243 protein-coding genes, 11 tRNA genes, 1 other RNA gene and 1 pseudogene (2 of these 256 only partly in view) are annotated in these 230,686 nt (G+C 31.2%); 117 read left to right on the top strand and 139 right to left on the bottom strand.

Annotation, left to right across the window (positions count from 1 at the left end; all coding sequences use genetic code 11):
* Window positions 1-453 carry the 5' portion of an ABC transporter permease gene (locus J9309_RS02225; protein WP_230476821.1) on the bottom strand. 660 nt of this gene lie to the left of the window's left edge, so only the first 453 of its 1,113 coding nucleotides appear in the window; its start codon is at window positions 451-453; its stop codon lies off the left edge, out of view.
* A 2-nt stretch (window positions 454-455) separates the two neighbouring features.
* The gene (locus J9309_RS02220; protein ID WP_230476820.1) at window positions 456-2,513 is read right to left on the bottom strand and encodes a carboxy terminal-processing peptidase; all 2,058 of its coding nucleotides are present in this window, start codon (window positions 2,511-2,513) and stop codon (window positions 456-458) included.
* Window positions 2,514-2,706: 193 nt separating this feature from the next.
* On the opposite strand from J9309_RS02220, the gene surE reads away from it, so the two are divergent.
* Window positions 2,707-3,471 (top strand): 5'/3'-nucleotidase SurE, encoded by a 765-nt coding sequence (gene surE, locus J9309_RS02215; protein WP_230476819.1) that lies wholly within the window; start codon window positions 2,707-2,709, stop codon window positions 3,469-3,471.
* 56 nt (window positions 3,472-3,527) lie between these two features.
* Here the strand turns inward: surE and J9309_RS02210 are convergent, their stop codons facing one another.
* Together J9309_RS02210 and gyrA are read right to left on the bottom strand one after the other, a co-directional pair.
* Window positions 3,528-4,730, bottom strand: a complete 1,203-nt coding sequence (locus J9309_RS02210) for a tetratricopeptide repeat protein (protein ID WP_230476818.1) — start codon at window positions 4,728-4,730, stop codon at window positions 3,528-3,530.
* Between the two features lie 2 nt (window positions 4,731-4,732).
* A complete protein-coding gene (gene gyrA, locus J9309_RS02205) occupies window positions 4,733-7,309 on the bottom strand; it encodes a DNA gyrase subunit A (protein ID WP_230476817.1) in 2,577 nt (858 codons plus the stop codon).
* Between the two features lie 275 nt (window positions 7,310-7,584).
* On the opposite strand from gyrA, the gene rpmH reads away from it, so the two are divergent.
* Both rpmH and J9309_RS02195 read left to right on the top strand, forming a co-directional pair.
* Complete coding sequence (rpmH, locus tag J9309_RS02200; RefSeq protein ID WP_230476816.1) at window positions 7,585-7,743, top strand: 50S ribosomal protein L34; 159 nt, start codon at window positions 7,585-7,587, stop codon at window positions 7,741-7,743.
* Window positions 7,744-7,825: 82 nt separating this feature from the next.
* Window positions 7,826-8,518: a cell division ATP-binding protein FtsE gene (locus tag J9309_RS02195; RefSeq protein WP_230476815.1), complete on the top strand. Its 693-nt coding sequence runs from the start codon at window positions 7,826-7,828 to the stop codon at window positions 8,516-8,518.
* A gap of 41 nt (window positions 8,519-8,559) precedes the next feature.
* Here J9309_RS02195 and J9309_RS02190 read toward each other — a convergent pair whose 3' ends face one another.
* Both J9309_RS02190 and J9309_RS02185 read right to left on the bottom strand, forming a co-directional pair.
* Complete coding sequence (locus J9309_RS02190) at window positions 8,560-9,684, bottom strand: glycosyltransferase (RefSeq protein WP_230476814.1); 1,125 nt, start codon at window positions 9,682-9,684, stop codon at window positions 8,560-8,562.
* A 10-nt stretch (window positions 9,685-9,694) separates the two neighbouring features.
* Window positions 9,695-9,928, bottom strand: a complete 234-nt coding sequence (locus J9309_RS02185; RefSeq protein ID WP_230476813.1) for a uroporphyrinogen decarboxylase — start codon at window positions 9,926-9,928, stop codon at window positions 9,695-9,697.
* A 76-nt stretch (window positions 9,929-10,004) separates the two neighbouring features.
* On the opposite strand from J9309_RS02185, the gene kdsA reads away from it, so the two are divergent.
* The 4 genes from kdsA to J9309_RS02165 all read left to right on the top strand — a co-directional run bounded on the left by kdsA (window position 10,005) and on the right by J9309_RS02165 (window position 13,458).
* Complete coding sequence (kdsA, locus tag J9309_RS02180; protein ID WP_230476812.1) at window positions 10,005-10,814, top strand: 3-deoxy-8-phosphooctulonate synthase; 810 nt, start codon at window positions 10,005-10,007, stop codon at window positions 10,812-10,814.
* 96 nt (window positions 10,815-10,910) lie between these two features.
* A complete protein-coding gene (gene hemN, locus J9309_RS02175; RefSeq protein WP_230476811.1) occupies window positions 10,911-12,272 on the top strand; it encodes an oxygen-independent coproporphyrinogen III oxidase in 1,362 nt (453 codons plus the stop codon).
* Between the two features lie 57 nt (window positions 12,273-12,329).
* On the top strand, window positions 12,330-12,866 hold the full coding sequence (hpt, locus tag J9309_RS02170; protein ID WP_230476810.1) for a hypoxanthine phosphoribosyltransferase: 537 nt from the start codon (window positions 12,330-12,332) through the stop codon (window positions 12,864-12,866).
* Between the two features lie 7 nt (window positions 12,867-12,873).
* Window positions 12,874-13,458, top strand: a complete 585-nt coding sequence (locus J9309_RS02165; protein WP_230476809.1) for an adenylate kinase — start codon at window positions 12,874-12,876, stop codon at window positions 13,456-13,458.
* Window positions 13,459-13,539: 81 nt separating this feature from the next.
* On the opposite strand, the gene J9309_RS02160 is transcribed toward J9309_RS02165, so the two are convergent.
* Window positions 13,540-14,565, bottom strand: a complete 1,026-nt coding sequence (locus J9309_RS02160; RefSeq protein ID WP_230476808.1) for a quinone-dependent dihydroorotate dehydrogenase — start codon at window positions 14,563-14,565, stop codon at window positions 13,540-13,542.
* 351 nt (window positions 14,566-14,916) lie between these two features.
* Here J9309_RS02160 and obgE point away from each other — a divergent pair, with 351 nt between their 5' ends.
* From obgE to J9309_RS02140, 4 genes are all read left to right on the top strand, one after another.
* The gene (gene obgE / locus J9309_RS02155; protein ID WP_230476807.1) at window positions 14,917-15,903 is read left to right on the top strand and encodes a GTPase ObgE; all 987 of its coding nucleotides are present in this window, start codon (window positions 14,917-14,919) and stop codon (window positions 15,901-15,903) included.
* A gap of 23 nt (window positions 15,904-15,926) precedes the next feature.
* Window positions 15,927-16,247 carry a YbaB/EbfC family nucleoid-associated protein gene (locus J9309_RS02150; protein WP_230476806.1) on the top strand — a complete coding sequence of 107 codons (321 nt, stop codon included), beginning with the start codon at window positions 15,927-15,929 and terminating at the stop codon, window positions 16,245-16,247.
* 135 nt (window positions 16,248-16,382) lie between these two features.
* Window positions 16,383-16,796 (top strand): hypothetical protein, encoded by a 414-nt coding sequence (locus tag J9309_RS02145; protein ID WP_230476805.1) that lies wholly within the window; start codon window positions 16,383-16,385, stop codon window positions 16,794-16,796.
* Between the two features lie 62 nt (window positions 16,797-16,858).
* The gene (locus tag J9309_RS02140; protein ID WP_230476804.1) at window positions 16,859-17,296 is read left to right on the top strand and encodes a hypothetical protein; all 438 of its coding nucleotides are present in this window, start codon (window positions 16,859-16,861) and stop codon (window positions 17,294-17,296) included.
* Between the two features lie 14 nt (window positions 17,297-17,310).
* Here J9309_RS02140 and J9309_RS02135 read toward each other — a convergent pair whose 3' ends face one another.
* The 3 genes from J9309_RS02135 to J9309_RS02125 all read right to left on the bottom strand — a co-directional run bounded on the left by J9309_RS02135 (window position 17,311) and on the right by J9309_RS02125 (window position 19,587).
* Window positions 17,311-18,051 (bottom strand): rhomboid family intramembrane serine protease, encoded by a 741-nt coding sequence (locus J9309_RS02135; RefSeq protein ID WP_230476803.1) that lies wholly within the window; start codon window positions 18,049-18,051, stop codon window positions 17,311-17,313.
* 62 nt (window positions 18,052-18,113) lie between these two features.
* Window positions 18,114-19,103: an ATP-grasp domain-containing protein gene (locus J9309_RS02130; RefSeq protein WP_230476802.1), complete on the bottom strand. Its 990-nt coding sequence runs from the start codon at window positions 19,101-19,103 to the stop codon at window positions 18,114-18,116.
* A 1-nt stretch (window position 19,104) separates the two neighbouring features.
* Window positions 19,105-19,587 (bottom strand): hypothetical protein, encoded by a 483-nt coding sequence (locus J9309_RS02125; protein WP_230476801.1) that lies wholly within the window; start codon window positions 19,585-19,587, stop codon window positions 19,105-19,107.
* Window positions 19,588-19,634: 47 nt separating this feature from the next.
* On the opposite strand from J9309_RS02125, the gene J9309_RS02120 reads away from it, so the two are divergent.
* From J9309_RS02120 to rnpB, 3 genes are all read left to right on the top strand, one after another.
* Window positions 19,635-20,285 (top strand): NRDE family protein, encoded by a 651-nt coding sequence (locus J9309_RS02120; RefSeq protein ID WP_230476800.1) that lies wholly within the window; start codon window positions 19,635-19,637, stop codon window positions 20,283-20,285.
* A gap of 115 nt (window positions 20,286-20,400) precedes the next feature.
* Entirely contained in the window at window positions 20,401-22,941 is a 2,541-nt protein-coding gene (locus tag J9309_RS02115; protein WP_230476799.1) for an ATP-dependent Clp protease ATP-binding subunit, read from the top strand.
* 89 nt (window positions 22,942-23,030) lie between these two features.
* Window positions 23,031-23,341: RNase P RNA component class A (rnpB, locus tag J9309_RS02110), an RNA gene on the top strand.
* A 323-nt stretch (window positions 23,342-23,664) separates the two neighbouring features.
* On the opposite strand, the gene J9309_RS02105 is transcribed toward rnpB, so the two are convergent.
* From J9309_RS02105 to J9309_RS02085, 5 genes are all read right to left on the bottom strand, one after another.
* Window positions 23,665-24,609 (bottom strand): transketolase family protein, encoded by a 945-nt coding sequence (locus tag J9309_RS02105; RefSeq protein ID WP_230477837.1) that lies wholly within the window; start codon window positions 24,607-24,609, stop codon window positions 23,665-23,667.
* A 53-nt stretch (window positions 24,610-24,662) separates the two neighbouring features.
* The gene (locus tag J9309_RS02100) at window positions 24,663-26,129 is read right to left on the bottom strand and encodes a hypothetical protein (RefSeq protein WP_230476798.1); all 1,467 of its coding nucleotides are present in this window, start codon (window positions 26,127-26,129) and stop codon (window positions 24,663-24,665) included.
* 31 nt (window positions 26,130-26,160) lie between these two features.
* Entirely contained in the window at window positions 26,161-27,006 is an 846-nt protein-coding gene (locus tag J9309_RS02095; RefSeq protein ID WP_230476797.1) for a transketolase, read from the bottom strand.
* Window positions 27,007-27,146: 140 nt separating this feature from the next.
* Window positions 27,147-27,386, bottom strand: coding sequence for a hypothetical protein (locus J9309_RS02090; protein ID WP_230476796.1), 240 nt, complete (start codon window positions 27,384-27,386; stop codon window positions 27,147-27,149).
* Between the two features lies 1 nt (window position 27,387).
* Window positions 27,388-28,917 carry a sodium:solute symporter gene (locus tag J9309_RS02085; protein ID WP_230476795.1) on the bottom strand — a complete coding sequence of 510 codons (1,530 nt, stop codon included), beginning with the start codon at window positions 28,915-28,917 and terminating at the stop codon, window positions 27,388-27,390.
* 112 nt (window positions 28,918-29,029) lie between these two features.
* On the opposite strand from J9309_RS02085, the gene recR reads away from it, so the two are divergent.
* From recR to J9309_RS02065, 4 genes are read left to right on the top strand one after another with little or no spacing between them, the layout of a single operon-like run.
* Window positions 29,030-29,644: a recombination mediator RecR gene (recR, locus tag J9309_RS02080; protein ID WP_230476794.1), complete on the top strand. Its 615-nt coding sequence runs from the start codon at window positions 29,030-29,032 to the stop codon at window positions 29,642-29,644.
* Window positions 29,645-29,668: 24 nt separating this feature from the next.
* Window positions 29,669-30,868, top strand: coding sequence for a glycosyltransferase family protein (locus J9309_RS02075; protein WP_230476793.1), 1,200 nt, complete (start codon window positions 29,669-29,671; stop codon window positions 30,866-30,868).
* 6 nt (window positions 30,869-30,874) lie between these two features.
* Window positions 30,875-31,456, top strand: coding sequence for a phosphoribosyltransferase (locus J9309_RS02070; RefSeq protein ID WP_230476792.1), 582 nt, complete (start codon window positions 30,875-30,877; stop codon window positions 31,454-31,456).
* The gene (locus J9309_RS02065) at window positions 31,449-32,066 is read left to right on the top strand and encodes an HAD family hydrolase (protein ID WP_230476791.1); all 618 of its coding nucleotides are present in this window, start codon (window positions 31,449-31,451) and stop codon (window positions 32,064-32,066) included. The genes J9309_RS02070 and J9309_RS02065 overlap by 8 nt, the downstream gene beginning before the upstream one ends.
* Before the next feature lie 37 nt (window positions 32,067-32,103).
* Here J9309_RS02065 and J9309_RS02060 read toward each other — a convergent pair whose 3' ends face one another.
* The 6 genes from J9309_RS02060 to rsfS all read right to left on the bottom strand — a co-directional run bounded on the left by J9309_RS02060 (window position 32,104) and on the right by rsfS (window position 37,057).
* Window positions 32,104-32,373, bottom strand: a complete 270-nt coding sequence (locus tag J9309_RS02060) for a hypothetical protein (protein ID WP_230476790.1) — start codon at window positions 32,371-32,373, stop codon at window positions 32,104-32,106.
* Between the two features lie 85 nt (window positions 32,374-32,458).
* Window positions 32,459-33,109 carry a phosphatidylserine decarboxylase family protein gene (locus J9309_RS02055; protein ID WP_230476789.1) on the bottom strand — a complete coding sequence of 217 codons (651 nt, stop codon included), beginning with the start codon at window positions 33,107-33,109 and terminating at the stop codon, window positions 32,459-32,461.
* Window positions 33,106-33,957 carry a phosphatidate cytidylyltransferase gene (locus J9309_RS02050; RefSeq protein WP_230476788.1) on the bottom strand — a complete coding sequence of 284 codons (852 nt, stop codon included), beginning with the start codon at window positions 33,955-33,957 and terminating at the stop codon, window positions 33,106-33,108. The genes J9309_RS02055 and J9309_RS02050 overlap by 4 nt, the downstream gene beginning before the upstream one ends.
* Window positions 33,954-34,562: a hypothetical protein gene (locus tag J9309_RS02045; protein ID WP_230476787.1), complete on the bottom strand. Its 609-nt coding sequence runs from the start codon at window positions 34,560-34,562 to the stop codon at window positions 33,954-33,956. The genes J9309_RS02050 and J9309_RS02045 overlap by 4 nt, the downstream gene beginning before the upstream one ends.
* A gap of 116 nt (window positions 34,563-34,678) precedes the next feature.
* Entirely contained in the window at window positions 34,679-36,661 is a 1,983-nt protein-coding gene (ftsH, locus tag J9309_RS02040) for an ATP-dependent zinc metalloprotease FtsH (RefSeq protein ID WP_394369288.1), read from the bottom strand.
* Between the two features lie 27 nt (window positions 36,662-36,688).
* Window positions 36,689-37,057, bottom strand: a complete 369-nt coding sequence (gene rsfS, locus J9309_RS02035) for a ribosome silencing factor (protein WP_230476786.1) — start codon at window positions 37,055-37,057, stop codon at window positions 36,689-36,691.
* Window positions 37,058-37,152: 95 nt separating this feature from the next.
* Here rsfS and J9309_RS02030 point away from each other — a divergent pair, with 95 nt between their 5' ends.
* From J9309_RS02030 to J9309_RS02015, 4 genes are read left to right on the top strand one after another with little or no spacing between them, the layout of a single operon-like run.
* Window positions 37,153-37,866, top strand: a complete 714-nt coding sequence (locus J9309_RS02030) for a biotin--[acetyl-CoA-carboxylase] ligase (protein WP_230476785.1) — start codon at window positions 37,153-37,155, stop codon at window positions 37,864-37,866.
* Between the two features lie 27 nt (window positions 37,867-37,893).
* Entirely contained in the window at window positions 37,894-38,409 is a 516-nt protein-coding gene (gene idi, locus J9309_RS02025; RefSeq protein WP_230476784.1) for an isopentenyl-diphosphate Delta-isomerase, read from the top strand.
* Window positions 38,410-38,421: 12 nt separating this feature from the next.
* Window positions 38,422-38,832 carry a 6-pyruvoyl trahydropterin synthase family protein gene (locus tag J9309_RS02020; RefSeq protein ID WP_230476783.1) on the top strand — a complete coding sequence of 137 codons (411 nt, stop codon included), beginning with the start codon at window positions 38,422-38,424 and terminating at the stop codon, window positions 38,830-38,832.
* A 1-nt stretch (window position 38,833) separates the two neighbouring features.
* Window positions 38,834-39,286 carry a peroxiredoxin gene (locus tag J9309_RS02015; RefSeq protein ID WP_230476782.1) on the top strand — a complete coding sequence of 151 codons (453 nt, stop codon included), beginning with the start codon at window positions 38,834-38,836 and terminating at the stop codon, window positions 39,284-39,286.
* On the opposite strand, the gene J9309_RS02010 is transcribed toward J9309_RS02015, so the two are convergent.
* On the bottom strand, window positions 39,283-39,468 hold the full coding sequence (locus J9309_RS02010; protein ID WP_230476781.1) for a hypothetical protein: 186 nt from the start codon (window positions 39,466-39,468) through the stop codon (window positions 39,283-39,285). The two genes, J9309_RS02015 and J9309_RS02010, sit on opposite strands and share 4 nt — an antisense overlap.
* An 18-nt stretch (window positions 39,469-39,486) precedes the next feature.
* Entirely contained in the window at window positions 39,487-40,197 is a 711-nt protein-coding gene (locus J9309_RS02005; RefSeq protein ID WP_230476780.1) for a YiiX/YebB-like N1pC/P60 family cysteine hydrolase, read from the bottom strand.
* 45 nt (window positions 40,198-40,242) lie between these two features.
* On the opposite strand from J9309_RS02005, the gene J9309_RS02000 reads away from it, so the two are divergent.
* Window positions 40,243-40,605, top strand: coding sequence for a hypothetical protein (locus tag J9309_RS02000; RefSeq protein ID WP_230476779.1), 363 nt, complete (start codon window positions 40,243-40,245; stop codon window positions 40,603-40,605).
* 77 nt (window positions 40,606-40,682) lie between these two features.
* Window positions 40,683-41,759, top strand: coding sequence for a glycine cleavage system aminomethyltransferase GcvT (gene gcvT / locus J9309_RS01995; RefSeq protein ID WP_230476778.1), 1,077 nt, complete (start codon window positions 40,683-40,685; stop codon window positions 41,757-41,759).
* 341 nt (window positions 41,760-42,100) lie between these two features.
* On the opposite strand, the gene J9309_RS01990 is transcribed toward gcvT, so the two are convergent.
* The 4 genes from J9309_RS01990 to J9309_RS01975 all read right to left on the bottom strand — a co-directional run bounded on the left by J9309_RS01990 (window position 42,101) and on the right by J9309_RS01975 (window position 48,812).
* Complete coding sequence (locus J9309_RS01990; RefSeq protein ID WP_230476777.1) at window positions 42,101-42,544, bottom strand: hypothetical protein; 444 nt, start codon at window positions 42,542-42,544, stop codon at window positions 42,101-42,103.
* The gene (uvrC, locus tag J9309_RS01985; RefSeq protein WP_230476776.1) at window positions 42,519-44,330 is read right to left on the bottom strand and encodes an excinuclease ABC subunit UvrC; all 1,812 of its coding nucleotides are present in this window, start codon (window positions 44,328-44,330) and stop codon (window positions 42,519-42,521) included. Before uvrC ends, J9309_RS01990 begins: the two co-directional genes overlap by 26 nt.
* Window positions 44,330-47,443 (bottom strand): UvrD-helicase domain-containing protein, encoded by a 3,114-nt coding sequence (locus J9309_RS01980; protein WP_230476775.1) that lies wholly within the window; start codon window positions 47,441-47,443, stop codon window positions 44,330-44,332. Before J9309_RS01980 ends, uvrC begins: the two co-directional genes overlap by 1 nt.
* Window positions 47,444-47,558: 115 nt before the next feature.
* The gene (locus tag J9309_RS01975) at window positions 47,559-48,812 is read right to left on the bottom strand and encodes a 3-deoxy-D-manno-octulosonic acid transferase (protein WP_230476774.1); all 1,254 of its coding nucleotides are present in this window, start codon (window positions 48,810-48,812) and stop codon (window positions 47,559-47,561) included.
* Window positions 48,813-48,911: 99 nt separating this feature from the next.
* Here J9309_RS01975 and J9309_RS01970 point away from each other — a divergent pair, with 99 nt between their 5' ends.
* The 8 genes from J9309_RS01970 to J9309_RS01935 all read left to right on the top strand — a co-directional run bounded on the left by J9309_RS01970 (window position 48,912) and on the right by J9309_RS01935 (window position 57,068).
* Window positions 48,912-50,027: a DegT/DnrJ/EryC1/StrS family aminotransferase gene (locus tag J9309_RS01970; RefSeq protein WP_230476773.1), complete on the top strand. Its 1,116-nt coding sequence runs from the start codon at window positions 48,912-48,914 to the stop codon at window positions 50,025-50,027.
* A gap of 96 nt (window positions 50,028-50,123) precedes the next feature.
* Window positions 50,124-51,140: a UDP-glucose 4-epimerase GalE gene (galE, locus tag J9309_RS01965; protein WP_230476772.1), complete on the top strand. Its 1,017-nt coding sequence runs from the start codon at window positions 50,124-50,126 to the stop codon at window positions 51,138-51,140.
* A 117-nt stretch (window positions 51,141-51,257) separates the two neighbouring features.
* A complete protein-coding gene (gene lipA, locus J9309_RS01960; RefSeq protein ID WP_121933615.1) occupies window positions 51,258-52,127 on the top strand; it encodes a lipoyl synthase in 870 nt (289 codons plus the stop codon).
* Between the two features lie 78 nt (window positions 52,128-52,205).
* Entirely contained in the window at window positions 52,206-53,000 is a 795-nt protein-coding gene (locus tag J9309_RS01955; protein ID WP_230476771.1) for a GLPGLI family protein, read from the top strand.
* A 63-nt stretch (window positions 53,001-53,063) separates the two neighbouring features.
* The gene (locus tag J9309_RS01950) at window positions 53,064-53,822 is read left to right on the top strand and encodes a GLPGLI family protein (RefSeq protein WP_230476770.1); all 759 of its coding nucleotides are present in this window, start codon (window positions 53,064-53,066) and stop codon (window positions 53,820-53,822) included.
* Between the two features lie 51 nt (window positions 53,823-53,873).
* Window positions 53,874-55,133, top strand: coding sequence for a CinA family nicotinamide mononucleotide deamidase-related protein (locus tag J9309_RS01945; RefSeq protein ID WP_230476769.1), 1,260 nt, complete (start codon window positions 53,874-53,876; stop codon window positions 55,131-55,133).
* 106 nt (window positions 55,134-55,239) lie between these two features.
* Window positions 55,240-56,403 carry a dicarboxylate/amino acid:cation symporter gene (locus J9309_RS01940; RefSeq protein WP_230476768.1) on the top strand — a complete coding sequence of 388 codons (1,164 nt, stop codon included), beginning with the start codon at window positions 55,240-55,242 and terminating at the stop codon, window positions 56,401-56,403.
* 68 nt (window positions 56,404-56,471) lie between these two features.
* Window positions 56,472-57,068 carry a porin family protein gene (locus tag J9309_RS01935; RefSeq protein ID WP_317192141.1) on the top strand — a complete coding sequence of 199 codons (597 nt, stop codon included), beginning with the start codon at window positions 56,472-56,474 and terminating at the stop codon, window positions 57,066-57,068.
* A 46-nt stretch (window positions 57,069-57,114) separates the two neighbouring features.
* Here J9309_RS01935 and J9309_RS01930 read toward each other — a convergent pair whose 3' ends face one another.
* The 3 genes from J9309_RS01930 to J9309_RS01920 all read right to left on the bottom strand — a co-directional run bounded on the left by J9309_RS01930 (window position 57,115) and on the right by J9309_RS01920 (window position 60,494).
* Window positions 57,115-58,341: a DEAD/DEAH box helicase gene (locus J9309_RS01930; protein ID WP_230476766.1), complete on the bottom strand. Its 1,227-nt coding sequence runs from the start codon at window positions 58,339-58,341 to the stop codon at window positions 57,115-57,117.
* A gap of 95 nt (window positions 58,342-58,436) precedes the next feature.
* The gene (locus tag J9309_RS01925; protein WP_230476765.1) at window positions 58,437-59,534 is read right to left on the bottom strand and encodes an RluA family pseudouridine synthase; all 1,098 of its coding nucleotides are present in this window, start codon (window positions 59,532-59,534) and stop codon (window positions 58,437-58,439) included.
* Between the two features lie 9 nt (window positions 59,535-59,543).
* Window positions 59,544-60,494 (bottom strand): PASTA domain-containing protein, encoded by a 951-nt coding sequence (locus J9309_RS01920; RefSeq protein ID WP_230476764.1) that lies wholly within the window; start codon window positions 60,492-60,494, stop codon window positions 59,544-59,546.
* A gap of 91 nt (window positions 60,495-60,585) precedes the next feature.
* Here J9309_RS01920 and J9309_RS01915 point away from each other — a divergent pair, with 91 nt between their 5' ends.
* Together J9309_RS01915 and coaD are read left to right on the top strand one after the other, a co-directional pair.
* Window positions 60,586-61,575, top strand: coding sequence for a D-alanine--D-alanine ligase (locus J9309_RS01915; RefSeq protein WP_230476763.1), 990 nt, complete (start codon window positions 60,586-60,588; stop codon window positions 61,573-61,575).
* Entirely contained in the window at window positions 61,563-62,024 is a 462-nt protein-coding gene (gene coaD / locus J9309_RS01910) for a pantetheine-phosphate adenylyltransferase (RefSeq protein WP_230476762.1), read from the top strand. Before J9309_RS01915 ends, coaD begins: the two co-directional genes overlap by 13 nt.
* A gap of 65 nt (window positions 62,025-62,089) precedes the next feature.
* On the opposite strand, the gene J9309_RS01905 is transcribed toward coaD, so the two are convergent.
* A complete protein-coding gene (locus J9309_RS01905; RefSeq protein WP_230476761.1) occupies window positions 62,090-62,686 on the bottom strand; it encodes a ribonuclease HII in 597 nt (198 codons plus the stop codon).
* A gap of 103 nt (window positions 62,687-62,789) precedes the next feature.
* Here J9309_RS01905 and J9309_RS01900 point away from each other — a divergent pair, with 103 nt between their 5' ends.
* Window positions 62,790-65,966: a SusC/RagA family TonB-linked outer membrane protein gene (locus J9309_RS01900; RefSeq protein ID WP_230476760.1), complete on the top strand. Its 3,177-nt coding sequence runs from the start codon at window positions 62,790-62,792 to the stop codon at window positions 65,964-65,966.
* Window positions 65,967-65,977: 11 nt separating this feature from the next.
* The gene (locus tag J9309_RS01895; RefSeq protein WP_230476759.1) at window positions 65,978-67,567 is read left to right on the top strand and encodes a SusD/RagB family nutrient-binding outer membrane lipoprotein; all 1,590 of its coding nucleotides are present in this window, start codon (window positions 65,978-65,980) and stop codon (window positions 67,565-67,567) included.
* 132 nt (window positions 67,568-67,699) lie between these two features.
* Here the strand turns inward: J9309_RS01895 and guaB are convergent, their stop codons facing one another.
* Entirely contained in the window at window positions 67,700-69,160 is a 1,461-nt protein-coding gene (gene guaB / locus J9309_RS01890; RefSeq protein WP_230476758.1) for an IMP dehydrogenase, read from the bottom strand.
* Window positions 69,161-69,279: 119 nt separating this feature from the next.
* On the opposite strand from guaB, the gene J9309_RS01885 reads away from it, so the two are divergent.
* The 4 genes from J9309_RS01885 to J9309_RS01870 all read left to right on the top strand — a co-directional run bounded on the left by J9309_RS01885 (window position 69,280) and on the right by J9309_RS01870 (window position 75,177).
* The gene (locus tag J9309_RS01885) at window positions 69,280-72,876 is read left to right on the top strand and encodes a glycosyltransferase family 117 protein (RefSeq protein WP_230476757.1); all 3,597 of its coding nucleotides are present in this window, start codon (window positions 69,280-69,282) and stop codon (window positions 72,874-72,876) included.
* A 205-nt stretch (window positions 72,877-73,081) separates the two neighbouring features.
* A complete protein-coding gene (locus J9309_RS01880) occupies window positions 73,082-73,609 on the top strand; it encodes a hypothetical protein (RefSeq protein WP_230476756.1) in 528 nt (175 codons plus the stop codon).
* 265 nt (window positions 73,610-73,874) lie between these two features.
* On the top strand, window positions 73,875-74,369 hold the full coding sequence (locus tag J9309_RS01875; RefSeq protein ID WP_230476755.1) for a hypothetical protein: 495 nt from the start codon (window positions 73,875-73,877) through the stop codon (window positions 74,367-74,369).
* A gap of 160 nt (window positions 74,370-74,529) precedes the next feature.
* A complete protein-coding gene (locus J9309_RS01870; protein WP_230476754.1) occupies window positions 74,530-75,177 on the top strand; it encodes a porin family protein in 648 nt (215 codons plus the stop codon).
* Window positions 75,178-75,232: 55 nt separating this feature from the next.
* Here the strand turns inward: J9309_RS01870 and J9309_RS01865 are convergent, their stop codons facing one another.
* The 3 genes from J9309_RS01865 to J9309_RS01855 are packed head-to-tail and all read right to left on the bottom strand — an operon-like array spanning window position 75,233 to window position 78,675.
* Window positions 75,233-76,441 carry an FtsX-like permease family protein gene (locus tag J9309_RS01865; RefSeq protein ID WP_230476753.1) on the bottom strand — a complete coding sequence of 403 codons (1,209 nt, stop codon included), beginning with the start codon at window positions 76,439-76,441 and terminating at the stop codon, window positions 75,233-75,235.
* The gene (locus J9309_RS01860) at window positions 76,425-77,069 is read right to left on the bottom strand and encodes an ATP-binding cassette domain-containing protein (RefSeq protein ID WP_230476752.1); all 645 of its coding nucleotides are present in this window, start codon (window positions 77,067-77,069) and stop codon (window positions 76,425-76,427) included. The genes J9309_RS01865 and J9309_RS01860 overlap by 17 nt, the downstream gene beginning before the upstream one ends.
* Complete coding sequence (locus J9309_RS01855) at window positions 77,056-78,675, bottom strand: DUF4836 family protein (RefSeq protein WP_230476751.1); 1,620 nt, start codon at window positions 78,673-78,675, stop codon at window positions 77,056-77,058. Before J9309_RS01855 ends, J9309_RS01860 begins: the two co-directional genes overlap by 14 nt.
* 213 nt (window positions 78,676-78,888) lie before the next feature.
* On the opposite strand from J9309_RS01855, the gene ileS reads away from it, so the two are divergent.
* Genes ileS through J9309_RS01835 form a run of 4 tightly spaced genes read left to right on the top strand, consistent with a single transcriptional unit; the run spans window position 78,889 to window position 83,852 of the window.
* Entirely contained in the window at window positions 78,889-82,296 is a 3,408-nt protein-coding gene (ileS, locus tag J9309_RS01850) for an isoleucine--tRNA ligase (RefSeq protein WP_230476750.1), read from the top strand.
* A gap of 6 nt (window positions 82,297-82,302) precedes the next feature.
* The gene (locus tag J9309_RS01845) at window positions 82,303-82,686 is read left to right on the top strand and encodes a TraR/DksA family transcriptional regulator (protein ID WP_230476749.1); all 384 of its coding nucleotides are present in this window, start codon (window positions 82,303-82,305) and stop codon (window positions 82,684-82,686) included.
* Window positions 82,687-82,695: 9 nt separating this feature from the next.
* Entirely contained in the window at window positions 82,696-83,340 is a 645-nt protein-coding gene (locus J9309_RS01840) for a lipoprotein signal peptidase (protein WP_230476748.1), read from the top strand.
* Window positions 83,341-83,390: 50 nt separating this feature from the next.
* Window positions 83,391-83,852, top strand: coding sequence for a hypothetical protein (locus tag J9309_RS01835; protein WP_230476747.1), 462 nt, complete (start codon window positions 83,391-83,393; stop codon window positions 83,850-83,852).
* 36 nt (window positions 83,853-83,888) lie between these two features.
* On the opposite strand, the gene J9309_RS01830 is transcribed toward J9309_RS01835, so the two are convergent.
* The 7 genes from J9309_RS01830 to J9309_RS01800 all read right to left on the bottom strand — a co-directional run bounded on the left by J9309_RS01830 (window position 83,889) and on the right by J9309_RS01800 (window position 85,581).
* A tRNA-Val gene (locus tag J9309_RS01830) sits at window positions 83,889-83,963 on the bottom strand.
* A 43-nt stretch (window positions 83,964-84,006) separates the two neighbouring features.
* Window positions 84,007-84,081 (bottom strand) — tRNA-Val (locus tag J9309_RS01825).
* A gap of 43 nt (window positions 84,082-84,124) precedes the next feature.
* Window positions 84,125-84,199: transfer RNA gene (locus tag J9309_RS01820), tRNA-Val, on the bottom strand.
* Window positions 84,200-84,241: 42 nt separating this feature from the next.
* Window positions 84,242-84,316 (bottom strand) — tRNA-Val (locus J9309_RS01815).
* Between the two features lie 43 nt (window positions 84,317-84,359).
* Window positions 84,360-84,434, bottom strand: a tRNA-Val gene (locus tag J9309_RS01810).
* A 42-nt stretch (window positions 84,435-84,476) separates the two neighbouring features.
* A tRNA-Val gene (locus J9309_RS01805) sits at window positions 84,477-84,551 on the bottom strand.
* Window positions 84,552-84,675: 124 nt separating this feature from the next.
* Window positions 84,676-85,581, bottom strand: coding sequence for a lysylphosphatidylglycerol synthase transmembrane domain-containing protein (locus tag J9309_RS01800; RefSeq protein WP_230476746.1), 906 nt, complete (start codon window positions 85,579-85,581; stop codon window positions 84,676-84,678).
* A 109-nt stretch (window positions 85,582-85,690) separates the two neighbouring features.
* On the opposite strand from J9309_RS01800, the gene J9309_RS01795 reads away from it, so the two are divergent.
* Genes J9309_RS01795 through J9309_RS01785 form a run of 3 tightly spaced genes read left to right on the top strand, consistent with a single transcriptional unit; the run spans window position 85,691 to window position 87,884 of the window.
* Window positions 85,691-86,491, top strand: coding sequence for an SDR family NAD(P)-dependent oxidoreductase (locus J9309_RS01795; protein WP_230476745.1), 801 nt, complete (start codon window positions 85,691-85,693; stop codon window positions 86,489-86,491).
* On the top strand, window positions 86,491-86,946 hold the full coding sequence (locus J9309_RS01790) for a GNAT family N-acetyltransferase (RefSeq protein WP_230476744.1): 456 nt from the start codon (window positions 86,491-86,493) through the stop codon (window positions 86,944-86,946). The genes J9309_RS01795 and J9309_RS01790 overlap by 1 nt, the downstream gene beginning before the upstream one ends.
* Window positions 86,946-87,884 carry a DUF1574 domain-containing protein gene (locus J9309_RS01785; RefSeq protein ID WP_230476743.1) on the top strand — a complete coding sequence of 313 codons (939 nt, stop codon included), beginning with the start codon at window positions 86,946-86,948 and terminating at the stop codon, window positions 87,882-87,884. The genes J9309_RS01790 and J9309_RS01785 overlap by 1 nt, the downstream gene beginning before the upstream one ends.
* A gap of 26 nt (window positions 87,885-87,910) precedes the next feature.
* On the opposite strand, the gene J9309_RS01780 is transcribed toward J9309_RS01785, so the two are convergent.
* From J9309_RS01780 to J9309_RS01770, 3 genes are all read right to left on the bottom strand, one after another.
* Window positions 87,911-88,801: a DMT family transporter gene (locus J9309_RS01780; protein ID WP_230476742.1), complete on the bottom strand. Its 891-nt coding sequence runs from the start codon at window positions 88,799-88,801 to the stop codon at window positions 87,911-87,913.
* Between the two features lie 40 nt (window positions 88,802-88,841).
* Entirely contained in the window at window positions 88,842-89,402 is a 561-nt protein-coding gene (locus tag J9309_RS01775; protein WP_230476741.1) for a DNA-3-methyladenine glycosylase I, read from the bottom strand.
* 133 nt (window positions 89,403-89,535) lie between these two features.
* The gene (locus J9309_RS01770) at window positions 89,536-91,539 is read right to left on the bottom strand and encodes a thioredoxin domain-containing protein (RefSeq protein WP_230476740.1); all 2,004 of its coding nucleotides are present in this window, start codon (window positions 91,537-91,539) and stop codon (window positions 89,536-89,538) included.
* Between the two features lie 80 nt (window positions 91,540-91,619).
* Between J9309_RS01770 and putP the strand changes: the two genes are divergently transcribed.
* From putP to J9309_RS01735, 7 genes are all read left to right on the top strand, one after another.
* Window positions 91,620-93,119: a sodium/proline symporter PutP gene (gene putP, locus J9309_RS01765; protein ID WP_230476739.1), complete on the top strand. Its 1,500-nt coding sequence runs from the start codon at window positions 91,620-91,622 to the stop codon at window positions 93,117-93,119.
* Between the two features lie 115 nt (window positions 93,120-93,234).
* Entirely contained in the window at window positions 93,235-95,061 is a 1,827-nt protein-coding gene (gene mutL / locus J9309_RS01760) for a DNA mismatch repair endonuclease MutL (protein ID WP_317192140.1), read from the top strand.
* Between the two features lie 2 nt (window positions 95,062-95,063).
* Window positions 95,064-95,822 carry a rhomboid family intramembrane serine protease gene (locus J9309_RS01755; RefSeq protein ID WP_230476738.1) on the top strand — a complete coding sequence of 253 codons (759 nt, stop codon included), beginning with the start codon at window positions 95,064-95,066 and terminating at the stop codon, window positions 95,820-95,822.
* A 13-nt stretch (window positions 95,823-95,835) separates the two neighbouring features.
* Window positions 95,836-96,705 (top strand): rhomboid family intramembrane serine protease, encoded by an 870-nt coding sequence (locus tag J9309_RS01750; RefSeq protein ID WP_230476737.1) that lies wholly within the window; start codon window positions 95,836-95,838, stop codon window positions 96,703-96,705.
* Between the two features lie 232 nt (window positions 96,706-96,937).
* Window positions 96,938-97,750 carry an endonuclease/exonuclease/phosphatase family protein gene (locus J9309_RS01745; RefSeq protein WP_230476736.1) on the top strand — a complete coding sequence of 271 codons (813 nt, stop codon included), beginning with the start codon at window positions 96,938-96,940 and terminating at the stop codon, window positions 97,748-97,750.
* Window positions 97,751-97,778: 28 nt separating this feature from the next.
* Window positions 97,779-99,320, top strand: coding sequence for a helicase HerA-like domain-containing protein (locus tag J9309_RS01740; protein WP_230476735.1), 1,542 nt, complete (start codon window positions 97,779-97,781; stop codon window positions 99,318-99,320).
* Between the two features lie 7 nt (window positions 99,321-99,327).
* Complete coding sequence (locus tag J9309_RS01735) at window positions 99,328-100,689, top strand: exonuclease domain-containing protein (RefSeq protein WP_230476734.1); 1,362 nt, start codon at window positions 99,328-99,330, stop codon at window positions 100,687-100,689.
* Window positions 100,690-100,718: 29 nt separating this feature from the next.
* Here J9309_RS01735 and J9309_RS01730 read toward each other — a convergent pair whose 3' ends face one another.
* The 14 genes from J9309_RS01730 to J9309_RS01665 all read right to left on the bottom strand — a co-directional run bounded on the left by J9309_RS01730 (window position 100,719) and on the right by J9309_RS01665 (window position 115,504).
* Window positions 100,719-102,017, bottom strand: a complete 1,299-nt coding sequence (locus tag J9309_RS01730) for a redoxin domain-containing protein (protein ID WP_230476733.1) — start codon at window positions 102,015-102,017, stop codon at window positions 100,719-100,721.
* 54 nt (window positions 102,018-102,071) lie between these two features.
* Window positions 102,072-102,320, bottom strand: a complete 249-nt coding sequence (locus tag J9309_RS01725; RefSeq protein WP_230476732.1) for a hypothetical protein — start codon at window positions 102,318-102,320, stop codon at window positions 102,072-102,074.
* A gap of 9 nt (window positions 102,321-102,329) precedes the next feature.
* Complete coding sequence (locus J9309_RS01720; RefSeq protein ID WP_230476731.1) at window positions 102,330-104,423, bottom strand: T9SS type A sorting domain-containing protein; 2,094 nt, start codon at window positions 104,421-104,423, stop codon at window positions 102,330-102,332.
* An 87-nt stretch (window positions 104,424-104,510) separates the two neighbouring features.
* Window positions 104,511-105,671 (bottom strand): ATP-dependent Clp protease ATP-binding subunit ClpX, encoded by a 1,161-nt coding sequence (gene clpX, locus J9309_RS01715; protein ID WP_230477834.1) that lies wholly within the window; start codon window positions 105,669-105,671, stop codon window positions 104,511-104,513.
* Window positions 105,672-105,829: 158 nt separating this feature from the next.
* A complete protein-coding gene (gene clpP / locus J9309_RS01710) occupies window positions 105,830-106,498 on the bottom strand; it encodes an ATP-dependent Clp endopeptidase proteolytic subunit ClpP (RefSeq protein ID WP_262897291.1) in 669 nt (222 codons plus the stop codon).
* A gap of 46 nt (window positions 106,499-106,544) precedes the next feature.
* Window positions 106,545-107,867 carry a trigger factor gene (tig, locus tag J9309_RS01705; protein WP_230476730.1) on the bottom strand — a complete coding sequence of 441 codons (1,323 nt, stop codon included), beginning with the start codon at window positions 107,865-107,867 and terminating at the stop codon, window positions 106,545-106,547.
* 196 nt (window positions 107,868-108,063) lie between these two features.
* A complete protein-coding gene (accC, locus tag J9309_RS01700; protein ID WP_230476729.1) occupies window positions 108,064-109,422 on the bottom strand; it encodes an acetyl-CoA carboxylase biotin carboxylase subunit in 1,359 nt (452 codons plus the stop codon).
* A gap of 16 nt (window positions 109,423-109,438) precedes the next feature.
* A complete protein-coding gene (gene accB, locus J9309_RS01695) occupies window positions 109,439-109,921 on the bottom strand; it encodes an acetyl-CoA carboxylase biotin carboxyl carrier protein (RefSeq protein WP_230476728.1) in 483 nt (160 codons plus the stop codon).
* Window positions 109,922-110,049: 128 nt separating this feature from the next.
* Window positions 110,050-110,247, bottom strand: coding sequence for a 50S ribosomal protein L32 (gene rpmF / locus J9309_RS01690; protein ID WP_121933571.1), 198 nt, complete (start codon window positions 110,245-110,247; stop codon window positions 110,050-110,052).
* A gap of 47 nt (window positions 110,248-110,294) precedes the next feature.
* Window positions 110,295-110,864 (bottom strand): YceD family protein, encoded by a 570-nt coding sequence (locus J9309_RS01685; RefSeq protein ID WP_230476727.1) that lies wholly within the window; start codon window positions 110,862-110,864, stop codon window positions 110,295-110,297.
* Between the two features lie 72 nt (window positions 110,865-110,936).
* Window positions 110,937-112,010 carry a 4-hydroxythreonine-4-phosphate dehydrogenase PdxA gene (gene pdxA, locus J9309_RS01680; protein ID WP_230476726.1) on the bottom strand — a complete coding sequence of 358 codons (1,074 nt, stop codon included), beginning with the start codon at window positions 112,008-112,010 and terminating at the stop codon, window positions 110,937-110,939.
* Window positions 112,011-112,019: 9 nt separating this feature from the next.
* A complete protein-coding gene (locus J9309_RS01675) occupies window positions 112,020-112,499 on the bottom strand; it encodes a hypothetical protein (protein WP_230476725.1) in 480 nt (159 codons plus the stop codon).
* Window positions 112,500-112,520: 21 nt separating this feature from the next.
* Window positions 112,521-112,904, bottom strand: coding sequence for a RidA family protein (locus J9309_RS01670; RefSeq protein ID WP_230476724.1), 384 nt, complete (start codon window positions 112,902-112,904; stop codon window positions 112,521-112,523).
* A 14-nt stretch (window positions 112,905-112,918) separates the two neighbouring features.
* Window positions 112,919-115,504 carry a putative LPS assembly protein LptD gene (locus J9309_RS01665; protein ID WP_230476723.1) on the bottom strand — a complete coding sequence of 862 codons (2,586 nt, stop codon included), beginning with the start codon at window positions 115,502-115,504 and terminating at the stop codon, window positions 112,919-112,921.
* A gap of 117 nt (window positions 115,505-115,621) precedes the next feature.
* Here J9309_RS01665 and J9309_RS01660 point away from each other — a divergent pair, with 117 nt between their 5' ends.
* From J9309_RS01660 to J9309_RS01625, 8 genes are all read left to right on the top strand, one after another.
* Window positions 115,622-116,914 (top strand): N-acetylmuramoyl-L-alanine amidase family protein, encoded by a 1,293-nt coding sequence (locus J9309_RS01660; RefSeq protein ID WP_230476722.1) that lies wholly within the window; start codon window positions 115,622-115,624, stop codon window positions 116,912-116,914.
* 145 nt (window positions 116,915-117,059) lie between these two features.
* On the top strand, window positions 117,060-117,941 hold the full coding sequence (locus tag J9309_RS01655) for an MlaD family protein (RefSeq protein ID WP_230476721.1): 882 nt from the start codon (window positions 117,060-117,062) through the stop codon (window positions 117,939-117,941).
* A gap of 40 nt (window positions 117,942-117,981) precedes the next feature.
* On the top strand, window positions 117,982-119,307 hold the full coding sequence (locus J9309_RS01650; protein WP_230477832.1) for a (Fe-S)-binding protein: 1,326 nt from the start codon (window positions 117,982-117,984) through the stop codon (window positions 119,305-119,307).
* A gap of 67 nt (window positions 119,308-119,374) precedes the next feature.
* Complete coding sequence (locus tag J9309_RS01645; protein ID WP_230476720.1) at window positions 119,375-119,809, top strand: LNS2 domain-containing protein; 435 nt, start codon at window positions 119,375-119,377, stop codon at window positions 119,807-119,809.
* A 39-nt stretch (window positions 119,810-119,848) separates the two neighbouring features.
* Window positions 119,849-120,640 carry a (Fe-S)-binding protein gene (locus J9309_RS01640; RefSeq protein WP_230476719.1) on the top strand — a complete coding sequence of 264 codons (792 nt, stop codon included), beginning with the start codon at window positions 119,849-119,851 and terminating at the stop codon, window positions 120,638-120,640.
* A 309-nt stretch (window positions 120,641-120,949) separates the two neighbouring features.
* On the top strand, window positions 120,950-121,369 hold the full coding sequence (locus J9309_RS01635) for a cold-shock protein (protein WP_230476718.1): 420 nt from the start codon (window positions 120,950-120,952) through the stop codon (window positions 121,367-121,369).
* A gap of 21 nt (window positions 121,370-121,390) precedes the next feature.
* Entirely contained in the window at window positions 121,391-121,579 is a 189-nt protein-coding gene (locus J9309_RS01630; protein WP_230476717.1) for a cold-shock protein, read from the top strand.
* Between the two features lie 42 nt (window positions 121,580-121,621).
* Window positions 121,622-122,089 (top strand): ABC transporter ATPase, encoded by a 468-nt coding sequence (locus J9309_RS01625; RefSeq protein WP_230476716.1) that lies wholly within the window; start codon window positions 121,622-121,624, stop codon window positions 122,087-122,089.
* A 244-nt stretch (window positions 122,090-122,333) separates the two neighbouring features.
* Here the strand turns inward: J9309_RS01625 and J9309_RS01620 are convergent, their stop codons facing one another.
* The 26 genes from J9309_RS01620 to J9309_RS01495 form a co-directional block, all read right to left on the bottom strand.
* Window positions 122,334-122,960: a hypothetical protein gene (locus tag J9309_RS01620; protein WP_230476715.1), complete on the bottom strand. Its 627-nt coding sequence runs from the start codon at window positions 122,958-122,960 to the stop codon at window positions 122,334-122,336.
* A gap of 103 nt (window positions 122,961-123,063) precedes the next feature.
* Window positions 123,064-123,795 carry a Mom family adenine methylcarbamoylation protein gene (locus J9309_RS01615; RefSeq protein ID WP_230476714.1) on the bottom strand — a complete coding sequence of 244 codons (732 nt, stop codon included), beginning with the start codon at window positions 123,793-123,795 and terminating at the stop codon, window positions 123,064-123,066.
* Between the two features lie 137 nt (window positions 123,796-123,932).
* The gene (locus tag J9309_RS01610; protein WP_230476713.1) at window positions 123,933-124,493 is read right to left on the bottom strand and encodes a hypothetical protein; all 561 of its coding nucleotides are present in this window, start codon (window positions 124,491-124,493) and stop codon (window positions 123,933-123,935) included.
* Entirely contained in the window at window positions 124,468-124,914 is a 447-nt protein-coding gene (locus J9309_RS01605) for a lysozyme (RefSeq protein WP_230476712.1), read from the bottom strand. Before J9309_RS01605 ends, J9309_RS01610 begins: the two co-directional genes overlap by 26 nt.
* Window positions 124,915-125,245: 331 nt before the next feature.
* Complete coding sequence (locus tag J9309_RS01600; RefSeq protein WP_230476711.1) at window positions 125,246-125,632, bottom strand: hypothetical protein; 387 nt, start codon at window positions 125,630-125,632, stop codon at window positions 125,246-125,248.
* Between the two features lie 11 nt (window positions 125,633-125,643).
* A complete protein-coding gene (locus J9309_RS01595; protein ID WP_230476710.1) occupies window positions 125,644-126,003 on the bottom strand; it encodes a hypothetical protein in 360 nt (119 codons plus the stop codon).
* Window positions 126,003-126,500 carry a hypothetical protein gene (locus tag J9309_RS01590; RefSeq protein ID WP_230476709.1) on the bottom strand — a complete coding sequence of 166 codons (498 nt, stop codon included), beginning with the start codon at window positions 126,498-126,500 and terminating at the stop codon, window positions 126,003-126,005. The genes J9309_RS01595 and J9309_RS01590 overlap by 1 nt, the downstream gene beginning before the upstream one ends.
* A gap of 13 nt (window positions 126,501-126,513) precedes the next feature.
* On the bottom strand, window positions 126,514-127,452 hold the full coding sequence (locus J9309_RS01585; RefSeq protein ID WP_230476708.1) for a hypothetical protein: 939 nt from the start codon (window positions 127,450-127,452) through the stop codon (window positions 126,514-126,516).
* A complete protein-coding gene (locus J9309_RS01580; RefSeq protein WP_230476707.1) occupies window positions 127,445-128,698 on the bottom strand; it encodes a hypothetical protein in 1,254 nt (417 codons plus the stop codon). The genes J9309_RS01585 and J9309_RS01580 overlap by 8 nt, the downstream gene beginning before the upstream one ends.
* Before the next feature lie 6 nt (window positions 128,699-128,704).
* Window positions 128,705-129,535: a hypothetical protein gene (locus J9309_RS01575; protein WP_230476706.1), complete on the bottom strand. Its 831-nt coding sequence runs from the start codon at window positions 129,533-129,535 to the stop codon at window positions 128,705-128,707.
* Window positions 129,536-129,537: 2 nt separating this feature from the next.
* Complete coding sequence (locus J9309_RS01570) at window positions 129,538-130,041, bottom strand: hypothetical protein (protein ID WP_230476705.1); 504 nt, start codon at window positions 130,039-130,041, stop codon at window positions 129,538-129,540.
* Window positions 130,022-130,864: a nucleotidyltransferase gene (locus J9309_RS01565; protein ID WP_230476704.1), complete on the bottom strand. Its 843-nt coding sequence runs from the start codon at window positions 130,862-130,864 to the stop codon at window positions 130,022-130,024. The genes J9309_RS01570 and J9309_RS01565 overlap by 20 nt, the downstream gene beginning before the upstream one ends.
* Before the next feature lies 1 nt (window position 130,865).
* Window positions 130,866-131,174 carry a hypothetical protein gene (locus J9309_RS01560; protein ID WP_230476703.1) on the bottom strand — a complete coding sequence of 103 codons (309 nt, stop codon included), beginning with the start codon at window positions 131,172-131,174 and terminating at the stop codon, window positions 130,866-130,868.
* Window positions 131,152-131,694, bottom strand: coding sequence for a phage holin family protein (locus tag J9309_RS01555; protein ID WP_230476702.1), 543 nt, complete (start codon window positions 131,692-131,694; stop codon window positions 131,152-131,154). The genes J9309_RS01560 and J9309_RS01555 overlap by 23 nt, the downstream gene beginning before the upstream one ends.
* Window positions 131,695-131,979 carry a hypothetical protein gene (locus J9309_RS01550; protein ID WP_230476701.1) on the bottom strand — a complete coding sequence of 95 codons (285 nt, stop codon included), beginning with the start codon at window positions 131,977-131,979 and terminating at the stop codon, window positions 131,695-131,697.
* Window positions 131,979-132,182, bottom strand: coding sequence for a hypothetical protein (locus J9309_RS01545; RefSeq protein ID WP_230476700.1), 204 nt, complete (start codon window positions 132,180-132,182; stop codon window positions 131,979-131,981). Before J9309_RS01545 ends, J9309_RS01550 begins: the two co-directional genes overlap by 1 nt.
* Window positions 132,182-132,661: a hypothetical protein gene (locus J9309_RS01540; RefSeq protein ID WP_230476699.1), complete on the bottom strand. Its 480-nt coding sequence runs from the start codon at window positions 132,659-132,661 to the stop codon at window positions 132,182-132,184. The genes J9309_RS01545 and J9309_RS01540 overlap by 1 nt, the downstream gene beginning before the upstream one ends.
* A 1-nt stretch (window position 132,662) precedes the next feature.
* Entirely contained in the window at window positions 132,663-133,673 is a 1,011-nt protein-coding gene (locus tag J9309_RS01535; protein WP_230476698.1) for a hypothetical protein, read from the bottom strand.
* The gene (locus tag J9309_RS01530) at window positions 133,654-134,298 is read right to left on the bottom strand and encodes a DUF6046 domain-containing protein (protein ID WP_230476697.1); all 645 of its coding nucleotides are present in this window, start codon (window positions 134,296-134,298) and stop codon (window positions 133,654-133,656) included. Before J9309_RS01530 ends, J9309_RS01535 begins: the two co-directional genes overlap by 20 nt.
* Window positions 134,298-134,468: a hypothetical protein gene (locus J9309_RS01525; protein ID WP_230476696.1), complete on the bottom strand. Its 171-nt coding sequence runs from the start codon at window positions 134,466-134,468 to the stop codon at window positions 134,298-134,300. Before J9309_RS01525 ends, J9309_RS01530 begins: the two co-directional genes overlap by 1 nt.
* Before the next feature lie 14 nt (window positions 134,469-134,482).
* Window positions 134,483-134,806, bottom strand: a complete 324-nt coding sequence (locus tag J9309_RS01520) for a hypothetical protein (protein ID WP_230476695.1) — start codon at window positions 134,804-134,806, stop codon at window positions 134,483-134,485.
* 91 nt (window positions 134,807-134,897) lie between these two features.
* Window positions 134,898-135,311, bottom strand: a complete 414-nt coding sequence (locus J9309_RS01515) for a hypothetical protein (protein ID WP_230476694.1) — start codon at window positions 135,309-135,311, stop codon at window positions 134,898-134,900.
* The gene (locus J9309_RS01510) at window positions 135,311-136,546 is read right to left on the bottom strand and encodes a DUF2586 family protein (protein WP_230476693.1); all 1,236 of its coding nucleotides are present in this window, start codon (window positions 136,544-136,546) and stop codon (window positions 135,311-135,313) included. Before J9309_RS01510 ends, J9309_RS01515 begins: the two co-directional genes overlap by 1 nt.
* Entirely contained in the window at window positions 136,533-136,967 is a 435-nt protein-coding gene (locus tag J9309_RS01505) for a hypothetical protein (RefSeq protein WP_230476692.1), read from the bottom strand. The genes J9309_RS01510 and J9309_RS01505 overlap by 14 nt, the downstream gene beginning before the upstream one ends.
* A gap of 1 nt (window position 136,968) precedes the next feature.
* Window positions 136,969-137,877: a hypothetical protein gene (locus tag J9309_RS01500; RefSeq protein WP_230476691.1), complete on the bottom strand. Its 909-nt coding sequence runs from the start codon at window positions 137,875-137,877 to the stop codon at window positions 136,969-136,971.
* Window positions 137,877-138,980, bottom strand: coding sequence for a Clp protease ClpP (locus J9309_RS01495; protein ID WP_230476690.1), 1,104 nt, complete (start codon window positions 138,978-138,980; stop codon window positions 137,877-137,879). Before J9309_RS01495 ends, J9309_RS01500 begins: the two co-directional genes overlap by 1 nt.
* A 123-nt stretch (window positions 138,981-139,103) precedes the next feature.
* Between J9309_RS01495 and J9309_RS01490 the strand changes: the two genes are divergently transcribed.
* The 8 genes from J9309_RS01490 to J9309_RS01455 are packed head-to-tail and all read left to right on the top strand — an operon-like array spanning window position 139,104 to window position 146,926.
* A complete protein-coding gene (locus J9309_RS01490; protein WP_230476689.1) occupies window positions 139,104-139,562 on the top strand; it encodes a DUF1804 family protein in 459 nt (152 codons plus the stop codon).
* A complete protein-coding gene (locus J9309_RS01485; protein WP_230476688.1) occupies window positions 139,562-141,133 on the top strand; it encodes a hypothetical protein in 1,572 nt (523 codons plus the stop codon). The genes J9309_RS01490 and J9309_RS01485 overlap by 1 nt, the downstream gene beginning before the upstream one ends.
* Window position 141,134: 1 nt before the next feature.
* On the top strand, window positions 141,135-141,560 hold the full coding sequence (locus tag J9309_RS01480; RefSeq protein WP_230476687.1) for a phage protein Gp36 family protein: 426 nt from the start codon (window positions 141,135-141,137) through the stop codon (window positions 141,558-141,560).
* Window positions 141,561-141,615: 55 nt separating this feature from the next.
* A complete protein-coding gene (locus J9309_RS01475; RefSeq protein ID WP_230476686.1) occupies window positions 141,616-142,929 on the top strand; it encodes a phage portal protein family protein in 1,314 nt (437 codons plus the stop codon).
* A complete protein-coding gene (locus J9309_RS01470; protein ID WP_230476685.1) occupies window positions 142,853-144,148 on the top strand; it encodes a phage minor head protein in 1,296 nt (431 codons plus the stop codon). The genes J9309_RS01475 and J9309_RS01470 overlap by 77 nt, the downstream gene beginning before the upstream one ends.
* A 2-nt stretch (window positions 144,149-144,150) precedes the next feature.
* Window positions 144,151-145,908: a tape measure protein gene (locus tag J9309_RS01465; RefSeq protein ID WP_230476684.1), complete on the top strand. Its 1,758-nt coding sequence runs from the start codon at window positions 144,151-144,153 to the stop codon at window positions 145,906-145,908.
* Window positions 145,901-146,380: a phage virion morphogenesis protein gene (locus J9309_RS01460; RefSeq protein WP_230476683.1), complete on the top strand. Its 480-nt coding sequence runs from the start codon at window positions 145,901-145,903 to the stop codon at window positions 146,378-146,380. Before J9309_RS01465 ends, J9309_RS01460 begins: the two co-directional genes overlap by 8 nt.
* Window positions 146,381-146,398: 18 nt before the next feature.
* Window positions 146,399-146,926 carry a hypothetical protein gene (locus J9309_RS01455; RefSeq protein ID WP_230476682.1) on the top strand — a complete coding sequence of 176 codons (528 nt, stop codon included), beginning with the start codon at window positions 146,399-146,401 and terminating at the stop codon, window positions 146,924-146,926.
* On the opposite strand, the gene J9309_RS01450 is transcribed toward J9309_RS01455, so the two are convergent.
* From J9309_RS01450 to J9309_RS01375, 17 genes are all read right to left on the bottom strand, one after another.
* Complete coding sequence (locus J9309_RS01450) at window positions 146,921-147,256, bottom strand: hypothetical protein (protein ID WP_230476681.1); 336 nt, start codon at window positions 147,254-147,256, stop codon at window positions 146,921-146,923. The genes J9309_RS01455 and J9309_RS01450 overlap by 6 nt on opposite strands.
* Window positions 147,237-147,758 (bottom strand): hypothetical protein, encoded by a 522-nt coding sequence (locus J9309_RS01445; RefSeq protein WP_230476680.1) that lies wholly within the window; start codon window positions 147,756-147,758, stop codon window positions 147,237-147,239. The genes J9309_RS01450 and J9309_RS01445 overlap by 20 nt, the downstream gene beginning before the upstream one ends.
* A 117-nt stretch (window positions 147,759-147,875) precedes the next feature.
* Complete coding sequence (locus J9309_RS01440; protein WP_230476679.1) at window positions 147,876-148,403, bottom strand: 3'-5' exonuclease; 528 nt, start codon at window positions 148,401-148,403, stop codon at window positions 147,876-147,878.
* A 3-nt stretch (window positions 148,404-148,406) separates the two neighbouring features.
* The gene (locus J9309_RS01435) at window positions 148,407-148,730 is read right to left on the bottom strand and encodes a hypothetical protein (RefSeq protein ID WP_230476678.1); all 324 of its coding nucleotides are present in this window, start codon (window positions 148,728-148,730) and stop codon (window positions 148,407-148,409) included.
* A gap of 12 nt (window positions 148,731-148,742) precedes the next feature.
* Window positions 148,743-149,174: a hypothetical protein gene (locus tag J9309_RS01430; RefSeq protein WP_230476677.1), complete on the bottom strand. Its 432-nt coding sequence runs from the start codon at window positions 149,172-149,174 to the stop codon at window positions 148,743-148,745.
* Window positions 149,174-149,701, bottom strand: a complete 528-nt coding sequence (locus tag J9309_RS01425; protein ID WP_230476676.1) for a hypothetical protein — start codon at window positions 149,699-149,701, stop codon at window positions 149,174-149,176. The genes J9309_RS01430 and J9309_RS01425 overlap by 1 nt, the downstream gene beginning before the upstream one ends.
* A complete protein-coding gene (locus J9309_RS01420) occupies window positions 149,694-149,906 on the bottom strand; it encodes a hypothetical protein (protein ID WP_230476675.1) in 213 nt (70 codons plus the stop codon). The genes J9309_RS01425 and J9309_RS01420 overlap by 8 nt, the downstream gene beginning before the upstream one ends.
* A complete protein-coding gene (locus J9309_RS01415; RefSeq protein WP_230476674.1) occupies window positions 149,903-150,232 on the bottom strand; it encodes a hypothetical protein in 330 nt (109 codons plus the stop codon). The genes J9309_RS01420 and J9309_RS01415 overlap by 4 nt, the downstream gene beginning before the upstream one ends.
* Window positions 150,233-150,466, bottom strand: a complete 234-nt coding sequence (locus J9309_RS01410) for a hypothetical protein (protein WP_230476673.1) — start codon at window positions 150,464-150,466, stop codon at window positions 150,233-150,235.
* 68 nt (window positions 150,467-150,534) lie between these two features.
* The gene (locus J9309_RS01405) at window positions 150,535-150,825 is read right to left on the bottom strand and encodes a hypothetical protein (protein WP_230476672.1); all 291 of its coding nucleotides are present in this window, start codon (window positions 150,823-150,825) and stop codon (window positions 150,535-150,537) included.
* Window positions 150,826-151,067: 242 nt separating this feature from the next.
* Window positions 151,068-151,256: a hypothetical protein gene (locus J9309_RS01400; protein ID WP_230476671.1), complete on the bottom strand. Its 189-nt coding sequence runs from the start codon at window positions 151,254-151,256 to the stop codon at window positions 151,068-151,070.
* An 88-nt stretch (window positions 151,257-151,344) separates the two neighbouring features.
* A complete protein-coding gene (locus J9309_RS01395; RefSeq protein WP_230476670.1) occupies window positions 151,345-151,995 on the bottom strand; it encodes a DUF3164 family protein in 651 nt (216 codons plus the stop codon).
* A 105-nt stretch (window positions 151,996-152,100) separates the two neighbouring features.
* On the bottom strand, window positions 152,101-152,343 hold the full coding sequence (locus J9309_RS01390) for a hypothetical protein (RefSeq protein WP_230476669.1): 243 nt from the start codon (window positions 152,341-152,343) through the stop codon (window positions 152,101-152,103).
* A gap of 4 nt (window positions 152,344-152,347) precedes the next feature.
* The gene (locus J9309_RS13580; protein ID WP_262897274.1) at window positions 152,348-152,476 is read right to left on the bottom strand and encodes a hypothetical protein; all 129 of its coding nucleotides are present in this window, start codon (window positions 152,474-152,476) and stop codon (window positions 152,348-152,350) included.
* Window positions 152,476-153,399: an AAA family ATPase gene (locus tag J9309_RS01385; RefSeq protein WP_230476668.1), complete on the bottom strand. Its 924-nt coding sequence runs from the start codon at window positions 153,397-153,399 to the stop codon at window positions 152,476-152,478. Before J9309_RS01385 ends, J9309_RS13580 begins: the two co-directional genes overlap by 1 nt.
* A 16-nt stretch (window positions 153,400-153,415) precedes the next feature.
* A complete protein-coding gene (locus J9309_RS01380) occupies window positions 153,416-155,593 on the bottom strand; it encodes a hypothetical protein (RefSeq protein ID WP_230476667.1) in 2,178 nt (725 codons plus the stop codon).
* 163 nt (window positions 155,594-155,756) lie between these two features.
* Window positions 155,757-155,945: a hypothetical protein gene (locus J9309_RS01375; protein WP_230476666.1), complete on the bottom strand. Its 189-nt coding sequence runs from the start codon at window positions 155,943-155,945 to the stop codon at window positions 155,757-155,759.
* Window positions 155,946-156,071: 126 nt separating this feature from the next.
* On the opposite strand from J9309_RS01375, the gene J9309_RS01370 reads away from it, so the two are divergent.
* The 6 genes from J9309_RS01370 to J9309_RS01345 all read left to right on the top strand — a co-directional run bounded on the left by J9309_RS01370 (window position 156,072) and on the right by J9309_RS01345 (window position 160,878).
* Entirely contained in the window at window positions 156,072-156,944 is an 873-nt protein-coding gene (locus J9309_RS01370) for a LexA family transcriptional regulator (RefSeq protein WP_230476665.1), read from the top strand.
* 160 nt (window positions 156,945-157,104) lie between these two features.
* Window positions 157,105-157,665 carry a LemA family protein gene (locus tag J9309_RS01365; RefSeq protein WP_230476664.1) on the top strand — a complete coding sequence of 187 codons (561 nt, stop codon included), beginning with the start codon at window positions 157,105-157,107 and terminating at the stop codon, window positions 157,663-157,665.
* 4 nt (window positions 157,666-157,669) lie between these two features.
* Window positions 157,670-158,110, top strand: a complete 441-nt coding sequence (locus tag J9309_RS01360; RefSeq protein ID WP_230476663.1) for a TPM domain-containing protein — start codon at window positions 157,670-157,672, stop codon at window positions 158,108-158,110.
* A complete protein-coding gene (locus J9309_RS01355) occupies window positions 158,091-158,906 on the top strand; it encodes a TPM domain-containing protein (protein WP_230476662.1) in 816 nt (271 codons plus the stop codon). Before J9309_RS01360 ends, J9309_RS01355 begins: the two co-directional genes overlap by 20 nt.
* Window positions 158,907-159,004: 98 nt before the next feature.
* Window positions 159,005-160,372: a dGTP triphosphohydrolase gene (gene dgt / locus J9309_RS01350; RefSeq protein ID WP_230476661.1), complete on the top strand. Its 1,368-nt coding sequence runs from the start codon at window positions 159,005-159,007 to the stop codon at window positions 160,370-160,372.
* A 56-nt stretch (window positions 160,373-160,428) separates the two neighbouring features.
* Window positions 160,429-160,878, top strand: a complete 450-nt coding sequence (locus J9309_RS01345) for a GNAT family N-acetyltransferase (RefSeq protein ID WP_230476660.1) — start codon at window positions 160,429-160,431, stop codon at window positions 160,876-160,878.
* Between the two features lie 71 nt (window positions 160,879-160,949).
* Here the strand turns inward: J9309_RS01345 and rodA are convergent, their stop codons facing one another.
* The 6 genes from rodA to sppA all read right to left on the bottom strand — a co-directional run bounded on the left by rodA (window position 160,950) and on the right by sppA (window position 168,729).
* Window positions 160,950-162,494 carry a rod shape-determining protein RodA gene (gene rodA, locus J9309_RS01340; protein ID WP_262897273.1) on the bottom strand — a complete coding sequence of 515 codons (1,545 nt, stop codon included), beginning with the start codon at window positions 162,492-162,494 and terminating at the stop codon, window positions 160,950-160,952.
* Window positions 162,463-164,397, bottom strand: coding sequence for a peptidoglycan D,D-transpeptidase FtsI family protein (locus J9309_RS01335; protein WP_230476658.1), 1,935 nt, complete (start codon window positions 164,395-164,397; stop codon window positions 162,463-162,465). The genes rodA and J9309_RS01335 overlap by 32 nt, the downstream gene beginning before the upstream one ends.
* Window positions 164,394-164,909, bottom strand: a complete 516-nt coding sequence (mreD, locus tag J9309_RS01330) for a rod shape-determining protein MreD (RefSeq protein ID WP_230476657.1) — start codon at window positions 164,907-164,909, stop codon at window positions 164,394-164,396. Before mreD ends, J9309_RS01335 begins: the two co-directional genes overlap by 4 nt.
* Complete coding sequence (gene mreC / locus J9309_RS01325; protein WP_230476656.1) at window positions 164,899-165,747, bottom strand: rod shape-determining protein MreC; 849 nt, start codon at window positions 165,745-165,747, stop codon at window positions 164,899-164,901. The genes mreD and mreC overlap by 11 nt, the downstream gene beginning before the upstream one ends.
* Window positions 165,748-165,768: 21 nt before the next feature.
* Window positions 165,769-166,794 carry a rod shape-determining protein gene (locus J9309_RS01320; RefSeq protein ID WP_121933549.1) on the bottom strand — a complete coding sequence of 342 codons (1,026 nt, stop codon included), beginning with the start codon at window positions 166,792-166,794 and terminating at the stop codon, window positions 165,769-165,771.
* Window positions 166,795-166,959: 165 nt separating this feature from the next.
* Complete coding sequence (gene sppA, locus J9309_RS01315) at window positions 166,960-168,729, bottom strand: signal peptide peptidase SppA (protein ID WP_230476655.1); 1,770 nt, start codon at window positions 168,727-168,729, stop codon at window positions 166,960-166,962.
* A 27-nt stretch (window positions 168,730-168,756) separates the two neighbouring features.
* On the opposite strand from sppA, the gene folK reads away from it, so the two are divergent.
* Together folK and J9309_RS13610 are read left to right on the top strand one after the other, a co-directional pair.
* The gene (gene folK, locus J9309_RS01310; RefSeq protein ID WP_230476654.1) at window positions 168,757-169,167 is read left to right on the top strand and encodes a 2-amino-4-hydroxy-6-hydroxymethyldihydropteridine diphosphokinase; all 411 of its coding nucleotides are present in this window, start codon (window positions 168,757-168,759) and stop codon (window positions 169,165-169,167) included.
* Window positions 169,168-169,239: 72 nt separating this feature from the next.
* Window positions 169,240-170,643 carry an OmpA family protein gene (locus tag J9309_RS13610; RefSeq protein ID WP_317192138.1) on the top strand — a complete coding sequence of 468 codons (1,404 nt, stop codon included), beginning with the start codon at window positions 169,240-169,242 and terminating at the stop codon, window positions 170,641-170,643.
* Window positions 170,644-170,721: 78 nt separating this feature from the next.
* On the opposite strand, the gene J9309_RS01300 is transcribed toward J9309_RS13610, so the two are convergent.
* Window positions 170,722-171,252, bottom strand: a complete 531-nt coding sequence (locus tag J9309_RS01300) for an RNA methyltransferase (RefSeq protein WP_230476653.1) — start codon at window positions 171,250-171,252, stop codon at window positions 170,722-170,724.
* A gap of 79 nt (window positions 171,253-171,331) precedes the next feature.
* On the opposite strand from J9309_RS01300, the gene mutS reads away from it, so the two are divergent.
* The 6 genes from mutS to J9309_RS01270 all read left to right on the top strand — a co-directional run bounded on the left by mutS (window position 171,332) and on the right by J9309_RS01270 (window position 178,954).
* Window positions 171,332-173,887 (top strand): DNA mismatch repair protein MutS, encoded by a 2,556-nt coding sequence (gene mutS, locus J9309_RS01295; RefSeq protein WP_230476652.1) that lies wholly within the window; start codon window positions 171,332-171,334, stop codon window positions 173,885-173,887.
* 4 nt (window positions 173,888-173,891) lie between these two features.
* Window positions 173,892-174,692 carry a M48 family metallopeptidase gene (locus J9309_RS01290; protein WP_230476651.1) on the top strand — a complete coding sequence of 267 codons (801 nt, stop codon included), beginning with the start codon at window positions 173,892-173,894 and terminating at the stop codon, window positions 174,690-174,692.
* Between the two features lie 93 nt (window positions 174,693-174,785).
* Complete coding sequence (gene acs / locus J9309_RS01285; RefSeq protein WP_230476650.1) at window positions 174,786-176,687, top strand: acetate--CoA ligase; 1,902 nt, start codon at window positions 174,786-174,788, stop codon at window positions 176,685-176,687.
* Between the two features lie 107 nt (window positions 176,688-176,794).
* Window positions 176,795-177,451, top strand: coding sequence for a hypothetical protein (locus tag J9309_RS01280; protein WP_230476649.1), 657 nt, complete (start codon window positions 176,795-176,797; stop codon window positions 177,449-177,451).
* Window positions 177,452-177,545: 94 nt separating this feature from the next.
* Window positions 177,546-178,193, top strand: coding sequence for an O-methyltransferase (locus tag J9309_RS01275; protein WP_230476648.1), 648 nt, complete (start codon window positions 177,546-177,548; stop codon window positions 178,191-178,193).
* Window positions 178,193-178,954, top strand: a complete 762-nt coding sequence (locus tag J9309_RS01270; protein ID WP_230476647.1) for a C40 family peptidase — start codon at window positions 178,193-178,195, stop codon at window positions 178,952-178,954. Before J9309_RS01275 ends, J9309_RS01270 begins: the two co-directional genes overlap by 1 nt.
* Window positions 178,955-178,987: 33 nt before the next feature.
* On the opposite strand, the gene J9309_RS01265 is transcribed toward J9309_RS01270, so the two are convergent.
* The 9 genes from J9309_RS01265 to hemH form a co-directional block, all read right to left on the bottom strand.
* The gene (locus tag J9309_RS01265; RefSeq protein ID WP_230476646.1) at window positions 178,988-179,818 is read right to left on the bottom strand and encodes a DUF695 domain-containing protein; all 831 of its coding nucleotides are present in this window, start codon (window positions 179,816-179,818) and stop codon (window positions 178,988-178,990) included.
* Window positions 179,805-180,359, bottom strand: coding sequence for a hypothetical protein (locus tag J9309_RS01260; RefSeq protein WP_230476645.1), 555 nt, complete (start codon window positions 180,357-180,359; stop codon window positions 179,805-179,807). Before J9309_RS01260 ends, J9309_RS01265 begins: the two co-directional genes overlap by 14 nt.
* On the bottom strand, window positions 180,356-181,132 hold the full coding sequence (locus J9309_RS01255; protein WP_230476644.1) for an alpha/beta fold hydrolase: 777 nt from the start codon (window positions 181,130-181,132) through the stop codon (window positions 180,356-180,358). Before J9309_RS01255 ends, J9309_RS01260 begins: the two co-directional genes overlap by 4 nt.
* A gap of 83 nt (window positions 181,133-181,215) precedes the next feature.
* Window positions 181,216-181,782 (bottom strand): guanylate kinase, encoded by a 567-nt coding sequence (gene gmk, locus J9309_RS01250; RefSeq protein WP_230476643.1) that lies wholly within the window; start codon window positions 181,780-181,782, stop codon window positions 181,216-181,218.
* Between the two features lie 7 nt (window positions 181,783-181,789).
* On the bottom strand, window positions 181,790-182,650 hold the full coding sequence (locus tag J9309_RS01245; protein ID WP_230476642.1) for a YicC/YloC family endoribonuclease: 861 nt from the start codon (window positions 182,648-182,650) through the stop codon (window positions 181,790-181,792).
* A gap of 134 nt (window positions 182,651-182,784) precedes the next feature.
* Window positions 182,785-184,017 carry an imidazolonepropionase gene (hutI, locus tag J9309_RS01240; protein WP_230476641.1) on the bottom strand — a complete coding sequence of 411 codons (1,233 nt, stop codon included), beginning with the start codon at window positions 184,015-184,017 and terminating at the stop codon, window positions 182,785-182,787.
* 71 nt (window positions 184,018-184,088) lie between these two features.
* Window positions 184,089-185,174 carry a DUF3078 domain-containing protein gene (locus J9309_RS01235; protein ID WP_230476640.1) on the bottom strand — a complete coding sequence of 362 codons (1,086 nt, stop codon included), beginning with the start codon at window positions 185,172-185,174 and terminating at the stop codon, window positions 184,089-184,091.
* Window positions 185,164-186,267, bottom strand: coding sequence for a DUF3078 domain-containing protein (locus tag J9309_RS01230; RefSeq protein WP_230476639.1), 1,104 nt, complete (start codon window positions 186,265-186,267; stop codon window positions 185,164-185,166). Before J9309_RS01230 ends, J9309_RS01235 begins: the two co-directional genes overlap by 11 nt.
* An 80-nt stretch (window positions 186,268-186,347) precedes the next feature.
* Window positions 186,348-187,334: a ferrochelatase gene (hemH, locus tag J9309_RS01225; RefSeq protein ID WP_230476638.1), complete on the bottom strand. Its 987-nt coding sequence runs from the start codon at window positions 187,332-187,334 to the stop codon at window positions 186,348-186,350.
* Window positions 187,335-187,442: 108 nt separating this feature from the next.
* Here hemH and ruvB point away from each other — a divergent pair, with 108 nt between their 5' ends.
* The 3 genes from ruvB to J9309_RS01210 are packed head-to-tail and all read left to right on the top strand — an operon-like array spanning window position 187,443 to window position 190,019.
* Entirely contained in the window at window positions 187,443-188,480 is a 1,038-nt protein-coding gene (gene ruvB / locus J9309_RS01220) for a Holliday junction branch migration DNA helicase RuvB (protein WP_230476637.1), read from the top strand.
* An 18-nt stretch (window positions 188,481-188,498) separates the two neighbouring features.
* Window positions 188,499-189,449, top strand: coding sequence for a tRNA epoxyqueuosine(34) reductase QueG (gene queG / locus J9309_RS01215; protein WP_230476636.1), 951 nt, complete (start codon window positions 188,499-188,501; stop codon window positions 189,447-189,449).
* A gap of 54 nt (window positions 189,450-189,503) precedes the next feature.
* Complete coding sequence (locus tag J9309_RS01210) at window positions 189,504-190,019, top strand: hypothetical protein (protein ID WP_230476635.1); 516 nt, start codon at window positions 189,504-189,506, stop codon at window positions 190,017-190,019.
* Window positions 190,020-190,066: 47 nt separating this feature from the next.
* Here the strand turns inward: J9309_RS01210 and aroC are convergent, their stop codons facing one another.
* Both aroC and J9309_RS01200 read right to left on the bottom strand, forming a co-directional pair.
* Window positions 190,067-191,128 (bottom strand): chorismate synthase, encoded by a 1,062-nt coding sequence (aroC, locus tag J9309_RS01205; RefSeq protein ID WP_230477830.1) that lies wholly within the window; start codon window positions 191,126-191,128, stop codon window positions 190,067-190,069.
* 3 nt (window positions 191,129-191,131) lie between these two features.
* On the bottom strand, window positions 191,132-192,205 hold the full coding sequence (locus tag J9309_RS01200) for a 3-oxoacyl-ACP synthase III family protein (protein ID WP_230476634.1): 1,074 nt from the start codon (window positions 192,203-192,205) through the stop codon (window positions 191,132-191,134).
* Between the two features lie 113 nt (window positions 192,206-192,318).
* On the opposite strand from J9309_RS01200, the gene J9309_RS01195 reads away from it, so the two are divergent.
* The 11 genes from J9309_RS01195 (at window position 192,319) to J9309_RS01145 (ending at window position 200,466) form a co-directional block, all read left to right on the top strand.
* Entirely contained in the window at window positions 192,319-192,876 is a 558-nt protein-coding gene (locus tag J9309_RS01195) for a hypothetical protein (protein WP_230476633.1), read from the top strand.
* 23 nt (window positions 192,877-192,899) lie between these two features.
* A complete protein-coding gene (gene ubiE / locus J9309_RS01190) occupies window positions 192,900-193,634 on the top strand; it encodes a bifunctional demethylmenaquinone methyltransferase/2-methoxy-6-polyprenyl-1,4-benzoquinol methylase UbiE (RefSeq protein ID WP_230476632.1) in 735 nt (244 codons plus the stop codon).
* Between the two features lie 27 nt (window positions 193,635-193,661).
* Entirely contained in the window at window positions 193,662-194,426 is a 765-nt protein-coding gene (porT, locus tag J9309_RS01185; RefSeq protein ID WP_230476631.1) for a type IX secretion/gliding motility protein PorT/SprT, read from the top strand.
* 38 nt (window positions 194,427-194,464) lie between these two features.
* Window positions 194,465-195,604, top strand: a complete 1,140-nt coding sequence (locus J9309_RS01180) for an acyl-CoA dehydrogenase (RefSeq protein ID WP_230476630.1) — start codon at window positions 194,465-194,467, stop codon at window positions 195,602-195,604.
* 94 nt (window positions 195,605-195,698) lie between these two features.
* Window positions 195,699-196,559 carry a fumarylacetoacetate hydrolase family protein gene (locus tag J9309_RS01175; RefSeq protein ID WP_230476629.1) on the top strand — a complete coding sequence of 287 codons (861 nt, stop codon included), beginning with the start codon at window positions 195,699-195,701 and terminating at the stop codon, window positions 196,557-196,559.
* A 174-nt stretch (window positions 196,560-196,733) separates the two neighbouring features.
* Entirely contained in the window at window positions 196,734-197,189 is a 456-nt protein-coding gene (gene rplM / locus J9309_RS01170; protein ID WP_121933622.1) for a 50S ribosomal protein L13, read from the top strand.
* Between the two features lie 8 nt (window positions 197,190-197,197).
* Complete coding sequence (rpsI, locus tag J9309_RS01165; RefSeq protein WP_230476628.1) at window positions 197,198-197,584, top strand: 30S ribosomal protein S9; 387 nt, start codon at window positions 197,198-197,200, stop codon at window positions 197,582-197,584.
* Window positions 197,585-197,708: 124 nt separating this feature from the next.
* The gene (gene rpsB, locus J9309_RS01160; RefSeq protein WP_230476627.1) at window positions 197,709-198,449 is read left to right on the top strand and encodes a 30S ribosomal protein S2; all 741 of its coding nucleotides are present in this window, start codon (window positions 197,709-197,711) and stop codon (window positions 198,447-198,449) included.
* 117 nt (window positions 198,450-198,566) lie between these two features.
* Window positions 198,567-199,391, top strand: coding sequence for a translation elongation factor Ts (gene tsf / locus J9309_RS01155; RefSeq protein WP_230476626.1), 825 nt, complete (start codon window positions 198,567-198,569; stop codon window positions 199,389-199,391).
* A gap of 126 nt (window positions 199,392-199,517) precedes the next feature.
* Complete coding sequence (locus J9309_RS01150; RefSeq protein ID WP_230476625.1) at window positions 199,518-199,853, top strand: T9SS type A sorting domain-containing protein; 336 nt, start codon at window positions 199,518-199,520, stop codon at window positions 199,851-199,853.
* 160 nt (window positions 199,854-200,013) lie between these two features.
* A complete protein-coding gene (locus tag J9309_RS01145) occupies window positions 200,014-200,466 on the top strand; it encodes a hypothetical protein (protein ID WP_230476624.1) in 453 nt (150 codons plus the stop codon).
* Window positions 200,467-200,515: 49 nt separating this feature from the next.
* Here J9309_RS01145 and J9309_RS01140 read toward each other — a convergent pair whose 3' ends face one another.
* Together J9309_RS01140 and J9309_RS01135 are read right to left on the bottom strand one after the other, a co-directional pair.
* Window positions 200,516-201,580: an endonuclease gene (locus tag J9309_RS01140; protein WP_230476623.1), complete on the bottom strand. Its 1,065-nt coding sequence runs from the start codon at window positions 201,578-201,580 to the stop codon at window positions 200,516-200,518.
* 89 nt (window positions 201,581-201,669) lie between these two features.
* Window positions 201,670-202,560 (bottom strand): helix-turn-helix transcriptional regulator, encoded by an 891-nt coding sequence (locus J9309_RS01135; RefSeq protein WP_230476622.1) that lies wholly within the window; start codon window positions 202,558-202,560, stop codon window positions 201,670-201,672.
* A 197-nt stretch (window positions 202,561-202,757) separates the two neighbouring features.
* On the opposite strand from J9309_RS01135, the gene hemA reads away from it, so the two are divergent.
* The 5 genes from hemA (at window position 202,758) to J9309_RS01110 (ending at window position 207,568) form a co-directional block, all read left to right on the top strand.
* The gene (gene hemA, locus J9309_RS01130) at window positions 202,758-204,005 is read left to right on the top strand and encodes a glutamyl-tRNA reductase (RefSeq protein ID WP_230476621.1); all 1,248 of its coding nucleotides are present in this window, start codon (window positions 202,758-202,760) and stop codon (window positions 204,003-204,005) included.
* 5 nt (window positions 204,006-204,010) lie between these two features.
* A complete protein-coding gene (gene hemC / locus J9309_RS01125) occupies window positions 204,011-204,934 on the top strand; it encodes a hydroxymethylbilane synthase (RefSeq protein WP_230476620.1) in 924 nt (307 codons plus the stop codon).
* Window positions 204,934-205,605, top strand: coding sequence for a uroporphyrinogen-III synthase (locus J9309_RS01120; RefSeq protein WP_230476619.1), 672 nt, complete (start codon window positions 204,934-204,936; stop codon window positions 205,603-205,605). Before hemC ends, J9309_RS01120 begins: the two co-directional genes overlap by 1 nt.
* Entirely contained in the window at window positions 205,598-206,626 is a 1,029-nt protein-coding gene (hemE, locus tag J9309_RS01115; RefSeq protein ID WP_230476618.1) for a uroporphyrinogen decarboxylase, read from the top strand. The genes J9309_RS01120 and hemE overlap by 8 nt, the downstream gene beginning before the upstream one ends.
* Window positions 206,627-206,770: 144 nt before the next feature.
* Window positions 206,771-207,568: a superoxide dismutase gene (locus J9309_RS01110; RefSeq protein WP_230476617.1), complete on the top strand. Its 798-nt coding sequence runs from the start codon at window positions 206,771-206,773 to the stop codon at window positions 207,566-207,568.
* Window positions 207,569-207,843: 275 nt separating this feature from the next.
* Here J9309_RS01110 and rplI read toward each other — a convergent pair.
* The 6 genes and pseudogenes from rplI to rlmD all read right to left on the bottom strand — a co-directional run.
* Window positions 207,844-208,341 (bottom strand): annotated as a pseudogene (rplI, locus tag J9309_RS01105) (50S ribosomal protein L9); the annotation flags it as partial.
* A gap of 25 nt (window positions 208,342-208,366) precedes the next feature.
* Complete coding sequence (gene rpsR, locus J9309_RS01100) at window positions 208,367-208,669, bottom strand: 30S ribosomal protein S18 (RefSeq protein WP_072930426.1); 303 nt, start codon at window positions 208,667-208,669, stop codon at window positions 208,367-208,369.
* A gap of 8 nt (window positions 208,670-208,677) precedes the next feature.
* Window positions 208,678-209,025, bottom strand: a complete 348-nt coding sequence (gene rpsF / locus J9309_RS01095) for a 30S ribosomal protein S6 (RefSeq protein ID WP_230476615.1) — start codon at window positions 209,023-209,025, stop codon at window positions 208,678-208,680.
* A gap of 389 nt (window positions 209,026-209,414) precedes the next feature.
* A complete protein-coding gene (locus J9309_RS01090; protein ID WP_230476614.1) occupies window positions 209,415-210,104 on the bottom strand; it encodes a DUF6048 family protein in 690 nt (229 codons plus the stop codon).
* Window positions 210,055-210,606 (bottom strand): DUF6452 family protein, encoded by a 552-nt coding sequence (locus tag J9309_RS01085; RefSeq protein WP_230476613.1) that lies wholly within the window; start codon window positions 210,604-210,606, stop codon window positions 210,055-210,057. The genes J9309_RS01090 and J9309_RS01085 overlap by 50 nt, the downstream gene beginning before the upstream one ends.
* A 15-nt stretch (window positions 210,607-210,621) precedes the next feature.
* Complete coding sequence (gene rlmD, locus J9309_RS01080; protein WP_230476612.1) at window positions 210,622-212,040, bottom strand: 23S rRNA (uracil(1939)-C(5))-methyltransferase RlmD; 1,419 nt, start codon at window positions 212,038-212,040, stop codon at window positions 210,622-210,624.
* A 156-nt stretch (window positions 212,041-212,196) separates the two neighbouring features.
* On the opposite strand from rlmD, the gene J9309_RS01075 reads away from it, so the two are divergent.
* Window positions 212,197-212,847, top strand: coding sequence for a carboxypeptidase-like regulatory domain-containing protein (locus J9309_RS01075; protein WP_230476611.1), 651 nt, complete (start codon window positions 212,197-212,199; stop codon window positions 212,845-212,847).
* A 43-nt stretch (window positions 212,848-212,890) separates the two neighbouring features.
* Here J9309_RS01075 and J9309_RS01070 read toward each other — a convergent pair whose 3' ends face one another.
* On the bottom strand, window positions 212,891-213,547 hold the full coding sequence (locus tag J9309_RS01070; protein WP_230476610.1) for an SCO family protein: 657 nt from the start codon (window positions 213,545-213,547) through the stop codon (window positions 212,891-212,893).
* The gene (locus tag J9309_RS01065; protein WP_230476609.1) at window positions 213,540-213,839 is read right to left on the bottom strand and encodes a YHS domain-containing protein; all 300 of its coding nucleotides are present in this window, start codon (window positions 213,837-213,839) and stop codon (window positions 213,540-213,542) included. Before J9309_RS01065 ends, J9309_RS01070 begins: the two co-directional genes overlap by 8 nt.
* A 165-nt stretch (window positions 213,840-214,004) precedes the next feature.
* On the opposite strand from J9309_RS01065, the gene ppk2 reads away from it, so the two are divergent.
* The 3 genes from ppk2 to rplS all read left to right on the top strand — a co-directional run bounded on the left by ppk2 (window position 214,005) and on the right by rplS (window position 215,497).
* A complete protein-coding gene (gene ppk2 / locus J9309_RS01060) occupies window positions 214,005-214,823 on the top strand; it encodes a polyphosphate kinase 2 (protein ID WP_230476608.1) in 819 nt (272 codons plus the stop codon).
* A 2-nt stretch (window positions 214,824-214,825) separates the two neighbouring features.
* Window positions 214,826-215,056 carry a putative signal transducing protein gene (locus tag J9309_RS01055; protein WP_230476607.1) on the top strand — a complete coding sequence of 77 codons (231 nt, stop codon included), beginning with the start codon at window positions 214,826-214,828 and terminating at the stop codon, window positions 215,054-215,056.
* A gap of 87 nt (window positions 215,057-215,143) precedes the next feature.
* Window positions 215,144-215,497, top strand: a complete 354-nt coding sequence (gene rplS / locus J9309_RS01050; RefSeq protein ID WP_230476606.1) for a 50S ribosomal protein L19 — start codon at window positions 215,144-215,146, stop codon at window positions 215,495-215,497.
* Between the two features lie 188 nt (window positions 215,498-215,685).
* Here rplS and J9309_RS01045 read toward each other — a convergent pair whose 3' ends face one another.
* Genes J9309_RS01045 through rlmH form a run of 4 tightly spaced genes read right to left on the bottom strand, consistent with a single transcriptional unit; the run spans window position 215,686 to window position 218,477 of the window.
* A complete protein-coding gene (locus J9309_RS01045; protein ID WP_230476605.1) occupies window positions 215,686-216,606 on the bottom strand; it encodes a ribonuclease Z in 921 nt (306 codons plus the stop codon).
* A 2-nt stretch (window positions 216,607-216,608) separates the two neighbouring features.
* Entirely contained in the window at window positions 216,609-217,184 is a 576-nt protein-coding gene (rdgB, locus tag J9309_RS01040) for an RdgB/HAM1 family non-canonical purine NTP pyrophosphatase (RefSeq protein WP_230476604.1), read from the bottom strand.
* Window positions 217,184-218,011: a CPBP family intramembrane glutamic endopeptidase gene (locus J9309_RS01035; RefSeq protein WP_230476603.1), complete on the bottom strand. Its 828-nt coding sequence runs from the start codon at window positions 218,009-218,011 to the stop codon at window positions 217,184-217,186. Before J9309_RS01035 ends, rdgB begins: the two co-directional genes overlap by 1 nt.
* Entirely contained in the window at window positions 218,004-218,477 is a 474-nt protein-coding gene (gene rlmH / locus J9309_RS01030; RefSeq protein ID WP_230476602.1) for a 23S rRNA (pseudouridine(1915)-N(3))-methyltransferase RlmH, read from the bottom strand. Before rlmH ends, J9309_RS01035 begins: the two co-directional genes overlap by 8 nt.
* A 27-nt stretch (window positions 218,478-218,504) precedes the next feature.
* Between rlmH and J9309_RS01025 the strand changes: the two genes are divergently transcribed.
* A complete protein-coding gene (locus tag J9309_RS01025) occupies window positions 218,505-219,473 on the top strand; it encodes a YihY/virulence factor BrkB family protein (RefSeq protein WP_230476601.1) in 969 nt (322 codons plus the stop codon).
* A gap of 6 nt (window positions 219,474-219,479) precedes the next feature.
* Here J9309_RS01025 and J9309_RS01020 read toward each other — a convergent pair whose 3' ends face one another.
* The gene (locus J9309_RS01020; protein ID WP_230476600.1) at window positions 219,480-220,355 is read right to left on the bottom strand and encodes an ion transporter; all 876 of its coding nucleotides are present in this window, start codon (window positions 220,353-220,355) and stop codon (window positions 219,480-219,482) included.
* A gap of 100 nt (window positions 220,356-220,455) precedes the next feature.
* Here J9309_RS01020 and J9309_RS01015 point away from each other — a divergent pair, with 100 nt between their 5' ends.
* Complete coding sequence (locus tag J9309_RS01015; RefSeq protein WP_230476599.1) at window positions 220,456-221,340, top strand: TIGR01777 family oxidoreductase; 885 nt, start codon at window positions 220,456-220,458, stop codon at window positions 221,338-221,340.
* Window positions 221,341-221,375: 35 nt separating this feature from the next.
* Here the strand turns inward: J9309_RS01015 and aqpZ are convergent, their stop codons facing one another.
* Complete coding sequence (aqpZ, locus tag J9309_RS01010; RefSeq protein WP_230476598.1) at window positions 221,376-222,074, bottom strand: aquaporin Z; 699 nt, start codon at window positions 222,072-222,074, stop codon at window positions 221,376-221,378.
* A 159-nt stretch (window positions 222,075-222,233) separates the two neighbouring features.
* Here aqpZ and J9309_RS01005 point away from each other — a divergent pair, with 159 nt between their 5' ends.
* Window positions 222,234-224,105, top strand: coding sequence for a DUF3857 domain-containing protein (locus J9309_RS01005; RefSeq protein WP_230476597.1), 1,872 nt, complete (start codon window positions 222,234-222,236; stop codon window positions 224,103-224,105).
* Between the two features lie 36 nt (window positions 224,106-224,141).
* A complete protein-coding gene (locus J9309_RS01000) occupies window positions 224,142-225,953 on the top strand; it encodes a DUF3857 domain-containing protein (RefSeq protein WP_230476596.1) in 1,812 nt (603 codons plus the stop codon).
* A 40-nt stretch (window positions 225,954-225,993) separates the two neighbouring features.
* Here J9309_RS01000 and J9309_RS00995 read toward each other — a convergent pair whose 3' ends face one another.
* Both J9309_RS00995 and J9309_RS00990 read right to left on the bottom strand, forming a co-directional pair.
* The gene (locus tag J9309_RS00995; RefSeq protein WP_230476595.1) at window positions 225,994-226,980 is read right to left on the bottom strand and encodes a long-chain-fatty-acid--protein ligase; all 987 of its coding nucleotides are present in this window, start codon (window positions 226,978-226,980) and stop codon (window positions 225,994-225,996) included.
* 34 nt (window positions 226,981-227,014) lie between these two features.
* Window positions 227,015-228,658: a Na/Pi cotransporter family protein gene (locus J9309_RS00990; protein ID WP_230476594.1), complete on the bottom strand. Its 1,644-nt coding sequence runs from the start codon at window positions 228,656-228,658 to the stop codon at window positions 227,015-227,017.
* A gap of 288 nt (window positions 228,659-228,946) precedes the next feature.
* On the opposite strand from J9309_RS00990, the gene J9309_RS00985 reads away from it, so the two are divergent.
* The 5 genes from J9309_RS00985 (at window position 228,947) to J9309_RS00965 (ending at window position 229,397) form a co-directional block, all read left to right on the top strand.
* Window positions 228,947-229,020 (top strand) — tRNA-Thr (locus J9309_RS00985).
* Between the two features lie 22 nt (window positions 229,021-229,042).
* Window positions 229,043-229,123, top strand: a tRNA-Tyr gene (locus tag J9309_RS00980).
* A 7-nt stretch (window positions 229,124-229,130) separates the two neighbouring features.
* Window positions 229,131-229,204, top strand: a tRNA-Thr gene (locus J9309_RS00975).
* Between the two features lie 31 nt (window positions 229,205-229,235).
* Window positions 229,236-229,316, top strand: a tRNA-Tyr gene (locus J9309_RS00970).
* Window positions 229,317-229,323: 7 nt separating this feature from the next.
* Window positions 229,324-229,397 (top strand) — tRNA-Thr (locus J9309_RS00965).
* 157 nt (window positions 229,398-229,554) lie between these two features.
* Here the strand turns inward: J9309_RS00965 and J9309_RS00960 are convergent.
* The gene (locus tag J9309_RS00960) at window positions 229,555-230,313 is read right to left on the bottom strand and encodes a 5'-methylthioadenosine/adenosylhomocysteine nucleosidase (RefSeq protein ID WP_230476593.1); all 759 of its coding nucleotides are present in this window, start codon (window positions 230,311-230,313) and stop codon (window positions 229,555-229,557) included.
* A 211-nt stretch (window positions 230,314-230,524) separates the two neighbouring features.
* Here J9309_RS00960 and J9309_RS00955 point away from each other — a divergent pair, with 211 nt between their 5' ends.
* Window positions 230,525-230,686, top strand: the start of a protein-coding gene (locus J9309_RS00955) for a YceI family protein (RefSeq protein ID WP_230476592.1). 489 nt of this gene lie beyond the right edge of the window; only the first 162 of its 651 coding nucleotides appear in the window; the start codon lies at window positions 230,525-230,527; its stop codon lies off the right edge, out of view.

The following is a 230,686-nucleotide window of genomic DNA, read 5'->3' as shown; positions in this document are numbered from 1 at the left end:
AATATAGGTTTTATTAAAAATGAAATCTTTTTCAATCGCTGCTAAAGAGATGTCATGCTTTGTCCATTCTTTTAAATTTACATGTAAAGGATCTCCATTTAATCCATTTCCTAAATACGGAACATACGTTAATTGATCGTTCACAATTTTATAGGAAGCAATGCTGATATGTTCAGAATCGATTTCTTTTCCAAAAAATAAATCACTCAAACTACGAGTGTCAGTGTAATTTGGTAAAGGAATTTCTAATGTTAATTGATGATGACCAATTGGAGCATAAGCAAGTGCTAAATCTTGTCTGTTTGCGTTTTTAGTTTTGTCAGTAGCAATGAAATATGCGGAAATTGTAACTAATCCAGCTAACAAAATTATACTAAAAGAAATGAGCCCAATAGGGCTCTTTCTTAATTTTCTAAGTACGATTTGAGTAAAAGAACCTGAATTTTGATCCATTCTTATTTTCTTAAATCTTTTAATACGTTAACAGATTCTTCTAAATAAATATCTTTTTTCAAACCTTTAATCCAGTTTTCGCGTTTAGCTTTAAATACTGTATCGTTTTTAGATGTTGCTAAATCTTTAGCATTCATAGAAACATTTAGTTTGTTGCTGTATTTATCTAAATCTTCAAATTTTTTAATTTCAGCTTCACGATTTTTTCGGTATGCTTTATATTCTTCTATATTTAAAGGAACCTTTTTAGTTTCTTCAAATTTCTTAACTAATTGCATACTTTCATCAATCATTTTTAAGTGTTGATTATTTTTTAAACGTTCAGCACTTTTTGCTTTTATCACATTTAAATCAAATGGATTGTTCCATTTTTGAACGCTTAAAGCTTCTATCTGATCCCATGCTAAAGCTTCAGGACGAGATCCTTCGTTTATATCGCTATATGTAAATTGATCGACCATTGGTATGTCCGATGCAACTCCTTTTAACTGAGTTGATCCTCCGTTTACACGATAAAATTTCTGTATTGTTAATTTAATAGCTCCGTATTCATCGCTTCTTGTTCTTTGATCTAATGGTAACATCGTTTGCACAGTTCCTTTTCCGAAAGATTGTGGCGAACCAACAACTACAGCTCTTCCGTAATCTTGCATTGCTGCTGCTAAAATTTCAGATGCCGATGCTGATAATTCGTTTACTAAAATTACTAATGGACCATCGTAAGCAATATTGTCGTCTTTATCTTCATGAATTTTTTTCATTCCATCACTACGTTTTACTTGAACGATAGGACCATTTTTAATGAATAATCCAGAAATTTGAACAACTTCTTCCAAAGAACCTCCACCATTATTACGAACGTCAAAAACTAAACCTTTGATGTTTTCTTTCTTTAATAAAGCAATCTCTTTTTCAATATCTACTGATGGATCTCTACCTTCTTTTTCTCCCATTGATGTGTAGAATTCTGGTAAATAAATCACACCGTATTTGTCACCATTTGCGTCAGAAATTACAGCAGAACGAGCAAATACTTCATCATGTTCAATAACATCACGAATGATAGAAATATCTTGAGTAGAACCATCTTTTTTCTTAACAGTTAAGATAACTTCAGATCCTTTTTTACCACGAATTAAACGAATTGCTTCGTCTAATAACATTCCTACGATATTTACAGGTTCACCTTTTTTACCTTGTGCAACCTTGATAATTTGATCACCAACTTCTAATTTTCCACCTTTCCAAGCTGGTCCACCGACAACTAATTCTGCAATTGTTGCATAACCTTTTTTGTCTTGTAATTTTGCACCAATTCCTTCTAATTGTCCCGACATAGATACATCAAAATCTTCTTTGTCTGTTGGTGAGAAGAATGAGGTATGTGGATCATATTGTTCTGTATGAGAATTTACGTATAAAGAAAAATAAGTACTTCTTTTACGTTTCTTTAAACGGCGGAAATAATCTGTAATTAAATCTTTAACGTCTTCTCTTGCAATTTTTTCAATTTCAGAAAAAGGAGTATTTTTTGTGATGTTTTTTGGTTTCTCATCTTCAGATGATGCAATTTCAATAGAATCTTTTGCATTTTTACCTTCCAAATCATCTTGCATAGAAGTAATTTCTAGCATTGTATTATATTTCAAATACTTTCTCCATAAATCCTTAGCTTCAGCCTTAGTTGTAGCGTAAGGTTGATTTTTAGGATCTAAAATTAAATCTTCTTTTGTATTAAAATCGAAAGGTTTTTCTAGAATTTCTAATGCATACTTTTCAGCTTCTTCAATACGTACATACATCGTATCTACAGTCTGATTATAGAAACTTAAATTTTCAGTTTTAAAATAATCATCTAAATTATGAATGTCTTTTTTGAAAGCATCATAATCGCTTTGTAATAAGAAGCGTTTAGAAGGGTCTAAATTCTCAATATATTTATTGAATACATTTTCAGAAAATTTATCGTCAATTTGAGCCGGTTTGTAATGTAAATAAGAAAGTGTATTTCTAGTATTTTTAATTACTAATTTTTCTTTCTCGTCATCATTATCTAGCATAGGTTTACAAAAGCAAAAAGCAAGTAAACTCATCGATAAAAACGATAATAAGATATACGTTTTTTTAACTAGCATATTAAGTTTTTATTGGAATTAATTAATATTATAAAATCTTCATTCAAATATAAATCAAAATAATAATTATTTTAAGATTTTTGCATTGTCTAAAGAATTACTAAAAGTAAGAATAATTATGGAAAGACCGTTAATTTTAATCACAAATGACGATGGGGTTACAGCGCCCGGAATTCGTAATTTGATTAATATGGCTAAAGAGTTTGGAGAAGTATATGTTGTTGCTCCAGATAGTCCGCAAAGTGGAATGGGACATGCTGTAACGTTGAATAAGGCAATTTTTTGTAACGAAATAGAATCGAATAGTGGGGTGAGAGAGTTTTCTTGTTCGGGAACTCCTGTAGATTGTGTAAAATTAGCAGTAGCTCATATTTTACCAAGAAAACCAGATTTATGCTTATCAGGAATTAATCATGGATCTAATTCATCGATTAATGTAATTTATTCAGGAACGATGTCTGCAGCTGTTGAAGCTGGTATAGAAGGAATTCCTGCGATAGGTTTTTCGTTGGATGATTTTGATTATGATGCAAATTTTTCAGCAGCTGAAAAATACATTAAAACAATTATTAAGGAAGTTTTAGAAAAAAGATTACCTAAAGGAATTGTATTGAATGTAAATATCCCAAAAGTATCAGAAAATGATATTAAAGGCGTAAAAGTTTGTCGTCAGGCAGATGCTAAATGGGAAGAGAAGTTTGATAAGAGAGAAGATCCACGTGGTAGACAATATTACTGGATGTGTGGTGAATTTGTAAATCATGATAAAGGAGATGATACAGATGAATATGCCTTAGAAAATGGTTTTATTTCTGTAGTTCCGGTTCGTTATGATTTAACAGCTCATCATTTTTTAAGTGAATTAAAAAATTGGAATTTTTAATCAAATAAAAAGGGAGAATCAAATTTTGATTCTCCCTTTTTTATACAACGATCGGATTATTTTCCTGTTGCCATTTTCTTTTCTAAAGCACGGTAGAAATCTTCTTTTTCAGTATTTTCCACTGTTCTGTGCGCAATAGCTAAATTTTTAACTACTGTAATATCTTTAGGATCTAATTCGTGAATTTTTTCTAAGTAAGGAATTACAGTTGAAAATAATTCTTTACGCTTAGCAATGTTTTCGTTATAGATTGCCTTTTCAGCTTTAGAGTTTCCTAAGTTGTTGTTGATTTTTTCAGTATAGCTTTTATCTTTTGTTAAATAAGTTGCTATTAAATTTCTGTAAGATTCAACATGTTTAGGATTTAACTCAATTGATTTTCTAAATAATTCCTGAGCTTTCGCTTCTGTAGACGAATCATCCATTAATAAAACACCTAAATTATAATAGTTTAAGTGGTCTGTTGGATTAATTTTGATGTTCTCTTCAATCTTAGATTTTAATTTATCTCCATTACCAGTAACTTGGTAGATACTTGTAGCAAGAGAGTTAATATCAATATCAGTAGGATATTTAGCTAATGCTTCATCTAAAATAGGATCGTATTGTTTTAAACTATATAAAGAATTTAAAGCTAAAACATATAAATCTCTATTTAAGTTTTTAGTTTGATTAGCAGAAACACCTGTGAAATTGTTTTTAGCTAATTCTTTAATGATAGCTAATCCTTTTTCATATTTAGCTCCATTGTAATATGAAATAGCTGCTTGGTATTTATATACCTCTTCTTTTGTTCCTAATGCTTCAACTAAGTTGTAAACATTTAAGAAATTTTGTGCAGCTTCATCATACTTTTTAGTATCTAAATTATTGTTCGCGTCAGTTAATTGCTTATTTGCTAAATCTGAAACTTGAGATTGTAATAAGAAACCATATTTAGGTGCTAAAGTAATTTCTTTAGGTTTAGCATAGTTTCCTCCAGCTACAGCTGCATCAACATCTGCTTGAGAGTAGTAAAACTCGTCTTTTTTCGTATCCTTATTACGTACTTGCCAAACTTTACCGTTTTCGTATTTTGCTAATTTAGATAAACTTTCGCTTGCTTTAGTTACATCACCTTTAGTTAAATTTTCTTTAGCTAAAGCGTTGTATTTTTCTGCTAATTGAGCTGGGTTAGTATTTAACTCTTCAGTATTTACTTGTCCAAATGCTGTAGATAATGATAATACTAAACCTAAACTAAATAAGATTTTTTTCATAATTAATCATTTGATTGATCATCTTCTGAAGTTGTTTCTTCAGCTGGTTGATCATTGTTTAATTCAACTTGATTTTCAACTAATTGTTCGTCGTTTTCTGTTGTCGATTCTTCTTCTACAACTTCTTCATCAACCTCTACTTTTGCGATTGCTGCAATAGCATCATTATTTTTAAGGTTGATTAATCGAACACCTTGTGTTGCACGTCCCATCACACGGATTTCGTTTAATCCTGTACGGATAGCTACACCAGATTTATTAATAATCATTAAATCGTTTTCATCAGTAACCGATTCAATTGCGATTAATTTTCCTGTTTTATCAGTAATATTTAAAGTAGTAACACCTTTTCCTCCACGTTTAGTTTCACGGTAATCTTCAACAGAAGAACGTTTACCATATCCATTTTCAGAAACAACTAAAACAGTTTCAGTTTCGATGTCATTAATATTAATCATACCGATAACTTCATTATCGTCATGATCTGATAAGTTGATCGCTTTAACACCTTGAGAGTTTCTTCCTAATGGACGAATTGAATTATCTAAGAATCGGATGGCTTTACCATATTTAGTTCCGATCATGATGATTCCTTCTCCGTTTGTTAATAAAGCTTCTAATAAAGTATCGTCTTCTTTAATTGTAATAGCGTTGATACCATTTGCACGTGGACGAGAGTAAGCTTCTAAAGAAGTTTTCTTAATAATACCTTTTTTCGTAATCATAGTTACGTAGTTATTATTAACGTACTCTTCGTTCATTAAATCGTGTGTACGGATATATGCTTTTACTTTATCGTCTGGATCGATATTGATTAAGTTTTGGATTGCACGTCCTTTCGAAATTTTAGATCCTTCAGGAATTTCGAATACACGCATCCAGAAACATTTTCCTTTTTCAGTAAAGAATAACATGTATTGGTGGTTTGTCGCCAGTACCATGTATTCTAAGAAATCTTCATCACGAGTTGTGGCAGCTCTGTTACCAACACCTCCACGAGATTGTTTACGGTATTCAGATAATGGAGTACGTTTAATGTATCCTAAACGAGAAATTGTTAATACTACTTTTTCGTCAGGAATTAAATCTTCCATATTTAAGTCACCACCAGCGTAATTAATATCTGTACGACGGTCGTCACCATATTTAGTACGAACTTCAATTAACTCATCTTTGATAATTTGCATACGTAATTCTTCGTTTGCTAAAATCTCTTTTAAGTAGTTAATTGTTTTCATGATTTCTTCGTATTCCGCACGAATCTTGTCAATTTCAAGACCAGTTAAAGTACGTAAACGTAAATCTAAGATTGCACGTGCTTGGATTTCTGATAAACCAAAAGCCATCATTAAACCTTGACGAGCTTCTTCTGGAGTTTCAGACTCACGAATAATCTTAATTGCACGATCTAAATCATCTTGGGTACCAATTACTTTCATGTAACCTTCTAAGATGTGCGCACGTTCTTGTGCTTTTCTTAAATCGTATTCAGCACGACGAATTACAACTTCATGTCTGTGTTCAACGAAGTAGTGAATTAAATCTTTTAAATTTAATTGCTCTGGTCTTCCGTTTACTAAGGCAATGTTATTAACAGAGAAAGAAGATTGTAATTGTGTATATTTAAATAATTTGTTTAAAACTACATTAGGAACAGCATCCATTTTAAGAACATAAACGATACGCATTCCTTTACGGTCAGATTCGTCACGAATCTCTGCGATACCATCTAATTTACCATCCTTAATTAAATCAGCCGTTTTAGCAATCATATCTGCTTTATTCACTTGGTAAGGAATCTCAGTCACAATAATACAATCGCGATTATGAACTTCCTCGAAATGAGTTTTTGCACGTAAAACAATACGTCCTCTACCAGTTTCTAAAGCTTGCTTTACACCTTCATAACCATAAATAGTTCCACCAGTTGGGAAATCAGGAGCTTTAATATATTTCATTAACTCGTCAATCATGATATCACGATTTTCGATGTATGCAATAGTTCCGTCAATAACTTCTGTTAAATTATGTGGAGCCATATTAGTAGCCATACCTACAGCAATCCCCGATGCACCATTAACTAATAAGGTAGGAATTTTTGTTGGTAAAACTGTTGGTTCTTGTAGAGTGTCATCGAAATTATATTGAAAATCGACAGTTTCTTTATCTAAATCAGCTAATAATTCGTCTGATATTTTTTGAAGTCTAGCTTCAGTATAACGCATTGCTGCAGGTGGATCACCATCTACAGATCCGTAGTTACCTTGTCCATCTACTAACATATAACGTAACGACCAAGGTTGAGCCATACGTACCATTGCATCATATACAGAGCTGTCTCCGTGTGGGTGGAATTTACCTAAAACTTCCCCTACGATACGTGCAGATTTTTTATAAGCACGGTTAGAAAAAACTCCTAACTCATACATCCCGAATAATACTCTTCGGTGAACAGGTTTCAAACCATCACGTACATCTGGAAGGGCACGAGACACGATTACCGACATCGAGTAATCGATATATGCCGATTTCATTTCATCCTCAATGTTGATTGGGATCAGTTTTTCTCCTTCAGTCATATCCTTTTGTTATATAAGACGGCTAAGATACAAATTTTAACAACAAATAGGAGTGATATAACTTACCAATTTGAATATTTTATATTTAATTTTGTGTTGTTTAGAAAGAAATAATTTATATATTTGCACTTCGAAAATTACAAATAAAGGGAACGGTAGACGGTTTGAATTAATTCAGAAAGTTTGTAATTTTCTTTAAATATAATTTTGAATTAATAAAATAACTTTATTTATAACCCATTCCATTCGTGTAATGGTATACAAACTTAGTAAAGATGAGTAAGAGAACATTTCAACCAAGTAACAGAAAGAAAAGAAACAAACACGGTTTCCGTGAGCGTATGGCTTCTAAAAACGGTCGTAAAGTATTAGCGGCTCGTAGAAAAAAAGGAAGAAAAGCATTAACTGTTAGCGCCGTTAGAGCTAAGAGATAATCGCTACGATTTATAAAAAATAAGCTTGAAGGTTTTTCTTTCAGGCTTTTTTTTTACATTTGAAAAAAAGACGCATACCTGTATGGAAGTTAAAAATGTAATTGAAGTTAGTCAGTCTTCAATCTATCAACGTAATCATTTAGTTTTATCTGATGTGAATTTCACTTTAGCAGAAGGGGAATTTGTGTATTTAATTGGTAAAACAGGAAGTGGAAAAAGTAGCTTATTAAAAGTGCTTTATGGTGATTTACCATTGAAAAATGGTAGTGGAAAAGTAGTTGGAATGGATCTGAAAACTTTAAAAACAAGTAAAATTCCAGATTTACGTCGCCATTTAGGAATTGTTTTCCAAGACTTCCAATTATTAACGGACCGTTCTGTTGAAGAAAATTTAAAATTCGTTTTGAAAGCAACAGGTTGGAAAGATAAAAATTCAATTGAAGCTCGTATCGATGAGGTATTAGATTCAGTTGGGATGTTGTCGAAGAAAAAAATGATGCCTTTCCGTTTGTCTGGAGGTGAACAACAGCGTGTTTCTATTGCGCGTGCTTTATTAAATCATCCTGAATTAATTTTAGCAGATGAGCCAACAGGAAATTTAGATCCAGAAACTTCTAACGAGATTATGAACTTGTTACTTTCTGTTTCTAAACAAAATAATTGTGCGGTATTAATGGCTACACACGATTACGATATTATACGTCGTTATCCTGCGCGTAAGGTTCGTTGTGAAGAGGGACGTTTCTTTGAAGTGACGGAAGAATTAGCAGATTAACTTTGATTAAAATATAATATAAGTATAAAAGGTAGATTAATTTAATCTACCTTTTTTATTTGTTCAAATATTGCTTTTAATTTCGGTTCTTCGTTTTCCCAACAACATTCCTGTGCAGCTTTGGATAATCTTTCGTGATACGATTTTTTACCTTCTTTCAATAAAATATTTAATTCTTCGGCAATGTGTTTCGCATCATGTTTTGTTATAACTCGACCTGCATCATAATGTTCAATCGTAGCTTTTATTTCTGGTAAGTATGTTGATAAAATCGGAACTTTCGCTTGGAAATAATCAAATACTTTGTTGGGTAAAGCATATTTGTAACTAATTCCTAAATCTTGTTCTAAACTAATTCCAACTTCAGCTAAAGGTGTTATTGTTTTTAAAATTTTTGGAGGTACATTACCAAGAAAAAATATTTTATGATCAAGCTTAAAATCCTGAACTAATTTTTCTAATTCGTTTCTTTTAGGTCCGTCTCCAGCAATCCAAAACACGCAATTTTCTACGTACAACATTGCTTCAATCATATATTCTAAACCGCGACTCATGTTTAATGCGCCTTGATATAAAACGATTTTATGATTTTCTGGAACTTGTGGTAATTTAAAAAAGATTAAATTTTCTGTATCATTTAATTTTTGAAGATGCGGCACATTTCTGATTACTTCTGGATTTGATCCGTATTCCTTTTTAAACCAATTTGCATAACCATTACTTACTGTGTAAAAATATTTAACTCGTGGAAGAAGAAAGCGCTCTAACGATTTCCAGATTTTTTTAGTTGTAGGTCGATTATGTAAAGAAGGTAATTCAGAATAAATTTCGTGGCTATCAAAAACCAAAGGAAGTTTTTTGATTTTACTCACAAGGTAAAATGGTAATAAACTATCTAAATCATTTGCCAATAAAATACAGTTTTTATCCGCTTTGATAAGTAGATTAACAAAAAGTTTAAAATTAAATTCAGCATAAGATTTAAAACCTACTTGATATTTCATAGGAATTAAACTTGTTTTGTATTCTTTATTTAATGTAGGTTTTCCTCTTAATGTTGTTCCAATTAATTCAACATCATATCCAAATTTTAATAAAGAATTACAGACTTTATCAACTCTTTGATCTGTTTCTATGTTGTTAATTACGGCAGAAATTACTTTCAATTTTTTAAATTTATTTTCCAGGTTTAAAAATAAGATAATAAACTTGAACAAATAGTAAAATTGCATTAGGAATTAAAACAGGCCAAGCATCATACGCAGCTGCGTAAATCACAAAACAAACACAACCTATAGCATTAATGATTCGGATTGTTCTAATATTTGAAAAAACAAATGATAAAATAATGAAAACCGAAGCTAAATAACCAACAATTTCGGCTGTAGATGTATCAAGAATAAAATCCATAATGTAATTAATTAAGAATGATAAAGTATAGTCAAAATTACTAAAATTTCTCGCTAAGATTATGTAAATTTGCAAGATGATACAAAACATATCTAATATTAAACATAAAGATTCTTCGAATTTTTTTTTAATTGCAGGACCATGTGCAATAGAAAACGAAGATATGGCAATGAGAATTGCTGAGCGAGTGATTTCGATTACTGATAAATTAAATATTCCTTACGTATTTAAAGGTTCATTTAAAAAAGCAAATCGTTCTCGTATTGATAGTTTTACTGGTATTGGAGATGAAACAGCTTTAAAAATATTACGTAAAGTAGGAGAAACATTTGATGTACCTACAACGACAGATATTCACGAGCCTTTCCATGCTGATATGGCTGCAGAATATGTTGATATTTTACAAATTCCTGCCTTTTTAGTTCGACAAACAGATTTGGTTGTTGCAGCTGCAAATACAGGTAAACATGTAACATTGAAAAAAGGGCAATTTTTATCGCCAGAAGCAATGCAATTTCCAGTTCAGAAAGTAACTGATTCAGGAAATAATAATGTAGCAATTATAGAGCGTGGTACAATGTTAGGTTACGGAGATTTAGTCGTAGATTATCGTGGAATACCGGTAATGCAAAATTATGCTCCTGTAATTTTAGATGTTACACACTCTTTACAACAACCAAATCAAGCGTCTGGTGTAACTGGAGGAAAGCCTGAATTGATTGAAACAATTGCGAAAGCAGGTATTGCGGTAGGCGCAGATGGATTATTTATCGAAACACATCCAGATCCTAAAAATGCTAAAAGTGATGGAGCAAATATGCTTCAATTAGATTTATTAGAAGGTTTATTAGAAAAACTTGTCCGCGTAAGACAAGCTGTTATCTAATTAATTTTAAAATATTTACATTTTTCTCAATGTTTAGATAATAATTCTAAGCATTGAGAAATTTATTTAAACTCTATTTTGAGTTTTTTATATCTTATGAACAATTTAATTCAGAAATATAATATTCCAGGACCTCGTTACACAAGTTACCCTACGGTACCTTTTTGGGACGAAGAAGGTCTTACAAAACAAACATGGATTGATACTTTCCAGAAGTCATTCTTAGAAAGTAATGAAACTGAAGGAATCTCTTTATATATCCATTTACCGTTTTGCGAATCGTTGTGTACTTTTTGTGCATGTAATAAACGAATCACAAAACAACACGCTGTAGAGCAACCTTATATTACAACGGTTCTTAAAGAGTGGCAATTATATTTAGATATTATGCCAACAAAGCCAGTAATAAAGGAAATCCATTTAGGTGGTGGAACGCCTACATTTTTCTCGCCAGAAAATTTAAAGATTCTTTTAGAAGGAATTATCAATACATCAATTGTTGCTAAAGGACATGAATTCAGTTTAGAAGGACATCCAAACAATACAACAAAAGAACATTTACAGGTTTTATACGATTTAGGTTTTCGCCGTGTTTCTTATGGAGTTCAAGATTATGATCTTAAAGTTCAGGAAGCAATTAATCGTGTACAACCCTACGAAAATGTAAAACGTGCCACTGAAGATGCACGTGCAATTGGTTATACATCTGTTTCTCATGATTTGGTTTTTGGTTTACCACACCAAACTTTAGAAGGAATGATACATACGATTAATAAAACAAAGGAGTTAAATCCTGATCGTATTTCTTTTTACAGTTATGCACATGTGCCTTGGATAAAAGGTGTAGGACAACGTGGTTTTCAAGAGAAAGATTTACCTTCTCCAGAATTAAAACGTAAATTGTACGAAACAGGTAAGAAAATGTTTGAAGAAATGAATTATTTCGAAATCGGAATGGATCATTTTGCTTTAGAACATGATTCAATGTATCAATCAATGATAAATAAATCATTACATCGTAACTTTATGGGGTATTCTTCATCAAAGACACAAGTAATGATTGGTTTAGGAGTTTCATCAATTAGTGATTCTTGGTACAGTTTTGCTCAAAACGAGAAAACAGTGGAAGAATATGAAGCTTCTATAAACAAAGGAGAATTATCAGTATATAGAGGTCATATTTTAACAGAAGAAGATTTAATTATGCGTCGTCATATTCTAAATCTGATGTGTAATTTAGAAACTTCTTGGGAAGACGATAACATGAAATTTAACGGAATCGAGAATGTAAAATCGATGCTGAAGGGAATGGAAGATGATGGTTTAATTATCATCAAGGAAAACGGGATTGAAGTAAAAGAGGTAGGCCGTCCTTATGTAAGAAATGTTTGTATGTCTTTAGATTTACGAATGTTAGAAAACGAGCCTGAAACCAGACTTTTTTCGATGACAATTTAATTTTCCGAAAATTTTTGCAAGCTTTATCCAAAATAGTATATTTGAATATCTTAAAAAATGAATGAAATAGAAATTCACGGTAAGAAATTTATACCGTACATTGCTTTTGAAGAAATCGAACAATCAATTAAAGAAATGGCTAACAAAGTGTACGAAGAGTACAAAGACGAGACGCCTATCTTTATTGGAGTTTTAAATGGAGTTGTAATGTTCATGAGTGACTTTTTAAAGCAATATCCAGGAAATTGTGAAATCTCTTTCTTAAAATTAAAATCTTACGAGGGTACAGAATCAACAGGAAAAATTCAAATCCAAATGGATATTCCTATGAATGTGGAAGGACGTCACGTAATAATTTTAGAGGATATTGTGGATACTGGAAACACTTTAGTAGAGTTACACCGCATTTTAAAAGAGAAAAACGTAAAATCTTTAAAAGTTGCTACGTTATTATTTAAACCAGAAGCATACAAAAAAGACTTAGAAGTTGATTTAGTAGGGATTACTATTCCTGATAAATTTGTTGTAGGTTACGGTTTAGATTACGATGGTTACGGAAGAAACTTACCTGATATTTATCAAATAAAATCTTAATAATAAAATGCTAAACATTGTATTGTTCGGCCCTCCTGGTAGCGGTAAAGGAACACAAGCTAAATTCTTAGAAGAAAAATATTCAACTCCTCAAATTTCAACAGGAGATTTATTCCGTTTCAATTTAAAAAATGAAACAGAATTAGGAAAATTAGCTCAATCTTATATGGGTAAAGGACAGTTAGTTCCTGATGAAGTAACTACAAATATGTTAGTAGATCATTTAGATAATAATCCAAATGAACACGGATATATTTTTGATGGTTATCCAAGAACTACGGCTCAAGCTCAGGAATTAGATAAAATTTTAGCTGAAAAATACAACGATGATGTTACTGTTACATTAGCTTTAGTTGTAGAAGATGAGATTTTAGTTGAACGTTTATTAGAACGTGGTAAAACTTCTGGTCGTGCTGATGACGTTGATGTAAATATTATTCGTGATCGTATCAAAGAATACTACGAAAAAACTGCTATTGTTGCAGAGCATTTTAAAGCACAAGGTAAATGGGTGGAAATTGACGGTGTAGGTTCAATTGAAGACATTACAAATAAATTATATGCTGCAATTGATGCTGCAAACGCAAAATAAGTTTAAAACAACTTTATCATAAAAAAACCTCAACATATTTAGTTGAGGTTTTTTATTACAATATATTTAGATCTCGATCTTTTATTTTACTAATTTTTCGCAAATCACTTTGGCTAATCCAGGACCTTCGTAAATAAATCCTGTATATATCTGAACTAAACTTGCACCTGCCTCTAATTTTTCAATTGCATCTTCAGCAGAATGAATTCCACCAACACCAATAATCGGGAAAGCTTTGTTTGATTTTTCAGAAAGATATTTAATCACTTCAGTCGAACGTTCTTTTAATGGTTTTCCACTAACACCTCCAGCTTCTTGAACAATTTTTGGATCTGATTTTAAACCTTCTCTTTCAATAGTTGTGTTTGTAGCTATTACACCTTCAATTTTTGTTTCTGTCACAATTTCGATGATGTCATCCAATTGTTCATTAGTTAAATCTGGAGCAATTTTTAATAAAATTGGTTTCGGATTTTCTTTAATTCCATTATGTCTTTGTAATGTATATAACAAATCCATCAAAGGTTCTTTTTCTTGCAAAGCACGCAAATTAGGCGTATTTGGCGAACTTACATTTACCACAAAATAATCTACTTCATCAAACAATGCATTAAAACAAATCACATAATCTTGTGTTGCTTCTTCGTTTGGCGTAACCTTATTTTTACCAATATTTCCACCAATAATATAACGTTCGCGATGTTGTAAACGACGAATTTGCTTTACAGCATATTCAACCCCTTTGTTATTAAATCCCATTCGATTAATGATAGCTTCATCTTCCAATAATCGAAACATACGAGGCGCTTCATTTCCTGGTTGAGGTTTCGGTGTAACAGTTCCAATTTCGATAAAACCGAATCCAAAGTGGCTCAATTCTTTAATGTATTCACCGTTTTTATCAAAACCTGCGGCTAATCCAACAGGGTTTTTAAACTTAATTCCGAAAACTTCACGTTCTAATGAAGGATGATTGAATGTGAATTTTTTTGTCAATAATTTATCTATGCCAGGAAAATTAGCGTAATTTTTTAATTGACGTGTTACGAAGTGATGTGCATCTTCTGGTTGTAACTGAAAAAGAATGTTTTTGATGTGCTTGTACATACTGCAAAAATAAACAATCCTATTAATTCTTCAGTTCTTTTCAATTGATTGATTGTAACTATTGGTTTAAATTCAATTGATATTAACTTAAACTTTGATGTTAAATCTTCTCGAAGTCTTAAATTTTCATTTTTTAATTAAATAAAAAAACAGAAGGTAGAATTTTTGTAAAATCAATCTTGTAAAAAGTTATTTATTTTCTAAGTTATAGGATTTCAATAAATAATCGAATAATATACAACTTAATTTTAAAATGTTATATACCATTGGATTAAAATACATCAGTCAAGATTTTATTATAAGGCTGATAAGTCGTACTTTTGCAGACTAATATCAAAAAAAGAAAAATTTATGCAATCAAATTTTGTTGACTACGTAAAAATTCATTGTAAAAGTGGACATGGTGGAGCTGGTTCAGCAAGTTTGCATCGCGAAAAATATATCGATAAAGGAGGTCCAGATGGTGGAGATGGAGGTCGTGGAGGACATATAATTTTAAGAGGAAGCTCGAATTTATGGACTTTATTGGAATTTAAATTTAAAAAACATTTCCGTGCAGAACATGGTGGACGTGGTGGAAAATCTCGTTCTACTGGTCATGATGGAGAGGATATTGTTTTAAATGTTCCAATTGGCGTTATTGCTCGTGGTGAAGATGGAGAAATCTTGGGAGAAATCACAGAAGATGGACAAGAAATGATCTTGAAACGAGGTGGAAAAGGAGGTTTAGGAAACTGGCACTTCCGTTCTGCAACTCGTCAAACTCCACGTTATGCACAGCCAGGATTGGATGGTGAAGAAGGATGGGTAACATTAGAGTTAAAAGTTTTAGCAGATGTTGGATTAGTAGGTTTCCCTAATGCAGGAAAATCAACTTTATTATCTGTTTTATCAGCTGCAAAACCAAAAATTGCTGATTACGCCTTTACCACTTTAACACCAAACTTAGGAATTGTACAATACCGCGATCATCAGTCATTTATTATGGCAGATATTCCTGGAATTATTGAAGGTGCAGCAGAAGGAAAAGGTTTAGGTCACCGATTTTTACGTCATATTGAGCGTAACTCTACTTTATTATTTTTAATTCCTGCTGATGCAGATGATTACGCAAAAGAATACGCGATCTTATTAAATGAGTTAAAGAAATTTAATCCAGAATTATTAGATAAAGAACGTGTTTTAGCGGTTACAAAATCTGATATGTTGGATGATGAATTAAAGGCAGAAATATCGGAACAATTACCAAAAGATATCGAAACAATTTTTATTTCATCAGTTGCTCATCAAGGATTAACTGAATTGAAAGATGCATTGTGGAAAAAATTAATTGATTAATTTAATATAAAGAAATACAGATTATGTTCGGAAACTTCGGAAACATCATGGATATGATGGGTAAAATTAACTCGTTTAAAGAAAAATTTTCAGGTTTAAAAGATGAGTTAGAAAACGAAACATTCACAACTACATCTACAGATGGTACAGTAAAAATTACAATGTCAAAATTAGCAACAATTAAAGATATTGAATTAGCTGAAGGAATGGATAAAGAGCAAATTGAAGATATGTTAGTAATGACATTGAACAAGGCTTTAGAGCAAGTGAAAACAGAGGCGATAGATCGTGCGAAGAAAACTGCTCAAGAAAATTTACCAAGTATTCCTGGAATGCCATTTTAAAATAAAATAATTTTTTAAAATACAGAAAGTACCTTTAGGGGTACTTTTTTTTGTTTCATATATTTTGCTTTCTAGGAATTGGTTAGGTTTAATTCTTATTGTATTTTTGTAAAACCTAACTAAAACAATAACATTATGAAGAATTTTACAAAAGCAATTCTTGCTGCTTTATTTTTTGTCGTATTTTTAAGTTTCACTACAATTATTCAAGATGATTTAAAAATTATTCGCTACAAAAAGGCGAATGATGGATATTTGGTGATTGAATATCTAGATGGAAAAATCAAGAAACAGATTAAAAATCGCCAAATCTATGTTTATCTTTTACCGTCTAATGAAAAGGCGATGATAGACCAAGCAATTTCTAAATTAGATATCAACAATGTAATTGAAGAGATAGATTCTATCAACAAACCTATTATTGGTACAGCTTACATGTATTTATTTATTAAGAATAATGATACGTTAAGAACAAGATTTTATCCAGAAGGTCATACTCCAAAACAATTACAAAGACTTGATTATCTACTGAATAAAAATAGAAAATAATTTATTTTTAACTGTTTAAAATATTTTAAAATACTATATTTTTGTAAGGTAGAACATAAATTATGAAAGGATTAAAAATTACATTAATAATCCTAACCTATACTATCCTTACAAGCTTTAATACAATAGAAACAAGATTTTCTGAAGTTCAAATACTTCGATACCTAACCGCAAAATCTGGGTTTCAAACAGTTAAATATAACAATGGTGTTATTTCCAAATGGATGCGAAATAAAACACCTTTGGTTCGTCAACTAAATGATTATCAAAAATATGAACTTCAAGCTGAATTAGATCATTTTGATTTAAAAGGCTTTGAAATGGAAATTAATCAGTTAGATGATATCAAAGAAGGGATTTATCCAAAAATTTATTATCGCATTATTTTGAATGGTGATACAATTCAGACAAAGGATTTTCTCCAGAAAGACATGCCAAAAACGATTAAAAAAATAGATGACTTGATGTTGAAATTTACAACAACAGGTTTTACATATTAATAGCTAAAGGAAAATTAATCTTTATCAATTGAAGGTTGATTTTCCTTTTCTTCTTTTGGTGTATTGGGTGTTAAACTTTCCAAATATTTTTGCCAAAGTTCTTCTTCTCTTGGATCGTAATAATTTTCATCTTCCCACTTAGGTTTTACTTTTTGTGGACCAACTTTTCTGAATAAATAGGCAAAGAAAGCACCCACAACAAAGCCACTTAAATGTCCTTCCCAAGAAATTGGATTATTTCCTAAATTAAAATCAGGTAAAAATTCTTCAGGAATTACTCCCCAAAACATTCCTCCATATAATAAAATAATAACGCCAGAAATAGCCATTAATCCACGTTCTTTTCTTATTAAACCTGAGAATAAAATAAAAGAAGCTAGCATATAGACAATTCCACTTGCTCCAATATGACACCCAGCAATTGAATCCATAAATGGAGGATTTCCGATTAGCCATAATATAATACCAGATAATAGCCAACCAAATATCAGGACATAATAAGCCAATCTATCATACATTAAAAGAGCTAAAAAGCTTAAAAAGAAAAGCGGAAATGTGTTACTTATTAAATGTGTAAAGCTAGAATGGAAAATTGGAGAAAGTAAAATACCTTTCAATCCATAGAATGTTCTTGGTACTACTCCATAACAATCTTTTAATCCTAATCCACTGTATTCAAAAAGAAATACGGACCAAATTAAGGTCACTAAAAAGAATGGAATAACTAAAGTTTTCTTTGGAAAAGGATAGGCCATAAAATTATTTTAAGGAAATAAAGTCACAAACCATTCCTTTCTAATTTATCTGCCAAAATTGGTTATTTTTCGCGTCCTCTGTTCATTAGTTCCAGTGCTAAAGTTGGCCATTTTATGTATTGATGACCAAGTTGATGATTTTGTTTTGCAATTTGATGCTGGTAATTTAAATGTCTTATAACTTCTTTATAAGCGAAAAATAAATTATGTTTCGGATCATAAACATGAGTTGCTTCCGAATTTGCACCATTAACTTCGAGAATGACAAAATTTCCGTTTTGTAAATCTTCAATTGATTTTGCTTTAATATCAAATCGACCATAATAAAAACCGTTGATAGATTGTGCAATCTTATCAATTTGATTTTCTAATTCAGGTGAAATTAAATCTGAAGCATCTAAAAATGTTGTTCCGCGGTTGTGATTTCCTATTGGTTCAACTAAAATAGATTCTCCTTTTGGTAAAATTTCATCAAGTTGATTTTTATATCGTTCAACCAAATAATCTTTTCGGAATAATGCACGTATATTCTGATCAATTAATTCTCTGAATGTAGATTTTCCGTCTCCAGTAAATTGTAAGAAGTCTTTACCTGTCATCGAAATTAATTTTCCTTTCTTTTCTTTTGGTAAACGCACATAGAATGCTCCAAATTCTAAAGGAAATTCATTAAATTCTTGAATGATTAGGTTTTTATTATTTTGTTTTAGGTAATTGTTCCAATCTTTTTTATCACGAATTAATTCTACAGCAATTCCTCGTTCACCTTCGTCTGGTTTTGCAATAAAAGGAAATTTCATAGGAATTTCAGCAGAAGAAATTTCAGGAAAGAAAATTGTTTTTGGTAAAAATTTACGGTCAATTTGCTTCAAAATATCAAATTTCGAGTAATTGATAAAACCGCCCCATTTAAATCCAGGATTTGCTGTACAAAAGTAGGCAGGAGCACCGGCTGTAAATATTTTATAAATATACCAAGGAGTTAATGGACCATAAAAAAGCCAAAAAGGCCAAAATTCGTATTTTGTCCATTTTATAAAAGTAGCTTTCATATTATTTGGTATAATTTAAAGTTGAATAAGCAATACCAAAATCTTCTGATATCGAAATATAAGGGAAATCAGATCTTAAAACCATTTTTATAATGGCAAAATGATGTATGCTATGATCGATGCAATAAATTAATTCACGCCCAATTGTAGATTGTACTTCTATAACATCATCAGCTATAAGCTGTCTTAAAATTATTGGCTGATTAAAATCCAAAAATTCAATTTTTTGTTTGATAGATTTTATTCGATCTAATGTGTATATAGTCGAATTTTCAATCAATACTTCTCTTTTACGATTATCAAAACATACGACATCATCTGCAATTAATAAACATTGGAAAAACTCGACAATATGTCTTACATGTTTACCAATTGTTTGTCCGTTTAAAATTTCTATTGCTTGTGTATATTCTGTATCATTTAACTGAATAAGAATATTTTCTAATTGGCTTAAAGATTGATGAATTGATTCCTTGATTTGCATACTATTTGCAAAGATAATTTTACTTTTGAACAAATTCAATTTTAGTAATGTGTATCATTAGTTTTTTTAAAGAAAACGATCAAGTTTTATTAACTCATAATCGTGACGAAAGTATCAGTAGAAAAGCTTCACTTCATGTTGAAAAACGTATATGGGAAGGGAAATCGTATTATGCGCCTGTAGATCAGGAAAAACAAGGTACATGGATTTTTTATAATGAAGATTACATTGCTTGTATACTTAATGGGGGGAAATCGGCGCCTACATTTACAAGGTCAGATTATAAAAGAAGCAGAGGTTTGCTTCTTTTAGAAGTAATGAAATATCCTAATGTAGAGGAATTTGTCGAAAAGGAAGATTTTAATGATATTGCTCCATTTACAATGTTAATTTATAATGTAAAAAATAAAAATACTCATATTTTATTTTGGGATGAAAAACAATTAGAAGTAAATAATTTATCTGACAAAAAATTTGTTTTTAGATGTTCTTCAACTTTATATTCTCCTGAAAAAATGAATGAATTACAAAGATTATTTCCTAACTTTAATGAAATGTCAGCTTCCGAAATTTTTGCACTTCATCAATCAATTCAAATGAAAGATGGAGATATAGCACCAGGGAAAGCGACAACTTCTATAACACAAATTATTGCAGATAATTCAGAAATCAGCATGAAATATTGTCCGTTTTTTTAAAATTATTATTAAAATATGTCATTATATGTCAATCATATAATAATTGCATAACAAAGGCATAATTTATGATATTATCTATGGTAATGTTTATATTTGATAAAAGACAGTTTATATAATGAATGATAATTTCTCACAACAAGTAAAAGATGTAATTGCTTACAGCAAGGAAGAGGCATTAAGATTAGGGCACGACCAAATTGGTACGGAGCACTTGATGTTGGGTATTCTTCGTGATGGTGAGGGAAAAGCAATTTCTGTCTTAGAGGCATTGAATGTAGATTTAAAAGAACTACGTCAGAAAATTGAGAACCTTAATCCACCAAAAGATTCAACGGTAAATCATATCAAAAATTTAAGCTTAACAAAACAAGCTGAACGTGCTTTAAAAACAACATTCTTAGAAGCTAAATTATTTAAGAGTGCTACTGTAAATACTGTTCATTTATTGTTATGTATTTTAAGAAATGAAAATGATCCGATAACAAAATTGATGAATAAATTCGAAATTGATTACAACACAATCAAAGAAGAATTTAAATTTCAATTCCAAGATAATAATGATATTGTAGATTCACCAAAAGCTGAAAACCCTTCTTATGATGGCGATTCAGATTTAGGAAACGATTTTGATCGTCCATCGATGAGCAAATCAACTGCTAAAAGTAAAACGCCAGTTTTAGATAATTTTGGTCGTGACTTAACAGCAATTGCTCAAGAAGGAAAATTAGATCCTGTGGTAGGACGTGAAAAGGAAATTGAGCGAGTGTCTCAAATTTTATCTCGTCGTAAAAAGAACAATCCATTATTAATTGGTGAGCCAGGTGTTGGTAAATCTGCCATTGCAGAAGGTTTAGCGTTACGCATTATTCAACGTAAAGTATCTCGCGTTTTATTCAATAAACGTGTTGTTACTTTAGATTTAGCTTCTTTAGTTGCGGGTACAAAATACCGTGGACAGTTTGAGGAGCGTATGAAAGCGATCATGAATGAATTAGAAAAAAATGATGATATCATTTTATTCATTGATGAGTTACATACAATTGTAGGTGCAGGTGGAGCTACGGGTTCTTTAGATGCATCTAACATGTTTAAACCTGCTTTAGCAAGAGGCGAGTTACAATGTATCGGTGCTACAACTTTAGACGAGTATCGCCAATATATTGAAAAAGATGGAGCTTTAGTTCGTCGTTTTCAAAATGTAATGGTTGAGCCAACAACTCCTGAAGAAACGTTACAAATCTTAAATAATATTAAGGATAAATACGAAGCGCACCACAACGTAAATTATACTGATGAAGCGCTTAAAGCATGTGTTAATTTAACAACTCGTTATATTACAGATCGCTTCTTGCCAGACAAAGCAATTGATGCTTTAGATGAAGCAGGATCTCGTGTTCATATTAAAAATATTAGAGTTCCTCAGGAAATTCTTGATTTAGAGAAAAAATTAGAAGAAGTTCGTGAAGAGAAAACTAAGGTTGTAAAATCTCAGAAATACGAAGAAGCGGCTCGTTTACGCGACTCTGAAAAGCAATTAGAAGCTGATTTGAAACGCGCACAAGCTGAATGGATGCAAACATCAAAAGAGAATCGTGAAACAGTTACTGAAGATAATGTAGCCGAAGTTGTTTCTATGATGAGTGGCGTTCCTGTACATCGTGTAGCTGAAAAAGAATTGAAAAAATTAGCTCAGATGAATGAGTTAATGAAAGGGAAAGTGATTGGACAAGATGAAGCAGTTACTAAAGTTGTAAAAGCTATTCAACGTAATCGTGCAGGTCTTAAAGATCCTAACAAACCGATTGGTTCTTTTATATTCTTAGGAACTACAGGTGTTGGTAAAACACAATTAGCTAAAGTTTTAGCAAAAGAATTGTTCGATTCTTCAGACGCATTAATTCGTATTGATATGTCTGAATATATGGAGAAATTCGCTGTTTCTCGTTTAGTTGGAGCACCTCCGGGTTACGTTGGTTACGAAGAAGGTGGGCAATTAACAGAAGCTGTTCGTCGTAAGCCTTATGCTGTAATTTTATTAGATGAGATTGAGAAAGCACATCCAGATGTATTCAATATCTTATTACAAATTTTAGATGATGGGCATGTAACAGACAGTTTAGGTCGAAAAGTTGATTTCCGTAATACAATTATCATTTTAACTTCTAATATTGGTACACGCCAATTAAAAGAATTTGGAGATGGTGTAGGATTTGGAACTTCAGCGAAACAAAACTCAGCTGATGAACGTGCAAAATCAACAATAGAAACGGCATTAAAACGTGCATTTGCTCCAGAATTCTTAAATCGTATTGATGATATAATCTTCTTTAATTCATTAACTAAAGAAAATATCATGAACATTATCGATATTGAATTAGCGAATTTATACGATCGTTTAAAAGCTTTAGATTATCATTTAGAATTAACTCCAGAAGCAAGAGATTTTATTGCAGACAAAGGATTTGATAAAGATTATGGTGCTCGTCCATTAAAACGTGCAATCCAAAAATACATCGAAGATCCAATGGCAGAAGAAATTATCAATGCTGAAATTACAGAAGGAGATCAATTAATTTTAGATCTGAATGAGGCTAAAGATGGTGTTAAGATTTCTGTGAAAGGAAAAACTGAAGAAACTGAAGAAGAAAAGCAATAAGTTTTTCATTTTTAATTAAATACAAAAAGCTCGTAAATAAATAGTTTACGAGCTTTTTTATTCGTTATTATTTATCTTACATTTGTACCAAAGCAAGCCACTTTGTCGCTGCGAATTTATTCGGAGAGGAAAGTCTGGACACCATAGAGAAAGCATAGCGGGTAACACCCGTCCGTCGTGAGGCGAGGACAAGTGCAACAGAAAGCAAGTACAGTTCGGCTGTAGTGAAACCAGGTAAACTCTATGCGGTGAAATGCCATGTATACCAACAGTTAAGGGCTTCTCGTTCGTTGTTGGGGGGTAGGCAGCTCGAGGCTTGGAGTAATTCAAGTCCTAGATAAATGACAAAGCGTTACATTTTTTGTGATGACAGAATCCGGCTTATCGGCTTGCTTTTTTTATAACTTCTTAGAATCTTTACCCAATTTATTTAAAATTTCCTATTAACCGATGTGGTTTTTTATACGTTTAAAAGATTATATCATTAACTTTTAAATCGTTTTAAACGCTTTTTAAGTATTTATTAAAAATTACCTATTTATAGGTATTGACTCATATTTGTAATTATCCCATCTTTGCACCACTAACGACTTAAATCAAACTAAATCTAAACTAAAAGAAAATTTAAGAAGGAATTCCGTAAGGGATTCCTTTTTTCTTTTGTACAAAAAAAGCCCTAAGTGAAAACTTAGGACTTTAAAAATTATAGTTTAACTCTATTAATTATTTTAATAAAGATTTTACTTTTTCAATAACAGCTGTAGAATCAATTCCGTATTTCTTCATTAATTCTGCTGGTGTAGCAGATTCTCCGAAAGTATCGTTAACAGCAACAAAAGCTTGTGGAGTTGGACATTTTTGCGCTAAAACTCTAGCAACTGATTCTCCTAATCCTCCTAAAATATTGTGTTCTTCTGCAGTAACAATTTTTCCTGTTTTCTTTACAGAGTTTATGATGATTTCTTCATCTAAAGGTTTAATTGTATGGATATTGATTACCTCACAAGAAATTCCTTCCTTCTCTAATTCTGCAGCAGCAACTAAAGATTCCCAAACTAAATGTCCAGTTGCAACAATTGTTACATCTGTACCTTCGTTCATTAAGATACCTTTTCCAATTTCGAATTTTTGGTCAGCTGGTGTAAATACAGGTACAGCTGGACGTCCGAAACGTAAGTAAACTGGACCTTCGTATTCTGCAGCAGCAATCGTAGCCGCTTTTGTTTGATTGTAATCACAAGGATTAATTACTACCATTCCTGGTAACATTTTCATTAATCCGATATCTTCTAATGTTTGATGTGTTGCACCATCTTCACCTAAAGTTAATCCGGCGTGAGAGGCAGCAATTTTTACATTTTTATCTGAATATGCAATTGATTGACGAATTTGATCGTAAACACGAGCAGTTGAGAATTCAGCGAATGTTCCTGTAAATGGAATTTTCCCGCCGATTGTTAAACCAGCTGCAATTCCCATCATGTTCGCTTCTGCAATTCCGATTTGGAAAAAACGATCTGGATTTTCTTTGATAAATTGATCCATTTTTAATGAACCAATTAAGTCAGCACATAATGCAACTACATTAGGATTAGTTCTTCCTAACTCAGTTAATCCGTCTCCGAATCCACTACGTGTATCTTTTTTTTCTGTGTATGTTAAATCGATCATTGTAATTGTTTTTTATGTGGAGTTGCCTCCATTTGTTTTATTTATCTAATTTAATCTAAAGAATCAAAGAATTTTATAAGTTTTTCTTTGTCTTCTTTTTTATAAGAATCATAATTTTTATTTAACTCCCAAACACTTTTTCTAATTGCATCAACTGTTGATGTTAAATCAACGACACCTGTTTGATAAATGTATAAATCACAAATTTGACCTGTGTAATTGTAAACGATAGCTTTTAAATCAATATTCGAGAAATCTGGAATGCGATTTTTTAAATCTTTACAATGTGAAGGTGCAATGTTTAAATATAATTTAGAATCTTCTTCATCAATTGCTAATTGTACATCTTTTAGAGATGTATTTTTATAATTGGTTTGATAATCTAAAGTTTCATCTAATGCGTAAACTGCCGCATCTATTGTATCTGAAGTTACTTCGTTATTTTGAAGGGTTTCAGTATACTTTTCAAATTTGAATGATTTCGCTTGATCAAAATATTGTTTGAAATATTTATTCAGTTCCTTTGCTTCGTCCTTTGTAATTAATCCATTCTTTTTATAAGATTGAATAGTTTTTCTTGTAGACTCTTCTGATGTTTTAATTGCTTTAGCACGATCAAAATCGTAATCCCCATCATAATCTACATCCAAAGTAATAACTGTTAAAGCCAAAGGAGCCATACTATTAAAAAATGTATTTACCTTGTCATTTTCTGATGTAGGTATTGTAAAATAATTATATAACGGATCCTCGTAACGATTATCTGATTCGTATTGATAAGGTAATTCATCAGCTTGAGAAATTGTATCCGTATCATATAAAGATTTATACAACTCTTTTAGTTTTACAATTTTATCTTCGTACTCTTTAATTGATTTTTTTTCATCGAAATGAACTTTAAGATTCGATTGCTCAATTCGATTTAATATCAAAGAACTTGAGTTATTACTATCACCAATTTTTACGATTAAACCTTTTATTGATTGTTTAGGAAGTAGAAAACTTGCGTTATTTATTGCATTTTTTTCGTCAATACAATAAATTGTTTTTACACTTTCAGTATTAGATTCAATCAACTCATAATTATTACAAGTGTAACCGTTCACCTTTTCAGTACGATTAAGATTGATTAATTTATTCGTATTAGAAAAGTATAATTCATTATACGGTTTGTAATCTTTTAATTCTGAATAATCGTAAATAGTTGGTGTTTTGATGCTGATTTGATTTTCTAACGAATTTAATTTAACATCATAATAATGATCTTTAGTAATTAAAAATGCAGATGAATTAAATCCTTCAAATAAAAAATCGTTATCAGAGTGACCTAGTAAACTTTCATTTCCGATATAAATGCTTAATTTATTTTCTAAAACATCATCAATTGGATACATAGCTGATAATTCATCAGATACATTGAAATCATAAACTAATTTCTGATTAAAAGTGTACGTATTTTCTTGTGCTAATAATGTAAAAGAACAAAGGGTTAAAAGGGAACAAAATAAATTTTTCATAAAGGTTTGGTTGTAGAGTTATGAAATGATTCTAGTAATCTCCTAATTCAGTTACAGGATTTTGCTCTAATGCAGAAGCTAATTGTTCGTCTGAAGGAGCTTTTCCATGCCAAGCATGCGTTCCCATCATAAAATCAACACCATTACCCATTTCTGTATGTAATAAAATAGCGACTGGTTTTCCTTTTCCTGTTAATGATTTAGCTTGTTCTAAAACAGCTAAGATAGCTTCTAAGTCGTTTCCTTTAGGTTCATCTAAAACAACCCATCCAAAAGCTTCAAATTTAGCTTTTAAGTCACCTAATGGTAAAACGTGATCAGTATCACCATCAATTTGACGACCGTTGTAATCTACAGTAGCGATAATGTTATCAACATTTTTACCAGCAGCAAACATTAATGCTTCCCAAACCTGACCTTCTTGTAATTCACCATCACCATGTAAGGTATAAACTAATTTATCGTCGTTATTTAATTTTTTAGCTAAAGCCGCACCGATAGCAACTGATAAACCTTGTCCTAAAGATCCAGAAGCAATTCGTACACCAGGTAAACCTTCGTGTGTTGTTGGATGCCCTTGTAATCTTGTATTTAATTTTCTGAAAGTGTTTAATTCTTCTACTGGAAAATAACCAGAACGTGCTAATACACTATAAAATACTGGAGAAATGTGACCATTTGATAAGAAGAATAAATCTTCATTATTTCCGTCCATAGAAAAATCAGTAGAATGTGTCATTACATTACCGTATAATGCAGTTAAAAATTCTGCACATCCTAATGATCCACCTGGGTGACCACTGTTAACGGCATGAACCATTCTTAAAATGTCTCTTCTTGTTTGTTGTACTTGTGTTTGAAGTTCTTGAAGTGTCATGTTTGTAATATATAATTTTGTTCAAAAATACGGCTTTTTAGAGGAAATTTTAATAGTAGAAATCAATAATATTCTTAGTTTTTTATGATTTTAACAGGTATAAAAAAAGCAACACATGACATGTTGCTTCAGTTTTATTTTTAGTCGTTATACCATTCACCTCTATGAGGTTTTAAGGCATCTCTAACTGCAATCATTTCAGATTCATTCACAACTAACCAAGCTACGGCGTACATTTCTTCAACTTCCTCGTAACCTGTAATGTTATTTGCTAATTGATCTTTTTCGATAAATTGTTTTAAATGGATTTCGTGATGTTTTGCTGTTGGTAAAGCATCAGGCCCATGAAAATCCCAAATCAATCTTAATTTCTTCTCCATTTTATATCTTTTCAGTTTTCGAATTGCTTATTAACCATAAACCTAAGTAGGTTAATAATCCATTTAAAATGATTAATTCAACACCAATTCTATATGCTGTAAAATTAGTAACAATTTCGTTAATAACATAAGTAATAATTGGAGCTAAAATTGCCACAGTAATTATTCCGTACTTAATAGTGATGTTTCTTGTCGTGAAAATTCCGAATGCAAACAATCCTAATAATGGTCCGTAAGTGTAACCAGCAACTTCCATAATTAAGTAAACAATTCCTTTGTTATTAATCATTTTAAAAATCATGATTAAAATAAAGAATACAATGGTAAAAGCTAAATGTACTTTAAGACGAGTATTTCTCTTTTCTTTTTCAGATAAATCATTTCGATCATTAATTTTTAATAAATCGACACAGAATGATGAGGTAACTGCCGTTAATGCTCCATCAGCTGATGGGAATAATGCCGAAATTAATCCAATGATAAAGATGACTGAAATTGCAAGTGGAAAATAACCTTGTAAGGATAATGCTGGGAATAAATCATCACCCATTACATTAACGCCTCCTTGTTGTAAATGGAAAGTTGACTCTACTAAATTGTAAAATCCTCCATTATTAATTGCGTATAAATATAAAATTCCTCCTAAAAATAGGAAAGCTAAATTCACAACTAACAATGTACTTGCAAACGTTATCATGTTCTTTTTTGCATTGGCAACATTGTCAACAGAAATGTTTTTTTGCATCATTTCTTGATCCAATCCTGTCATCGCAATTGTAATAAACATACCACCTAAAATTGTTTTAAGGAAAAATGTTTTAGAATTTGGATCTAAATTGATTAAATGAGTATAATTCTTTGCTGATAATAGGTTAAATGCTTCTACTGGAGATAAGTTTAATTGGTTTAAAATAAACCAAATACATGCAATTAAACTGATGATCATAAATGAAGTTTGCAACGTATCTGTTACTACAATAGTTTTTACACCACCTTCAAAAGTATACAGTAAAACCATTAATAATAGAACGAAAGTCGTTACCCAAAACGGAATTCCTAACGGATCTAGCAAAAAGATTTGTAAAACATTTACAACTAAATATAAACGAGCTGTTGCTCCAATACCGCGGGAAATGATAAAAAATATCGATCCCATTTTATGCGCTTCAACATTAAAACGTCTACCTAAATAGGTATAAATTGAGGTCAGATTCATACGATAATAAAGCGGTAGTAGAATTCCGGCAACAATAAAATAGCCGATAAAAAATCCAATAACCATCATATAGTATTCGAATCCACCATAAACGTATTCGGAACCAGTTAATTTACCAACAGTTCCAGGAACAGAAATAAATGTAACACCACTTAAACTTGTTCCTATCATACCAAAAGCAACTAGCCACCATTTACTTTTCTTGTTTCCATTGAAAAATGAATCGTTGTCTGAGTTTCTACTTGTAAAGTATGATATAACTAAAAGACCTACAAAGTATACTATTACACAAAGTAGTAAAATCGTTGAGTTCATAAAATTTTAACAAATAATTAGTCAAATTTAATACTTTTGATGAAACTATACGTGAATTACATCAAATTGAAAATTAGTATTTTCGTACCTTATAAAATAAATAAATTTTAGAATGAATTATCCAAGTAAAGTATTGGAACGCGCAGTAGAAGAAATGGCTAATTTGCCAGGGATAGGAAAGAGAACAGCTTTACGTTTGGTACTTCACATGTTAAATCGTCCGAAATCGCAAACCGTTGCTTTAGCCGAAGCTTTGGATAATTTAGTAGATGAGGTTAAATATTGTCAAAAATGTCATACAATTTCAGATCACGACGTGTGCGAAATTTGTGTTAATCCAGTGCGTGAGCATGATTTGGTTTGTGTTGTGGAAGATGTTAGAGATGTAATGGCGATAGAAAATACAGGACAATTTAAAGGTACTTATCATGTGTTAGGTGGTAAAATTTCTCCAATGGAAGGAGTTGGACCAACGCAATTAAATATTAATTCTTTGATTAATAGAGCAAAGAATGGAGAAATTAGAGAAATTATTTTTGCTTTAAGTTCTACAATGGAAGGCGATACAACAGTTTTCTATCTTTATCGTCAGTTAAAAGATTATGCAATTCAATTTTCAACTATTGCGCGTGGACTTGGAGTAGGAGATGAGCTAGAGTATGCTGATGAAGCAACTTTAGTACGTTCGATCCAATATCGAGTACCCTATTCAGATCAAAAATTTTAAACCTTCAAATCAATTCAATCCGCTATGCAAAATAAAATTCTAATTATTTGTTTTGATACTCCTTATCCAACGAATTATGGAGGTGTGATTGATATTGTTAGGAAGTTTGAATATTTTAAATCAAAAAATATTAAAATCGATTTAGTTTGTACTTGTTTTGATGAAGAACGAAAACAATTTTTCGAGGATTTTATAAAACAAAATGAAACGATTATTGATAATTACCACATCGAATTAATAAAAGTTTCGCCTTTAAAAGCTTTAAAATTATTTAAAGTACAACCATTTTCAGTTGAGGTTCGTACAATTGATTTTTCAAAGATTGATTTTATTCAGACAGCAAATTATAAGGTTGTTTTGGTTGAACATATGAAGACAACAAAGTCAATTAAGAAATTGATTTCGATTTTTGATAAAAGAAATTCACATCCTGAATTTTGGTTGAGATTGCATAACGACGAAATGGCGTATTATAAAAATATGTATAAAGCGTCGAAAGGTCTGAAAACTATATTTTTTTTGACAGAAAGCTGGAAATATAAGTTCTACGAATCACGAATTTTGAACAGTAATCTGTTTAAAGGTTTTCTATATATTTCTGAAAAAGACAAATTAAATTTCCAAAGCATAACCCATGTTGATACCAATCATCGCTTTTTACCAATTTATCAAACAGCGTCTGATTCGGTTCAAATTTCAGAAAAACCAATTGATTTTTTTTACATCGGAAATTTAGATTTAGATGATAATTTGAAGGCTTTAAAAAAGATAAATTCTTTTTTAGAAGAACATAATTTATGGATTTTTAAAATAATTATTGCAGGAAAATGTTCATCAATTAAACGTGAAAACTCAGTGAAAAACAGTTTTTATAATTCTGATAAAATTACTTTTAGGTTTAATATTAGTCCTATTGAATTACAGAAATTATATCAAAATGCTAAGTTTTTCTTGAATTTTTCTGAAAATGAAAGTGGCGTAAAGACAAAATTAATTGAAGCGTTAGAAAATAAAATTCCTGTTATTTCAGACTTTGAAGGTGCGGACGGAAGCGGTTACGAAAATGAAATTCTGAAAGCTGATGAAATTGAAACCAAGTATTTGTTTGATTTGTTAAATTCCAATAATTCATATTCGATATATTTAAATAAATTTACTGATAGAATAAAAAACAAAGAAAAATTGGTTGTCAATTATTATGATGATTGGTTGAAGTTTAATTAAATATTGATGAAAGTTGTAAATTTTGAGCAAGATGTATTTAATCATTTTTTAGAAAAAACTCTAAAGAATTGGAAATCTGATTCATCAAAAATTTTGATTTTAGGAATTAAAGAAGGTGGATTACCACTTGCAGAAAATGTATTTCAGCTTTTAAATAAATCAGGAAATAAGGTGGATTTAAAATTTATTAAATGCCAAAGACCTTCAACTTCACTAAAAAAGAAAAGTGATTTTCGAAAATCATTGATTCGATCAATTTTTAAAATTACTCCATTTTTTGTTTTAGATTATTTACGAAATGTAGAACACGATCAGCTAACAAAAAAAGCAATCGATTACGATAGAGAAATTATTTTGGACGAAACAATAGATTTTAATTCCTACGATAAAATTTTGATTGTTGATGATGCAGTAGATTCTGGAGTTACTTTAAAAAAAGTGACAGAGTACGTTCAGGATTTAATTGAAAATAAAAGTGCAGTAAAAAGTTTAGCTGTTGTAGTTACAAATGAAAAATCGGTTTTAAAGCCAGATTTCTTTTTGTATGAAAATGTATTAATCCGATTTCCTTGGTCATTAGATGGATAAAAAAGCTGTTTTCGATTTTGATAAAACTTTGATAAAAGTAAATACTTTCCCAATTTGGATTGTATTTGTGTTAATGTATTCTATCGTTAAATTTGATTTTAAAGTCGAAATATTAGAGTTGTTATGGAAAAGAAAATTGACTAAATCAATTTCTCACAATCAATTCAAAGAAGCTTTATTAAATGTGAAATTGGACCAAAGTTATCATTATATTTTTGCGAAATTCATTTCAAATTTTAAGAATGAAAAATGTAGAAAAGAACTAATTATACTTCAAAAACAAAATTATAAAATAGCAATATCTTCAGCTGCTCCTGCGCATTATCTTAAGGCAACGATAAATTATTTATTCCCAAATCATCAATTCATAATAATTGGAGCAAATAGTAAAGAGAATAAATTTTCAGGAAATTATAAGGAAGAAAAGCTGCATAATTTAATCCAATTTGGATTTATCAATTTCAATGAAAAAATTGATTATTTATTTACAGATTCTTATGATGATATTGCTTTAGCTCGTCAAACCAATAAATTAGTTTTGGTATCGCCAGACAAAGGATCTATTAAACTATATAAGTCGAACTATAATAATGATATCGTTATAATATAAAAAAAAGCTGGATTTTAAAATCCAGCTTTTTTTATAATTATTTTACAGAGTCTGTTTTCACTTCTTCTACTACAACTGCAGCAGAATCAGCTTTTACTTCTTCTTTTACTTCTTCTTTTACTTCTTCTTTTACTTCTTTGTGATCTTCACCGTGGTGTCCACCTGCGATAGCTTCCGTACGGTGGTGTACATCATCAGCAGTATATGCTTCGTGTTCTACTGGTAAAACACCTTTGTTACCTCCTGGTTTAGAAGAACAAGAAACTGCTAACATAGCAACTGCTGCTAATAATCCTAATTTATTCATGTCTACAACTTAAAATTTATATGTAAGATATATTTATTTCTAAATGATATACAAAATTAACTAAAATGTTCGTTTTAAAGAAATTTTATTTTAGTTCGCCTATCTTCTGAATACCACCTTTTGTAATATCACCTATTTTCACATCGATTTTTGTATCTAATGGTAAATAAATATCGACACGTGAACCAAATTTAATAAATCCATATTCTTGTCCAGCTACAGCTTGGTCGTTTACATTAGCGTAATTTACGATTCGACGAGCAACTGCACCGGCAATTTGGCGGAATACAACTTTTGTTTTGTTTTCAGTTTCAACAACTACTGTTGTTCTTTCGTTTAATTCTGATGATTTTGGGTGAAATGCAACTAAAAATTTACCAGGATGATATTTAGAAAATGTTACTTTTCCATTCACTGGATAACGAGTTACGTGAACATTTAAAGGGGTCATGAAAATTGATAATTGAATACATTTCTCCTTTAAAATTTCAGGTTCATACACTTCTTCTAAAACGACAACTTTTCCATCTACTGGAGCAATGATACATTTCTCTGAAGATTCTGTTTCTCGAATAGGATTTCTAAAGAACCAAACTACGAATCCAAATAAAATCCATAATGGTAATGATAATAAAATACCATACGGTGAAATAAAATATCCCAACGCAACAGTTATCACTGTAAATAATACCAAGCATCCAATTAATATGGATGTACCTTCTCTGTGAAGTCTCATAAAGTGTATACTAATAAATAATATAAATAGATAAACGGGACTACAAATATAAAACTATCTAACCTATCTAAAAAACCTCCGTGACCTGGAATTAAGTTCCCACTGTCTTTAGTACCGAAAAATCTTTTCAATTTTGATTCAGCTAGGTCACCAATAGGGCCGAAGAATGCAACGATAACTCCTATGATAGTCCAATCTATTTTAATGTTTTGATCGAAATATATTTCAATTAAATAACCACCTAAGATAGTGAAAATGAAACCACCAGCAAATCCTTCCCATGTTTTTGCACTAGAAATTTTTGGAGCAAATTTGTGTTTTCCGAATAAGTTTCCAGCTATGTAAGCAAAAGAATCACTTACCCATAATAGAATAAATACAAATAACAATTCTGGGTACATTTTATTTTCACCAAGGTCAAAACCGAATGTAGGAATTGTAAACGCAAGTATAAATGGTAGTATAATATAAACTACAGCTAATGTAGCTTTAGCAAAGTCATTTTTTAATTCTCTTGTCGAGAAGAAGATTGTGATAGCTGCAATTGTAAATAAAACTGGCCCGATAAACGCTTTTGAGTTTAAGAAGAAATCGTAGTGATTTTCTCCATTTTCAAAAACAGATAAAAATTCTTTACCAAATAATGTAAATAAAAATATCGAAGCAATAATGCTTCCTATAAGGTATAATTTATCTGATAAACCGGTAAGTTTAATGAATTCGTAAAGTGAAAATCCAGCGAATAAAACCATTAATCCTATTAATCCGTATGGGTGAATTGTAGTACCTAGAAAGATAATGAGAGCATAAATTATTCCGGAGATTGCTCTAGGGATAAAATTTTTCATGATAAATCGTCTACCAATAAAAGATAAATATTCTTAGCATTTGGGATTGAACTAAAGCTGTGCATATCCTTTCCTCTGATGCAAGTAATGTTTGATGGTAGATTGTCTTTTTTTAGAGATTTTAATTTTTGTAAAGCATCACTTAAGTTAAGAGCGAATTGCTTTGGTTTTGCCCAAATGATAAAGTTTAAAGGAAATTCTTCAACTTTTCTTCCGGCTGTTTGATGTGCAGAAATCATAATACTTCCGTCGTAAGCACACAGGAATTCACAATTTAAAAATGAAAATCCTTGAGGTAACTCATTCGGATTTAAAGTATTTGGAACACCTATTTTTTCTAATTTAGTTTGTAAGTTAGGATCTACACAAATAACCTTTGACGCATTTTCATATTTAATGATTTGATCAAGGTTATGTAGTGCTTCATTTTCATTTCCACAATAAAGGAAATGGCCACCACCTGCATTAAAATTTGTAGCAAATAATTCGTCTAAAGAAACTTCAGGAATCGAACTATCCTGCCTGAAGATATCAACGTTTTTGTTGTTTTCTTCAGCATCATCTGTAGCGTTTTTATTTAATAATTTTTTAATGACTTTCCACATGAGTAATCATGTTTTTATACAAAACTCAATTAAGTGTTTAAAGTTAGTGAAATTTATGGATTAAAAAAGCAGGAAATAAAAAAACACATCCATCGGATGTGTTTTTTATTGAAATATTATTCGTTAACAATTTCTGTCTCTGTAATTGGTTCTTTAACTTCTGGAAGTATTTCCTCAGTTGTCTGAACTTCGTGTGGTCTTGGACCGAAAATTTCTTCTAAATCTTCTTTAAAGATAACTTCTTTGTCGATTAATTTCTGAGCTAATAAATCAACTTTATCACGATTTGCTCTTAAAATATCTTTCGCTCTTTCGTATTGTTCTTCAATCATAGCTTTGATTTCTCGATCAATAACTTGAGCAGTTACTTCTGAATAAGGTTTAGAGAAACCATATTCATTTTGACCTGAAGAATCGTAATAAGAAACATTACCAATTTCTTTATTCAATCCGTAAATTGTAATCATTGCATTGGCTTGCTTTGTTACCTTTTCTAAGTCACTTAAAGCTCCTGTCGAAATATTACCGAAAACAACTTCCTCAGCAGCACGACCACCCATTGTTGTACACATTTCGTCTAACATTTGTTCAGTGGTTGTAATTTGTCTTTCTTCAGGTAAATACCAAGCTGCACCTAACGAACGACCACGTGGTACAATTGTAACTTTAACTAACGGAGCAGCATGTTCTGTTAACCATCCGATAGCTGCATGACCAGCTTCGTGGTAAGCGATACGTTTCTTTTCTTGTGGTTTAATTACTTTACTTTTCTTTTCAAGTCCACCAATAATACGGTCAACAGCATCTAAGAAATCTTGTTTTTCAACCACTTCTTTGTTCTTACGAGCAGCAACTAAAGCTGATTCGTTACAAACATTAAAAATATCAGCACCAGAGAAACCTGGAGTTTGTTTAGCTAAGAAATCAACATCAACATCTTCACCTAATTTTAAAGGACGTAAGTGAACTTTAAAAATTTCTTTACGCTCATTTAATTCTGGTAAATCAACGTGAACGGTACGGTCAAAACGACCAGGACGTGTTAATGCTTTATCTAAAATATCTGCACGGTTAGTTGCGGCAAGTACAATAACATTTGCTTCTGTACCGAAACCATCCATTTCTGTCAATAATTGATTTAATGTATTTTCACGCTCATCATTAGATCCTGAAAAATTTGATTTTCCACGAGCTCGTCCAATTGCGTCAATCTCATCAATAAAGATAATTGAAGGAGATTTTTCTTTTGCGTTTTTGAATAAATCACGAACACGAGAAGCACCTACACCTACAAACATTTCAACGAAATCTGAACCAGATAAAGAAAAGAAAGGAACTTTTGCTTCACCAGCTACTGCTTTTGCTAATAATGTTTTACCTGTACCTGGAGGTCCTACTAATAAAGCACCTTTAGGTATTTTACCACCTAATTTTGTGAATTTATCTGGGTTACGTAAGAATTCAACAATTTCTTCAATTTCTTCTTTAGCACCTTCTAATCCAGCAACATCTTTAAAAGTTGTTTTGATGTGATCATCACCTTCAAATAATTTAGCTTTTGATTTACCAACGTTGAAAATTCCACCTTGTCCTCCGCCAGCAGATCCACCCATCTTACGGAATAAGAAGAAGTAAACTAATCCAATAAATGCAATCCAAATTAAGATTTGAATAAACATTTTACTGAAAGCATCAGGAGTTTTGGTAATTAACTTTACGTTTTTGTTAGGGCTTTTAGCAACAATTTCGTTAAATTCTTTTTCAAAGTTACCAGCATCGGCAACTGTAAAAGAGAAATTAGGACTAACACTTGTTCCTAAAGAAGGAAAAGATGGTTCTTGATTTTTAAATTGCTTAAATTCTTCAGTATTTAAAGCAGCGTCTGTTAAATAAACTGCTACTTTATTATTTTCTAAATCTAAGTCAACCTGATCAATGTATCCTTTTTGTATGTAAGAATTAAACGTACCACGGTCTAAATTTTTTGTTTGTCCACCAATACTTGGGACAAGGAAAAAGAAGCCAATTAGTAGTAATCCAATGATGGCATACATCCATGTTGGATTAAAACCTTTAGGTTTAAAATTATTTTTTTTCAATTTCTTTTTGGTTTCGTTTTAAATTGATTAATAGTTCATTTCGATACGAGTCTCTACTGCGTCACCCCATAAACTTTCGATGTCGTAGTATTCTCTGTATTCTTCTTGGAAGATATGAACAATTACATTTGTGTAGTCCATTAAAATCCAGTGCTTGTTTTGTGTACCTTCAATGCTGTAAGGTCTTTCGTGCATTTCTGTTTTTACAGTTCTTTCAATTGAAGCTGCAATTGCACTAACTTGTGTATTTGACTTTCCATTACAAATTACGAAATATTGAGTAAATGCATTTTCGATTTCTCTTAAATCTAAAATTGTAATTTCTTCTCCCTTAACATTTGTAATTCCATCAACAATGCTATCCAATAAGTCTTTTGTATATTGTGTATCTATCATCTTATATTTATGTAAACGGCAAATTTAATTAATCTTAGGGATATATTAAAGATTTTAAAATAACTTTAACCACTTATTTAATCAAGTCGAGTAAAATGAAAATTATCACGTTCGATACACTTCCCAATACGAATGATTATTTATCTGATTTATCCAAAAAAGATGCCAACTCTTGGACTGTCATACACACCTACAATCAAACGGAAGGTAGAGGTTATGCAGGAAATAAATGGATAGAGGAAGAAAATAAAAATTTAACCTTTAGTTTATTGATAAAAAGTGATTTAGAATACATGGAATTGATCTATCTAAATCAATGGATTGCTAATTCTATCTACAAATCGCTAAGCCAATTCAGTAAAGGGTTTGAAATAAAATGGCCTAATGATATAATTCTTAATGGAAAAAAAATATGTGGCGTTTTGGTGGAGAACTCAAAGTCTAAAGATGGGATGAATTCGGTGATCGGAATTGGTGTGAATTTGAATCAAACTGATTTTAATCATTTGCCTAAAGCAACGTCTTTGGCGAATGAAACTGACAAAGTGTATGACATTATGACTATTTTGGAACATATTGTTTTGACTTTTAAAAATGAATATTACTTGATTGAAGACAAAAATTTTGACGAAATAAGTTCTTATTACAATAATAAATTATTTAGAAAAGACGTAATTTCAACTTTTATTAAAAATGGAGTAGAAGTTAAAGGGATTATAAGAGAAGCTACAAATAGAGGTACATTAATTGTAGAAATCGACAACGAAAGACTAGAATTTTTGCACAAACAAATCGAACTTGTTTTTTAATCATCTTTAATAAAGTATTTTTGTCTTATGGAAGAATATGTAGTATTGGTAGACCGAGAGGATAATGAATTAGGTTTGATGGAAAAACAACAAGCGCATGTTGCTGGTTTGTTGCATCGTGCTTTTTCGGTTTTTATATTTAATTCTAAAGGTGAATTAATGTTACAACAGCGCGCCGCAACCAAATATCATTCGCCAACTTTATGGACCAATACATGTTGCAGCCATCCACGTGAGAACGAGTCTTACAAAAATGCAGCACATCGTAGATTGATGGAAGAAATGGGATTTGATTGCGATTTATCGTACAAATTTCATTTTATTTATAAGGCAAGTTTAGATAATGGTTTAACAGAGCACGAATTAGATCATGTATTTATTGGTACTTACGACGGAGAGCCAGAATTAAATCCAAGTGAAGTAATGGCGTATCGTTGGGTAGAAATGGATGATTTAAAAAAAGATATACAAAAGAATTCTCAAAACTATACCGCTTGGTTCAAGATTATTTTTGACCAATATATTTCTCATATCGAAGCATAAATTTATTTACAAATGAAAGTAACAATTAATCGTAAAGCACATTTTAACGCTGCACATCGTCTGAATAACCCTAATTGGACTGAAGAAAAAAATAGAGAAGTTTTCGGAAAATGTTCAAATCCGAATTATCACGGACATAATTACGAATTAATTGTTAGTGTAAAAGGAGATATTGATCCTGAAAGTGGTTTTGTAATGAATCTTGATGTGTTAAGAAAAATTATTGAGGATGAAGTTGAAGAATATTTAGATCATAAAAATTTGAATTTAGATATTGAGTATTTTAAAACTATAAATCCAACAGCAGAAAATATTGTTGTTTTAATATGGAATAGAATTCGTGCTAAATTGGATGATAAACTAGATTTAAAAGTAACTCTTTACGAAACACCTAGAAATTACGTAGAATACGAAGGAGAATAATATGCAAATAGGAGATCACATCCCATCGTTTTCTTTGGAGGATAGCAAAGGAAATTGGTTCAATTCAGACGAATATCTATATAAAAAATATTTTGTATTGTTTTTTTATCCAATGGATTTTACGCCAGGTTGTACCAAGGAAGCATGCAGTTTTAGAGATATTAAAAAAGAATTTGACCAATTAGATGCTATCATTGTTGGTATCAATGGTCAATCGACTTCTTCACATGAAAAATTTTCGAAGAAGCACGATTTAAATTATCCGTTACTTTCTGATAAAAAAGGGATTTTAACAAAACGATTAGGTATTAAAAAGACATTTGGTTTAATAACACCAAGAGAAACGTTTGTATTTAATAAAGAAGGAAAATTAATTAAACATATCGCATCTAACAGAGCAGATTTACATATAGAAGATGCCTTAGAAGCTATAAAAAAAGACCAAGAAAATTAATCTTGGTCTTTTTTATTTCTATTGATAAACCATGTTCTGATGAAAGTTCTGTAAACGAAAAATACAGCAGCTCCGATGACTGAATAAATCAACATTGACGTCATGTCACTTTTATCAAAAAGATATTTCATCCCGAATAATACGATGAAGAAAACTCCAGTTAAAAATAAATTTTGTTTCATAGTTCAAAGATACGTTTTCTATTTCGGGTAAATCAATAAAGGACCTATTTCTTCAAGTTTTTCAGATTCGGCTATTTGATTTGGATTAGTACCAGGTTCATCTTGTGGGATTTTTAGATTCTTTTTAGCATAAAAATCAATCCAATAATCGTCAAATTTTCCAGTTTCTGGATTTTTAAAATTCATGGGAATTAATTTAAAAACATAATCTTTTCTAAAAGCTCTTTCGATAAAATCTGAACAATAAAACGTATCATCATTTAAAATATAATTCCAATTATAAGCTTTTCCTACTAATGATTTTGCAGTTAAAATGGCATCAGGAATAGTATGTTGAAATTCGGGTTTTAACCGATAAATTACAATATTGTTATTCTTTTTTGTTTGGGTTTGATAAAAATGATTGATTTCTTCTCGTTGGGAACCACCTGAAGGTGAGGCATGCAACACGAAAATAGAATCTTTTGTTTTTTCAATTAAACCTACATGATCATAATTGCGTTTTTCAGAAACTTGAGTTACTCGATTAATTGCACCAGATAAATCTTTAGTTTGTGCACTTACTAAAATTAAATCTCCATTATCTAAATCATGAATAGAAAGAAGGGAATTACCAATTGTATCATGAGTATCTGCCTTTCTTAATGATATATTTTTATTACAACTATTTATACTGAAAAACAATAAAGACAATATTAGGATAGGAAAAAGATTATTTATTTTTTTCATACGTAATTATTTGTATTTTTAAACTCTATTACAAAGGTATAGTTTATGGATTTCAAAAAAGGTTTAACAGCTACAATAATAGTATTATTAATTGGATTAGGAATTGCAATTGTTGTAGGAAGTAATCAAGGTCGTGATGTGTTTTTTATCAACGATTTTGATGCTATCGTTACTAACTCTATTCCTGCAAAGAAGAATAAAGAATATTCATTTCAAATTGTTCGTTTAAAAGGTGAAGTGAATGATACGATATTAGTAAAACCTTGTGAAACTTGTAAAGTAGAAAAGTTATCCGGCCAAATAAGCATAAAGTTTAAAAATGAGTTTCATACAGGAACCTCAAGATTTAGTTTCGAACCTTATAAAGCAACTTCAGGAAAACTAAAAATAGTTCATAAAATTAGATAGATGGATTTGTAAGTTTGTTTTCTTTGCCAATAAAATTCCTTATTTTTGGAAGAAATAATTAAACAAGCAAACATAAAATGAAAGTAACTGCATTAAACCAAAAGCACAAAGATTTAGGTGCAAAAATGGTTCCTTTTGCTGGATATGAAATGCCAGTTCAATACGCAGGTGTAAACCAAGAACACTTTGTAGTTCGTGAAAAAGTTGGTGTTTTTGACGTTTCTCACATGGGGCAATTCTTTTTAAAAGGTGAAAAATCAACTGATTTATTACAATACTTATTAACAAACGATGTTACTAAAGTTGCAATAGGACAAGCGCAATATAATGCAATGCCAAATGAAAAAGGAGGTATTGTTGATGATTTAATTATCTATAAAATGGCTGATGACGAATGGTTAGCTGTTGTTAATGCGTCGAATATTGATAAAGATTGGGAATGGATGAACAAGCACAACACTTTTGGTGTTGAATTAACGAACAAATCAGACGAAATGTCTTTGTTAGCTATCCAAGGACCAAAGGCTATTGAAGCAATGCAATCTTTAACGGATATTAATTTAGCTGAAATTCCTTTTTATCATTTCGCAATCGGAACTTTTGCGGGTATTGAAAATGTAATTATTTCTGCAACTGGATATACAGGTTCTGGAGGTTTTGAAATTTACTTTGCTAACGAACAAGCAAACGAAATGTGGGATAAAGTTATGGAAGCGGGTAAACCTTTCGATATTGAGCCATGTGGTTTAGCAGCTCGTGATACTTTACGTTTAGAAAAAGGTTACTGTTTATATGGTAATGATATCAACGACGAAACGACTCCATTAGAAGCCGGTTTAGGTTGGGTTACTAAATTAGATACAGGATTTATTTCTTCTGACATTATTAAGGCACAAAAAGAAGCAGGTGTTGAGAAGAAATTAGTTGGTTTCAAGATGATTGAACGTGGAATTCCTCGTCACGATTACAAAGTTGTTGATGACTATGAAAACACTTTAGGAATCGTAACTTCTGGAACACAATCTCCAATGTTAAAACAAGGAATTGGTTTAGCTTATGTTCATGTAGATTTTGCAAAAGTTGGAACTAATATTAGAATTCAAATTCGTGATAAAAATGTTTTAGCAGAGGTAGTTAAATTACCTTTCGTTTAAAATTCACATTTTCTAAATTTATTATAAAAAAAAGGCTATTTCAATTTTGAAGTAGCTTTTTTTATATTTTATTATTAATAATATAATATATTTTTTGTTGAATATAATTTCAATGTATTAGCTTTAAATTATTAATACAATAAAAATTGTTAAATTTTAGTGTTTAATTAACTTTTTGTTGTGTTTTTATAAAAATGAAATCTATATTTGTGTAACACTGTTCCTGAATGGTCTATATTAAGGAATTAACACTAATTATGAATTAAGAATCCCATCGTTCTTCGATGGGATTCTTTTTTATTTAAAACTATGTTATATGATTTTGAAAAGTTGAGCAAGATTTATAAATCTTCATCGTATAAATCAATGATAGGGCGTGGATCTTTTTTCTTGATTTGATATAACCAATAAACAAAAACTCCGATACCGTTTCCAAGAATAATTGCTAATATCCATAATAAGCGATCGTCACTTTCCATTAAATTTGGATTTTTTACAGCATGTACCACAAAGTAAATAAAGGAGATTACTCCGACAAAAAATCCTAAGAATACTAAGAATATAAAAATTACAAGATTACCTAATAAAGAAACTAACATTGATTTAGAAGTTCCTTCGTGTCCTAATTGCGAATCTATTGTTCCGAAAAGTGAAAAAAAGATCACAAGATAACTTAGCATTGCAAGGATGAAAATAGCTAAAGGGATGATAGCTAGAATAGTTTGTAATTTTGTGTTATTCAATAAAGATGTTAAATCTCTATCCAATATTGGCATTGTTTTCATTTGAAAAGTAGGCTTTAATTTTTTCTGCACGGGATTTACCGACAATATTAGTTAGTTCCTCCAAAGATGCAGATTTTATTTTTTGTACCGTCTTAAAATTTGTTAATAATTCTTTAATTGTTTGGGGTCCAATTCCAGGTATATCATCTAATTCTGATTTAAAAGCATTGTTACTTCTTCTGTTGCGATGACGCGTAATACCAAATCTATGAGACTCATCGCGAACATGTTGTAATACTTTTAATGTTTCAGAAGTTTTATCTAAATATAAAGGATATGGATCGCCAGGATAATAGATTTCTTCTAATCGTTTTGCAATCCCGATAATCGATATTTTTCCTCTTAACCCTAATCGATCGATAGAATTTAAGGCAGAACTTAATTGACCTTTTCCACCATCTATCAAAATTAAATCTGGTAATGCTTCACCTTCTGCTAAAACACGAGAATATCTTCTGTAAATAACCTCTTCCATCGTCGCAAAATCATTCGGACCTTCAACTGTTTTAACATTAAAAATGCGATAATCTTTTTTACTTGGTTTTCCATCTTTAAAAACAACACAAGCCGAAACTGGATTTGTTCCCTGAATATTAGAATTATCAAAACCTTCGATATGGCGTGGTTCTTTTGGTAATCGTAAATCAGTTTTCATCTGGCTCATAATACGATTTGTATGACGATCCGGATCAACAATTTTTGTTTGTTTTAATTGTTCTAAACGATAAATTTTAGTGTTTTTAATTGATAAATCAAGAATGTGTTTCTTTTCGCCAATCTTAGGAACAATTATTTTTCTGAATGGAATTTCGATGCTCAATTCAAATGGAACATAAATTTCTTTAGAGTTTAAATTAAAACGTTCAGAAAAATCTATAATTCCTCTTTCCAATAAATCTTCGTCTGTCTCATCTAATTTTTTCTTCCATTCTTCCGTATGTGATTGGATGATTGCACCTTGATAAATTTTCATAAAATTGATGTAGGCATATTCTTCATCAGAAGTTATAGAGAATACATCAACGTTAGAAATTGTTGGAGAAACAATAGTAGATTTAGCTTGATATTTAGCCAAAATCCCTAATTTATCTTTTATGATTTGAGCTTTTTCGAATTGTAAATTCGAAGCATATTTTGTCATTTTATCAATCAAATAACTTTTTGCTTCGCTAAATTCACCTTTTATAATATTTCGTATCGCATTAATTTGTTCATCATAATCTTCCTCTGATTGGTAACCTTCGCAAGGACCTAAACAATTTCCGATGTGATATTCTAAGCAAACTTTGTATTTATTATTTTCAATATTTTTTTCAGATAAATCAAACGTACACGTTCTCACTTGATACAAATCTTTGATTAACCCCAATAAAATTTTCATTGTTTTAACACTAGAGTAAGGACCAAAATATTCAGATCCGTCTTTGATTACATTACGAGTGGAGAAAATTCTAGGAAAACGCTCTTTTTTAATACAAATCCAAGGATATGTTTTGTCATCTTTTAACAAGATGTTATAACGAGGTTGATGCTCTTTAATTAGATTATTTTCTAATAAAAGTGCATCATATTCTGAGTTGACATTGATAGTTTCGATGTTATCAATATTTTTTACTAAAACTCGTAATCGTTTAGAATCATGAGTTTTATTGAAATAAGAATTTACGCGTCGTTTAAGATTTTTAGCTTTTCCGACGTATAGTAAATCCCCGTTTTTATTATAATATTGATAAACTCCAGGAGTTTCGGGTAATGAGGCTAATTTTAATTTAACGTTATCATTCATTAATCAACTGCAACAATATTAATTTTTTCATGTGCTTCGTCAATGTAGATTAATAATTTTTCTTTGATTGTGTAACCTAATTGTTGGAAAAAACTTGCGTATTGATTGATTTGAAAATGATGCGTTGTTTCTGGTTGACCAGTTTTATAATCGATAATTGTACAATTATTTTCATTATCAATTACCACACGATCGGCACGAAAAATTTCACCACTTTGATCAATAAAATCTCGCTCGTTTAGCACTTTTAATCCTTTTGCAAAGTACGGAACTAAAACTGAATTGGATAAAATTATTTCGATTCCTTTTTTAATTTTATCTAAATTTTCTGCAGATATTGTTCCGCGTTGATGTTCTAAAGCAATCGTCTTTTCAACATCGTCACTTGTTTTTATTTGTGCCAACACATTATGTATCGCATTGGCATATTCAGTAAGCTCTAATTTTTTCTGTGCTCGTTCCGAATTTGTATTTACGGTTAATTTATTATTCCAATCCAAAGAATGAATCTTAATTTCTTTAGAATCATTTGGTTTCGAATCTATTGTGCTTAATCTTTCGGGTGTTCCAAATAATATAGCTTTATCTTCTGTAATCCCTTTCGATGTAATAAAATCGTGGATATAATTTGCAATCGAATGTGATTTTGATGATTCTTTAGGTTTTAAAGCAATAAGATATAATTGTTCTTTTGCACGAGTTGTTGCTACGTACAATGTATTAATTTCGTCCATCTGAACAAGATTTTCTTCATCTTCAATGGCTTTTTTAATTGAATCGTCTTGAATTGTTTTTAAATCATTATTGATTCCTAAATAAAAATTTTCAAAAGGATTTACTTCAGTTTTTTCTAATGGAATCCAAATTTTATTGTTTTTCGGAGTCCAATCTAAGAACGGAATAATCACGACCGGAAATTCTAATCCTTTCGATTTATGAATCGTCATAATTTGTACCGCATCAACTCCTTTTGGAGTTTTTACAGATGATTTATCTTTTGCAGTTTGCCAATATTCTAAAAATGAATTCAAGTCCGACTCGTTTTTAGAAGTATATTCTAAAATAACATCTAAAAAAGTTAAAATATAAGCAGGCGATTTTTCTTCTAAATTTAAAGATCGGATCGCTTTTTCTGTAAAATCGTATAACGAAAGATTTTCATTTTTGATAAAGGTTAAATCGATAGTTAACTCTTTCATTAAATCAATAAATCCGTCCAATTTCTTATTGATTGCTTTTTCAATCGTAGAAGTTAAATCTTCAGATTTGAATAATTCTAACTCAAAAGCTACCATAATAAAACGAATTTTACTTTGTTCGTCTAACGGATTTGCAGCGATTTTAAATAAATATTCAAGCAACTGAATTTCGTATGAATTCTTTAACAATAAAGCTTCGTTGGAAATTACGACAATATTATTTTCAGTTAAATGTTTCGCAATAGAAATTCCTTGCGCATTGCTACGAACTAAAATAGCAATATCACTTAACAAGAATCCATTTTCTCTACATTGATTGATATATTCTAAAACATACGTTAGATTTTCTTCTTTAAATTGATCTTTCGAACGTTCTAAATTTTCAATAAATTGAATTTGAACATAACCATCTTTTCTGTGATTATGTTTTTGTTTATTTCCTTTTATATATAGATTTTGATATTCCTGTAAATTTAATTTTGGAGCGATGTGCGTATACAATTCATTATTGAACTGAATAATATTTTCATGGCTTCGCCAATTGGTATCTAATTCTTGAACTTTGATGTTTAAATCTTCCTTATTTTCAATCAAGCCAATCATTTGTGCAGGATTTCCACCTCGCCAACGATAAATAGATTGTTTCGCGTCGCCAACCAACATAATTGTGTCTGATTGAGCACGAGCATTTTCAATCAGCGGATCAAAATTTTGCCATTGTAGAGTAGAAGTGTCCTGAAACTCATCTATAAAATAATGATTGTAACGACTACCAATTCGTTCGTAAATAAAGTTAGCAGGTTGATCGCGTAAATGTTTACTGATTTTGGTATTAAATTCATTAATCAATAAAACATTTGATTCTTTTTTGATCGATTCTAAAGATTTTTCTACTTCATTAATTAACGAAATCGAAGAAATATTTTTCTGAATATTTGATAGTAAAATTAATTTGTTATTAAGTTTTAAGAATTGTTCAAATAGTGTTTTAATTTCAGGAAATATTTGTTCAGCAACAGGATTTATTTTTTTAGTTTCTAAATATTTACCTTCATAAACGTGTTTTTTAGCACCATCAATAGAAGGTAATGGAGAATATTTATCCCATTTAATTAATTTATTTAGAAAAGCGCCGACTCCTTGTGTAGTTTTCCCAGGTAAATCTGCTAATGTTAAACCATTTTTATTTAATAAATCTAAAAAGGCTTCACCAATATAAACGATACCATCTTTGATGTCTTTAATATCCTCAAAAATTGTTTTTCTATATGCAACGAAATCGTCCAATGATACATTACGAAGATTCTCTAAATGCTCTAAATTTCGATCATTAGAAATATTGACAGTATCGGACGAAAGTGATTTTCGAATATCCCACGATTTGTTATCGTCCATATTATCTAAGGCAATAGAAATCATGGTTTCTGTCAATTTTTGATCTTCACCAATTTTTGAATACAATAAATCAACAGATTCTTCAATAATTTCTTGCGTGTTCATTTCTACATCAAAATTCATCGATAATCCCAAATCTTGAGCAAATGATTTCATCAAACGCAAGTTGAATTTATCAATTGTAGAAATTGAAAATTTTGAGTAATTGTGCAAAATAGCGATCAAGATTTTACGTGCACGTTCTTGAATAATTGTTGGTTCAAGATTTAATTCTGCGGAAAGAGATAAAATATAATCATCAAAAGTTTTAGTTGTATCAGCTAATTCTTCTAAAGTTTCGATAATACGTTCCTTCATTTCATTAGCTGCTTTGTTAGTGAAAGTAATGGCCAAAATGTGTTCGAAACGATAAACACTTTCATCCTTCAATAACAAAGAAATAAATTCTTTTACTAACGTGTACGTTTTACCTGCTCCGGCAGAAGCATTGTAAATCTTAAAATCGCCTGCTTGTAACAATTCAATAAATTTTTAGAAAGTTAATAATTCTACACAAGATTATGAAATTTGAAAGCCAAACAATGACGCATAAAAAAGGAAGTCATTTTGACTTCCTATAAATTGTTATAATTTTTTACTTCACAATTCCATCTACATAATCCATAATCATCGCCGTTGCGTTGGGCGATTTCTGAACAAAATCTCCAGCTTTTTGACCTGAAGATTTTCTAAAAGATTCATCATTCATTAATTGATTAAAAATCGAATCAAATTCTTGTTGATTTGCAATTGTAAAACCACCACCAACTTCTATCAAATCCACAGCTTCCTGAAATTTTTTGTATTTCGGTCCGAAAACCACAGGATTTCCAAAAGTTACAGCTTCTAATGTATTGTGAATTCCTGCTCCAAATCCTCCACCGATATAGGTAATATCAGCGTAAGCGTAAACTTTAGAAAGAATTCCGATAGTATTTAAAATGAAAATTTTGGCTTGTTTAATTTGCTCAGTTGATGTTTTTTCTAATTCCGAAAATTTAACGACTGGAAGATTTAATTTAGAAATAAAAGCTTCGATTTCTTTCTCATGTAAATTGTGAGGCGCAAAAAGAATCTTCCAATCGTTTTTTAATTTTTCATTGATTAATGAAAGAAATAATTCTTCATCTTTTGGCCACGAACTTCCAACAACAATTAATTTAGAATCACCTTTAAACTGCTTCATAAAATCCAATTGGTTGTTTTGATGAACGATTTGCTTTACGCGATCAAAACGAGTATCTCCAGTTAATGTTGATTGTTGAATTCCAATTGAATCCAGCAATACTTTACTTTTTTGGTTCTGAATAAAGAAGTGTGAAATCAAATTTAATTTTTGTGCAAACCAATTATGACCATTATTCTTGAAGAAATTTTGACTTTCTCTAAAAATCGCTGAAACGACAATAGTTGGAATATTTTTTTGATGTAAAGCTGAAATTAAATTAAACCAATATTCATATTTTACTAAAACTAATAATTCAGGATGTAGAACTTTTATTAATTTCTCTGCATTATTTTTTGTGTCTAATGGTAAATAAAAAATTACATCAGCTCCGGGATAATTTTTACGAATTTCATAACCAGAAGGCGAGAAGAATGAAACCGCAATTTTATGCGAAGGATATTTTTCTTTTAGCGCTTCGATTACAGGACGACCTTGCTCAAACTCTCCTAATGATGAACAATGAACCCACAAAACACGATCTGTTGAATTGATTTTTGAAGCAATTTGTTCTTCCCAATCTTTTCGACCATTTACCCAAAGTTTTGCTTTTTTATTAAATCCTGAAGCCAATTTTAACGCTAATCCGTACGCCTTAATTGATGTGTTATAAAATCCTTGCACAATGCTGCAAAGTTAAGAAATATTGAATAAGGTTTTTTTGTACATTTGCTATAGATTTTCAGTTAAACAAAGAAAACTGATTAACAGAATTCATACACTATGAAAAAAATCCAAATGGTTGACTTACAAAGTCAATATCAAAAAATAAAAGCAGAAGTTGACGCTTCTATTATGAATGTTATTGAATCTGCAGCGTTTATCAACGGTCCAGAGGTAAAACAATTCCAAGAAGATTTAGAAAAATATTTAGGTGTAAAACACGTAATTCCTTGTGGAAACGGTACGGATGCTTTACAAATTGCTTTAATGGCTTTAGGTTTAGAGCCAGGTGATGAAGTAATTACAGCAGATTTTACATTTGCAGCTACTGTTGAGGTAATTGATTTATTAAAATTAAAATCAGTTTTAGTTGATGTTAATTTAGATACTTTTACAGTTGATACAGAAAAATTAAAAGCAGCAATTACGCCAAAAACTAAAGCAATTATTCCAGTTCATTTATTTGGACAATGTGCGAATATGGATGAGGTAATGGCAATTGCTAAAGAGCATAATTTATATGTTGTAGAAGATACAGCACAAGCTATTGGAGCTGAATACAAAGGTAAAAAAGCAGGTACAATTGGTAATATTGGATGTACTTCTTTCTTCCCGTCTAAAAACTTAGGTTGTTACGGTGATGGTGGGGCTATTTTTACAAATAATGATGAATTAGCGCACCGTTTACGTGGAATTGTAAATCACGGAATGTACAAACGTTACTACCATGATGAAATTGGAGTAAATTCTCGTTTAGATTCAGTTCAAGCGGCAGTTTTACGTCACAAATTACCTCATCTTGATGGTTACAACGCGGCTCGTTTAGCAGCAGCTACTTATTATTCAGATGCTTTTGCTGATATTGATGAATTAGTTACACCAGTAATTTCTTCAGATTCTACTCATGTTTTTCACCAATATACATTACGAGTTTTAAACGGTAAAAGAGATGCTTTACAAGCTTTTTTAACTGAAAAAGAAATTCCAGCAATGATTTATTACCCAGTTCCATTACGCAAGCAAAAAGCTTATGATAGTGGAGATTATGTTGATGCTGATTTCCCAAATACTGATACTTTAGTTACAGAAGTTATGTCTTTACCGATGCATACAGAATTAGATGAAGAACAATTAGTTTACATCACTTCTGCAGTGAAAGAATTTTTCGGAAAATAGATTTTAGAAATATCTTTAAATAAAGTCCTTACAGTTTTGTGAGGACTTTTTTATTTCGCTATTTTTGAGAAAGTATAATTACGACTACACACAAGGATGAATAAAATTTTAGTAACTGGAGGACTGGGATATATAGGATCTCATACAGTTGTCGCTTTGCAAAATGCAGGTTATGATGTTGTCATTATTGACGATTGTTCAAATGCAGAAGAAAATTTCTTAGAAAGAATTACTTCAATTACGAATATCAAACCTGAATATTTTAAAATCGATTTAAAAGATGAAAATTCAGTTCGAGAATTCTTTCAATATAACAAAGTAAACGGAATCATTCATTTTGCAGCCTACAAAGCGGTTGGAGAATCTGTGCAAAAACCACTAATGTATTACCGTAATAATTTAGTAGGTTTAATTAATGTATTAGAATCGATGCAAGATTTTGATGTAAATAACATCATTTTTAGTTCATCTTGTACGGTTTATGGTCAGGCTGATAAAATGCCAATTGATGAGCAAACACCACTAAAAAAACCAGAATCTCCTTATGGTAAAACGAAACAAATGGGAGAAGAAATTTTAGAAGATTTCTCAGCTGTATCTGGTAAAAATGTAATTTGTTTACGATATTTTAATCCGGTTGGAGCGCACGAATCAGCTAAAATTGGAGAATTACCTAAAGGAATTCCTAATAATTTAGTTCCTTATGTAACGCAAACTGCAGCAGGTATTCGCGAATGTTTATCTGTTTGGGGTGATGATTATCCTACGCGTGACGGAACTGCAATTCGTGATTATATTGATGTCAATGATTTAGCAGTTGCGCATGTAAAAGCAATGACTCGTTTAATCGAAGGTAAAAACAAAACTACTTTAGAGTTTTTTAATCTAGGAACTGGAAGAGGATCTACAGTTTTAGAAGTGGTTAATGCATTTCAAGAGGCCAATAATATAAAAGTGAATTACCAAATACAAGGTCGTCGTGAAGGTGATATTGTAGAAGCTTACGCAAATAATACGTTAGCAAAAACAGAATTAGGTTGGATTCCAACTGTTTCGTTGGAAGAATCTTTACGTAATTCTTGGAAATGGGAACAAGGCTTAAGAGCGGAATAAGAAAATTATAAAAAGCAATATCAGATAAATTTAATCCGAGTTTTTAACTCGGATTTTTTTATTGGTATGATAGAGTTAGATAAAAAATTGTAAATTAGCTTTTGAAAAAGTAACATAATGAGTGTTGAGTTAAGACCAGACGGAAGAGTGAAAAAACCAGAGTGGTTACGTGTAAAATTACCTACTGGAAAAAAACATAAAGAATTAAGAGGTTTAGTTGATAAATATAAATTAAACACAATTTGTCAAAGTGGTAGCTGTCCAAATATGGGTGAATGTTGGGGCGAAGGAACGGCGACTTTTATGATTTTAGGTAACGTATGTACACGTTCGTGTGGTTTTTGTGGGGTAAAAACAGGTCGTCCAGAGCAAGTGGATTGGGCTGAACCAGAAAAAGTAGCTCGTTCAATTAAATTAATGAAAATTAAACACGCGGTTTTAACATCTGTTGATCGTGACGATATCAAAGATATGGGATCGATTATATGGGCAGAAACTATTCGTGCGGTTCGTCGTATCAGTCCTGGCACAACTATGGAAACATTAATTCCAGATTTCCAAGGGATAGAAAAACACATTGATCGTATTATTGATGCTGGTCCAGAAGTTTTATCACACAATATGGAAACTGTTCGTCGTTTAACTCGCGAAGTTCGTATACAAGCGAAATATGATCGTTCTTTAGAAGTTTTACGTTATGCAAAAGAAGCTGGTCAACGTCGTACAAAGACAGGAATTATGCTTGGTTTAGGTGAAATGGAAGATGAGGTTTTCGAAACGATTCAAGATGTTGCAAATGCGAATGTAGATGTAATTACAATTGGTCAATATTTACAACCAACAAAACAACATTTACCATTAAAAGAATTTATCACGCCAGAGCAATTTAAAAAATACGAAGATTTTGCTCGCGGATTAGGATTCCGTCATGTAGAATCAGGACCATTGGTTCGTTCTTCTTATCACGCAGAAAAACATATTTTATAAAATAGGTTATCAATTATATTTAAAAGAGTTACAATTTGTTGTAACTCTTTTTTTATTTTTAATAAAATTAATTTTAAAATGAAAAAACTTTTTTATTTACTACTCGTACTTACTTCTGTTGCAAATGCTCAGATTTATGAAGTAAAAGTCGAATTACAGCATCGTACAAAATATACACCTGAATATATTGAAATGAGTTTTGGAGATATAAAAGATACTGAACTTAGAAAATGGAACATTGAACAGAACGAAAATCCAGAACCATTAGATTATTTAATTTATTCATCTGAAAAAGAATATAATTCAATCGAACAAGAGAAAATAGATAACTCACAAGATGCAAAAGGAGGAGTGAAAAAATCTGTAGCAGGTTTACCTTTTGGATTAACATATTCAGATTTTAATACCAATGAGAATTTTCGAGAAGTAGATGTTTATGGTAAAAAGTATATCGTTAAAAATCCTATTGAAAAATTATCTTGGGAATTTACGAATGAAACCAAAGAAATTTTAGGTTACAAAGTTCAGAAAGCAAAATCAAAGTATAAATCTGGTCAAATTGTTTATGATGTTGACGCTTGGTTTACAAAAGATATAGATTTTAAATTTATGCCAATTGCAGTACAATTTTTGGATGGTTTTGTATTGGAAATGAATTTATTTATGGAAATTCCAGAAGTAGGAAGAATGGATAATTTTATTCGTGTGCAAAACATTAAACCAAATGTCAGAAATTATAAATTCAAAAATCCTTTAAAAGCAGATAAAAAATCTAAACTACAAATTATATCGCCACAAGAATTAAGCGATATTTATGACGAAGCCAATCGTAAACGAAATGAAATGTTTAATCAAGAAAGTACAATCGATTAAAAATAATTTAAAGAGTTTCAATTCGTTGTAACTCTTTTTTTATCTTTAGGTAAACAACATTTTATGAGAAATATATTAGCCATTTTATTGTTAGCTTCAACTTGTGTGAATGCACAATTTTATCAAATTGATTACGAAGTTCAACCTCAAATAGCTTTTACACCTAAAGCGATTGAAGCAATGAAACAATATTATCCAGACACAAAACAACGTGATGAGGTAATTGAAATGACGAAAAATATTCCTTCAATAGATTATATATTTACCTATAATTCGTCTCAAAGTCAATCAACAATTAATTTGAAATTAAATAATTCTCAACAACCAGGTGGTATGCGAATGGGAATTGGTCCTGATATTGGTGAGCATCCAGTTTTTAATTACAAAGAACAGTTGTATTATAATCAATCAGATTTTCAAGGGAAAAAGATAATGGTCTATGATTCGTTAAATAAAGTTGATTTTAAAGATACAGGTAAGTCAAAAACGATATTAGGAATAGAAACAAAAGAAGCAATTGGAAAACATAAAGATGTTGATGTAATCGCTTGGTATGCGCCATCTTTGCCTTATGTTTATTCTCCTGATAAATATTTTGGTACAAAAGGTTTGATATTAGAATTACATTATAAATACATTAAAGATGATATTGAAGTAATGATTTCTTGGAATCCAAAAGCGAAGAAAGAATTGAAAAAAGAACCGGTTTATAAATTAAATGAGAGTTTGAAAAAAGTATCTTATCCAGAATTAATTTCAATGTATGATGAAATGAATAAACGAATTATTGAAGCAGAAAACCAAGGTGTGGATAAAAAATAATTTGAAACGATATAAAACTTGTTACCTTTAAAGTAGCAAGTTTTTTTATGCATGAAAACCAAAGCAACTTTATTAACGATTGGAGATGAAATCTTAATCGGTCAAATTGTCGATACCAATTCGGCATTTATCGCTCAACATTTAAATCAAATAGGAATTGAAGTAGAAGAAATTCTTTCAGTCAAAGACGAATTATTTCACATTATCGAGGCGTTTCAACGTGGAATTGAAAAATCAGATGTTGTGATTGTAACTGGAGGTTTAGGACCAACAAAAGATGATAAAACAAAAACTGCATTATGTCAATTTTTGAATTGTGGATTAATTCGTGAAGAAAAAGTATTAGAAAATATTGTTCAACTATTTGCTTCGAGAGGTTACACGAAAGAATTAAATAATTTGAATCATGATCAAGCTCTAATTCCAGAAAAATCAACATTTATACAAAATCGTTACGGTACGGCGCCATGTTTATGGACTGCGGTAGAAGATAAAATTATAATAAATCTTCCAGGTGTTCCTTTTGAAATGAAAGGTTTGATGCGTGATGAAATTATACCAAGATTAAAGAATCAATTAAGCTCTGAAGTTATTGTTCATCGTGATATTTTGGTGAGTGGAATTCCTGAAAGTGATTTGGCAATTTTAGTAGAAGAGTGGGAAAATGAAATTCCAGATTTTATCAGTTTAGCTTATTTGCCAAATAGAACTTCAATTGATTTAAGATTTTCTGCTTTTGGACAAAACGAAGTTGAATTACAAAATGCTATTCAACATCAAATAGAGAAATTTAAAGAGATTGCTGGTCAATATTTATTGTCTGAGCATTCCGGTAAACCTCAACAAATTTTAGGTGAAATTTTAATTCAAAAAGGTTTAACCTTATCAACTGCCGAAAGTTGTACAGGAGGAAATATCGCAAGTTTAATAACATCAATTTCGGGAAGTTCAAACTATTTTTCAGGTGCCGTTGTTTCGTATGCGACTTCAGTTAAAACTTCTGTTTTAGGTGTTTCTCAAGATGCTATTAATGAATTTACTGTTGTTTCTGAACAAGTTGTAGAACAGATGGCAAAAGGAGCTTGCAAGGTTATGAATACAGATTTAGCGATTGCAACAACTGGAGTAGCTGGGCCAAATAAAGGCGAAGATAACAAAGCGGTCGGTACAGTTTGGATTTCTATTACAAATGGAGATAAAACCATAAATAAGAAGTTTTATTATCCATATTTAGATCGTGAAGATTTTATTAAAATTGTTTCGAATAATGCACTGAATTTAGCAATTCAGTTTGTGAAAGAGAACTATTGATTTGTTATACTATCAAGCTGAAATCATAAAATTCGTCAAAAAATAATCAATAATACATTAAGTCTATTTAATTAATAGAGTTTATATTTGACGCAAATTTGCATGAATGTTAAAAAAGATTTTAGGAAACACCTTATTTAAATTGATAGTGGGTGTAATTGCGGGATTGATTTTAGGAAATTATCTAAATGAAAGTACAATACAAATAGTTTTATCGATTAAATATTTTACAGGACAATTAATTTTCTTTTTAGTTCCATTAATTGTGATCGGATTCATAGTTTCTTCGATTACAAAATTGAATGAAGGATCAAGTAAAATTGTTGGATTTTCTTTAGCAATAGCGTATTTATCATCAATTGGAGCAGGATTACTTTCAACATTTGCTGGATACCAAATTATTCCACAATTATCAATTCCAACATCTGTTGAAGCTTTAAAAGAAGTTCCTAAAATTCTATTTCAATTAGATATTCCACCAATTTTTTCAGTCATGACAGCTTTAATTTTGTCTTTGATGATTGGAATGGGAATTCTACTTACGAAAGCAAAACAGTTAGAAATTATTTTCGACCAATTTAAGGACATTGTGATCTTGATGGTCAATAAAGTTTTAATACCGATATTACCGTTTTTCATTGCGGCAAATTTTGCAATTTTAAGTTATGAAGGATCAATTGAAAAACAATTACCCGTTTTTTTTAAAGTAATTTTAATCGTGATTGTTGGTCATTTTATTTGGATGACTTTGATGTATTCTATCGCAGGATTTTATCATAAAACAAATCCGTTAAAATTACTAAAACATTATCCACCGGTTTATTTAACAGCAGTTGGTACGATGTCTTCGGCAGCAACTTTAGGTGTTGCTGTAAAAGCTGTTGATGATAGTAAAGTAATTAAACCAACGATTGCAAATTTTACGATTCCATTTTTTTCCAACACGCACTTGTGTGGATCAGTTTTAACAGAAGTTTTCTTTGTGATGACGGTTTCTCAAGTATTATATGGAAGTATTCCTGATTTAGGTACAATGGTAATGTTCGTCTTATTATTAGGTGTTTTTGCTGTTGGTGCGCCAGGTGTTCCAGGTGGTACTGTAGTTGCTTCTTTAGGATTAATTTCTAACGTACTTGGATTTGATGAAGCTGGAATTGCTTTGATTCTGACAATTTTTGCTTTACAAGATAGTTTCGGAACTGCATGTAATATTACGACCGATGGGGCATTAGCAATGATTGTTGATAAATATGCGGAAGAAAAAGCATAGCAATATTTAGATAATTACAACGTTATGTTATTAGTATTAATTATCTGAAAAAAGTATTTTTATTTGCGTTGCTTTTATTTTCAACTTTGAATTTTGCTCAAAATTCATATGCAGTTAAAATTGGAGCACAGACTACAGGGATTAACAATGCTATAAAAGGTGATAACCAAAATGGATTTGGAGCTTATGTAGGAGTGTCAACAGATTTTAAATTAGATGATAAATTTAGTTTTCAACCAGAGATATTGTATTCTTATCAAACATTTAATAATGTAAATATTAATTTACATGAATTAACAGGAGCACCTTTGTATGATAATAACTATCCAAGATTTGATGAAAATTACAAAGTGCATTTTATCAAGTTGCCATTATTATTAAAATATCAACCTAAAAAATTATATTTTGAATTTGGAGGAGAAGTTGGATATAATTTGTCAAGTAAATTGAAATTTGAAGATCATTTAAATGAATATCCTACATATTCTGGAAAATTAGATCATGTAAATAAAATACAATTTGCGGCTTTATTGGGTTCTGGATATCAAATTGACGAAAAGTTAGGAATTGGACTTCGCGTGGGTTGGGGATTGACAAAGTTTATAGAGAATTATTACATCAAAAACTTTAACGTTTCAGCAGGAATTAGTTACAAAATAAAATAAAAATAAGCACTTCATTTGAAGTGCTTTTATATTTTAAGTAGAAAGATTAACGTCTTCTACCTCTTTCATTTTTCTTTTTGAAGAATTGCTTTTTCGCGATAAAATCATTCGATTTACTTTTCGCTTTTACATCAGTTTCAGCTTTTTTATGAAATTCTTTCGGAGTTTTTATAATTGTTACATAAGCACCAATTAATTTCTCAATATTCATTAAATCACCTTTTTCGTCTGCAGCACATAATGAAATTGCTTTTCCTTCGCGACCAGCACGACCCGTACGACCGATACGGTGAACGTAAGTTTCTGGAACGTTAGGTAATTCGTAATTGATTACATAAGGTAATTGATCAATATCAATTCCACGAGCAGCAATATCTGTTGCGATTAAAACTTTTAAAGTTTCATCTTTAAAATTATTTAATGCTTTTTGACGCGCATTCTGAGATTTATCTCCATGTATCGCAGCAGAAGGAATACCTGCTTTTTCCAAATGACGAACCAAACGATTTGCACCGTGTTTTGTACGCGTAAAAATTAATGTTCTATCTTCAGGATTTTCTTTTAAAATACTAACCAATAAAGCAACTTTCATGTCTTTATCTACATGATAAACAAATTGCTCTACCGTTTCAGCAGTGGAAGAAACCGGAGTTACGCTAACTTCTTTTGGACGATTTAATACAGTGTGAGAAAACTTACGAATATTTTTTGGCATCGTAGCCGAGAAAAATAACGATTGTCTTTGTTTCGGTATGATTTCTAAAATCTTTTTGATTTCATGTACAAATCCCATGTCTAACATACGGTCAGCTTCATCTAAAACAAAAATCTCAATTTGATTAATTTTTAAATGACCTTGACCAATTAAATCCAATAAACGACCTGGAGTTGCGATCAAGATATCAACACCATTTTTTATCGCATTGATCTGAGGATTTTGATTAACACCACCAAAAATAGCCATGTGTTTTAAAGGTAAATGTTTACCATATAATTTAAAACTATCGTTGATTTGAATTGCTAATTCTCGCGTAGGAGTTAAAATTAAAGATCTAACTTTTTTTCCTTTGCTTGGTGTATTTGTTAAATTCTGAAGAATAGGAATTGCAAATGATGCTGTTTTTCCTGTTCCAGTTTGTGCACAACCAATAATATCATTTCCTTCTAAAACTAAAGGAATAGATTGTCTCTGAATATCTGTTGGTTCTGTATAACCAGCTTCTTCAATAGACTTTAATATTGGTTCGATTATATTTAATTCAGTGAATTTCATATTTGAAAATTTGTTAATCAGTATTGTTGTATTTATCTGATTAGAATAAGAAGTAAAAGCACTTCAAAATGAAGTGCTTTTTAATATATGTAGAATTAATCTTTTAATTCTTTAGCATTTCTATCGATTGGTTCATCAGGTTCTACTGCGTGAACAGAATTGATAGAGTAGTTTCTCCAACGTTCAATTACATCAACAATATCTGCTGGTAATGGAGATTCGAAAGATAATCTTTCTCCTGTCGTTGGGTGGTCGAATCCAAGTGTACGTGCGTGTAAGGCTTGTCTTGGACATGCAGCGAAACAATTATCCACAAATTGTTTGTATTTGTTAAATGTTGTTCCTTTTAAAATACGATCTCCACCATAACGCGCATCATTAAATAATGGATGACCGATATGTTTGAAGTGTGCACGAATCTGGTGTGTACGACCAGTTTCTAATTTACATTCAACTAAAGTAACGTAAGAGAAATTCTCGATTACTTTGTAGTGTGTAACTGCATGTTTACCTTGATCACCGTCTGGGAAAACAGCCATTTGCATACGATCTTTCAAATGACGTCCAATGTGTCCTGTAATTGTTCCGTGATCTTCTGCTACAACTCCCCAAACGATTGCATTATATAAACGATCTGTCGTATGGTTTGCAAATTGTTCTGCTAATGAAGTCATTGCAACTTCAGTTTTAGCAATAACTAATAATCCAGATGTATCTTTATCAATACGGTGAACTAATCCAGGTCGTTCCATCTGATCAGACATTGATGGCAAATTATCAAAATGGAATTTTAAAGCATTAACTAAAGTTCCTGTATAATTTCCATGTCCTGGATGTACAACCATTCCTGGTTCTTTATCAATAACCACAACTTGGTCATCTTCATAAACAATTCGTAATGGAATATCTTCAGCGATTACTTCGTTCTCGCGTGGAGGAGTTTCTAACATGATTTGAATAAAATCTCCAGGTTTTACCTTGTAATTAGATTTTACAGCCTCGTTATTAACTATAATATTTCCATTTTCAGCAGCTTGCTGAATTTTATTTCTCGTTGCATTTTCAATACGAACCATAAGGAACTTATCAATACGCAATAACGATTGACCTTTGTCAACCGTTATTGAAAAATGCTCGTATAATTTATTGTTATCTTGTTCGAATATTTCGTCTAATTCTAAATCTTCCGTCATTCTATATTTTTATTCGATTATAATCTCTTCTGAAACTTTAGGAGCTTGAGGTGCTGCAGGAGTTGTTACTTCTTCCAGATTTTCCTCTGTCTTAGTTTTAGGATTATTTTTATTTAGTATATCAAGGTATTGTGAACCTTGGATTGTGTCTTCGTCAAATTTTTTGTACTCACGATCTAACATTTTCAGTTGATCTTTTAACTCATTCATTGATTTGTTTGATAACCAAACATCGATTGGTTGACCTTGATCGTATGAATCGCCGCTGAAAGGGAATTGGTAAACAACTCGAGCACCAATTGTGTCAGTTGAACTACCAATAAATTTAACCTGTCCTAATTCGAAAAAGTTTTGTATAATGATGTCTTTAGCAGATGTTAAATCCAATCCAACTAAGTTTGGCGTATTTACACCTGTTAACATTCCACGTCCTAAAACTAAATCAACAACAGCAAAACGAGGTAAAACTGTACCAGGTTTTATAATTTGTCCTTTGTATAATATTTTTAAAACCGCATCTTTCGCTAAGTCTGGTTCATAAATTATATTACCAATTTTTAAACCTGAAATATCTAATTGTGTAAAAGCTAATCGTTTTGATTTACCAATTAAGTCTGGTAATTCTACAGGACGATACGTTTTTGGATTTGCTTTAATAAAAATACGACGACCTTCTTTCACTTTAGAAAGTGAATTAGGATAAAAATCGATAATTGAATAAGGTTTCATCTTAGGATCAAAGTTGACAGAATCAACTTCGTAAGTTAAACCTAGTTCATCTAATGTTTGAGTAGCTTGTTGTATATTCATACTTGATAAATCAGGAACTTCTACAGATTCTCCATGGTTCGTGTAGCTTGATAACCAAATATTGAAAACAAAATAGTATAATCCGTAAGATAGCGCTGCAACTATAATTGCATTAAGCACGACTTTAAGAATTGATTTTACTGAATTCATTGTACTAATTAATAACGTACAAATATAGTTTAAAAATAATATTAATGATTATTATCAAAGTTCTATATTTGAATAAATTTAATTTCTAATCATGTTAAGAGTAGCAGTAGTCGCAGGAGGTTATTCTGATGAAAGCGTAATTTCATTAAAAAGTTGCGAATTAATCTACGCAAGTTTAAATGCTGAAAAGTACGATAGAACAAGAGTTCGTATTTTAAAAGAAGGCTGGTATGCTGAAATTGAGGGAGAAAAATACCCAATTAGTAAAGAAGATTTCAGTTTTACAAAAAATGGACAAAAACATACATTTGATGTAGTTTTTAATACTATTCATGGTACACCAGGTGAAGATGGTTATTTACAAGCTTATTTTGAATTAATTGGTTTGCCTTATACAGGTTGTCCCTTCTATCAATCAGCTTTAACTTTTAATAAAAAGGATTGTATTGCTGCATTAAGTAAATATGGTATTCCTCATGCAAAATCGGTTTACATTCAAAAAGGAACAAATTATTCTATATCACAAATTATTGAAAATGTAGGATTACCTTGTTTTGTGAAACCAAATCGTTCAGGTTCTTCGTTAGGAATTTCAAAGGTTTCAGCTGTTGAGGAGTTTGAAGCTGCTTTAGAGAAAGCTTTTACTGAAGATAAAGAAGTTTTAATTGAATCATTTTTAGATGGTATTGAAGTTTCGGTTGGAGTTTTAAATTATCAAGGAGAAATTAAAGTTGTTGGAATAACAGAAATTGTTTCCGAAAATGAATTCTTCGATTACGAAGCAAAATACGAAGGGAAATCACAAGAAATTACACCAGCTCGTATTTCTGATGAGGTTACGAAAAGAGTAGAAGAGGTTGCAAAAAGAGCCTATACTTCTTTAAATATGACTGGATTTACACGTTCTGAATATATTATTGTTGATGGTGAACCTCATTTTATCGAAATGAATACTTTACCTGGTTTTTCACCAGCAAGTATTTTTCCACAACAAGCTGCTTATTCAAAAATTGAATTATCGGATTTGATGGACAGCGAAATTGAATTGGCTTTAAATAGAAAATCATCATGGCAAGAATAGCAGTTTTCCCAGGTTCTTTTGATCCAATTACTATTGGTCATATCGATATTATTGAACGTGCAGTTCCATTATTTGATAAAATTATTGTTGCAATAGGTACAAATTCTTCTAAAAATTATATGTTTTCATTAGAACAACGCAAAGAATTTATTGCGCAATCTATTGCTAAATATGATAATGTTGAAGTTGATGTTTATGAAGGTTTAACTGTAGATTATTGTCGTGAGAAAGAAGCAAGTTTTATTTTAAGAGGATTAAGAAACCCTGCTGATTTTGAGTTTGAGAAAGCGATAGCACACACCAATCGTGCAATTACAAATCACGATATCGAAACGATTTTCTTGTTAACATCTTCAGGAAAAGCATATATTTCTTCAAGTATTGTAAGAGATGTAATGCGTAACGGAGGTAACTATACTATTTTGGTGCCTGATGTTGTAAGAATTTAATCAATATATTACATAAAAATAAAAGGAGATTCAATTTTTGAATCTCCTTTTATTTTTAAATCAAATTATAAATCTAATGTTAATTGTTCAGGTAATAATCTAAATGATAACCTATGATGTGGGGTTGTTCCAAATTCTGCAATTGCATCTCGATGAGCTTTTGTAGGATATGCTTTATTTTTTTTCCAATGATATTGTGGAAATTCTAAATCCAAATTCTCCATAATTTCATCACGATAAGTTTTCGCTAAGATTGATGCCGCAGCAATATTCATATATTTACCATCGCCCTTAACAATGCATTCGTGTGGGATTTCATTGTATTTATTAAATCTATTTCCATCCACTACAATTAAATCTAGTGGCATATTAATTTGATCCAATGCTCGATGCATAGCCAAAAAACTTGCGTTCAGAATATTTATTTCATCAATTTCTTTTGGAGAAACAATTCCAACAGCCCAAGCTAATGCATTTTCTTCGATATATAATCTAAGCGAATTTCTATTTTTTTCGGGTAGTTTTTTTGAATCATTTATAATATCGTTGCTAAAATCTTTACCTAATATAACAGCAGCTGCTACAACTGGACCTGCCAAACAACCTCTTCCAGCTTCATCACAACCCACTTCAAATTCAAGATTTGTTAAAGATTTGTCCATTTTATTGAATTTTTTAACAAATTTAACATTTTGTATTAAAAAAAAATTTGTTGTTGTTAAACTTTATCATAAGTTTATATAAGTTTTAAAAATGTTTTAACAGATGAGGAGAAATTTAAAAAACTTGTTTGTACTTGGAGGATTACTATTAAGTGCTTCTATGTATGCGCAAGAAAAAACTGTTACTGGTGTTGTTAAAGACGCTGATGGTCTTCCAGTAATGGATGCAGTTGTAAAAACTTCTGGAGGTAAAGAAGTTTACACTGACGAGAATGGTGCATTCTCAGTAGAAGCTAATAAAGGAGACTATATTTTTGTGGAATCTATGGGGCTTCCTACACAAACTATTGTAGTTGGTGATGAAACTTCTTACACAGTTTCTTTTCAACCTTCTGAGGATATTGAGTTAGGAGAAGCTGTAGTAACTGCTTTAGGTATTACAAGAGATAAGAAATCATTAGGTTACGCATCACAAGAAGTAAAAGGTGATATCGTATCTCAAGGACGTGGGACAAATGCTTTACAATCTTTATCAGGTAATGTTGCGGGAGCACAAATTACTTCACCTTCAGGTTTAGGTACATCTGCACGTATTGTTTTACGTGGTATTGGATCTGTAACGGGTGAAAATAGACCTTTAATTGTAGTTGATGGAGTACCAATGGATAACTCTAACTATAATGCATCTTCAGCATCTACTGGTGGTGGAGGTCGTGATTATGGTGATGGATCTTTTGATATTAACCCAGATGATGTAGAGTCTGTAAACGTATTAAAAGGTGGACCTGCTGCCGCTTTATACGGTTCTCGTGCAAATAACGGGGTAATCATGATTACAACGAAATCTGCTAAAAAAGGTAGAGATGAAATTGTTTTCAATACTGGTGTTGCTTTCGAATCAACTAATATTCAACCAAAATTACAACAATTATATGGAGGAGGTATTGATGATTTTGTAACAGTTAATATTGACGGTCGTGATTTCCAGATTGTTGATTACGGTATGGATGGTTCGTGGGGTCCACGTTTAGATGGTCAACAAGTTTTACATTGGGATGCTTTTGATCCAGAACGTCCACAAGATTACTTACAAACTAGAGCATGGTCTGCACCAAAAAATAATTACAAGACTTTATACCAAACAGGTATCGCATATACAAACTCTGTGTCATTCTCTAAATCTTACGAGAATACATCAGCACGTATGTCGTTATCACATTTAGATCAGTCAGGTATTTTACCAAATACTAGTTTAAAAAGAACTACGGCTAATTTAAATTTATCAACAAAATTCAATGATAAATTAACTGCAAAAGGAGGTATTACTTACGTTAGAACTAATGGTTATAACCGTCCAGAGTTCGGATACGGAGATAATTCTATTCCACAGAAATTGTATCAATGGGGACAAGTTCAATTAGATTTTGATCGTTTAAAACATTACAAAACAAGTACTGGAGAACAAAGAACTTGGAACCGTAAGGCATGGAATGATGCTACTCCAAACTATAACGATAACCATTACTGGATTTTATACGAAAATACTTCATACGATCAACGTGACCGTTTCTACGGAAATTTCGAATTAAAGTATGATATCTTACCTGGATTATACGCAGTAGGTAATGTTTATGGTGATAACTCGACATTAAACATCAACTCTCGTGTTGCAGTAGGATCTCAAGCTCAGTCTGGATATGCAGAAAATATTCGTGAGCGTACTGAAATGAACTACGAAGGTCGTTTACACTTAGATAAAAAATGGGGTGATTTCAGCTTAAATGCATTTGCGGGTGTTAACAGAAGACACGAAACTTATTCTGCATTTAATGCTAGTACAAATGGAGGTTTAATTGTACCAGGATTATACTCTATTAATAACTCAGCTCAACAAGCATCTGTATCTACATCAAAATCTAAAAGACGTGTAAACTCTGTATTTGCAAGTGCGTCTTTAGGATTCATGGATACTTTTTTCTTAGAAGCTACAGCTCGTAATGACTGGTCTTCGACTTTACCAGCAGGTGATAATTCATACTTCTATCCATCTTTCACAGGATCGTTAGTATTCTCTGAATTGATTGAAGCATCTTGGTTAAACTTTGGTAAGTTAAGAGCTGGTTGGTCGCAAACAGGTAACGATACGTCTCCACATCAAATTTATGATACATACGAGAACACTGCGTTCAGTGGTTCAACCTTTAATGGAGATCCTTATTTCTTGACTTCATTATCTAAGAAAAATGAATTCTTAAAACCAGAAACTAAAACTTCTTGGGAGGTAGGTGTAGAAATGCAAATGTTCAAAAATCGTTTTGGTTTTGATGTAACTTATTACAACGAAGAAACTGAAGATTTGATTATGCCAGTTGCATTTGGTGCTGAAACAGGAGTTACTTCTAAAATCTTAAATGCAGGTAAAACTGTAAACAAAGGTATCGAAGCAATGGTTAATATTGTTCCAGTTCGTACAAATGATTTCGAATGGGGAATTAACGTTAACTTCTCTAAAAACGAAAATGAGGTTGTTGAATTATACGACGGAGTTGAATCTTTACAATTAGCATCTGCACCATTCAAAGCTACTTTAAATGCAATGGTAGGTGAGAAATATGGACAAATACGTGGTACAGATTTCATTTATGATGCTGATGGTAACAAAGTTGTTGGAGCTAATGGTTTATACTTAACTTCAGCAGTTAAAAACTTAGGATCTATCATTCCAGATTGGAACATGGGTATCCGTAATAGTGTGAAATACAAAAACGTTAGTTTATCTGCATTATTAGATATCCAACAAGGAGGTAAATATTTCTCTGTAACTAATATGTTTGGTATGTATTCAGGTATGTTAGAAGAAACTGCAGCAAACGGTGTTCGTGAAAATGGTATTGTAGCTGAAGGTGTTACTGGAACTGTTGTAAATAACGGAGACGGAACATATACAGTTTCTAATACAGCTCAAAATACAAGAAATGTGTCAGCTTATAGTTATTTTGGACACTACTATGCAGGACCAACAGCACAAAACGTATTTGATGCAGACTATATTAAATTAAGAGAGGTTACTTTATCTTATACTTTCCCAGAGAAATTTAGAGGACCATTCTCAAATGTAGTTATTTCTGCATTCGGAAGAAACTTAGGTACATGGGGGTTAGATAATAAACACTTCGATCCAGAACAAGCAGCTGGAGGAAGTGGAAATGTACAAGGTTTAGAAGGTGGATCATTACCATCGACTAGAACTTACGGTATGAACCTTAAATTACAATTTTAATTAGATTACGTATGAAACTTTTAAATAAATTAGTTCTATTCACATTATTAGGAGCTTCAGTTGGAACTTTGACTTCTTGTGATAATGATTTAGAAGAAATCAATGTTAACAATAATAATCCCGAGGTTGTACCTACTTACACAATCTTTAATGGGGCTAACAGATACTTAATGAACTATACACGTGACGGATGGTGGTCTGCACGTATGTCATTACCTTGGATGCAATACTCTTCTCAAAATAACTATTTAGAAGAAGATAAATATCAATATAGAGATGCTCAAACTGCAAATGGTTGGACATATTTATATCGTTCAGCGAATAACTATAAAGATATAATCCAAAGAGTGGAGAATCCAACAACAGCATCTCAAATGGCTGCTTATGGTAATCCTCAAAATCAAATTGCAGCTAGCCGTATTATGTTAGCTTATACATTTGATAATTTAGTAACACACTTTGGTGATGTGCCTTACTGGTCTTATGGTCAACAAGGAAATCCAGATTTCCAAGCTTTACAAATTGATACTTATGTAACTCCAAAATATGCATCTCAAGAAGCAATTTATGCTGATTTATTAAATGAATTAAAAGCAGCTTCTGAGCAAATTGTATTAGGTGAAAAAGTTTTCACTGGAGGTGATAATATTTATGATGGTGATGCAGCAAAATGGAAAAAATTCGCTAACTCTTTACGTTTAAGAATTGCTAACCGTTTAAAAGCTAAAATGCCTGCAGCACAAACACATATTACAGATGCAATTGCAAGTGGTGTGTTTGAATCAAATGCTGATAATGCGATTCATGCTTTTGGAACTGCTGACGCGGAAGGAAATCCATTCTGGAAAACTTTTTACGTAGATAACCGTTCTGATTTCTTCGTAAACCAAACATTTGTTGAATTATTAAAAGGTGATACGGGTTCTTACGGGCTTGATCCTCGTTTATTTAAAATTGTTGCACCACACGGAGCTACAGTTCAAACAATTAAAGCTGGTTCTGAAGGAACGTCAACAGATTTAACTAAGTATACAGGTATGCCTTATGGGCAACCAACAGCTGATGCAACTTACTTAAATACATCTATTATCAATTTCTTCTCTTCTAATTACACAAAAATTAATAAAGGAGAAGTATTAATGGAGTATGCTGAGGTTCAGTTTATTTTATCTGAAGTTAACGGATGGTCTCAAGCAAACTACGAAGCTGGTGTTAGAGCTAATATGGAGAGATGGGGAGTTGATACAGCAAGTATTGATGCGTTTGTAGCAGCTTTACCTGCAGCTTCTCAAGAACACGTATTAAATCAAAAATACATCACTTTATTAGGAAATGCTGACGAAGCTTGGAACGAATATAGAAGAACAGGTTATCCAAACACTTCTATTTTATTAATGCCAGGTGAAACAGGAACTCGTCCTAACGGAACAACTTATGTATTTACACCATTAATTTCTGGAAATGTAGTTGTTACAGATTTACCAGGTCGTGTTAGATACCCAGTTTCTCAACAAACATTAAATAGAGCAAACTGGACTGCTGCAATTTCTGGATTATCTAACGGTGATGAAATTAACTCTAAGTTATATTTCGCACGTTAATTATAAAGACTTAGTCAATCTATTATAACATTAAGCCTCTCCATTGGAGAGGCTTTTTTATTGAGGTGAGCTTATTAAAATAAAAAAAGTCGTAGAAATTTCTACGACTTTGATTTATATATTGCTAAATTATTAATTAGAATAATTTGGAGCTTCTTTTGTAATTACAACATCATGTGGATGAGATTCATGTAAACCAGCACCTGTAATCTTAACGAATTTACCATTTTCAATTAAATCTTGAATAGTAGGTGTACCACAGTAACCCATTCCAGCTCTTAAACCACCACATAATTGATAAACTACGTCTGAAATAGAACCTTTATGAGGAACACGACCTTCAATTCCTTCAGGAACTAATTTATTAGCATCTGATTGGAAATAACGATCTTTAGATCCACGTTTCATCGCTGCTAAAGAACCCATTCCTTGGTATGCTTTAAATTTACGACCTTGGAAAATGATTTCTTCTCCTGGAGCTTCATCCGTACCAGCAAATAAACTTCCTAACATGACTAAGTTTGCACCAGCTGCAATTGCTTTTACAATATCTCCTGATAACTTGATACCACCATCACCAATAACCGAAACGTTTCTTGTTTTAGCATAGTTATAAACATCGTGGATTGCTGATAATTGAGGTACACCAACACCTGCTACAACACGAGTTGTACAAATAGATCCTGGTCCAACACCAACTTTTAATGCATTTGCTCCAGCATCAATTAACGCTTTAGCTGCATCAGCAGTTACAATATTTCCACCTACAATATCTAAAAGAGGGAAAGCATTACGAACTTCTGCAACTTTGTTAATTACACCTGCAGAATGTCCATGAGCTGAATCTAAGGCAACAATATCAACACCTTTGTTTACTAATGCTTGTACACGTTCTAAAGTGTCAGCACCAACACCAACACCAGCACCAACGCGTAAACGACCTTGAGAATCTTTACAAGCGTTTGGAAATTCTGTTAAGTTATCAATATCCTTAATTGTAATTAAACCAATTAATTTATTGTATTGGTCAACAATTGGTAATTTTTCAATTCTATATTGAGATAAAATAGATTTAGCTTTTAATAAATCTGTATCAATTCCAGAAGTAATAATGTTTTCTTTCGTCATTACATCTTCAATCAATTGATCGAAGTTAACTTGGTAACGAATATCACGATTAGTGATTATACCTACTAATGTTCTATCTTCTTCAATTACAGGTAGACCAGAAATCTTATATTTTTCCATTAATGCAACAGCATCACGTAAAGTATGTTTTCTTGTTAAAGTAATTGGATCTGAAATCATTCCGTTTTCAGAACGTTTAACCATATCAATTTCATTCGCTTGTTCTTCGATTGACATGTTTTTGTGGATAAAAGATAATCCACCTTCACGTGCAAGTGCGATCGCTAAACGAGCTTCTGATACTGTGTCCATCGCTGCAGAAACGATAGGAACATTTAAGGTTATGTTGTCTGTGAATCGTGTTTGTAGAGATACTTGGTTCGGTAGAATCTCTGAGAAAGCCGGTACTAATAACACATCGTCAAAAGTATAGCCAGTTTGAAGTATTTTGTCTGTTAAAGGCATTGCTTTTTGCAGTGCAAATATAAACCATATTGTCTAATAAATCAAATTATCCTAAAAACAATTAATCTAAATTATTTTCAATATTTTTACCTTAATTTCGCAAGATAGTTTATTGAAAAATGGATAATAATTTCAGAAAATGGAATAATATCTTAGGTTGGGTAATGTTTGCAATAGCAGCTGTCGTTTATTTGATGACGATGGAACGCCACCTAAGTTTATGGGATTGTGGGGAATATATTGTTTCCTCAGCTAAATTAGGAGTTACACATGCTCCGGGAGCGGCTTTGTTTCAATTGTTTGGAGCCGTTTGGGCAGGTTTATCATTTGGTGACGGAGGTAAATATGCTATTTTAATTAATTCAACTTCAGCATTATTTAGTGCGGGAACAATATTGTTTTTGTTTTGGACAATTACATATTTCGCTCGAAAAATGTTCATGAATCAAAAGGATATCAATATTTCTGTTGATGCAATTAGTTTAAATCAAACACAAAAATTAATCACTTTAGGTAGTGGCCTTATAGGTGCATCAATTTTTATGTTTAGTGATACATTTTGGTTTTCAGCGGTTGAAGGAGAGGTTTACGCTATGTCGTCTTTCTTTACAGCTGTAATTGTTTGGTTAATTACAAAATGGGATCCAGTTGCAGATACTGAACGTGGTAACAAATGGTTAGTGGTGATTGCTTTATTCATTGGTCTTTCGATCGGTGTTCACTTAATGGCAATACTTGCGGTTCCTTTAGTTTGTTACGTTTATTACGCACGAAAATATAAATTTAGTGTTAAAAGTTTCATCATCGCAAACATTATAACAGTTGGGATTTTAGCTTTTACATTCAAAATAATTTTCCCGTTATCAATGACATTCTTTGGTAAAACAGAGATTTATGTTGTTAATAATTTAGGAATGCCTTTCCATTCAGGTTCAATAATAGCGTCTGTTATATTAATTGGATTTTTATATGCGGTATTTAAATTATCAAAAAAATATGGTTCTGCGTTAGTTAATACCATTTCTTGGTGTGTAACTTTTATGTTAGTAGGATTTTCATGTTGGTTAGTTATTCCGATTCGTGCGAATGCAAATCCTCACATGAATTTGAATGATCCTGATACTGCCTTAGGAGTTTTAGATTATTTTAATCGTGAACAATATGGTTCATGGCCTGTAATGTACGGTCCAGCTTATACAGCTCATATTGCCAATGATGGGATCAACAAAGATGCTGATGGTAATTATGAAAGAGTTGTAACAGGTGCTGATTATGTAAAAGATAATAGAATTGGACAATATGTAAAAGTTTCAGATCGTATCGATTATGTATATAACGATAAGTATATGAAGATTTTCCCTAAAATGTTCAATCCAGATCCGAATGTAATGGAAAACTATGCTGCGGTTTATGGTTTTCCAGAATTTTCTTTAAACGCAGCTTATTATAATGATGAAGGTGCGCAACAAGCTTACGCGGAATTAATGTCTCGTAAAGAAGCAAAATCATTAAAGATTGCTGATTTAAGAAAATATAATGAGATTTTAGATATTGAACCCCCAACGTTTGCACAACAAGTAAACTACTTCTTAGATTATCAAGTTGGTTATATGTTTTTACGTTATTTTATGTGGAATTTCTCTGGTCGTCAAAATGATTTAGAAGGAAATTTTGAAGTAACGAAAGGAAATTGGATTTCTGGTTTCTCATTTATTGATAATCCACGTTTAGGAGATCAATCTATATTACCAGCAGAATATAAAAATGATGGTACAAATGTATATTACATGTTACCATTAATCTTAGGTTTAATCGGAATGTTTGTTCAATTAAACAGAAACTTTGTAAACTGGTGGGCAATATTATCGTTGTTCTTCTTAACAAGTGTGGGTATCATTATCTATACTTCTGTTAAACCGTTTGAACCACGCGAACGTGATTATGCATTAGTTAGTTCGTTTTTTGCCTTTTCTATTTGGTGTGGGTTAGGAGTACAAGGTATTTATTTTGCTTTAAAGAAAATTACAAAGAAAGAAGTAACTCCTGGTTTAGCAGGTGGGGTAATTGCGGTTTTAGCAGGAATTCCAGTATTAATGGGATTCCAAAATTGGGATGATCATGATCGTTCAGAACGTTCAGTTGCTTATTCTTTAGCGTACAACTACATAAATCCGTTAGATAAAAATGCTATTTTATTTGTTTACGGAGATAATGACACGTATCCTTTATGGGGATTACAAGAAACAGAAAATTTCCGTGAAGATGTGAAGATTGCTAATTTAACTTTAGCGGCTTCTCCATGGAATTTAGAACAATTGTTGCGCCGTACTTATAATGCAACTGGTTTACCTACTAATTTGAAAACTTCAGATTTCCAAAGTGGTACGAATGATAATATCTTCATGGTAGCTGGTACGATTGCAAATATTTTTGATCAATTAAATTCATTTACGAAAACAGGTCCTAATGGAGAAAAAATAGCTTTATCACAATTAGCTCAAATGACTCCTGAACAGGCATCTCAATTCTTAACTGATCCTGAATTAGATTTAAATCAAATATTATCTGTTTATACAGGTTTAGCTCCGTTAGAAAAGTTTATTACAAACGATACAATGACGGCGAAAGAAGCTATTGATTTTATTTTAGATAATAAATCTGAGACTAAAAAAGCGTTAGCTGATTATTTTGGTTATCAAGTTGGTCCGGTTAATTTCTTACCAGTTAGTAAAATTAAAATTCCGGTAAATAAAGCTAATGCTATTAAATACGGTATTGTTGCAAAAGAAGATGCTGATAAAATGGTGGATGAAATCGTAATTAATATTACAAAATCAACTTTATATAAAAGTGATTTAATGATGATTTCAATGTTAGCAAATTACAACTGGGATCGTCCGATTTATTTCAGTGGAGGTGGAGTTTCAGATGCTTCAAATACATTCTATTTAAATGATTATTTACAAAATACGGGTCTTACTTACAAATTTGTTCCTATTTACAATGAATTTGGAAAAGGCGGTGTAATTGGAGGATCTAACTTAAATGAGTTATCAAGAATTTTCTATTCATTCAAATCTTCAGGTTTCGAGAATCCAAATGCATCATTTAGTATTACAGAACGTGCTTACACTTCTTCGTACAGAAATGTAGCAGTACGTTTGGCTGATGATTTATTAAAAGCAGGTAAGAAAGCAGAAGCGATTAAAGTGTTAGATAAAATAATGAATGATATTCCTGCTTGGACACAATATGATGTAGGGTATGGTGTAAGCCGTATTGCTGGATTATATTTAAAAGCCGGAGAAAATAAGAAAGCTCAAGATTTATTTGCTTACGTGCGTAAAAACTCTAATGACAAAATTAATTTCTTTAATACGTTATCAATAGGAAATAGAAATACAGTGTCGAGAGATGTTGCAAGTGCAAAAAGTGATATCATGATGGCTCTGTTTAATGAAGTTTCTGCAATTTCTGAAAAAGGTGAAAAACAAAAAGCTTTAGCTCGTTTCGAGAAAGATTTTGCACCTTTAAAAGCAGAATTTGAAACAATGTATAAAGAAGTTATCGCAGACGGAAAAGTTGATCCAAATGAAGAAACGAGATTGATGAATCAATTAAATTTCTTAAATGATTTAATTGGTGTAGCTGCAGAAGTTGATACAATTTATGCTAAAAAACAGCAAGATATTTTATATAAAATTGTTGGTCAGTAACAAAAAACTATAAATTTTTAAAAGGGATTCTGTATAGAATCCCTTTTTTAATTGATTAATATTTAGCTCTTAGCGCCCTGTTTAATTAGGTTTTTTAAAAAATGTTGACAATTTTGTGAATTTTGGCACACTACTTGAAAAGTATATTGTGTAATCATAATTAAGATTACAATTAAATAGATTTAAAAAATTAATTATAAAGAACATGAAAAAGTTATTTTTTGCAGCTGCTTTCGCAGCAGTTGGTTTAGTAGGAGTTAATGCACAAACAGGAGTTGAAGGTACAGTACATGTTGGTATCCCAGTAGGAGATACTTCAGATGTTTCTTCTTTCAATATTGGAGTAGATTTAGCATACTTACACCCAGTAGCAGATAACTTCAAGTTAGGAGCTAAAGTAGGATATGATCACTTCATTGGTAAGGATTATGATTACGTAGTTGCTGGACAAGTTTTTACTAACGAAGGTGAAGATTATGGATTTATTCCATTAGCTGCTACAGCAAAATATGAGTTTAACAACAACTTATTTATTGGTGCTGATTTAGGTTATGCTTTCGCTACAACTGATGGGTTAGAAGGTGGTTTATTCTACCAACCAAAAGTAGGTTATTCAGCAGCAACTTGGGATTTATACGCAGGTTATAAAGGAATCAGTGCAGGACCAGAAAACAACGACTACGTTGATTACAAATTCAATGCGGTTTCTGTAGGTTTCGCTTACAAATTTTAATAAAAAAATTAGTATTACTTCATAAAAGCCACCCTTTTAGGGTGGTTTTTTTGTTTAATAAATACTTAAAAATAGGTATTTTGTTTTTTATATAGCTTATTGATGTGTTAAATTAAATATTTATAAAACCATTATAAGTGTTTAATGTTTTATAAACAGCTAGTTATATGTTTTTTTATAATTCTTAATCAATTTAATTTATAAACTACTACGCGAAGTATCAAGTATAGATATATTTTTGTTATAGGTTAGTTAGGTTAGTTTTATGAAAAAGTTAGTATTGGTATTTACACTATTCTTAGGTGTAAATTTATTTAGCCAAGACACTAACAAGATTGGTTTACAAGTCAATGCTTATGCAGGTATGCCTGTAGGACATATAGCAAATGACTCGTCAATTAACTTTGGTGTGTCTTTAGGTTATCTAGGAGAAGTATGCGATTTTTTACGAGTAGGAGGTTCTGTTGGTTATGATCACTCAGTTTTAAAATCAGATTCTCAAATTCAATCTTCACGTGGATATCAATTTTTAATGATTGGAGCAACTGCAGAATTAGATCTTTATCAAGATTTATACTTCGCCGCAGATTTGGGTTATGCTTTTAACCAAACGAAAGAAGGTTTGGGAAGTCATTACTTTACTCCAAAATTAGGGTATCATTTTTCTGAAGATTTTGATCTTTATTTACATTACAAAGCAGTAAGATTTACAGGTTATCAAGTTGCTTCAACAGGTGTAGGAATTGCTTATAATTTCTAAAAACGTAAATTTTGTGTATAAAAGTTGATTATATTATTTATAATCAACTTTTATATTTTATTGGTATGCAGTCGTTTAATTTGTTTTGTATTTGGTTTAACATTTTTTGGCATAAGTATTGAAAATTGTAGATAGAATCTAAATTCAAAAATTTAATAAAATGAAAAAGTTATTTTTTGTAGCAGTAGGGTTAGTTAGTATGGTAGGTGTAAATGCACAAGAGAAAACAGAAACTCCACAGTTAGGTATTAAAACAAGTGCTAATGTAACATCTTTTTTAGGTGATGATGTTAATGATGATGATTACAAATTAGGTTGGTCAGCTGGTTTATATTACCATATTCCAATTAATCAAACACTTGCTATTCAACCAGAGGTGAATTACGCTAGAGTTGGAGCAAAATATAAAAACGAATTAATTAATGCCGAAAACATTACACGTACATATTCTAATTCAACAACTTTAGATTATATTCAAGTACCTGTTTTATTAAAAATTTACCCAGGTGAATCTCGCTTCAATTTTGAAGTTGGTCCACAAGTAGGATTTAACATTTACGCTTCTAATAAAGCAAAATTTGATACAAATATTGCAGGAGAAAATATAGTTTCTGAAACTAAAACAGATATCTCAGACAACGTAGAAAAAGTTGATTACGGAATTGTTGGTGGTATTGGATACAACATTACTGACAATGTAAATGTTGGAGCTAGATATTATTTAGGATTACAAGATACTTTTAAAAGTGATTCTAATTTCGATGCTAAAAATCACGGATTTACTTTCGGAGTTGGATATTCGTTCTAATCAATTAGGATAAATTTTATAACATAATAAAAAAGGCACTCATAGAGTGCCTTTTTTAATTTGAAATTATTTTACGAATTGTATTATTTAAAATCATTGCGTTAAATAATAGAATCCCGATTAATCCAATTATGCTTGCAAGTATAACTTCTATAAATGATGAATTTTCAATCACTATAAAATTTCCTATTTTAGATTTAATATATTCCATAGTATAATAAACTAGCGGTAAACTAAAGATAAGTCCTAGACAAATGAAAAAAGCCATCAATTTTAGATATGGTTTGCTCAGTTGTGTTTTTGAAAATCCAATTAATGATAAATCTTTTATTTTGTTTCGGTTCTTTTCTATCAATAATTGAAAGTTAATTATCATAAGCCAAATTGCCGCAAAAACGATAATTCCACCGATTAATAAGACTAAGCTAAAAGCTAATTTTAGGTAAGATGTTAATTCGTTATTTTTAAGTTCATCTTTATTGATGTCATAATTTTGCTCTTCAAAAAATGTTGAATAATTTTCATCACCATTATTAGAAGTTTGAACTATAATTCTGGAAGGTTCAGAAATTTCATTTGGAGCGAAATTTTTATTTGCCCATTGTAAATAATTTTCAGGAACTAAAATGGTATTAATTTTTGTTGTAAAATCAACAATTCTCGCTTGAAAAACTTTTTGATTATTACCTTTTCCAATGACTAATTGAAACGGAATTTTAGTAAATAAACTTTCCGAAACTTGAGGTAAACCTTGGCTTGATGCAAAACCAAAATTGTATAGATTTAAATAGCTTTTCGGGATGATAATTGGGATAATTTCATCACCTTCTTTCCATTTCCATTGCTGGTTATCAACATCAATAAATTGTTCAGGAACTGATTCGAAAAATAAATCTGTCGAAAATCCTCTTATTCCACCAACGCCACCAACTTGTAGTTTTACTGGAAATAAACTGGATTGAAAAGTTCCGATTTCTTCTATAAATTTTTGACTTTTAATATTCTCAATTTCGTCTAGATCAAATGTAGGTTTATTGCCAGTTAAAGTTCCTAATGCTGAAATTTTTTTGTTTAAAACGATGTAATTAGACTTCCAGATAGAACTATCTTTTGTAAAATTTTTAGCAAAATCAAAATACAGAACATTGGCTAAAATCAAAATATAGAAACCTATAATTGTGAAAATAAAAAAAGTAATCATTCGCGTAAAACTGATTTCTTTACGAACAATTTTTTGTAAAAGTTGGTTAGAGGTTAATGACATGATTTAATCTTTGATCTTCTATTGTTTGCAAACTTGTTAGTATAATTCCTGCATTATTTTTCTTCGCTTCATTGATGATTAAATCCAATAATAGCGTTTGATTGATCTGGTCTAAATGGCTAAAAGGCTCATCTAAAAGGATAAAATCAAATGTTTGACAAAAAGCTCTAATTACAGCAATTCGTTGCCTTTGCCCATAAGAAAGATGCACAGCTTTTTGATTCAAATGTTTTGATAATCCAACCACTTCAATCCAATTTTTAATCTCATTTTCACTGGCATGATTGGTTAATCCATTTTTTAGTTGAATATTTTCTAAAAGTGTCAATTCTTCAAAAAGATGTAAACCTTGAAAAACATAAGAAATTTTTGTTTTTCTGATCTCATTCCAATTTTTAGAATTTAATGCTGAAATATTTTGACCATCAAATAAAACATTTCCGTCATAATCATTTCTATCACCATAAATGATGTTGATTAATGTTGATTTTCCGATTCCAGAATGTGCTACAATTTGATAATATTTACCTTTTTCGAAAACCAATTCTTTGTCCCAAAGTTCAGATTCGCTAAAACCAAAATCTTTAAGTGGGTGTGGAATGACTTTATTTATTTTAATTTTTTCCATTTGATAAAATTCCTGGATTTGAATAAACTGAATAGGTTTGGTCTAAAAATAATAATAGTGTTTCTAACGTATTTACGTTATTATTTTTAAGATGCAACTTTCCAGTTTTAGTGTATTCATCTGTTACATTAATTTCTAATTTAGAAAATTGATTGATAAATTTTTCTATTTCATTTGTTACCGGAATAGGTGAATTCTGAAGAAAATATTGTTTTACTTCGATCGGATAATCTTCAAAGTTTAAATTAACATTAGCAAACATCGAATTTTTAGCTCCGGCTGAAAATGGCGATTGAACAAAATTATTTTTACTTACACGGTTCAAAACAAAATTATTAATCTGAATTTGATTATTCGTGATAAACATAATGTTATGATTGTAAGCGAAATAAATATTTTGCGTTGAATTTATTTTTAGCACGTGATAATTTCCATGCGTTGTAATTCCATTTCTGAAATTTGAAATAAAATGTTGATAAAAATTTTTGTCCTTCATTTTACCAGCTAAAATAAATTGTGGAATAATAATCTTTTTTTCAAAAGTTTCTTTTTTACCGAAATAGTCATTTACACTGAAAGTTTTAGCAGCTTCAAAATCAAAAATGCTAAGTAAAGCCTCACCTTCGAAAGATTGTTCTAAAGTTTTAACATCAATATTATATTCAGTAAAAAAATCTGATAACAAATTATAATTATTTAATACGCTTCGTGTATTTGATGGATATACACCAATAGAAAAATTCGCATAACTTCTTTCAGGGAAATATTTATAAAAATCGGTATTGATTTTAGATTTCCACATTGGTCGTTTTTCTAATTCGATTTTTGTAGCTGGATCTGGATGAAATTTTTGCGTAAAACTGATATTATTATCATTAAAAGAAAGATAAGTCGCCCATGAACTTTTTGTTAAATCTAATTCATTTGGATTTTGGCTTGAATTTTTAGCAAAATATTGAGTGAAATTTCCAGTATACCAAATGTTTACATCTTGTGTATTTTTAATGAAATCTTCAAAACTTATATTATCAATTAATGAATTTTCATTTTTTATTAATTTTTCAAAAAAAGTATTTAAAGTTGTTGTAGAAGTTCCGTATTCTCCAGCAATAAAGAAAAATTGATTTTTATTCCAAGCGATGTATGGTTTTTTATTTCCATTGATGAAGGTGTAATTATTTTCATCAGTAAAAGAAATTTCTTGGTTGTAGATGGATTTATAAATCGTTTTTAAATGATTCTCAAAATCGCTTTTGCTATTCATATTCATGGATAGCGTAACAATAGTTTTATTATTCACCTTTTTACCAAAAATGTAAATTGGCGAGATAATATCTAAACCAGCTTCAGTTGGAGATTTTTTAATTGAATTGATCAATTCTTTTAACTCAGGATCAGTATTATTAATTTCATTCAGCGCTAATTCAGCTACATTATACTGACTGATATTTTTAAAATTTCCTTTTTGAGCTATCGTTTTTGGGTTTAATTGGATGACAAAATCAGAGTCTGCTGGAATCATTTCAACATAATCTTTCTTATTCCCACAACTTAAAAGTTGTAACAGCAGGAAAGTAAACATTATCACATTCAATAATTTTCTCATATTCGTAAGAGATTTATTAGATTTTTTATAGATACTACAAAATTGCTAAAATATTTCGCTAATAATTAAAGAATTTCAAGTAAATCATCTAAATATTTTTAATTTTAAAATGGGATATCCCAAAACAATATAAAAAGCCCTTTTTTTATCATAATTGCGCAATTTTCCTTATATTCGCAAACCTTGATTTAGAAAGAAATAAACTCAGAATTCATGGCAAATAAATTCAAAGAATATAAGCACTTAGACTTAGTACAAGTCGCACATGATACTTTACAAGATTGGAAAGAAAATAATGTTTTTGAGAAAAGTATTACATCTCGTGAAGGGAATGATTCATACGTTTTCTACGAAGGTCCACCTTCAGCAAACGGAAAGCCAGGAATTCACCATGTTTTATCACGTTCAATCAAAGATATTTTTTGTCGTTACCAAACGTTGAAAGGAAAACAAGTTTTTCGTAAAGCAGGTTGGGATACTCATGGTTTACCAGTTGAATTAGGTACTGAAAAAGAATTAGGTATTACTAAAGAAGATATTGGTACTAAAATTTCGATTACTGAATATAACGAAGCTTGTAAAAATACAGTTATGCGTTACACAGATTTGTGGAATGATTTAACTGAAAAAATGGGGTATTGGGTTGATATGGATGATCCATATATTACTTACAAGCCTAAATACATGGAGTCAGTTTGGTGGTTATTGAAACAAATTTATAATAAAGATTTATTATACAAAGGTTACACAATCCAACCATATTCGCCAAAAGCAGGTACTGGTTTATCTTCTCACGAGTTAAATCAACCAGGAACTTATAAAGATGTTACTGACACAACAATTGTAGCTCAATTCAAAGCAAAGAAAGAATCTTCAGATTTATTAAAAGATGTTGATGGAGATGTTTATTTCTTAGCTTGGACAACAACTCCTTGGACTTTACCTTCGAATACAGCCTTAACAGTAGGACCAAAAATTGATTACGTTTTAGTTGAAACTTTCAACCAATATACATTCGAACCAATAAAAGTAATCTTAGCAAAACCATTGTTAGGAAAACAATTTAATAAACCATATTTCTTAGCAGAAACTGAAGAAGATTTCACAGTTTATGCAGCAGGAAACAAAACAATTCCTTACCGTATTTTAGCTGAATACAAAGGAGCTGATTTAGTTGGAGCTCAATACGAACAATTATTACCATGGGCTTTACCATTTGAAGATGCTGACAAAGCATTCCAAGTTATTCCTGGAGATTTCGTTACAACAGAAGACGGTACAGGTATCGTTCATACAGCGCCTACTTTTGGTGCAGATGATGCTAAAGTTGCGAAAGATGCAGGTGTTCCAGCCATGTTAATTTTAGATGCAAACGGTAATGCTGTTCCATTAGTAGATTTACAAGGTCGTTTCGTTGAGTCTTTAGGTGAAGGTTTCGGAGGAAAATACGTTAAAAACGAATACTACGATGAAGGGCAAGAACCAGAAAGATCGGTTGATGTTGAAATCGCAATTTTATTAAAAGAGCGCAACCAAGCCTTCAAAGTTGAAAAATACAAACACAGTTACCCACATTGTTGGCGTACTGACAAACCAATTTTATATTACCCATTAGATTCTTGGTTCATTAAAGTAACTGAGGTGAAAGATCGTATGGTTGAATTAAATCAAGAAATTAACTGGAAACCAAAAGCTACTGGTGAAGGTCGTTTCGGAAATTGGTTAGAAAATGTAAATGACTGGAATTTATCTCGTTCTCGTTACTGGGGTATTCCATTACCAATTTGGAGAACTGAAGAAGGTGATGAAGTAACAGTTGTTGGTTCTGTTGAAGAATTAGTTGCTGAAATTGAGAAATCTATCGCAGCTGGTTTTATGACAACAAATCCTTTCGAATCTTTCGAAGTTGGAAATATGTCTGAAGATAACTATGATTTAATCGACTTACACAAAAATGTAGTGGATGAAATCACTTTAGTTTCTGCTTCAGGAAAACCAATGAAACGCGAATCTGACTTAATCGACGTTTGGTTCGATTCAGGAGCGATGCCTTATGCACAAGTTCACTATCCATTCGAGAACAAAGAATTAATCGACAACGGAACAATGTATCCTGCTGATTTCATTGCAGAAGGGGTAGATCAAACGCGTGGTTGGTTCTATACTTTACATGCAATTGGAACATTAGTTTTCGATTCTAAAGCATACAAAAATGTTGTGTCTAATGGATTAGTTTTAGATAAGAATGGACAAAAAATGTCTAAACGTTTAGGAAATGCTGTTGATCCTTTTGATACTTTAGCTACTTATGGGCCTGATGCTACGCGTTGGTACATGATTGCTAATGCTCAACCATGGGAAAACTTAAAATTCGATTTAGTAGGTGTTGATGAGGTTCGTCGTAAATTATTCGGAACGTTATATAACACTTATTCATTCTTTGCTTTATACGCAAATGTTGATGGATTTACATATGCTGAAGAAGAAATTCCTGTAGAAGAACGTGCAGAATTAGACCAATGGATTTTATCAGAATTAAATACTTTAACGAAAAAAGTTGATGCTTATTTAGCAGAATACGAACCAACAAAAGCGGCTCGTGCAATTCAAGAATTCGTTATCGATAATTTATCTAACTGGCACATTCGTTTATCAAGAAGACGTTTCTGGAGAGGAGAGTACTCAAAAGATAAAATATCTGCATACCAAACTTTATATACAGTATTAGAAACTGTTGCTATTTTAGGATCTCCAATCGCACCATTCTTTATGGATCGTTTGTACAAAGACTTAAATGCTGCAACTGGTAAAAATGCTGCTGAATCTGTACACTTAGCATTATTCCCAACTGTGGATGAATCGTTAATCAAATCAGATTTAGAAGAGCAAACTCATTTAGCGCAAACAGCAACAAGTATGATTTTATCACTTCGTAAATTAAGTGATATGAAAGTACGTCAACCATTACAAAAAGTAATTATTCCTGTATTAAATGATTCGATGAAACAAAAATTAGAATCAATTACAGAATTATTAAAACAAGAGGTTAACGTTAAAGAAATTCAATTATTAACAAACGAAGAAGCTTCTAGTTTATTGGTTAAATCAATTAAACCTAATTTTAAAACATTAGGACCTAAGTTTGGTAAAGAAATGAAAGCTATTTCAGTTGCTACCACACAATTGTCAAATGACGAAATTGTTAAATTAGAAACTGAAGGTAAAATTGATTTGGTAATCGACAATAAAACTTATACTTTAGAACTAGAAGATTTTGAAATTTCTACTAAAGATATTCCAGGTTGGACTGTAGCATCTAATTCTACTTTAACAGTAGCTTTAGACATACAATTATCTGAAGAATTAATCAACGAAGGAATTGCGCGCGAAATTGTGAATCGTGTTCAAAATTTACGTAAGGAAACAGGACTAGAAGTAACCGACAAAATAATACTATTATTAAAAAATGATGAACCTATCGTAAAAGCTGTTGAGAAAAACAAAGATTACATCTGTTCGGAAACATTAACTGAAGTACTAGAAATAGTTGATTCGGTTGAAAATGGTCACGCAGTTGAAATTAATGGAATAGAAACAGTTATTGCGGTACTAAAAAAGTAAACGCTTATGACTACAGACGAAAGAGTGAGATACTCTGATAAGGAATTAGAAGAGTTTAGAGCATTAATTCAAGATAAATTGGATCAAGCAATTCGCGATTATGAACTTTTAAAAGAAGCTTATATGAATGATAGTTCGAATGGTACGGATGATACATCACCAACATTCAAAGCTTTTGAAGAAGGTTCTGAAACAATGAGCAAAGAGCAAAATGCTCAATTAGCTTCACGTCAAGAAAAATTTATCAGAGATTTAAAAAATGCATTAATTCGCATCGAGAACAAAACGTACGGAATTTGTCGTGTAACAGGAAAATTAATTAATCCTGAACGTTTAAAATTAGTTCCACACGCAACTTTAAGTATCGAAGCGAAAAATTTACAACGTTAAAAAAATATTTTGAAGAAAGTCTTTTTGATTACTTTATTGGTCATAATTTTAGATCAATTATCAAAAATTTATGTCAAAACTAATTTTTACTTAGGCGAGGATGTTGAGGTGTTTAGCTGGTTCAAAATCGCCTTCGTAGAAAATCCAGGGATGGCATACGGAATGGAGTTTGGTGGTGTTACAGGGAAAATTGTTTTAACGGTTTTACGCGTTATTTTAATTGGTTTTATTATTCACCTAATTAGAGATTGGGCGAAGAAAATATCGAATAATTATTTTCTTGTTCCTGCAGCATTAGTTTTAGCAGGTGCAATAGGAAACGTAATAGATTGCGTTTTTTATGGAGTAATGTTCGATAAAGGAACTACTTGGGATACCATGTTCGGTGGATGGGTTGGATATCCAGGCTTAGCTGAAATGAATTTTTCAGGTTATTCTGGTTGGCTAACTGGTTGCGTCGTAGATATGCTTTATTTCCCTTTGGTTGAATTTAATTGGCCAAGTTGGGTTCCATTTGTAGGAGGTCAACATTACAAGTTTTTTCAGCCTGTTTTTAATATTGCAGATACCGCAATTTCAATCGGTGGTTTTGCCTTATTTATTTTTAGAAACAAAGCTTTTATTACCGATACTGGTGAGAAAATGAAGTTTTAAAATATAAATCCCTTACAAGTAATTGTGAGGGATTTTTTTATGTTTGTTCTATGGAAATATTACTAACTTGTTTTATTAGTTTAATAGGGATTTTACTGGCTTTTATGATAATAAGAGCTAAGCTAAAAGTGAATAATGAATTAGATGTAGATATTCTAAAAGAAACTACTGATTTAAAAATATTAACTAAGATAGAATCTCAAGGATTAATTTCAACGTTCAATTCTAAAGCGGATTATTTAAAAATAGGCCAAGCAATAAATGGAATATGGTTATTAAAAACAAGAGGTTTGATTAATGGAAGTGGATATTCGGCTGTTAAATTAATTATTAATCAAGAAATAGAATCGACTTCAATATTTAATTTTAGATTGATAAATTTAGAAATAGGAAATGAAGAAGGTAAGATAATAATAGAAAACAGTAGTTTAAATAGGATAGTACTGACTTTTAGTATTAATCATGAAAAAAATCTTAAATTATTGAAAGAATTACAAAATAGCTTAAAATAAAAAATCCTTTCAAGATTACTTGAAAGGATTTTTTCGTGGTCCCTACTGGATTCGAACCAGTGACCCCCTGCTTGTAAGGCAGGTGCTCTGAACCAACTGAGCTAAGGGACCTTGTTTTAGAATTTGATTAGAAAGACTTTCTACTGTCTTTTCGTGGTCCCTACTGGATTCGAACCAGTGACCCCCTGCTTGTAAGGCAGGTGCTCTGAACCAACTGAGCTAAGGGACCTTGTTTTAGAATTTGATTAGAAAGACTTTCTACTGTCTTTTCGTGGTCCCTACTGGATTCGAACCAGTGACCCCCTGCTTGTAAGGCAGGTGCTCTGAACCAACTGAGCTAAGGGACCTTGTTTAGAATTTGATTAGAAAGACTTTCTATTGTCTTTTCGTGGTCCCTACTGGATTCGAACCAGTGACCCCCTGCTTGTAAGGCAGGTGCTCTGAACCAACTGAGCTAAGGGACCTTGTTTTAGAATTTGATTAGAAAGACTTTCTATTGTCTTTTCGTGGTCCCTACTGGATTCGAACCAGTGACCCCCTGCTTGTAAGGCAGGTGCTCTGAACCAACTGAGCTAAGGGACCTTGTTTAGAATTTGTTTTGTAAGACTTTCTACTGTCTTTTTGTGGTCCCTACTGGATTCGAACCAGTGACCCCCTGCTTGTAAGGCAGGTGCTCTGAACCAACTGAGCTAAGGGACCTTCGTTATTGGATTGCAAATATAGGGCTGTTTTTGAATAATCCAAATACTTGAATTGAAAAAAATCAATAAATTTTTCAGGTTCGTTCTTAACTGATTTTATTTCAGTAGTATATTTTTAAAATTTAATTTGAAATTTTAATACTTTTTTTCTTCTCTTCAATTTTTACACCTTTAAATAAGTAAATGATACCGATAAAAGCAATTGAAATTGTAATAACAGAGAACATAAAAGCAGCACTTGTTGCTAATGTTTCATCAAAATTAAATCGATTAGCGGCATACATAAATACGACTTCTCGAATACCAAAACCACTAAATGAGATTATGGATAATATACCAGAAAATAAAAATATCAATAAATAAATGCTGAAATTTTCTGGTTGAATATTTAATCCTTCTAACACAAAATATAACATACCAACTTGTATTAATTGTAAAACAATTGAATAGATCATTGAATTGAAGAACGTTTTCTTATGTTTTGGGAAAATAATTCCTAATATTATTGGAACAGCAATAAATCCTATCAATGAACTTCCTAATGCTCCATATTGTATGATTGGAATATCTGTAAGATTGGAGAAATAAACTAGAAAAATAATAATTAGCAGCATGGCACATAAACCAATGATTTTATCTAAAAATACTGCCTGTGATATTTCTTTTAAACTTATTTTATAATTCTTATTCAACACGTAGACTTTATAAGCATCTCCACCAATTCCGCCAGGAACAAACGTGTTATAAAACATGCCTAAGAAGTATAAGCGCACATTAGAAATATAGGATAAGTCTAAATCAATGTCTCTGAAGTAATAATCTAATCTAAATACTGATAATGCTTGTGATAAAATATAAAGTATAATTGCAACTGCTATATAAAACCAGTTGGCATTTTTATAATTTGCTAAGATGTCGAAAATATGTAATTTGATAAAAAATACATAATAGATTAAGATAAAACTGATGGCAAGTTTTAATCCTGTAACGATATATTTTTTAGTTTTTTGATTCAATGTGTTATTCATTCAATATTCAAATACAAATGTATAGTTTCTACAATAATCCTTTCAAAAAATATTTCAATTCAATTAATTGTTTGATATTCCTTAGTTTTGTTTAAAATTTTAGATTTAAATGCAAGCAAAAGTTATTGTTATTACAGGAACTTCGTCTGGAGTTGGATTAACATTGGCCAACTATTTTTACGACAAAGGACATACCGTTTATGGTTTATCTCGTACCAAAAAAGGATTGGAGAAGTTTACTCATATTCCAACAGATGTATCAGATAAAGAGAATGTAAAACGAACTTTTCAGCAAATTTTATCAGAAACTAATAATCGCATTGATGTCTTGATTAATAATGCAGGTATTGGAATGCTTGGTGCTGTAGAAGATGCTTCGAAAGATGATATAGAAAAAGTTCTTAATGTAAATGTTTATGGAACTTTGTTCACTATGCAAGAAGTTTTACCTATCATGCGTGCACAAAAATCAGGTCATATTTTAAATGTTTCATCAATTGCGAGTAATAACGGTTTGCCTTTTAGAGGATATTACTCGGCTTCGAAAGCGATGATTGACCGTTTGGTTGAATCAGCTCGTTTAGAAAATCGTCATACCGGCGTAGAAATAGCAACTTTAAATTTTGGTGATATTAAGACAAATATTGCAGAAGGTCGTGTCAAAACTTTTGTATCCTCTTTTTATAAATCAAAATATGATGCAATGGTTGCCGATATTGACCATGAAGTTCAATTAGGTACACCAACTGAAGATTTAATTCCGATAATCGAAGGAATTATGAATAGAAAAAGTACTAAACCACATTATTATATCGGTAAAACAATGCAGAAGTTTTCTGTCACGTTGAAAAGTATTTTACCACAAAAAGTTTTCGAAAATATTATTGCTAAATATTCAAAATTAGATTAATGGAAGGGAAAGTTATTTGGCATTATAAATTGTTTGACGAATTATCGGCTAAAGAATTATATCAAATTATTCAATTAAGAAATGAAGTTTTTGTGATTGAACAAGATTGTATTTATCAAGATGCTGACGGAAAAGATCTGAAATGTGGACATCTTTGGGCTACGATAAACGATGATATAGTCGCATATTCACGCATTGTACCGAAAGGAGTTTCTTACGAAAACGAACCTTCGATTGGTCGTGTTGTAACTAGCGATAAAGTTCGTGGAATGGGCTTAGGGAAACAATTAATCGAATATTCAATTCAAACTATTGAAAATAGATTATTTACTTCTTCTATCCGAATTTCTGCTCAATTGTATTTAAAAGCCTTCTATGAATCTTTTGGTTTTGAACAAGTATCGGAAGAGTATTTGGAAGATGATATTCCACACATCGAAATGTTGAGAAAGTAATGAAATACATCAAATATATCGTGGCTACTTTGTTTGCCATTTATGTTATCGCTGGAATTTCAGATTTATTTTATTCTGAATCTTTGAAGAAAAAAGCACTTTTTAGTGGAGAAGTTCAAGAGTGGGATCATGTTAATAAAGGTGAAATTAATGTGGATTTAGCTGTTTTTGGTTCTTCTCGTGCAATGATTCATATTAATCCTCAAATTTTGGAGGATTCGTTACAAATGAAAACGCATAATTTAGGTTTGAACGGAAGTAAGTTCAAAATGCAATATTATCGTTTTTTAAAATATTTAGATAACAATCAACATCCGAAAACGATAGTTTGGAATTTAGATACCTTTTCTTTTTCGCACATCGACGAAGTTTTTCAACCAAATCAATATGTTCCGTTTATGTTGTGGAACTATAAATTGTATTCGTATTTAAAAGAATATGAAGATTCGGATTGGAAAAATTATATAATTCCATTTTATCGTTACGAAAATCAAAAATATTGGCAAGACGAAATTAAAAAAGCTGATAAAGAAACGCTGAATAAAAGTGGTGATTTTAGAACAAAAGGATTTAAATCCTATGATCGAAAATGGAATGTGAATTGGGCTACATTAAAAGCAAAAGATGCAGAATTTGATCATGATGTTTATCCTTTAATGGAAGATTTAATCAAGAAATGTAAAGAGGAAAATATTCAATTGATTTTTACGATTGCTCCAGAGTTTTATAAAGGTCAAGATTATATGTTAAATCGTGATGAAATTATAAATCGTTACAAAAAGACTTTAGAAAATCACAATTTACCTTTGTTGGATTATTCGGATGATTCAATCAGTTACCAACAAAAATGGTTTTACAATACCACACACTTAAATAATAAAGGTGCTGATGAATTTTCGAGAAGATTAGCAGAAGATTTGAAACCTTTGATAAAATAAAAAAAGCGTTCCTCGGAACGCTTTTTTTATGTAGTTTCAATTTCTTTTTTGTCTGATTTCTGAGTCAAATATACTCCAGAAAGGATCATTACAAATCCAATAATATGAAAAGCTGTAATTTTTTCACCAACTAAAACTCCCCAAAAAACTGAGATAATAGGCATTAAATAGGTTACCATAGAAGAGAACATAGAACCCGTAGCTTGAATTAATTTATAAAATAAAATCATAGCCAAAGCAGTTCCTACCAATCCTAAAATAGCCACGTATCCAAGACTATGTAATTGAGCAGTTGTACCTTCGAAAACATCAAAAAATCCTGAAAAGAATAAAATGATAATTGATGGTAAAAGCCAAATTGTAAATAAAGATGACGATAATTGAAATGAAGGAACGTCGTTTAAATATGTAGTTAATATTAAACTATTTAATCCGTATAAAGCGGTTGCTAAAACAATTAACATGCAATGAAAGATGCTATTATCACCACTTAAAGCATCACTACCGACTAATAATATTGCTCCTAAAAATCCGATTGTTGCACCAATAATTTGATTTTTTGTTCCTCGTTGATTAAAAAACAATGCACCAAATAATAAAATAAATAAAGGGACCAAAGAATCTAAAATTCCTGCCATGGAACTTGTTACTTCCGTTTGTGCCATAGGAAATAAAAACATGGGTACAAAATTTCCGCAAAGTCCAGCTAAGGCTACATAACCTAATTTGTTTTTCGGAATTTTAAATAAACTTGGGATTCCCCAAATGGCTAATACTCCTCCTGCAATAGTCAATCTCAACGCACCTACTTGATAGGGTGTAAAAGCGACTAATCCTTGTTTGATTAAGATAAATGAACTTCCCCAAGTTAAGGCTAAAACGCCAAGGATAATCCAATATTTTAATTCAATTTTCATGTGTATAAATTTTGGGCAAATATCCTAAAGTTATCATAAACTACAAACTTCTACAATGACAATCTTTTATATGATCATCAATCATTCCAGTTGCTTGCATATGTGCATAAATAGTAGTTGAACCTAAGAATTTAAAGCCACGTTTTTTTAAATCTTTTGCAATTTGATCTGATAGTTGTGACGTTGCTGGAATATCTTTGATCGAATTCCATTCATTTATAATGGGGTGATGATTTACATAACTCCAAATAAATGTAGAAAATGATCCGAATTCTTGTTGTATATCAATAAATAATTTCGCGTTATGAATGGCTGCATTTATTTTACCACGATGACGAATAATTCCCTCATCTTTAACTAATTTTTCAATTTTATCTTCACTAAAATTGGCTACCTTATTAACCTCAAAATCATCGAAAGCTTTTCTAAAATTTTCTCGTTTTTTTAAAATTGTTAACCAACTTAATCCAGCCTGGAAACTTTCTAAAATCAGAAATTCAAATAATTTTTTATCATCATAAACCGGTTTTCCCCATTCGTTATCATGATAATCAATATAAATTTGATCTTTTGTTACCCAACCGCAACGTATTTTTTCCATAGGTTTGATTTTTTTTAAATTAGTCATCCTAAATTATTTCAGAATAACATTAGATTGATGAGGTGTTAAAACAAGTAAAACATGACTTTTGGTTATTGATTTTCGAAATTAAAACTGTCGATGTTTCTTACATTTAAATCACATCCAACGCTTCATCAACAGAATAAACCGGCATTTTACAAGCATAATTTTCGCAAATATGTATTCCCGTTTTACCTTTCGTTAATCGTTGTTGTGTAACTTCTAAATTTTCTGTTTCAGAAGCAACAAATACTGCATTTGGAATATAATAAAAATTCAATTGTTTTAAATAATCAATGGCTTCATCTCCAATAACTACAATTTCTTTAAAATCGTGACTAAAATTCAAATACAATTGAATCCAATTTGCAAATCCCGTTGGATAATCGGGAATCTTTTCTTCGATGTTGGATAACATTTGTTTCGCTTGTTCGATGTAATGTTCTTGACTTAAAATTTTTCCTAATTTGAATAAGTTATTCGCCATGATCGAATTAGATGATGAAATTACATTGTCATAAATTTCAAATGTTTCATTCACCAAAGGTGTGTCGTAATGCGATTTGTAGGCAAACATTTTATTTTTGTGATTGTAGAATTGATTGAAAACCTGTTCAGTAATTTCTTGTGCTTTTTCTAAATAATTTTGATTCGTTGAGGTTTCAAATAATTTAATTAAAGCTTCAATTACTAATGCATAATCATCTAAAAATCCAGGAATTGTTGTTTGTTCGTCTTTATAATTTCTATACAAAGTTTCTCCGTTCCATTGGTTTGCTAACAAGAATGAAATTGCATTTTCAGCTAATTGTAAATATTCAATATTTCCAGTTGCTTGGTAAGCATCGCACAAACCTTTTATTGTTAAAGCATTCCAAGAAGTTAAGATCTTTTCATCACGATGAGGTTTTATTCTTTGTTCACGAATTGGATTTAAAATTGATTTCCAAGTTTTAATTTTAGCTTGTAGTTCAGGTTCCGAAATTTTATTTTTCTCGCAAAATTCACCATTATCAGTTAATCGCATCAAAATATTATTCCCGTGTTCCCATTCGCCAAATCCATCAATGTTGTAATAGGTTTTGAATAATTCGAAATCGTCACTTAAAATTTCTTTTAATTCTGTCGCATTCCAAACATGATATTTACCTTCTTCACCTTCCGAATCCGCATCAATTGCAGCATAAAAAGCATTTTCAGGAGAAAGCATTTCCAATTTTAACCAATTTATAGTTTCTTCAATAACTTTTTTATATTCAGCTTCACCGTAAACTTTATAGGCGTTTGCATATAAAGAAAGTAATTGTCCATTATCATACAGCATTTTCTCGAAGTGTGGAACTTTCCAATATGGATCAACCGAATAACGTGCAAATCCACCTTTCAATTGATCGTAAATTCCACCAAATGCCATACGATCCAAAGTAATTTTAGTTTGAATCAATAATTCTTCATCCTTTGTCTGAATACCAAAACGAAGAATAGTTTCCCATGCATTTGATAACATAAATTTTGGCGCGCGATTAAATCCGCCCCATTCATCATCAAATTGTTGTTTCCAAAAATCAAATGTTTCTTGAATTTTAGTTTTAGAGAATTGTTGTTCTGTTTTTAATTCAATCGTTTCCATTTTCGTCAAACCATCAGCAATCGAATCTACATATTCTAATGTTTTTGAATAATTGTTGTGATACATAGACTGAATATTATCCAATAATTCGTTCCATTGTTGTTTCGGAAAATATGTTCCACCATAAAACGGGCGACCATCTGGTAGTGCGAAAACATTCAGCGGCCAACCACCTGATTGATGTATAATTTGTACCACATTCATGTATAAAGAATCTAAATCTGGACGTTCTTCACGGTCAATTTTAATACAAACAAAATGATCGTTCATCATTTTCGCTACTTCATCATCTTCAAATGATTGATGCTCCATTACATGACACCAATGGCAAGCCGAATATCCAATAGAAATTAACAACGGTTTATTTATTTCTTGTGCATAGGCTAAAACTTCATCACTCCAACTTTGCCACCAAACTGGATTATTTTCGTGTTGTTTTAGGTATGGACTTGTTGCCGATTTGAGGTTGTTTTGTTGAAAAGTCATAATTCAAGAATTAGAATTCTTAAAGTTCGAATAAATTGAATAGATGAAAAAGTTTATCTTCGATAAAATTTAAGACAACTATGGATTCATATGAAATTATTTCAATTGGAATTTATTTGGCTTTGATGATTGGAATTGGAATTTATTCCTATAAAAAATCAACATCAAATTCTGAAGAATTTTTAATTGGAGGTAGAAAAATGGGAGCTGCAGTTACAGCTTTATCAGCTGGTGCTGCTGATATGAGCGGATGGCTTTTAATGGGTTTACCAGGAGCAATGTATTTAACCGGTTTATCTGCTTCTTGGATTGCAATAGGTTTAACTTTTGGTGCATTTATGAATTATATAATTGTTGCTCCAAGATTACGTGTGTATACAGAAGTTGCAGGAAATTCTATTACAATTCCTGTTTTTTTTGAAAATCGTTTTAAAGACAAAACACATTTACTAAAAATAGTTTCATCTCTTTTAATATTAGTATTTTTTACGCTCTATACTTCATCAGGAATGGTTGCTGGTGGAAAATTATTTGAATCTGCTTTCGGAATGAATTATATGACCGGATTGTTTGTTACAAGTATTGTAGTCGTATTATACACATTTTTAGGAGGATTTTTGGCCGTTTCATTAACAGATTTTGTTCAAGGTACAATCATGGTTTTGGCCTTGGTTGTTGTTCCGATTGTTGCTATTATTGAAATTGGCGGAGTAGGAGAAACTTTTCAAATAATAGATTCTAAAGGTCCAAATTATTTAGATTTATTTACAGGAACTTCAACCATCACAATTTTTTCATTGTTAGCTTGGGGATTAGGCTATTTTGGTCAACCACACATATTGGTTCGTTTTATGGCCATTGATAAAGTTGCTGATTTAACAAAAGCTCGTCGAATAGGAATTACATGGATGATTTTTACAGTAGGTGGTGCATTGTTAGTAGGTTTAGTAGGAATTGCATACCTGTTAAAATTTGATCATACAAATATGATTTTGTTTGATTCATCTAAAACAGACGCAGAAACTATTTTCATTTATTTTTCTAGAATATTGTTTCATCCACTAATTGCAGGGTTTTTATTGTCAGCGATTTTAGCCGCTGTAATGAGTACCATCTCATCTCAATTATTAGTTACTTCAAGTTCTTTGACTGAAGATATTTATAAAGCTTTTCTAAATAAAAAAGCATCTGCAAACCAATTATTGATCGCAAGTCGAATTTCAGTTTTAGTTGTTGCAGCTATTTCATTAGCATTATCAATATCGCCAAAGGATTCTATATTAAATCTGGTTGGAAATGCATGGGCTGGATTTGGAGCAGCTTTTGGGCCAGTTATTTTACTTTCATTACTTTGGCGTAAAACAACTTGGCAAGGCGCATTAGTTGGAATGATTGTTGGTGCAGTTGTTGTTTTAACATGGGTTTACACAGATCATAATTACAAAGATTGGTACGAAATTATACCAGGATTTATTAGCTCTTTTATCGCTATTGCAATTGTTTCATTTGTAACGAAACAAGATCAACATGAGATAGATAAAGAATTTAATCAAGTAAATCAAATTATAAAAAACAATTAATTTATTTTTTATAACCTATAACGGCAAGTTGATTTAGTTTAAAAATTAGAATTGTTCGTATATTTGTAGAAAGTAGATTTTAAAGAAGAATCGAAAAAATATTTCTTTAGGAAGAATGATGAATGATATTATTCAATTACTGCCAGATCATGTAGCAAATCAAATTGCTGCAGGAGAAGTGGTTCAACGCCCGTCTTCTGTTGTGAAAGAGTTAATTGAAAATGCAGTTGATGCAGGTGCTACAACAATTCAGTTAATATGTAAAGACGCTGGTAGAAGTTTAATCCAAGTTATAGATAACGGGAGTGGGATGAGTGTAACAGACGTAAGAATGGCTTACGAACGTCACGCGACTTCTAAAATTAAAACGACCGAAGATATATTTTCTATCCATACCAAAGGCTTTAGAGGTGAAGCATTAGCTTCAATCGCTGCGGTGGCTCAGGTAGAAACAAAAACCAAACGTGAATTTGAAGAATTAGGTACGCAATTGATTATTGAAGGGGGAGAAGTCCGCAATCAAGATCCGGTTGTTTGCCCAACAGGTACTTCAATTTCGGTTAAAAATTTATTTTATAATGTACCAGCTCGTAGAAATTTTCTGAAGTCGAATCAAGTTGAATTTAGACATATTCAAGACGAATTTCAACGTATCGCTTTAGCTCACGAAAATGTAAGTTTTTATTTACATCACAATGATTCAGAAATTTATCATTTAAGAGCAGGGAATTTAAAACAACGAATTGTTCAAATTTTTGGTAAAAAATTAGGTTCACAAATCATATCAGTTGAAGAAGATACCGAGATTGTAAAAATCAAAGGATATGTTGGGAAACCTGATGCGGCAAAAAAATCTAGAGGAGAGCAATTTTTCTTCGTAAATAATAGATTTATTCGTAGTCCATATTTACACAATGCTTTGTGTGATGCTTTCGAAGAGCTATTACCAGCAGGATATCAACCTTCATATTTTATGTATTTAGAATTGGATCCTTCTAGGATTGATATTAACATACATCCAACAAAAACGGAAATAAAATTTGAAGATGAAGCTTTAATTTATACAATTATTAGAGCAGCTGTAAAGCATGCATTAGGACAATTTAATGTAATTCCTTCGTTGGATTTTGAACAAGATCCAAACTGGGCATTTATTCCTTCAGCAAAAGAGGATGCAGATATTAAAATTCCAGAGATTTCTGTAGATCAAAATTTCAATCCATTTTCTAACGATAATCATTACAGAGCGCCAAAGCCTTCTGCTATAAAATCTACAATGGATTTTTATAATGATGCAGTTGAATTAGAAATTGAAAATAATCATGCACATCAAATTTTTGAATCGAATTTTGAACAATCAAATCAATTATTTGAGTCTGAAGTTGGACAAGCAGAACAATTCAAAGTTATTCAATGGCAAAGTAAATATTTGATTGTTGAATATCGAGGAGAATTGTTAATAATTGATCAGCATAGAGCGCATCAAAAAATATTGTTCGAAAAATTTATCCATTCAAAACGTGATAATGCGTTGGTACAACAAATGCTTTTTCCGATTGAATTAGATTTATCGCCGAATGATCGTCAAAAATTAATCGACGTCGAAAGTCAATTGCTAAGTTTTGGTTTTGATATTTCGTTAGACGAAGAAGCGATCCAAATTAATGCAATACCAGTAGATGTTCAGCAAGAAGACGTGGTTTCTATTTTTATGGATTTTATTGATGAATTAGATTTTAAAGAAACTTTAGAATTAGATCAATCCTTTGCTAAAATTTTAGCAAAAAATGCTGCTGTAAAAAAAGGAACAACTTTAAAAGAAGAACAAGCAACATCTTTAGTTGAAGAATTATTCAGATTACCGAACCCAAATTATTCGCCTTATGGTCGACCAATTTTTGTTCAGATGAATACAACTGAGATCGAAAAAATATTACAATAATTATGATGGGACAACCAATACCTACGATTACCAAAAATTTGTTGATAATTAATGGTTTATTCTTTTTGGCAACGATTGTATTTCAGTCGAAAGGAATAAATTTATCGGTAATTTTAGGTGCGTTTTATCCAGGTTCACCAAATTTTGAAAGCTGGCAATTAGTTACGCATATGTTTATGCATGCAAGTTATCCGAACATCTCACATATTTTATTTAATATGTTTGCGCTTTGGTCATTTGGATCCGCTGTAGAAACTACAATAGGGCAAACTAGATTCTTAAAGCTGTATTTATTTGCTGGTTTTGGAGGTTTCTTTTTATTCAATTTAGTCAATTATATAGAAGTGAGTCAACTTCAAAAATTGGTTGTAGCAGATGGTTTTTCTATCTCTGAAATTTATGAATTGTCTAAAATGAATATTTCGGGTGAGTATAGAACTTCAGAACTTATTAAAAATAATATTAATGCAGATAGTTTGCAACGACAGTTCACAACCCCAATGGTTGGTGCCTCTGGTGCAATTTATGGATTGTTGTTAGCGTTTGCAGTTTTATATCCAGATGCAAAATTAGCCTTGATATTTTTTCCTGTCGGGATTAAAGCGAAATATTTTATTCCTGTTTTAATCTTATTCGAATTATTTATGGGAGTAAGAGGTTATGAATGGAATAATGTTGCAAATTTTGCCCATTTAGGTGGTGCGTTGATTGGATTCTTATATATCCGAAATTGGAAAAAGAATTTATACCGAAGAAATTAAAACTGTATAGTATATGGTAAACGGAATTTTAGACGATTTAAAATTAAAATATAAAACAGGAAATATTACAACAAAGATTATCTATATCAATGTTGTAATATTTTTCTCTTTGTGGTTAATTGATAATTTTGCAGGTATTGCTGTAAGTAATTGGTTAAGATTGCCACGCATACAAGAGAATTTTGCTTTACAACCTTGGTCAATTCTCACTTATACATGGATGCACTTTGATGTTTGGCAATTATTGATGAATATGATATTATTATATTTCATTGGTCAATTATTCTTACAATTTTTCAGAGATAAAGATTTACTTACTTTCTACATTTTTGGTGGAATAGTAGGAGGTTTATCTTTTTTAATATTTCCTATAAAAACAACAAGTTTATTGGCAGGAAGTTCAGCAGCGATTTATACTTTATTATTCGCTGTTATCAGTTATAATCCAAGAATGCCAGTACGTTTAGTTTTATTCCCATCTAGTTTTCCAATATTATATTTTGGGTATTTTTTCCTTGGGTTAGACTTACTTCAAATTATTTTGAAAGGAACAAATATGGGAGGAAGTATTTCGCATTTAGGCGGAATGGCTTTTGGTTATCTTTATATGAAACAATTTGAAAAAGGAAATGATTTTTTAGGTAACTTCATTCAAAATTTTAAAAATATATTTTCTAAAAAAGTAAAGAAATCATCATTTAAAACATATAAGAATTATTCGAAATCAAATTCTAATAAAGTTCCAAAAAATGATTACGATTTCAATCATCAAAAAGTAGAAAAACAAAATAAGATTAATACGATTTTAGATAAAATTTCACGTTCAGGTTACGAAAGTTTATCAAAAGAAGAAAAAGATTTTTTGTTTAAGGAAGGAAGATAAAATGGGTATTTTTAGTCGCGATAAATTTAAATTGAATTACTTCAATAGATTAGTTCTTACTATAAATTTTATAGTAGTACTTGTCGCGTGCACCATTTATTTAAACAAGATTTTCACGCCTGTAGAAATTCCATATTTCAACTTTATTTCAATTGGTTATCCAATCGTATTTTTTATAGTTATACTATTTTTATGCTACTGGTTAATATTTTCATGGCGTCATTTTTTATTGATGTTGATCGTATCTATCCCTACTTTTTATCCTATTTATTTATCTTATCCATTGGTTAATTTAAGTAAACAATCAAAGGAAACGCCGAATTTATCAGTTATGACATTTAATACACATCAATTTAAAGATGATGGTTTAACTGATTTGATAGAAAATAATTTAACGGATATTATGCTTTTTCAGGAAGGTGGAGAGAAAACTCATCGCTCTTGGAAAAATAAAAAGTTAGATGGATATTATGCAGAATACTACGCAGGACTAAGTATATATAGTAAATTCCCGATTATTAAAACGAATCGAATTGAATCTCCAGATAGATCGAATAGTGGAATTGCTGCATATGCGGATATTGATTTAGGTTTTGATACAATTCGTGTGATTAATCTTTACATGGAACCAATGTATATTGATAAAGCATTGGTGAAAGATGTAATTAATTCTGATACAACAGAAGAAATAGAACAAACAAGTAAAAAATTAGAAGTAAAATTGGTTAACGGAATGAAAGTTCACGTAGATCAATTAAAACTTTTAATTCCGACAATAAGAAGATCGCCACATCCAGTTTTATTGGCATCAGATCTTAACTCAACTCCGAATTCTTACGAATACGAAGAAATAACAAAATATCTTTCTGATTCGTTTATTAAAGCTGGTAAAGGGAATGGAACTACTTTCCATGGGTTTAAATTTCCGATCAGAATTGATTATATTTTCCATTCAGACCAATTTGAGGTTATTGAAGCCAAGGTGATTAGGAAAAAAATTTCAGATCATTTTCCAGTAATTATCAATTATAAACTTCATAATTAGTTTTATCTTTAGAATAAATATCATCAATATGTCTAAAAGAGAAGATTTTGTACAAGAAATACAATCTAGATATTCTTACAAGAATGATAAGATTATTTTAGGTAAAGCTAAATTAGATGGCGAGATTGTAGAAGAAGCCGAAGTTGCAATTGCTTTAAAAACTTTAAACCGTCATGGTTTAATAGGTGGAGCAACAGGAACTGGTAAAACTAAATCTTTACAAATTGTAGCAGAGCAATTATCTTTAAAAGGTGTTCCATCATTGTTAATGGACATTAAGGGTGATTTGTCCGGAATCGCAGCTGCTGGAAAAATTGATGATGAAAATATTCGTGCGCGTCACGAGGCATTAAATATCCCTTTTGAGCCAAAAGGAAATCCAACTGAATTATTATCTATTTCAAATGAACCAGGAGTTCAATTAAGAGCTACTGTTACTGATTTTGGACCAATTTTATTCAGTAAAATCTTAGAATTAAACGAAACACAAGAAAGTATTATTTCAATCATTTTCAAATATTGTGAAGATAGAAATTTGCCTTTAATTGACTTACAGGATATTCGTCGTGTTTTACAATATGTAACAGATTCTAAGGAAGGAAAAGCTGAATTGAACATGAATTATGGTTCTATTGCTCCAGCTTCTTTAGGTGCTATTTTACGTAAAATTGTTGCTTTAGAACAACAAGGAGCTTCTAAATTCTTTGGAGAACCAAGTTTTGATATTCATGATTTAATACAAACAAAAGATGGTTTAGGTCTTGTTAATATTATTCGATTAACTGATATACAAAATTATCCTAATTTGTTTTCAACATTTATGTTGAGTTTACTGAATAAAATTTATACACAATTACCAGAAGCAGGAGATGCTGATAAACCTAAATTAGTCATCTTTATTGATGAGGCACACTTGATTTTTAAAGAAGCAACAAAATCTTTACTAAATCAAATTGAAACAATTGTAAAATTGATTCGTTCTAAGGGTGTTGGATTAATATTTGTAACTCAAGTTCCAGGAGACGTTCCGGACGGCGTCTTAAGTCAATTAGGTTTAAAAATCCAACATGCTTTACGAGGTTTTACAGCAAAGGATCGTAAAGAAATTCAGAAAGCAGTAGAAAATTATCCAATAACCACATATTACAAAGCGGATGAAGTTATCACACAATTAGGAATTGGTGAGGCTTTTATCACAGCTTTAGATGAGAAAGGAATTCCAACTCCATTGGCATATACACATATGCGTTCGCCTAATTCTAGAATGGATGTATTAACCCAAGAAGAGATTGATATTATCGTAAAAAATTCTCAACTCGTAAAAAAATACGAACAAACTGTTGATCGACAATCAGCAAATGAAATGTTGAAAAAGCAGTTAGAAGATCAGGCACAAGCTATGCCAACTCAAAAAACATCAAAAACATCTTCATCTACAAAACAAACGACAGCAAAAGATACAGATTGGACTGATAATAAAATGGTTCGAGATGTAAGCCGAACAGCAACACGTAAGTTAATAGATTGGGGTATGAAACTTTTGATGAATGCATTAAAAGGAAAAAAATAATTAAGAAGTGTACGCAATTTTAGATATAGAAGCGACAGGTGGAAAAGTTGGTGAAGAGTCGATTATAGAAATTGCGATTTACAAATTTGATGGTGAAGAAATCATCGACCAATTTATTTCATTAATTAATCCGGAAAGAAGAATAGATCCGTTTGTACAGAAATTAACAAGCATAACGGAAAAAATGGTTAAAACTGCTCCGAAATTTCATGAAGTAGCTAAACGAATTGTAGAAATTACAGACGGCTGTATTTTAGTAGGTCATAATGTAACTTTTGATTATAGAATGTTGAATCAAGAGTTTAATCGTTTAGGCTATCAATACGAAAGAGAGTGGATTGATACTTTTGAATATGCAGAAACGTTAATTCCAGGAATGCCATCCTATTCTTTAGGTAAACTATGCGATTCTTTGGGGATTATAGTGACTGATAGACATAGAGCTTCTGGTGATGCAAGAGCTACAATCTCTTTATTTAAGATGCTTTTAGATAAAGATGATGAGAAAATTATTACTAAAAAGACTGGAATTAAATTCCCTAAAAAAGTAAATAATAAATATGAAAAATTGATTCAGGATTTGCCAAATAAACCTGGATTATTTTATCTATATAATTCGAAAAAGCAGATCATTTATATAGGTAAAAGCATAAATATTGCGCAAGCAGTTAATCATATTTTTACTTCAAAATCCTTGCGTAATAATCGTATTAAACGTTATACTAAGAATATTAAATTTGAATTAACAGGTAGTAATTTATTAGCTTCAATCAAAGAAATTAATGAAATTTTAAAGATAAAACCTTATTTAAATTTTGATATTTCTAATAAGACTTTGTATCAATTTGGAATTTATTACAGAGAAAATAAAAGTACTTTTTCAAGGTTCGAACCAGGAAAGGGTAGAAGAAGTGAACCATTTTTATCTTTTAAAACAAAAGAGGAAGCGGAGCATAACTTAGAAAAGATTCTAAATGATTACAGCATCTGTCAGAAAATAAATAAAGGAATTAAAAATTCTGATTCTTGTTTTGGTTATACTGTTGGAACTTGTGAAGGAGCTTGTGTTGGAGAAGAGAATAAAGTTGACTACAATAAACGTGTGAAGGAAATTGTAGATAAAACAAAATATCCGTCTGATAATTTCCTAATTGTAAGTAAGGGGAGAGAAGGTATTGAAAAGTCTTTTATTTTTATAGAGAACAATGTATTTGTTGGTTATGGTTACTATGAATACCATCATCAAATAAAATCTATTGAACGCATCAAAAAAATAATGACAACTGCGGAAGAACTTCCTGATATTAAGGCAATAATTAGAAATTACCTTTTTAAAGCAAAAGAAAATCAAATTATTATAGTAGAATAAAAAAACGGCTTCATTTGAAGCCTTTTTTTTTATTTTAATGTTTGTAAATCTGTAATATGACCTACTTTCTGAACAATCTTATTGTCTTTATCTAATAAGAAAATAGTTGGAGTAGAGTCTACGTTATATAATTCAGCAATTGGTGAATCCCAACGTAAAAGATCAGTATAATTAAACCATTCTAAGTCTTTAGTTGCTTTCTCAAATTCATTTTGATCAAAATCTAAAGAGATAGCTATAATTTCACCACCTTTCTTCTTAAATTCGGTATAATACTCTTTGATATAAGGCAACTCTTTGTTACAAGCAGGACACCAAGAAGCCCAGAAAACAACTAATTTTTCTGAAGCTTTTATATCATATAAACTTTTCTTTCCTTTAACAGAATTTTCAAATTTAATATCTGGAGCTTTGTCACCAATTTTTAAAGCACTAGATCGATTAACTTTCTTCTTTAAATCATCAGTAACTTTACATGTTAAACTGTTAACCTTTGATTTGTAATTTTTGTAAAAGTTAGGGAAATTAGCTTCAGGTACTAAAGTAAAAATAGTTGATAAAATATTTTGACCTCTTTCAGTTTCAATATTTCCTTTATCTAATAATACTTCTGTAGCCTTTTGTAAATTGTTTTCAGGCGTATCGTTAGGCGATTTTGTAAACTGATAGTTAATGTAAGCAAAAGCTAATTCAGGTAAATAACTTGAGTTTTCTAAGCGATCATCATCTTTTTCAATATGGCTTAAAATTTTATTAGCAGAACTTTCGCTTAAACTAGTTTTTGATTCTTTTACTAAAGCTTCTAATCCCGAAATATAGTTAACCAATGGAGAAGAAATAGATTGATTTTTATTTAAATCATTAATTCTTTTTTCTTCTTTTTCTAATGCTTTATAAAATTCGTCAGATGGGCTATAAATATTTTTAATATGTGGGAAAATACTCGCATTAAGTTCGTTTAAGGGAACTAACTGCTGTAATTTAATATATTCACTTTGTGCTTTACCTTCAGATACTTTTAAGCCAGTTTGGATTTGTTCACCATATACTGTTGTGAATTTGATATTTTCATTATCAGATAAAATTGAAATAGCACCACCAGATGGAGTTTCTAATTTTACAATTCCATTGTATCTCACAGGAACTTTAGTAGTGAAATTACCGTTATTATCAGTTTTAACAGTGTTAATTGTTTTAGGTGATCCATTTTCAAAGATCTTTACCAAAATCGGTTTATTAGCGTAATTTCCAATTTGGCCATTAATGTTGAATTGAGCAAATGTATTCACACCAATAAAAGCCAATGGTAATATAAAGTATTTTTTCATAGTTTAATAAATTAAAAAAACCTCAATCAAATGATTGAGGTTTTAAAAATACTATTATTTTTTTATAATTTGTTTTTCTTTATTATAATATATAATTCCGGCAGCTAAAACACCTGCTGCAAGTAATATACCAGTATAGTCATCTAAAGGCACTTTTTGTGCTCCTGAACCTTCACCTGGAGTTGGTGGAAATGGTCCATCTTGACAATCAGGATCAAAATTTCCACAATCTTGTGCATATATTATAGGACTACTAAAAAACAAAAATGTAGATAGTGTTAATAATTTTAATATAGGTTTCATACGTTAGGATTATTTATTAATTGTTTTTTTAGTTACTACCTTACCATTTTCATAAGTAATAACAACTACATAAATGTTAGGAACATTTGATAAATTTAATTTATGATCAATATTCGTATTAACATTATTTTTAACATTTATAAGTCTACCTGTTACATCAAAAATTTCAACTTTAGCAGTTGTATTATTATCTTCGAATCTAATTAATTGATTCGAGTTATTCTTATAAATATAAGTAGCACTTTTTGATAAATCATTTGTAGATAAAGTTCTTGGAGATTCATTCCAATAGAATTCAAATCTATTATTGATATTATCATCAGCTGTAAAATTAATCTGCGTTAAAGCATCAACTTCTTTTACAGTATTGTTTAATTTATCTAATAAATAATAACGACCTAAATTTAAATTTTGTACTTTATTTAAAATCGAATATTCATATAAATTAACATTTAATTGATATTCACTTCCAATGTTTAAATTTTTAAAACCTAATCTGATTGGTTTACCAATGTAATCTTCAGAATTAAATGAATTTGAAATAGTTTCTGCATCTAAAATAACCTCACCATTTTCAGTTTCTTCATAAAAGAAAATATTATTATCAGCTAATTTCGTTGCAGTTTCATTTCCAGTAGTCATGAAATTTGCGTTTAATAAATAAGCAGCATTACCTTTAATAGAAGAGTTTTCACTTAAATATAATTCTAATTGTGTGAAATCAAAATCAGTTACTAAACCTCTAGCTTTTAAATCTTCATCATTTAATAATGCTTGAACATTATTATTTCTTGAATATGTTCCAGGTACTTCATTTGTAGAAGTTGCTCCAGCATATTCTTTGATAAATGTCTTTTGTTTATCACCTAAAGTTACATCAGCCTTAATAGTTCTCGTACCTCCATTTTCACTTCTGTTAACTGCGTAATAATCTATGAAAAATGTTTCATAAGGTTTAATTAATAAAGCTTCAGCTGATCCAGTCCAAAAATACGTACCTGCAGTATTTGAATTTAAATATGCACTGAATGATGTAGTATTTGTACTTGTACTTGTATTACCATTATTAGAATTCCATGTAATACTAAAGTCATTTGCAAGTTTAAAAATTCTAAAACGAATTAAATTATCATAAACAGCAGTAGGAGTATTAGTAGATACATCTGAAAAATAAATCCATGAATTAGTTCTAGAAATATCACTTAAATCTAAATTAGATGTAAATGGATTAGCCAAGCGATGAATATTTTTACCAAATGAACGGCTGTTATCCATTGAGTTTTGTTGATTACTTAAGTAAGAATCATAAGTTTCTAAATGATTATTAATTCGGTTTTTCCATTGTGAAAAAGTTTCATTCTCATATGCTTGAGAGTTTCCTTTTAATCCAGAATATAATTCAATACTAATATCTTCATTAGATGGTACTCCACTAAATGAAAGTTTTTGAGTTGCAGTTTGAGGTAGATTTGTTTTAATAGTGTTTACTACATTTCTAAAATCTGAACCGCTTCTAGAGTTTAATAAATATCTTTTAATAGGAGAGATTTCAGAGTCTCTTTTAACATTATCATATTCAGTTTCACTATTATCCCATACCATTAATGATTGAGTATAGCGATCAGGACATGCAGAATTTTCAGCACACCAACCACTAAATGTTGGATTAACAATATTATTTGATAAGTTTAAATTTGTTAAAGTTTTATATACATCTTCAGCTTTACCTGTAAATGGTAATGCAATAATATACTCATCAATAGAAGTAACATTAGGTAAACTTCTTTCTAAAGCTACTAAACCTGTTGATGTTTTAGTATCAGCAATTATTAGCTGACCATAACTATTAGGATTAGTCCAAACATTAATAAATTCTTTACCTTTTGTAGTGTTAGATGAATTATTTTTAAAATCACCTTTTACTAAAATATTTCCTTCATTTTTAACAACTTCATTAGAAGCTGGACTTAACGTAACATTTCCACCGTTATAGAACAAAGTGTTAGGCTGAACTTTCACCACAGCATTACTGCCTATATAAGTATCTTGAGCATAAGTAAAAACTGATGCTATTAAAGATAAAGTAAGTAAATTCTTTTTCATAATTAATAATAGTTTAAGAGGTTTTTGCATTCATTTAGGATGTTGCAAATATAGAAAGTTATTTTTAAAATAAACAATTTCAGTTGATTAAACTGAAACTTTTTTTGGAAGTTCATCAATATTATACATCAGATCTGTAAAAAGTTCTTCTGTAACTGATCTTAATCCGCGTGCACCTAGTCCTAATTCATTAGCTTTATCAACAATTTTATCTATTGTTTCTTCTGTAATAATTAGTTCTTTACCGTCTAGCTCAAATAATTTTTGATACTGTTTTAACAAAGCATTTTTAGGCTCAGTTAAAATGGCTTTCATAGCTTCTTTATCTAATGGTTTTAAGAAAGTTATGATTGGTAATCGACCTATTAACTCAGGAATAATTCCAAAGTTTTTTAAATCCATTGAATTTACTTCGTCTAATAAGTTTTCAACTTCTTTTGTGTCTTCATTTTTGAATCCAATCACATGTTTCTTTAAACGATCAGCAATGTGTTTTTCTATCCCAGAAAATGCACCACCAGCTATAAATAAAATATCTTTTGTATTAACTTCAACAAATTTTTGATCTGGATGTTTACGTCCTCCTTTTGGTGGAACATTAACAACTGTACCTTCTAAAATTTTAAGCAATGCTTGCTGAACTCCTTCACCAGAAACATCTCTAGTAATTGATGGATTGTCTGATTTTCGAGCAATTTTATCAACTTCATCGATAAATACAATACCTTTTTCAGCTAACTCTACATTGTAATCAGCAGCTTGTAATAAACGTGTTAAAATACTTTCAACATCTTCACCTACATATCCAGCTTCAGTTAAAACTGTAGCATCAACAATAGCAAAAGGAACATTTAATAATTTAGCAATTGTTTTAGCTAATAATGTTTTTCCACTTCCAGTTTCACCGACAAGAATTACATTAGATTTATCTATTTCAACCTCGTTTTTAGATTTAGCCTCGTTTAAAACTCGTTTGTAATGGTTGTATACAGCTACCGAAAGAATTTTTTTAGCTTGATCTTGACCGATTACATAATCGTCTAAGAATTCTTTTATCTCTTTAGGAGATTTTAAAGCAAGAGGTTGAATTAATTCATTATCTGTGTTAAATTTTTTTTCTTCTATTACAATACCATGAGCTTGTTCAATGCAATTATCACAAATATTACCCTCTACTCCTGAAACTAAAATATTTACATCGTTTCTGTTTTTCCCACAGAACGAACACTTGTTTTCTTCCAATTTTATACTGTTTATAACAATATACAAAGTTACGTAAAAAAATAAAATGTAAGTAATTGATGTGTAAAAATTTGATTATTTATCAATTAATTTATCTACATAGGTAAATAGAAAAAGGCAACTCTATTACAGAGTTGCCTTTTTTAAGTTATTGTGAATTGGAATTATTTTCCTCTAGGTAATAAAACCTCGTCAATCATTCCGTATTCTTTTGCTTCTTGTGAAGTCATCCAGTAATCACGTTCACCATCTTTTTCGATTTGCTCGAAAGTTTGACCTGAATGGTGAGAAAGTATATCATATAATTCTTTCTTTAACTTTAAAATTTCTTTTAAAGTAATTTCCATATCAGTTGCCTGACCTTGAGCTCCACCTAATGGTTGGTGAATCATAACTCTTGAGTGTTTTAATGCAGAACGTTTTCCAGCTGCACCTGCACTTAATAAAACTGCTCCCATAGAAGCGGCCATACCTGTACAAATTGTAGCAACATCTGGTTTAATTAATTGCATTGTATCGTAGATTCCTAAACCTGCGTAAACACCTCCTCCTGGAGAGTTTACATAAATTTGGATATCTTTTGTAGAATCAACACTTTCTAAGAATAATAATTGTGCTTGAATGATATTTGCAATTTGATCATCAATAGCAGTTCCTAAAAAGATAATTCTATCCATCATTAATCTTGAGAAAACATCCATTTGTGCAACGTTTAATTTTCTCTCCTCAACAATGTATGGCGTTGTATTTTGGATGTAGCTTTCCATGTGTAAGCTACTAATTCCTTTATCTAGTAACGCGTATTTTTTAAATTCTTCTCCAGCGTTTTTCATCATTATTAGATTTTAATGAAAGGTAAAGAATTTTTTCAGAATACAATTAAGCTTCTGCTAATTCTTCGTTCTTTTTAGTAATAATTTCAACGAATTCGTCAAATGTTACTTCCTTCTCGTTTAATTTAACATTCTCCTTGAAGATTGCTAACATTTTATCTGTAAACACTTGATAAGATAAACGGTTGTATTCCTCTTGGTTAGACAATGCACCAGCAATAATTTGGTTCATGCTTTCCTCTGGAATAGAAGTTTGCCCGTACATTTTTAACTGCTCTTTAATAGCAACTACAGCAGCTTCTTTAACTTCTTCCGCATTAACTTCTACATTATTAACTTCAGCAATTTTAGCTTCAATTAATTGGTAACGTAAAGATTTCTCCATTTTAGCTAATTCTTCAGCAGCTTGCTCTTCAGAAGTGATTTGCTCGTTAGAGAAAGTTAACCATTTTGTTAAGAATTCTTTTGGTAATTCGAAAGAAGTGTTTTCTAATAATGCAGTAACAACGTCGTTGATAATTTGTTTATCAGCTTCTTTGTTGTACATATTTTCAGACTCTTCTTTGATTTTGTTACGGAAAGCTTCTTCAGAATCAACTGCACCTTCACCGTAAACTTTGTCAAATAACTCTTGGTTTACTTCAGCTTTAGCAACTGTATTAATTTCTTTAATTGTAATAGTTACATTAACACCTTCTTCAGAAACTTCAGTTCCTAAATTTTGTGTAGCTTCTTCTGCAGTATCGTAGATATCTTTAGAATTAACTTCAACTACATCACCAACTTTTTTACCGATGAATGCAGATGCGTCTTTTAAATCTTCGATACGGATAAATGATGCTTTAGCTTCTTCACCGTTTACAGCTTGATCTACTTTTAAGATAGCACCTTCTTCAGCAGCTTCTAAAGATTTTAATGATCCGAAACGTTGAGAGAAGTTATCAACATATTTTTGAACTTCTTCGTCAGCAACAGCTACTTTAAAAGATTCAACTTCGATTTTAGATAAATCAACGTCAAACTCTGGAGCTAAACCAATTTCGAAATCAAAAGTTAATTCTTCAGCATTCCAATCAATCGCATCTTTAATAACTGGGATTGGATTACCTAAGATTGATAATTTTTCTTCGTTGATATATTCAGTAACTGATTTTTGTAATAATTCGTTAACTGTATCAAAAACTACAGCTTCTCCATATTGCTTTTTAACAAAGCTCATAGGAACTTGTCCTTTACGGAACCCTTTGATTGAAGCAGTTTTTCTGTATTGATTTAATACGTTATCTACTTTTTCTTGGTAGTCTGCTTTAGTTAAAGTAATTGAGATTACTGCAGATAAGTTGTCTGTTGTATTTCTAGTAATATTCATCTTCCTAAAATTTGGTTCGCAAATGTACAAATATTATACGAATTGTAAAGTGTTATGATTAAATTCCAACTGATTAATTCAGAATTTTTAACAATACATGGAATTAAGACTTATAATATTGTGATAAGGATTATTCTAAAATAAAAAAGTTCGATAACCGAAGTTATCGAACTAGAAATATTTTAAGGATTTGATTTTAATCCATATCTGCGTAAGATGGATCTAAATTAAAGTCTTCCATAAACTTAGTTGTGTAATTACCAGCGATAAAATCTGGATCATCCATCAATTGTAAGTGGAATGGGATAGTAGTTTTAATACCTTCAATATAGAACTCTCCTAAAGCACGTTTCATTTTCTGAATTGCTTCTTCACGAGTTTGTGCAGTCGTGATTAATTTAGCAATCATAGAATCGTAATGAGGTGGAATTACATATCCTGCATAAACGTGAGTATCTACACGAACACCATTTCCACCAGGAATATTGATTGATGTAATCATACCTGGAGATGGACGGAAATCTGCGTAAGGATCTTCTGCGTTGATACGACACTCGATAGAGTGCATTTGTGGATAGTAATTTTTACCAGAAATAGGTTCTCCAGCAGCTAACATAATTTGTTCACGAACTAAATCGAAACCTGTTACTTGCTCAGTAATTGGGTGTTCTACTTGGATACGAGTATTCATTTCCATAAAGTAAAAATCACCATGTTTGTCAACTAAGAACTCGATTGTACCTACACCTTCATAACCGATATATTCAGCAGCTTTTACAGCAGCAGTACCCATACGCTCGCGTAAGTCGTCAGTCATAATTGGAGAAGGAGTTTCTTCAACTAATTTTTGATTACGACGTTGGATTGAACAATCACGCTCTGATAAGTGACAAGCTTTTCCGAATTTATCTCCAGCAACTTGAATTTCGACATGGCGAGGTTCCTCGATTAATTTTTCCATGTACATACCGTCGTTTCCGAAAGCTGCAGCAGCTTCTTGACGAGCAGATTCCCAAGCGTGCAATAAATCTTCTTCTTTCCAAACAGCACGCATACCTTTACCACCACCACCGGCAGTAGCTTTTAACATTACAGGGAATTTAATTTCCTTTGCAATTTCTAAGGCTTGTTCGTAGCTTTCTAATAAACCTTCTGATCCTGGTACTACAGGAACTCCAGCTTCTTTCATTGTTGCTTTCGCATTTGCTTTATCTCCCATACGGTCGATATGCTCTGGAGAAGCTCCAATGAATTTAATTCCGTGTGATTGACAAATTTTAGAGAATGTTGCGTTTTCTGATAAGAAACCGTATCCTGGGTGAATAGCATCAGCATCTGTAATTTCAGCAGCTGCGATAATATTCGACATTTTTAAGTAAGAATCTTTACTTTGAGCAGGACCAATACATACAGCTTCGTCAGCGAAACGTACATGTAAAGAAGTTTCATCAGCTTTTGAGTAAACAGCAACAGTTTTGATACCCATTTCTTTTGCAGTACGAATTACTCGCATTGCAATTTCTCCTCTATTTGCTATTAATATCTTTTTGAACATAGCTAAATGTTATAGATTAAGATGGGTCAACTAAGAATAATGGTTGATCGTATTCTACTGGCGTAGCATCGTCAACTAAAATTTTAACGATTTTACCAGAAACTTCTGATTCAATTTCGTTAAATAATTTCATAGCTTCTACGATACATAAAACTTTTCCAGGAGCAATTGTATCACCAACACTAATGAATGGATCTTTACCTGGACCTGATGCACGGTAGAATGTTCCAATCATAGGAGATTTTACAGTGATGTAGTTACTGTTTTCTTCAGTAGCAGGGGTAGCAGATTCAGTAGATGCAACAGGTGCTGGAGCTGCAGCTTGTGCAACAGGTGCTTGACCTGGTTGTGGTACGTAGTAAGATTGTGCTACTGGTTGGTTAGAAATTCCATGTAAAGTTTTAATCTTGATTTCGATGTCTTCTTGTTTAATGCTAACTTCAGCAACTTCAGCTTTAGACACAAATCTGATTAAATTTTGAATGTCTTTAATATCCATAATATAATGCGGTTTTTAAATTCGTTTTAACGTTACTTTTAATAAAATTTTAACCAAAGGTATTCAAAAAAAATAAAAAAGCTGCTTCTTTTATTAAGAAACAGCTTGAAAATCTTTCTAAGACTCTATTATTCAGTAACTTCTTGTACTTTTTCTAATACTACTTTTCCTTTGTAGTATAATTTTCCGTCAGACCAGTGTGCTCTGTGGTATAAGTGAGCTTCACCTGTAGTAGAATCGATAGCTAATTGTGGAGCTTCGATTTTGTAGTGTGTTCTACGTTTATCTCTTCTTGTTGACGACTGTCTTCTCTTAGGATGTGCCATATCTAACTACTTTTTTTTTATTTCTTTATATATTATTACTAAAAACCCTACGGTTTTAAATCTTTTAATTTTGCCCAACGTGGGTCGATATCGTCATCATTGTCGTCATCGTCATCGTTGTTATTATCATTATCTTCTAGTTGGCTAATATCGTAAATACTGTACTCATCTAATAAATCAGAGATTTCAGGATCAATATTACCTTCTAAAACATCAGGATGAATTCTTTTAACAGGAAGTGATAACATAATCAACTCGTATAATACTTGTGCTATGTTTAATTCGTATTCATCACGTGGAATAATCCAAATTTCACTGTCAGTGTCATCAAATTCGTCGCCAAATTTAACAATTAATTTGGCTTCATTCGAAATTTTTTGATCAAAATTTTCACCTGTTATATCACATGGTATAGTTATTTTTCCATTTATTTTGAAAAATAGCTCTAACATTGTTGAATTTTTCTCAAAGTCCAAATCAACATTAATATCAGGATTGTCAAAATCTGTCTCAATTTCAAACAAATCAAAGAACGATTGTGATATTTCGTAAGTAAAATCTGTTACCCCAAAAGGTAAACTAGAGAATACTATGGTGTAATTTTTTAGTTTGTCCATACCACGAAAAGGTTTGCAAAGATAATGTATTTTATTTAAAATAAATACCCTTTGACTAGTTATTTTATTTTTTTATTCTTTATTATCTCCTTTTTCTAACTTTAAAGGAATATGTTGAAGAACATTATTAGTTAATTCAGCGTAATCTAAGCGATTTTTATATAACTCTATAGCTAAATAAATTGCTTCTTTAAAAGATTCTTCGTTTGCGATTCCTTTACCTGCTATGTTATAAGCAACACCATGATCTGGAGATGTACGAACATATTTTAAACCAGCTGTATAGTTTACTCCTTCGTCAAACGCAATAGTTTTGAAAGGAATTAAACCTTGATCGTGATACATCGCTAAAACTGCGTCAAATACTTCTAAATTATCTGATGTAAAGAAACTATCTGCAGAATAAGGTCCGTAAACTAGTTTATCTTCGTTTTTGCAACGTTCGATTGCTGGAATTATAATTTCCTGCTCTTCAGAACCTAATAATCCATTATCACCTGCATGAGGATTTAATCCTAATACTGCAATTTTAGGTTTTTGAATCGTATAATCTTCAACTAAACTTTTATGAATTTGTTGAATCTTGTTGTAAACAGATTTTTTATGTATTCCTTGTGCAATCTTAGAAACTGGAACATGTTGAGTAACTAAACCAACTTTAATTTTCTCGGACACCATAAACATAAGTGGATAACCACCCCAAATTTCACCTAAATATTCTGTGTGACCAGGAAATTTAAATTCATCCGATTGGATGTTATCTTTGTTTATTGGTGCAGTTACTAAAACATCAGTAAAACCATCTGTTACAGATTGCGCTGCAGCTTTTAATGATTGAAAAGCATGTTCACCGGCTGCTTTTGTTACTTTACCAAATTGAACTTCGATTGTATCTTTCCAAAGATTAACAACGTTAATTTTTCCATCTACAATTTGACTTGCATCTTGAATACCTTGAAAGTTAATACGATCTAAGTTTAATTTGTCTTTTTGGTGTGATAATAATTTTGTTGAAGCAAAAATTACAGGTGTAAATAATTCCGTAATTTCTTTTTCTTTTAATGTTTTCAAAATTATTTCAATACCAATACCATTGTAATCCCCAATAGATATTGCTACTCGTATTTTTCTATCTTTTTCAGACATAATTTAAAATTAGAATGATTGAGCTGTTGGTTTCTTTTTTCTGAAAAATTGTTTGTAAATAATATCTATTATTAAACCTCCAATCCAAGAAAATAAGAATAATACTGGGCAAATTGCAATTTCGTACCAAGTTGGGTGATAGGGAGTAAAAATTACGTCGCCAAAAGCTACTAATAATAAAATGAATCCGATCAGCATAGAATATGCTTGTTTAGCTCTTTTTACGATTAAAGCTGTTGCGATACCTCCACCTAAAGCAGCGATTCCAGATGATAGCAACATCATCCCAAAGAAATTAACTTCAAATTCTTTTCCTGCTCCTCTAGAGAAGTATTTTATGATGTGTCTCCATTCAGGAAAAACAGCTTCGTCTTCCCAACCTAATTTATAAGCATTTATAGTAATGCCAGCATTAACAATAAGATATACAACGACTAGTCCTAAAACTACACCGATTACATTTCTTAAAACAGTCTTGTCTTTTAACATATTATTTGTTTGGGTTTTCTGTTATGCAATAGCAATGACAGAAATTTCAACATTTACATCGCGTGGTAAACGTGCAACTTCTACACATTCACGAGCTGGATAATTTGTATCTGTAAAATATGAAGAGTACACTTCGTTTACATCATTAAAATCGTTTAAATCTTTTAAGAAAATTGTAGTTTTTACAATTTGATCAACAGATGTTCCTGCAGCTTCTAAGATTGCTTTAACGTTTTTCATTACTTGATGTACCTCGTCTTTGATACCTGTTGTTACTAAACTTCCTGCAACTACATCAAAAGGAATTTGACCTGAAGTGTAAACAAATCCGTTGTATTTTACACCTTGAGAATATGGTCCAATCGCTTGAGGTGCGTTAGAAGTATAAATAATTTCTTTTTTCATAATGTTAATATTTTTTAAAATATAGATCGTGATCTATCGTTATATTTTAAGTCACTCAATATAGATGATTTTATTTGAATCATAAAACCATAATATTTATATCGACCCATAGGAACCCAATTGAACGACATTTTAAAGCTTCGTAAATCTCTTTCAAAGTTAAGATTTAACATCGTAAATTCATTTTCGATGAAATCATAAGTTGTCGTTGCAGAGATGTCCCAATATGGAGTAGGTTTAATAGTTCCGTTTAAATTTACTGTTCCTGTACTTCTTCCAGTTCTATTTGCACCTTTATTATAAGAGTAAGCTAAGTTAGCGCTAACACTCCATGGGATTGCATAATGTGCATAATTTTGGTCGTCGTAATAAAAATTTTCATCTCGAACACTTCCTCGTTTAGAGTAATTTTTTTCGTCGAATTTTTTTCCACCAAATGTAGAATTATCGAAAGTATATCCTGTACCAACTTGGAAATTTGATAAACGCGGTAATTCTAATTCATCAATATATTTTCCAGCATCTTTCCCTGGTTCGAAAGCAATTTTATAAGGGTTTAATTGACCTGAAAATTGTACGTTTACTTTTCTGTCTAAGAAACTTGTATTACCAGACATTGTAATAGGTGCAAGTCTAAAACTTGTTGCTGAGAAATTATAGGCAGTCGAGAAATTTAAAGATTCGAAGATTTTAACTTTCTTCACACCTTTAGGATCTTTCTCGTCTTTTACTTTCATTTCTAAATTATTCAGTAAACTGAAAGTTAAACTATTCGATAACTGAGGAATTGCAACACCGTATAAAGCTTGCTCATACTGATTGTACCAAATTTCTTCCATATTAGCACCTTCGTAAGATTTATAATATCCCCAAGATGGATTTTGGAAATTTGGATTGAAAGAATATCCAACCATAGGGCTTAATACATGGCGAATCCCTTGTATTTTAGCATCTTTGTTTGTGTTTATAAATGTACCATAAATATTTGTTGAAATGTTTGCAGATACATTAAATGTTCGATAAGCATTAAATCCTTTGATAACTTCATCAGAAGTTCTTTGGTTTAATGGATTGAAAGATTTTTGGATTTTACGATCACTCCATACTTCGTTATAAGAAGATGAAAAACTAAAAGGGAAATAATTAAATAAAGTTACACCAGATGTTAAATTCATTCTTTGGTTTGCACCAATACGAGATTGTTCTTCCCACATTGTTTTGGTGAAAATATCTTTATCGTTGGTTCTAATTTCGTTTGCACCTCTTAAAGTATAATCAACACCTAAATTCTGTATTAATCCTTTTTTAGCGCCAGCTTTTGGAGCAAAAGGATAAATACGCGACATATTAACATTTAAACTTGGCGCAGTTAACGTAATATTATTTAGTGGTGATGATTCGTTCGCTGTACTTGAATTCTGATTCATTTGTTGTGAATGATTCATACTTAAAGTTGCAGAGAATGGAGAATCTTTAAATTTCTTATTCAATGTAATAGATGAGTTTATATTATTAGTATAAACTTGATTATTTTGAATAAACTGTGTGTTAATCGAATTTTGATAAAATTTCGAACTAGAGAAATTTACATTAGCATTAAAATTTGTGTACGGATTTGATTTTGGATCTTGTTGATGTCTCCAAGTTACACGAAATAGGTCATTTTTATCAAAAGCATTATTACCAGAAGTTAAACCTTTAATCCCTGTAATTCTTTTTTCAAAACTTGCCGAAAAGCCTCCGTTATATCTATAGTTCTTTTTATAGTTACTGTCAGTTCTTAATCCCCAAGATCCTTTTGTATAAATATCTCCGGTTAATTTGATATCCCAATATTCTCCAATAGGAACATATAATCCAATTCCTTCAACAAAAAATCCTAAATCAGATCTTTCACCAGGTTTAGGCATTAATATCCCTGCAGATCTCTTGCTTCCCAAAGGAATGTACGCAAAAGGAGCTACTAAAGGAGTAGGAATGTCGTAAATAAACATTTGGGTAGGACCTGCAATTAATGTTTTATTTTCGCCATTATTAATAAGTTTTCCAGGCGAAGTGCGAATAAAATAATCTCTGTCTGGCGTTTTACCATCTTTAAAATAACTATCCGTTGTGTATTCAGCTTTATTCAAATACATAATAGAGTCGTTTACACGCTTTACTTTGTCTGCTGTAATAACACCTTCTCCTTCGGTCATACGTACATTATATGCTATACCAACTTTAGTTTTAAAATTGACTTTAAATGCATCTTGTGTAAATTCTTGTTGACCTTGAATAAATTTCGTAGGTTCAATTATCTGACCGATTGAATCTCTTTTTCCTTCGGCATATACATCACCAGTATTCCAATTTAATTCAATATAATCAGCGTATATAGACATATCACCATATGTTACGCGAGCATTGCGTAAAAAATATGATGTACGTTTTTTAAGATCATGTCTTTCGTCTTCAGACTCCCTATCCACGATAAACTCTAATTTTTCTTTCTTTACATTAATTACAGTATCTAATTTTATTGTATCAGTAATTATTTTAGAGTTATCTTTATTTGTATTATTTTCAGTTGTCTGGCCAAAAGTTATAGTACAAACCATAGCCGGACTTAAAAATAATATGGATTTTAATGCGTTTGTAAACAAATTGAAAAACTTATTTTTTATAAATTGCGTCAAAATTAATCAAAAAAACAATCCTACAGTATGAGATTAAAAATGATTAACATACAAAAGTATCTATTTTTTGCTATGATGTTGCTTTTTTCTTCAGTTTCATTTGCACAAAAAAAGACAAATTTTGTTGTTGTGTTAGATGCCGGACACGGTGGAAAGGATGCTGGAGCTAGAGGAGTGGCTGATTTAGAGAAAAATATCGCATTAGATGTTGTTTTAAGATTTGGATCGATGATTGAAAAAAATCATCCAGATGTTAAAGTAGTATATACAAGAAAAACCGATGTTTTCTTAGAATTGTATGAAAGAACTAGAATCTCTAACGATAATAAAGCAAACTTATTTATTTCGGTACACTGTAATGCAGCCAAAAATACTTCTGCTTACGGAACTGAAACTTTCGTGATGGGTTTAAATCGAATGAGCGAAACAGATGAGGTTTCAAGAGCTGAAAACTCTGTTATCTTTTTAGAGAAAGATCAAACGCGATACGAAAAGTTTAACCCAAAAGATCCTGAAGCTGTAATTGCTTTCGAAATTATGAATGCTGCTTACAAAGAGCAATCTATTCGTTTTGCTGATTTAGTCGAAACTAAATTTTCTAAAGAGCAAGGTCGTCACAGTAGAGGTGTAAAACAAGCAAATTTCCACGTTTTAAGAGGAAATGCTTCTCCTTCGGTTTTAGTCGAGTTAGGTTTTATATCTAATCAGGAAGAAGGAACATATTTAGCATCTAACGAAGGTAAACAAGCTTCTTCTGAATCTTTGTATAAAGCTTTTAAAGAATTCAAAAGAGAGTTTGATCGTCGTTCGGGGATTAATGCTGAAGAGGAAAAGCCAAAACCAAAACCAGTAGAAAAACCATTAGAAGGTAAAATTTTAAAAATTAAATTTTTAGAAACAACTTTAAAATATACAGTTACAGCTCCACAATTAAAAGGATTAACTGATGTAGAGATTGTGCAAGATGGTACTAAATATATTTATTATTATGGTAGTACAAATTTACAATCTCGTGCAGATGAATTATTAAATTCTGTAAAAAGAAAAGGATTTAATAGAGCTGAAATTGTAGAGTTTGATTTGAATAAGAAATTAGAAGGTCAAAAAAATTATCGCGTATTATTTATGTCATCTAACAAAAAATATAAAGATCGCGATGATCGATTCAATGGATTGTCTAATGTGTTGAGAGTGAAGAGTGGTGGTGTCTTTAATTATTATTACGGAACAGATAAAACTCTGGATACTGCACAAAAAACATTAGAATCAGTACAGAAAAAAGGATTTAGAAATGCATTCATAGTTACATTCAATGGTGAAGAACCTATGTAATATTGATTAATTCTAGATAAATATTAATTATTTTTGCAGAAACATACATAACGTGAAGATTTCAAAAGAAGCCAAAATAGGTGTCGTAGTATTATTAACATTAATAAGCTTTTTTATCTTATTTAATTTTTTAAAAGGTAAAAATATGTTCACTTCAGGAAGAGTGTTCAAAGTTAAATTTGATAATGTTAGTGGACTAGCACCATCAAAGCCAGTATCGATTAACGGACTTAGAGTTGGTCGTGTAGAAGAAATTAAAATTATTGAAGATAAACAACCAATTCATTTCGAAGTTTTAATTTCAGTTGAAAAAGATGTAGAATTTTCTAAAAATACTGTTGCTGAAATCTACGAACCAGGAATTATGTCTGGACCAGAAGTTCGACTTATTTTAGACTACGGAAAAGATATTGCGGAAAGTGGTGATTATTTACCAGGTCGTGTAGCTGGCGGATTATTAGCTGGTTTCCAAGAACAATTAGGACCGACTCAAACTAAAATTGATTCAGTTTTAATTACTTTAAATAAGACTTTAGCAGGCGTAGATTCTATGTTAGATGAAGAAAATAAACAAAATTTAAAAGTTTTATTAAAAAATTTAAACAACACAGTTTCTTCATTTGATGCAACAGCAAAGTCAATCGAAAAAACATCTAATTCGGCAAACAATTTAATTGCATCTAATGAAAAGACAATTACTAAAACATTAGATAATGCTAATACAACTTTAGCTTCTACAAAAGCAACAATTGAAAAATTCGGTAAAACTGCTGATAAAATCAATTCAATGGAGCTAGAGAAAACAATCAAAAACTTTGAAGATGCTTCTAAAAATCTTACAATTTTATTGGATGATATCAATAAAGGAAAAGGAACTTTAGGAAAATTGGCCAAAGAAGACGATATTGCAAATGAATTACAAGCTACAATCAAAAATATGAACGTGTTAGTAGAGGATTTAAAGAAAAATCCGAGCAGATATGTAAATATTTCTGTTTTTGGCAAAAAACAACCAATTCAAAACTAAAATCAACACCTCAAAACTCACAAAAAAAATAAATTAAATGATGAATTACATTCCAAATGTAATCTTTGCTCTGATAATGATTGGTTCGTTATGGTTCTTTTCACAAAATGTGAAGAAAATCATTCGTAATATCAAGCTTGGAAAAAAGATTGATCGTTTCGATAATCCATCGGAACGTTGGGCTACCATGTCAAAAGTAGCTTTAGGACAAGGAAAAATGACAGTAAGACCAGTTGCAGGATTTTTACATATAATCGTGTACGTTGGTTTTTTACTAATAAATATTGAAGTAATTGAAATTATCATCGACGGATTATTTGGTACACACCGTGTATTAAGTTTCATGGGAGGATTTTACGATGCAATGATTGGATTTTTCGAAATTTTAGCTTTCGGAGTTTTAGTATCATGTATTATTTTCTGGATTCGTCGTAATGTTATTAAAGTACAACGTTTCTGGAAACCAGAAATGAAAGATTTCCCTAAAGAAGATGCGAATTACATCTTATTTATGGAAGTTGCATTTATGTTTGCTTTATTAACAATGAATGGAGCTGACCAAGTCTTACAACAATTAGGAGCTGAACATTATGTGAAAGCAGGTTCATTTCCAATTTCTTCTTGGTTAACTGCACCTATTTTAAGTTCGTTTAATGATATAACTTTCTTAACAATTGTTGAAAGAGGAGCTTGGTGGTTTCACGTAATTGGAATTTTCTTCTTCTTAAACTATTTATATTATTCGAAACATTTACATATCATATTAGCCTTCCCAAATACATGGTTTTCTAAATTAGAGCCTAAAGCAGAGTTCACAAATTTAGAATCCGTTACAAATGAAGTTAAGTTGATGATGGATCCAAATGCAGATCCATTCGCAGCACCTGCAGAACCAGCAGGTGAACCAGAAACTTTTGGTGCTAAAGATATTTTTGATTTAAATCAAGTTCAATTATTAAACGCTTACACTTGTACAGAATGTGGACGTTGTACATCGGAATGTCCAGCGAATTTAACAGGGAAAAAATTATCTCCTCGTAAAATTATGATGGATACGCGTGATCGTATTGAGGAAGTAAGTAAAAACATTGACACAAACGGTAAATTCGTGGACGATGGTAAATCATTAGTTAATGATTACATCACTCCAGAAGAATTATGGGCTTGTACATCTTGTAATGCATGTACACAAGCTTGTCCAGTAAACATTGATCCATTATCAATTATTGTAGATTTAAGACGTTACCTAGTAATGGAACAATCTGCAGCTCCTAATGAGTTAAATATGATGATGACTAATGTTGAAAATAATGGTGCTCCATGGCAGTTTAATAATGCCGATCGTTTAAACTGGGCAGATGAATAAGTCCTGATGAAGTTGTGCTTTTACTCCAAATCTATTAATTAACACAAATAACAAACATACACACACAATGGAAGATTTCTTAAAGGAAAAAATCGAAAACGGAGAAAAAGTAAGCCCAATTTTACCAGAGCACGTAAAAAATTATTTAATTGATATTGATGGGACTATCTGCGATGATATTCCAAATGAAGAACCAGAACGAATGTTAACTGCAGCTCTTTATCCAGATGCTTTAGAAACATTAAACAAATGGTACGACGAAGGTCACATTATTACATTTTTTACGTCAAGAACTGAAGATCACCGAGAGTATACAGAAATTTGGTTAGCAAAACATGGTTTTAAATATCATGGCTTAATAATGGGAAAACCTCGCGGAGGAAATTACCATTGGGTAGATAACCACTTAGTTAGAGCAACTCGTTACAATGGTAAATTTACAGATTTAGTTGAGAAAACTGTTTCCATCGAAGTTTTTGATGATGGAAATCACGATTCTTAATTAAAGATTCAAAAAAAACAAAAAAGACTACAAAAAACTATGTCAAATATAACTGTTAAAACAATGGCTCAATACATGGCCGAAGGTAAACAACCAGAAGTTTTATTCTGGGTAGGTTGTGCCGGAAGTTTTGATGATAGAGCTAAAAAAATTACAAGAGCATTTGTAAAAATATTAAATAATATTGGTGTTGAATTTGCTGTTTTAGGGACTGAAGAGTCTTGTACAGGAGATCCAGCAAAACGTGCAGGAAACGAATTTGTTTTCCAAATGCAAGCAATGATGAACATCGAAGTGTTAAATGCATACGATGTTAAAAAAATCGTTACAACTTGTCCGCACTGTTTTAATACTTTAAAAAATGAATATCCATCATTGGGTGGAAATTACGAAGTATTGCACCATTCACAATATTTACAACAGTTAATAGACGCTGGAAAACTGAAACTTGAAGGTTCAGAAACTTTCAAAGGTAAAAGAATAACTTTCCATGATCCATGTTATTTAGGCCGTGGAAACGACGTTTATGAAGCGCCACGTACTTTAATTGAAAAATTAGATGCTGAGTTAGTAGAAATGAAACGTTGTCGTACACGTGGATTATGTTGCGGTGCTGGAGGTGCACAAATGTTTAAAGAACCTGAAAAAGGGGACAAAGACATTAACATCGAAAGAACAGAGGAAGCTTTAGAAGAAAAACCTCAAATCATTGCAACAGGTTGTCCTTTTTGTAATACAATGATGACGGACGGAGTGAAACACTTCGAGCAAGAATCAAAAGTTATGGTAAAGGATTTAGCCGAATTAATCATGGAAGCTAAAGATTTATAATTAAATCATAGATACAATAAAAAACCATCTCATCAGAGATGGTTTTTTATTTAATTTTGTTAAAGATAATATACAATAATTTCAATTAAATATATTTGCTTATCTTTGCAAAATATTTAAGGCAATTTCGGCTTGAGATTTAGAAGATTTATTCTTCAATACTTTTTTTAATTTATCATTTGACCTAGTCAATTTTCATTAATTTCTGTACTTCTAAAATTTATTTATAAGTTCTTCTTATAGCTTTTATTATTAGAATCTAAATTTCAAATGTCTTGAATATTAATATTCATTAATAATAAAATAGTTATGGCAGAATCTACTTCAAAGAAAGAAAAAGATAAAAAGAAAGTTCTTAAAAGACTTGAAAAATTAAATAAAAGAGAGCAACGTAAAGAAAACAACAATAAAGGAAAATCTTTAGAAGAGATGATTGTTTATGTAGATGTATTAGGAAACTTTACAGATGTTCCACCACATTTACAAGACAAAGAAGCTGATCTTAAAAACAACGAAAGATTAGAAGTTAAAGAAATTTTTATAGAAGGTGTAGTTGACAACTATAACGATGCTAAAGGTTTTGGTTTTATTAAAGTATTAAATACTACAGATAAAATTTTCTTTCACTTTAAAGAATCAAGAGAACAATTAAAAGTTGGAGATAATGTATCTTTCAAAAAAGTTTTAACCGAAAAAGGGTTTAAAGCAACACAAATATCAAAAAGATAAATAATTTAATAAATAAATAACATGCAAGAAGGAACAGTAAAGTTTTTTAACGAAGAAAAAGGATTTGGATTTATTACAAATGCTAACGGTGAAGATGTATTCGTACACGTAACTGGATTAATTGATAGAGTTAGCGAAGGTGACCAAATCGTTTACAAATTAGAAAACGGTAAAAAAGGTTTAATGGCTACTAATGTGAAGTTAAAATAAGAAACCTTCTTATCTTTGTCTTAATATTTAAAAATTTATACGATGAATTTAGCAGACGATTCAAGAATTTGGATTTTTCAAGCCAATCGTAAATTCTCTTCTGAAGAAAAAGATATTATAACAGCAAAGTTAAAAAATTTTATCGCTGATTGGAATGCTCATGGAGCTGCTCTTTTAGCCGATTTTGATTTACCTTACGATCAATTTATTGTTGTTGGTGTTGATGAAAAACAGGCCTCAGCAAGTGGATGTTCTATTGATAAATTAACAAAAATTATTCGTGAATTAGATTCTGAATATAATTTTGAGTTTTTAAACAGAATGTTAATCGCTTTTGAAGAAAATGAAAATATTAAGATTGAAAAATTACCTACTTTTAAATCAAAAGTAAAAGAAGGTCTTTACAATAATATTAAAGTCTTTAATAACGGAATTTCTAATTTAGCTGACTATAAATCAAGTTGGGTTTTACCTATTGAAAAAAGTTGGGCTAATACGTTATTAAGCTAATAATATACAGTTTTTATCGACTGAAGCCGTACTATCTAAGTGCGGCTTTATTTTTGCTATATTATTATTGAAAAAAAATTAAATTTACTGTAACAAATATTTATTTAAAATGAAAAACAAAGGATGTTATAATCCGCGAAACCAAAAATGCATTTTTTTAAAACAAGTTTTCATATAAAATCGCAAAACTTTTCGCAAAATTTAAACCCTGTTTAACTTATGCTTAAACAGGGTTTAAAATATATTATAATTCCTTCAATTTAATTATTAAATCTTCAACACGGTCTCTTAAATATTCTTCAGTGTAAAATGTCTTTAAAATATCAATTAGTTCATATTTGTATTCATCTTTTAAGGTCTCATTTTTATTTTTAAGATCATTCAAGTAATTATCTAATGTAGATAACGCTTTTCCAGCACTTCCAACTTTAGTAGCAACAATATATAAAATTATATTTTGAGGATCTTTTAAAACAGCTGAATCTGGATGATAATCTGTAAGAGATATTTTTAAGTCATCTTTTAATTGGCCAATACTTGATGATATTCTACCATTAAAGCTTTGTAAATTACTATTAGCTAATTCAGTTACCTTCTTTAAAGATTTTGTTTCTAAATCTTTTAATGCCTTACTATTATCTCTATTTGACTTAATAAAATTCACCAAATTAAAACCAAAATACACCGTAAATACTGTTCCAATCGTCCAATAGATAGTATTCAATATTTTATCATTTGCATCATTTAAAGCTTCTAACTTAGCTTCTAGCTTAACGTTTTCTACTTTTAATTGGTTTATTTGTTCCTGATAATCTATTGTTTTAGGATTTGAAAATGCTATTATAGGAATCAATAAAAATAAATACTTCATATCATAAATTTTAACACAATAATACATAAAATATATGCATTTTGAAGTGTAAATATTTTGCAAACTCGCTAATAATCACTATCTTTATATAGTAATTGGGATTTTACATTTCATCAATTAAGGCCTTAAGCCTTTGCTTAATTAGAGGGATGTTTCTTTTCCATTCTACAGTTTCTTGACCTTTTTCATACATTGGATAAGGTTCTTCTTTAAATCTAATCTTTACTTTTTTATCCAATGGATAGATGTATCGGTATGTTTTAACCCTGAATATCTCCCAATCTTGAAGTATAAAGCCAATATTACTTCTTATAAATCTCTTTTTAGATGTACTGTTTGTAAAGTTTTGTTCATGTGATATTTCTCCAGTTTCTTTATGTTTAAGAAACTTAGTATAATGATATCCAAAATACTTAAAATTAGAAGCCTTATAGATGGTTCCACAACCTAAACGCCCATCAGCAAATGATTGTATAGCAACTATGTTTTTATCTAATAGTTTAATCATTTTAATGGAATGTGCAATCAATAAGCTTTCAGCATTCTTTCCTAAGGTATCATCAATCCACATACGATTTAATTCAATCATCCAAGCATTAGGATTTGGATGAGATATAAGTTTTGCTTTAACATTTTTCATGTAACCATATACAGCACATCCTAAGCATTTATCAGGGTTATCATAGCTATAAACCCCAAAATTATACACTCCAAATCCACCATCATTCCACTTGTGAGAATAATGATTTTTAATAATAAGTTCTTTAGCTGTTTGTTTATCAATTTGTTTAATTATTAGTTTACCTAAATTCTTTGTTTCTATGATTTTTTCCATTTTCTTTATTACATTTGTAGCTCTCACGGATTTATTAAATAGCAAAGCCACCATTAAGAAGACATTACTGTCCTCCAACGGTGGCTTTGGTGCTAAATTTAAAATCCGTGAGAAGTTTTTAAATAGTTGAAGGACTTTTATTTACCTCCTTTTAGTTGTTTAATTGCAACATAAATTGCTGTCCCAACAACGAGGACTGATCCTATTACTGCATATATCCAAAAGCTTATATCTGTTTTTTCTTTTTGTGTATCACTTTTGAAGCTATCCAATAACTGCTCGGATCGTTCCGTTTTATTTTGCTGAAGATTAGCTTTTATGATACTATCAAACAATTTAATTGCTTCAGCTTTTGTAAAGGTTTCATCCTTTGAATGCGTTTTATCTAAAGCCATTTGCAAGGCTCCTTGTATATCAACCTGCAACCCTTTATCAGTTTCTTGAATAGAAAACGAGCCTTTATCTTCATTAGATTTACCGTTAAATACTAATCCAAGCTTTGAAAGCAAACTTTCATTGGATGAATAGTTACTTAAAAAGTCATGCGATGAATGCTCTATTTTTATATCTGCAGAAGAATCATTTCGGATTTGATTTTCGGTTTTAATTTCAATCCGTTCCACTTCCTTTGTCTTACGCTTTACTGCACAGGCAAAGAGAAAAAACACTATACTAAGAAAAATACAAAGCTGCCTCATCCTTTCTTCGTTTAGTTAAACCATTCAACACTTTACCGCCTGCCTTATTCCATTTAACAAACTCATTAGCGATTGTTTTATCATTTGGATTAGCATTTACTTTTTTTAGTAATGTAGACTTAGAAAGATTCGTTGCGCCTAAATTGTAGCAAAATGAAACAAGTGCATCAAATTGATTTTGATTAACTGGTTTACGAACTAACAAAGACACCTGTCTTTCATAAACCTTCAACATCTCCACTAATAAGCTTGAAGCTTCTTGTTCTGAGATTGCTTTATCCTTCATTGTTACTTTCTTCTTATTTGGATAATAAGTAGCTCCGTAACCAATTGTTGGAATACCAATTGGATCTAAATAAGGTTTTGATTTAAATCCTTCATATTTTTTGATTAACGCAAGGCCTTTTTTTCCTGTGTTCATACCTTAATTTTTAAAATGAGTTTATCCTGATCGTGTAGTTTTACACAACTTTTAATTGATTTTTAAATACTGTTTAAATGATTTTTAAAACCTACTGAATAGTAAGCTTACCACGCCTATTTGAATGCAAAAACGCAAAATACCAATGCCATTTGCTAGCATATCTTTTTGATCAAATTTTAGATCTTTCTTTTCCTTTTTTAACCCAACTATGAATGAGATAATTATAGCTGGTAAGATTGCCCAAAATTGAATAATAAAAAAGCTTGGGATGAAGATGATCCAACAAATCAAATTACTCAGACTTTCATGAGCAATTTTGTCAATGTTTTTATTGAGCCAATTTAGAAGTATCATATTTTTCAAATAAGCATACCGTTAAGATTCCTATCAATGGAAGCCAGCAACCTCGTGCATATTTATCTCTTGATTTTGCTGGTATAATTACAGCACCTAGCATTGCTCCGAAAATATCAGTGAAAAACCACATAACAACCAAAGATAATAATGGATATCCATCAGAATTCGACAAACCTCCTGTAATAATCAAGAAGAAAATTGCAACTGTAAAACGTCCTGCAAAGTGGGCTAATAAAGATCTACTTAAAGTATCATCAAATTGCTTTCCTTCGTATTTTACTCCTGGCCTTTTCTCAGTAAGATGTGAATGATAGAATACACTTAAAACGTGTTGAAATCGCTTAATAAAATTTTTCATATATAATTTGTTTAAATTTCCCAATTGATAGACTTTAAGCAATGATTTTCATCGATAAAATCAAGAATAGAAACTAAGAGTTTACCTGTCTTCGTTAATTTCCCAAAGTGTTGATTTTTCCCTAATGCTGATGAAACCGTTTCTTTGAAATTTCCAAACTGATAGCCGTCTTGTTGAATAAAAATGTGATTAAACAATGATCTGTATTGATGATTGCCAAAGCGATCTATATCTACAGCCATACTTCTCCAATAATCAAACAAACGTTTCCAATTGAATTTCTTTTTTACGAAATTGACGTAAACAAAGGAGAATGGTTCCAACAACACAAACAGCGTTAAAGCCACTAATACAAGCAATAGATTTTTCATTATAACTTGGTAAAGATTAACGGATCAACAGCTTGTTCATCATCAATATATTGCTGGATAAATGCAGTGAATAATTGTGGTAATGCTTGAACTGAACTTAAAAAAGTTAAGTACTGTACACAATTTACATGTTTTGGTTCTTGCTTAGTTTCCACTAATTCGTCTTCTTCGTTGTAATAGTTGGTTTCATACAACTTGCGAGTTCCATTAGCATCTACCAAGGCTGCGATATCATATTTAAAACGTTCTAAGTTTGGAACTTTAAGATTCAAATCCATTGCAGCTCCAGTTATTTTATGAATCAATATTCGTTTAGGAATTGCTTTAAAATAACCTTCCGAAAGATTGATAATTACATCTTGTACACGAATTACTTGTCGGTAATTAGGATTATCTACCATATCAGGCAATGGTAATTCAACCAACTGTAATTTTGTGTTCTCTATTGCAGCTATCAATTGTTGATCTTCCTGCGGTATAATTTGTTCTCTTCTCATATTTAAAAATTTATTAAGAAATTGCTGTTGCAACTGTAACTGTAAAACCAAGTGATTCCAAATAAGCAACAGCATCATCTGATGCGCTTGTTCTTGTACCTTGTAGTCCAATCGATTTATTACCTATAGCAGTAGTCACTTGACTAGCCATATCATTCAATAATAAATCTATTGATGATGATGTCATTGTTTTTGATAATCGAAAACTATTTAATTCAGGATTCCAAACCTTACCACCGCTATATATTACTGAAGTATTAGTAGCAGTTAATACTGATCTAACAACAAAATTCTTTAACGATGGAGGTAAGTATTTTAAATCTCCATGCATATTTAATGATAGATTTTGAGCAGTGGTAGTACGCGCTTGAAAGTAAAACGATTCTAATTCAGAATTAGTAGGAATATTATTTAAGTTATACACTAACGAACTATGTAAATTTTTAACATCGATATTAGATAAATAAACTCTCTTAATGTATTTCGGTATTAAAGCTAAATCCCCTGCTAAAACAGCTTGTACTGTAGCATCTCCATATACATAACTGTCAAATGAAAAACTATGTAATGCTGGGAACTGTTTTAAAAAATTACCTAAATTTTGAATTTCGAATTTATTATGGTTATAAAAAATACTCGGATTATTCGAAGTATGAATTTTCCTAACAGCTATAGCATACACATCTTTATAACCATATTGAAAAACAAATCTTAAATAACCTGATTGTTCTGTACTATAATTATTTAATGGAATTGATATTGCATTAAGATTATCCCAAGTTGAATAATCTACCATCTTATCAGTAGTTACATCACTTTTAGTTCCATCTAAATTGATAACTTTCATATTCCCACTTCTTGTTGAAAATACAATCCCACTATTAATTGTATTAGTATACTTTAACATTGCCAATTCTGGGGATTTATCAAAAAATAATGCTGGATTATTCATAATTAGAAGTATACAAATTAAACACATTACTATTCCCTACACGAGACAACATGAATCTACTTCCTGATATACCATATACAACATCTGTATAAGTAACTTGGTTAATCACTACTCCTGCACCGCCAATAATTGTTAATCTTCCACTTCCTAATTTAATACCAGACATGATAAAATTTTCTGGTAGAGATGAAGGAACTATTAATGATAAATTAGAAGTTCCATTATCAAATAAGATATTTCTATTTATCATAGAGCTACTTATATTCGTATTAGATGTAATTACTAACATATCTTGTACTGAAGAAAATTCAGTTAACAACTCTTGTGTTACACCAGCATTGTTTGTAAATTTCAATTTATTTCCATCCGTATGTATCGAATTGGGATGCGAGTTACCTGTTATAATATTCAATGAATATCGATTTGCCTTGATGTAACCATTCAAAAACTGAAGTGTAAACCCACCAAGATTCACATTTCTATTTCCAGTTAAAGTTCCATCAGCATTATACAGATTCTCAACCTCGATATCTGTTACACGCAAAGCATTGCGCCAAGCATCAATTTGCTCCTCACTCAATCCTGTAGCATCTTTCAGCGCATAGATGGATAAATCCATCTGTCCACCACCACTAATATTAGCTATTTGCTCATTAACCCACGCCTGTGTCGCTAATCCTGTAATTGCATGCCCAATCTGCCAATCCACTTCTTCAGCCGTGTAATAGCCTGATAAATCAACTGATACATTAGCCAATTGCTGATTAACCCAAGTTTGCGTTGCCATATCAGACAATGCAGTTGTAAATTGAGTTTGAGTAACGTAATTAGTTAAATCCAACGATCCTCCTAATGCATCCCATTCGGCTCCATCCCAAACGTAGTTCATTCCTGTATCAATCACATTGCGAACATCTCCGTTAAGATTACCATCCATTGGTAAATCTGCATAAGTAGCAACTGGAGACATTAATCGATAGATTGAAGTAATTTGATTATCAATCATCGATTGAACTACTTCTGGAGTTGTATATTCAATATGAATGTGACCTAAATTAGACTTCGAATCTAAAATTGTTGTAAGATTCTGTATTGAAGACATAGGAATTAAATCATTCTTATGCCAAAACGAATCTATCCAAGTCCAAAAATGTTCTTGTAATGGTTTTAAACCTCTTTTAAACCATTGTTTTATAGTATTACGATCAGCAAGTCTTTGCTGAGCATTATTATTTACATCTGCCATAATAAATTATCCTGTGTACATGATTTTTGCTAATACGAAATAAGGCGGTCTATTTTCATGCGCTTCTCCAGCACCTGATTCGCCAACTGATACGGTAAACGTGCCACCACCTGCTGAAGATGTTTGTGCAGATTCGTTATTTCCAAAAGGATTATCATCGGCCTGAGTACGATACCCACGAGCCTTAATTGCTTTAAGATACGTGTGTGTATGATCAGGAATTTCTACTGAACCACTATGAGTATGCCTTCCGTTTTGATTAGCTGTTAAAGCAACTTCTTTTAGACCTCCAGTTTTTCCAACAGCATTATAATCAGAAACACGATCATCATAACCTACAATAAATTTTGAACGTAAATCAGGCGTTCCATTCGTACCATCACATAGACTCCAACCTGTAGGAATGTTTGCTATTTCACCGTAATAATCCTGGATAAAACCAATATGATTGCTACGATTATACATTTCTTCATTCGTTACCACACGATGGAAGTCTGCCCATGGATAATTAGAACCGTTTGAAGTTTGACCAAATGTAGCCCATCGTCGGATATACACAATCTTAGTTTCACCACTCTCAAAATTTCGTGGCTCTTCTTCCTGCTGAATAATCACAAACTCCGATGCTTGACCACCACGGAATTCGTACAACTGATTATTAATATTCACATAGCCATTTGACACCTGATTACCATTTATCTGACATCCTGAAATGATTGCCAATGGAGCAATTGTACCTCCAAACACATTGAAGACTTCATACGATTTTTGCATTGCATCCAACGTATTGGTTTCCATCGGAAAACCACCTGCTTGTTGTATATTAATATGATTCATTGCTATAGCCTAATTGATTGATTTAAAAAATTTCGTTGTAATGTCCTTAGATTGATGATATTGAAACGTGTGCCTTCTAACTTGTAAAACTTTACCAATGCCACCACATCATAATGATTAGCCGTTACATTAGCCATATCGACGGTGAAGTCGTAACCAGTATCGGAATAATCATCAGCACGTCTAAGAAACAAAGTCCCTAAATACTTAGGTTTCTGCTCGGCATGGGTGTAGATGTAATTACGCTCGTATCGATCTCCTTCTATAATTCTGATTTTTCGCTCATCCAAATCAAACATATCATTCAATGCAGCTTCCATGTAGCATTTCTGCCAAGTATGGTCTAACTTATAATGATCGTCCAACCGTAGTTGATTAAATTCATCATGAATATGAATTACTGGAGCAATTGCAGATTGCAAAAAAGCAATTATTCTTGGCTTTCGCAAAAACGTCGGCAAAAGCAACTGAACAAGCTTATTGAAATTAAGATTGTAATACTTCATAGCTTATTCCGTTAAAGTTCTCAATCTTGAAGTAGCCACTCTCAGGCACTTTTCTCACATCAATCGAACGCCAATCGCCATATCCTGAAGTAGCAGGATTTACCCAGCATGATTGAACCAAATCAACCGATACCAACTCAACACCTGTAACACTCTCCAGCTTATTAGATAAGTCCTGAATTTGTAACGCACCATCAAAAGGCAATTCCTTCATAAATTCCTTCAGTGCATCTTCTACAGGAAAGTTGGCATTTCGTCTATGCATTCCTTGCTCATCAATCAATAATGGATCTCTGAACACTCGTATTTTTAAGCGTAATAAATCAGGCACATAATTGATAATTCGATACGGTACACCAGTACCTTTAATTTCCGAAGTATAACGATCAATTGTTTCCATGACTTCTTGAGGTAATGGAGACAATTCTCCTTCAACTTCAGTCGCTATCTTAATGATAACTTCTCGCTGTGTATCGGATTCATTAACCGCACAATATTTAATAATCTTCGATTCAGAAATTTGATCATCAGTAGCATTTGAGTTATCAAACTGATCTGTTTCAGGTATCAAATCAAAACCATACTGAAAATTCAAATACATCCCTTGAATCCAAGCTAAACGATGAGTTTTCTGTTTTGCAATTTTATCGTCGATTTCCTTACGATGTTGGGAGAATAATTGCGCTAATTGCTCGATGGCAAATGCCACACAATAAAACATTAAACGCCAAATAGAAGTTTTAGAAGTAGAAGTTAATCCACTTAATGCAGCATTTCTTTCTTTCGCTGCTATCATTGTATTTTGATATTGTTCTACGCTCATATTACCTTACTTCAAAATCGATTTCTATTCCCCAATATTCAATTCCTCCATTGCTATCTACAAATTCCTCTGTAAGTCGAATTTTATCAATTGCAGTTGCTGGATTGATATTTCTATTTTTGAAAAAATCCGCTATTAGCCTTTGCTCAAATTCACCACCTGCAGGAACTTTTAAAACCTTTCCAACCTCCAAATCATCTGTCATTGAAATGTTATTTTCAATAGCCAATGGTAGTACACCAATTGCAGTCCCAAACAACCTAATGGAGATATCTAAAAGGCTTTGATTATGTAGGATTTTTATTGTCATCTTCTAAATTGAATTGTTCATAAAATTTCTTATTAATAATCTTCAATAATACTTCAGCGAACTTGTAACCAAGGCTCTTATAATTTTCTAAAAGCGATACAAATAGTTGCCATATAATAGCAATCACATATACCCAATAAAGCCAAATAAATGGATCTATTTCGTAATTCATTATTACAGGAAAATTAGAGTTCGATGCAAACGTATTCAGGATATATATTGGTGTTAAATAAGTAGCTATTTTTAAAAGCATACGACCAAATTTTCTACTTGAATGTTGCTCTCCACGTTTTAAAGATGCTTTAACTCCAGTGTACCATTCAAAGCCCAATAGAACAACTAAAGCAATTAAAAATAAGTGATTGAAGCCAAAAAGAAAGCTAACTGCAGAAACAAGTGTGCCCAAGACTAAATCTGTTTTTATCACATTTTGAGAGTTTAGGAAACCAAACGTTGAGCTTAAAAAATCATCTAGATTTTTAAAACCAAAACCGTCTAGTATGTAATTGATTGTTTTCATTTAAATTATAATTTTAGTGTTTTGAATTCCTTCAGATGTATCAATAGTAGAATTGATGTAATTATCATATTCCAATTGTATTTTTAAATCTCTCTTAAATTCATCATCTGTAGTTTGTGATTTGATGTAATTGATAGCACCAAAACCCACTAAAGGAAATTCTTTAAATTCACCTTTTTGAGCAATGAAAATATCTTCGATATGTTGTTGATCACTTTCATCAATAACAAAGTCTCCACGCTCTATTTTTACATCTTGTTCCTGGTCTCTTATGATATCCTTCATTACTCGATATTTCCTGTTCCTGTAAATGCTCCTTGGTTAGATGTTCCTGTAATAATTACAGTTCCTGACATCAAATAATTTTTGATAATAGCTAGTAATTTTTGAGCATAAATCAATTTACTTGCTTCATAATTTTCAGACTCAATCATCTCATCTTGTAGATCAATAACAGCCTGTATAAATTCTGCATCATTTAAAGCCATTAGAAAAGTAATTTGTTAATATCTTGGTTAAGTTGGTTAAACTTTTGCTTATTCAATTCAATGAATTTTCCAGCACCTGAAGGTGTTTTAATTATTGAATTTTCTAAGGTTGTAAATAGGTCGTTTAAAACCGTTTTAAGGTTTGCTTCTTTATTTAAGATTCTGAATTTTCCATCTTTCATTTCAAAGATTTGAGATTCTATTTTTATCAAGATTCTATCAATTTCTGAATATTGAATAATGGTTAATTCGTCCTGGTTATCTAAGCGAGCAACTACGACTTTTGAGCCTACTTTTGGATAGATTGTCATGTTACTTTCTAACTCATCTATAATTGAATTAAGACGTACTTCAGTATCATTATCCACGATGCAAAAATTATCTTCAACACGCTCTACAGATACCACCGCAATAGAAGCAATTCCTTTCTTTTTTGATTGAAGCTTTATAGCTTGAGAAAATATTTCTTCTACATTCATTTTAAATCAATTTATGACTAAGCTCATTCGCTCTTTTAATACCTACATCCTTATTAATATCAATGGTAACAGCTTTTATAAAATATGTTCCATCTTGATGCTTATCATTGTAAATAGGTCGTGTAATTTGTGCTGAATCTCCAGGATTAGTTCTTGGTAAACACCAACTATCCAAAGTGCCTTTTAAACCTCCTATTTTTTCCTGCTTCAGAAAAGCGTCTCCCCATTTTTTTAAATCAGCTTGAGTTAAGTTTGGAAAAACCACCTTTGTTTTTGATTCACCATTTGGATCTCCAGTTGTGTAGGTTAGTTTTTGACCATTCTTTTGCATCGATTCAACAATGATTTGTTTTGGCGTTTCATCGTTAATCACAAATTTTAAATCAGAACCTCGACGAACATTTTTAGAAAAATTAAACTCATGTACAGCATCAGGTTTAAAGTCTGTCATCATTCCTACATAAAGCGTTTTAGCATCCATAAAATAGAATCGTAAACCGACTTTTTCCTGTAATTCAGCAAGTACCTCATAAGGTGTTGCTTTCTGAATAATCCATTTACCGATATGATAAGATTCGTTACAAATAATCTCATATTGTTCAGGAATTACTGCCTTTAAAATATCTTCTAACTTTCCTGAAGAAATAGTTTTGGTTACTTTATCTGCTTTCTTTAGCTTGTACATTTCATCCTCGCATTCAATCTGCAATGGTGCTTCAGCTCCGATATTGGTTACATAACCAATGAACTCAACTTCTAAATCCTGATCATAACCAAATGCAATCTTTATAGGATCTCCCTTTGTGATAAAGTCAAGAATACTTTTTCCTGCTAATTCGATATTTTTACCTGAAGGACTAACTGCGTTTCTAAATTCTCTTGGCAATACTATAGTTGCTGTATTTGTTAGCGTTTCAACACTCTTTTTGATTTGTATTGATTCGCATACATTAAAGCGAACTTGTTTACCAATACTGATTTTTAAATCAATGTTATGATACAGGTAATTCATCTTCTAATTCTAAGTTTCCAGTTGTTATCGTACCACTATTAGGCTTAAGAAGCGTAAAGTTTACTGACTTAATAGAAAAAGCTGAAATTGTAAATTGGATAGTATCTTGAAAGCCCTCAATAGGTGTAAAATCAATACTTTCAAAAACAATTGCATCAATATCCTTTTCTTCAAATTGCCTACCTACAACCTCAACAACTCCTTTATGTTTCCATACTTGATTAAGTTTTCTAATTTCATCTGATGGATAAATACGATTGTCTAAATCGATTAAAATTCCGTTTATCTTAATTTCCCAAGGTTGCATTCCCCAACGTTCAATTACGATTGGATCATCATCGTTTACTTCTGTTTTGATTAAGGATTTTGCTTGCGAAAATGAGATTAAAAGCGGTGGAGCAAAGACATTTGAATTTTCTAGGTTCATTACTTCAGAAAACTCCAAAGGTTCTTGATCAGGAATACTAAACTTTACATACTCAATATTAGCAGCTTGTTGTGGATATAATTCTAAATTATAATCCTTATCGTTTATTTTCTCGACAAATAATTGCTGGGCTACTTTGCCTACAGCTAACATTCCAAATGCAGCTGCATATCTTTCTGCTAGGTTTATTACATTCATTATTCAATTTTTTTAGGAGCCAATATTCCTTGTTCAATTAACCATTCAACTTGAGCTAATTTCATAGCCCATGTTTCATCGTCTAATTCTTCAGGAAATGGAATATGTAATGCATAACTTATTAAAGCGTCGTATTTAAAAATTTTGTCTTTGTCGTTTCCTTCAATCAATCCAGGACAATCGTCTAGAACTTTTTTAAGCGTCCTTCTCTAATCGGAATTAATTCAGCTAAAGAACTTACAGTTGTAAAGAATAATGCATCATCAGCTAATACAGTATCTTTATTTGTCAATACACACCCTTTAACTAAGATTTCTTGAGCTTTAAGAGGATTCACATTTTGGAATTTCATGTATTGACCGATAACTTGTCTTGAAGGAATTTTTACTGTTACTTCTAAAAATTCAGTATTGTTATCATCTTTAGGTAATTCAATTACTCTAAGATTGGTTTCTCCACCGTGTTTTTCGATTTCTTCAGCAGATAATTTGAATTTATTTTCGTTCATTTTAAAATGAAATTAGATATGTTTTAAACTTGTTTTAAAAAAAGTCCTTCCTTGAAAGGACTTTTAGATAATGTATTAATTAAGAGGATTTTTATACGACGTTAAAATCTACTTTTAAAGCAAATAGCTCATAGGACATTTGTAATCCCATTTCACCTGTAACATCTCGACCTTGAGATTTGAATTTTGCATAAATAGAATCGACTACAATTTCGTTGTCTTCATTTACAAATTCTACTGTTACATTAAAAGGTTTAACTTTTAGTAAATCTCCTCCAGCTGCTTTTTCTAATGGTACGACATCAGCCATCATTAGATCTATTGTACATGAAGGCGTCTTTTTACCCTTAGACCAAGATGTTGGATTTTCTCCAAGTGTATAATTCAATTGATGTTCTTGCTCATTTCCATAAGTCACTTTAACTACAGGAATGTTAATTCCATTGATGTAAACTTTTACATCTGCAGAATCATACGCTTTTCCATTTCTTACGATATCAGCCATTATACTTGAGTTTTAAGATTAATAGTTCCTGTAATTTCTGAAACTGTACCAAGCGGTTGAACAACGTAATAAATAACTAACTCCTTTTTTACAAGTAAATCACTATCAGGATCAATCGTTACTTTACCTGCAGATATTTCGCTATTCTTAGCCATGTCTAAAAAGACATTATTACCAATTTCTTCTAAAGAAACACGAACAGCTGGAGATAATTTTCCATTTTCATCCACTGGATATGTTTTCTTAATTTTTGGCAAATAAACCGTTCTCAACTGTCTTACAGCGTCATCCATTACACGGCTATAGGCAATTGTATGCTCGTTCATATTTCCTTCCTGATCTACGATAACAGGCGCACAAACATGATCGTTGTTAATTCTGATACCTGCTAGTCCTGGATAACTTAAACCGAAAATGTAACCTTTATCCTCAAATGTTTGCAATTGAGAATAAACCTCCATTGTCTTTTTATGGTTAGATAAACCAGGAATCATCCAAGCGTCAAGACCCGCATTTAATAAGTCGAACGACTCATTATCTCCTATGTTTTGAGAAATTGAAGCAGCTGAACAAACACCTAAGACAGTACCTACATCAGCAAATTTTTGTGCTAAATCTGTTTTTGTTTCTGCATATTTCCAATCTTGACCGATGAAAACTGAAACTTTTGTAGCTTCTACATTTTCAATATCTCTTAGATCCTCAACGATATTAGAAGCTCCAGCCAAACCGTAACCTTCTAAGAAAATATGACATGGCATATTTTGCTCATAAGCCCAATCTGCTAAACCTTGAGCCAAAGGAATTGCTGTATTTAAGTCTGTAGGCAAACCATCAACAACGGTTGGCGCTTCAGATGGATTAACTGCAAATGCAATTTGTCGAACTTCATAATCAGCCGTTGCAAGTAAAGTCTTCACGTGCTCACTCTGCACTAACGTTGTAAGTGTTGAAGCTTGTGGAGCTAACATTAAATGTAATTCAGTTCCTTGACCAGCTAATCTGTAGAATTCAGAAATATGTCGATATACATTTACATTGTTTGTTGCATCAAATGCAGCATCTAAACCGTATTGTTCAAGATCATCCGTATTATAAATAGTTACAGGCGTATTAAATGCCAATCCTGCTAATACTGCAGAACCAATAACTAAAGCTGAAACCGCTCGTTTGTTATTGGAACGATTTGCTCCAATCTTGCCTTTTCTCGTTGTAACACCATTAAGATTGCTCATCTAATTCAGGATTGTATTGATTTTCTGTTTTTTCTTCATCAGGATTTATATCCGTTTGAATTCCTTCAAATGAACTATCATCCTTTTGAACTGGATTAATTTTCGGAGCATTTAACTCAGAAATACGTTTTTCTAAAGCCTCAATAACAGTTTTTCGCTTTTTCCCTTCTTTCTCTTGTTCTAATAAAGAATTTAATTCTAAAGCATCTGAGATTAGATCAATGCCAGCAATTGCAATAGAAGCATTATAATTCAAAATTGATTCTTCAGCTATTTCATCTCTTTTGAAATGCACTAATTTCTCATCAGCCTTTAAACTCAATTTTGCTAAGTTCTCAGAACTAAAGAATTCTCCTGAAGGATTAGCCCATAGCTCTTTATAAGAGCTATGACTAAATATTTTTTGTGCTTGATCTTTCATATTATCCACTTACTTTAGAAGTAACTAATGCAGCCATAGCACGTGCTTTTTTAGGAGCAATTAAATAGTAGTGTCTAAAATTAACTGCTGAAGACTGAGTTTGCGTATCAGGTTCATCATAGTACATTTTAGTTTTACCTTCAGCTCTGAACATATCTGGAGCATAAAATGCTACAGAAGCTTTACTGTGAGTTGATGGATTAAACACTGCACCATAACTTGCTTTAGTTGTTCCTGCATAGAATGGATTATTACCATAAGTATAAACTTTGAATCCATATAATAGTGGCAACAATTGACCTGTAGATACATTTACATAGTTCTTGTAAAGATTTGTATCTTCTTTAAGTAAATCGAATAAATGAGTATCATCTAATACTAATACACGATTACCATCATTTGGCACACCAGCATCAGTCATTGCTTTTGCTAAAGAAATTAAATCCTTTAAAGTCGCAACTTTTTGACCTGATTCTGTTGCTCCTGTAGTACCGATTACAGGTGTATCAGTAGTATTAGACGCTGGAGCTAATGCATGAATAGCTTTTCCAAACTTTTTAGTTAAGATAGCTTTACGATGTTTATCGTTTACTTTAGCAATCTTATCATAAGTAATTGCGTATAACTCGTCATCAGTTACTTTAGTTGCTTTTGTTTGGTATTTATCCAAGTTAAACGCTAGATCACCATCTACTTGTTCTGAGTACCCAATTGGATAAGAAGTATTATTAATAAGAACTTCAGGATCAGCTCCAATATCTACTAAGTGAATTACTTGATTTTCTCCATTTCTTGAAGATGATACATATTCAGAATAATCTTGAATTGTATTTAAAAACGATGCTTCGATGAAAGGTCTAAAACCTTCTACTAATTCGCCCGTCCATATTTCTCTATAAACTCCAGCCATTATTTATTGTATTTAGCGTTGAATAATTGTTTGAATTGTTCAGGATTAGATGTTGATAATGCTTCTAGTCCACGTGGATCTTCTTTTTGCCATTTATCAAAATCCCAATTTGCACGATCTACGCTTGCATCAGGTGCTTGATTTATCGTTCCAGCAATAGTTTTACGAACATTCATATTTGCAAATACAGTTTGTAAAGCTTCAATTCCTGATGTTTTACCAATTGCTTCATAAGTAGCTTCATCCTCTTTTTTGATTTTACCAGCCTTTACAGCTTCAGCAATCAAAGAAGTAACCGCTCCATTAGATTGTTCTTCTAATTTGGCTTGTAAATCAGCTACCTTTTGCTTTTCAGCATCTAATTGAGCTTTAATCTGTGCTTTTTCATCATCATGTTTTTGTTGTACTGCTTGAATTACGGCAGTATCTGAACTTTGCTCGTTCACGCCTTGTAAACCCAAGGCTTCAATAATTGGTTTTTTCATTTCTATTTCAGAATTATTGTTTACATTATTAGGGATGTACAAGGCTGCAAATTTTGCAAAGACCTCGCTTTGTGATTCCATTTGTGTAGGATCAAATCGTTCAACTTCAGTTTCAGGTTCGATAATACCTGCAATAAGTTTCTCTTTTAGAGCTTGTTCAGCTGAAAACCAATTGTCCCCAACTAGCCATTTATCTACATATTGCTTAGATTTCCCTGTAATCTTTTGAAGTTTGTTACTAAAATTTGTTTCGATTTGACGTAATAGGCTTGCGTATTTTTCAAATACTGAAGCAGTACCATAAGTATAGCCCGATGGTGCATGAATCATCATGAACCCATTTTCTACCATATAAACTTTACTTGTCGATTGACTAATGACTGCACCCATCGAGGCAGCTATACCAATGATATGTATTTCAACGTCCTTTTTAGAACTGTTAATTGCATTAAAAATCAAATTACCATCAAATACAGATCCTCCATCTGTATGAAGCTTGATGATGATATTTTCATACATCATTTCCAATCGCTGGAATTCTTGAATAAAGCGTACACCATCTCCATCCCAAATAACCCCAATGCATTTAATTGTATTTTCTTCTACTGTAAAAATCACGTGTAAATAATTTGATGTAGCAAATATTTAATTCTTTTTAAGTGTTTCAAAAACAATTAGTAAGGGTTGCAACTCTTTGATTTTCTTTATTGTTATTAATGGATTTTTGCTATAAAAACTAAAATGTTACAGGCAACTAAAGGAGGTGGAGGAAATAATAAAGCAAAGAAGGAATTAGCTGAGAAGATGTTTGTTGAAGATGGACTAAATGCAAAAGAAATTGCCAGTTTAGTTGGAATCTCTGAACAAACTCTTTCTAAATGGCGTAAAGGAGATGGTACAGGTAAAACCTGGGATGATAAAAGAAATGAATATTTAGCAGCACCTCATAAGATTAAAGAAGTCTTAATGAAAGAGCTGAATAACATTGCAAGTGGATCAGGTGCAACTATTGATGCTGATGCTTTAGCAAAAGTTAGTAAGGTAATTGAAACCTTATCCAATAGAACTTCAGTACAAGTCATCTTTTCGGTATTCAAGGAATTTGATAACTGGATGGCAGATCAGGAACCACAAATGGCAATTGCATTTTTAGAATGGCATAAGCGATTTATCCAATACAGAATTAATCAGGAAGACTAATGACTAAGAGTTTTGAAAAGCTAATAAAGCAATACGAGGAGCATTGTCGTAAGATTGAGCAATCTGCTACTATCAATATCAATGAAACGCCAAAGGAGAAAATTAAGCGAATGCGTGGGCTTGAAAGAGACTATGTCGATTGGTTCGAATACTACTTTCAAATGTATGCCAAATCTAAATGCGCTTGGTTCCATAAGCGAATGGCTAATAAAATTATTGAGAATCCTGAATGTAATTTATTAGGAGAAATCTATCGTTCAGGTGCTAAATCTGTGCATTTAGATATGGGTATTCCATTGTATTTATATCTCGTAAAAAAGGATCTATTCTTTTTGTTATTGATTGGTGAAACGGTAGATAAAGCTAAAAAACTGATTTCTGATATACAGGCACAATTACAACATAATTCAAGATTAATCAATGATTATGGCAAACGATTTAAATACGGAGATTGGGCTGAAGGAGATTTTAGTACAGTAGATGGTGTTCGATTTGTTTCACGTGGTTTTAGACAGTCAGTGCGTGGTTTACGTGAAGGTGCTCAACGTCCTGATTATATTGTGGTGGATGATGTTGATACAAAAAAGCTTTGTAATAACGAAAAACTTTCAAGGCGTGCCTATGAATGGGTTTGGGAGGATTTACGTGGAACATTTGATGAAGGTGCTAAACGTAAGCGTTTCGTTGTAGCTAATAACAACTTCCACAAAAACACCATCATTAATCAACTTAAAGGAGAGTTTAACCGAATCAATGAAAGAGCTAAAGAAACAGGCCGTAAAATTAAACATTTTGTCATTTCAGTAGCTGCAGTAAAATCATTGGTAACTTTTGAACCCAATTGGCCTGAAAAAACATCAGCTGAATATTGGAAGGAAAAGTATGATTCAACACCGTATCGTTCCTTTATGCGAGAGTATATGCATAAACATATACAAGATGGTACAATCTTTAAGCCTGAACATATCCAATACAAGAAAAGGCTTCGATTTGATCAATATGATGCACTTTGTTTCTATGGAGATTTATCTTACAAAGATGCTGGAGATTACAAAGGGATGGGATTAGTTGGTCGTATTGGAAAGGAATATCATTTAATATTCTGTTTTCTTAGACAATCAACACGTAAAGCAGTTGCTGAATGGGTGTATGATTTATACGAAAAACATAATCTAGGCAAATACAATATCAAATATTTGATTGAAGGTTTGTTTGCGATGGATGAATTTGTGAATGATTTTGACCTAGTTGGAGAAGAACGTGGATTCTATATTCCTGTAGTAGCTGATAAGAAATCTAAGATCAACAAATATGATCGTATTGAGTCAATGGCTGGATTCTTCGAACGTCTAAATGTCTATTTCAATGAAGAATTTAAAGGTAATAATGATTTTGCTACCATGGAGGATCAATTGTATGCCTTTGAAAAAGGAAGTACTGCAAATGATGATGGTCCCGATTTTTTACAATCAGGTATGGCAGAAGTAAACAAGGCTTCTTTTGTAGCAAAGTTTAAACCACGTACAAAGTCAAGAAAAGAAATACAAGCAAACAAGAAAAACAGATTTTAATATGGGATTTATTACTGAAGATGATTACAACGTTCTGATACGAACTGAAATCAAAAGTATTTTATTAGAAAATTACACAGAGCAAAAATTATTAAGTGCTGAAGAAATGGCAATTTCTCAGATTAAAAATTATTTGAGAGGTTATTATGATGTAAATCAAATATTCTCTGCAGAAGGTAATAATAGAAGTGCTTATATGGTAATGATTACGATTGATTGTGCCTTATACCATTTATACACCAGTTTAGCACCAAATAAAATTCCTCAACACCGTACCGAACGCTATGCAGATGCTTTGGATTGGTTAAAAAGTATTTCTAAAGGAGAAACTAAAGCAGATTTACCTGAAATAATTGATGAGGATGGAAAAGTCAAAACCTCAATTAGACTAACGAGCAGATACAAACGACAAAACTATAAGTACTAAACTTTGTTTAAACCTTGTTTAAAATCGTTTTTCAGCCATTTTATAAAATTTAACAATGAAATTATTTAATAATATATTTGGAGCGTTTAAAACGCCTAAAAACGTATCAACTACAAAACCACAGAAAAGAGGTGGAAAAAGTAAAAATCTTGATAAAATAATTGACCAAATTTCAAAGTCATTTAAAGACATTTCAAGAAAAGATATCGATAAGTGGAGACAGGCAATTATTATTAGCCATAACCATGATAATCCAAGATTCAATACTTATGCTGATTTAGTAGAAGATTTACGTATAGATGGAACATTTAAAGCTCATGAACAATTAAGAGTTTCTGCCACTTTAAGTACAGGTTTCCAAATTCGTAATAAAGCTAGCGGTGAAATCAATGAAGAAGCAACTGAATTATTCAATCAAAAATGGTTTTTTGATTACCTTCAGTTGTATTTACATTCAATCATTTATGGAGCAAAAGTTATTGAGTTTATCAATTTCGATGGGCATAAAATTGAATTTGTAGAAATTCCTAAACGAAATACAGCAACAAATTACAAGCGAATTTATCCTGATTTAACTTCTCAAACTTTTATTAATTATGATGATCCAATTCATAAAAATTGGGTGCTTCAACTTGGAGAAGACGATTTAGGTTTAATTAATAATATTATTCCTAACCTTATTTGGAAACGAAATGTCGTGCAGTCTTGGGCAGAGTTTTGCGAAAAATTCGGAATGCCATTAGTTTCTGCAACAACTAATCGTTCAGATGAAGATCATTTGGATGCTGTAGAACAACAATTACTTTCATTAGCTGAAGCTTCGGTTGGGGTTTTTCCTGAAGGAACATCTATCAAATTTGATGAAGCAAATCGTACGGATGCTTACAATGTTTACTCAAAATTTATTGAGCAACATACAAATGAGATTTCATCTGTAATGGTTGGTTCTAATACGCTAACAGAAAATGCAGCCAATCGATCACAAACAGAAGTACATGAACGAAGCTTAGATTTTAAAATCTCGCAAGCTGATCGTCGAGATATCGCATTTAATGTAAATGATGAATTAATCCCTTTATTAATGGCTCATGGCTATTCTCAATTATCCAATGATGATGTTTTAGAATGGGTGGAATCAAAAGAAGAAATTGACCTAAACCAATATTGGACAATTGTACAAGGAATTATGCAAGACCACGAAGTAGAAACGGAATGGTTATCTCAAACTTTCAATGTGCCAATTGTAGGTAAAAAACAAAAACAATTTAATCCTTTCCTAAATTCTGAAGAAGATGAAAACAATGATCCCAACCAAAAAAATAAAAATACAGGCGTACAAGCTAAATGGAGAAAACCAGATTACACCTAAATGTTGTAGTCATTTACCAATGGCTTCTGCAGATAATGACAACCTAAAGGATTTGGTAGAAGATTGGATGAAGATTCTTTATAATGAGGATAAGGATTTAGGAGCTCAAGCTAAAGTAATTGCTGAAGAACTTAATATCTTAACTGATGGATTAAAAAAAGGATTCGGTGTGCTTAAAGGATATAATACGCCTGATACTTTAGCCTATCAATTAATGGAGTATAATCTTTTTGAGTTTTGTGAATATAAAACAGAAGCACGTTTAGCTGCAATGACTGATTTACTCATTGATAAAAAGAAACAAGAAATTAGATCCTTTACAGATTTTAAAAATCGTGCTTCTAAAATCAATAAAGATTTTAATGAAGATTGGCTCTTAACAGAATATAATCTTTCTATTGCTGTAGGTCAAAATGCAGCTGCTTATCATCGCTTTTTTAACGAACAAGATTTAACCAGGTATGTAAAGTATCATACAATTGGAGATAATAAAGTAAGGGAGCAACATCGCATTTTAGACGGTAAAATTTTCGATTTAAATGATAAGGAAGCAATGCGCTTTTTTCCTCCTAATGGTTACGGTTGCCGTTGTGAAATGCTTCAGTATATAGATCCAATTCAAGCTGAAGATATAACTACAGGGCATGAAATGTGGGAGCTAATGAATCGAACGCAATCTGATTTTAAAAATTCTCAATTTTCCATTAATCGAGGAGATCTAAAAGAAGTGTTTACAAAAGCTCAATTTTACGCTGATGGTAAAGTAACCAATGATATTAATAAACTAACCTATAAGGATTATCATTTAGATCAGGTTAAAAACAAAACAAACATAAAACCTTTAAAAGTTGATACAACTATCAATTCTGAAAATGTAAAGGATTTATTCAAGCCTGTAAAAAATCAAAAATTTATGGGTTTTGATGATTATTTAGGGCGCAAATTAATGTTAGATGAAAAAACATTTAAATCAAATTCTTCATCTTCAGAAAATGCTCAATTAGTTCCGGCACTTAAATCAATCATTAAAAATCCTGATGAGGTTTGGTACAATAAAGACCGCAATAAATATCAATCGAGATATATCAAGTTTTACAAAGGAGAAGCCATTGTAATAGATACTGAATTCACTAACGGAGGATTGAAAATTAAGTCGTGGTATAAAACAAATAAAGAGGATCATTTATTTAGAAAAGGTCTTCTAATCAAAAACAAATAATAATGGCAGGTAAATCAAAACTTGAATTATTGATTGAGCTCTCAGATAAAATGTTTAATAGCGGTTTAAACAGAGTTCAAAACAAATTAAATTCTTCTGTTAATGCAATGGAAGGACGACTAAATCAATTTAAAGCTAATGCAAGCCGTGCGCTTAATTCTTTTGCCACCGAATCTGAATCTGCTTTTGGATTTGGTATAGGTGCAGGAATTGGAATGAAAGTATTTGACATCGTTACCAATGCAATTACAGGATTAGCAGGTGAAGCAGTTAACTCAGCAGATTCCCTCGAAAAGTTCAAATCCACTATGAATTTTGCTGGGTTTGATACAAGTCAAATTGACAAAGCTCGATTGGATGTAAAAAAATATGCTGATGATACGGTCTATGATCTAAACACAATTGCTAATACTTCAGCACAATTAGCTGCAAATGGTGTAAAAGATTATTTAGCCTTAACGCAAGCTGCAGGTAACTTAAATGCTGTAGCTGGAGGTAATGCAGATACTTATAAATCTGTGGCTTTAGTTTTAACTCAGGTAAATGGTGCAGGTAAATTGGTTACGCAAGATTGGAACCAATTAGCAAATGCGATTCCTGGTGCTTCAGGTAAGATGCAAGATGCGTTGAGAAAAAACGGAGCATTTACAGGAAACTTTAGAGAAGCGATGGAGAAAGGTATGATATCAGCTGAACATTTTAATAAAGCCTTAATGGATTTAGGTTTCCAACAAGTCGCTATTGACGCTGCAAAATCTACTGCAACTTTTGAAGGTGCTTTAGGGCAATTAGAAGCTGAAATTGTCAATGGTTTAATGTCGGTAATTAATGCAATTGGTATGGATAATATTACAGGTGCAATTATGACTTTAACGAACTTTATTGGTGGATTAACTAAAGGGTTTGTTTGGTTGTTTAATGAAATCAATGGTGGCAATCCTTATTTACAAATTTTATTGACTTTGATTGCAGGTTTAACTGCTGGGATTATTGCGGGTAACACCTATATGTTAATACATAACACTCTTATTGGTAAAACAACTATTTTAACAAAATTATGGGCTGGAGCTCAATCATTACTTAATCTTGTTATGAAGTTAAATCCAATTGGATTAGTTGTAGCTGCAATTGTAGCTTTAGTTGCAATTGTAGTCATCGCAATCAAAAAATATGATGAATGGGGTGCTGCATTACTTGCTTTTCTTGGTCCAGTTGGTTTAGTAATTAATGCCTTTAAATCATTATACGATCATTGGGAGAGTATAAAAAAAGCTTTTCAAACGGATGGGATTATTGGAGGTTTAAAGCGTATAGGAATTGTTTTATTAGATGCCTTACTTAAACCTTTACAACAAGTTTTAGAAATGGCTTCAAAAATTCCTGGTATGGGTAATCTAGCAGGTAATGGTGCAAAATCTATTGAAGCTTTAAGAAAAAAACTAGATCTTGTTACACCTGAAGAAACTAAAACTTCTGAATTAGCTAAAAAAACTGAAGGTAATGGTTCTGCAAGTCTTTATGGTGCTAGTGGCGGTATTGGTAAAAAAGACGATAAAAAAGATAAAAAGCAAGCGGAGCGTTTAAGTAAAATGACAGGAGCTTCTAATCAAGTGCGTAATGTTACCATCAATATTGATGCTTTTAATAAAGGTGGAATTAACATTGCAAAATCTGATACTGCAGGTATGACAAAGGCAGATGTAGAAGCATGGTTTGCTGATATTATGCAACGTGTAATGATAAATGCAGAACATGGCTAAAACAGATATGTTAACCAAATTACATCGTTTACGTCAATTGCATAAACGATTTCCTGAGTTGGCTGCAATAGAAGCAGTCAACTTTTCTAAAGAACGTTTTGTTGCTAAAAATTGGTTGGATCGTTCGCCCAATCGATGGCAACCTCGTAAAAAGGAATCGAGAGGATCTTTAATGGCAAAGACTGGACGTTTAAAACGTTCGGTAAGGAAATTAAAAACAACTCGTAATTCAGTTACCATTGGTACGGATGTTCCTTATGCGCAAATTCATAATGAGGGTGGATCTATTAATAATAGAGTTAACGTACAAGCTCATTCAAGGGTTAGGAAAGGACGTGCAGAACGTGTAAAAGCACATACAAGGCAAATGAACATCAGAATGCCTAAACGTCAATTTATCGGTGAATCTGCCATCTTATTAAGACGTATTGAACGAATGTTGGATAAGCAGATTAAAGAGATTTTAAAATAAGTTTAAACCATTTTTAAAATGAAATCATTTTACAAGAAAGTATTAAGTACTTTTCAAAAACAAAGCACAAAAGATAAGTTTATAGAACATCATATTCCTCCCGTTCGATACATTGATTTGTATGCGCAACAAGATTTAAATCCTGAAAATTTTGATTTATTTCAAGGTACAAGTTTATTGGTTGAATGGGATATTGATCATACGCAAGATACACCAGTTGCAAATATTACTTTTTATGTATGCTATGAACAATTAAGAGATACAAGTAACATTTCTTTGAATCAAGAATTAGGTCTAAAATTCTTAGATTATATCCAATTGGTGGATGAAACTTTATCTGATTTAGAATCTGAAGAAACAGGTAAATTAACAAAAGTAGATGAAGGTTTTAACCAAATGGATAGTATTGTAGATGTATATTTACTGAAGTACGAATGTTCTTACAAGCGTAAAAAAATAAACCCCCAAGATGATCATCTTGAGGGCTCGTATGACAGTTTGCGACTTAGTGGCAATTTAGTTCAAAAAGTTGAATTTGATTTATAATTTTAATAATCTTTCAGGTTGTTTACTTTCTACAATATAATAGGTATTATTTCTTTTGATAATATCCATCTTAAAAGTTCCAACACCTTTAAATTTTGGGCGTTTTGTTTCTTTCATAAAACGCTCAATTTTTGTTTTTAATTCTTGGTTTAAAACTCTATCATTTCTTTGAAATTCTAAACCATAAACCGACTTCTTAAATGTTACAGTAAATGCTTCTGTATCTCGGTAACTTACTTCTGTATTTGCTTTCGAATTGTATAAACTTTGTGCATAAACACTATAAAAAAACAATACTAAAATTAAAAAACTACAACTTTTCAAATTCATCTTTTATAGTATTAAATTTTTCAATAAATGATTTGTTTTGAGACAATTTCCTACTATAATACTGACCTATAGTTTCATTATTTTTTAATGATGTATCAATTCCCTTTTCATGTATCAATAATGAAGTTCTATTGATAGAATTAATATCTTTTTTAAATCTTTCAATAAATTCTAAATATTCAGAATTATAATGATCAATTAAATCAATAATATTACCAGCTTCATCAAGTCTTCCTTGTGTAGCTAATCCTAAATAAAACGCTAACTCAGATTTACCCTTATTCGACCTCGAAAGCTCTTTACTTATATCCATAAAATACAATCCTAAATCAATTGATTTATTTGGATTAGGAGTATAGGATACGTTAATATTTAAATTTTTATCATTTAATTTTATTTCCTTTTTTTCTAGTTGCTGTTTCTTTAAAATTTCATCTTGTTTATCAATTTGATTGATTAAAAACGAATCTATCTTTTTACTGATTTTTTTAAATATGTTCATAATTTCAGTTTATAATTAAACAAAAAACCACGCATTTGATTGCGTGGCTGGAAAAAAGTAATTGAAAATTGAATTTAGGAATTCAAATATAGAAATATTTACCTATAAATCAAAGTCTTAAATCCCTAATGACTGATAAACTTTAGAGCAATATTTTATTTGATGGATACAATCCGAAACAGGATGATGTTTTACACCAACAAAAGGTTCGTTTTCTTTTACTTCAGGAACTAATCCTGCTAATGTTCTTACATCTTTTTCGTTGTAAAATTCCCAAGGCAAATCGATTTGGCAGGCCTTGTATGCACTGCGTAAAATAACCAGGTCAAATGTTGCTCCGTTGCTCCAAACAAAATCCTCTTTTAGTATAAATTCAGACAATTCTATCAAACCATCGGATATCGAAATGCGATCTGATTTACTTAAAAATTCCTGCCTTGCTTTTTCGTCTTGGTTCATCCACCAATCTACTGTTTCAGGATTTATTTTTAAACCAACATCCACACAACTTTGTTTGTCTATTTTTCGGTAAAATGTATCTCCTTTTATTCCTGTAGATAAATCAAATCGTACAGCTCCAATGGAGATAATTACTGCATCAAAATCCGTGGATAGGGTTTCGATATCTAACATTATATTATTCATAGATTAGAAATTAAAAGGATTAAATTTTTCAGTATTTTTTATCATGGTGAACATTAAAAATTTTTCGTCACCATTTGGTTTCATTTTCCATATTTCAACTGAATTTGAATTTATTTCTTTCATTTGATAAAGCATATCTGCTGAATATGTATTTGTTTGTGGAATTTCTGATAGCTTTTTCTTAAAAATTATTTTTAAAGATTCTGCATCTTCAGCACCATTATACTCAAGTTCACGGACTTTAATCATAACTCCTAAATCTTGAGTTTGTAAACTTTCTCTATGTTTTATTATTTTCCAAGGCATATTAGCTAGTTTTAGATTCATTTTAAACCAATTTTAAACATCAAAATAACGTTGATTAAGATAGGTTGTAGGATAAGGCATATCCGAACCTTCTTTGCGTTTGATGTCTTTTAATTTTGAGATATAAAGCAAGGCTTTTACCTTGTCTTCAGTTGTCATTTTTTTCCAACAATTCTCTGCCATTTTCTTTTTACCGACTTTGTAATCGTAATCACTCCAAAAGCGGTCAAAACTTAAATCCGTTGGGATTTCTTGTACAAAGAATTTATCCGTTTTTGTGTTCACCCATTTAGTAATGTAATCAACATTCTTTGGGATGTTATCATAGAAGAAGTTTAGGGTGTTTTTATCCTTTACGGCTTCATAATCCCAATCAATATTTTTTAGGTTGCCATTAATAGTAAAAGTGTAGATGATTTGACCTTCAAAAAAATCACTTGTTAGTATAAATTTCTTTCCTATCATTAGTATTTAAGTTTAGTCCAGTGTATTATTTTTCCTTCGTAAGAACCATTTATCATTTTCGATTTAAAATAGGTTTTAAACGCTTCTAAGCTTTCAAAACCATCATTTAATGCCAGTTGTTCTATTTGTGCTTCAGTCTTTATGTAACCGTCTATATTTACGGTAAAACCGAATCCTTCAGGCTCGTCTTCATCAATGATATAAATTTGCTGAATCGAGTGGACAAAAAGTGTCGGTGTAAAAATAAACTCGTTAAATTTTCCTTTGTTCACAACTAAAACAACCTCGCTATCTTCTTGTAATGTTCCTAGCTTCCTTCTAATGGTATGATACTTTGCACAATCTATTCTTACATTGTCCTCCATCTCATCCCAATCCTTACCAAATTGCTCCCTATATGCATCCGAAAACAGATGGAAATAGTACTCGCATCTTGGTATTTCTTCACGAAAAAAGCCTTCCCATATTTTATAAATAAAGTAGGAAGGCTTTTCGTTTATTGTTTCTGTAAAATCTATTCTATTCATTAGTCCAAGCAAAATCTATAATTCCTTTTGGTTCTTTAGTTTTACAAATCTGTTCTAAATAATCTCTGATTTCAATGTATAATTGATCTAGAGAATCTGAATCGTTAAAAACAGCTTTAGTGTATTTCTGAGATAATTTAATTAAGTGTTTAAATTCTTCTTCAGTAATCTCAAAAATTGTGTTATCATAGGTAATTAGTCTCATGTCAATCTTAAGTTTTCGTTTAAATATCTATCCAATTCACCATAAAATTGTATCACTTTTAGATGATAATAATTCTTGGTATCTAAACCATCAATTATATCTGTTATATCTCTATATAGGATATAAGCTTCATGGTATTTTAGCTGGATAGATTTTAGGTTAATTGCTATTGATTTTGATTGAAGTTTGATGAATAATTCACCTCGCAACGATTTGATTAGTTTTTCTTCCTTATTTTCAATGAACGTCTGATTTAGACCGTTTACTGTAATGTTGATTAAAGATGCAATGAGATCGTAATCAACTTTTACTTTTAATTTTCTCATTTAAAACAGTTGTATTTGATTTGTATTTGTTTGTTTTTTAGCTTCTAAATCTTTTAACTGCTTTTTGGCATTTATTCCTAGATAAGCATCATAAGTCCTTTTACAGATGTTGAATTCATCTTCTATGTACTTATGATAGATTTCTTTAAAATATAACCCTTGAGCACGGTGTTCAAGGGTTATTTGCTGAACCTTGAGAACCCTTTTTAAGAAATTTTTTCTATGATATGCCATATTGTGGACTGAGTTTTTATATCTTTGCCTTGGTCTAGGGGGCTTGGGATATATTCTCAGGTCCTTTTTTAGTTTCTGCTTAAGTTTGGAAAGCGGTTTTTCTTTGTCCACGCTTTGGTTCCTACTTTGGTAGCAGACTTTAAGAAATTACGTTCTAATCCTCTGAATTGTTTGATTAATTGACTCAATTCATCTTCAGAATACTTGTATAATTCCTTTTTCAATATACTTTTAGTAAGCATCCACTGGTTAAATCTGTCCCAAGATTCAGGATCTTTAATACCAGTACGAGTTGCAATTGCTAAAACAATACTTCGTTTGTCTCTAATTGCCATCAGATTTAGATATTGGTTCGACATAATTTTAAAGTTTATTGGTTGATTTGTTCCTGCCAAGGACTCGAACCTTGGAGTTTGCCAATCAGGAAGGTATTTTTAGGCTTTTACTAATCGTATCGTTTTGCCTTCTCTTTTATATTTTCTGCCACTTTGTAAGCTTTGCTTTTCTTGTTGGTGGGCTTTTCAAGCAAATGTTTTGCAGATTCTAATCGTTCGTTATTTGCTTCAAATGATAAAAAATTGCTTCTATTTACTAACATATTCTACTTGTTTACAGGTGTAAAACCAAATTTCGAATTCCATTGAATAGTGTTTAAATGTTGTTTAAACTTCTTCATTTCCTCATCCGTTAAAGGCTCTGTTTGAGGGTTCCATTTGCCTTTTTCCTTCAATACAGTTTTACCATTGATGATGTACTGCTTATCTGTTAATCTTGTTACTGTGATACTCATAATTTTTGTGATCCTTTATATGATAAATACACTAGCGTTCCTAATCCTGCTAACCAAATCATGGCTACTAATACTAAAACTTCTTTCATTATAAGCTTGAGAAGTTTAAAGAAATATCATCCCATTTTTTAGTATCTGGATTCTTGGTATAAACTCGAATATACTTTGCAGATCCTACTACTGTCTGACAATCGTACAGCTTATTAAATTCTGAGCTTAATTCCTCGTCTCCCAATTCTCTTACTTGCTTTTTTGCTTTTGCTAAAAGCTTTGGATCATATTCTCCTTTAGAGTTTCTCATTAAGATGCCATCCAATAGGTTATAAAATCCCTTGTTACGTCCTTCGAACTTTTTACGGAAAATATCTCTGATCGAGTTGATGTGAACAATGGCTTCATCTGTAAAGGTGAAAAGCTCTCTTTCTTCGATGATTAGACGTACATTTTCGTTTTCTAATTTGAAAGATTTGGCTTGTTTGACTGCTTTCCCTTCAATTTCGTACATCAATCGGTTAAAGTTCTCAGCGTGTGTAATTGCTTCTTTCTTTAAATCCTTCAGAATGATCTGTACATCTTTGTATTTCTCAACAACCTCATTTAAGAAGTTGTTTTTATCGGTGAAATAAGCATCTTTACGTTGTTGGGCTTTCTTCAGCTCGTCTGCTTGCTTTTGATTTGCTAATGCCAATAATTCTTCTACTGACATTTCACATGCTGGCTTATTTAATACTGCTTCCATTGGTATTTTGTTTATTTAGTTTTTTAATCAATTGTATAATCAGGTAAAAACCTCCATTTATTAATGCCCATAAGGCTAAAATCTGAGCTAATTCTGTTATGATTTTCATTGCTTTGCAGAATTTCTACCATCAATTACGAAATCTGATTTTATTTTTTTACAATCAGTAACTTCAAATTTTGTAGATTCTCTTTTTATTCTTAAGGAATCAAAATCAATCCCTTTAACAACCTCTTTTAAAGCTAATTCTTTGGCTGTTGTAGGTGTTTTAGCTATTACTAATCCATTGATGAATGTATTCTTGAATGTTGGATTAGTTATTTTGACTTTTACACTATAAAAATTCATATCCTTATGCTTTTAATTGAACTGATGTATTAATGATCTTCTCTTTTACGATTTCACCTGTATAGACTTTCGTAATTTTGCCGTTTTCGTTACGATAAACCAGCATCATTTTAGATAAATAAAGTGTTCCCATTAGATTTCAAATAACTCCGTTAATAATTCAGTTGTAATTGGTTCGTTGCTTTTTTCAGATTCAATTAAAGCAGCTGTAATGATGTTTTTTAAAGAATCAAAGTCCCTAACACGTGCATTAAGCCAATTCACTACATTTTTACTTTCAATCCCTACAGTATCACAGATTTTCTGTATATCCTCAGAAATATCAGGGTTAAAAAACGTCCATCCGAACGACCATCTTCTATTAACCTGGATAAATCCTTGTTTACGTTTTGCTGCATTTTTAGAAAGCATCTTTTCAACATCAATTCCTAATACTACTACAGGAACAACACCTTCTAATTCATCAGCCAAATACTTGATCACTGGGATAATTCCCTTTTTAGAGTTTTCAAACTCATCTATAATTAAGAACGCTTCTTCTTTGTCTTTCAATTTTTTAACAACCTCTTTTAAGATTCGGTTTTTAGTTCCGATTGTTGGTGCATTAAGTTGTTCAGCTAATGAGATTACAAACTCTTTTGTATTGGCTACTTCATCACATTTTACAAGGGTTACAATTTTTGGATATTTCATCTTGTAAGCTTGAGCCGCATAAGACTTTCCTAACCCTGTATCTCCATCAATTCCTCGTCTTTCTTTGTTTTTACGAGCATTTTCAAACGTTAAAATGGCTTGTTTGAAATTGAAGGTGTTAAAATGTTGCCAGTAGGCTTTTTCTAACTTGTAACCAATTGCATGGGCAATTTTCTCATAATACTTGTCTGCAATTAAGGTTGAGCCGTTATACTCAATTCCTCTACCTATTAAATTAACTGTGGCTTTGTTTACACCTGATAACCTTACAATTTCAGGCTGTTTTACACCTCTTTCATCTAAAAAGCGTTGCATTGCTTCAGGAATTTCTTTAGTTCTCTGAATTTGTGTTAATTTTGTCATACGAATTTTTATTAGACTAAGACCATTCGTCTTCATTGAAGTCGCGATCAACACGACGTTTGGTTTTAGTTTGTTTATTATTAAGTTTTTTCGATTCTTTTACTACTTGCGAGCCGTTGTAGCTCTCTTTATTCCCTCCAAATGCCATATTTTGGCTATATCCTAGTTCTTGAAAAGCTTCTTCTAAAGCCATTTGGAACTCATCAATTGCTTTCGTTTGAGCATTTTTACGTCCCATTTGATGGTCTAAACCATTTGCAAACTCATCGTTTAACTCTGCATGAGACTGTACTGCTTTCATTGCTGGTAAGCAAGTCAAGATATATTTACCTTCTAAAGTGTATAAATCGGCTGCATTTTCATCCCAAACCACTTTTACTTTTGCATTAGCTGTATATCCAATGGCTTTGGCAATTTGCTCCGTACCGTTTGCTCCATAATCAGGAATTTCAAACTGATACATTGTCGATTCGTTATAACCTTTCGTTTTAAATACGTTTACAAATCCTCTCATATAGCTTAAATTAACCTCTGTATGATTCGCAAATAAGTAGCGTAATACAATTGGATTAATTGGTTGGCAATTCGGATGAATATTGTGTTCGTATCTTTCGTTTGGTGTTACTTGATCTCGTTGTTTTGTATCATTCCATCTCTTAATTAATTCATTCATTAAGATGCAAGCATCTTCATAACAAGGCAAATCGTCAAGCTTTAAATAATCAGGGTTTGCTTGGCCCTCGATACCTGCATCCCAACTGGTAGAAATGAAAGAACTTATATCTTTTAAACTACGTTTAAACAACCTAAACTGTGTTTCAGCTGGGTTTGCCTGCGAGTTACCACTTTCAATAAATCTTACTTTATTAAAAATCATATTAAGGAATGATCTACTCTCAGCTGACTTAAATGCTCCGTGGTTATCTGCAATAAATTCAAACATGGTTTGATAACCTGTATTCTCAATTGCCATTTTTACGGCATCCATCATCATTTGAGGTGTCTCTTTGTGTGATCCTTTTGGTGCTGGAGCCCAACCCACAATTTTTTTACTAGCGACATCTGTAATTAAGATGACATAAAGCTTCATTGTCTTATGCTTTCCTTTTTTATCTACATAAGAATAGTTGATCGTTCCTGAACCATCAGCACAAAACAAAGAGTGCGCATATTTTAATCGTTCAGCCGTTACATAGGTTTGTACATTCTTTTTATAATGCTCTACACCATGTCTTTCACGTGCTGTTTTGATTTCGTTGTTAAATCGTGATAAATGGTGGCAAAATGTTCTATAAGAAATAGGTTGCATTCCAAATTCTACAATGTCCTTGCAGTATTTATCCTCCCATAAGGAGTGTAAATATTCTTTAGTTGCAGATCCAGGATTCATATATAAGTTGAACATGATCGCTTGATGAATATCAAACTGAAATATCTCTCCAGTTTCTTCACTAAAAATTGGATATTTACCAACTACCAAGGCATTTTGATTGCCATATTTATCCGAAATAAAGAAGTTTAATTGCTCAAGAATATTATCAGTAGGAAACTTATATAAAATTGTGTTTCTTAAATATTCAGCTGATTTTGGTTTAAAACCTTCTAACTGCATTGGAGAAATGATGCTAATGCAAATCGAAAAGAAATCTTGTTTCTTTAAAATTCCTAATGCCTTATAATTATCATTCTCTAATTGCTTTAACATCCAAATACACCAAGCTTTGGCTAATGCCATTTGTTCTGCTTGCTTTCTTGTAAATGTTACATGAGCATCATACATATAATAAGCGATGTCATTATTATTAACTAATACTGAAACTTGACCTATTATCGTATTCTTTATTAAATCTTCTTTTTTTCCTTCATTGGCACTCAGCAGAGCTTCGTACTGTTGTAAAAGCTCATGCTTTGTACCTAATTTTGATCTGTAATGTGTAGGTTTACGGTCTGGGATATTATCATAGTCATAATAAAATTGACCTTTTACCTTAGCCCATCTCCAAGATTTACCCGTTTCAGGCAAATAATCTCCGTATTTATAACCTTTAGAAATGGATTTTTTATACATATTGCGTACACGCCAAGTGTATTCCTCTGAAATTTGACATACTTGCATAATAAGACGTTGAGAAATCCAAAGGCTTTCTTCGTCTTTATACTTGCGTATGATTATGTCGTTATTCAGTAAATTCATTTCTTTTAAGTTGTGTTTAAACTTTGTTCTCAGTAAGGATTCGAACCTTAAAAAATATTGCCCTCTGTTTGTGCGGTGGCAGGCAGTATTTTATTCTTCCATCTTTATATTTTCCGTCTTAACAGTAAAAGATTATACAACCAGTCCTGAGATTTAATTCTTTTTAGTTTTTACAGGGTTCAAGTATTTCTGAAATTTCATTGAACTTTTCAATTATCATTTTTGCCCCTTCAGAATTTTTTTTCCGATCTCCTGTAACAACCTTTTTACAGTAACTAGAGCTATAACCTGTCGCTTTATGAAGCAGATGCCAGATCTTATTGCTTCGAGCGTTTTCTACTATTGTGCTCATATATCAATTATTTATTTTACTTTTGTCTTGTTAGAACAACACAAATATCGAAATAAGTTTCGAATAAAAAAGATTTTTTCGAATTTTTTTTCGAATAAATCGAAAGATTTTTCTAATTAATTGAGTATGACTACAATAAATGAAAGAATAAAATTACTAGTAGAATACTATTCAGGTGGCAATAACAGTAAGTTTGCTAACGAACTGGATATAAGTGAAGCTAACGTTAGAAATTATATTTCTAAGACAGAGCCTAAATTCAGTGTGTTGGAAAAAATCGCAAAAAAATTCGAAATAAGTTTCGAATGGTTGCTTCTTGGTGAAGGTGAAATGCATAAACCAAAAATGCAAGATTCCTTACATAACGAAAATGTAAGAAAAAGTGTAAGTTTTTTAGAAGAAACAAAAAATACAAATAACCTTACACTTTTAGAACCTATACAAGAATATGTATGTAAAATGCCACAAGTGGTAACTGTAGATAAACAGGGTAATGATAATGTCGTATTGGTTCCTGTAAAAGCCCAGGCAGGTTATTTAACAGGCTTTGGAGATCCTACATATATAAAGAAGCTACCTACTTATAATTTACCTAATATAAAGAATGGTACATTTAGAATGTTTCAGGTTAATGGGCATTCAATGCACCCAACGTTGCATGATAAATCCTATGTAGTAGGAGAATGGGTTGAAAATTGGGTAAAAGATATTAAAGATAATAGACTTTATATTGTTGTAGCTGAATCAGATAACGCAGAAGGTGTACTGATTAAACGTGTTTTAAATCGACTTAAGAAATACGGCAATTTATACTTAAAGCCTGATAATAGAAAGGAATATTACAATATAACATTGCAACCTGATGAGATAAAAGAAGTCTGGGAGGTTAAACTGTATCTTGGATGGGAGTTACCTGATCCAGCTATACTGTATGATCGTGTATGCGATTTAGAAGCAGATATAGAATACTTAAAAGATAAGTTAAAAGGCAAAAATTAAATACTACTGCCTTTTAACTTTAATTTTCTTCAAAATATTTAAATCAAAATTAAAGGCTAATTAAAATATTTCGGCAAAAATATCCCTATTCTTCCTATATATTTCGTTTAGCCCCTAATAATGTTTAATTGGTGGTGGTATATTAGCTGCTATCATCGTTTTGGCTTTAGTAATTGGAGGTTGGTTTGTATCTAAATACAACGCAATGGTTCCATTAGAAGAAGGAGTTAAAGCACAATGGTCTAATGTTGAAAATACTTACCAAAAACGTACAGATTTAGTAGATCAATTAGTTGGAACTGTAAAAGGTGCTGCTAATTTTGAGCAAGAAACTTTAACAGGTGTTATCGAAGCCCGTGCTAAAGCTACTTCGACTCAACTAAATTTAGAGGATGCTTCTCAATTAACAGATGATAATATCGCAAAATTCCAAGCAGCTCAAGATCAATTAAGTGGAGCTTTAAGTCGTTTAATGGTTTCTGTTGAAAGATATCCTGAACTAAAAGCAAATCAAAATTTCGTAAACTTACAAACATCGATAGAAAGTATGGAAGCTGAAGTTTTGCACGAAAGAAAAAAATATAACACAGCAGCAGAAGGATTTAACTCACATATCAAAGTTTTCCCTAATAACTTCATAGCAAACTTTGGAGGATTTAAAGAAAAAGGATACTTTAAGGCTGCTGCAGGTACTGAAAATGCACCAAAAGTAGAATTCTAATTATATGGTAAGAAAGGAAAATCCATTTCTATCCTTAAAACAAGAACAGAAAATTGTTGAGGCAATACAAGCTGCCGAAAAAAATACAAGCGGTGAGATTCGAGTTCATATTGAATTCGAATCTTCAACCGATCATTTCCAAACTGCGTTAGAAGTATTCAATAAATTGGGGATGCATCAAACAAAAGAAAGAAATGCTGTTCTTTTTCATGTGGCTCCTTACGACCGTAATTTTACCATTATTGGTGATGAAGGGATAGATCAGGTAACGCCAGATGATTTTTGGGAAGAAATTAAAAACGTAGTCGTTTCTCACTTCAAAGACGGTAAACATACCAAAGGTCTTTGTGTTGGGATTGAAATGGCGGGCGAAGCATTAAAAAAATATTTTCCGTATCAGGAAGATGATCAAAATGAGATATCAGATGAAATTAGCTATAGTTAGTAAATTTTTACTTTTCTTTTTTATAGGGCTTGTTTCTCTATTTGCTCAATCACCTTATGAACTAGTTGAAATTAAAAATCCACCGAAAAAATTAGTGCAAGATTATGCGCAAGTTTTCGATGCGATGCAATTAAATGATCTAGAAAGAAAGTTAGTAGCTTACAATGATTCTACTTCTACACAAATTTTAGTTTTAACTGTAGAATCTCTGGATGGTTATCCATTAGAAATGTTTGCGAATGATATTGGAGAAAAGTGGGGAGTTGGTCAAAAGGGGAAAGATAATGGAATTGTTATCGTATTGAGTGAACAAGATCGTAAAATTACAATTCGTACAGGTTATGGTTCTCAAGTTCAATTTCCACCATCGATCAATAAATCAATTATTGACCAAGTAATTATTCCGCATTTTAAGCAAGGAGATTATGCAGGAGGAATAAACGCAGGTGTTGATGCTATTTTTAGTTATTTTAATGGAAAATATAACGCCGAACCAAAGGAAGCTGAATATGAGGTGGACTGGTTTGGAACATTTATCTTAGTCTTTTTCGTACTTTTTATATTATTTGTAATATTTGGTAGAAAAAATAAAGGAAATGGCGGCGGCGGTGGAAACGGCGGTCATAGACAAAGAAGTTTATTAGACGATATTATTATCATGAATACCGGAAGTTCTATTTTTGGAAGCGGTGGCTTCGGAGGTGGTTCTTCATGGGGAGGATCTTCTGGCGGCGGTGGATTCGGCGGCTTTGGCGGCGGAAGCTTCGGTGGAGGTGGAGCCTCAGGAAGTTGGTAATTTTAAAATTTTTATAATCCAGATTGAAATACTTTCAGTCTGGATTTTTCTTTTTATAGCTAAACAATAATCCTTAATTTAGTTTTCTATTTTAATTTATGGATATTTTAAATCATATATATACAAATCAACGTAGTAATTCGAACGACACTTCAGATGCACGTTCAGAATATCAGCGTGATTATGACCGAATCATTTTTTCGTCTGCCTTTCGTCGTTTACAGAATAAAACACAAGTTTTTCCTTTACCAGGAAGTGTATTTGTGCATAACCGATTAACGCATTCCTTAGAAGTTTCTTCGGTAGGTCGTTCGATGGGAAATTTGGTCGGTAAATTTGTGAAAGAAAATTATCAATTGTCTGACGAATCGTATGACTTTTATAATTACAGTTTGCATGATGTAATTTCAGCCGCTTGTTTGTGTCACGACATCGGAAATCCTGCTTTTGGGCATTCTGGAGAAGATGCGATTGCGTCTTATTTTGATCGTCATGAAGAAGATTTAAAACCATTTTTTACGGAAGCTGAATGGGGAGATTTAATCAATTTTGAAGGAAATGCGAATGCTATACGAATCTTAACTCAACAGCAAAACGGAAAATCTGAAGGTGGATTACGATTAACATATTCAACATTAGCTTCAATCGCAAAATATCCATGTGAGTCGATCGCCAAAGACAAATCTCAATTACATCGTAAGAAATTTGGTTTTTTTCAGGCTCAGAAAGATGTTTTTAAAACGATTGCTCAGAAAACGAATATGATTTTAGAATCAGATTCACCAATAATATATAAGCGTCATCCTTTTGTTTGGTTAGTAGAAGCTGCTGATGATATTTGTTATAGCATTATTGATGTGGAAGATTCGCAACGTTTAGGAATTATCGATCATGATAAATGTAAACGCTTATTTCTTAATTTGGTTGAATCCTTAAATCCGGATCAAATTGAGAAAACAAAATCTACACTTAAATCTATTACTGATAAAAATGATAGAATAGCATATTTACGAGCAAAATCTATTAATCTATTAACTCAAAAATCTGTTGAGGTTTATCAGCAAAATTTTGATTCGATTGTAAAAGGCGAATTTAATACTGCATTATTAGATATTATAAAAGATGAAACAGTGAACGAAACAAAGAAAGTTTTAACTGAAATTCAACGTTTCTCTCGTGAAAATATTTACAATCATCGTTCGGTTTTAGAGATAGAAAATGCTGGTTATAATGTAATGTCAGAATTATTATCGCAATTTATTCCTCCAATTCTTAAAGATGAAGCAGATCGCAAATCATTCGAGAAAAAAGCTTTAAAATTAGTTCCAAATCAATTTTTATATGAAAAAGGAACTAAGTATCAAAAAGTAATGGGTATTTTGGATTACGTTTCAGGAATGACAGATAATTATGCAACAGAATTATATCGACGTATCAAAGGAATTGAAATTGGAATGACAATTTGATCTTAAAATATCAATAAATTCTAAAAAGGAATTAAGAATCAAAATCAAATAAACGAATGAATATCATAGTTAGAGAAGCAATAAAAGAAGATTGTCCTCGAATTTTAGAATTAATCAAAGAATTAGCGTTGTACGAAAAAGCACCTGATGAAGTTACAGTAACTTTAGAGGAAATGGAAGAATGTGGATTTGGAAAAAATCCGGTTTGGGGTTCTTTGGTTGCTGAAGTTGATGGATTAATTGTAGGAATCGCTTTACATTACGATCGTTATTCTACATGGAAAGGACGTCGTTTGTATTTGGAGGATTTAATTGTAACAGAATCGATGAGAGGTGCAGGAATAGGAAAGTTGCTTTTAGACGAATTGATTGTTTACGCTAAAGAAAATAAATACAACGGGATTGTTTGGCAAGTTTTAGATTGGAATGAACCTGCGATCAATTTTTATAAAAAATATAATGCTGATTTTGACTCAGAATGGGTGAATGTATCAGTAAACTTTTAAGTTAAATTTAAAAAACTCGATTCTAACGAATCGAGTTTTTTATTGAGTAAAATATAAATTAAAGATGAATTTTAAATCAAACTTTGATTTTGTCTATAATTGATTATTAAGAAGATTCCGATCAAGATTGTGAAACCCCAAAGCGAACTTCCTCCATAACTAAAGAAAGGCAGCGGAATACCTACGGTAGGGAATAGCCCCATAACCATTGCGATGTTTATAAAATAATGGAAAAATAGAATAGAAGCTACGGAATACCCATAGAATCGAGCAAATTTATTTTTCTGATTTTCGGCCAAGTAAAATATTCTTCCAATAAAAAGCGCATAAAGAATAACAACTCCAACACTTCCTACAAATCCCCATTCTTCACCAACTGTACAAAAAATATAATCTGTCCATTGTTCAGGTACGAAACGTCCTCTTTTGATCGTTCCTTCATTATAACCTTTTCCAAAAAGTTCTCCCGAACCAATCGCTGTTTTAGAATATAATAAGTTGTATCCAGATGTATCACGGTATTTAGCTTCACCTTCATATAAAACCATTACACGTTCTTTTTGGTGTTTTGGAAGCTTTTCGAATATAATAGGTGATATGAAACTAATTGTACTTGTAAACAATAAAACAACAATAGATGTGATGATACTTACAGTCATTACATTCGCAGCAACACCTGATTGTAATTTGAATGGAGATGAGCTAGTTTCCTTCTCGTAGGATAATTTCATAATTACAACAGGAATAAGAGTAATTAACGCACCAAATCCACCAAAAATTAAGGTATTAAAGAAAATAGGTTCACTAAAATATAATGCCCGATTAGGGAATAGATGTCCAAATCCTAATCTTGTTTCTTCGTCTAATTGTCCAATGATATATGCTGAACCAATTAGTAATAAAAAGAAAATGAACAATCCGATTAATGATCCATAACATGCATCTTCAATCTCTTTGTTGTAATTGAATGATAAGATTAATAAAACGATTACCAAAACAATAAATCCGAATACTAATAGAACGTAAAATGGGATTTGAACAATAGAAATAAGAAATATAACTAAAGCAATGATTGGGCTTAGAATAATCATAGGATGAAATCCCTCCCTATATAAAGGAATGGATAACGAACAGAATATGATTACCGAACCTAAATCGGGTTGCATCAAAATTAATGAAATAGGAATTATTACAATTAATGCAATTCTACCTAAAAAAGAAATATCTCTAAGATTTGTCCCCGAATGATTGATTAAATTAGCTATCAATAAAGAGGTTCCAATTTTAGCAAATTCAGCAGGTTGTAAAGAAACTGGTCCAAAGCTGTACCAAGCCTTTGCACCGTTAATTTCTTTACCGACTAATAATACTCCTACGAGCAAAAGTACGGATATGATATAGATAACAGGAGAATAGGTTTCAAAAAAGTTACGGTTATTACCACTAACCACAATCATTCCTAAAATCATTCCTAAACCAAGTGAAAACCAAATTATTTGTTTAATTCCGCGTTCACTATCCACACTGTAGACATTCATTATTCCAAAGATTAAAAGTATTAATCCCAGTATAATTACTGTCCAATCAATTCCTTGTAATAATCTGTTTTGGCTCAATGCTATCTTTCTTTAAGGTGTCGGTACTATCTTTTTTTACAGGTTCTATGTATAAACCTTTTCTTTTTAAGTAATTAATCCATTGACGATTGTATTCGCCTTGGAAATTTCCATTTTTCATCTTCGTCAACATTCCTTGACGTTTGATGGTATCTGTTATATATAATTCGGCTACTAAACTAGTCATTGGACCAGCCCAAGTAGCACCATAATGCGCATTTTCTACAATTGCAGCAACAACAATCCTTGGTTTATCAGCTGGAGCAATCAAAACAAATAAAGAGTGATCTTGTCCTTGTGAATTCTGAGAAGTGCCTGTCTTACCTAATTGAGTAAAATCTTTTACGCTTAGTGCTCGTGCTGTTCCGATTGTAAAAACATTTCTCATCCCGCGTAAAATAGTTTCAAAATGTTTTTGATCAACTAATGTTTTCTTAGGAATAATAAAGTTTGAATCCTTTAGAGGCTGACCTTCAATTTTATGAACAATATGAGGAGTATAGAAAAATCCTTTATTGGCAATAGCTGCTGCAAAATTAGCCATTTGTAATGGCGTTGTATTAATATCACCTTGCCCCATTCCGTTAAAAATAATTCGGTACGGATTCCAAACTCCTTCACCAAAACGATTGTCATAAAATTCTCCGGTTGGGATTAATCCTTTGTTACCAACAGGTAAATCAGTTCCCATAAATTTACCTAAACCAAAGCTGTTCATAATATTTGCCCATTCGTTCATACCTTCGGTATAATCGTTTGGATTTTTTCTAACAATATCACGATAAGCTTCAGAAAAATAATTATTACACGATTTTCCAATCGCATATTCTAAGTTTTGAGGCGAATAATATTTTCCACAGTGACAACCAATTTTCATACGACCGTACCTAAAACCATGTTTACAAGTATAAGTTGTAGAATCAGTCATCGTTCCCATTTGCAAACCAGCCAAAGCAGTTAACATTTTGAAGGTAGATCCAGGAGGATAAGTACCTTGTAAGGCTCTATCGAAAGTTGGTTTTGAAATAGAATCATTGATTAAAGCATTCCTTAATTTTGAATCTAAATAATGGTTTGGATTTATAGTAGGTGCAGAAGCTAAAGCTAAAATTTCGCCACTATTTGGATCAAGTGCTACAATCGCTCCACGTTTGTTTTGCAACATTTGCTCTGCCAATTCTTGTAACCTGTAATCAATCGTAAGGTGAATTGTTTTACCACTTTTTACTTGTCTGTCGTGTAGCCCATCTTTATACGGACCCACAACATTCATGGTACGATCAACAATCCAATTCTTTACTCCTTTTATACCACGTAATTCTTTTTCGTATGATTTTTCAACTCCGGTAATTCCAACGAAATCTCCTGGTTGATAATACGTAGAATCAGTCTTAATATATGATGGACTTGCTTCGTTGATATATCCTAAAATATTACCTGCAGTTTCTACCATATATTTACGTTCAGGACGTTTAATTATGCTAAAAGCAGGGTATAAGTAAAGTTGCTCTTGCATACGAGCATAATCTTCGCGCGATATATTTTTTTTGAAAGGATAAGGCGATAGTTTTTTAAACCCCTCTGTTTTCGTTATTGCATTGATGATAGAATCAAATTGCTTTGTTGTAACACCTACTAATTGAGAAAATTTTACAGTATCGAAATCCTCTCCAATCTTCATTGGAAGAACATTTAATTCGTAAGAATAAGTGTTAGAAACTAATAACTTTCCGTTGCGATCAAGTATATCGCCACGGTTTGGGTAAATAATTTCTTGTTTGATAGACGTGTTAAATGCATTTAACTTATATCTATCAGTAAAAAGTTGTAGGTATGCAAGTCGACCTATAAAAAGAAAAACTATAAATAGGATTAATGTATATACGACTAAGAGTTTTTTCATACCAGAATTTTATTTTTAAATAAAATCTTATAAATAAGTACAAAAATAAAAGTAATACCCGAACTAATCAATGCATTAGTTAATACAGTTAGAATTCCTGTGAATTTGAAATTTTCTAAAAGTAATAACACCGAATGATGAAAAATAATTAGTATAGTTAAATAGAAAATCCATTGTGAGATACTAAAGGAATTGAAATTGAAATATTCCATTTCAAAATTCACTTTTCCAGCTAGTAATTTAATAATAGTATTTCTATAAAAGGCTATAAATGTTAATGCAAAAGCATGTATTCCACCTGTATATTCTAAAATATCAATTGATAAACCTAAAATAAAAGCTAATAATAATAATAGATATCGACTTTGATACGGTGGATAAAATAACACAAATACAACGTAAATATAAGGCTGATAGCTTCCAAGAAAATTAATATGATTAAATATAAATACTTGAGCTAACGCTAATAATAAAATTGTGATGATATTTATAAAAAAATCCTTATTGTACATTGTTTATGATTGTGTCAGATTTTTCAACTTGTTTAATTTCGATTTTATTAAGATTTGTAACAACGTATGCGTGCGATAAATTTCCAAAATCCTGTTTTAATTTAACCTGAATTTTCAATTCGCCTGTAACATTATCATTAGCTTTGCTAATAACTGTACCAATCATTAATCCTTCTGGGAAAACCGGAGATTTTCCGTCCGTTTCAATTGTATCTCCTTTATTTACCTTAATATACTTAGGAATCTCAGTTAATTGTGCATAACGTGCATCTTTTCCATCCCATATTAAAGTTCCGAAATATTCATTTCCTTTAATTCGCGCATTAACACGAATATCTTTATTTAATAAAGAAATAGCTCTAGAATATTTTTGTCCAGCAAAAGTTATAATTCCGATTACACCTTTGTTTGTAATTATACCATCACCTTTTTCAACTCCATCTTTACGACCTTTGTCAATTGTAATATAGTTTTGAGTTTTAATAATAGAATTATTAATTACTTCGGCAGGTATAAATGAATAAGTTTGTTGATACCCTAAAGAATCAACTTTCGTGAATTTTTTTGTGCGCGCGTCTTTAATACCTAAGTGTACTAAACGTTCACGAAGCATAGCATTTTCTTCCTGTAAATCTTTGTTCGTAGAAGGTAAATTTACAAAGTTTGTTACAGCAGCTATTTTATTATTAGTAAAGCCTGTAAAAGATGTACTTGCTTCAGCTAAAATTGTTTCGTGATAGATGTTTTTTCTAAAGACTAAAAACAATGCTATAAATTCCAAAAACACGAAAATAATAAATACACCATTTTTCCTAATAGCGTTTAGAATATATTGCATTGTTCTAGATCTTTAAATATTTTATTTCATTAAGAAAGTAAACTTGTCAATGTTTTTTAAGGCAATTCCAGTACCACGTACTACTGCTCTTAAAGGATCATCTGCTAAGAATACAGGTAAACCTGTTTTTTTAGAAATACGTTGATCTAAACCTCTTAACATAGAACCACCACCGGCCATGTAAATACCAGTATTATAAATATCTGCTGCTAATTCTGGTGGAGTTTGAGATAAAGTCTCCATCACACCATCTTCTATACGTAAGATAGATTTATCTAACGCACGAGCAATTTCTTTATAATTTACAGTAATTTCTTTTGGTTTACCAGTGATTAAATCACGTCCTTGTACAGGCATATCTTCTGGTGCGTGCTCTAATTCTTCCACAGCAGCTCCAACTTCAATTTTCACACGTTCTGCTGTACGCTCACCAATGTATAAATTGTGATGAGTTCTTAAGTAATAAGCAATATCGTTAGTGAAAACGTCACCAGCAATTTTTACCGATTTATCACAAACAATACCTCCTAAGGCAACAACAGCAATTTCTGTAGTTCCACCACCTATATCAATAATCATATTCCCTTTTGGTTGTTGGATATCGATACCAACACCAATTGCAGCAGCCATTGGTTCGTAAATTAAACGAACATCTTTAGCATTTACTCTAGCACAAGAATCTTTTACAGCACGTTTTTCAACTTCAGTAATTCCTGAAGGAATACAGATAACCATACGTAAAGATGGAGAGAATAATTTCCCTTGAATTCCAGGGATTTTTTTTATAAATTCTGTTAGCATAAACTCAGATGCTTCAAAATCTGCAATTACACCATCTTTCAACGGTCTAATAGTTTTGATATCATCATGTGTTTTACCTTGCATGTGTTTTGCTTGGTCACCAACAGCAATAACTTTGTTAGTTCTTCTATGTATAGCAACAATTGATGGGCTGTCAACTACCACTTTATTATTATGAATAATTAGTGTGTTAGCAGTACCTAAATCAATTGCAATTTCTTGCGTGAAAAAATCGAATAATCCCATTTTAAGATATAGATCTGGTATTTATTTAATGAATTACAAAAGTATGATAAAATTTAGTCAAAATAAAAGAGAAATAATCATTTTATGATGCTAAAGTTTTAGCTAAAGTAAAAAGTTTTTAACAAAAAAAAGGGTTAAACAATTTTTTAACCCTTTTTTAAGTTTTTAATTTATTTTTATATCGAAAGGTAGTCGCGCTTGAACTCCTTTTTGTTGATTCATCTTTTTAAGATTTGAATAGATTTTTGCAGCATCTGTTCCTAACTCTTCTCTGATTTTAGAATCGATGTTATTACCTTGAATTTTTTCCATCAATTCTTCAATACTCTCTTTTCTTTTTGGGAAAGATTCTGTACTATAATTTTCTATTTTACTCAATTTTGCTGCTTCTTTAATAGCTTCGTTTAAACCACCAAAATCATCAATTAAACCAATTTGTTTTGCACTGGTTCCAGACCAAACACGTCCGCCACCAATTTTATTAACTTGATCAAAAGTCATTTTTCTATTACGCGCAACATGGTTTACAAACTTTTCATAGATCAATACTACAGATTTATTCATCAACTTTTCAGCATCTGTAGATAATGGATTAAAAACTGATTTTAATTGATCTGCGTTCGCATTAGTTTTAACTCCGTCAGTTGTAATTCCAATATTATTAACTAATTCTTTAGCATTTGGAATCATTCCGAAAACACCAATAGAACCTGTAATAGTATTTGGTTGAGCAAAAATTTTGTCCGAATCCTGAGCGATGTAATAACCACCAGAAGCTGCAACATCACCAAATGAAACGACAATTGGCATTTTCTTTTTTAATCTTCTTAATTCGAATAAAATTTCTTCTGAAGCATTTGCACTTCCTCCAGGTGAGTTTACGCGTAAAACTAAAGCTTTGATATTTTTACTTTTCTCAATTTCTCGAATAGCTTTTACATATGTTTTAGACTGAATACCGTCAAATCCATCTCCTTCAGTAATTTCTCCGGATGCATATAAGATTGCAATTTTATCTGAATTAGAATCTTCTGTTAAAGTATTGAAGTATTTTTCGATGCTGATTGTATGTTTAGCTAAAATCTCATTGTTAGTTTTTCCACTTTTAGATGTAAGATTTAGTTTTTTAAATAAAATATCTTCATATTCTGCTTCATGAATAATTTTATCATAAATTTTATGTTTTAAACCAACTTCAGGGATATAAGAATATAGACTATCTGTAATGGTTTGAAAATTAACAGGGCTTATTTTTCTTGATTTTGCCATATCATTTGAAAGGTTATTCCAAATGTCACCTAAAAGTGAATTTAATTGAATCTTATTTTCATCAGATAAATCTGTTCTAAAAAATGGTTCAACCGCACTTTTAAATTCGCCATAACGAATCACTTGGAAATCTACACCATATTTATCACCAGCATTTTTATAAAACATAACTTCAGAACTCATTCCTTGTAACAAAGTTCCTCCCAATGGATTTTGGTAAACAGAATCTGCTACAGAATTTATGTAATATGATAATTGAGATGAATTATTTGCATAAGCATAAACAAATTTCCCAGATGTTTTAAAGTCTTCTAAGGCTTTTCGTATGTCACTTGCCTGAGTTAATCCACCGTTGAAAGATTCGATCTTTAAACTTATACCTTTAATATTATCATCAGTTTTAGCACTTTCAATTGCTTTTAGGATATTGTTTAAATAAAATTTTGATGGTGTGGATAAATCAAATATTGATACTTCATTATCCATATCACTTTCTAAGATTGCCTCATCAAGAGTTAATTCTAATACAGATCCTTCTTTTACAGAAGTTGTTGGAGCTGTAATTGATGAAATTATAATTAATAGAAAAAGTAGTATTCCGAAAATACTAATTGTTGCAATGTTACCTACAATTGTAGATAATACTCTACCTAAAAAACTTTTCATTTAGTCTAAATATGTAATTTTGTATATATGTCGAATAATATAGTCATTTTGTTACTGGGAACAAATCTTGGAGACAAAAATAATAATTTAGAAATAGCAAAAAGCTTGATAAATAAAGAAGTTGGTGAAATTATAAAAGTTTCAAATATTTTAGAAAATGAAGCAGTAGGTTTCACAAGTAACAATACGTTCTTAAATCAGAAAGTAGAAGTCATCACATCTTTATCGCCAATAAAAGTATTAGATACTGTAAAAAATATCGAAAATTTAATGGGCAGAATCTATACACAACCAATGGAAGGAGAAAAATATGTTGATCGTTTAATAGATGTTGATATTTTGCGCTATAACAATATGTTGTTTATTTCTGACAGGTTAAATATCCCTCATCATCAGAACTTTACAAGAGGATTTGTAAAAGAATTAATCTTTATTTAAGATTTTGTTAGAATATTTTATTATTTTTGTGCAATGATTCCAATTAATTTATTGTGTAAATAATTATAACCTATGAAAAAATATTTATTGACTTTCTCATTTCTGAGTCTTTTTTCTGTCGCATTCGGACAGGAAACTGATCAGAAAAAGCATTTCACGAATGAAGATAGAAAATTCAACGATTGGTCTGTTTCTGTTTATGGTGGAGGAAATTTATTACAGAATTCAGATTTAACTAGCTGGTCTGGAGGATGGTTTACCCCAGGATACGACTTACAATTCCAAGTTAACAAACAAATCACTCACGCTTTTGGTTTATCTTTACAATACCAATATGGTAATACAAGACAAAAAGGTTTAGTAGATGATATGTACATCTCAAATTACAGAGGATACGTTTGGGGAAAAACAGAATATCAAGGAATCTCTGTATTAGGAGATTTAAATATATCTAGTTTGTGGAGAAGAGCAGATAATACTTCTAAGTATTTATGGTCACTTCACGGATATGCAGGTGTAGGTATTTTAGCTTACGAAGCTACTAGAAACAATTATAACGGAAGTGGTAATAACTTCATTACTGTAACAGATCAAAAATTATCAGACAAATCAGTTTATTCTCAAATTGGTGCCGGTTTACGTCACAAAGTTTCAAATCGTATCGATTTAGAATTAAAAGCAATGTATGTAATGTCTGGTGACGAAGAATTTGATGCATCAGGAAAACCTTGGCCAGGATATTGGTCAGCTGCTGATATTGAAGAAGGTCGTGACGATAACATGTTAACTTTATCATTAGGTTTACACTTTAAAATTGGTAAACATCCTGAAGCTTTACAATGGTCTTCACCTTTAAGTGGTGGTGCTGGTTTAGGTTTATCAGACAATACTTTATTTGAATGTGTTGATGCAGATGGTGACGGTGTTTGTGATCAATGGGATAGATGTTTAGACACTCCTGCTGGTGTAAGAGTTGATGGTTCAGGTTGTTCATTAGATTCTGACGGTGATGGTGTTCCAGATTCAGAAGATAAATGTCCAACAATTCCTGGTCCTCCAACAAACGGTGGTTGTCCAGAGAAATTAGTACAAATTTCTGGTGATGAAGTTGCAATCTTAGTTTCATCTGCGTTAGAAGGTGTAGAATTTGATTATGATTCAGATCGTATCCGCGAAGTTTCTTACGGAAAATTAGATAATGCTGCTGAAGTTTTAAAAGCTAATCCTAACTACAAATTCTATGTAGAAGGTCATACAGATGCTGCTGGTGGTGTTGAGTACAACCAAAAATTATCTGAAAGACGTGCTGCTTCTGTAATTAGATACTTATCAAACAAAGGAGTTAACACTGCTAATTTAACTGCAGTTGGAAAAGGAAAATCTGAATTAAAACACGTAGAGTGTAATCCAGTGACTAACTGTCCAGCTTGGAAAAACTTAGAAAACAGACGAGTTATTTTTAAAGAAATTAAATAATCTTGTTATCACATAATAAAAAGCCTGAAGAAATATCTTCAGGCTTTTTTTATTACTTATTTTTTTTAAGATTTATGCTTAACGAATAAATCCTTCATACCATTTCCATAAAATAATTCCTGTACAAACAGAAACGTTTAAAGAATGTTTTGTTCCAGATTGTGGAATTTCAATACAAGTATCACATTGATCTATGATTGTTTGTTGTACTCCATCCACTTCATTACCCATCACAATAACATATTTTTGAGTCGGATCAACATCAAATTCATTTAGTAAAACAGAACCTTCAGTTTGTTCGATAGTTACAATCTTATAACCATCTTCCTTAAGTTTAGAAACCAACTCATTCGAATCTTGTACATATTCCCAATCAACTGAATTTTCAGCTCCAATTGCTGTTTTATGAATTTCTTTGTGCGGAGGTGTTGCAGTAATTCCACATAAATAAATTTTTTCAATTAAGAAGGCATCAGAAGTTCTAAATACTGCACCAACATTGTGCATACTTCTTACATTGTCCAAAACAACTACTATCGGATGTTTTTCAATCTCTTTATATTCTTCGGCCGAAACACGACCTAATTCGTCTAATTTAAGTTTTCTCATCACTTCGAATTTAATTAACTTAGCCTTTCTAAAAGCATTATAATTGGCAAAAGTAATAAAGAATAAGGAAACTCCTCTAATGAAACAATATAACGCGATCAAGGCTAAATATCCTGACGCGCTTTTATTATTCAGAGTGGGTGATTTTTATGAGACATTTGGACAAGACGCAATAAAAAGTTCTCGCATTTTAGATATTGTTTTAACCAAAAGAGCGAATGGTTCTGAAAATAGCGAATTAGCTGGTTTTCCTCATCATTCGTTAAATACTTATTTACCAAAATTGATAAAGGCAGGTTTGCGTGTAGCAATTTGCGATCAATTAGAAGATCCTAAAATGGTGAAAGGAATCGTGAAGCGTGGTGTTACGGAATTGGTTACGCCAGGAGTCGCTTTACAAGATGAGGTTCTTTCATCAAAATCAAATAATTTTTTGATGGCTGTTCATCAAGGTGAAAAATCTTTCGGTATTGCATTATTAGATGTTTCAACTGGAGAATTTTTAGCTTCGGAAGGTACAGAAGATCATGTGTCAAAAATTATTCAATCTTTTCGTCCAAGTGAAGTGATTTACCAAAAACGTGTGAAATATAATTTTTCAGATGTTAAAAGTAAATTTTTGTTAGATGATTGGGCTTTTCAGTACGATTATGCAATGGATAAATTAACAAGTCTTTTTAAAACTAAAAATTTAAAAGGATTTGGAATTGAAAATTTAAAAGAAGGAATAATTTCAGCTGGTGCAATTTTAGCTTATTTAGATGAAACGCATCATTTCAATATTCAACATATAACATCTATCCAAAGATTAAGTCAGGATAACTTCGTTTGGATGGATCCATTTACTATTCGAAATTTAGAGTTAGTATATTCTCCGCATCCAAAAGGTGTAACGCTTTTAAATATTTTAGATGATACAGCAACTCCAATGGGTGCGCGTCTATTAAACCGTTGGATGGTGATGGTTCTTAAAGATTTGAAAGCAATTCAAAAGCGTCAAAATATTGTTGAATATTTTTATAAAAATCCTGACGTTCGCTACGAATTACGAGAAAAATTAGGTCAATTAACGGACTTAGAACGTTTGGCTGGAAAAGTATCGACGAATAAAATTACTCCTCGTCAATTATTACAGTTAGGTCAAAGTTTAGAAATTTCTAAAGAAATTAAAGAAATAGCATTAAATTCTAACATCAAAGAAATCTCTGATTTATTCCTTAAAATTGAAAATTTAGATCAATTAACTCAAAAGATTTTTGATTCTTTATCAGATGAACCACCTCATCAAATAGTAAAAGGTAATGTAATTCGTGAAGGTGTTTCTGAGGAGTTAGATAAATTACGTAAAATCCAATTTTCTGGTAAAGATTATTTGGATCAAATGTGTCAGCGCGAAACAGAGCGTACGGGGATTTCTTCCTTAAAAATAGCATTTAATAATGTTTTCGGATATTATATCGAAGTAAGAAATACACACAAAGATAAAGTTCCCGAAGAATGGATTCGTAAGCAGACATTAGTCAATGCAGAACGTTACATTACGGAAGAATTAAAAGAATACGAAACACAAATTTTAGGTGCAGAAGAAAAAATTCTTGCGATAGAAAATCAATTATTTTCTGATTTAATTCAAGAAATAATTACCAAATTATTACCAATTCAGCAGACAGCTAAAGCAATCGCATTTTTAGATGTATTGTCTACTTTTGCTGAAATTGCAGAAAAAAATTCTTATACAAAACCTATTTTAAACGATGGTTTTGATTTAAAAATTAAAGAAGGTCGTCATGCTGTGATTGAACAACAATTACCTCTTGGCGAGCAATATGTTTCTAATAATGTAGAACTGAATCAGATTGATCAACAAATTATCATGATTACTGGTCCTAATATGTCTGGTAAATCTGCATTATTAAGACAAACCGCTTTAATAGTTTTGATGGCTCAGATGGGAAGTTTTGTTCCAGCGGCCTCTGCAGAGATAGGAATAATAGACAAAGTTTTTACTCGTGTTGGTGCTTCTGATAATATATCTTCTGGCGAATCAACATTTATGGTTGAAATGAATGAAACTTCAAGCATATTAAATAATATTTCGGAACGAAGTTTGATTCTGTTGGATGAAATTGGCCGTGGTACTTCAACTTATGATGGTATTTCAATAGCCTGGGCAATTGCAGAGTTCTTACATCAAAACAATATGAAGCCAAAGACCTTGTTTGCTACGCATTATCATGAATTAAATGAAATGACAAAGTCGATGGAACGTATCAAAAATTTTAATGTAAGTATTAAGGAAACTAATGATACGATCTTATTCTTAAGAAAATTAGTTCCAGGTGGAAGTGAACATAGTTTTGGTATTCATGTAGCTAAAATGGCTGGAATGCCAAAAGTTGTTGTAAATCGTGCCAATGAAGTTTTGAAAGTATTGGAACAATCTAAATCTGATGAAGCAATTTCTAACAAAACTGAAAAAATTACGCAGGATAACATGCAATTAAGTTTTTTTCAGTTAGATGATCCAATATTAGAATCTATTCGTGATGAAATTATGAATATAGATGTCAATACTTTAACACCAGTAGAGGCATTAATGAAGTTAAATGAAATTAAAAAGAAATTAGGTAAATAGAACTATGAAAAAATTACTATTAGCAGTTGGTATGATCGGATTTATATCTGCTTGTACTACAAATGCAGTAACAGGTAGAAAAGGAATTAATGTGGTTTCCAACGCCCAAATTTTCCCTCAATCTTTTGCGCAATATCAAGAAGTTTTAAAATCAGCTCAAGTTGAGACAGGAACAGCTAATGCTAAATTAGTTCAAACTGTTGGTGAACGCATCAAATATGCAGCTGATAAATACTATGCTGAAAAAGGCTTATCAGCTCAGTTAGATGGTTACCAATGGGAATTTAAATTATTAAAAGCTAACGAAGTAAATGCTTGGTGTATGCCAGGTGGAAAAGTGGCTGTTTACACAGGGATTTTACCAATTACTAAAAATACTGACGGATTAGCTGTAGTTATGGGCCACGAAATTGGTCACGCTTTAGCGAATCACTCTGCCGAGCAAATGTCACGTCAATATGTTTTAGGTGGAATTGGATCAGTAGTTGGATCGGCTGCAGGAAATACTAGTTGGGGAACTGCATTCGAACAATATTATCCAGTAGTAGGTCAAGTTGGTTTACTATCATATTCGCGTAAAATGGAATTAGATGCGGATGTTACAGGTTTATATTTAATGGCGATGGCAGGATATAATCCAAATGAAGCGATTCCATTCTGGGAAAGAATGTCAGCTGCAGGAAGTGGAGGTACAGTTGAATTTTTAAGTACTCACCCTTCTGATGCAACACGTATTGCTAAAATTAAAGAAGCTTTACCGACAGCAATGGCATACTATAATGCAAGTCCATATAAGGGAAAATAAGAATATATTTTATTCATAGCGAAACAATAAAAGGATTAATTTGATAAATTAATCCTTTTTTATTATTTTTATTTTAAACCACAAAATAAAAAAATGAATAAATTAAGAATTTCTTCTTTCTCTGATTACAAGAAGCAATACAAAGAAAGTATTGAAAATCCTGAAAAATTTTGGGATAGTGTTGCTGAACAATTTGTTTGGAAAAAGAGATGGGACAAAACATTAGAATTTGATTTTTCAAAACCTGAATTTAAATGGTTTCAAGGTGGAAAATTAAACATGACTGAAAATGTTTTAGATCGTCATCTGGTAAAAAATGGTAATAAAACTGCGATTATTTGGGAACCTAATAATCCATTAGAAGAAACAAGAATCATTACTTATAAACAATTGCATGCAAAAGTTTGTCAGTTTGCAAATGTGTTAAAGCGTAATGGCGTACAAAAAGGTGATCGTGTTTGTATTTATATGCCTATGATTCCTGAATTAGCTATCGCTATGTTGGCGTGTGCGCGTATTGGTGCGGTACATTCAATAGTTTTTGCTGGTTTTTCTTCTTCAGCAATAGCTTCTCGTATTAATGATGCACAATGTAAATTAATTGTTACAGCTAATGAAGTATATCGTGGTGATAAGCCTATCAATTTAAAATCAATTGTTGATGAAGCGTTAAAGGATTGTCCTTCTATTCAAACTTGTATTGTTTATCGTCGTGCAATTGAGCCTACGATGATGGTTGGTGGTCGTGATCGTTTTTGGATTGATGAAATGTCCAAAGTTGATGCAGATTGTCCCGCAACAGAAATGGATGCCGAGGATCCTTTATTTATTTTATATACGTCTGGTTCTACAGGAAAACCAAAAGGAATGGTTCATACAACTGGAGGGTATTTAGTCCAAACGGCTTATTCTTTCGATAATATTTTCCAAATGTCAAAAGACGATATTTATTGGTGTACGGCTGATATTGGTTGGATTACTGGACATTCTTATATTATTTATGGACCATTAGCGTGTGGAGCAACAACGGTTATGTTTGAAGGTATTCCGAGTTATCCCGATTTTGGACGTTTTTGGGAAATAGTCGAAAAATTAAAAATCACACATTTTTATACAGCTCCAACTGCTATCCGTTCTTTAGCAAAAGAATCCTTAGAATTTGTAGAAAAATATGATTTATCAAGTTTAAAAGTTTTAGGATCAGTTGGTGAGCCAATCAATCAAGAAGCATGGCATTGGTATAATGATTATATCGGAAAAGGAAATTGTCCGATCGTTGATACTTGGTGGCAAACCGAAACAGGTGCAATTATGATTTCTCCTTTAGCTGGTATTACTTCAACTAGACCAACTTTTGCAACATTACCTTTACCAGGAATTCAACCCGTTTTAATGGATGGAAATGGAAAAGAAATTGAAAATGGTTCTGAAAAAGCTGAAGGTCGTTTAGCGATTAAATTCCCTTGGCCGTCTATGGCAAGAACTGTTTATGGTGATCATCAGCGTTATAAGGATACGTATTTTTCAACGTTTGAAAATGCTTATTTCACTGGTGATGGAGCTTATCGTGATGCGATGGGTTATTACAGAATTACAGGTCGTGTAGATGATGTAGTTATTGTTTCTGGTCATAATTTAGGAACTGCACCTATTGAAAATGCAATTAATGAACATGAAGCAGTTGTTGAAAGTGCTGTTGTCGGTTTCCCTCATGATATCAAAGGAAATGCTTTATATGCTTACGTGATTCTGTATGATAGTTATCAACCATCTGAAGATTTGGTAAAACAAATTAAAGATGAGGTTTCAAAATCAATTGGAGCAATAGCAAAACCAGATAAAATCCAGTTTGTAAAAGGTTTACCTAAGACACGAAGCGGAAAAATAATGCGTCGTATTTTACGTAAAATTGCTGCAGGAGAATCAGATTTTGGTGATATTTCAACATTACTTAATCCAGAAATTGTTCGTGTTATACAGGAAGAAAAAGTATAACAATCGAAATAGAATAAATTTCAAACCAAAAAGCATTACTCAATAAGTAATGCTTTTTTGGTTTTATTTTTTGTAATTTAGGAACTTAAACGTTTAGCTAAAACTATATGAACCAAAATTTATCTAAAATTATATTTCTACTGTTATTAATTTGTTGTCAAAATATTTTTGCTCAGACTTTAGAACTTAAAGTTGTAAAAGATAATAATGGAAGTCATGTTAGTTTTAAAGAAGTGAAATCTGATTCAAGTTCCTTAGATTTAAATGATTTAGACGCTTTTGATATGGAAAATTATAAAAAGCAGATTATAAATGTATTAGATTACGAAATTCTTCAAAAAAATATTATTGGTAAATGGAAACTTATTTCTAATGTATCTATTACAGGCGAAGAAAGTTTAATGTCTACAATTTCTGAAATGACATTTCATTCAAATAATTCTTGGGAAAATATTTCAGATAAAAAGAACATCTTAAGAGGTAATTGGGAAATTAAGCAAGAAGATTTTGGAAATTTACTGATTACTTTAGATAATTCTCAACCTCTACCTTTCACCAAAAAAATGAAAAAAGAATGGATAAAAATTCATGGTATAGAAGTCTTTAATGAATTATTTAGTGAAGAAAATAGAAAAAAAATACAACTTCTTGTCCAGGGAATTACAGAGAATAAATTAGTCTTAGTAAGTTTTGAACCTTATGAAAATGATAATAATGAAATTACTAATAAATTAATTTATCAGACATATATAAAAGTTTATTAATTACAATTAAAATGCAATTTTTCTCATTGAAACTCTTTCGATATAGCCATAGTTTGTAGCATTTTTTTTATTTTTGTAGACTTTTTTAGACGGAATGATCAATATCTCACCAATTTTAGAAACATATTTAGATAACCACACCAATCAAGAACCTGAAATTTTATCACGTTTACGTGTTGAAACTTATCAATGTACAACACAACCACACATGATTTCGGGAGAATATCAAGGTCGATTATTGAGTTTGTTATCGAAAATTTTATTTCCTAAAACAATTTTAGAGTTAGGAACTTTTACAGGTTATGCAACTTTATGTTTGGCAGAAGGTTTAGTAGAAGGTGGGAAAATCATTACGATGGATAAAAATGATGAGTTAGAATATTTATGTCGTAAATATTTTGATGAATCTGATTATGCTGATAAAATTGACTTTCGCGTAAATGATGCACGAATAGAGTTAAATACAATTGAACCAAATTCTGTAGATTTAGCTTTTATTGATGCAGATAAAGAATCATATCCTTATTATTTTGAAAAAGTTTTAGAGTTGTTGCGTCCTGGCGGAGTAATGTTAGTAGATAATGTGCTTTGGTATGGAAAAGTGATGATGGAAGAAGAAGATAAAAAGGATCCTTCGACTAAAATTCTAAAAGAGTTTAATAACTTTGTAGCTGCTGATGAACGTGTAGAATCTTTGATTTTACCTATTCGTGATGGTATAACTTTAATACGAAAGAAGTAATGAAGTATGCAATCTGTCAAGTAAGTGTTTCGCCTTTGCGTGCTGCAGCTTCTGATTCTTCGGAAATGGTTTCTCAAGTTTTATTTGGTGAAAAAGTTGAGATTTTAGAAGAACAAGAAAAATGGTCAAAAATCCGATTAGCTTACGATGCGTATGAAGGTTGGGTTGATCCTAAACAATACTTAGAAGTTACAGAAGAGGAGTATAATCAGGATTTAGCTGAAAAATTTGCAATCAATGCATACAATCAAGCATCAGAAAATGGTTTACCTTTTACGCTAACTTTAGGTGCTGAATTGCGTGCCTTGAAGGAAAATAAAATCAGAATAGGAGAGAAGTGTTTTGAATATTATGGTGTTTATACTTCGAATAAAAAATCGAAAGAACAATTAGTAGAATTGGCTAAATTGTATTTAAACGTTCCGTATTTATGGGGCGGAAAGTCAACTTTTGGGATTGATTGTTCTGGTTTAACACAACAAGTTTATAAACTTGGGGGATACGAGTTGCCTCGTGATGCTTATCAACAAGCAGAATTAGGAGAAGTATTAAGTTTCGTGGAAGAAGCAGAACCAGGTGATTTAGCTTTTTTTGATAATGCTGATGGTAAAATTATTCATGTCGGAATTATTTTAGGAGATTATAAAATTATTCATGCTCATGGAAAAGTAAGAATTGATCCATTTGATTCTAACGGAATTTTCAATACTGATTTACAAAAGTATTCGCATAAATTACGATTCATAAAAAAAATTATATAATAAAAAATCCACTTCAAACGAAGTGGATTTTTTTTATTTTACTATTTTGGATTCCCAGCCATCATATTCTCCTTCGTGTGTCTTAGCTAAATTCATCAATTCTATTGTGATATCATTTATATTTTTCCAATCCAAGAAATCACTCCTTGAAATGGTTAAAGAATAAGGATAATCGCCTAAATTTTTATCATAATTTTCAGCAATCACATTAAAATTATAAGATTTAATATCCGCTTTAAACTTAGTTCGATGAGCTGTTGATTTAAAATAAATCCAATGAGAAATTTCTCTTTCTTTACTTAAATCGTCACCTTGTTCCTCGATAAAAGTAATTAAATCTAAATTCTGAATCATTTGAATTTCATATTCATCAGGATATAAAAAATTTAAATAATGATTCCAATCTTTATCATTTACTAAAGTAATATCAAGGGAATAACTCGAAATAGAAGATGTTAATTGCTGTTTAGTTTTAACTAAATTAAAATTTTTATTGGTGTAAAAATAAAAGATTCTATGTCCGTTTGCAGTTGTTCGTCCTGCGAAATAAATCAAATTATCAGCTAACAAAATAGCTAATAATTTATCTTCTAAATTAACTAAATCATCATGTTCATCATAGCTTGGTAAACCATCTTTTTGTGGATGTTTTAGCTTTATTTTTATTGCTAATAATTGATCAACTTCCGATACTGGAGCGATATTAATTAACTCTAAATCTAAAAAATTCGAGAATTCAATATCATCATATTTTGATATATAAAAACTCCAATTTTCTTCTTTTTGAATATTTTGAGCGAAACTATTTATCGATAATACACAAGAAAATAGAAGAATTAATATGCTTTGATTAATTAATTTCATACAAAACTTTTTCACCTTCAAAAGGTTTTATTGTAGAAATTAAAATTTCGTCTTCCATTGCATCTGAAGTTGTATATCGAATTCCAATTGCACAATCTTTTGAAGTGTTTTTATTGTAATGCACAAAAATTGTTTTTGAAGAATTTGCTTCAATATTTTCAATTTCAAAATTTTGGCAACCAGTTATAAAGATATTTTTTACAACACTATCCGAATTGTTTTTGATTACAATTTTTGAACTATTTATTAAACATAATCCGATGGCTGTAAAAATTGCGATACTTATAAGGGAAATTAAATTCCATAATAAAGTAGAACTTTTTTCTTTGCTTGTATGATTTTGTCTTTTCGCTGCAATAGCGCCACTTATCAAAATTGTAATAACGATAGCTGCAACTCCTAATCCAAAAAATAATCCACCCAAAGCGTATGAAATATCATAAGTAAAATAGTAAGTTGCTAAAAAGATTAACCCACTAATTATTGTTCCGATTGCAATTTTTTTTGCGATTCTTACATTGTTGTTATACATGTACATCATAAGGCGTAAGCTCTAATAAATTGATTTGTTTTTTCTAAAGTAAATTCTTTTTGTTCTTTGTGTGGATTGTGGCCGCAGTCTGAAATCAAGTAATCAATTACTTTTGATTTTACATTTGCTTTAATTTTTTCCACTTGTTTCATCGTGCCAAATTCATCATTTTCACCCTGAAAAATCAGCACAGGAGATTGAATATTTTGAATATTTTTCTCAATATTCCAATTTCTGTAATTTGGATTCAGCCAAGTTTCCATCCACATCTTAAACAACATTTCAGTTTTATCGTCATGATATTTAGACACACGTTCAATTAAATTTGTTGTTTCCAAGGCTTGTTTCGCTTCACGAATTCCTTGTAAAGTTTCTTCTTCAACAAATACATGAACACCTTCTACAATTGTAGCCAAAATATTTTCAGGATATTTAGCTGCATAATGTAATGCGATTGTTGCGCCGTCGCTGTGTCCAAAAAGTATTACTTTTTTTAAGTTTAACTTATTTATCAGTTGGGATATAACATCAGCACCTAATTCTAAATAATTAACGGGCCTTTCTGTAATAGAAAATGGAGATGAGTTGCCATGTCCTTCTCGGTCATACATCAATACATTACAATTGGTAATATTTCCTAAATTTTCGGGAAAGTCTCGCCACAATTTTACAGAACCTAAAGAATCGTGTAAAAAGACGATTGTTGGTAAATTATCATCTATAATATTATGTTGTATATGGTATGAAAGCCCATTGATTTCTATAAAATCAGTTTGTAACATTGGTTGTTATATTCTGGTGATTAAAGATATAAAAAAAGCCCAAATCAAGGTTTGATTTAGGCTTTATCTATTTTGAATAAAAATTATTTCAAGAAATTTTCAATAATTTTTAACGTTTCTTCTTTTGCAGTTTCTAAATCGTCATTTAATAAAATAATATCAAATTTAGGAGCAGTTTCCATTTCGATTCCAGCTTTATCGATACGTTGTTTTAATTTATCTTCACTTTCTGTATTACGAGAAATTAAACGTTCTTTTAAAATCTCTAACGAAGGAGGATTAACAAAAACTGTTAAACATTCATCACCGTAGATTTTTTTAATATTTAAAGCTCCAACCACATCAATATCAAAAATTACAGAGTTACCATCTTTAGTAATTCTTTCAACTTCTGACTTTAATGTTCCGTAAAAGTTATTGGTATAAACTTCTTCGTATTCTACAAACTCATCATTTGAGATTTTTGATTTAAATTCTTCAGGTGTAATGTAATAATAATCTTTACCATGTTCTTCACCATCTCTTTTCTCACGTGTTGTACAAGAAATAGAAAATTGGATATTTTCCATCGTTTCTAAAGCATGTTTTACTAACGTAGTTTTACCTGCTCCTGAAGGTGCCGAGAATACGATTAATTTTCCTTTAGTCATTTTAATATTATAAAACGTTTAATGATTGTTCTTTAATTTTTTCTAATTCATCTTTCATCTGAACTACAATTTTTTGCATTTCGGCATGATTAGATTTAGATCCTAACGTGTTAATTTCACGTCCAATTTCTTGTGAGATAAAACCTAATTTTTTTCCGTTAGATCCATCTTCGTTTAATTGTTGGATAAAATATTCGCAGTTATTTTTAAGACGAACTTTTTCTTCTGTAATGTCTAATTTCTCTAAGAAATAAATCATTTCTTGTTCGTAACGATTCTGATCAATCTCAACTTTTAAATCCTCTAATTTTTTACCAAATCGTTCTTTAATTGTATTAATACGCTCTCCTTCGAATGGCTCAACTTGCGACAATAGATTTAAAATATTTTCAACATAACCAACTAATTCTTTTTTAAGAACATTTCCTTCATCAATGCGGTATTGGTTTAAAGCTTCAATAGCTTCCAGAATTGTTGTACGGATTGATGACCATTCATCTTCCGATAAATCATCCTGTGAATAACTCATTACATCAGGCATACGCATAACAACCGGTAATAAATCTGCATCAGAAATTTCAGGTGTTATTTGTTTGAAATCAGTAATATATTGTTTGATAAGATCGTAGTTCAGTTTCTGTGTTCTAGCGGCAGGATTTAATTCGACTTGCATCGCAAAATCTACTTTACCACGCTGAATTTTTTCAGAAATTATGTTTCTAACTTCTAATTCTTTTTCACGGTAAAAAGAAGGTATCCTTGTGTTTAGATCTAAAGTTTTACTATTTAGGGAACGAACCTCTATTGTGATTTTTTTTTCTGGTAATTCTAAAACAGATTTACCATATCCTGTCATTGATGCGATCATAGAATCGAAATATTATAAGTTGTAAAATTACAATAATTATGTAGATTTAGAATGTTTATATAAATTTTTATCCTTCCGTTACATATGATGTGTAAATGAATAAAAAAAAGACCTTGAAAGGTCTTTTTGTAGGATTAATTTTTATGAATCAAATTTCCATTTTTCCAAACATAGTTTGGTTGAACTTGTCCTTGATAATAAATAATATTTTGAAATTCTGCGGTTGGGAAACTAATAAAATCTGCTTTTTTTCCTTTTTCTAAAGTTCCACGATCAGAAAGATTTAACGCCTTTGCTGCTCTAAAAGTAATGGCTGCTAAAACTTCAGCCATCGATAATTTTTCGAATGTTGCTAAAATAGAAGCTTGTGTTAATAAATCGCCCATTGGTGCTGAACCAGGATTCCAATCCGAAGCTATAGACACACAACAACCAGTGTCTAATAATTTGCGTGCCGGCGAATATTGCATTCCTAATCCTATAGATGCGCCAGGTAAAACAGTTGCTACCACATCTGAAAATGCTAATTCGTGAATTTCTTTTTCTCCAGAAAATTCTAAATGATCGGCACTTAAAGCGTTATATTTAATGGCTAATTTACTTCCTCCTGGTGTAAATTGATCGGCATGTACTGTAATTTCAAAACCTTGTTTTGTGGCTTCATTTAAAAAATAATCACCTTCTTCTACAGAAAATGCTGATTGTTCGACAAAAATATCTACACGATTTGTTAATTGCTTTTCTTTAATAATAGGAAAGACTTCGTTCACCAAAACTTCTAAATATTCTTGGTTTGTTCCTTGAAAATCTTTAGCCTTCATGTGAGCTCCAAGAAAAGTAGGAATTAAATCTATTTCACATTCTTGATTGGCTAAATTGATCCCTTCTAACATAGCAATTTCACCTTCGACCGAAAGTGCATAACCACTTTTAACTTCTGCTGTTGTTGTTCCTTTTTTCGCTAATATTTCGGCACGATTTAAAGTGATGTCTTTTAATTCATCGGCAGTTTTTGCTCTTGTCTGTGTAACAGTAGACCAAATTCCACCACCACTTTCAGCAATTTCTAAATAGGTTTTACCATTCAATCGCATCGCAAAATCTTTTGCTCTATTCCCACCAAAACAGATATGTGTATGAGAATCGATAAATCCAGGAAGAAGAACTTGATCCGTTTCGATTAAATCTAGTTCAACGTTAGGATGATTTTTTTTTAAATTTTCGAATTGATCTACCGCTAAAATTGTGTCATTATCTATTAAAATTCCACCTTCTTCAATAATTTCTAATTGTTCGTCTTTTAAAGCACCTTTAAGTGGTAAATTGGCTAGAGTAAGAATTTGTCGGAATGGACCTATGATTTTCATTTTGTGATTTTTGAGTATTTAGTAGTTAAAAATACAAATAAAAAACCTGCCGATAAAAGCAGGTTGAAAGTTTATTGTGAAACTAAAATAGTTTGTGTTAAGATTGGATCCTTTTTTAATTCGTAATTCGATACGATTTCATTTTTTTGAATTGAATCTAATATTGTCGCTTCTTCATTTACTATATTAAAGGCAGTTCCTTCAGGTTTTATTTCTTCTTTTGGTTTATTATCAAACTTGTAAGTAAAACCTATACCTAATGTTTGTTTAAGCTGTGTTTTCTTTATTTGATTTTCATCGTATAATAAGTTGACAGCAACTTGAGCAGAAATAAATTTATTGACAACAAAATCTAATTGTCCCCAATATGCAATATCCATATTTTGAGGTTTATCTAAATAATTTGCAAAAATTCCGATTCGGTTATCGTAAGAAATTCCTTCCATCACTTGGAATTTATATCGAGCGCCTAAATAAGCACCAAGTTCGAAAAATGAACTATCTCCATCATTTTTCAAACCATAATTCCCTGCATATTGTAAATCTTCGTCCATTACAAAAGTTACACGCGCAGTAAATGGATGAATATTAACTTGAAAATTATCGTTTGGTTTGTAATCAACCCCTAATCCAAAACTTAAATAACCTGGAGCCATAAAGTTTGAAATTTTCTTTTTAGGATCTAAACTATAATCATATCCAGATGTAAATTGTGTTTTGAAATTCATCGCAGCAGCTAAATACCAATTCTTTTTAAAATTGTATCCGTAAGATGAAGTTAAATCGATGATGTCGTTGTTTTTACGAGTTTCTTCGCCTTCGTTGGTTTGTACACCATATCCTAAAATGATACGATTGTCCCAAATATTTTTACCACGAGTTAGATTAAATTCATAATTCAAATTACCGTTTAAAGCAATAGAATTTACACCACCGGCCATCCAATTAGAAAATGCACTTTGTGAAAAAAGTAAAGCGTTATTTCCTGATATAAACCAACCTTCGGTACGGCCATCAAATTTTTGGTCTTTTAAATAGCGTTGGCTATCAGTAGCTACTTTACCATCTTTTACCGTTTGTGCAAAAGCGATTGAAGAAGCAATTAGCGTTAAGGTTAATATTGTTTTTTTTATAGTTGGGTTGATTTTAAAATTCATCTAAAATAGTTTCTGATTTTAAATAATTTGAAGATTCATCCACTTCATCTTTTTCAAAAATCTTCTGATATTTTTTCATATCAAGTGGTTTTTGAATAATGATTAATGGAGATGTATCAAATTGTGTGATTGGTTGTATATATTCTTTTTTATTACGTTTTTTCTTATCGTTTTTCTTCGTGCTATCAAACTTGTAAGTTAATCCAACACCTAATGTTTGTTTAAACTGTGTTTTCTTAATTTGATCTTCGTCATACGCAAGATTTAGAGTTAATTGGGTTGACATAAAGTTATTAATTTTCATGTTTAAAACTCCAGAATACACTAAATCTATATTTAATGGTTTATGAGAATAATTGGAAAATAACCCGATATTATTATCGTAGGTCACATTTTCAAAAAGTTTAAATTTATATCTAGCACCAATATATGCACCAATTTCAAAATACAAAGCTTCATCATCTTCACGCAAACCGTAACTTCCTTTTTTCTGTAAATCTTTATCTAAAACTATTGTAGTTCTTGAGGTAATTGGATGTATGCTTAAAGAAAAATCTGCTGTAGGATTGTAATTTGCTCCGACTCCGACTGTTAAATAGGCAGGAGCAAAAAGATTAGATTTCTTCGTTTTTGGTGTCGTTCCGAAATCATAACCAGGTGCAAACTGAGATCGTAAATTAACGGATGAAGTTAAATACCAACTTTTTTTCCATAAATAACCATACGATGAAGTGATGTTGATATTATCAGTAGTTTTTCTTGTTCCGTTTGTTTTGTTATCAAGAAAACCGTATTCCATAATGATACGATTGTCCCACATATTCCTCTTTTTACGATAATTTAATTCGTAATCGACTTTAGCAATAAATGAAACCGAATTTTCACCTCCAGCAATCCAATTAGAAAAAGTGTTTTGATTAACAGTTAATGTATTTGTTCCGTAGATTTCCCAACCAGACTTTCTGCCAGTTGTATCAACTTTCGATTTTAGAAACTTTCTACCATCAATAATTAGATTACCGTTTGTATCTAAAAATTGGGCAGAAGTAAATACTGATATGAAGATGAATAGTATTGAAATAAAAAATCTCATTCAAAAAAAAATATCTTTGTTTAAAATCGAATAATTTCAAACAAAGATATTTAATATTTTTACTTAAGTCTTTTAAACACTTAATTATTTTGCCATCCTTTGAACCATTTAACTAAAGTATCAATCCAATCCTGACGATCATTTAAACAAGGAATATAAGTAAATTTTTCGCCTCCAGCTTCTAAAAATTCTTCTTTACCTTCCATCGAAATTTCTTCCAAAGTTTCTAAACAATCTGCTACGAATGCTGGTGTGCAAACAGCTATATTTTTTACACCATTGTGTTTAGGAAACAATTCTAAAGTTTCATCTGTATATGGTTTAATCCAAGGATCTCGACCTAAACGAGATTGGAAAGAAGTGTAATATTTATCTTCTGGTAATTGTAAATATTCTGCAACTAAACGTGATGTTTCTATACACTGATTGCGATAAGTCTCAATCGGTAAACCACTTTTACTTGCAGCTTTTAAAGCTTTTTTGTCATGTCGTTCTGGAATTCCATGGTAAGAAAATAATAATTTATCGTAATCTTCAGGTAAATTTTCTTTTATAGAATCTCCTAAAACTTTAATGTAATCTGGGTGATTGTAGAAAGCTTTTATAAACTGAATATTTACATCATTGAATTTCTTTTTTTGAACTTCTAATACTTTATCAGCAACAGTTTCTGTTGTAGACATAGTATATTGTGGATATAATGGAACAACTAAAATATCTCGAACTCCTTGATCGTACAATTGTTGCATTCCAAATTCAATAGATGGATTTTTATATCTCATTGCTAATCCAACAGGAATATCCATGTGTTCTTGAACTTTTTGTTGTAATATTTTAGAATATACGATTAAAGGAGAGCCTTCATCAGTCCATATTTTTTTGTATGCTTCAGCAGAATTTATTGGTCTTTTAGGTAAGATAAATAATTCAACAATCATTTTACGGATAAGCCAAGGAGTATCAATCACTTTCCCATCCATTAAAAATTCTCGTAAATAAGTTCTTACATCTTCAACATTAGTAGAATCTGGCGAACCAAGATTCACTAATAATATTCCTTTACTCATAATTTATTTTTATCTAAAAAAATATTGCGTTCTTTGTAGTCGTAAAACTACGAAGGAATAATTAAATTCTGTCGTAAACGGTTATCATTATAATTTATATCATTATTTATGTCTGATCTATTAAATCCAGATAAAGAATTTTATCCTGATGATGATTTAAACCACGAAAATACCGTCCGTCCTCAAAGTTTTGATGATTTTGCAGGACAAGGGCATATTTTAGAAAATTTAGAAGTGTTTGTAAAAGCATCTAAATTACGTGGTGAAGCATTGGATCATGTCTTATTACACGGACCTCCAGGTTTAGGAAAAACAACTTTAGCCAATATTATAGCCAACGAATTAGGCGTTGGAATTAAAATAACTTCAGGTCCAGTTTTAGATAAGCCAAGTGATTTGGCTGGTTTATTAACAAACTTAGAAGAAAATGATGTGCTTTTCATCGACGAAATTCATCGTATGTCACCTGTTATTGAAGAATATTTATATTCGGCAATGGAGGATTTTAAAATTGATATAATGATTGATTCTGGTCCCAATGCACGTTCAATTCAAATCGGATTAAATCCTTTCACGTTGATTGGAGCAACCACGCGTTCTGGATTATTAACAGCACCACTACGAGCACGATTCGGAATTAATTTTCGCTTTGAATATTATAATGTAGAACTTTTAAGTTCTATTGTCGAACGTTCTTCAGGAATTTTAGGAGCACCAATTGATTTTGAAGCAGCAATAGAAATCGCAGGTCGTAGTCGTGGAACTCCTCGTATTGCGAATGCATTATTACGTCGTACACGAGATTTTGCACAAATCAAAGGAAATGGTAGAATTACAAAAGACATTGCAGATTTCAGCTTAAAAGCTTTAAAAGTTGATGATAATGGTTTGGACGAAATGGATAATAGAATCTTATCAACAATTATCGAAAAATTTAAAGGTGGTCCAGTCGGAATTACAACTTTAGCAACTGCGGTAGGAGAGAACGGAGGAACTTTAGAAGAAGTGTACGAACCTTATTTAATTCAGGAAGGTTATTTAATGCGTACTTCTCGTGGTCGTGTGGCAACAGAAAAAGCTTACAAGCATTTAGGAATTAATTATCGAGGACAAAATCCAATGCAAACGGATATTTTTGATTTATAATTAGAGATAAAATTTAAAATGCATCTTCCAACAGAAGAACATATAAAATTAGAAAGAACCCAACGTATTAAAGCGAAAGCCGAAGCGTTGGGTTTTATTTCTTGTGGAGTGGCGAAAGCCGATTTTTTAGAAGACGAAGCTCCTCGATTAGAATCTTGGTTGAATAATAATTACCAAGGTGAAATGAGTTATATGGCGAATCATTTTGATATGCGTTTAGATCCTCGATTATTAGTCGATGGTGCAAAATCGGTCATTTCATTAGCTTATAATTACTACCAAGATTTGAATCGGAATCCAGATTCGTACAAAATTGCCATGTATGCGCAAGGCGAGGATTATCATTTTGTGGTAAAAGAAAAAGTTCGCGAATTATTAGATTTTATTCAAGAAGAAATTGGTGAAGTTGATGGAAGAGCTTTTACAGATTCTGCTCCAATTTTAGAACATGCTTGGGCGACAAAAGCAGGAATCGGTTGGGTAGGAAAAAATTCGTTGACTTTATCTAAACAAAAAGGATCATTTTTCTTTTTGGCAGAATTAATTTTGGATTTGGATTTAATTTACGATCAACCAATGCAAACGGATCACTGTGGGAAATGTACCAAATGTATTGATGCTTGTCCTACAGAAGCGATTTTACCGAATCGTGTCGTAAATGGAAGTAAATGTATTTCCTATTTTACAATAGAATTGAAAGATCAAATTCCGAATGAAATGAAAGGTAAATTTGATGATTGGATTTTTGGATGTGATGTTTGTCAAGAAGTTTGTCCTTGGAATCGTTTTTCATTACCAACTCAAGAACATCGATTCATTGGAAACGAAAATATAAATCAATTTTCTAAAAAAGATTGGGAAGAAATAACCGAAGATGTTTTTAGAAATATTTTTAAAAAATCGCCTGTTAAACGAACTAAATTTAATGGTTTATTAAGAAATATAAAATTTGTAAAGTCTCTCGAGTAGGAGACTTTTTTTATGGTTTATAATTTGATGTATGTAAGACTAAATTTAATTACTATGAAAAAAATTATCAACCTTTTCGCTCTATTATTTTCAACATTCATATTTGCACAAGTTTCAACAACTCGAATCAATGATTTTCGTTTAGGAATGAAAAAATCTGAACTGGAAAAAATAATTGGTAAACAAATCAATATAAAATTGGAAGATGGATATCCTTCAGGGCCAACACATGTTGTGTATAAAGGAGTCGTTTTAGAAATATTTTTTAATAATTCTTATGATGATAGCGGCAATCAATTAAATGATTATACAATCTATTCTGTTAGTTCAAAAGATAAATCCTTAAAGACATTATCAGGAATTGGAATTGGAAATAGTTTAGATGATTTGATAGGTAAATATAAAGATAAAAATATCGAAATTTCAGATTCTTGGGATGATAATGGGAAACGAGTTAAAACAAAAAGATACTTTACAATAAATGATTATGATGCTGGTACTTATTTAATGTTTACTTTACAAAATGGAAAAGTAATTGATATTTATACATCATATAAAGAAGGTTGTTAATAAAATAGAATAAAAAAAATCCTGACTATCGGTCAGGATTTTTTTATTTATATGTTTCTTGTTTTTTGGATTAAAACCATATCTGCAAGCGTCATAGCAGCCAAAGCTTCCACGATAGGAACAGCTCTTGGAACAACACAAGGATCGTGACGACCTTTACCGTGCATTTCGACCATTTCGCCGTTTGCATTTAATGTTGTTTGTTCTTGCATTAGAGTTGCAACAGGTTTGAAAGCAACTTTAAAATAAATATCCATTCCATTTGAAACACCACCTTGAATTCCTCCAGAGTAATTTGTTTTTGTCGTTCCATCAGGATTAAATTGGTCATTTATTTCAGATCCTTTCATCTCAGTTGAAGCAAAACCTTCACCGTATTCAAAACCTTTTACCGCGTTAATTGATAACATGGCTTGTCCTAAACGAGCATGTAATTTATCAAAAATTGGTTCGCCTAAACCAACTGGCACGTTTTGTATCACACAAGTTACTTCACCACCAATTGTATCACCTTCTTTTCTGATTTCTTTAATTCGGTCAATCATTTGTTCAGCGATAACTAAATCTGGGCAACGAACAGCAGTTTCTTCTATGTTAGAAAAATTATATTTCGAATAATCATTTTCTAATTTTATATTTCCAACACCACTTACATAAGCAGTAATTTTGATGTCAGGAATTATATGTTTAGCAATTGCGCCACCAACGACCCAATTAGCAGTTTCTCTTGCAGATGTGCGTCCGCCACCACGGTGATCACGAATTCCATATTTTTTATCGTAAGTATAATCAGCATGTGAAGGACGATAAATGTCTTTAATATGGTCGTAATCGTGTGATTTTTGATTGTCGTTCGGAATGATAAAACCTATCGAAGCTCCAGTTGTAAATCCATCCATAATTCCAGATAAAAATTGTACAGTATCTGGTTCTTTACGTTGTGTTACAATCGCAGATTGTCCTGGTTTTCGGCGATCTAATTGTTGCTGAATCCAATCAAAATCCAATTGGATTCCGCTTGGAACACCATCTATCACTCCGCCAATAGCAATTCCGTGGCTTTCGCCAAAAGTTGAAATTTTAAATAATCTTCCGAAAGAATTCAAAATGTATTATTTTTCGAATTGGTAAATAAACGCGTTGATATTCATCGTAGCTCCAACTGAAGCCATGATAATTTTATCGTTTGCGTTGAATTGATGAGGTTGTAATTGTCCTTTTGCAATTAAATCAAACATAGTAGGAACTGTAGCAACTGATGTGTTTCCTAAAAACTGAACTGTCATTGGATCTACATTTTCAGGTGCTTTTTTTCCGTATATTTTGTAAAGACGCTGTATCATTGCATGATCCATTTTTGCATTGGCTTGGTGTAATAATATTTTATCAATATCACCAATTTCCAATTCAGTTTCGTCTAATAATTCTTTGATTGCGGGTGGAACATTTTTTAATACGAATTCGTAAACTTTACGACCTTTCATATTAATATTTTTGATTGAACCTTGGTAATCTGGATTCAACGATTTTCCGTTTACTAAATAAGTCATTTCTTCTCCAGTAAAACTTAAAGTCGCGTGGTTAAGAACTCCATATTTGTAGTCGTCTTCTTTTGCTTCTAAAACTACAGCTCCAGCACCATCTGCGAAAATCATAGCAGAACGATCGTGTGGATCAGAAGCTCTTGATAAAGTATCAGAACCAATAACTAAAACTTTTTTAGCAATTTTAGCTTGTATAAATTGGTGTCCTAAAATAAAACTTTCTATCCAACCCGGACAACCAAAAGTCATGTCGTAAGGTTTACATTTTAAATTTTGGATACCTAAATTGTGTTTTACTTTAGCAGAAATAGAAGGCATTATATCAATTTGTCTTCCAACTGGATCAATATCGCCAAAATTGTGTCCAACGATTATGTAATCTAATTCTTCAGGATTTATTCCTGCATCTTCAATGGCTTTTTTTGCAGCAAATGTTGCAATGTCTGAATTTAATAAATCGTCCTCTACATAACGACGTTCTTTAATTTCAGTAATATCTTCAAATTTTTGAGTTATTTCGTGACCTGGTTTTTCTATTTTTTCTCCGTTTTCGTCAAAAAATTCATAATTATGAAAGTGTGAATTTTTAATGATGCGAGTTGGCAAATAGTGTCCTGAACCAGTGATTACAGAATTTATCATAATAATGAATTCAAGTCTTATATTTGAGCAAAGGTAAACAAAACATTAAAATAGAAAATAAAAATATGCCTTAACTCATTTTGAGTTTTATAAAGTAAACGTAATTTAGCAGAATGAAAAAGAATCCATCTTTAATAGGTCTTTTAATGATACTAGCAATTCTAGGTGTAATTGTTTTAGTATATAATTTTGTTTTAAGTAAACCAGATGGTTACGTAATTGATAATCCAAGCGATCAAACAATTAGTTTAAAAATTGATGAAACAGCTTACACAATTGCGCCACAACAATATGTTCGTATTGATTTAGAGAAAGGGAAGCATACAGTAAAATACGATATTAATGGTAAAAAAGTGGATACTTTAATTCAAATTCGTAGAGCTTCAGGTTTATTTAACCCTATACGTAAAGATTATTATGTATTTACACGTCCATATGGGCACAGAGAAAATGTAGATTCTATTTTTGCTTCAAGAAATATTGCAATTGATAATAAAGCATATTTAGGTTTAATTACAAAAGAAGAAGGATTATATATCGAAGATTTTTATTATAACTTAGATCAAGATTATCCTAGAATATTTTTGAAAAGTGGAGAAAAGAAAACTGATTTATCTAAAATCTTTAATAAAGAGGATTTTAAACAATTCTATTTCGAAAACTACCAATAAAATACATAATATAGAAAACTAAAATGGCAAAACACGATAATATTACTCCATACGAAGCATCTGATTTAACTAAGAAAAAACAAGTTGAACAAATGTTTGACAATATTTCGCCGAAATACGATTTATTAAACAGAATTTTATCTGGCGGAATCGATATTCAGTGGAGAAAAGATGTGATTAAAATGGTACAAGCTGCTAAACCAGCTACAATTTTAGACATCGCTACTGGTACAGGTGATTTAGTAATTATGATGGCTAAAAACACGAACGCTCAAATTACTGGTTTAGATTTATCTGCTGGTATGTTAGAGGTTGGTCGTAAAAAAGTTGAAGCTGAAGGATTAAATGATCGTGTAACGATGATCCAAGGAGATTCTGAAAATTTACCTTTCGAGGATAATACTTTTGATTGTATTACAGTTTCTTTCGGAGTACGTAATTTTGAGAATTTAGAAAAAGGTTTGTCAGAAATTCGTAGAATTTTAAAACCAGGTGGAACATTCATTATTTTAGAATTTTCTTATCCTACGACATTCCCGATGAAACAATTATATACTTTTTATTCAAAAAATATTTTACCTGCAATTGGAAAATTAATATCGAAAGATCAGAGTGCTTATACTTATTTACCAGACTCTGTTGCCGCATTTCCACACGGTGAAGAGATGAAAAATATTTTAAAAAGTGTAAATTTTACTCAACCAATCGATAAAAAACTTACTTTTGGGATTGCAAGCATCTATAAGAGTATAAAATAATATGGCTTGTAATACGTTGAACACTATATGAGAAAGAATTTACTAACTGCAATAGCTTTAACTACAGCCACTTTGGTAAGTGCGCAATTTAGACCTAACTCTGATCGCGAATGGAATCGCGTAGAACAGGATGAGAAAAAATTCTCGTTTGGGTACTTTTTAGGTACTAATATTATGTCCTATAAAGTTTCTCCAAAAGCACAGAACAATCATTTACCGAATGGTACAACTGCTGATGATGGAGTAAATAGTAGTGGACTTGTTTATTTAGATCAAGAAAGCAAACCAGGATTCTCAGTTGGTTTGATGGGTAAATTAAGAATGAATGATTACGTTGCAGTAAAAGTTGAACCAGGAGTACACTTTGCTCAAAGAACTTTAATTTTTAAAAATGTAGGGATTACAGAAGAAAATCCAGACATTAATAAAAGAGAAGTTAAATCTACATATTTAGAGATTCCATTATTATTAAACTTTTCAGGAGATCGTTGGTTTAATACAAAACCTTATGTGCAAGGTGGTGTAGCTTATGTAAACAATTTACAATCAAACGAAGATAAAGAAGATGATAATGCTTTAGGTGTCTTCAGAACTAATACACACAACTTTAGCTGGCAAGCAGAAATGGGAATTGAAATTTATTTCAAAAGATTTAAATTAACTCCTTCAGTTAAAGGAATGTTCTTCTTTAATAATGAACTTGTTCCAGACCAAGCTACAACAATTGGTTACGCGAATACTTTAAATTCATTACAAACAAGAGCAGTTGTATTTTCATTGAAGTTTGAATAAATAATTAATAAAACCATAAAGAAATAAATTTTATAACCATGAATTTTGAATTAAATGAGGAACAGTTAATGATTCAACAAGCAGCAAGAGATTTTGCTAAAGCTGAATTATTACCAGGTGTTATCGAACGTGATGAAACTTCTACATTTCCATATGATGCAGTAAAGAAAATGGGTGAACTTGGATTCTTAGGAATGATGGTTGATCCAAAATATGGAGGTTCAGGATTAGATAGTGTTTCTTACGTTATTGCTATGGAAGAAATCGCAAAAGTTGATGCTTCTGCAGCTGTTGTAATGTCTGTAAACAACTCATTAGTTTGTGCAGGTATGGAAAAATACTGTACAGAAGAACAAAAACAAAAATATTTAGTACCATTAGCAACAGGTGAAGTTATTGGAGCATTTTGTTTATCTGAACCAGATGCTGGTTCTGATGCAACATCTCAAAAAACTACAGCTGTAGATATGGGAGATTACTATTTATTAAATGGAACAAAAAACTGGATTACTAACGGAGGTAATGCTTCTACATATTTAGTTATAGCTCATACACACCCAGAAAAAGGACACAAAGGTATCAATGCTTTTATTGTAGAAAAAGGATGGGAAGGATTTGAAATTGGTCCAAAAGAAAACAAAATGGGTATTCGTGGATCGGATACACACTCATTATTCTTTAACGATGTAAAAGTTCCTAAAGAAAACCGTATCGGAGAGGACGGATTTGGATTCGCTTTCGCTATGAATGTTTTAAATGGTGGACGTATCGGAATTGCATCTCAAGCTTTAGGTATTGCTCAAGGAGCTTACGAATTAGCTTTAGAATATGCTAAAATCCGTAAAGCATTCGGTACAGAAATTATTAATCACCAAGGTGTATCTTTCAAATTAGCTGATATGGCAACAAATATTGCTGCAGCTCGTATGTTATGTTACAAAGCAGCATCTGAAAAAGATGCAGGTCAAGATATTTCTATCTCAGGAGCGATGGCAAAATTATTTGCTTCTACAACTGCAATGAATGTTACAACAGAAGCTGTACAAATTCACGGTGGAAATGGTTATGTTCGCGAATATCATGTTGAGCGTATGATGCGTGATGCGAAGATTACACAAATCTACGAAGGTACTTCAGAGATTCAGAAAATCGTTATTTCTAGAGGAATAGCGAAATAATTTAAAACTGAAATTTATCATATAAAAAGGGATTCTAAATTAGAATCCCTTTTCAGTTTGTATATTTGCCCCTGGAAAAAAAATAATCAAAATCATGAAAATCTTTAGATTCGGACCTAAAGGTCAGGAAAAATCAGGTGTTATTATAAATGATAAGAAGTATGATGTGTCTGCTTCAGGTATTATTTATGATGAAGATTTCTTTGGAAATACTGAAAAACAAAAACAATTAGAAAATTATATTAATGAAAACGCAAATCAATTAACTGAAGTTGCTGATGATGTACGTATTGGTACGCCATTAACACGTCCAGGTAAAATGGTTTGTGTTGGATTAAATTTTGAAGATCACGTAAAAGAAACTGGTTTAGAACAACAACCAGAGCCAATTATGTTTATCAAAGCAAATCAATCTTTCAATGGTCCACAAGACGGAATTATGCATCCAAATGGTTCAACTAAAATGGACTGGGAAACAGAATTGTGTTTAATCATTGGGAAGAAAGCAAACAATGTTTCAGAAGAAGAAGCAATGGATTACGTTTATGGATATGCTTTGATCAATGACATTTCAGAAAGAGCTTTCCAAACCGAAAGAGGAGGAACTTGGGATAAAGGTAAAGGATGTGATACATTCGCGCCTGTAGGACCATTTATCGCGACGAAAGATGAAATTGAAGATGTTGACAATTTACGTATTTGGTTAAAGTTAAATGGTGAATTAATGCAAGATGGGAATACAAAAGATTTCATTTATCGCATACCAAAATTAGTTTCTTACTTATCTCAATTCATGTCTTTCTTACCAGGAGATATTATTTCAACAGGATCTCCAGCAGGTTCAGGTATGGGAAAAGAACCACAAATTTGGTTAAAACCTGGTGATGTAATCGAGTATGGAATAGAAGGTTTAGGGTCTACAACACAAGAGATTCTACCATTTAGCAAAGATTAATCTTATTTATTCAAATAAAAAGAGTAATTTTGCATTCGATTAATTCGTTATTGGCGCAAATTGTCTGAAATCTAAAGTTTATTTGGATTGTTCTTTTGTATTTTCAAAAGGAAATTGTACATTTGCACCCCGATCGGATTGTCGGTAATTTATAAAATATTAAAAATCAAGATAGTGGACACGTTAAGTTACAAAACTACATCAGCCAACAAAGAAACTGCTCAGAAAGAATGGGTAGTTGTGGACGCTTCTGACTTATCATTAGGTCGTTTAGCGTCAGGTGTTGCGAAGCTTATTAGAGGAAAGCACAAAACGAACTTTACTCCTCACGCAGATTGTGGAGATAATGTTATCGTTATTAATGCTGAGAAAATTCAATTAACAGGAGGTAAATGGGATGATAAATTATACATCCGCCACACTGGTTACCCAGGAGGTCAAAGATCTTTAACTGCAAGAGAAGTTTTTGCTAAGGATCCAGCTCGTTTAATTGAAAAGTCAGTTAAAGGGATGTTACCAAAAAATAAATTAGGTAGCAAGTTATTAACTAATTTACACGTATTTGTAGGTGCAGAGCACAATCACGAAGCTCAACAGCCAAAACAAATCGATATTAACGAATACTTATAATTAATTCCATGGCAATAGTTCATAAAATCGGTCGTAGAAAGACATCTGTAGCTCGTGTATATTTACAAGAAGGTAATGGAGAAATCTTCATTAACGGACGTGAATTAGCAAACTACTTCCCAACTGCAGTATTACAATACAAAGTTGAGCAAGCTTTTATCTTAACAGGTACAAAAGATAAATACAACGTAGATATCAAAGTATTCGGTGGAGGTATTACAGGACAAGCTGAAGCAATTCGTTTAGCAATTTCTAGAGCTTTATGTGAAGTTGACGCAGATTTCCGTTTAACATTAAAACCAGAAGGGTTATTAACTCGTGATCCTCGTATGGTTGAACGTAAGAAATTCGGTCAGAAGAAAGCACGTAAGAAATTCCAATTCTCTAAACGTTAATTTATTCAATTTATTAAAAAATCCATTTTCCGTTGGTTTAGCATCTAAACAGTTAAGGCGAGATCTGTTCGACCACTTATCTGTTGCTTGTTGAGATAACGGAACGTAAACTAAAAAAAAGAAAATGGCAAAAGTAAATGTAAAGGACTTATTAAATGCAGGTGTGCATTTTGGTCACTTAACAAGAAAATGGAATCCGGCTATGGCTCCTTATATCTTTATGGAGAAAAACGGAATCCACATCATTGACCTTCACAAAACTGCAGTGAAGTTAGATGAAGCATCTGAAGCTTTAGGAAAAATTGCTGCGTCTGGACGTAAAGTTCTTTTCGTTGCAACTAAAAAACAAGCAAAAGATGTTGTAGCTAAGCATGCTGAAGAAATCAACATGCCTTATATTACAGAACGTTGGCCTGGTGGGATGTTAACTAACTTTGTTACTATCCGTAAAGCAGTTAAAAAAATGAACTCAATCGATCGTATGAAAAAAGACGGTACTTTTGAGACACTATCTAAAAAAGAAAGATTACAAGTTGATCGTCAAAGATTATCTTTAGAGAAAAACTTAGGTTCTATCGCTGATATGACTCGTTTACCTTCTGCTGTTTTCATCGTTGATATCGTTCGCGAGCACATCGCAGTTGCTGAAGCTAAAAAGTTAGGTATTCCAATTTTTGCAATGGTAGATACTAATACTGACCCTCGTCAAGTGGATTTCCCAATCCCTGCAAATGACGATGCTTCTAAATCTATCGATATCATCTTATCTACTGTAGCTGATTCTATCAAAGCTGGTTTATCTACTCGTAAAGCAGAAAAAGAAAAAGCAAAAGAAGATAAAGGAGCTGAAACAACTGAAGCTTAACATTAACTTGATGATCAATTCATCGATATAATATAAATTGTAGCTCCTACGTCTTTTTTGATGTATGAGCTACTTTTGTTTCAAATTAAAATAAAATAATAAATAAAAAATATTACTATGAGCTATAAAGCAACAGCCGCTGAGGTAAGTAAATTAAGAAACGCAACAGGTGCGGGAATGATGGACTCTAAAAAAGCTTTAGAAGAAGCTGGTGGAGATTTTGACAAAGCTGTAGAAGTTTTACGTAAGCAAGGTCAAAAAGTAGCTGCTAAAAGAGCTGATCGTGAGTCTACTGAAGGTGCAGTTATCGCTAAAGTTAACGGTGAAGCTACTAAAGGTATCATTATCGCTTTAAACTGTGAGACTGACTTCGTAGCTAAAAACGAAGCTTTCGTAGCTATGGCTAACGAAATTGCTGATTTAGCTTTAACAGTTTCTACTAAAGAAGAATTATTAGCTTTACCATACGCTGGAATTACTGTTGGTGAGAAATTAACTGAGCAAACAGGGGTTATCGGTGAGAAAATCGAAATTGGTACTTTCCAAGTTATCGAAGGAGCTTTAGTAAACTCTTACATCCACGCTGGAAACAAAATTGGTGCTGTAGTTGCTTTATCTGCTAACGTAGAAGGTGGATCTGAGGTTGCTCGTGACGTTGCTATGCAAGTTGCAGCTATGAACCCAGTTGCTTTAGATGAAACAGCTGTTGAACAATCTGTTATCGATACAGAATTATCAATCGCTCGTGAGACTTTAGTTGCTGAAGGTAAACCAGAGAACATGATCGAGAACATCGCTCAAGGTAAATTACAAAAATTCTTCAAAGAAAATACATTAGTACACCAAGCTTCTATTAAAGATGGTAAAACTTCTGTAAAAGATGTTGTAAAAGCGGTTGACGCTAACTTAACTGTTGTTGGATACATCCGTTACAGCTTATAATCTTAGATTTTAAATCTTAATTATATCATAAAAGTGGTGCTTTTTAAGCATCACTTTTTTTATTGGAACAGGTTTTGTATTTGTATAATTAATATAATTTATTATATTTGTTAGGATTACACGCTTATGAAAAGAATTTTACTATTTATTACATTATTAACTTTTTCTATTTCTGGAGTCAAAGCTCAGCAAAATAGCATGAGTAATTCTGGTATTGAACAATCTTCGGTATCTATTTTTCCGAATCCAGCTTCTAGCCAAGTAACAGTTAAGTTAGCTCAGCCTAGTAAGGTTTCTTATATTGCAGTTTATTCTATTATCGGAAACGAAGTTTTAAATAAGAAAGTAGATCAATCAAGCACCTTCAAATTAAACGTACAAAACTTAAGAAAAGGTAAATACATTGTACGAATATTTAATGTAGACGGTTCAACAGAATCGATGTCGTTAATTAAGAATTAAGAACTTTTTTTAATATAATTAAAATGGTAAATTTAGATTTGCCATTTTTTTTTGCTTCAATAGTATGAATAAAATTCTAGCATTTATTATAATTTCTTGCTTTGTTTTATCGTGTCAAAAACAAAATTTGAATACGTTAACCTTTTCTTCAAACACTAAAATGAATTTTATTAATAATGAAATTGATTTATTGAAAGAGATTGATGATGTTAACGAATACTATTTAGTTATACAATCTAAAAATTTAATATATATTATCAATCATTCATCTATAGAAGGTTTAGATTTATATTATGAAGAATTAGGATGTTATAAAAGAGATAATGATAAAGTTATCTTTTTAAAACGATTTGATTCAAAAAATGAAACGTTGACTTTTTTAGATTTTGGCAAAGAGAACTGTAATTTAAGTTACGAAATCTTAGCTTATGGCGAATATCCAGATAATAAATATTTATTAGGTTCCATTTATAAAGTGAAAAATAATGGTTTTCAGTTTGTAAAGCGAGGGAATATTTATAAAGATAATCGCAAGGACAAAATATTTTGGTTTCGTAAATTTAGGATGAAAGAACCTAAGCCCGAACCAAGAATTAACAACAATTTAGAATAAAAAAAGCTGCCAAAATTTGGCAGCTTTTTATCAATAAGATGATTTGAATTTATTTTTTGATAATTTTCTTAGTTACAATAGTGCCATTATCTAAATGAATGGCTAAAATGTAAATTCCTGCAGGATATTGTGCAATACTAAATTTATCTTTTAAATCAGATTGAATTAACATTCCTTGAATGTTATATAAATTTGCTGATTTAAATTGTTTACTGATAATATTTACAACATCTGTCGATGGATTTGGTGTTACATCAACTGTGATTTCTTCTTGAACGTAATTTGTCGTATTTAAGAAGTTACCCCACGTATTTAAAGCATCTTGTCCTCCCCAAGCTAAAGTCGCTAAATAAGGATTGTCTATAAATGGATTTCTATTTCCTTGAGCTTCTGCGATAACTTCGTTACGAACTAATTCATATTCAGAAGGTGGATCAATTGCATTCCATTTTAAGAATAAATCTGGCATATTAGGATTTGCAACGTTTGTAGGGTCATAAGCAATCACATTTGCTGCACATAAAGTACCTAAAGCCGAGTTAGTTTGATTGTAACGAATATGCATATACATTATAATACGTGCAATATCACCAATCCACTCATCTCCTGGGTAAAAAGCTGATCCGCCAACTGTTGTTGCATTACCAGTATTTTCTGTATATAAACGATTTCCTCTAGAACTATTCATTTGTCTATCTACCGCTCTTAAATTATGAGCATCTGTACCAGTTCCTGGATCATCTGTAGACATACGAGGAACAGCTAAAGATTGTGGATAAACGTGTTCTCTTTCCCAACGACCTATACAGCTACCACAACCACCATTATTTGTATCCGAAATAGATCTTGTGCGGTCATTCTTTTTATCTTGGTCATTGTCATCATAACCATATATTAATAAAACTTTGTTTTGATCATTAGGATCTAAATCTGCTTGTTTTAATACATCCCAAACACCAGGCGTGTATCTTAAAAAAGTAGTATGTTTTGCGATAGTTAAATCAGATAATTCAGCTTCAATATCTTCTCTTACAGAGAAATCAACACCATCATAATACGAAGGTATCTGAGCGATACCTAAAAAGGGTAATAAAAAAAATAATAGTTTTTTCATTGAAATTTTTTAAAATCAGGCAAAATTAATCATTTATAAATTTAATTAAGCAGATATTAATCAGTTGATAATGAATATTTTTTATTTTCTTAATTGTTATAACCTAATGTTTTAGTGAATTGTTTTGGTGTAATTCCGTATTTCTTTTTAAAGGCTGTAATAAAATGTGATGGATTTTCATAACCTAGTTCAAAAGCAATATCCTTAACTTTTAATTCTCCTTCTTCTAAACGAGCTTTTGCAATTTCTAGTTTTTTATCTAGAATTAAACCATATACAGTGTTATTGTATAATTTTTTAAAACCATCTTTTAGTAAATATTCAGATATCGAATATCGCTCAACAATTTCTTTAATAGAAGGTGGATTAATTAAATTATCAAGTAGCATATTTCTGATTTCTTTAATTTTTTTAGCCTGAATGTCATTAGAAATAAAAGGATTTTGTTCCGTTTCTTCCATCGTTGGACTCGAAAAATACAAGGTAAATAACTCATACATTTTACCGATTAAATATAATCGTTCAAATTGTGGAGCCATTTTGTTTTCTTCAATTTGGCTTAAAGCTAACTGGATCTGAGGTGTCGAAATTTTTTCTTGATAAAATTGTTTCAAATTTATATTTGATATAAAATTATCTTGTATACCATGTTCGGCAAATAATTGATAAAGTTTTTCAATCGATAAAACAGCGATACATACTTTACTATCTGCGTGAATATTTAAACTTAATGGTAAATCCAAAGCAGGATAATAGAATAAAAAACTACGGCCTTCTGTTAAATTGATTTTATATATTCCATTATTAAAATTAAATGTAAGGGAACCCTTGGTACAAAAATAAAATTGTATATATCGTTTGTCAATACCCTTTAAAATGGTTTCAGTTGCAGCCGTATTGTTGTCTAATAGAGCGATGTAAACGTCTTGAGAAACTTTATATTCTTTTATTATACTTTTATGGGTATTTTTTATATTCATAGTATTTAATGAGATTAGTCATGAAAACAATCGGTTTAGATGTGAAATCACTCTTAATAATGGATTTAGATCAAAAATAGTTATTTATTTATAATAATTCTAAAAAAGCTAAAATTAATTTTTAGCGTTATTTTTTTGTTTTATGGGTATTTTCTGTTCTCTGTTTTAGAGTATTTTTGTCACAGTTTTTACAGAGAATGACAATTAGAGGAAATAAAGAAGAGCAAAGATTTTATGTGATCGGAATTAGCTACGAAAAAGCTGATGCCGAAACACGTGGTAAATATACGTTTTTCCCAGAGCAGGTAGAAGCATTTACAAAAGATTCTCAAGCCAACGGGCTTGAAAATTTCTTTGTTGTATCAACATGTAATCGTACAGAGTTTTATGGATTCGCAGACAGCGAAGATCAAATGGTAGAACAATATTGTAAGTTTACTGAAGGTAATGCAAATGAATTCCGTCAATTTATGATGGTGAAGGAAGGTGAGGAGGCAATTTCTCATTTATTTCGTGTTTCATCAGGTTTAGAAAGTCAAATTTTAGGTGACTTTGATATTATCGGTCAAATTAAAATTTGGTTCGTTCGTTTCAAAAAAATGGGCGCATCTAATGCCTTTTTAGAGCGATTAGTTAATACAGCTATTCAGATTTCTAAAAAAGTTAAGAATGAAACTTTTTTAAGTAACGGATCTGCATCTGTTGCTTACTCTGCTGTAAACTTTATTCAACAAACACAACCAGATTTAACTGGTAAAAATATTTTACTTTACGGAATTGGGAAAATTGGACGAAATACTTGTGCCAATTTGGTAAAACAATATCCTACAACAAACATTACTTTAATCAATCGTACAAAAGCAAAAGCTGAAGCAATTGCATTAAAGCATCATGTAAAAGTAAAAGACCACAGCGAACTTCAGGAAGAATTAAAAAATACGGATATCTTAATTGTAGCAACGGGTGCATCTGTGCATACGATTACAGAAGATATGATTCCTTATGATAAACAGATGATTATTATTGATATGTCTGTTCCAGAAAACGTAGTTCATACATTAGCATCACGTGAGTCGATTCAATTAGTGAATGTCGATGGACTTTCGAAAATGGTAGATGATACAATCGCTCAGCGCCGTAACGCGGTGCCTGAAGCGATTGCTATTATTGATGAATATTCTAAGGAATTCTATGAATGGTTAGAGAATCGTGAATTTGTTCCAGCAATTCAATCGTTTAAAAGTAGATTAGAATTCTTACAAAAACACGAATTAAATAACCTAAGAAAAGATAATATCGAAATATCTGAACAAGAAATCATGTTAACAAACAAGTTAATGCAAAAGATTACGAATCAATTTGCATCATTCTTGATTGAAAACCGTGATGATTCTAAAGAAACAATCGAGTTAATCGAAAAAATGTTTCATTTAAAACAAGCATAATACAAATGAAAACGATAAGAATTGGTACGCGTCAAAGTCCTTTAGCACTTTGGCAAGCCAATAAAGTAGCTTCTTTATTAGAAGCAAAAGGATGTGCGACCGAAATTGTTCCGGTAACTTCTGAAGGTGATGATAATTTAAAACAACCAATTTATTCTTTAGGTTTAACAGGTGTTTTTACACGTTCTTTAGATATTGCTTTATTAAATGATAAAGTAGATATTGCAGTACATTCTTTAAAAGATGTTCCTACTGTTTTACCAGAAGGATTAGAATTAATCGCCTACCCAGAACGTGCCAATTCTAACGATATCTTAGTTTATAAATCAGAAGATATTTTCGAGAAAGAACACCGTACAATTGCGACAGGTTCTTTACGTCGTAAAGCTTTTTGGAATCATAAATATCCACAAGATATAGTTGTAGATTTAAGAGGAAACGTACAATTACGTTTACAAAAATTAATTGATAATGATTGGGACGGAGCTGTTTTTGCTTTTGCAGGATTAGATCGTTCAGAAATCTTAGAAGAATTAAAAGAAAAAAATCTTCACTATAAAATCATTGATTGGATGGTGGCAGCGCCTTCACAAGGAATTTTAGGGATTGTTGTAAAACAAGGTTTTGAAATGCCAAGTTTAAACGATGAAGAATGTGAATTATTCGCTACTGTAGAACGTCAATTTTTAAATGTTTTAGAAGGAGGTTGTACAGCACCAATTGGAGCTTTAGTAGAGAAAAAAGATGAAAATACATATTCTTTTAAAGGAGCAGTTTTATCGATTGATGGACAAGAAATGTTAACAATCGAAAATGAATTCCAAAAAGATGAATACGTAAACAAAGGACGCGAATTTGCTGAAGAATTAATCGCAAAAGGAGCGGCTGAAATGATTACAAAAATTAAACAAGAAATAGGACAACGTTAATGATACAATCTGTATTATTTACTAAAGAGATTAATAAAGATTGGTTAATCGATCAATTAGGCAAAGAAATACTAATTGATTGTCGGCCAACTTTACAAATTGATTTAACGGATGAAACAATAATTCAAAATCAAATTAATCCAAATTGTAAACAGTTTATCATTACAAGTCAAAATTCAGTTAAAGCCATTCAAAATTTAAATTTGGAAGGCGATTTTTATGTAGTAGGAAAGAAAACTGCTTCTAAACTGAGAGAATTAAATTTTAACGTGGTTTTGGAAACGGATTATGCTAAAGAATTGGCACCCGAACTTCTAAAAATCGAAACAGATAAAAATTGGAATTTTTTCTGTGGAAATACACGTCGAGATTTATTGATTGATGAATTAACGTTGAATAATCATTCTGTAAACGAAATTATTACTTATCAATCAACACCTGTTTTTTACAAAGTAGAACAAAACTATGATGCGTATGTGTTTTTCAGTCCATTATCGTTCCAAAGCTTTGTTAAAAACAATTCAATTCCAACAAATTCAACTATTTTTACAGTAGGAAAAACAACGACTTCAGAGGTCGAAAAAGTGTATATCAATCACAACATTATTACCGCAGAAATTCCATTGGTAGATGTTGTTGTTAACAATATAAAACATTGCATTAATGATTAAAAATGATTTGCTTTTAAGAGCATTAAGAGGAGAAGAAGTAGAGCGTCCACCAGTATGGATGATGCGTCAAGCTGGTCGTTATTTACCAGAATTTATCGAATTAAGAGATAAATATGACTTCTTTACGCGTTGCCAAACGCCAGAATTAGCAGCAGAAATTACTGTACAGCCAATTCGTCGTTTTCCATTAGATGCAGCTATTATCTTTTCAGATATTTTAGTTGTTCCTCAAGCAATGGGAATGGATTTTGAAATGAGACCAGGAGTAGGACCATGGTTAGAGAATCCGATCCGTACGTTACAAGATGTAGAAAATATTCCAGTTGTAGATGTTGAAGAAGAATTAGGATACGTTTACGCTGCAATGGATTTAACGAAAAAAGAATTAGATAACAATATTCCATTAATTGGATTTGCAGGATCACCTTGGACAATCTTATGTTATGCAGTAGAAGGGCAAGGTTCTAAATCTTTCGATAAAGCAAAATCTTTCTGTTTCAAGAACCCAATCGCGGCTCACATGTTATTAGAAAAGATTACACAAACAACGATTGATTACTTATTAAAGAAAGTAGAACATGGTGCAAATGTGATTCAGATTTTTGATTCTTGGGGTGGAATGTTATCTCCAGCTGATTACGATGAATTCTCTTGGAAATACATCGAAAGAATCGTGAACGAAGTTTCTAAAGTTGTTCCAGTTACTGTTTTTGCGAAAGGATGTTGGTTTGCTTTAGAAAAAATGGCAGATTCTAACGCATCAGGTTTAGGAGTTGATTGGACAATTACACCAGAATTAGCACGTCAGTTTACAGGTAATAAGAAAACTTTACAAGGTAACTTTGATCCTGCTCGTTTATTATCTCCACCAGAGAAAATTCAAGAATTAGTGGTTGATATGATTGATCGTTTCGGAACTCAAAAATATATAGCTAATTTAGGTCACGGAATTTTACCTAATGTACCAGTAGAAAATGCACAAGCTTTTATCGAAGCAGTTGTAAATTATAAGAAAAAATAGTAGATTTTATCTATATCATCTTAAAGAGCTCATACTTGAGCTCTTTTTTTATGTATTTAACAAAATATTGATAAGAAATCCTTTCATAATCAAGTAAAATTGCTATATTTTAGCTATAATTAATATAACAACATAATTCTCAAAATGAAAAAGCATATATACATAGTTGCAATTCTTGGAACAGCACTATTTTTTCAATCGTGCGAAAATACTAAAAATGGTGGAACAACAGAGACACCAACAGCAGGAGATTCTATTGTAGAAGTTGATTCTATAAAAGTTGAAGAAAATGTGGGTAGCCCAACAGATGTAAAAGCTGATCCAGGTATTTATCAAATTAAAACGTTGAAATATGGATATGATGAATTATCTGATTATATTGATGCTAAGACAATGGAAACGCACTATGGTAAACATTACTTAGGATATATTAATAATTTGAACACCGCGTTAAAAGATGCTGATATTAGTGAGAGCAATATCGTAAAATTATTAAATAATGAATCTGCAATGAAAAACAATGCGATTCGTAATAATGCTGGAGGATATTACAATCACCTATTGTATTTTGATATTATGTCGCCAACTCCAACTAAATTAGATGAAAAGGGTGCATTATTAACTAAAATTAACGAGAATTTTGGTTCAGTAAATGAATTAAAAGCTAAGTTAAAAGAAGCGGCTACAAAAAGATTTGGATCTGGATGGGCTTGGTTAATTGTAAAAGAAGATGGTTCTTTAGCAGTAACTTCAACTCCAAATCAAGATAATCCATTAATGGCGATTGCCGAAGAAAAAGGAACTCCAATTTTAGGTATTGATGTATGGGAACATGCTTATTATTTAAAATATAAGAATTTAAGAGCTGATTATGTTGATGCTTTCTTTAATGTTTTAGATTGGAAAGAAGTTGAAAACAACTATAGCAAAGTAGCTAAATAATAGATTTTATATATATATGTTTAAAAGCGATTTCCAACGGAAATCGCTTTTTTTATTTAAGTTTTGTCGAAAAATATAACCAAAAAAAATCCCCAATCATTTGATTGGGGATTTTGAAGTATGTTGAATAAAAATTATTCTTCAGTTTGTGCTTCTTCAGTAGCAACTTCTTCTTTAGCTTGTTTTTTCTTATCCATTGCGTAGATAGGATTGTCAAAGTTAAAGATAGAACCTTCTTCTTTATTAGCGTTAGCTGCTTTTTCAGCATCTAATTTAGCCATTTCAGCTCTAGTTTTAGCTGCTTCTTCAGCTGCTTTGATAGATGCTGCATCTGGAATTACTGCGAAATCGAAATCAACTTCAACAGTTCTGTGGAAACGTACTTTAGCAGTATATTTTCCTAAACGTTTGATAGTGTTTCCAGGGATTTTGATGTTTTTCTTTTCAATTTCAACACCAGCTTTAACTAATTCAGCTGCTAAATCAGCATTGTTAACAGATCCAAATAATTTATCTCCGTTACCAACTTTAGCTTCTAAGTTAATTACTAATCCTTCTAATTTAGAAGATTTTGCTGTTGCATCAGCGATTAATGCAGCTTCTTCAGCTTTACGAGCTTCTAAAACTTCATTTAATGCAGTTACATTTTTAGGAGTAGCAACTGATGCTAATCCACGTGGAATTAAAAAGTTACGAGCGTATCCAGGTTTTACTGAAACAATTTCGAATTCAAAACCTAAACCATCTACATCTTGTCTTAAAATTACGTTCATGATAAAATTTCTTTTAGGTTTTTAATTATTTTAATTGGTCACCGATAAATGGCATTAATGCTAAGTGACGTGCTCTTTTAATAGCTTTAGAAACTTTTCTTTGGTATTTTAAAGAAGTTCCTGTGTAACGACGAGGTAAAATTTTACCTTGCTCGTTTACGAATTGTAATAAGAAATCAGCGTCTTTATAGTCAACGTATTTGATTCCGAATTTTTTGAAACGACAGTATTTTGAGTTTGATTGTGTTTCAATATCTAATGGAGATAAGTAACGGATTTCTGATTCGCTACCTCCTGCTGCTTTTTTTGCTAAATCGTCGATTGCCATAGCTTTGATTACTTGTTAGAGTTAGACTTTAATTTTGTTCTACGCTTTTCAGCCCATTCGATACCGTGTTTGTCTAATTTCACAGTTAAGAAACGGATAACACGCTCATCACGCTTGTAAGCAACCTCTAATTGAGATACTAAGTCAGCATTTTCAGTTTTAAATTCTACTAAGTGGTAGAATCCATTTCTTTTGTTTTGAATTGGGTAAGCTAATTTTTTTAAGCCCCAATTTTCAGCAGCAACGATTTCACCTCCGTTAGAAGTAACGAAATCATTGAATTTATTAACTGCTTCCTCTACCTGAGAGTCAGATAGAACGGGAGTTAAAATGAAAACAGTTTCGTAATTTGTCATTTTAAAATTGTTTTATTATGATTAATACTTTTTTTACGAGGGGCAAATATAAGAAGATTTATTTGAATTATCTTACAATTGATTAAATTTTTATCTAACAACATTTTAAAACCATTATTTGTTAAATCAATAATTAAATAGTTAAATTTTATTGAAAAAAAATAATAGAATGCTTGTTTTTTATAAAAACAATGTTACTTTTGTGTTTATAAAAGGCTAATGGCTTTTTCATAGGTTTAGGTTGGTTAAGGTTAAAGCCCTCACTTTGTGAGGGCTTTCCTTTTTTTACAAACGAAATTTTATCGTTTAAAATTTTATTAATTAAATATATAATAAAAAAACGAGTGAAGTAATTCACTCGTTTTTTTATTATATCATGATATGTTTTGTTAAAATAATTGATATGATAATCCCCAAAACATCGGTAAATTAAACGGACCATTGTTTCTTCCAAAGCTTGGAATTACTAATGGATCAATTCCTTCTTGTTTCTTACTTGCAATATAAACCGCTGGATGAATAGAAAAATCGGCAAATAATTTTTTGTACAATTTTACTCTTCCACCAATTACAACTTCAACCCAATAAGAATTTACGCTTGCTTGTTCTTTAGAACCTTGACCAAGGTTTTGATTGGTGTATATATCTTTAATCGGATATGAATTAATTTTCTGGTTATAGGCTGAATATGCTAAACGTCCACCGATATAGAAACCATTTTCAGAATTATTAGGTTCTTGTATAATGAAATAATTAACTCCAACTTTTCCGAAAAACCCGTCAACTTTTACATCCCAATGATTTTCTTTAAAAGTATTTTTCTCAAAACCAAACTCTGCTATTGCATGAATCTTTGGTTTAATTTGATAGCTAACAAATGCTTGTGCACCTTGTTTATCCGAAAAAATAGTTTGTACTGGTGTTGAAAAATCGACACCTACATAAAAATGTTTGGGATTTTTGATTGTTGCAATACTATCGTTGGCTACAGTGTCTTTTACTGTTTCATTAATTTGCGCAAAAGCAAAATTAATAGCGACGAGGTTCAGCAAAAATGTTAAGATTAGTTGACGTTGCATCATCTATAGTTGTATTAACGATTTCTAAATTTTGAATCCAATTGTTGGTAGTTGTAAAATTAGCATCTTTATAATAGATCCCAAATCCACATGCTTTAGAATTGTATTTATTATCAATTTGATAATTTACATAAATAATATCCTGTGGCGCTTGATGAGTTGTTACGATTGTATCATTTTCATTAATAAAAGTAGTCTTATAGGTAGAACCTTGTTCTAAAACATACTTAATCGTACGATTTTCTGTCGATAAAATAGGTAAATTTAAAACTGTTAAATCTCTTTCGTTACTACCAGACTCAATTAAAATGGTGTCATTAATATAGGCACTATAAAAGATGGTATCTTCTAATTCAGTATCTGAGTTAGGGTAATACATCTTTAAGGTAACATAGGGCGCTTCTTCTGCTAAGCAGATATCATCAGGCTCGCAGCTTGTAAGTGTAAACACTCCAAGCGCAAGACCTAATAAAGTTATATTTTTTATGTAATTACAATTCATAGGATAATGAGTGATTTAAATTCGCTCCAAAACTACGATATTTTCAACATGATGCGTCTGTGGAAACATATCAACAGGCTGAACTTTAACAATTTTGTATTGATCTTTCATTAATTCTAAATCACGAGCTTGTGTAGCAGAGTTACAAGAAACGTAAACAACACGCTTAGGATTCATGAATAAAATGTTTTCAACAACTTTTTTATGCATTCCATCACGAGGTGGATCAGTAATAATTACATCAGGAATACCGTGTTGCTCGATAAATTCTTGATTTAAAACATCTTTCATATCACCACAATAAAAATCACAGTTTGTAATTCCGTTACGTTCAGCAGCAGCTTTAGCAGCTTCAATTGCTTCAGGAACAGATTCTATACCAACTACTTTTTTTACTTTTTTAGATACGAATTGTGCGATTGTACCTGTACCAGTATATAAATCATATACCAATTCGTTTCCTTCTAATCCTGCAAAATCACGCGTAATTTTGTATAATTCATACGCTTGGGCTGGATTTGTTTGGTAAAATGATTTTGGACCAATTTTGAAGTTTAAATCCTCCATTTGTTCCATAATATGATCTTCGCCAGCAAAAACTTGAATATCTAAATCGTAAACAGAATCGTTTTGTTTTGGATTAATAGCATATAATAAAGAAGTAATTTCAGGAAACTTATCTTTTAAGTTTTGTAAAAATGCTTCAATATTTTCTTTTTCTTCGCGGAAGAATTGAACCAATACCATTAATTCTCCGTTTTGAGAAGTACGAATCATTAAGGTACGTAATAAACCTTCTTGATTTTTTAAATCGAAGAAATCTAAATTATGTTCTAAAGCAAAACGTTTTGCTTCTAAACGAATAGCATTAGATGGATCACGTTGTAAGTGACATTTTGTTACATCTAAAACTTTTGACCATGCGCCAGGAATGTGGAATCCTACGACATCACGATCGTTAAAATCTTTACCAGAATTAATTTCTTCTAAAGTTAACCAACGTGCATTAGAAAATGTAAATTCTAATTTATTACGATAGAAATATTGTTCTTTAGAACCTACAATATAATCTGTTTCGTTTTCTATATCTTTAAATCCACCAATGCGAACTAAATTGTTTACTACTTCGTCGTGTTTAAATTTTAGCTGAGCATCGTAGCTCATATCTTGCCATTTACAACCACCACAAACTCCAAAATGCTCACATTGAGGTTCTACTCTAAATTCAGATTTTTTATGGAAAGCTACTGCTTGTCCTTCTAAATAACTGCTTTTTTTCTTTAAAACGTGTACATCTACAACATCTCCAGGAATAGCACCTTTAATTAAAACTGTTTTTCCTTCCTCTGTTTTTCCAACAGAAACACCTTTCGCACCTGCGCGTAAAACTTCGATGTTATTTAAGATGATTTTTTGCTTCACTTTTCTTCCCATGCTGCAAAGATAATGATGTAATTGAAATATTGAATCATTCTAAAAAATAGAATCAATTTATATAATCTATTTGATACAAAATCAGTTAAAATAATGAGATTCAATTTTTAACTAAAATTAATATTGTATTTTAGTTGAAATTATATACTTAAAATTATGAATTACACGTTATTAGTTTGGTTTTTTCTATGTTTTAATTCGTTGGTATATGCTCAGTATGTAGAACCAGAAAAAAAGGATAAAGAAGCTATATTGAAAAAACAGAATCAAAAAATTATTTATCCAAAACAACAATTTGATTCAATCACTGCAAAAAATATGTTAGCTATAGGTAAAGGTAAAATTAAAGGTGTAGCTTTTACTAGAGCAAGACAAAATAAAAATTTTGGATTAAAAACTGGAGAGAAAATTTATGCAAATAAAATTAAAGTTATTTTGTTTCCTGTGACGCCTTATTTTGAAGAATATTATACTTTATGGAAAGATAAATCTAAAAATAATCCTAAAAGAAATACTTACGTTATGATGAGTAACGATGCGACTCGTTATCGTTTAGAATCTATTACAAACAGTAGTGGCGAATTTACTTTTCCAGATATGAAACCAGGTAAATATTATATTTATGGAACATTAGATTATACGACAACTTATACAGGAAATGAATATACAGGAAGTGCTTATAATGGTTATGGAGGTCGAACAGATTATTATTCGCCTTATGAATATTATAAGAATAGCAGTGAATTTCTTGAATTATTTATAGAAGTAAAATCGGATGGGGAAATTGTCAATGTAAAATTGAGATAAGCATAAATAAAAAAACACTTAAATATTTAAGTGTTTTTTTTATTTATTCTTCTAATAATTTCTTGATATCTTCTATAACCATGGTAACGTCTGGATGATAAGTTCCACTTAAAGATGGATTAACACCAGCTTCGTCGGAATAATTCAAACCTGAATAATATAACTTAGGAATACCATGACCGTTCACTCTTGATCTAATTTTTCCTTGTTTATCAACCAATGCAAATTGACCACTGTGATCTAAACTTTTGGCTTCATCTTTTGCATCACCCAAGTAAATATTAAATTTTTTGCTTACTTCTTGTATATAATCACGTTCTGCAGTTAGCATAAACCAATTCGGAGATTTAGCTTGAATTTGTTTATAATGTTCTAACAAACGTTCAGGAGTATCGCGTTTTGGATCAATCGTGATAGAAACAATTCCAAATTTAGGATCGTTAATAGAATCTTCAATAATTCTAAGGTTTTGCTTCATCACAGGGCAAATTGTAGGACAACTTGTAAAGAAAAATTCTACTAAGTAAACTTTTCCCAACATGTCGCGATCTGTGAATTTTTCACCGTATTGATTGGTCATTTCAAAACTCGGCACATCCATAATCTTGACTAAATCACTATCCGATTTTGAATTGTTCCAAAATATGAAACCAACAACTAAAATAATTATAGCAATTACTCCAATTAATTGTTTATTCATTGATATATTGTTCTGGGTTTTCTAAGAATTTTTCTTTACACATGGTGTTACAAAAACCGTAAGTTTTTCCTTTGTAATCTGCCGTATCTTTTAAATAATCTGCCGTAGTCATTCCACAAATAGGATCTAATTCATTTACAACTTCTACATTTAAAGCATTACCAGCAGACATATCTTTGTGTGCATGTTCCATAACTTGTACGTCAACATCATTTTCGTTTTTATTTTCTTTGGTACAAGAAAAAATTGAAATGGATAAAGAGATAATTGATAATATTTTAATCATTTTCATTTGTCAATTGTTTAAGAATTTGATACAAATTTAGGTTGTATTTATGTATTAAAAAATGATTTACTACATTCTAAATCATAACATTTCTTAAATTTTAATGATTATTTATTCACTCTCAAAAAGATTAAGTATTTTTAATAGAGTTAGAACCAAATAATTAAAAAAATGGCAGAATTTGATATAAATGATTTAGAAAAGATTAGTACAAAACAACAAGTAATAGACTTTTTAGTTGAACACGATATTATCAAAGAGAAGAAATTTAGAAAACAATTAGAGTATGATAAATTAGTATCCGAACTACAAGTAGAGTTGGTACGATTACAATCATATGTCGTAGATAATAATAAACGTGTTTTAGTAATTTTAGAAGGTCGAGATGCAGCTGGTAAAGGTGGAACGATTTCTCGTGTAACGCAAAACATGAATCCAAAGAAATATAGAGTAGAAGCATTGCCGAAACCAACAGCGGTAGAAGATGGTCAATGGTATTTTCAACGCTATTTACAAAAATTACCCAATCAAGGTGAAATTGTTTTCTTTGATCGTTCGTGGTATAATCGTGCAGTTGTAGAACCTATTTTTGGTTTTTGTACAGACGAACAATACGAAAAGTTTATGCAACAGGTAAATGTGCTTGAACATCTTTTAGTGGAAGATGGAATCGAAATTATCAAAATATATTTATCTATATCGAAAGAAGAACAAGCTGAAAGGTTAGAAGAACGCAGAACAGATCCATTGAAACAATGGAAATTGGGTAGTTTGGATAAACAAGCACAAGACAAATGGGACGATTACACAAAATATATTGATTTATTATTTGAAAGAACGGGAACGAAAGAAAATCCGTGGATAGAAATTAAAACGGATAGTAAAAAAGAAGCTCGTTTAGCGATGATGAAGTATTTGTTATGTAACATTAAAGGTTTTGATGCGAAAGGAATAGAAGCAAACGACGAAGTAATAATTAAACACGATTAAATATGTTTAAGATTTTAGCACGATTTAATACAGTTATCGAAGCTGATATTGTAAAATTATTATTAGAATCAGAAGGAATTGAAAGCACCGTTTTAGACGAGAACCTAACTTTTACCTTAGGAGTAACCTTTTCTCAAGGTATTCGATTGCAAGTGAGGGAAGAAGATTACGCAAAAGCTTTAAAAATTTACAATAATTCGCGAGATTTTTCTGATAATGATTTGCTTTGTTAATAAAAATATTTAATTTTGCAGTCTCATTGCTCAACCTCTGGCGAAAGACGTGAAAGTTGGTCAATATAATTAAATTTTATTATTACGATGCAAAATTTAGTAAAATACGTACAAGAGAAATACGTAGCTAAAAAAGAGTTCCCAGCTTTCGCAGCAGGTGATACTATTACAGTTTATCAAGAAATTACAGAGGGTGGAAAAACTCGTGTTCAGTTCTTCAAAGGTGTTGTTATCCAAAGAAGAGGTCAAGGAACAACTGAGACTTTCACAATCCGTAAAATGTCTGGTGATGTTGGTGTAGAGCGTATCTTCCCAGTTAACATGCCAGCTATTCAAAAAATTGAAGTTAACAAGAAAGGTAAAGTTCGTAGAGCTCGTATCTTCTACTTTAGAGCATTACGTGGTAAAAAAGCACGTATCAAAGACGCTTCTTACAAATAGTAGTTGCTTTCTTGAAAAGTATAAAACCGTTCGATTATTCGAGCGGTTTTTTTATTTTATAATTTGGGCGTTCGGGCGGGCTTTTCGTTACAATCTTTGCTTAGTCAGCAAAGGATTTTCACTGCAATCCCTAACGCGTCAAACAAAAAAGAGCAAGTTCTACAACTTGCTCTTTTTTGTTTAGTAAACTATGGTTTGATTTTTATTGTTCCCAATAATTTAGGTAAAACCGTATTTTCAAACTCTATTTTAGCTTCATTCAATAACAAACTATAATCATGATATCTATTAGAGAAATGTCCAAGGATTAATTTACCAACTTCTGCATCTCTTGCAATTATACCAGCTTCTTTGGCTGTAGAATGACCTGTATAATTGGCCAAATCTTTCGCTTCGTGCAAGAAGGTACTTTCGTGATATAATAAATCGACACCTTTAATTATCGGAATAATATTAGGTTTGTATTTTGTGTCCGAACAATAAGCATAACTTAATGCACGAGGACCTTCGAAGGTTAAATCTTCATTATCGATGATTGTACCATCTTCCATTACATAATCTCGACCATTTTTTAGGTTTTGATAATCGCAAATTTCAATTTCAGGATATTGCTCTATAGCATCCATATTTAGTTTGCGTTGCTTTGATTTCTCTCTGAAAAGGTAACCATTGGTGTAAATTCTGTGATTTAATGGAATGGAAAAAACTTCAACTTTATCATCCTCAAAAACCAAAACAGATTCTTTTCCACTTAACTCGTTAAAAACAATTTTAAAAGAACAATTAGACTCTGTAAGACGTAATTGCGTCATAATAAATTCTTCAATTCCTTTCGGGCCATGTATATTTAGCGGCGTATCACGACCTAAAAGTTGCAAAGTAGAAATTAACCCAACTAATCCAAAAACATGATCACCATGTAAATGGGAAATGAAAATGTTATTAATTCGGTTGAATTTAGCTTTCGCTTTTCTTAGTTGTACTTGTGTACCTTCGCCACAATCTATCAAAAAATATCTTTCGGCAATATTTAATAGCTGTGCAGAAGGATGCGAGTACGCTGTGGGGACTGCAGAGTTAAATCCTAATATGGTTAGTTCTAAACTCAATTTTATATTATTTTAGTTAAGAATTCATTTAATTGTTCAACAGCGTGACCACGATGGCTCATGCTATTTTTTTCTTCGGCACTCATTTGTGCAAATGATTTTGAGTGACCTTCTGGAATAAAGATAGGATCGTATCCAAAACCATCAGCTCCTAAAACAACATCTGCAATTGTTCCGTTTACGCGTCCTTCGAAAAAATATTCTTTCCCATCTAATATTAAACAGAAAACAGCGATAAAATAAGCTTTTCTATTTTCGATTCCTTTTAATTCTTCTAAAACCTTTGCAATATTATCTTCAGATTTTCCAGTACCAGCATAACGCGCTGAATAAACTCCTGGAGCTCCGTCTAAAGCTTCAATTACTAAACCAGAATCATCAGCAAAAACATTTACTCCAGTTTTTTGGAAAATTGTTTGTGCTTTAATACTTGCATTTTCTTTGAATGTAGATCCTGTTTCTTCAATATCATCATGAAAATTAATCTCAGTTAATGATTTGAATTGAATATTTTGAGGAAGCATTTGTTTTACTTCTTCTAATTTATGTTGATTATGTGTAGCGAAAATTAATTCCATTATTTGATAAAGTTTTTGTGTGTTGTACGATATAAGATAAAACTTAGAATCATTGCTAAAGCTGTGAAAATTCCGATGGATACAAAATTAGTTGTATCAAAAACATTTTCGCTCATAGAGTTATCTTGTAACATGATAAAAAAGGACAAACTATTGTTTAGTGCATGTAATATGATAGGCAAAAACAAAGATTTTGTTCTGTAATAAACAAATCCGAAAATTGTTCCTAATAATCCAGCTCCTACGAATTGCCAAGGATTTAAATGAGCCATTCCAAAGATTAATCCACTAATAACGATGGCTACAATTGGAGTGATTTTCGCATTTAGCATTCCTCTTAAAATGATTCCTCTAAATAGGATTTCTTCGAAAATTGGTGCAAAAATACAAACCATTAAAAATCCTGAGAATTTATAGTTGAGCAACATTTCAAACGAAGTTTCGAATTGTTTGTATAAACCTTCTAAAGGACCATTTGTCGGAATTAACGTTGTGAAATATTCACAAAGTGGTAAAAATCCAACCCAAATTAAAATGGATAAAACAATTTCAGTTACAGAAATTTTATGCTTTATCTCTGCTATGATTGGTTTAGAATTCGTTTTTAAAGTTCCTAATAAAGTACCAATTGCGGCGCATATACCAACTAAAAAACCAAGTGGCAACAACACATGATTGAGGATAGGGTAAAAGAAGGCAGGTAATTGTATTATACTACCTATAACTTGCATAACGAATACAGCTATAATGCTGTAAAAAATAGCTTTTACGATTCCGAATGAAAATGGTAAAGGATTTGTGACTTTAATATCTTCAAAATTATTCATGGTGGTATGGTTTACCTTGCAATATACTAAATCCACGGTAGATTTGTTCAGTTAAAAACAAACGAACCATTTGGTGAGTGAAGGTCATATTTGATAATGACATTTTTTTATTTCCTCGTTGATAAACAGGTTCATCAAATCCATAAGGACCACCAATTACAAATACTAAATTTTTTACCGATTGATTCATGTAATTTTGTAGATCTTGAGCAAATTGCATCGAAGTAGGTTGTTTCCCTTTTTCGTCCAAAATAATAACAAAATCTGTATTTTGAATTTTAGATAATATTTGCTCACCTTCTTTCTGTTTCTGTTGAATTTCAGAAAGATTCTTCCTATTTTTAAGATCAGGAATTTCAATACGTTGATAATTGATGTGAGTAGGTAAACGATTTTCATACTTTTGTAAAAGTAATTCAATTGCTTTTTCGTCTGTTTTACCTATGCAGATTGTTGTAATATTCATGGATGAAATAATTCTAAGTACAAAAATATGAGCATTATCCAAACTTTTAAAACTTATTCAGGATATAATTCAATTAAAAGTTGGACAGGTTCAACCATGATTAATTCTGAAGCTAAGATTACGGTTTACGATTTTTTGAAGGTTTTTTGGATTCGTGTGATGAAAGGGAATTTCCCATTACGTTCAGCTGCAGTTTCTTGGATTATATTTTTTAGTCTTTTTCCATTTCTTTTATTTCTATTTAGTGTATTACCTCATATACCATATTACATTGAAATTAAAAAGTTATTATTTACACAATTTTTACCACAAATTCTTCCACATCAAGTTTCATCAGAGGTAATTTCATATATCGAAAAAACGACTGAAAGTCAAGGACAGAAAAAAGTAGATTGGTATTTAATCTTGGTTACAATTTTTATGTCGTCGAATGGAATTCAAGGAATCATAAATTCTTTTAATATATCTTATCAAAATGTTTATGTAAAAAGACGTAATTCAAGATCAAGGATTATCTCAATTATTCTGACATTATTTTTCACTGCCTTTATAATTCTGCAAGTTGCATTAGCGTATTATACAACTGTAATTTGGAAGTTTATTACGAATGTTGAGTTTCTATCTATATTGGGTCATTTCTCGCATTTTATCAATTACTTTTCGGTATTTATGTTCTATTTTATTTCCATGTGTATGTTATATACTTTTGGTCCGAATCATAAAAAAACGAAAAGTACCGTAATTCCAGGAGCAATCTTAACGTCAATTTTATTTTTATTAACCGTTATTGGTTTTAATCTTTATTTAAAGAAATTTACGAATATAGATTTACTATACGGTTCATTAGGATTAGTAATGATAATGATGATTTTCGTGTATATTAACGTTATTTTGATGTTGATAGGATATGAATTAAACATGTCAATCACTTATGCGAAAAATTATGACCAAGTAAATTCTTTAGACAAAACAAATGTCATAGACTTGAAAAAATAATATCATTTATTTTTTATGATGAGGATTTAATTGATAACCACAAGTTTTGCAATATTTAGAACTATCTAAATGATAATCATCGGCACAATGTGGACAAACTTCTGTATTTTTCGGAATATCATCTTTTGCAGCTTTATTCATTTCCATCGTTACAATTCCAGTTGGAACAGCAATAATTCCATAACCTATAATCATAACTACCGAAGCTAAAAACTGGCCTAAAGTAGTAACAGGAGCAACATCACCATAACCTACTGTTGTTAGAGTTACAATTGCCCAATAAATACTAATCGGAATACTGGTAAATCCAGATTCAGGATGGTTTCTTTCCACCATGTACATAATAGATCCAATTACAACTACGATTAATAAAACGAACGATAAAAAAGCAATAATCTTTTCACGACTTTGGACTAAAGCGATGACTAATACATTTCTTCCACGCGTAAATTGAGTTAAACCAAAAATTCGGAAAACACGTAACAAGCGTAATATGCGTATGCTTGAAAGGAATTTACTTCCTGGGTAAATTAATCCGATAAAGAATGGTAAAATAGCTAATAAATCAATTATACCATAAAAGCTAAAAATGTATTTCCAATGCTTTTTTGTACAATAAATCCTAAGTAAATATTCTATCGTAAAGATGGTTGTTAAAATCCATTCTAAAACGACCAAAAGCTTATGGTATCTCGCGTTGATAGAAGGTATAGATTCTAGCATTACCAATCCCACACTAGCTAAAATAAGTAGTAATAAAATGATATTGAATAACTTTCCGGTACGTGTATTTGTTTCGAAAATTATATCAAATATTTGGTGTTTTAAACGATTCTCTTCGTCTTCTGAAAGGTTTAAAAAAGGAATACGTTTCTTTAGCATCGGTTAGGATTTTGTACAGTGCTAAAATAGAAAAAATATTGATTGATGTGTTCTTTTGGGAATTAACTTCTATGTATTAGCTTTATATAAAATTGATTTTATGAATATTTTGTTAACCGGTGGAAGCGGATTGATTGGAAATGAATTGGTAAAAAAGTTAATTGATAAAGGACATAAAGTACGAATACTTACAAGAGATCATGAAGTGAATCATCCATATTATCATTGGAATAAAAATAAGATTGATGAAAAAGTGTTTGAGGATTTAGATGGAATTATTCATTTAGCTGGTGCACCTTTGATGAAAAGTTGGAGTACAAAATTCAAAAAAGAAATTATTGATAGCCGAGTTGAAACAGCTAATTTATTATTGAAATATGTAAAAAAATTAGAGGTAAAACTTCAATTTTTTATTTCAGCTTCAGGATCAAGTTTTTATGGGCAAAAATTTTCTGATACAATTTTCAATGAAACTGCAAATGCTGGAAATGATTTTTTAGCTGAGGTTTGCAAATTGTGGGAGCAAGCTGCATATAATTTTAATGAAGTTAATGCAAGAGTTGTTTGTATAAGAACGCCATTAGTTTTGGCAAAAAATGCGGAATCTTTTAAGTTAATGAAACTTCCAACTCAATATGGTTTAGGTGCATCTCTTGGTAAAGGTTCGCAATGGTCGCCTTGGATACATATTGATGATTTATGCGAAATATATATAAAAGCAGTTGAAGATATAAAAATGGAAGGAAGTTATAACGCTTCGGCTTCAGAACAGATCAATCATCAGGATTTTATGAAAAAATTGGCGTCGCATTTAGGGTCTAAAATAATTTTGCCCAACATTCCTGCTGCATTCGTTAAAATTGGAATGGGAGAGAAGTCGAGTTTAATTTTAGAAGGTGCACGATTAGATAATCAAAAAATTTTAGATTCAGGTTTTAAATTTAAATTTGAAACATTGGATCAAGCTTTTGAGGATATAGTTTAAAAAAAGCGTCAAACTAAAGTTTGACGCTTTTTTTATTATTTCTTTTCTAACAAAGTTTTATAAATTAAACCTCCAACTATTGCTCCGGCAATAGGTGCAGCCCAAAATAATAGTAATTGTGGAATGTAATCACCTCCAACAAAAATTGCTTGTGATGTTGAACGAGCTGGATTTACAGATGTGTTTGTAATTGGAATTGAGATTAAATGAATTAATGTTAAAGCTAATCCAATTGCAATACCAGCAAATTTTCCGTTTGCATATTTGTCCGTTGCTCCTAAAATAACAATAAGGAAAAATGCAGTTAATACAAATTCAGCTAAAAAAGCCGCAGTTGCGCTATAGCCATTGGGTGATAAATTTCCATAACCATTGGCAGCGAAACTTCCAGCAGCGTTAGGATCTATAACAAAATCAGCTTTTCCTGTACAAATTACATATAAAACTGCAGCAGCTGCAATTGCTCCTATACATTGCGAAATGATGTAAGGAATTAATTGTTTTGCATCGAAACGGCCACTAACAAATAATCCTACCGAAACGGCCGGATTAAAATGTCCACCCGAAATATGTCCTACTGCGTATGCCATCGTTAAAACGGTAAGACCGAAGGCTAATGAAACTCCAACAAATCCGATTCCTAAATCAGGAATTCCTGCTGCAAATAATGCGCTTCCGCATCCTCCGAAAACTAACCAAAAAGTTCCGAAGAATTCAGCTAAATAATTTCTCATAAGTAGATTGGTTTTTTTAAATAATGAAATAAATATAAGTTTTCTTATTGATTATTAAAATTTTATGGTTTAAGAAGTGAACATTAAATAAAAGATTTTTATCGTATAACAAACTTTTAAAGTTATATTGTTATAATTTTGATGATTATATAAAACATCATGAAAATTAATTACTTTTTACTTTTACCACTCTTATATTTCTCGACTCCAATTTTTGCTCAAAAATCACTTTCAGGTTTCGATAAGTTAACCGCAAACCAATTAGAATTAAAGACCGTATCTTTTGATCAAGATGCTTCAGCGGTAATTTTAGATGAAAGTGGATATTTAGATGTTAACGGTGGTGGGCATCAGTTAACAACTCGTAGAAGAATTAAAATTCTAAATGAAAAGGCAATTACTGAAGGGGATATACAATTATTGTTTTATGCACACAATAATATAGAGGATATTAAAAATGTGAAAGCGCAGTCAATTAATTTAGTCAATGGAGAATATGTAAGTACTCCAATTACGGACAAAGATATTTTTGAAATTGATGTTAATAAATATTATAAAGCAATCCGATTTGCTATTCCAAATGTGCGTGTTGGTACGATTATCGAATATCAATATACTTTAAATAGCAAGCAATTGTACAACATAGACGCTTGGCAATTTCAACACGAATTACCTACACTTAAAAGTAATTTCAAATTAAAAATTAATACCAATGCAGATTTTACAAATTTATCCGTTGGGCAACAATTAACGGATAAATATAAAAATCGAAAAAATATTGATACTTGGGAATTAACTAATATACCAAGTTATAATGGTTTACAATATGTGTATAATCGTAAAAATGTTTTAGAAAGTATTCGTTTACAATTGTCAGGTTATTTGGCTGATACAGGTTACAAAAGCACAATTGGAAAATGGAAAGATTTGAAAAAAGAGGTAAAAGAAGATTATTCTCGATTATCAAATAATGTAGCTGTTAAAAAATATGCTGAAACAATTCCGAATGGAGCAACAGAAAAAGAAACTTTAGATAATGTAGTTAAAAAATTTCAAAATGATTTTAAATGGAATGAATTCAAAGGAATTTATACCAATAAAACGCAAAAAGAAATTTTAGATACTCGCAGTTCCAATTTAGCAGATCTTAATGTTTTATTCAACAGTATTTTGACTAATAAAGGAATTAAAGCAGATTTAATTTTATTGTCTTCTCGTAGCAATGGTAAATTAGTTACAACTTTTCCTTATTTAGATCAGTTTGATTATGTCATCAATTCTGTGAAATTAAAAGACGGTAATTCGTATGTAATCAACGCAGTTGATATTCCTAAAAACACTTTCAAATTTGCGCCGCTAAGTTTATTTAACGATTATGGTTTTGTTTTAGATAACGGTGTTGAAGAAAATTTTGTAACATTAAATCAATTTTTGTCAGAAAACCATGTAGAATTTAAATACACTGTAAAAGATGGTGAATTAATAGAGCAAAGAAAAGATTTGTTTTCGGGTTATTTTTATGATGATGAGGTTAAAGATTCTAAAGATTTAATCAATCGATACATCAATTCACCTATACATGTAGTAAATGATGATAAAGGCAATGAACTTAAGTTTTTACAGGATAAATATGTAGTAAACCATACGGCTAAAATGGGTTTAAATTCAAGCAATTTTATAACATTAGAAAATCCATTGGCACAATTTATTAATGCTTATACATTTACTGAAACGAACCGAAAAAATAAAATAGAATTCAATTTTCCATATTATTTTAAAATTTTAGTTACCGTTGATATTCCGGAAGGTTATGAAGTTATTAAATCGGACGATTTTAAAGGTGTTGTAAAAACGAATGACAATTTAGTGTATTCTCAAAATAGCGCAGTAGCCACAAATAAATTACAAATTCTGTACGAATTTTATCTTGGTCAAGCGGTTTATCCAGCAACAGATTATGAAATGTTGAAAAACCATTTTGAAGCCGTTCAAAAAGAAGTTGCAAAACAAATCACATTGAAAAAGAAATAGATTATGAAATTTAATCATTATCTCTTGATATTTTTTTTGAGTTCGTTTTTTTCATTTGGTCAAAAATCTTTGTCAGATTTTCCTGCTTTAACGACTCAACAATTAGAGTTAAAATCCGTTTCATTTGAACAAGACGCTCAAGCAGTAATATTGGATGAGTCTGGTTATATGAATGTTTATTTAGGTGGATATCAATTAACTGTTAAAAGGAGAATTAAAATTCTAAACGAAAACGCGTATCATTTGGGTAATATAGAATTAGAATATTACGCCAAAAATAATACTGAAAAAATTACAAAAATTAGTGCTCAAACTATTAACGAAGTTAATGGTTCATATATCAATTCAGAAGTTCAATCGAAAGATATATTTGATGTGAAAAATGGAGATGATTATAATGTAATAAGATTCGCTTTTCCTAACGTAAAAGTTGGTTCTATTCTCGAATATCAATATACATTAAGAAGTCAAAATATCTTTTCAGCAGATCCTTGGTTTTTTCAACATGATATTCCAACATTATACAGTAAATATGAAACCAAGGTTGAATTATACGGTTCTCATACAAAGTTAATTTTGGGTAAAAGATTACAATCAAAATATAAAAATATTGACAGAACAGCATATTTATTCGAGCTTACAAATATTCCAAGTGTAAAAGAATTAAAATATGTTTATAATCCTGATATGGTTTCAGAAAGTATTCGTTTGCAATTCACAAAATATGATACATATCCAGAATTTAGAAAGGATTTTGAAAAGTATAATTTATTAAATGAAAGCGAATTTGCAGTAAAAAATTATGCGAAGAAAATTCCAGATGGTGAAAATGAATTTGAAACGCTAAATAATGTCATTTATCAGTTTAAAAAAGATTTTAGATGGAATAATTACAGAGGGATTATTTCCGAAAAATCACAACGTGTAACATTAAATACCAATGAAGGAAACCTAGCCGATTTAAATATTTTACTGAGTGATATATTAAAACAAAAAGGGTTTAAAACAAATTTAATTCTGCTTACTTCAAGAATTCATGGGAAGGTGTTAACATCAATTCCTTACATCGACCATTTCGATTATTTAGTAAACTATGTTGAATTAAAAAATGGAGAAAGTTTTGTAATCAATGCAGTTGATATTCCTGAGCATGACATTCGCTTTGCTAATCTTAACATGTACAACGACAAAGCGTATTTGTTGGACGAATCTAAAAATGGAAAATTTGTAATTATTAATCAGATTTTATCAGAGAATTTTGTCGATTTTAAATATAATTTTAGAAATGGATCTATTAGTGAAAGTAGAAAAGATGTTTTTAATGGTTATTTTTTCGATAAAAACGAAAAGGATAGTAAAAAATTAATTAGCAGATATTTAAATTCTCCAATTAATATTCAAGGTGATAATCAAAGTTCCGAAATACGTTTTATAAATAATCGATTTGTAGTAGGACATAATTCTAAAGTACCTTTTTCTGACTTAGATTCTTTTTATGTTTTAGAAAATCCTTTATTACAGTTTATTTCAACATACGATTTTGATGAGATGGATAGGCAAATTCCAGTTGAATTTAATTTTCCTTATTTTTTTAAAATAAATGTTCAAGTTGAAGTTCCTGATGGTTTTGAAATTTTAAAATCTGATTATTTCGACCAAACAATTAATCCGAATAATGATTTAGTTTATTCGCAACGACAAAAAGTTAATGGAAATATGTTAGTTATTTCTTATGAATTGTATTTAGGAAAAGCTGTTTTCGAAGCGAAAGATTATCCCGTTTTAAAACAATTTTATGATAAGGTTCAAAAAGAAGCTGCAAAACAAATCACATTGAAAAAGAAATAGATTATAATAAAAAAATCCTCCGAACTGGAGGATTTTTTTATTATTCATTTATCACTAAAAGATTACAACCACGCACGTCAGAATGGTCAAATCTTCCTAAAATTTCAAATTTATTATCACTTACTTTTTTACCTAAATCATCAGTAGCAATAAAACTACACGAGTTTACATTTGCAAGGTCAATAACATTTATTCCTCCAGTTTTTCCGATCCCAACATATTGGAAAGGATCTTCTGTTTCACGAATCATAATTCGCATCCAATTAGGTGTTTTAAACGTTAAATCTCCACGAGAATATCCTTGGCTTAAAAGTTCTGTCATTCCATATTCCGAATGAATTTCGTTTGTTCCAAAACCAGCTTTTAAAATTGTATGTAATTCTTCACGAGTAATTTCTTTTTTTCGACCTTTCATGCCACCAGTTTCCATTACAATGGTATTTTTTAATTCCATTTTATAATGTTCAACAAAATCCAATAAAGCAAAAGAAACACCGATTAAAATGGCTTTTTTACCCGTTTTTTCATGAGCGATTAAATTATCATATAACTCTTGATGATTGTATAAATAGAATCCATTTTCAGGACGACCAGATTTTTCAATCCAATATTCAACCATATCAATCAGAGATGATCCGTTTCTTTCTAAATAGGATGGAAGTAACGCAAAAATGGTATAATCTGACAATGGACCATAAAATTGCTCAAAGCATTTCTCTAAACTATAATGGTATAAAGCTAAATCAGTAACCAAGTGTTTACTTGTCGCCATACCAGTAGTTCCAGAACTTGTAAATGTTTTTTCAACAGGCTTATTTCCTGTAATAATTTCAAATTGTTTGAAAAATTTGATGGGTAAAAACGGAATGTTCTCAATTGCTAAAACAGAATCAATGTCAATTTTTAGATTTTCAACAAATGATTTATAAATCGGATTATGTGTTGCTTGGTATCTAAAAACTTCTAAAGTTTTGTTCTTGAAATCTTCTTCGGATTGTATTGAAAATATACTTTTAGCTTCTTGCATGAAGCAAAATTACAAACATTTCAGGATTTAAAAACTATTGCTGATTTAGTTTTACAATCGTTTTGTTGGCACGATACAAATGATCGCCTAACTGCTCGTAATGTTGTATTAATTCTTTGTAGTAAATAGAACTTAAAGCATTAAGGTTTTCCTTATCTATGGTACGAAGTAAATAATTGTCTGCTTCTTTGTAGGTAGAATTTATAGCTTTTTCAATTATTTCTGCATCGCGAATGGAAATTTCAAAATCATTATCATTCAGATTTTGATGTAAAATTGTTGTCGCCTGATCTAAACTTGTTTGTAATGTTACCAAAAATTCACGCATTTTAGGAGTAAAATAACTATTAGTTAAACGGCGTTTTCTATGTATTGCCGCAATTTTAATAGCAATATCTCCAACACTTTCTAAATGCTGTGACAATGTAATTAATTGATGTAATTCAAATCTATTTTCGTTTGGAATATCCAAATTAGAAATATCATTTAAAAACACTTTCACCTCATCTTCCAAATCATCGCCTTCTTTTTCTAATTGATAAATTCGTTCACGAAAAACAATCATTTTGTCTTCATCACTTTCAGTAATCATTCGCCCTAAAACGTGAACAATTTGACTCGCATTTCCAGCCAATCTTGTCATTTTTTTGTTTGTTTCAAAACGATATAAATCAGAATTGGTTCCAAATGGAAAAGAGAAAAATTCTATACTTTTCGTAGGACGACCTTTCTGTTTCATGATTAATTTGTAACAATATGAAGTTATTTTACCGATAAAAGGATAAATTAAAATAACTCCTATTATGTTAACTATAATATCAAAAGTGATTAATGTAGCACTGATTTGATCTGAATATTTTTCTATTTGTTCTAATAATAGATGACCTAAGAAAAAGAAAAGTATAGCACATAAAGTGTTAAAGAAAGTATGGAAAGCAGCAACTAATTTTGTTTGATAATTTCCTATTGCAGCCACCAAATGTGCAGTTAATGTTGTACCAATATTCGCTCCCAAAACCATCATAGCAGCCAATTCTATAGGTAAGCCTTTTTCTGCTAATAATATAGAAATTGTAATTGAAGCTGACGAAAAGTGTACGAATATGGTTAATACGATTCCGATAACAACAAACAACAATTTCGTTAAGATTCCAAAGTTTTGTAAATCCTGAATGTATTGTTGGATGATGTTATTATCAAAATTTGGTAAGTATATTTTTAAAAAATGGATAGATATAAACAATAACGCAAGTGAAAAGAAAATTCCACCTAATTTTCTTTTCGTTTTAAATTTTGATAAATAAAATGGAACTGAAAAAAATAATATAGGCAAAGCGATCATCAAAAAATCAAACTTTAATCCTAAATAAACTAACCAAAGCGTTAGTGTTGTTCCAATATTAGCACCTAAAATTAATCCAAACGCTTTTTTCAGATTAATTAATCCAGCATTAATAAATCCTAAGATGAATACAGAAGCGGCTGATGACGATTGTATAGTCGTCGTAAAAATTGTACCAGCAACAATTGATGAAGTATCATTGTAGGTAATTTTGTTTAATGTTCGCTTGAAATTAGATCCAGACAATGCTTGTAAATTTTCACTCAGATATTTTATGGCGAAAATAAACAAGGAAATTGCTCCTAAAATCTGTAATATTTGGATAATGATGTGCATTAAAGTTTTAATAGTTCACAAAAATAAGGCATCTATTGTAAATTAAATATTATGTTTTCCCTAATTTTTGGATTTTATCTGAAATAAAACTTCATTTTTTTTTGATTTGTAAAAAATTGATAATCAAAATAAATGCAAAAAACTTTAAAAAAACTTTGATTTTTTTATCAAAAACATTTGCGAGATTAAAATTCTCGCCCTAATATTGCACCACGAAAATGATACGACAGTTATTAATAACACAATCGTTGAGGTTTTCAAGTTTGAAATTAAAATCAAATATTTTTTGCCGATATAGCTCAGTTGGCCAGAGCAGCTGATTTGTAATCAGCAGGTCGTGGGTTCGAATCCCTCTATCGGCTCAAAGAAAATATTATACTAGATGGGGAGATACTCAAGCGGCCAACGAGGACGGACTGTAAATCCGTTGGGTAACCTTCGCAGGTTCGAATCCTGCTCTCCCCACTAAAATGCCGATGTAGCTCAGTTGGCCAGAGCAGCTGATTTGTAATCAGCAGGTCGTGGGTTCGAATCCCTCCATCGGCTCAAATTCTTTGAAAAAAAATATTATTTTATTGGGGAGATACTCAAGCGGCCAACGAGGACGGACTGTAAATCCGTTGGGTAACCTTCGCAGGTTCGAATCCTGCTCTCCCCACTAAATTGCCGATGTAGCTCAGTTGGCCAGAGCAGCTGATTTGTAATCAGCAGGTCGTGGGTTCGAATCCCTCCATCGGCTCATAGAACAAAGAAGTATATAATATATGCTTCTTTTTTTTATATCTTTATTTTACTAAAACTCTCTGTTTTAAATTTTTTACAGTTCTTGTAAGAAAAATTAACCAGAATTATTAATGTGTGCATCAAGAAAAAAAAGCCCTTTTTTTAAGGACTTTTTATTTGATGATGTTTTTGATTATTTCAATCGAATAGATGTTTGAAATTTTTTCTGTGAATTTCATAAAATCTATGGTCGAATGTTGATCCGCTTCGTCAGATATTGTCCTAATAATTATAAAAGGAATATCAAACTCATAACAAATTTGTGCAACTGCCGCACCTTCCATTTCAACACATTTAGTAGCTGGTAAAACAGTTAATAGCTTATTTTTTTGTGTAGAATTCTTAAAAAACTGATCTCCTGAAGCTATTAAACCTAAGTGTAATTTTGGATGATGGATATTAAATTGATCTAAATATTTCTCTTCAATTACTTGATGTAAATATGAGTTTTCTAAAATTTGTTGAATAGAATTTTCACCTAATTGTAATAAATCTTTATCCGACTTAAAATGTGATTTTCCGATCAAAGGTATTTCAAATTCAGGAAATAAAGGAGAAGCATCCATATCGTGCTGTACTAATTCGGTTCCTAAAACAATATCTCCAATTTTAAGATCAGATGCTATACCTCCTGCAACACCAGTAAAAATTAATTCTGTAATATTAAATTTTAAAATTAATGTAGAAACTGTAGCTGCTGCTGCAACTTTACCAATACGAGAATAAACGACTATTACCGATTGGTTGTTTATAGTACCAGTGTAGTAAATGCGTTTACCAATACGATGTTCTTCTTTGTTTTGTAATAGATTAACTACTCCATTAATTTCTTCTGGAAGAGCACCCATTATTCCAATTATACGCTGTTTCATAAAGTGGTATGAAAATTATTTTCTGTATTTATAGATAGAACAATACACTTCGTATATCAATATAAAAGGAAGGCAAACGATAATTAGTAAAGTGTTTAAAATATGTTTTATCATACTGCAAAGTTAAATGATTATTATAAAAATAAGTTGATAAAAATCAATACATAGATTATTGATCCATGTTGTAACTTCGTGCATCTTATAATTTGATATGAAAAAAATAGCGATAGTTTTAGGAGTTGTTGGTTTAACAATTTTTAGTTGTACAGAAAGTAAAGTAGAAGAAAATGTAAATACACCAATAGAAGAAGTTGTTGTTACACAAGAAGAACCTTCAGATATCGTAGATGGAGTAGTTAGAAATTCAGTTGTA

The organism is Faecalibacter bovis (genome assembly GCF_017948305.1).
GTDB classification, from domain to species: domain Bacteria; phylum Bacteroidota; class Bacteroidia; order Flavobacteriales; family Weeksellaceae; genus Empedobacter; species Empedobacter bovis.
The sequence above is the reverse complement of the archived record's forward strand: the minus strand, read 5'-3'. Positions and strand labels throughout refer to the sequence as shown.

What these genes read in the sequence shown, in the direction of transcription:
- J9309_RS01055 (WP_230476607.1), top strand. Translation starts at nt 214,826, where the DNA reads ATGTTTAAGATTTTAGCACGATTTAATACAGTTATCGAAGCTGATATT.
- hemN (WP_230476811.1), top strand. Translation starts at nt 10,911, where the DNA reads ATGAACAATTTAATTCAGAAATATAATATTCCAGGACCTCGTTACACA.
- mutL (WP_317192140.1), top strand. Translation starts at nt 93,235, where the DNA reads ATGATGAATGATATTATTCAATTACTGCCAGATCATGTAGCAAATCAA.
- J9309_RS01905 (WP_230476761.1), bottom strand. Translation starts at nt 62,686, where the DNA reads ATGGACAAATCTTTAACAAATCTTGAATTTGAAGTGGGTTGTGATGAA.
- J9309_RS01915 (WP_230476763.1), top strand. Translation starts at nt 60,586, where the DNA reads ATGTTAAGAGTAGCAGTAGTCGCAGGAGGTTATTCTGATGAAAGCGTA.
- J9309_RS01265 (WP_230476646.1), bottom strand. Translation starts at nt 179,818, where the DNA reads ATGAAATTAATTAATCAAAGCATATTAATTCTTCTATTTTCTTGTGTA.
- J9309_RS01930 (WP_230476766.1), bottom strand. Translation starts at nt 58,341, where the DNA reads ATGAAATTCACTGAATTAAATATAATCGAACCAATATTAAAGTCTATT.
- gyrA (WP_230476817.1), bottom strand. Translation starts at nt 7,309, where the DNA reads ATGACTGAAGGAGAAAAACTGATCCCAATCAACATTGAGGATGAAATG.
- J9309_RS01025 (WP_230476601.1), top strand. Translation starts at nt 218,505, where the DNA reads ATGAGCATTATCCAAACTTTTAAAACTTATTCAGGATATAATTCAATT.
- J9309_RS02045 (WP_230476787.1), bottom strand. Translation starts at nt 34,562, where the DNA reads ATGTGGAAAGTCATTAAAAAATTATTAAATAAAAACGCTACAGATGAT.
- J9309_RS01120 (WP_230476619.1), top strand. Translation starts at nt 204,934, where the DNA reads ATGATACAATCTGTATTATTTACTAAAGAGATTAATAAAGATTGGTTA.
- J9309_RS02150 (WP_230476806.1), top strand. Translation starts at nt 15,927, where the DNA reads ATGTTCGGAAACTTCGGAAACATCATGGATATGATGGGTAAAATTAAC.
- J9309_RS01065 (WP_230476609.1), bottom strand. Translation starts at nt 213,839, where the DNA reads ATGAAAATGATTAAAATATTATCAATTATCTCTTTATCCATTTCAATT.
- J9309_RS01895 (WP_230476759.1), top strand. Translation starts at nt 65,978, where the DNA reads ATGAAACTTTTAAATAAATTAGTTCTATTCACATTATTAGGAGCTTCA.
- J9309_RS01150 (WP_230476625.1), top strand. Translation starts at nt 199,518, where the DNA reads ATGAAAAGAATTTTACTATTTATTACATTATTAACTTTTTCTATTTCT.
- J9309_RS01430 (WP_230476677.1), bottom strand. Translation starts at nt 149,174, where the DNA reads ATGATAGGAAAGAAATTTATACTAACAAGTGATTTTTTTGAAGGTCAA.
- J9309_RS01720 (WP_230476731.1), bottom strand. Translation starts at nt 104,423, where the DNA reads ATGAAAAAGAATTTACTTACTTTATCTTTAATAGCATCAGTTTTTACT.
- J9309_RS02020 (WP_230476783.1), top strand. Translation starts at nt 38,422, where the DNA reads ATGAAAGTAACAATTAATCGTAAAGCACATTTTAACGCTGCACATCGT.
- J9309_RS02130 (WP_230476802.1), bottom strand. Translation starts at nt 19,103, where the DNA reads ATGAAAGCTACTTTTATAAAATGGACAAAATACGAATTTTGGCCTTTT.
- J9309_RS01950 (WP_230476770.1), top strand. Translation starts at nt 53,064, where the DNA reads ATGAGAAATATATTAGCCATTTTATTGTTAGCTTCAACTTGTGTGAAT.
- queG (WP_230476636.1), top strand. Translation starts at nt 188,499, where the DNA reads ATGCATCTTCCAACAGAAGAACATATAAAATTAGAAAGAACCCAACGT.
- J9309_RS01415 (WP_230476674.1), bottom strand. Translation starts at nt 150,232, where the DNA reads ATGAGAAAATTAAAAGTAAAAGTTGATTACGATCTCATTGCATCTTTA.
- J9309_RS01510 (WP_230476693.1), bottom strand. Translation starts at nt 136,546, where the DNA reads ATGAGCAATCTTAATGGTGTTACAACGAGAAAAGGCAAGATTGGAGCA.
- J9309_RS01635 (WP_230476718.1), top strand. Translation starts at nt 120,950, where the DNA reads ATGGCAGAATCTACTTCAAAGAAAGAAAAAGATAAAAAGAAAGTTCTT.
- clpP (WP_262897291.1), bottom strand. Translation starts at nt 106,498, where the DNA reads ATGAAAAACGCTGGAGAAGAATTTAAAAAATACGCGTTACTAGATAAA.
- J9309_RS01580 (WP_230476707.1), bottom strand. Translation starts at nt 128,698, where the DNA reads ATGGCAGATGTAAATAATAATGCTCAGCAAAGACTTGCTGATCGTAAT.
- J9309_RS01600 (WP_230476711.1), bottom strand. Translation starts at nt 125,632, where the DNA reads ATGAAAAATTTTATTAAGCGATTTCAACACGTTTTAAGTGTATTCTAT.
- rpsB (WP_230476627.1), top strand. Translation starts at nt 197,709, where the DNA reads ATGGCAAAAGTAAATGTAAAGGACTTATTAAATGCAGGTGTGCATTTT.
- J9309_RS01655 (WP_230476721.1), top strand. Translation starts at nt 117,060, where the DNA reads ATGTTCACTTCAGGAAGAGTGTTCAAAGTTAAATTTGATAATGTTAGT.
- J9309_RS02015 (WP_230476782.1), top strand. Translation starts at nt 38,834, where the DNA reads ATGCAAATAGGAGATCACATCCCATCGTTTTCTTTGGAGGATAGCAAA.
- J9309_RS02185 (WP_230476813.1), bottom strand. Translation starts at nt 9,928, where the DNA reads ATGGATTTTATTCTTGATACATCTACAGCCGAAATTGTTGGTTATTTA.
- J9309_RS01860 (WP_230476752.1), bottom strand. Translation starts at nt 77,069, where the DNA reads ATGGAAAAAATTAAAATAAATAAAGTCATTCCACACCCACTTAAAGAT.
- J9309_RS02195 (WP_230476815.1), top strand. Translation starts at nt 7,826, where the DNA reads ATGGAAGTTAAAAATGTAATTGAAGTTAGTCAGTCTTCAATCTATCAA.
- J9309_RS01665 (WP_230476723.1), bottom strand. Translation starts at nt 115,504, where the DNA reads ATGGTTTGTACTATAACTTTTGGCCAGACAACTGAAAATAATACAAAT.
- J9309_RS01230 (WP_230476639.1), bottom strand. Translation starts at nt 186,267, where the DNA reads ATGAGATTTTTTATTTCAATACTATTCATCTTCATATCAGTATTTACT.
- J9309_RS02145 (WP_230476805.1), top strand. Translation starts at nt 16,383, where the DNA reads ATGAAGAATTTTACAAAAGCAATTCTTGCTGCTTTATTTTTTGTCGTA.
- J9309_RS01990 (WP_230476777.1), bottom strand. Translation starts at nt 42,544, where the DNA reads ATGAAAACAATGCCAATATTGGATAGAGATTTAACATCTTTATTGAAT.
- J9309_RS01750 (WP_230476737.1), top strand. Translation starts at nt 95,836, where the DNA reads ATGGTAAACGGAATTTTAGACGATTTAAAATTAAAATATAAAACAGGA.
- J9309_RS01500 (WP_230476691.1), bottom strand. Translation starts at nt 137,877, where the DNA reads ATGGCTGGAGTTTATAGAGAAATATGGACGGGCGAATTAGTAGAAGGT.
- J9309_RS01620 (WP_230476715.1), bottom strand. Translation starts at nt 122,960, where the DNA reads ATGAAGTATTTATTTTTATTGATTCCTATAATAGCATTTTCAAATCCT.
- mreD (WP_230476657.1), bottom strand. Translation starts at nt 164,909, where the DNA reads ATGTACAATAAGGATTTTTTTATAAATATCATCACAATTTTATTATTA.
- J9309_RS01550 (WP_230476701.1), bottom strand. Translation starts at nt 131,979, where the DNA reads ATGAAGGATATCATAAGAGACCAGGAACAAGATGTAAAAATAGAGCGT.
- ileS (WP_230476750.1), top strand. Translation starts at nt 78,889, where the DNA reads ATGGCAAATAAATTCAAAGAATATAAGCACTTAGACTTAGTACAAGTC.
- J9309_RS01005 (WP_230476597.1), top strand. Translation starts at nt 222,234, where the DNA reads ATGAAAATTAATTACTTTTTACTTTTACCACTCTTATATTTCTCGACT.
- rlmD (WP_230476612.1), bottom strand. Translation starts at nt 212,040, where the DNA reads ATGGGAAGAAAAGTGAAGCAAAAAATCATCTTAAATAACATCGAAGTT.
- J9309_RS01090 (WP_230476614.1), bottom strand. Translation starts at nt 210,104, where the DNA reads ATGCAACGTCAACTAATCTTAACATTTTTGCTGAACCTCGTCGCTATT.
- J9309_RS01625 (WP_230476716.1), top strand. Translation starts at nt 121,622, where the DNA reads ATGAATTTAGCAGACGATTCAAGAATTTGGATTTTTCAAGCCAATCGT.
- J9309_RS02010 (WP_230476781.1), bottom strand. Translation starts at nt 39,468, where the DNA reads ATGAAACAAAATTTATTTTTAACTGGAGTTTTCTTCATCGTATTATTC.
- J9309_RS01880 (WP_230476756.1), top strand. Translation starts at nt 73,082, where the DNA reads ATGAAAAAGTTATTTTTTGCAGCTGCTTTCGCAGCAGTTGGTTTAGTA.
- J9309_RS02075 (WP_230476793.1), top strand. Translation starts at nt 29,669, where the DNA reads ATGCAAAATAAAATTCTAATTATTTGTTTTGATACTCCTTATCCAACG.
- J9309_RS01640 (WP_230476719.1), top strand. Translation starts at nt 119,849, where the DNA reads ATGTCAAATATAACTGTTAAAACAATGGCTCAATACATGGCCGAAGGT.
- J9309_RS01670 (WP_230476724.1), bottom strand. Translation starts at nt 112,904, where the DNA reads ATGAAAAAAGAAATTATTTATACTTCTAACGCACCTCAAGCGATTGGA.
- J9309_RS01585 (WP_230476708.1), bottom strand. Translation starts at nt 127,452, where the DNA reads ATGAATAATCCAGCATTATTTTTTGATAAATCCCCAGAATTGGCAATG.
- rsfS (WP_230476786.1), bottom strand. Translation starts at nt 37,057, where the DNA reads ATGATAGATACACAATATACAAAAGACTTATTGGATAGCATTGTTGAT.
- J9309_RS01515 (WP_230476694.1), bottom strand. Translation starts at nt 135,311, where the DNA reads ATGGCTGATATCGTAAGAAATGGAAAAGCGTATGATTCTGCAGATGTA.
- J9309_RS01110 (WP_230476617.1), top strand. Translation starts at nt 206,771, where the DNA reads ATGAAAAAGCATATATACATAGTTGCAATTCTTGGAACAGCACTATTT.
- J9309_RS01020 (WP_230476600.1), bottom strand. Translation starts at nt 220,355, where the DNA reads ATGCTAAAGAAACGTATTCCTTTTTTAAACCTTTCAGAAGACGAAGAG.
- J9309_RS01505 (WP_230476692.1), bottom strand. Translation starts at nt 136,967, where the DNA reads ATGAAAGATCAAGCACAAAAAATATTTAGTCATAGCTCTTATAAAGAG.
- J9309_RS00960 (WP_230476593.1), bottom strand. Translation starts at nt 230,313, where the DNA reads ATGAAACAGCGTATAATTGGAATAATGGGTGCTCTTCCAGAAGAAATT.
- J9309_RS02060 (WP_230476790.1), bottom strand. Translation starts at nt 32,373, where the DNA reads ATGAATAAATTAGGATTATTAGCAGCAGTTGCTATGTTAGCAGTTTCT.
- J9309_RS01385 (WP_230476668.1), bottom strand. Translation starts at nt 153,399, where the DNA reads ATGACAAAATTAACACAAATTCAGAGAACTAAAGAAATTCCTGAAGCA.
- J9309_RS01245 (WP_230476642.1), bottom strand. Translation starts at nt 182,650, where the DNA reads ATGATCGCATCAATGACAGGATATGGTAAATCTGTTTTAGAATTACCA.
- J9309_RS02050 (WP_230476788.1), bottom strand. Translation starts at nt 33,957, where the DNA reads ATGAAAAATTTTATCCCTAGAGCAATCTCCGGAATAATTTATGCTCTC.
- J9309_RS01785 (WP_230476743.1), top strand. Translation starts at nt 86,946, where the DNA reads ATGAAATACATCAAATATATCGTGGCTACTTTGTTTGCCATTTATGTT.
- J9309_RS01470 (WP_230476685.1), top strand. Translation starts at nt 142,853, where the DNA reads ATGAAAACAATGATCCCAACCAAAAAAATAAAAATACAGGCGTACAAG.
- J9309_RS01685 (WP_230476727.1), bottom strand. Translation starts at nt 110,864, where the DNA reads ATGGACAAACTAAAAAATTACACCATAGTATTCTCTAGTTTACCTTTT.
- J9309_RS02100 (WP_230476798.1), bottom strand. Translation starts at nt 26,129, where the DNA reads ATGAAAAATTTATTTTGTTCCCTTTTAACCCTTTGTTCTTTTACATTA.
- J9309_RS02085 (WP_230476795.1), bottom strand. Translation starts at nt 28,917, where the DNA reads ATGAACTCAACGATTTTACTACTTTGTGTAATAGTATACTTTGTAGGT.
- J9309_RS01425 (WP_230476676.1), bottom strand. Translation starts at nt 149,701, where the DNA reads ATGAATAGAATAGATTTTACAGAAACAATAAACGAAAAGCCTTCCTAC.
- J9309_RS01520 (WP_230476695.1), bottom strand. Translation starts at nt 134,806, where the DNA reads ATGAACGAAAATAAATTCAAATTATCTGCTGAAGAAATCGAAAAACAC.
- J9309_RS01355 (WP_230476662.1), top strand. Translation starts at nt 158,091, where the DNA reads ATGAAATTAGCTATAGTTAGTAAATTTTTACTTTTCTTTTTTATAGGG.
- J9309_RS02140 (WP_230476804.1), top strand. Translation starts at nt 16,859, where the DNA reads ATGAAAGGATTAAAAATTACATTAATAATCCTAACCTATACTATCCTT.
- J9309_RS01175 (WP_230476629.1), top strand. Translation starts at nt 195,699, where the DNA reads ATGAAAATCTTTAGATTCGGACCTAAAGGTCAGGAAAAATCAGGTGTT.
- J9309_RS01195 (WP_230476633.1), top strand. Translation starts at nt 192,319, where the DNA reads ATGAAAAAGAATCCATCTTTAATAGGTCTTTTAATGATACTAGCAATT.
- J9309_RS02125 (WP_230476801.1), bottom strand. Translation starts at nt 19,587, where the DNA reads ATGCAAATCAAGGAATCAATTCATCAATCTTTAAGCCAATTAGAAAAT.
- J9309_RS01955 (WP_230476771.1), top strand. Translation starts at nt 52,206, where the DNA reads ATGAAAAAACTTTTTTATTTACTACTCGTACTTACTTCTGTTGCAAAT.
- J9309_RS01200 (WP_230476634.1), bottom strand. Translation starts at nt 192,205, where the DNA reads ATGATAAATTCTGTAATCACTGGTTCAGGACACTATTTGCCAACTCGC.
- J9309_RS01395 (WP_230476670.1), bottom strand. Translation starts at nt 151,995, where the DNA reads ATGGAAGCAGTATTAAATAAGCCAGCATGTGAAATGTCAGTAGAAGAA.
- J9309_RS01740 (WP_230476735.1), top strand. Translation starts at nt 97,779, where the DNA reads ATGTCTAAAAGAGAAGATTTTGTACAAGAAATACAATCTAGATATTCT.
- J9309_RS01870 (WP_230476754.1), top strand. Translation starts at nt 74,530, where the DNA reads ATGAAAAAGTTATTTTTTGTAGCAGTAGGGTTAGTTAGTATGGTAGGT.
- J9309_RS01770 (WP_230476740.1), bottom strand. Translation starts at nt 91,539, where the DNA reads ATGACTTTTCAACAAAACAACCTCAAATCGGCAACAAGTCCATACCTA.
- J9309_RS00990 (WP_230476594.1), bottom strand. Translation starts at nt 228,658, where the DNA reads ATGCACATCATTATCCAAATATTACAGATTTTAGGAGCAATTTCCTTG.
- J9309_RS01945 (WP_230476769.1), top strand. Translation starts at nt 53,874, where the DNA reads ATGAAAACCAAAGCAACTTTATTAACGATTGGAGATGAAATCTTAATC.
- rplS (WP_230476606.1), top strand. Translation starts at nt 215,144, where the DNA reads ATGCAAAATTTAGTAAAATACGTACAAGAGAAATACGTAGCTAAAAAA.
- J9309_RS01275 (WP_230476648.1), top strand. Translation starts at nt 177,546, where the DNA reads ATGATCAATATCTCACCAATTTTAGAAACATATTTAGATAACCACACC.
- J9309_RS01260 (WP_230476645.1), bottom strand. Translation starts at nt 180,359, where the DNA reads ATGATGTACATGTATAACAACAATGTAAGAATCGCAAAAAAAATTGCA.
- J9309_RS01145 (WP_230476624.1), top strand. Translation starts at nt 200,014, where the DNA reads ATGAATTTTATTAATAATGAAATTGATTTATTGAAAGAGATTGATGAT.
- J9309_RS01255 (WP_230476644.1), bottom strand. Translation starts at nt 181,132, where the DNA reads ATGTTACAAACTGATTTTATAGAAATCAATGGGCTTTCATACCATATA.
- J9309_RS01545 (WP_230476700.1), bottom strand. Translation starts at nt 132,182, where the DNA reads ATGGCTTTAAATGATGCAGAATTTATACAGGCTGTTATTGATCTACAA.
- obgE (WP_230476807.1), top strand. Translation starts at nt 14,917, where the DNA reads ATGCAATCAAATTTTGTTGACTACGTAAAAATTCATTGTAAAAGTGGA.
- rpmF (WP_121933571.1), bottom strand. Translation starts at nt 110,247, where the DNA reads ATGGCACATCCTAAGAGAAGACAGTCGTCAACAAGAAGAGATAAACGT.
- J9309_RS01645 (WP_230476720.1), top strand. Translation starts at nt 119,375, where the DNA reads ATGGAAGATTTCTTAAAGGAAAAAATCGAAAACGGAGAAAAAGTAAGC.
- J9309_RS01775 (WP_230476741.1), bottom strand. Translation starts at nt 89,402, where the DNA reads ATGGAAAAAATACGTTGCGGTTGGGTAACAAAAGATCAAATTTATATT.
- J9309_RS01590 (WP_230476709.1), bottom strand. Translation starts at nt 126,500, where the DNA reads ATGAGAAGAGAACAAATTATACCGCAGGAAGATCAACAATTGATAGCT.
- J9309_RS01235 (WP_230476640.1), bottom strand. Translation starts at nt 185,174, where the DNA reads ATGAATTTTAAAATCAACCCAACTATAAAAAAAACAATATTAACCTTA.
- J9309_RS01490 (WP_230476689.1), top strand. Translation starts at nt 139,104, where the DNA reads ATGTTACAGGCAACTAAAGGAGGTGGAGGAAATAATAAAGCAAAGAAG.
- J9309_RS01320 (WP_121933549.1), bottom strand. Translation starts at nt 166,794, where the DNA reads ATGGGATTATTCGATTTTTTCACGCAAGAAATTGCAATTGATTTAGGT.
- J9309_RS02065 (WP_230476791.1), top strand. Translation starts at nt 31,449, where the DNA reads ATGGATAAAAAAGCTGTTTTCGATTTTGATAAAACTTTGATAAAAGTA.
- mutS (WP_230476652.1), top strand. Translation starts at nt 171,332, where the DNA reads ATGAAACAATATAACGCGATCAAGGCTAAATATCCTGACGCGCTTTTA.
- J9309_RS01180 (WP_230476630.1), top strand. Translation starts at nt 194,465, where the DNA reads ATGAATTTTGAATTAAATGAGGAACAGTTAATGATTCAACAAGCAGCA.
- surE (WP_230476819.1), top strand. Translation starts at nt 2,707, where the DNA reads ATGGAAAGACCGTTAATTTTAATCACAAATGACGATGGGGTTACAGCG.
- J9309_RS01565 (WP_230476704.1), bottom strand. Translation starts at nt 130,864, where the DNA reads ATGAGCGTAGAACAATATCAAAATACAATGATAGCAGCGAAAGAAAGA.
- J9309_RS02095 (WP_230476797.1), bottom strand. Translation starts at nt 27,006, where the DNA reads ATGACACTTCAAGAACTTCAAACACAAGTACAACAAACAAGAAGAGAC.
- J9309_RS01900 (WP_230476760.1), top strand. Translation starts at nt 62,790, where the DNA reads ATGAGGAGAAATTTAAAAAACTTGTTTGTACTTGGAGGATTACTATTA.
- J9309_RS02210 (WP_230476818.1), bottom strand. Translation starts at nt 4,730, where the DNA reads ATGAAAAAAATCTTATTTAGTTTAGGTTTAGTATTATCATTATCTACA.
- J9309_RS01410 (WP_230476673.1), bottom strand. Translation starts at nt 150,466, where the DNA reads ATGGCATATCATAGAAAAAATTTCTTAAAAAGGGTTCTCAAGGTTCAG.
- sppA (WP_230476655.1), bottom strand. Translation starts at nt 168,729, where the DNA reads ATGAAAAGTTTTTTAGGTAGAGTATTATCTACAATTGTAGGTAACATT.
- rlmH (WP_230476602.1), bottom strand. Translation starts at nt 218,477, where the DNA reads ATGAATATTACAACAATCTGCATAGGTAAAACAGACGAAAAAGCAATT.
- J9309_RS01435 (WP_230476678.1), bottom strand. Translation starts at nt 148,730, where the DNA reads ATGAATCTAAAACTAGCTAATATGCCTTGGAAAATAATAAAACATAGA.
- J9309_RS13610 (WP_317192138.1), top strand. Translation starts at nt 169,240, where the DNA reads ATGAAAAAATATTTATTGACTTTCTCATTTCTGAGTCTTTTTTCTGTC.
- folK (WP_230476654.1), top strand. Translation starts at nt 168,757, where the DNA reads ATGTCGAATAATATAGTCATTTTGTTACTGGGAACAAATCTTGGAGAC.
- J9309_RS01420 (WP_230476675.1), bottom strand. Translation starts at nt 149,906, where the DNA reads ATGAGACTAATTACCTATGATAACACAATTTTTGAGATTACTGAAGAA.
- J9309_RS01280 (WP_230476649.1), top strand. Translation starts at nt 176,795, where the DNA reads ATGAACCAAAATTTATCTAAAATTATATTTCTACTGTTATTAATTTGT.
- J9309_RS01085 (WP_230476613.1), bottom strand. Translation starts at nt 210,606, where the DNA reads ATGAATTGTAATTACATAAAAAATATAACTTTATTAGGTCTTGCGCTT.
- J9309_RS01780 (WP_230476742.1), bottom strand. Translation starts at nt 88,801, where the DNA reads ATGAAAATTGAATTAAAATATTGGATTATCCTTGGCGTTTTAGCCTTA.
- hemC (WP_230476620.1), top strand. Translation starts at nt 204,011, where the DNA reads ATGAAAACGATAAGAATTGGTACGCGTCAAAGTCCTTTAGCACTTTGG.
- rdgB (WP_230476604.1), bottom strand. Translation starts at nt 217,184, where the DNA reads ATGGAATTAATTTTCGCTACACATAATCAACATAAATTAGAAGAAGTA.
- J9309_RS01745 (WP_230476736.1), top strand. Translation starts at nt 96,938, where the DNA reads ATGTTGATCGTATCTATCCCTACTTTTTATCCTATTTATTTATCTTAT.
- J9309_RS01530 (WP_230476697.1), bottom strand. Translation starts at nt 134,298, where the DNA reads ATGAATGTAATAAACCTAGCAGAAAGATATGCAGCTGCATTTGGAATG.
- J9309_RS01660 (WP_230476722.1), top strand. Translation starts at nt 115,622, where the DNA reads ATGATTAACATACAAAAGTATCTATTTTTTGCTATGATGTTGCTTTTT.
- J9309_RS01480 (WP_230476687.1), top strand. Translation starts at nt 141,135, where the DNA reads ATGGGATTTATTACTGAAGATGATTACAACGTTCTGATACGAACTGAA.
- J9309_RS01290 (WP_230476651.1), top strand. Translation starts at nt 173,892, where the DNA reads ATGAAAAAATTACTATTAGCAGTTGGTATGATCGGATTTATATCTGCT.
- J9309_RS02030 (WP_230476785.1), top strand. Translation starts at nt 37,153, where the DNA reads ATGAAAATTATCACGTTCGATACACTTCCCAATACGAATGATTATTTA.
- J9309_RS01570 (WP_230476705.1), bottom strand. Translation starts at nt 130,041, where the DNA reads ATGAAGTATTACAATCTTAATTTCAATAAGCTTGTTCAGTTGCTTTTG.
- J9309_RS01375 (WP_230476666.1), bottom strand. Translation starts at nt 155,945, where the DNA reads ATGAGCACAATAGTAGAAAACGCTCGAAGCAATAAGATCTGGCATCTG.
- J9309_RS01575 (WP_230476706.1), bottom strand. Translation starts at nt 129,535, where the DNA reads ATGAATCATATTAATATACAACAAGCAGGTGGTTTTCCGATGGAAACC.
- putP (WP_230476739.1), top strand. Translation starts at nt 91,620, where the DNA reads ATGGATTCATATGAAATTATTTCAATTGGAATTTATTTGGCTTTGATG.
- J9309_RS01875 (WP_230476755.1), top strand. Translation starts at nt 73,875, where the DNA reads ATGAAAAAGTTAGTATTGGTATTTACACTATTCTTAGGTGTAAATTTA.
- ppk2 (WP_230476608.1), top strand. Translation starts at nt 214,005, where the DNA reads ATGGCAGAATTTGATATAAATGATTTAGAAAAGATTAGTACAAAACAA.
- J9309_RS02160 (WP_230476808.1), bottom strand. Translation starts at nt 14,565, where the DNA reads ATGTACAAGCACATCAAAAACATTCTTTTTCAGTTACAACCAGAAGAT.
- J9309_RS01540 (WP_230476699.1), bottom strand. Translation starts at nt 132,661, where the DNA reads ATGAATGTAGAAGAAATATTTTCTCAAGCTATAAAGCTTCAATCAAAA.
- porT (WP_230476631.1), top strand. Translation starts at nt 193,662, where the DNA reads ATGAGAAAGAATTTACTAACTGCAATAGCTTTAACTACAGCCACTTTG.
- J9309_RS01800 (WP_230476746.1), bottom strand. Translation starts at nt 85,581, where the DNA reads ATGAATAACACATTGAATCAAAAAACTAAAAAATATATCGTTACAGGA.
- J9309_RS01940 (WP_230476768.1), top strand. Translation starts at nt 55,240, where the DNA reads ATGTTAAAAAAGATTTTAGGAAACACCTTATTTAAATTGATAGTGGGT.
- J9309_RS01610 (WP_230476713.1), bottom strand. Translation starts at nt 124,493, where the DNA reads ATGAGGCAGCTTTGTATTTTTCTTAGTATAGTGTTTTTTCTCTTTGCC.
- J9309_RS01730 (WP_230476733.1), bottom strand. Translation starts at nt 102,017, where the DNA reads ATGAAAAAATACTTTATATTACCATTGGCTTTTATTGGTGTGAATACA.
- J9309_RS01035 (WP_230476603.1), bottom strand. Translation starts at nt 218,011, where the DNA reads ATGAATAATTTTGAAGATATTAAAGTCACAAATCCTTTACCATTTTCA.
- gmk (WP_230476643.1), bottom strand. Translation starts at nt 181,782, where the DNA reads ATGACTAAAGGAAAATTAATCGTATTCTCGGCACCTTCAGGAGCAGGT.
- J9309_RS02120 (WP_230476800.1), top strand. Translation starts at nt 19,635, where the DNA reads ATGTGTATCATTAGTTTTTTTAAAGAAAACGATCAAGTTTTATTAACT.
- J9309_RS02070 (WP_230476792.1), top strand. Translation starts at nt 30,875, where the DNA reads ATGAAAGTTGTAAATTTTGAGCAAGATGTATTTAATCATTTTTTAGAA.
- rpsI (WP_230476628.1), top strand. Translation starts at nt 197,198, where the DNA reads ATGGCAATAGTTCATAAAATCGGTCGTAGAAAGACATCTGTAGCTCGT.
- guaB (WP_230476758.1), bottom strand. Translation starts at nt 69,160, where the DNA reads ATGCCTTTAACAGACAAAATACTTCAAACTGGCTATACTTTTGACGAT.
- J9309_RS01795 (WP_230476745.1), top strand. Translation starts at nt 85,691, where the DNA reads ATGCAAGCAAAAGTTATTGTTATTACAGGAACTTCGTCTGGAGTTGGA.
- J9309_RS02000 (WP_230476779.1), top strand. Translation starts at nt 40,243, where the DNA reads ATGGATTTCAAAAAAGGTTTAACAGCTACAATAATAGTATTATTAATT.
- J9309_RS01450 (WP_230476681.1), bottom strand. Translation starts at nt 147,256, where the DNA reads ATGAATTTGAAAAGTTGTAGTTTTTTAATTTTAGTATTGTTTTTTTAT.
- J9309_RS01605 (WP_230476712.1), bottom strand. Translation starts at nt 124,914, where the DNA reads ATGAACACAGGAAAAAAAGGCCTTGCGTTAATCAAAAAATATGAAGGA.
- J9309_RS01390 (WP_230476669.1), bottom strand. Translation starts at nt 152,343, where the DNA reads ATGAATTTTTATAGTGTAAAAGTCAAAATAACTAATCCAACATTCAAG.
- J9309_RS01440 (WP_230476679.1), bottom strand. Translation starts at nt 148,403, where the DNA reads ATGAATAATATAATGTTAGATATCGAAACCCTATCCACGGATTTTGAT.
- tsf (WP_230476626.1), top strand. Translation starts at nt 198,567, where the DNA reads ATGAGCTATAAAGCAACAGCCGCTGAGGTAAGTAAATTAAGAAACGCA.
- J9309_RS01370 (WP_230476665.1), top strand. Translation starts at nt 156,072, where the DNA reads ATGACTACAATAAATGAAAGAATAAAATTACTAGTAGAATACTATTCA.
- J9309_RS01300 (WP_230476653.1), bottom strand. Translation starts at nt 171,252, where the DNA reads ATGAGAAAACTTAAATTAGACGAATTAGGTCGTGTTTCGGCCGAAGAA.
- J9309_RS01405 (WP_230476672.1), bottom strand. Translation starts at nt 150,825, where the DNA reads ATGTCGAACCAATATCTAAATCTGATGGCAATTAGAGACAAACGAAGT.
- J9309_RS01210 (WP_230476635.1), top strand. Translation starts at nt 189,504, where the DNA reads ATGAAAAAAATTATCAACCTTTTCGCTCTATTATTTTCAACATTCATA.
- ubiE (WP_230476632.1), top strand. Translation starts at nt 192,900, where the DNA reads ATGGCAAAACACGATAATATTACTCCATACGAAGCATCTGATTTAACT.
- recR (WP_230476794.1), top strand. Translation starts at nt 29,030, where the DNA reads ATGAATTATCCAAGTAAAGTATTGGAACGCGCAGTAGAAGAAATGGCT.
- J9309_RS01335 (WP_230476658.1), bottom strand. Translation starts at nt 164,397, where the DNA reads ATGAAAAAACTCTTAGTCGTATATACATTAATCCTATTTATAGTTTTT.
- lipA (WP_121933615.1), top strand. Translation starts at nt 51,258, where the DNA reads ATGAGTGTTGAGTTAAGACCAGACGGAAGAGTGAAAAAACCAGAGTGG.
- J9309_RS01345 (WP_230476660.1), top strand. Translation starts at nt 160,429, where the DNA reads ATGAATATCATAGTTAGAGAAGCAATAAAAGAAGATTGTCCTCGAATT.
- J9309_RS02165 (WP_230476809.1), top strand. Translation starts at nt 12,874, where the DNA reads ATGCTAAACATTGTATTGTTCGGCCCTCCTGGTAGCGGTAAAGGAACA.
- J9309_RS01475 (WP_230476686.1), top strand. Translation starts at nt 141,616, where the DNA reads ATGAAATTATTTAATAATATATTTGGAGCGTTTAAAACGCCTAAAAAC.
- J9309_RS01755 (WP_230476738.1), top strand. Translation starts at nt 95,064, where the DNA reads ATGATGGGACAACCAATACCTACGATTACCAAAAATTTGTTGATAATT.
- J9309_RS01920 (WP_230476764.1), bottom strand. Translation starts at nt 60,494, where the DNA reads ATGAATTCAGTAAAATCAATTCTTAAAGTCGTGCTTAATGCAATTATA.
- hemA (WP_230476621.1), top strand. Translation starts at nt 202,758, where the DNA reads ATGACAATTAGAGGAAATAAAGAAGAGCAAAGATTTTATGTGATCGGA.
- acs (WP_230476650.1), top strand. Translation starts at nt 174,786, where the DNA reads ATGAATAAATTAAGAATTTCTTCTTTCTCTGATTACAAGAAGCAATAC.
- tig (WP_230476730.1), bottom strand. Translation starts at nt 107,867, where the DNA reads ATGAATATTACTAGAAATACAACAGACAACTTATCTGCAGTAATCTCA.
- J9309_RS01835 (WP_230476747.1), top strand. Translation starts at nt 83,391, where the DNA reads ATGGAAATATTACTAACTTGTTTTATTAGTTTAATAGGGATTTTACTG.
- J9309_RS01970 (WP_230476773.1), top strand. Translation starts at nt 48,912, where the DNA reads ATGAAAAAAATCCAAATGGTTGACTTACAAAGTCAATATCAAAAAATA.
- J9309_RS01560 (WP_230476703.1), bottom strand. Translation starts at nt 131,174, where the DNA reads ATGACAATAAAAATCCTACATAATCAAAGCCTTTTAGATATCTCCATT.
- J9309_RS01485 (WP_230476688.1), top strand. Translation starts at nt 139,562, where the DNA reads ATGACTAAGAGTTTTGAAAAGCTAATAAAGCAATACGAGGAGCATTGT.
- aqpZ (WP_230476598.1), bottom strand. Translation starts at nt 222,074, where the DNA reads ATGAGAAATTATTTAGCTGAATTCTTCGGAACTTTTTGGTTAGTTTTC.
- accC (WP_230476729.1), bottom strand. Translation starts at nt 109,422, where the DNA reads ATGTTCAAAAAGATATTAATAGCAAATAGAGGAGAAATTGCAATGCGA.
- gcvT (WP_230476778.1), top strand. Translation starts at nt 40,683, where the DNA reads ATGAAAGTAACTGCATTAAACCAAAAGCACAAAGATTTAGGTGCAAAA.
- dgt (WP_230476661.1), top strand. Translation starts at nt 159,005, where the DNA reads ATGGATATTTTAAATCATATATATACAAATCAACGTAGTAATTCGAAC.
- J9309_RS01360 (WP_230476663.1), top strand. Translation starts at nt 157,670, where the DNA reads ATGGTAAGAAAGGAAAATCCATTTCTATCCTTAAAACAAGAACAGAAA.
- idi (WP_230476784.1), top strand. Translation starts at nt 37,894, where the DNA reads ATGGAAGAATATGTAGTATTGGTAGACCGAGAGGATAATGAATTAGGT.
- J9309_RS01845 (WP_230476749.1), top strand. Translation starts at nt 82,303, where the DNA reads ATGACTACAGACGAAAGAGTGAGATACTCTGATAAGGAATTAGAAGAG.
- mreC (WP_230476656.1), bottom strand. Translation starts at nt 165,747, where the DNA reads ATGCAATATATTCTAAACGCTATTAGGAAAAATGGTGTATTTATTATT.
- J9309_RS01445 (WP_230476680.1), bottom strand. Translation starts at nt 147,758, where the DNA reads ATGAACATATTTAAAAAAATCAGTAAAAAGATAGATTCGTTTTTAATC.
- J9309_RS02090 (WP_230476796.1), bottom strand. Translation starts at nt 27,386, where the DNA reads ATGGAGAAGAAATTAAGATTGATTTGGGATTTTCATGGGCCTGATGCT.
- J9309_RS02005 (WP_230476780.1), bottom strand. Translation starts at nt 40,197, where the DNA reads ATGAAAAAAATAAATAATCTTTTTCCTATCCTAATATTGTCTTTATTG.
- J9309_RS01270 (WP_230476647.1), top strand. Translation starts at nt 178,193, where the DNA reads ATGAAGTATGCAATCTGTCAAGTAAGTGTTTCGCCTTTGCGTGCTGCA.
- J9309_RS01535 (WP_230476698.1), bottom strand. Translation starts at nt 133,673, where the DNA reads ATGAATTACCTGTATCATAACATTGATTTAAAAATCAGTATTGGTAAA.
- accB (WP_230476728.1), bottom strand. Translation starts at nt 109,921, where the DNA reads ATGGATATTAAAGACATTCAAAATTTAATCAGATTTGTGTCTAAAGCT.
- J9309_RS01725 (WP_230476732.1), bottom strand. Translation starts at nt 102,320, where the DNA reads ATGAAACCTATATTAAAATTATTAACACTATCTACATTTTTGTTTTTT.
- J9309_RS13580 (WP_262897274.1), bottom strand. Translation starts at nt 152,476, where the DNA reads ATGGGAACACTTTATTTATCTAAAATGATGCTGGTTTATCGTAACGAA.
- J9309_RS02135 (WP_230476803.1), bottom strand. Translation starts at nt 18,051, where the DNA reads ATGGCCTATCCTTTTCCAAAGAAAACTTTAGTTATTCCATTCTTTTTA.
- galE (WP_230476772.1), top strand. Translation starts at nt 50,124, where the DNA reads ATGAATAAAATTTTAGTAACTGGAGGACTGGGATATATAGGATCTCAT.
- J9309_RS01555 (WP_230476702.1), bottom strand. Translation starts at nt 131,694, where the DNA reads ATGAAAACAATCAATTACATACTAGACGGTTTTGGTTTTAAAAATCTA.
- J9309_RS01925 (WP_230476765.1), bottom strand. Translation starts at nt 59,534, where the DNA reads ATGACGGAAGATTTAGAATTAGACGAAATATTCGAACAAGATAACAAT.
- J9309_RS01885 (WP_230476757.1), top strand. Translation starts at nt 69,280, where the DNA reads ATGGATAATAATTTCAGAAAATGGAATAATATCTTAGGTTGGGTAATG.
- J9309_RS01400 (WP_230476671.1), bottom strand. Translation starts at nt 151,256, where the DNA reads ATGAGTATCACAGTAACAAGATTAACAGATAAGCAGTACATCATCAAT.
- J9309_RS01650 (WP_230477832.1), top strand. Translation starts at nt 117,982, where the DNA reads ATGAATTACATTCCAAATGTAATCTTTGCTCTGATAATGATTGGTTCG.
- hemE (WP_230476618.1), top strand. Translation starts at nt 205,598, where the DNA reads ATGATTAAAAATGATTTGCTTTTAAGAGCATTAAGAGGAGAAGAAGTA.
- ruvB (WP_230476637.1), top strand. Translation starts at nt 187,443, where the DNA reads ATGTCTGATCTATTAAATCCAGATAAAGAATTTTATCCTGATGATGAT.
- J9309_RS02055 (WP_230476789.1), bottom strand. Translation starts at nt 33,109, where the DNA reads ATGAGACTTCACAGAGAAGGTACATCCATATTAATTGGATGCTTGGTA.
- J9309_RS01465 (WP_230476684.1), top strand. Translation starts at nt 144,151, where the DNA reads ATGGCAGGTAAATCAAAACTTGAATTATTGATTGAGCTCTCAGATAAA.
- J9309_RS01070 (WP_230476610.1), bottom strand. Translation starts at nt 213,547, where the DNA reads ATGAATAAACAATTAATTGGAGTAATTGCTATAATTATTTTAGTTGTT.
- J9309_RS02220 (WP_230476820.1), bottom strand. Translation starts at nt 2,513, where the DNA reads ATGCTAGATAATGATGACGAGAAAGAAAAATTAGTAATTAAAAATACT.
- J9309_RS01865 (WP_230476753.1), bottom strand. Translation starts at nt 76,441, where the DNA reads ATGTCATTAACCTCTAACCAACTTTTACAAAAAATTGTTCGTAAAGAA.
- rpmH (WP_230476816.1), top strand. Translation starts at nt 7,585, where the DNA reads ATGAGTAAGAGAACATTTCAACCAAGTAACAGAAAGAAAAGAAACAAA.
- rpsR (WP_072930426.1), bottom strand. Translation starts at nt 208,669, where the DNA reads ATGGCAATCGACGATTTAGCAAAAAAAGCAGCAGGAGGTAGCGAATCA.
- J9309_RS01595 (WP_230476710.1), bottom strand. Translation starts at nt 126,003, where the DNA reads ATGAAAAATCTATTGCTTGTATTAGTGGCTTTAACGCTGTTTGTGTTG.
- pdxA (WP_230476726.1), bottom strand. Translation starts at nt 112,010, where the DNA reads ATGTCTGAAAAAGATAGAAAAATACGAGTAGCAATATCTATTGGGGAT.
- J9309_RS01630 (WP_230476717.1), top strand. Translation starts at nt 121,391, where the DNA reads ATGCAAGAAGGAACAGTAAAGTTTTTTAACGAAGAAAAAGGATTTGGA.
- J9309_RS01790 (WP_230476744.1), top strand. Translation starts at nt 86,491, where the DNA reads ATGGAAGGGAAAGTTATTTGGCATTATAAATTGTTTGACGAATTATCG.
- J9309_RS01615 (WP_230476714.1), bottom strand. Translation starts at nt 123,795, where the DNA reads ATGGAAAAAATCATAGAAACAAAGAATTTAGGTAAACTAATAATTAAA.
- J9309_RS01135 (WP_230476622.1), bottom strand. Translation starts at nt 202,560, where the DNA reads ATGAATATAAAAAATACCCATAAAAGTATAATAAAAGAATATAAAGTT.
- J9309_RS00995 (WP_230476595.1), bottom strand. Translation starts at nt 226,980, where the DNA reads ATGCAAGAAGCTAAAAGTATATTTTCAATACAATCCGAAGAAGATTTC.
- J9309_RS01460 (WP_230476683.1), top strand. Translation starts at nt 145,901, where the DNA reads ATGGCTAAAACAGATATGTTAACCAAATTACATCGTTTACGTCAATTG.
- J9309_RS01675 (WP_230476725.1), bottom strand. Translation starts at nt 112,499, where the DNA reads ATGTTAAAAGACAAGACTGTTTTAAGAAATGTAATCGGTGTAGTTTTA.
- J9309_RS01015 (WP_230476599.1), top strand. Translation starts at nt 220,456, where the DNA reads ATGAATATTTTGTTAACCGGTGGAAGCGGATTGATTGGAAATGAATTG.
- hpt (WP_230476810.1), top strand. Translation starts at nt 12,330, where the DNA reads ATGAATGAAATAGAAATTCACGGTAAGAAATTTATACCGTACATTGCT.
- coaD (WP_230476762.1), top strand. Translation starts at nt 61,563, where the DNA reads ATGGCAAGAATAGCAGTTTTCCCAGGTTCTTTTGATCCAATTACTATT.
- J9309_RS01140 (WP_230476623.1), bottom strand. Translation starts at nt 201,580, where the DNA reads ATGAAAAAACTATTATTTTTTTTATTACCCTTTTTAGGTATCGCTCAG.
- uvrC (WP_230476776.1), bottom strand. Translation starts at nt 44,330, where the DNA reads ATGAATGATAACGTTAAATTAAAATTAGCCTCATTACCCGAAACTCCT.
- J9309_RS01855 (WP_230476751.1), bottom strand. Translation starts at nt 78,675, where the DNA reads ATGAGAAAATTATTGAATGTGATAATGTTTACTTTCCTGCTGTTACAA.
- hemH (WP_230476638.1), bottom strand. Translation starts at nt 187,334, where the DNA reads ATGAGTAAAGGAATATTATTAGTGAATCTTGGTTCGCCAGATTCTACT.
- J9309_RS01075 (WP_230476611.1), top strand. Translation starts at nt 212,197, where the DNA reads ATGAATTACACGTTATTAGTTTGGTTTTTTCTATGTTTTAATTCGTTG.
- hutI (WP_230476641.1), bottom strand. Translation starts at nt 184,017, where the DNA reads ATGAAAATCATAGGTCCATTCCGACAAATTCTTACTCTAGCCAATTTA.
- rpsF (WP_230476615.1), bottom strand. Translation starts at nt 209,025, where the DNA reads ATGACAAATTACGAAACTGTTTTCATTTTAACTCCCGTTCTATCTGAC.
- J9309_RS01455 (WP_230476682.1), top strand. Translation starts at nt 146,399, where the DNA reads ATGAAATCATTTTACAAGAAAGTATTAAGTACTTTTCAAAAACAAAGC.
- kdsA (WP_230476812.1), top strand. Translation starts at nt 10,005, where the DNA reads ATGATACAAAACATATCTAATATTAAACATAAAGATTCTTCGAATTTT.
- J9309_RS01380 (WP_230476667.1), bottom strand. Translation starts at nt 155,593, where the DNA reads ATGAATTTACTGAATAACGACATAATCATACGCAAGTATAAAGACGAA.
- J9309_RS02115 (WP_230476799.1), top strand. Translation starts at nt 20,401, where the DNA reads ATGAATGATAATTTCTCACAACAAGTAAAAGATGTAATTGCTTACAGC.